General features: G+C 67.4%; 226 protein-coding genes and 2 tRNA genes (1 of these 228 running past the window's edge). 137 read left to right on the forward strand and 91 right to left on the reverse strand.

Going from position 1 to position 223,247, the window contains the following annotated elements:
• Window positions 1-138: 138 nt before the first annotated feature.
• Both QT386_RS00005 and plsB read right to left on the reverse strand, forming a co-directional pair.
• Window positions 139-963 carry an FKBP-type peptidyl-prolyl cis-trans isomerase gene (locus QT386_RS00005; RefSeq protein ID WP_289271667.1) on the reverse strand — a complete coding sequence of 275 codons (825 nt, stop codon included), beginning with the start codon at window positions 961-963 and terminating at the stop codon, window positions 139-141.
• 120 nt (window positions 964-1,083) lie between these two features.
• Window positions 1,084-3,612: a glycerol-3-phosphate 1-O-acyltransferase PlsB gene (plsB, locus tag QT386_RS00010; RefSeq protein ID WP_289271668.1), complete on the reverse strand. Its 2,529-nt coding sequence runs from the start codon at window positions 3,610-3,612 to the stop codon at window positions 1,084-1,086.
• Between the two features lie 58 nt (window positions 3,613-3,670).
• On the opposite strand from plsB, the gene QT386_RS00015 reads away from it, so the two are divergent.
• Window positions 3,671-4,165 carry a DUF4112 domain-containing protein gene (locus QT386_RS00015; RefSeq protein WP_289271669.1) on the forward strand — a complete coding sequence of 165 codons (495 nt, stop codon included), beginning with the start codon at window positions 3,671-3,673 and terminating at the stop codon, window positions 4,163-4,165.
• 88 nt (window positions 4,166-4,253) lie between these two features.
• On the opposite strand, the gene QT386_RS00020 is transcribed toward QT386_RS00015, so the two are convergent.
• Both QT386_RS00020 and QT386_RS00025 read right to left on the reverse strand, forming a co-directional pair.
• Window positions 4,254-5,576 (reverse strand): MATE family efflux transporter, encoded by a 1,323-nt coding sequence (locus QT386_RS00020; protein ID WP_289271670.1) that lies wholly within the window; start codon window positions 5,574-5,576, stop codon window positions 4,254-4,256.
• Between the two features lie 51 nt (window positions 5,577-5,627).
• The gene (locus QT386_RS00025) at window positions 5,628-6,296 is read right to left on the reverse strand and encodes a hypothetical protein (RefSeq protein WP_289271671.1); all 669 of its coding nucleotides are present in this window, start codon (window positions 6,294-6,296) and stop codon (window positions 5,628-5,630) included.
• 22 nt (window positions 6,297-6,318) lie between these two features.
• Between QT386_RS00025 and QT386_RS00030 the strand changes: the two genes are divergently transcribed.
• Window positions 6,319-6,591 (forward strand): acylphosphatase, encoded by a 273-nt coding sequence (locus QT386_RS00030; protein ID WP_289271672.1) that lies wholly within the window; start codon window positions 6,319-6,321, stop codon window positions 6,589-6,591.
• A 108-nt stretch (window positions 6,592-6,699) separates the two neighbouring features.
• Here QT386_RS00030 and QT386_RS00035 read toward each other — a convergent pair whose 3' ends face one another.
• Both QT386_RS00035 and folE read right to left on the reverse strand, forming a co-directional pair.
• Entirely contained in the window at window positions 6,700-7,692 is a 993-nt protein-coding gene (locus QT386_RS00035) for an acyl-ACP desaturase (protein WP_289271673.1), read from the reverse strand.
• A gap of 135 nt (window positions 7,693-7,827) precedes the next feature.
• Window positions 7,828-8,394, reverse strand: coding sequence for a GTP cyclohydrolase I FolE (gene folE / locus QT386_RS00040; RefSeq protein WP_289271674.1), 567 nt, complete (start codon window positions 8,392-8,394; stop codon window positions 7,828-7,830).
• 98 nt (window positions 8,395-8,492) lie between these two features.
• Between folE and QT386_RS00045 the strand changes: the two genes are divergently transcribed.
• Together QT386_RS00045 and QT386_RS00050 are read left to right on the forward strand one after the other, a co-directional pair.
• Window positions 8,493-9,293, forward strand: a complete 801-nt coding sequence (locus tag QT386_RS00045) for a ParB/RepB/Spo0J family partition protein (protein WP_289271675.1) — start codon at window positions 8,493-8,495, stop codon at window positions 9,291-9,293.
• A gap of 253 nt (window positions 9,294-9,546) precedes the next feature.
• Entirely contained in the window at window positions 9,547-10,305 is a 759-nt protein-coding gene (locus QT386_RS00050; RefSeq protein ID WP_289271676.1) for a M48 family metallopeptidase, read from the forward strand.
• A 215-nt stretch (window positions 10,306-10,520) separates the two neighbouring features.
• Here the strand turns inward: QT386_RS00050 and QT386_RS00055 are convergent, their stop codons facing one another.
• The 6 genes from QT386_RS00055 to QT386_RS00080 form a co-directional block, all read right to left on the reverse strand.
• A complete protein-coding gene (locus QT386_RS00055) occupies window positions 10,521-11,354 on the reverse strand; it encodes a hypothetical protein (protein ID WP_289271677.1) in 834 nt (277 codons plus the stop codon).
• Between the two features lie 122 nt (window positions 11,355-11,476).
• Window positions 11,477-12,898 carry a tetratricopeptide repeat protein gene (locus tag QT386_RS00060; protein WP_289271678.1) on the reverse strand — a complete coding sequence of 474 codons (1,422 nt, stop codon included), beginning with the start codon at window positions 12,896-12,898 and terminating at the stop codon, window positions 11,477-11,479.
• Window positions 12,825-13,655, reverse strand: a complete 831-nt coding sequence (locus tag QT386_RS00065) for a D-alanyl-D-alanine carboxypeptidase family protein (protein ID WP_289271679.1) — start codon at window positions 13,653-13,655, stop codon at window positions 12,825-12,827. The genes QT386_RS00060 and QT386_RS00065 overlap by 74 nt, the downstream gene beginning before the upstream one ends.
• 139 nt (window positions 13,656-13,794) lie before the next feature.
• Window positions 13,795-14,262, reverse strand: a complete 468-nt coding sequence (locus QT386_RS00070; RefSeq protein ID WP_289271680.1) for a hypothetical protein — start codon at window positions 14,260-14,262, stop codon at window positions 13,795-13,797.
• Window positions 14,263-14,348: 86 nt separating this feature from the next.
• Complete coding sequence (gene mnmG, locus QT386_RS00075; RefSeq protein WP_289271681.1) at window positions 14,349-16,241, reverse strand: tRNA uridine-5-carboxymethylaminomethyl(34) synthesis enzyme MnmG; 1,893 nt, start codon at window positions 16,239-16,241, stop codon at window positions 14,349-14,351.
• Between the two features lie 251 nt (window positions 16,242-16,492).
• Window positions 16,493-16,804 carry a DUF962 domain-containing protein gene (locus QT386_RS00080; protein ID WP_289271682.1) on the reverse strand — a complete coding sequence of 104 codons (312 nt, stop codon included), beginning with the start codon at window positions 16,802-16,804 and terminating at the stop codon, window positions 16,493-16,495.
• A gap of 136 nt (window positions 16,805-16,940) precedes the next feature.
• On the opposite strand from QT386_RS00080, the gene QT386_RS00085 reads away from it, so the two are divergent.
• From QT386_RS00085 to QT386_RS00120, 8 genes are all read left to right on the forward strand, one after another.
• Window positions 16,941-17,381: a RimK/LysX family protein gene (locus tag QT386_RS00085; protein ID WP_289271683.1), complete on the forward strand. Its 441-nt coding sequence runs from the start codon at window positions 16,941-16,943 to the stop codon at window positions 17,379-17,381.
• Window positions 17,378-18,280: a 30S ribosomal protein S6--L-glutamate ligase gene (rimK, locus tag QT386_RS00090; RefSeq protein WP_289271684.1), complete on the forward strand. Its 903-nt coding sequence runs from the start codon at window positions 17,378-17,380 to the stop codon at window positions 18,278-18,280. The genes QT386_RS00085 and rimK overlap by 4 nt, the downstream gene beginning before the upstream one ends.
• Window positions 18,281-18,350: 70 nt before the next feature.
• Window positions 18,351-19,415 carry a succinylglutamate desuccinylase/aspartoacylase family protein gene (locus tag QT386_RS00095; protein ID WP_289271685.1) on the forward strand — a complete coding sequence of 355 codons (1,065 nt, stop codon included), beginning with the start codon at window positions 18,351-18,353 and terminating at the stop codon, window positions 19,413-19,415.
• A gap of 98 nt (window positions 19,416-19,513) precedes the next feature.
• The gene (locus QT386_RS00100) at window positions 19,514-21,331 is read left to right on the forward strand and encodes an ABC transporter ATP-binding protein/permease (RefSeq protein WP_289271686.1); all 1,818 of its coding nucleotides are present in this window, start codon (window positions 19,514-19,516) and stop codon (window positions 21,329-21,331) included.
• A gap of 87 nt (window positions 21,332-21,418) precedes the next feature.
• On the forward strand, window positions 21,419-22,270 hold the full coding sequence (locus QT386_RS00105; RefSeq protein ID WP_289271687.1) for a lysophospholipid acyltransferase family protein: 852 nt from the start codon (window positions 21,419-21,421) through the stop codon (window positions 22,268-22,270).
• The gene (locus QT386_RS00110) at window positions 22,270-23,232 is read left to right on the forward strand and encodes an SDR family oxidoreductase (RefSeq protein WP_289271688.1); all 963 of its coding nucleotides are present in this window, start codon (window positions 22,270-22,272) and stop codon (window positions 23,230-23,232) included. The genes QT386_RS00105 and QT386_RS00110 overlap by 1 nt, the downstream gene beginning before the upstream one ends.
• A 99-nt stretch (window positions 23,233-23,331) precedes the next feature.
• On the forward strand, window positions 23,332-23,823 hold the full coding sequence (locus tag QT386_RS00115; RefSeq protein WP_289271689.1) for a Dps family protein: 492 nt from the start codon (window positions 23,332-23,334) through the stop codon (window positions 23,821-23,823).
• Between the two features lie 148 nt (window positions 23,824-23,971).
• A complete protein-coding gene (locus QT386_RS00120; protein WP_289271690.1) occupies window positions 23,972-24,961 on the forward strand; it encodes an ABC transporter ATP-binding protein in 990 nt (329 codons plus the stop codon).
• A gap of 133 nt (window positions 24,962-25,094) precedes the next feature.
• Here the strand turns inward: QT386_RS00120 and QT386_RS00125 are convergent, their stop codons facing one another.
• On the reverse strand, window positions 25,095-25,868 hold the full coding sequence (locus tag QT386_RS00125) for a M48 family metallopeptidase (RefSeq protein ID WP_289271691.1): 774 nt from the start codon (window positions 25,866-25,868) through the stop codon (window positions 25,095-25,097).
• Window positions 25,869-26,052: 184 nt separating this feature from the next.
• On the opposite strand from QT386_RS00125, the gene QT386_RS00130 reads away from it, so the two are divergent.
• Window positions 26,053-26,265 (forward strand): cold-shock protein, encoded by a 213-nt coding sequence (locus QT386_RS00130; protein WP_289271692.1) that lies wholly within the window; start codon window positions 26,053-26,055, stop codon window positions 26,263-26,265.
• Between the two features lie 134 nt (window positions 26,266-26,399).
• Here the strand turns inward: QT386_RS00130 and QT386_RS00135 are convergent, their stop codons facing one another.
• Entirely contained in the window at window positions 26,400-27,215 is an 816-nt protein-coding gene (locus QT386_RS00135; protein ID WP_289271693.1) for an SDR family oxidoreductase, read from the reverse strand.
• Between the two features lie 34 nt (window positions 27,216-27,249).
• A complete protein-coding gene (gene pdxH, locus QT386_RS00140; protein WP_289271694.1) occupies window positions 27,250-27,867 on the reverse strand; it encodes a pyridoxamine 5'-phosphate oxidase in 618 nt (205 codons plus the stop codon).
• Between the two features lie 60 nt (window positions 27,868-27,927).
• On the opposite strand from pdxH, the gene QT386_RS00145 reads away from it, so the two are divergent.
• Entirely contained in the window at window positions 27,928-28,917 is a 990-nt protein-coding gene (locus QT386_RS00145; RefSeq protein ID WP_289271695.1) for a YhdH/YhfP family quinone oxidoreductase, read from the forward strand.
• A gap of 482 nt (window positions 28,918-29,399) precedes the next feature.
• Window positions 29,400-29,840: a thioesterase family protein gene (locus tag QT386_RS00150; RefSeq protein WP_289271696.1), complete on the forward strand. Its 441-nt coding sequence runs from the start codon at window positions 29,400-29,402 to the stop codon at window positions 29,838-29,840.
• A 27-nt stretch (window positions 29,841-29,867) separates the two neighbouring features.
• Here QT386_RS00150 and QT386_RS00155 read toward each other — a convergent pair whose 3' ends face one another.
• From QT386_RS00155 to QT386_RS00165, 3 genes are all read right to left on the reverse strand, one after another.
• Window positions 29,868-30,293: a cupin domain-containing protein gene (locus tag QT386_RS00155; protein ID WP_289271697.1), complete on the reverse strand. Its 426-nt coding sequence runs from the start codon at window positions 30,291-30,293 to the stop codon at window positions 29,868-29,870.
• Window positions 30,290-30,793, reverse strand: a complete 504-nt coding sequence (locus tag QT386_RS00160) for a hypothetical protein (protein WP_289271698.1) — start codon at window positions 30,791-30,793, stop codon at window positions 30,290-30,292. Before QT386_RS00160 ends, QT386_RS00155 begins: the two co-directional genes overlap by 4 nt.
• A 179-nt stretch (window positions 30,794-30,972) precedes the next feature.
• Window positions 30,973-32,427: an aldehyde dehydrogenase family protein gene (locus tag QT386_RS00165; protein ID WP_289271699.1), complete on the reverse strand. Its 1,455-nt coding sequence runs from the start codon at window positions 32,425-32,427 to the stop codon at window positions 30,973-30,975.
• Window positions 32,428-32,681: 254 nt separating this feature from the next.
• On the opposite strand from QT386_RS00165, the gene QT386_RS00170 reads away from it, so the two are divergent.
• Window positions 32,682-34,082, forward strand: coding sequence for a wax ester/triacylglycerol synthase family O-acyltransferase (locus QT386_RS00170; RefSeq protein WP_289271700.1), 1,401 nt, complete (start codon window positions 32,682-32,684; stop codon window positions 34,080-34,082).
• Between the two features lie 250 nt (window positions 34,083-34,332).
• Here QT386_RS00170 and QT386_RS00175 read toward each other — a convergent pair whose 3' ends face one another.
• Window positions 34,333-35,346: a ParM/StbA family protein gene (locus QT386_RS00175; RefSeq protein ID WP_289271701.1), complete on the reverse strand. Its 1,014-nt coding sequence runs from the start codon at window positions 35,344-35,346 to the stop codon at window positions 34,333-34,335.
• A 79-nt stretch (window positions 35,347-35,425) separates the two neighbouring features.
• Here QT386_RS00175 and QT386_RS00180 point away from each other — a divergent pair, with 79 nt between their 5' ends.
• Window positions 35,426-36,316 carry a haloalkane dehalogenase gene (locus tag QT386_RS00180; RefSeq protein WP_289271702.1) on the forward strand — a complete coding sequence of 297 codons (891 nt, stop codon included), beginning with the start codon at window positions 35,426-35,428 and terminating at the stop codon, window positions 36,314-36,316.
• Window positions 36,317-36,341: 25 nt separating this feature from the next.
• Here QT386_RS00180 and QT386_RS00185 read toward each other — a convergent pair whose 3' ends face one another.
• A complete protein-coding gene (locus tag QT386_RS00185) occupies window positions 36,342-36,734 on the reverse strand; it encodes a VOC family protein (protein ID WP_289271703.1) in 393 nt (130 codons plus the stop codon).
• A 113-nt stretch (window positions 36,735-36,847) separates the two neighbouring features.
• Between QT386_RS00185 and dapF the strand changes: the two genes are divergently transcribed.
• The 7 genes from dapF (at window position 36,848) to QT386_RS00220 (ending at window position 42,171) form a co-directional block, all read left to right on the forward strand.
• Entirely contained in the window at window positions 36,848-37,687 is an 840-nt protein-coding gene (gene dapF, locus QT386_RS00190) for a diaminopimelate epimerase (RefSeq protein ID WP_289271704.1), read from the forward strand.
• Complete coding sequence (locus QT386_RS00195) at window positions 37,675-38,376, forward strand: DUF484 family protein (protein WP_289271705.1); 702 nt, start codon at window positions 37,675-37,677, stop codon at window positions 38,374-38,376. Before dapF ends, QT386_RS00195 begins: the two co-directional genes overlap by 13 nt.
• On the forward strand, window positions 38,376-39,299 hold the full coding sequence (locus QT386_RS00200) for a tyrosine recombinase XerC (RefSeq protein ID WP_289271706.1): 924 nt from the start codon (window positions 38,376-38,378) through the stop codon (window positions 39,297-39,299). Before QT386_RS00195 ends, QT386_RS00200 begins: the two co-directional genes overlap by 1 nt.
• Before the next feature lie 126 nt (window positions 39,300-39,425).
• Window positions 39,426-39,677, forward strand: a complete 252-nt coding sequence (locus tag QT386_RS00205; protein WP_289271707.1) for a hypothetical protein — start codon at window positions 39,426-39,428, stop codon at window positions 39,675-39,677.
• Window positions 39,678-39,831: 154 nt separating this feature from the next.
• A complete protein-coding gene (gene hslV / locus QT386_RS00210) occupies window positions 39,832-40,374 on the forward strand; it encodes an ATP-dependent protease subunit HslV (protein WP_289271708.1) in 543 nt (180 codons plus the stop codon).
• Between the two features lie 14 nt (window positions 40,375-40,388).
• Window positions 40,389-41,747: an ATP-dependent protease ATPase subunit HslU gene (hslU, locus tag QT386_RS00215; RefSeq protein WP_289271709.1), complete on the forward strand. Its 1,359-nt coding sequence runs from the start codon at window positions 40,389-40,391 to the stop codon at window positions 41,745-41,747.
• 7 nt (window positions 41,748-41,754) lie between these two features.
• The gene (locus QT386_RS00220; RefSeq protein ID WP_289271710.1) at window positions 41,755-42,171 is read left to right on the forward strand and encodes a DUF971 domain-containing protein; all 417 of its coding nucleotides are present in this window, start codon (window positions 41,755-41,757) and stop codon (window positions 42,169-42,171) included.
• Window positions 42,172-42,256: 85 nt separating this feature from the next.
• Here the strand turns inward: QT386_RS00220 and QT386_RS00225 are convergent, their stop codons facing one another.
• Window positions 42,257-44,407: a bifunctional diguanylate cyclase/phosphodiesterase gene (locus tag QT386_RS00225; protein ID WP_289271711.1), complete on the reverse strand. Its 2,151-nt coding sequence runs from the start codon at window positions 44,405-44,407 to the stop codon at window positions 42,257-42,259.
• Window positions 44,408-44,541: 134 nt separating this feature from the next.
• Here QT386_RS00225 and ubiE point away from each other — a divergent pair, with 134 nt between their 5' ends.
• Genes ubiE through ubiB form a run of 3 tightly spaced genes read left to right on the forward strand, consistent with a single transcriptional unit; the run spans window position 44,542 to window position 47,553 of the window.
• Window positions 44,542-45,324, forward strand: a complete 783-nt coding sequence (gene ubiE, locus QT386_RS00230) for a bifunctional demethylmenaquinone methyltransferase/2-methoxy-6-polyprenyl-1,4-benzoquinol methylase UbiE (RefSeq protein ID WP_289271712.1) — start codon at window positions 44,542-44,544, stop codon at window positions 45,322-45,324.
• A 4-nt stretch (window positions 45,325-45,328) separates the two neighbouring features.
• The gene (locus tag QT386_RS00235; RefSeq protein ID WP_289271713.1) at window positions 45,329-45,940 is read left to right on the forward strand and encodes an SCP2 domain-containing protein; all 612 of its coding nucleotides are present in this window, start codon (window positions 45,329-45,331) and stop codon (window positions 45,938-45,940) included.
• Entirely contained in the window at window positions 45,937-47,553 is a 1,617-nt protein-coding gene (gene ubiB, locus QT386_RS00240; protein ID WP_289271714.1) for a ubiquinone biosynthesis regulatory protein kinase UbiB, read from the forward strand. The genes QT386_RS00235 and ubiB overlap by 4 nt, the downstream gene beginning before the upstream one ends.
• Before the next feature lie 102 nt (window positions 47,554-47,655).
• Here ubiB and QT386_RS00245 read toward each other — a convergent pair whose 3' ends face one another.
• The 3 genes from QT386_RS00245 to QT386_RS00255 form a co-directional block, all read right to left on the reverse strand.
• Complete coding sequence (locus QT386_RS00245; protein WP_289271715.1) at window positions 47,656-48,612, reverse strand: divergent polysaccharide deacetylase family protein; 957 nt, start codon at window positions 48,610-48,612, stop codon at window positions 47,656-47,658.
• 5 nt (window positions 48,613-48,617) lie between these two features.
• Entirely contained in the window at window positions 48,618-49,958 is a 1,341-nt protein-coding gene (locus QT386_RS00250; protein ID WP_289271716.1) for a S41 family peptidase, read from the reverse strand.
• A 61-nt stretch (window positions 49,959-50,019) separates the two neighbouring features.
• A complete protein-coding gene (locus QT386_RS00255; protein WP_289271717.1) occupies window positions 50,020-51,225 on the reverse strand; it encodes a murein hydrolase activator EnvC in 1,206 nt (401 codons plus the stop codon).
• Between the two features lie 55 nt (window positions 51,226-51,280).
• Between QT386_RS00255 and QT386_RS00260 the strand changes: the two genes are divergently transcribed.
• From QT386_RS00260 to QT386_RS00275, 4 genes are read left to right on the forward strand one after another with little or no spacing between them, the layout of a single operon-like run.
• Window positions 51,281-51,703, forward strand: a complete 423-nt coding sequence (locus tag QT386_RS00260) for a rhodanese-like domain-containing protein (protein ID WP_289271718.1) — start codon at window positions 51,281-51,283, stop codon at window positions 51,701-51,703.
• Window positions 51,704-51,705: 2 nt separating this feature from the next.
• Window positions 51,706-51,969, forward strand: coding sequence for a glutaredoxin 3 (gene grxC, locus QT386_RS00265; RefSeq protein ID WP_289271719.1), 264 nt, complete (start codon window positions 51,706-51,708; stop codon window positions 51,967-51,969).
• Window positions 51,966-52,478: a protein-export chaperone SecB gene (gene secB / locus QT386_RS00270; RefSeq protein WP_289271720.1), complete on the forward strand. Its 513-nt coding sequence runs from the start codon at window positions 51,966-51,968 to the stop codon at window positions 52,476-52,478. The genes grxC and secB overlap by 4 nt, the downstream gene beginning before the upstream one ends.
• Window positions 52,453-53,490: an NAD(P)H-dependent glycerol-3-phosphate dehydrogenase gene (locus tag QT386_RS00275; protein ID WP_289271721.1), complete on the forward strand. Its 1,038-nt coding sequence runs from the start codon at window positions 52,453-52,455 to the stop codon at window positions 53,488-53,490. The genes secB and QT386_RS00275 overlap by 26 nt, the downstream gene beginning before the upstream one ends.
• Window positions 53,491-53,677: 187 nt before the next feature.
• Here QT386_RS00275 and QT386_RS00280 read toward each other — a convergent pair whose 3' ends face one another.
• Both QT386_RS00280 and QT386_RS00285 read right to left on the reverse strand, forming a co-directional pair.
• Window positions 53,678-54,148, reverse strand: coding sequence for a tRNA (cytidine(34)-2'-O)-methyltransferase (locus tag QT386_RS00280; protein ID WP_289271722.1), 471 nt, complete (start codon window positions 54,146-54,148; stop codon window positions 53,678-53,680).
• Window positions 54,145-54,450, reverse strand: coding sequence for a DUF2007 domain-containing protein (locus QT386_RS00285; RefSeq protein WP_289271723.1), 306 nt, complete (start codon window positions 54,448-54,450; stop codon window positions 54,145-54,147). The genes QT386_RS00280 and QT386_RS00285 overlap by 4 nt, the downstream gene beginning before the upstream one ends.
• A 93-nt stretch (window positions 54,451-54,543) precedes the next feature.
• Here QT386_RS00285 and QT386_RS00290 point away from each other — a divergent pair, with 93 nt between their 5' ends.
• Complete coding sequence (locus QT386_RS00290) at window positions 54,544-54,837, forward strand: hypothetical protein (protein WP_289271724.1); 294 nt, start codon at window positions 54,544-54,546, stop codon at window positions 54,835-54,837.
• A gap of 223 nt (window positions 54,838-55,060) precedes the next feature.
• On the opposite strand, the gene QT386_RS00295 is transcribed toward QT386_RS00290, so the two are convergent.
• The gene (locus QT386_RS00295; RefSeq protein ID WP_289271725.1) at window positions 55,061-57,814 is read right to left on the reverse strand and encodes a pitrilysin family protein; all 2,754 of its coding nucleotides are present in this window, start codon (window positions 57,812-57,814) and stop codon (window positions 55,061-55,063) included.
• Window positions 57,815-57,917: 103 nt separating this feature from the next.
• Here QT386_RS00295 and ampD point away from each other — a divergent pair, with 103 nt between their 5' ends.
• Genes ampD through QT386_RS00310 form a run of 3 tightly spaced genes read left to right on the forward strand, consistent with a single transcriptional unit; the run spans window position 57,918 to window position 60,180 of the window.
• Entirely contained in the window at window positions 57,918-58,475 is a 558-nt protein-coding gene (gene ampD, locus QT386_RS00300; protein WP_367401371.1) for a 1,6-anhydro-N-acetylmuramyl-L-alanine amidase AmpD, read from the forward strand.
• The gene (ampE, locus tag QT386_RS00305; RefSeq protein ID WP_289271727.1) at window positions 58,472-59,341 is read left to right on the forward strand and encodes a regulatory signaling modulator protein AmpE; all 870 of its coding nucleotides are present in this window, start codon (window positions 58,472-58,474) and stop codon (window positions 59,339-59,341) included. Before ampD ends, ampE begins: the two co-directional genes overlap by 4 nt.
• Complete coding sequence (locus QT386_RS00310; protein WP_289271728.1) at window positions 59,341-60,180, forward strand: cobalamin-binding protein; 840 nt, start codon at window positions 59,341-59,343, stop codon at window positions 60,178-60,180. The genes ampE and QT386_RS00310 overlap by 1 nt, the downstream gene beginning before the upstream one ends.
• A 364-nt stretch (window positions 60,181-60,544) precedes the next feature.
• Here the strand turns inward: QT386_RS00310 and QT386_RS00315 are convergent, their stop codons facing one another.
• The 11 genes from QT386_RS00315 to QT386_RS00365 form a co-directional block, all read right to left on the reverse strand.
• Window positions 60,545-61,069 (reverse strand): phage virion morphogenesis protein, encoded by a 525-nt coding sequence (locus tag QT386_RS00315; protein WP_289271729.1) that lies wholly within the window; start codon window positions 61,067-61,069, stop codon window positions 60,545-60,547.
• Between the two features lie 106 nt (window positions 61,070-61,175).
• Window positions 61,176-62,483 carry a phage minor head protein gene (locus QT386_RS00320; RefSeq protein WP_289271730.1) on the reverse strand — a complete coding sequence of 436 codons (1,308 nt, stop codon included), beginning with the start codon at window positions 62,481-62,483 and terminating at the stop codon, window positions 61,176-61,178.
• Complete coding sequence (locus QT386_RS00325; RefSeq protein WP_289271731.1) at window positions 62,476-63,990, reverse strand: DUF935 family protein; 1,515 nt, start codon at window positions 63,988-63,990, stop codon at window positions 62,476-62,478. Before QT386_RS00325 ends, QT386_RS00320 begins: the two co-directional genes overlap by 8 nt.
• A complete protein-coding gene (locus QT386_RS00330; protein WP_289271732.1) occupies window positions 63,987-64,325 on the reverse strand; it encodes a hypothetical protein in 339 nt (112 codons plus the stop codon). Before QT386_RS00330 ends, QT386_RS00325 begins: the two co-directional genes overlap by 4 nt.
• Window positions 64,322-65,974 carry a phage terminase large subunit gene (terL, locus tag QT386_RS00335; RefSeq protein WP_289271733.1) on the reverse strand — a complete coding sequence of 551 codons (1,653 nt, stop codon included), beginning with the start codon at window positions 65,972-65,974 and terminating at the stop codon, window positions 64,322-64,324. The genes QT386_RS00330 and terL overlap by 4 nt, the downstream gene beginning before the upstream one ends.
• A complete protein-coding gene (locus QT386_RS00340) occupies window positions 65,967-66,203 on the reverse strand; it encodes a hypothetical protein (protein WP_289271734.1) in 237 nt (78 codons plus the stop codon). The genes terL and QT386_RS00340 overlap by 8 nt, the downstream gene beginning before the upstream one ends.
• Window positions 66,203-66,700, reverse strand: coding sequence for a DUF1804 family protein (locus QT386_RS00345; RefSeq protein ID WP_289271735.1), 498 nt, complete (start codon window positions 66,698-66,700; stop codon window positions 66,203-66,205). The genes QT386_RS00340 and QT386_RS00345 overlap by 1 nt, the downstream gene beginning before the upstream one ends.
• Entirely contained in the window at window positions 66,700-67,071 is a 372-nt protein-coding gene (locus tag QT386_RS00350; RefSeq protein ID WP_289271736.1) for a hypothetical protein, read from the reverse strand. Before QT386_RS00350 ends, QT386_RS00345 begins: the two co-directional genes overlap by 1 nt.
• A 51-nt stretch (window positions 67,072-67,122) precedes the next feature.
• Window positions 67,123-67,644, reverse strand: coding sequence for a hypothetical protein (locus QT386_RS00355; protein ID WP_289271737.1), 522 nt, complete (start codon window positions 67,642-67,644; stop codon window positions 67,123-67,125).
• Window positions 67,637-67,975 carry a hypothetical protein gene (locus tag QT386_RS00360; protein WP_289271738.1) on the reverse strand — a complete coding sequence of 113 codons (339 nt, stop codon included), beginning with the start codon at window positions 67,973-67,975 and terminating at the stop codon, window positions 67,637-67,639. Before QT386_RS00360 ends, QT386_RS00355 begins: the two co-directional genes overlap by 8 nt.
• On the reverse strand, window positions 67,972-68,214 hold the full coding sequence (locus QT386_RS00365; RefSeq protein ID WP_289271739.1) for a hypothetical protein: 243 nt from the start codon (window positions 68,212-68,214) through the stop codon (window positions 67,972-67,974). Before QT386_RS00365 ends, QT386_RS00360 begins: the two co-directional genes overlap by 4 nt.
• 30 nt (window positions 68,215-68,244) lie before the next feature.
• Here QT386_RS00365 and QT386_RS00370 point away from each other — a divergent pair, with 30 nt between their 5' ends.
• Entirely contained in the window at window positions 68,245-68,598 is a 354-nt protein-coding gene (locus QT386_RS00370; RefSeq protein ID WP_289271740.1) for a hypothetical protein, read from the forward strand.
• Window positions 68,599-68,691: 93 nt separating this feature from the next.
• Here the strand turns inward: QT386_RS00370 and QT386_RS00375 are convergent, their stop codons facing one another.
• The 4 genes from QT386_RS00375 to QT386_RS00390 all read right to left on the reverse strand — a co-directional run bounded on the left by QT386_RS00375 (window position 68,692) and on the right by QT386_RS00390 (window position 71,667).
• Window positions 68,692-69,243, reverse strand: coding sequence for a lytic transglycosylase domain-containing protein (locus tag QT386_RS00375; protein ID WP_289271741.1), 552 nt, complete (start codon window positions 69,241-69,243; stop codon window positions 68,692-68,694).
• A gap of 73 nt (window positions 69,244-69,316) precedes the next feature.
• Entirely contained in the window at window positions 69,317-69,868 is a 552-nt protein-coding gene (locus QT386_RS00380) for a hypothetical protein (RefSeq protein WP_289271742.1), read from the reverse strand.
• Window positions 69,869-70,364: 496 nt separating this feature from the next.
• On the reverse strand, window positions 70,365-70,787 hold the full coding sequence (locus QT386_RS00385) for a hypothetical protein (RefSeq protein WP_289271743.1): 423 nt from the start codon (window positions 70,785-70,787) through the stop codon (window positions 70,365-70,367).
• A 103-nt stretch (window positions 70,788-70,890) separates the two neighbouring features.
• Window positions 70,891-71,667, reverse strand: a complete 777-nt coding sequence (locus tag QT386_RS00390; protein WP_289271744.1) for a S24 family peptidase — start codon at window positions 71,665-71,667, stop codon at window positions 70,891-70,893.
• 39 nt (window positions 71,668-71,706) lie between these two features.
• On the opposite strand from QT386_RS00390, the gene QT386_RS23275 reads away from it, so the two are divergent.
• The 14 genes from QT386_RS23275 (at window position 71,707) to QT386_RS00455 (ending at window position 79,904) form a co-directional block, all read left to right on the forward strand.
• A complete protein-coding gene (locus QT386_RS23275) occupies window positions 71,707-71,925 on the forward strand; it encodes a helix-turn-helix domain-containing protein (protein ID WP_367401365.1) in 219 nt (72 codons plus the stop codon).
• A gap of 21 nt (window positions 71,926-71,946) precedes the next feature.
• Window positions 71,947-72,426 (forward strand): hypothetical protein, encoded by a 480-nt coding sequence (locus QT386_RS00395; RefSeq protein WP_289271745.1) that lies wholly within the window; start codon window positions 71,947-71,949, stop codon window positions 72,424-72,426.
• Window positions 72,427-72,768: 342 nt separating this feature from the next.
• Window positions 72,769-73,737: a hypothetical protein gene (locus QT386_RS00400; RefSeq protein WP_289271746.1), complete on the forward strand. Its 969-nt coding sequence runs from the start codon at window positions 72,769-72,771 to the stop codon at window positions 73,735-73,737.
• Window positions 73,734-75,593, forward strand: a complete 1,860-nt coding sequence (locus tag QT386_RS00405; protein ID WP_289271747.1) for a transposase — start codon at window positions 73,734-73,736, stop codon at window positions 75,591-75,593. Before QT386_RS00400 ends, QT386_RS00405 begins: the two co-directional genes overlap by 4 nt.
• A gap of 2 nt (window positions 75,594-75,595) precedes the next feature.
• Window positions 75,596-76,330, forward strand: coding sequence for an AAA family ATPase (locus tag QT386_RS00410; RefSeq protein WP_289271748.1), 735 nt, complete (start codon window positions 75,596-75,598; stop codon window positions 76,328-76,330).
• The gene (locus QT386_RS00415) at window positions 76,330-76,788 is read left to right on the forward strand and encodes a hypothetical protein (protein WP_289271749.1); all 459 of its coding nucleotides are present in this window, start codon (window positions 76,330-76,332) and stop codon (window positions 76,786-76,788) included. Before QT386_RS00410 ends, QT386_RS00415 begins: the two co-directional genes overlap by 1 nt.
• Entirely contained in the window at window positions 76,788-77,111 is a 324-nt protein-coding gene (locus QT386_RS00420; protein WP_289271750.1) for a hypothetical protein, read from the forward strand. The genes QT386_RS00415 and QT386_RS00420 overlap by 1 nt, the downstream gene beginning before the upstream one ends.
• A gap of 3 nt (window positions 77,112-77,114) precedes the next feature.
• A complete protein-coding gene (locus tag QT386_RS00425; protein WP_289271751.1) occupies window positions 77,115-77,291 on the forward strand; it encodes a hypothetical protein in 177 nt (58 codons plus the stop codon).
• Window positions 77,288-77,596: a hypothetical protein gene (locus QT386_RS00430; RefSeq protein WP_289271752.1), complete on the forward strand. Its 309-nt coding sequence runs from the start codon at window positions 77,288-77,290 to the stop codon at window positions 77,594-77,596. The genes QT386_RS00425 and QT386_RS00430 overlap by 4 nt, the downstream gene beginning before the upstream one ends.
• The gene (locus tag QT386_RS00435; RefSeq protein ID WP_289271753.1) at window positions 77,593-77,853 is read left to right on the forward strand and encodes a hypothetical protein; all 261 of its coding nucleotides are present in this window, start codon (window positions 77,593-77,595) and stop codon (window positions 77,851-77,853) included. The genes QT386_RS00430 and QT386_RS00435 overlap by 4 nt, the downstream gene beginning before the upstream one ends.
• A complete protein-coding gene (locus QT386_RS00440) occupies window positions 77,850-78,053 on the forward strand; it encodes a hypothetical protein (protein ID WP_289271754.1) in 204 nt (67 codons plus the stop codon). Before QT386_RS00435 ends, QT386_RS00440 begins: the two co-directional genes overlap by 4 nt.
• Window positions 78,050-78,757: a hypothetical protein gene (locus tag QT386_RS00445; RefSeq protein WP_289271755.1), complete on the forward strand. Its 708-nt coding sequence runs from the start codon at window positions 78,050-78,052 to the stop codon at window positions 78,755-78,757. The genes QT386_RS00440 and QT386_RS00445 overlap by 4 nt, the downstream gene beginning before the upstream one ends.
• Entirely contained in the window at window positions 78,757-79,671 is a 915-nt protein-coding gene (locus QT386_RS00450; RefSeq protein ID WP_289271756.1) for a DNA cytosine methyltransferase, read from the forward strand. Before QT386_RS00445 ends, QT386_RS00450 begins: the two co-directional genes overlap by 1 nt.
• The gene (locus tag QT386_RS00455) at window positions 79,668-79,904 is read left to right on the forward strand and encodes a hypothetical protein (RefSeq protein WP_289271757.1); all 237 of its coding nucleotides are present in this window, start codon (window positions 79,668-79,670) and stop codon (window positions 79,902-79,904) included. Before QT386_RS00450 ends, QT386_RS00455 begins: the two co-directional genes overlap by 4 nt.
• A gap of 23 nt (window positions 79,905-79,927) precedes the next feature.
• On the opposite strand, the gene QT386_RS00460 is transcribed toward QT386_RS00455, so the two are convergent.
• Window positions 79,928-80,062 (reverse strand): hypothetical protein, encoded by a 135-nt coding sequence (locus tag QT386_RS00460; protein WP_289271758.1) that lies wholly within the window; start codon window positions 80,060-80,062, stop codon window positions 79,928-79,930.
• 175 nt (window positions 80,063-80,237) lie between these two features.
• Here QT386_RS00460 and QT386_RS00465 point away from each other — a divergent pair, with 175 nt between their 5' ends.
• The 26 genes from QT386_RS00465 to QT386_RS00590 all read left to right on the forward strand — a co-directional run bounded on the left by QT386_RS00465 (window position 80,238) and on the right by QT386_RS00590 (window position 100,770).
• Complete coding sequence (locus QT386_RS00465; protein WP_289271759.1) at window positions 80,238-80,909, forward strand: hypothetical protein; 672 nt, start codon at window positions 80,238-80,240, stop codon at window positions 80,907-80,909.
• A gap of 205 nt (window positions 80,910-81,114) precedes the next feature.
• Window positions 81,115-81,792: a DUF3164 family protein gene (locus QT386_RS00470; protein WP_289271760.1), complete on the forward strand. Its 678-nt coding sequence runs from the start codon at window positions 81,115-81,117 to the stop codon at window positions 81,790-81,792.
• Window positions 81,793-81,800: 8 nt separating this feature from the next.
• The gene (locus QT386_RS00475; protein WP_289271761.1) at window positions 81,801-82,385 is read left to right on the forward strand and encodes a hypothetical protein; all 585 of its coding nucleotides are present in this window, start codon (window positions 81,801-81,803) and stop codon (window positions 82,383-82,385) included.
• Window positions 82,386-82,399: 14 nt separating this feature from the next.
• Window positions 82,400-83,026 (forward strand): regulatory protein GemA, encoded by a 627-nt coding sequence (locus tag QT386_RS00480; protein WP_289271762.1) that lies wholly within the window; start codon window positions 82,400-82,402, stop codon window positions 83,024-83,026.
• Entirely contained in the window at window positions 83,023-83,445 is a 423-nt protein-coding gene (locus QT386_RS00485; RefSeq protein ID WP_289271763.1) for a Mor transcription activator family protein, read from the forward strand. Before QT386_RS00480 ends, QT386_RS00485 begins: the two co-directional genes overlap by 4 nt.
• 82 nt (window positions 83,446-83,527) lie before the next feature.
• Window positions 83,528-84,679: a hypothetical protein gene (locus QT386_RS00490; protein ID WP_289271764.1), complete on the forward strand. Its 1,152-nt coding sequence runs from the start codon at window positions 83,528-83,530 to the stop codon at window positions 84,677-84,679.
• A gap of 30 nt (window positions 84,680-84,709) precedes the next feature.
• Window positions 84,710-85,087 (forward strand): capsid cement protein, encoded by a 378-nt coding sequence (locus QT386_RS00495; protein WP_289271765.1) that lies wholly within the window; start codon window positions 84,710-84,712, stop codon window positions 85,085-85,087.
• A 30-nt stretch (window positions 85,088-85,117) separates the two neighbouring features.
• Complete coding sequence (locus QT386_RS00500; protein WP_289271766.1) at window positions 85,118-86,191, forward strand: hypothetical protein; 1,074 nt, start codon at window positions 85,118-85,120, stop codon at window positions 86,189-86,191.
• A 3-nt stretch (window positions 86,192-86,194) separates the two neighbouring features.
• Window positions 86,195-86,614: a hypothetical protein gene (locus tag QT386_RS00505; RefSeq protein ID WP_289271767.1), complete on the forward strand. Its 420-nt coding sequence runs from the start codon at window positions 86,195-86,197 to the stop codon at window positions 86,612-86,614.
• Between the two features lie 18 nt (window positions 86,615-86,632).
• A complete protein-coding gene (locus tag QT386_RS00510) occupies window positions 86,633-87,139 on the forward strand; it encodes a DUF1320 domain-containing protein (RefSeq protein ID WP_289271768.1) in 507 nt (168 codons plus the stop codon).
• Window positions 87,139-87,705 (forward strand): phage protein Gp37, encoded by a 567-nt coding sequence (locus QT386_RS00515; protein ID WP_289271769.1) that lies wholly within the window; start codon window positions 87,139-87,141, stop codon window positions 87,703-87,705. Before QT386_RS00510 ends, QT386_RS00515 begins: the two co-directional genes overlap by 1 nt.
• A complete protein-coding gene (locus QT386_RS00520; RefSeq protein ID WP_289271770.1) occupies window positions 87,702-87,890 on the forward strand; it encodes a DUF2635 domain-containing protein in 189 nt (62 codons plus the stop codon). Before QT386_RS00515 ends, QT386_RS00520 begins: the two co-directional genes overlap by 4 nt.
• Before the next feature lie 12 nt (window positions 87,891-87,902).
• Window positions 87,903-89,363, forward strand: coding sequence for a phage tail sheath subtilisin-like domain-containing protein (locus QT386_RS00525; RefSeq protein ID WP_289271771.1), 1,461 nt, complete (start codon window positions 87,903-87,905; stop codon window positions 89,361-89,363).
• A 23-nt stretch (window positions 89,364-89,386) separates the two neighbouring features.
• Entirely contained in the window at window positions 89,387-89,746 is a 360-nt protein-coding gene (locus QT386_RS00530) for a phage tail tube protein (RefSeq protein ID WP_289271772.1), read from the forward strand.
• 3 nt (window positions 89,747-89,749) lie between these two features.
• Window positions 89,750-90,079, forward strand: coding sequence for a phage tail assembly protein (locus QT386_RS00535; protein ID WP_289271773.1), 330 nt, complete (start codon window positions 89,750-89,752; stop codon window positions 90,077-90,079).
• Window positions 90,080-90,169: 90 nt separating this feature from the next.
• Window positions 90,170-91,987, forward strand: coding sequence for a phage tail tape measure protein (locus tag QT386_RS00540; protein ID WP_289271774.1), 1,818 nt, complete (start codon window positions 90,170-90,172; stop codon window positions 91,985-91,987).
• Entirely contained in the window at window positions 91,987-93,180 is a 1,194-nt protein-coding gene (locus QT386_RS00545; RefSeq protein WP_289271775.1) for a DNA circularization protein, read from the forward strand. Before QT386_RS00540 ends, QT386_RS00545 begins: the two co-directional genes overlap by 1 nt.
• Window positions 93,173-94,225, forward strand: a complete 1,053-nt coding sequence (locus QT386_RS00550; RefSeq protein ID WP_289271776.1) for a phage baseplate assembly protein — start codon at window positions 93,173-93,175, stop codon at window positions 94,223-94,225. Before QT386_RS00545 ends, QT386_RS00550 begins: the two co-directional genes overlap by 8 nt.
• Window positions 94,222-94,815, forward strand: a complete 594-nt coding sequence (locus QT386_RS00555; protein WP_289271777.1) for a phage baseplate assembly protein V — start codon at window positions 94,222-94,224, stop codon at window positions 94,813-94,815. Before QT386_RS00550 ends, QT386_RS00555 begins: the two co-directional genes overlap by 4 nt.
• Entirely contained in the window at window positions 94,812-95,699 is an 888-nt protein-coding gene (locus QT386_RS00560) for a phage GP46 family protein (RefSeq protein ID WP_289271778.1), read from the forward strand. The genes QT386_RS00555 and QT386_RS00560 overlap by 4 nt, the downstream gene beginning before the upstream one ends.
• Window positions 95,696-97,180, forward strand: coding sequence for a hypothetical protein (locus tag QT386_RS00565; RefSeq protein ID WP_289271779.1), 1,485 nt, complete (start codon window positions 95,696-95,698; stop codon window positions 97,178-97,180). Before QT386_RS00560 ends, QT386_RS00565 begins: the two co-directional genes overlap by 4 nt.
• 11 nt (window positions 97,181-97,191) lie before the next feature.
• Window positions 97,192-98,244: a baseplate J/gp47 family protein gene (locus QT386_RS00570; protein WP_289271780.1), complete on the forward strand. Its 1,053-nt coding sequence runs from the start codon at window positions 97,192-97,194 to the stop codon at window positions 98,242-98,244.
• Window positions 98,235-98,774, forward strand: a complete 540-nt coding sequence (locus QT386_RS00575; RefSeq protein WP_289271781.1) for a putative phage tail protein — start codon at window positions 98,235-98,237, stop codon at window positions 98,772-98,774. The genes QT386_RS00570 and QT386_RS00575 overlap by 10 nt, the downstream gene beginning before the upstream one ends.
• A gap of 5 nt (window positions 98,775-98,779) precedes the next feature.
• A complete protein-coding gene (locus tag QT386_RS00580; RefSeq protein ID WP_289271782.1) occupies window positions 98,780-99,556 on the forward strand; it encodes a hypothetical protein in 777 nt (258 codons plus the stop codon).
• Window positions 99,557-99,690: 134 nt separating this feature from the next.
• Window positions 99,691-100,188 carry a hypothetical protein gene (locus tag QT386_RS00585; protein ID WP_289271783.1) on the forward strand — a complete coding sequence of 166 codons (498 nt, stop codon included), beginning with the start codon at window positions 99,691-99,693 and terminating at the stop codon, window positions 100,186-100,188.
• Window positions 100,189-100,251: 63 nt separating this feature from the next.
• Complete coding sequence (locus tag QT386_RS00590) at window positions 100,252-100,770, forward strand: hypothetical protein (RefSeq protein WP_289271784.1); 519 nt, start codon at window positions 100,252-100,254, stop codon at window positions 100,768-100,770.
• Between the two features lie 824 nt (window positions 100,771-101,594).
• Here the strand turns inward: QT386_RS00590 and QT386_RS00595 are convergent.
• Together QT386_RS00595 and QT386_RS00600 are read right to left on the reverse strand one after the other, a co-directional pair.
• Entirely contained in the window at window positions 101,595-103,187 is a 1,593-nt protein-coding gene (locus QT386_RS00595) for a DHA2 family efflux MFS transporter permease subunit (RefSeq protein ID WP_289271785.1), read from the reverse strand.
• 24 nt (window positions 103,188-103,211) lie between these two features.
• Window positions 103,212-104,258, reverse strand: a complete 1,047-nt coding sequence (locus QT386_RS00600; protein ID WP_289271786.1) for an HlyD family secretion protein — start codon at window positions 104,256-104,258, stop codon at window positions 103,212-103,214.
• Window positions 104,259-104,357: 99 nt separating this feature from the next.
• On the opposite strand from QT386_RS00600, the gene QT386_RS00605 reads away from it, so the two are divergent.
• The 4 genes from QT386_RS00605 (at window position 104,358) to QT386_RS00620 (ending at window position 108,818) form a co-directional block, all read left to right on the forward strand.
• The gene (locus tag QT386_RS00605; protein WP_289271787.1) at window positions 104,358-105,044 is read left to right on the forward strand and encodes a TetR/AcrR family transcriptional regulator; all 687 of its coding nucleotides are present in this window, start codon (window positions 104,358-104,360) and stop codon (window positions 105,042-105,044) included.
• Window positions 105,045-105,064: 20 nt separating this feature from the next.
• On the forward strand, window positions 105,065-106,324 hold the full coding sequence (locus QT386_RS00610; RefSeq protein ID WP_289271788.1) for a TolC family outer membrane protein: 1,260 nt from the start codon (window positions 105,065-105,067) through the stop codon (window positions 106,322-106,324).
• Window positions 106,325-106,567: 243 nt separating this feature from the next.
• Complete coding sequence (locus QT386_RS00615) at window positions 106,568-107,518, forward strand: alpha/beta fold hydrolase (RefSeq protein WP_289271789.1); 951 nt, start codon at window positions 106,568-106,570, stop codon at window positions 107,516-107,518.
• Between the two features lie 58 nt (window positions 107,519-107,576).
• Window positions 107,577-108,818 carry an alpha/beta fold hydrolase gene (locus QT386_RS00620; RefSeq protein WP_289271790.1) on the forward strand — a complete coding sequence of 414 codons (1,242 nt, stop codon included), beginning with the start codon at window positions 107,577-107,579 and terminating at the stop codon, window positions 108,816-108,818.
• On the opposite strand, the gene QT386_RS00625 is transcribed toward QT386_RS00620, so the two are convergent.
• The gene (locus QT386_RS00625) at window positions 108,768-109,754 is read right to left on the reverse strand and encodes a lysylphosphatidylglycerol synthase domain-containing protein (RefSeq protein WP_289271791.1); all 987 of its coding nucleotides are present in this window, start codon (window positions 109,752-109,754) and stop codon (window positions 108,768-108,770) included. The two genes, QT386_RS00620 and QT386_RS00625, sit on opposite strands and share 51 nt — an antisense overlap.
• A 120-nt stretch (window positions 109,755-109,874) precedes the next feature.
• Between QT386_RS00625 and QT386_RS00630 the strand changes: the two genes are divergently transcribed.
• From QT386_RS00630 to QT386_RS00645, 4 genes are all read left to right on the forward strand, one after another.
• Window positions 109,875-110,684, forward strand: coding sequence for an endonuclease/exonuclease/phosphatase family protein (locus QT386_RS00630; protein WP_289271792.1), 810 nt, complete (start codon window positions 109,875-109,877; stop codon window positions 110,682-110,684).
• On the forward strand, window positions 110,681-111,919 hold the full coding sequence (gene clsB, locus QT386_RS00635) for a cardiolipin synthase ClsB (RefSeq protein WP_289271793.1): 1,239 nt from the start codon (window positions 110,681-110,683) through the stop codon (window positions 111,917-111,919). The genes QT386_RS00630 and clsB overlap by 4 nt, the downstream gene beginning before the upstream one ends.
• Before the next feature lie 73 nt (window positions 111,920-111,992).
• Entirely contained in the window at window positions 111,993-113,243 is a 1,251-nt protein-coding gene (locus QT386_RS00640; protein WP_289271794.1) for a putative Na+/H+ antiporter, read from the forward strand.
• Between the two features lie 235 nt (window positions 113,244-113,478).
• On the forward strand, window positions 113,479-115,812 hold the full coding sequence (locus QT386_RS00645) for a Tex family protein (protein WP_289271795.1): 2,334 nt from the start codon (window positions 113,479-113,481) through the stop codon (window positions 115,810-115,812).
• 158 nt (window positions 115,813-115,970) lie between these two features.
• Here QT386_RS00645 and QT386_RS00650 read toward each other — a convergent pair whose 3' ends face one another.
• Window positions 115,971-117,083 (reverse strand): acyl-CoA desaturase, encoded by a 1,113-nt coding sequence (locus QT386_RS00650; RefSeq protein WP_289271796.1) that lies wholly within the window; start codon window positions 117,081-117,083, stop codon window positions 115,971-115,973.
• 2 nt (window positions 117,084-117,085) lie between these two features.
• Window positions 117,086-118,147 carry a ferredoxin reductase gene (locus tag QT386_RS00655; protein WP_289271797.1) on the reverse strand — a complete coding sequence of 354 codons (1,062 nt, stop codon included), beginning with the start codon at window positions 118,145-118,147 and terminating at the stop codon, window positions 117,086-117,088.
• Between the two features lie 94 nt (window positions 118,148-118,241).
• Here QT386_RS00655 and fabR point away from each other — a divergent pair, with 94 nt between their 5' ends.
• Entirely contained in the window at window positions 118,242-118,919 is a 678-nt protein-coding gene (gene fabR / locus QT386_RS00660) for an HTH-type transcriptional repressor FabR (RefSeq protein WP_289271798.1), read from the forward strand.
• 74 nt (window positions 118,920-118,993) lie between these two features.
• On the opposite strand, the gene QT386_RS00665 is transcribed toward fabR, so the two are convergent.
• The 5 genes from QT386_RS00665 to QT386_RS00685 all read right to left on the reverse strand — a co-directional run bounded on the left by QT386_RS00665 (window position 118,994) and on the right by QT386_RS00685 (window position 124,068).
• Window positions 118,994-119,584 carry a nucleotidyltransferase family protein gene (locus tag QT386_RS00665; protein WP_289271799.1) on the reverse strand — a complete coding sequence of 197 codons (591 nt, stop codon included), beginning with the start codon at window positions 119,582-119,584 and terminating at the stop codon, window positions 118,994-118,996.
• The gene (locus tag QT386_RS00670) at window positions 119,584-120,678 is read right to left on the reverse strand and encodes an XdhC family protein (protein ID WP_289271800.1); all 1,095 of its coding nucleotides are present in this window, start codon (window positions 120,676-120,678) and stop codon (window positions 119,584-119,586) included. The genes QT386_RS00665 and QT386_RS00670 overlap by 1 nt, the downstream gene beginning before the upstream one ends.
• Window positions 120,679-120,748: 70 nt before the next feature.
• Window positions 120,749-122,911 carry a xanthine dehydrogenase family protein molybdopterin-binding subunit gene (locus tag QT386_RS00675; RefSeq protein ID WP_289271801.1) on the reverse strand — a complete coding sequence of 721 codons (2,163 nt, stop codon included), beginning with the start codon at window positions 122,909-122,911 and terminating at the stop codon, window positions 120,749-120,751.
• A gap of 12 nt (window positions 122,912-122,923) precedes the next feature.
• Entirely contained in the window at window positions 122,924-123,379 is a 456-nt protein-coding gene (locus QT386_RS00680) for a (2Fe-2S)-binding protein (RefSeq protein ID WP_289271802.1), read from the reverse strand.
• Window positions 123,380-123,432: 53 nt separating this feature from the next.
• Window positions 123,433-124,068, reverse strand: a complete 636-nt coding sequence (locus QT386_RS00685) for a TIGR00730 family Rossman fold protein (protein ID WP_289271803.1) — start codon at window positions 124,066-124,068, stop codon at window positions 123,433-123,435.
• A gap of 131 nt (window positions 124,069-124,199) precedes the next feature.
• Here QT386_RS00685 and QT386_RS00690 point away from each other — a divergent pair, with 131 nt between their 5' ends.
• On the forward strand, window positions 124,200-125,120 hold the full coding sequence (locus tag QT386_RS00690) for a glutathione S-transferase family protein (RefSeq protein WP_289271804.1): 921 nt from the start codon (window positions 124,200-124,202) through the stop codon (window positions 125,118-125,120).
• Between the two features lie 178 nt (window positions 125,121-125,298).
• Here QT386_RS00690 and QT386_RS00695 read toward each other — a convergent pair whose 3' ends face one another.
• The 6 genes from QT386_RS00695 to QT386_RS00720 all read right to left on the reverse strand — a co-directional run bounded on the left by QT386_RS00695 (window position 125,299) and on the right by QT386_RS00720 (window position 130,673).
• Window positions 125,299-126,132, reverse strand: coding sequence for a hypothetical protein (locus tag QT386_RS00695; protein ID WP_289271805.1), 834 nt, complete (start codon window positions 126,130-126,132; stop codon window positions 125,299-125,301).
• A 143-nt stretch (window positions 126,133-126,275) separates the two neighbouring features.
• Entirely contained in the window at window positions 126,276-127,898 is a 1,623-nt protein-coding gene (locus QT386_RS00700; protein ID WP_289271806.1) for an alpha/beta fold hydrolase, read from the reverse strand.
• Window positions 127,899-127,959: 61 nt separating this feature from the next.
• Entirely contained in the window at window positions 127,960-128,118 is a 159-nt protein-coding gene (locus QT386_RS00705; RefSeq protein WP_289271807.1) for a hypothetical protein, read from the reverse strand.
• A gap of 148 nt (window positions 128,119-128,266) precedes the next feature.
• A tRNA-Ile gene (locus tag QT386_RS00710) sits at window positions 128,267-128,342 on the reverse strand.
• A 43-nt stretch (window positions 128,343-128,385) separates the two neighbouring features.
• The gene (locus tag QT386_RS23280; protein ID WP_289271808.1) at window positions 128,386-129,405 is read right to left on the reverse strand and encodes a GGDEF domain-containing protein; all 1,020 of its coding nucleotides are present in this window, start codon (window positions 129,403-129,405) and stop codon (window positions 128,386-128,388) included.
• Between the two features lie 410 nt (window positions 129,406-129,815).
• A complete protein-coding gene (locus tag QT386_RS00720; RefSeq protein ID WP_289271809.1) occupies window positions 129,816-130,673 on the reverse strand; it encodes an AraC family transcriptional regulator in 858 nt (285 codons plus the stop codon).
• 81 nt (window positions 130,674-130,754) lie between these two features.
• Between QT386_RS00720 and QT386_RS00725 the strand changes: the two genes are divergently transcribed.
• Genes QT386_RS00725 through QT386_RS00740 form a run of 4 tightly spaced genes read left to right on the forward strand, consistent with a single transcriptional unit; the run spans window position 130,755 to window position 133,344 of the window.
• Window positions 130,755-131,360, forward strand: a complete 606-nt coding sequence (locus tag QT386_RS00725) for a DoxX family protein (RefSeq protein ID WP_289271810.1) — start codon at window positions 130,755-130,757, stop codon at window positions 131,358-131,360.
• A gap of 49 nt (window positions 131,361-131,409) precedes the next feature.
• The gene (locus QT386_RS00730; protein WP_289271811.1) at window positions 131,410-131,709 is read left to right on the forward strand and encodes a hypothetical protein; all 300 of its coding nucleotides are present in this window, start codon (window positions 131,410-131,412) and stop codon (window positions 131,707-131,709) included.
• A gap of 32 nt (window positions 131,710-131,741) precedes the next feature.
• Window positions 131,742-132,605 carry a DUF692 domain-containing protein gene (locus QT386_RS00735; RefSeq protein ID WP_289271812.1) on the forward strand — a complete coding sequence of 288 codons (864 nt, stop codon included), beginning with the start codon at window positions 131,742-131,744 and terminating at the stop codon, window positions 132,603-132,605.
• A complete protein-coding gene (locus QT386_RS00740) occupies window positions 132,598-133,344 on the forward strand; it encodes a DUF2063 domain-containing protein (RefSeq protein WP_289271813.1) in 747 nt (248 codons plus the stop codon). Before QT386_RS00735 ends, QT386_RS00740 begins: the two co-directional genes overlap by 8 nt.
• A 142-nt stretch (window positions 133,345-133,486) precedes the next feature.
• Here QT386_RS00740 and QT386_RS00745 read toward each other — a convergent pair whose 3' ends face one another.
• Window positions 133,487-135,256 carry a patatin-like phospholipase family protein gene (locus QT386_RS00745; RefSeq protein ID WP_289271814.1) on the reverse strand — a complete coding sequence of 590 codons (1,770 nt, stop codon included), beginning with the start codon at window positions 135,254-135,256 and terminating at the stop codon, window positions 133,487-133,489.
• A gap of 91 nt (window positions 135,257-135,347) precedes the next feature.
• Here QT386_RS00745 and QT386_RS00750 point away from each other — a divergent pair, with 91 nt between their 5' ends.
• Together QT386_RS00750 and QT386_RS00755 are read left to right on the forward strand one after the other, a co-directional pair.
• Window positions 135,348-137,177, forward strand: coding sequence for a hypothetical protein (locus QT386_RS00750; RefSeq protein ID WP_289271815.1), 1,830 nt, complete (start codon window positions 135,348-135,350; stop codon window positions 137,175-137,177).
• Between the two features lie 84 nt (window positions 137,178-137,261).
• Window positions 137,262-137,852: a YdbL family protein gene (locus QT386_RS00755; protein WP_289271816.1), complete on the forward strand. Its 591-nt coding sequence runs from the start codon at window positions 137,262-137,264 to the stop codon at window positions 137,850-137,852.
• 224 nt (window positions 137,853-138,076) lie between these two features.
• Here QT386_RS00755 and QT386_RS00760 read toward each other — a convergent pair whose 3' ends face one another.
• The 4 genes from QT386_RS00760 to QT386_RS00775 all read right to left on the reverse strand — a co-directional run bounded on the left by QT386_RS00760 (window position 138,077) and on the right by QT386_RS00775 (window position 144,217).
• Entirely contained in the window at window positions 138,077-139,549 is a 1,473-nt protein-coding gene (locus QT386_RS00760) for a peptide MFS transporter (protein ID WP_289271817.1), read from the reverse strand.
• A 21-nt stretch (window positions 139,550-139,570) separates the two neighbouring features.
• Window positions 139,571-141,289, reverse strand: coding sequence for a potassium/proton antiporter (locus QT386_RS00765; RefSeq protein ID WP_289271818.1), 1,719 nt, complete (start codon window positions 141,287-141,289; stop codon window positions 139,571-139,573).
• A 71-nt stretch (window positions 141,290-141,360) separates the two neighbouring features.
• A complete protein-coding gene (locus QT386_RS00770) occupies window positions 141,361-142,614 on the reverse strand; it encodes an MFS transporter (RefSeq protein ID WP_289271819.1) in 1,254 nt (417 codons plus the stop codon).
• 13 nt (window positions 142,615-142,627) lie between these two features.
• Window positions 142,628-144,217 (reverse strand): peptide chain release factor 3, encoded by a 1,590-nt coding sequence (locus QT386_RS00775; RefSeq protein WP_289271820.1) that lies wholly within the window; start codon window positions 144,215-144,217, stop codon window positions 142,628-142,630.
• A 136-nt stretch (window positions 144,218-144,353) separates the two neighbouring features.
• Here QT386_RS00775 and QT386_RS00780 point away from each other — a divergent pair, with 136 nt between their 5' ends.
• Both QT386_RS00780 and QT386_RS00785 read left to right on the forward strand, forming a co-directional pair.
• Complete coding sequence (locus tag QT386_RS00780; protein WP_289271821.1) at window positions 144,354-144,755, forward strand: hypothetical protein; 402 nt, start codon at window positions 144,354-144,356, stop codon at window positions 144,753-144,755.
• 2 nt (window positions 144,756-144,757) lie between these two features.
• A complete protein-coding gene (locus QT386_RS00785) occupies window positions 144,758-145,135 on the forward strand; it encodes a hypothetical protein (RefSeq protein WP_289271822.1) in 378 nt (125 codons plus the stop codon).
• Between the two features lie 10 nt (window positions 145,136-145,145).
• On the opposite strand, the gene QT386_RS00790 is transcribed toward QT386_RS00785, so the two are convergent.
• From QT386_RS00790 to QT386_RS00800, 3 genes are all read right to left on the reverse strand, one after another.
• Window positions 145,146-146,225, reverse strand: coding sequence for a hypothetical protein (locus QT386_RS00790; protein ID WP_289271823.1), 1,080 nt, complete (start codon window positions 146,223-146,225; stop codon window positions 145,146-145,148).
• A 154-nt stretch (window positions 146,226-146,379) separates the two neighbouring features.
• Window positions 146,380-147,546, reverse strand: a complete 1,167-nt coding sequence (locus QT386_RS00795; RefSeq protein ID WP_289271824.1) for an OmpA family protein — start codon at window positions 147,544-147,546, stop codon at window positions 146,380-146,382.
• An 80-nt stretch (window positions 147,547-147,626) separates the two neighbouring features.
• Entirely contained in the window at window positions 147,627-148,538 is a 912-nt protein-coding gene (locus QT386_RS00800; protein WP_289271825.1) for an OmpA family protein, read from the reverse strand.
• 167 nt (window positions 148,539-148,705) lie between these two features.
• On the opposite strand from QT386_RS00800, the gene QT386_RS00805 reads away from it, so the two are divergent.
• From QT386_RS00805 to QT386_RS00895, 19 genes are all read left to right on the forward strand, one after another.
• Entirely contained in the window at window positions 148,706-149,359 is a 654-nt protein-coding gene (locus QT386_RS00805) for a TetR/AcrR family transcriptional regulator (RefSeq protein WP_289271826.1), read from the forward strand.
• Between the two features lie 42 nt (window positions 149,360-149,401).
• On the forward strand, window positions 149,402-151,879 hold the full coding sequence (locus tag QT386_RS00810; protein WP_289271827.1) for an acyl-CoA dehydrogenase: 2,478 nt from the start codon (window positions 149,402-149,404) through the stop codon (window positions 151,877-151,879).
• Window positions 151,880-152,128: 249 nt separating this feature from the next.
• Window positions 152,129-153,679 carry a helicase HerA-like domain-containing protein gene (locus QT386_RS00815; RefSeq protein ID WP_289271828.1) on the forward strand — a complete coding sequence of 517 codons (1,551 nt, stop codon included), beginning with the start codon at window positions 152,129-152,131 and terminating at the stop codon, window positions 153,677-153,679.
• Between the two features lie 65 nt (window positions 153,680-153,744).
• Complete coding sequence (gene rsmG, locus QT386_RS00820) at window positions 153,745-154,395, forward strand: 16S rRNA (guanine(527)-N(7))-methyltransferase RsmG (RefSeq protein WP_289271829.1); 651 nt, start codon at window positions 153,745-153,747, stop codon at window positions 154,393-154,395.
• Window positions 154,392-155,180 carry a ParA family protein gene (locus QT386_RS00825; protein ID WP_289271830.1) on the forward strand — a complete coding sequence of 263 codons (789 nt, stop codon included), beginning with the start codon at window positions 154,392-154,394 and terminating at the stop codon, window positions 155,178-155,180. The genes rsmG and QT386_RS00825 overlap by 4 nt, the downstream gene beginning before the upstream one ends.
• Window positions 155,177-156,031, forward strand: coding sequence for a ParB/RepB/Spo0J family partition protein (locus QT386_RS00830; protein WP_289271831.1), 855 nt, complete (start codon window positions 155,177-155,179; stop codon window positions 156,029-156,031). Before QT386_RS00825 ends, QT386_RS00830 begins: the two co-directional genes overlap by 4 nt.
• A 130-nt stretch (window positions 156,032-156,161) precedes the next feature.
• Entirely contained in the window at window positions 156,162-156,950 is a 789-nt protein-coding gene (locus tag QT386_RS00835) for an SDR family oxidoreductase (RefSeq protein WP_289271832.1), read from the forward strand.
• Window positions 156,951-156,969: 19 nt separating this feature from the next.
• Window positions 156,970-158,625, forward strand: a complete 1,656-nt coding sequence (locus QT386_RS00840; RefSeq protein ID WP_289271833.1) for a tetratricopeptide repeat protein — start codon at window positions 156,970-156,972, stop codon at window positions 158,623-158,625.
• A 178-nt stretch (window positions 158,626-158,803) separates the two neighbouring features.
• Entirely contained in the window at window positions 158,804-159,499 is a 696-nt protein-coding gene (locus tag QT386_RS00845; RefSeq protein WP_289271834.1) for a phosphatase PAP2 family protein, read from the forward strand.
• A 134-nt stretch (window positions 159,500-159,633) separates the two neighbouring features.
• A complete protein-coding gene (locus QT386_RS00850) occupies window positions 159,634-161,412 on the forward strand; it encodes a hypothetical protein (protein ID WP_289271835.1) in 1,779 nt (592 codons plus the stop codon).
• The gene (locus QT386_RS00855; protein ID WP_289271836.1) at window positions 161,409-164,225 is read left to right on the forward strand and encodes a tetratricopeptide repeat protein; all 2,817 of its coding nucleotides are present in this window, start codon (window positions 161,409-161,411) and stop codon (window positions 164,223-164,225) included. The genes QT386_RS00850 and QT386_RS00855 overlap by 4 nt, the downstream gene beginning before the upstream one ends.
• Window positions 164,209-164,847 (forward strand): tetratricopeptide repeat protein, encoded by a 639-nt coding sequence (locus QT386_RS00860; protein ID WP_289271837.1) that lies wholly within the window; start codon window positions 164,209-164,211, stop codon window positions 164,845-164,847. The genes QT386_RS00855 and QT386_RS00860 overlap by 17 nt, the downstream gene beginning before the upstream one ends.
• Complete coding sequence (locus QT386_RS00865) at window positions 164,844-165,116, forward strand: hypothetical protein (RefSeq protein WP_289271838.1); 273 nt, start codon at window positions 164,844-164,846, stop codon at window positions 165,114-165,116. Before QT386_RS00860 ends, QT386_RS00865 begins: the two co-directional genes overlap by 4 nt.
• A 31-nt stretch (window positions 165,117-165,147) precedes the next feature.
• Entirely contained in the window at window positions 165,148-165,792 is a 645-nt protein-coding gene (locus tag QT386_RS00870) for a MotA/TolQ/ExbB proton channel family protein (RefSeq protein ID WP_289271839.1), read from the forward strand.
• 10 nt (window positions 165,793-165,802) lie between these two features.
• Window positions 165,803-166,348 (forward strand): biopolymer transporter ExbD, encoded by a 546-nt coding sequence (locus QT386_RS00875; RefSeq protein WP_289271840.1) that lies wholly within the window; start codon window positions 165,803-165,805, stop codon window positions 166,346-166,348.
• Entirely contained in the window at window positions 166,345-166,824 is a 480-nt protein-coding gene (locus QT386_RS00880) for a biopolymer transporter ExbD (RefSeq protein ID WP_289271841.1), read from the forward strand. Before QT386_RS00875 ends, QT386_RS00880 begins: the two co-directional genes overlap by 4 nt.
• Complete coding sequence (locus QT386_RS00885; RefSeq protein ID WP_289271842.1) at window positions 166,821-167,738, forward strand: TonB family protein; 918 nt, start codon at window positions 166,821-166,823, stop codon at window positions 167,736-167,738. The genes QT386_RS00880 and QT386_RS00885 overlap by 4 nt, the downstream gene beginning before the upstream one ends.
• 220 nt (window positions 167,739-167,958) lie before the next feature.
• Window positions 167,959-168,996 (forward strand): DUF3034 family protein, encoded by a 1,038-nt coding sequence (locus QT386_RS00890; protein WP_289271843.1) that lies wholly within the window; start codon window positions 167,959-167,961, stop codon window positions 168,994-168,996.
• A 25-nt stretch (window positions 168,997-169,021) separates the two neighbouring features.
• Window positions 169,022-169,492 carry a group 1 truncated hemoglobin gene (locus tag QT386_RS00895; RefSeq protein WP_289271844.1) on the forward strand — a complete coding sequence of 157 codons (471 nt, stop codon included), beginning with the start codon at window positions 169,022-169,024 and terminating at the stop codon, window positions 169,490-169,492.
• 111 nt (window positions 169,493-169,603) lie between these two features.
• Here QT386_RS00895 and QT386_RS00900 read toward each other — a convergent pair whose 3' ends face one another.
• Window positions 169,604-170,038 (reverse strand): Rrf2 family transcriptional regulator, encoded by a 435-nt coding sequence (locus QT386_RS00900; protein ID WP_289271845.1) that lies wholly within the window; start codon window positions 170,036-170,038, stop codon window positions 169,604-169,606.
• Between the two features lie 166 nt (window positions 170,039-170,204).
• On the opposite strand from QT386_RS00900, the gene QT386_RS00905 reads away from it, so the two are divergent.
• The 4 genes from QT386_RS00905 (at window position 170,205) to QT386_RS00920 (ending at window position 173,998) form a co-directional block, all read left to right on the forward strand.
• Window positions 170,205-170,813: an ANTAR domain-containing response regulator gene (locus QT386_RS00905; protein WP_289271846.1), complete on the forward strand. Its 609-nt coding sequence runs from the start codon at window positions 170,205-170,207 to the stop codon at window positions 170,811-170,813.
• Between the two features lie 750 nt (window positions 170,814-171,563).
• A complete protein-coding gene (locus tag QT386_RS00910) occupies window positions 171,564-172,061 on the forward strand; it encodes an FMN-binding protein (RefSeq protein ID WP_289271847.1) in 498 nt (165 codons plus the stop codon).
• A gap of 5 nt (window positions 172,062-172,066) precedes the next feature.
• Window positions 172,067-172,954: a PepSY domain-containing protein gene (locus QT386_RS00915; RefSeq protein ID WP_289271848.1), complete on the forward strand. Its 888-nt coding sequence runs from the start codon at window positions 172,067-172,069 to the stop codon at window positions 172,952-172,954.
• 27 nt (window positions 172,955-172,981) lie between these two features.
• Window positions 172,982-173,998, forward strand: coding sequence for an FAD:protein FMN transferase (locus QT386_RS00920; protein WP_289271849.1), 1,017 nt, complete (start codon window positions 172,982-172,984; stop codon window positions 173,996-173,998).
• 81 nt (window positions 173,999-174,079) lie between these two features.
• On the opposite strand, the gene QT386_RS00925 is transcribed toward QT386_RS00920, so the two are convergent.
• Window positions 174,080-175,540, reverse strand: a complete 1,461-nt coding sequence (locus tag QT386_RS00925; protein ID WP_289271850.1) for an OmpA family protein — start codon at window positions 175,538-175,540, stop codon at window positions 174,080-174,082.
• Window positions 175,541-175,578: 38 nt separating this feature from the next.
• Window positions 175,579-175,743 (reverse strand): hypothetical protein, encoded by a 165-nt coding sequence (locus tag QT386_RS00930; protein ID WP_289271851.1) that lies wholly within the window; start codon window positions 175,741-175,743, stop codon window positions 175,579-175,581.
• A 306-nt stretch (window positions 175,744-176,049) separates the two neighbouring features.
• On the opposite strand from QT386_RS00930, the gene QT386_RS00935 reads away from it, so the two are divergent.
• Entirely contained in the window at window positions 176,050-176,325 is a 276-nt protein-coding gene (locus tag QT386_RS00935; protein ID WP_289271852.1) for a DUF2798 domain-containing protein, read from the forward strand.
• 57 nt (window positions 176,326-176,382) lie between these two features.
• Here QT386_RS00935 and QT386_RS00940 read toward each other — a convergent pair whose 3' ends face one another.
• Window positions 176,383-176,811 (reverse strand): MarR family winged helix-turn-helix transcriptional regulator, encoded by a 429-nt coding sequence (locus QT386_RS00940; protein ID WP_289271853.1) that lies wholly within the window; start codon window positions 176,809-176,811, stop codon window positions 176,383-176,385.
• 77 nt (window positions 176,812-176,888) lie between these two features.
• Here QT386_RS00940 and QT386_RS00945 point away from each other — a divergent pair, with 77 nt between their 5' ends.
• The 4 genes from QT386_RS00945 to QT386_RS00960 all read left to right on the forward strand — a co-directional run bounded on the left by QT386_RS00945 (window position 176,889) and on the right by QT386_RS00960 (window position 181,567).
• Window positions 176,889-178,064: an HPP family protein gene (locus QT386_RS00945; protein ID WP_289271854.1), complete on the forward strand. Its 1,176-nt coding sequence runs from the start codon at window positions 176,889-176,891 to the stop codon at window positions 178,062-178,064.
• 170 nt (window positions 178,065-178,234) lie between these two features.
• A complete protein-coding gene (locus QT386_RS00950; RefSeq protein ID WP_289271855.1) occupies window positions 178,235-179,647 on the forward strand; it encodes a hypothetical protein in 1,413 nt (470 codons plus the stop codon).
• Window positions 179,648-179,851: 204 nt separating this feature from the next.
• Complete coding sequence (locus tag QT386_RS00955; protein ID WP_289271856.1) at window positions 179,852-180,091, forward strand: hypothetical protein; 240 nt, start codon at window positions 179,852-179,854, stop codon at window positions 180,089-180,091.
• Between the two features lie 63 nt (window positions 180,092-180,154).
• A complete protein-coding gene (locus tag QT386_RS00960; RefSeq protein WP_289271857.1) occupies window positions 180,155-181,567 on the forward strand; it encodes a PLP-dependent aminotransferase family protein in 1,413 nt (470 codons plus the stop codon).
• 146 nt (window positions 181,568-181,713) lie between these two features.
• Here QT386_RS00960 and QT386_RS00965 read toward each other — a convergent pair whose 3' ends face one another.
• Entirely contained in the window at window positions 181,714-181,941 is a 228-nt protein-coding gene (locus tag QT386_RS00965; RefSeq protein WP_289271858.1) for a DUF2970 domain-containing protein, read from the reverse strand.
• Window positions 181,938-182,429 (reverse strand): DUF934 domain-containing protein, encoded by a 492-nt coding sequence (locus QT386_RS00970; protein WP_289271859.1) that lies wholly within the window; start codon window positions 182,427-182,429, stop codon window positions 181,938-181,940. The genes QT386_RS00965 and QT386_RS00970 overlap by 4 nt, the downstream gene beginning before the upstream one ends.
• Before the next feature lie 204 nt (window positions 182,430-182,633).
• Between QT386_RS00970 and QT386_RS00975 the strand changes: the two genes are divergently transcribed.
• Both QT386_RS00975 and QT386_RS00980 read left to right on the forward strand, forming a co-directional pair.
• Window positions 182,634-183,323, forward strand: a complete 690-nt coding sequence (locus tag QT386_RS00975; RefSeq protein WP_289271860.1) for a c-type cytochrome — start codon at window positions 182,634-182,636, stop codon at window positions 183,321-183,323.
• Window positions 183,320-184,585, forward strand: coding sequence for a c-type cytochrome (locus QT386_RS00980; RefSeq protein ID WP_289271861.1), 1,266 nt, complete (start codon window positions 183,320-183,322; stop codon window positions 184,583-184,585). Before QT386_RS00975 ends, QT386_RS00980 begins: the two co-directional genes overlap by 4 nt.
• 22 nt (window positions 184,586-184,607) lie before the next feature.
• Here QT386_RS00980 and map read toward each other — a convergent pair whose 3' ends face one another.
• The 7 genes from map to QT386_RS01015 form a co-directional block, all read right to left on the reverse strand.
• Window positions 184,608-185,354, reverse strand: a complete 747-nt coding sequence (map, locus tag QT386_RS00985; RefSeq protein ID WP_289271862.1) for a type I methionyl aminopeptidase — start codon at window positions 185,352-185,354, stop codon at window positions 184,608-184,610.
• An 81-nt stretch (window positions 185,355-185,435) separates the two neighbouring features.
• Complete coding sequence (locus tag QT386_RS00990; RefSeq protein WP_289271863.1) at window positions 185,436-186,830, reverse strand: hypothetical protein; 1,395 nt, start codon at window positions 186,828-186,830, stop codon at window positions 185,436-185,438.
• Between the two features lie 180 nt (window positions 186,831-187,010).
• Window positions 187,011-187,427, reverse strand: coding sequence for a DUF6491 family protein (locus tag QT386_RS00995; RefSeq protein WP_289271864.1), 417 nt, complete (start codon window positions 187,425-187,427; stop codon window positions 187,011-187,013).
• Between the two features lie 65 nt (window positions 187,428-187,492).
• Window positions 187,493-188,674: a family 1 glycosylhydrolase gene (locus tag QT386_RS01000; protein ID WP_289271865.1), complete on the reverse strand. Its 1,182-nt coding sequence runs from the start codon at window positions 188,672-188,674 to the stop codon at window positions 187,493-187,495.
• 44 nt (window positions 188,675-188,718) lie between these two features.
• Window positions 188,719-189,903 (reverse strand): AGE family epimerase/isomerase, encoded by a 1,185-nt coding sequence (locus QT386_RS01005; RefSeq protein ID WP_289271866.1) that lies wholly within the window; start codon window positions 189,901-189,903, stop codon window positions 188,719-188,721.
• Window positions 189,904-189,905: 2 nt separating this feature from the next.
• A complete protein-coding gene (locus QT386_RS01010) occupies window positions 189,906-190,526 on the reverse strand; it encodes a GDSL-type esterase/lipase family protein (RefSeq protein WP_289271867.1) in 621 nt (206 codons plus the stop codon).
• Window positions 190,527-190,563: 37 nt separating this feature from the next.
• The gene (locus QT386_RS01015; RefSeq protein WP_289271868.1) at window positions 190,564-191,973 is read right to left on the reverse strand and encodes an MFS transporter; all 1,410 of its coding nucleotides are present in this window, start codon (window positions 191,971-191,973) and stop codon (window positions 190,564-190,566) included.
• A gap of 151 nt (window positions 191,974-192,124) precedes the next feature.
• On the opposite strand from QT386_RS01015, the gene QT386_RS01020 reads away from it, so the two are divergent.
• The 6 genes from QT386_RS01020 to QT386_RS01045 all read left to right on the forward strand — a co-directional run bounded on the left by QT386_RS01020 (window position 192,125) and on the right by QT386_RS01045 (window position 200,004).
• Window positions 192,125-192,769 carry a TetR/AcrR family transcriptional regulator gene (locus tag QT386_RS01020; protein WP_289271869.1) on the forward strand — a complete coding sequence of 215 codons (645 nt, stop codon included), beginning with the start codon at window positions 192,125-192,127 and terminating at the stop codon, window positions 192,767-192,769.
• Window positions 192,770-192,827: 58 nt separating this feature from the next.
• Complete coding sequence (locus tag QT386_RS01025; protein ID WP_289271870.1) at window positions 192,828-195,356, forward strand: TonB-dependent receptor; 2,529 nt, start codon at window positions 192,828-192,830, stop codon at window positions 195,354-195,356.
• Window position 195,357: 1 nt separating this feature from the next.
• Complete coding sequence (locus QT386_RS01030) at window positions 195,358-196,842, forward strand: AMP-binding protein (RefSeq protein WP_289271871.1); 1,485 nt, start codon at window positions 195,358-195,360, stop codon at window positions 196,840-196,842.
• Window positions 196,839-197,666, forward strand: a complete 828-nt coding sequence (locus QT386_RS01035; protein WP_289271872.1) for an SDR family NAD(P)-dependent oxidoreductase — start codon at window positions 196,839-196,841, stop codon at window positions 197,664-197,666. The genes QT386_RS01030 and QT386_RS01035 overlap by 4 nt, the downstream gene beginning before the upstream one ends.
• A 29-nt stretch (window positions 197,667-197,695) precedes the next feature.
• Window positions 197,696-199,195 (forward strand): carboxylesterase family protein, encoded by a 1,500-nt coding sequence (locus QT386_RS01040; protein ID WP_289271873.1) that lies wholly within the window; start codon window positions 197,696-197,698, stop codon window positions 199,193-199,195.
• Window positions 199,196-199,320: 125 nt separating this feature from the next.
• The gene (locus QT386_RS01045; RefSeq protein WP_289271874.1) at window positions 199,321-200,004 is read left to right on the forward strand and encodes a helix-turn-helix transcriptional regulator; all 684 of its coding nucleotides are present in this window, start codon (window positions 199,321-199,323) and stop codon (window positions 200,002-200,004) included.
• A gap of 159 nt (window positions 200,005-200,163) precedes the next feature.
• Here QT386_RS01045 and QT386_RS01050 read toward each other — a convergent pair whose 3' ends face one another.
• Window positions 200,164-201,669, reverse strand: coding sequence for a thrombospondin type 3 repeat-containing protein (locus QT386_RS01050; protein ID WP_289271875.1), 1,506 nt, complete (start codon window positions 201,667-201,669; stop codon window positions 200,164-200,166).
• 100 nt (window positions 201,670-201,769) lie between these two features.
• Window positions 201,770-203,335, reverse strand: coding sequence for a hypothetical protein (locus tag QT386_RS01055; protein ID WP_289271876.1), 1,566 nt, complete (start codon window positions 203,333-203,335; stop codon window positions 201,770-201,772).
• 711 nt (window positions 203,336-204,046) lie between these two features.
• Between QT386_RS01055 and QT386_RS01060 the strand changes: the two genes are divergently transcribed.
• A complete protein-coding gene (locus QT386_RS01060; protein WP_289271877.1) occupies window positions 204,047-204,970 on the forward strand; it encodes a M14 family metallocarboxypeptidase in 924 nt (307 codons plus the stop codon).
• A gap of 90 nt (window positions 204,971-205,060) precedes the next feature.
• Here QT386_RS01060 and QT386_RS01065 read toward each other — a convergent pair whose 3' ends face one another.
• From QT386_RS01065 to QT386_RS01080, 4 genes are read right to left on the reverse strand one after another with little or no spacing between them, the layout of a single operon-like run.
• Complete coding sequence (locus QT386_RS01065; RefSeq protein ID WP_289271878.1) at window positions 205,061-206,482, reverse strand: amidase; 1,422 nt, start codon at window positions 206,480-206,482, stop codon at window positions 205,061-205,063.
• Window positions 206,479-207,864, reverse strand: a complete 1,386-nt coding sequence (locus tag QT386_RS01070) for an MFS transporter (protein WP_289271879.1) — start codon at window positions 207,862-207,864, stop codon at window positions 206,479-206,481. Before QT386_RS01070 ends, QT386_RS01065 begins: the two co-directional genes overlap by 4 nt.
• A 41-nt stretch (window positions 207,865-207,905) precedes the next feature.
• The gene (locus tag QT386_RS01075; protein WP_289271880.1) at window positions 207,906-209,582 is read right to left on the reverse strand and encodes a serine hydrolase; all 1,677 of its coding nucleotides are present in this window, start codon (window positions 209,580-209,582) and stop codon (window positions 207,906-207,908) included.
• A 43-nt stretch (window positions 209,583-209,625) separates the two neighbouring features.
• The gene (locus tag QT386_RS01080; protein ID WP_289271881.1) at window positions 209,626-212,109 is read right to left on the reverse strand and encodes a TonB-dependent receptor; all 2,484 of its coding nucleotides are present in this window, start codon (window positions 212,107-212,109) and stop codon (window positions 209,626-209,628) included.
• 118 nt (window positions 212,110-212,227) lie between these two features.
• On the opposite strand from QT386_RS01080, the gene QT386_RS01085 reads away from it, so the two are divergent.
• A complete protein-coding gene (locus QT386_RS01085) occupies window positions 212,228-212,845 on the forward strand; it encodes a TetR/AcrR family transcriptional regulator (protein WP_289271882.1) in 618 nt (205 codons plus the stop codon).
• A 631-nt stretch (window positions 212,846-213,476) separates the two neighbouring features.
• Here QT386_RS01085 and QT386_RS01090 read toward each other — a convergent pair.
• Complete coding sequence (locus tag QT386_RS01090; RefSeq protein WP_289271883.1) at window positions 213,477-214,850, reverse strand: serine hydrolase; 1,374 nt, start codon at window positions 214,848-214,850, stop codon at window positions 213,477-213,479.
• Window positions 214,851-214,885: 35 nt separating this feature from the next.
• Window positions 214,886-215,509, reverse strand: coding sequence for a TetR/AcrR family transcriptional regulator (locus tag QT386_RS01095; RefSeq protein ID WP_289271884.1), 624 nt, complete (start codon window positions 215,507-215,509; stop codon window positions 214,886-214,888).
• A gap of 105 nt (window positions 215,510-215,614) precedes the next feature.
• Between QT386_RS01095 and QT386_RS01100 the strand changes: the two genes are divergently transcribed.
• The 5 genes from QT386_RS01100 (at window position 215,615) to QT386_RS01120 (ending at window position 222,036) form a co-directional block, all read left to right on the forward strand.
• A complete protein-coding gene (locus QT386_RS01100; protein ID WP_289271885.1) occupies window positions 215,615-218,122 on the forward strand; it encodes a TonB-dependent receptor in 2,508 nt (835 codons plus the stop codon).
• 71 nt (window positions 218,123-218,193) lie between these two features.
• Window positions 218,194-219,021, forward strand: coding sequence for an alpha/beta fold hydrolase (locus tag QT386_RS01105; RefSeq protein ID WP_289271886.1), 828 nt, complete (start codon window positions 218,194-218,196; stop codon window positions 219,019-219,021).
• 11 nt (window positions 219,022-219,032) lie between these two features.
• Window positions 219,033-220,142 carry an FAD-binding oxidoreductase gene (locus tag QT386_RS01110; RefSeq protein WP_289271887.1) on the forward strand — a complete coding sequence of 370 codons (1,110 nt, stop codon included), beginning with the start codon at window positions 219,033-219,035 and terminating at the stop codon, window positions 220,140-220,142.
• A 7-nt stretch (window positions 220,143-220,149) separates the two neighbouring features.
• A complete protein-coding gene (locus QT386_RS01115) occupies window positions 220,150-221,613 on the forward strand; it encodes a M81 family metallopeptidase (RefSeq protein ID WP_289271888.1) in 1,464 nt (487 codons plus the stop codon).
• Between the two features lie 39 nt (window positions 221,614-221,652).
• Window positions 221,653-222,036 (forward strand): RidA family protein, encoded by a 384-nt coding sequence (locus QT386_RS01120; RefSeq protein ID WP_289271889.1) that lies wholly within the window; start codon window positions 221,653-221,655, stop codon window positions 222,034-222,036.
• A gap of 647 nt (window positions 222,037-222,683) precedes the next feature.
• On the opposite strand, the gene QT386_RS01125 is transcribed toward QT386_RS01120, so the two are convergent.
• The 3 genes from QT386_RS01125 to dapA all read right to left on the reverse strand — a co-directional run.
• Window positions 222,684-222,776: transfer RNA gene (locus QT386_RS01125), tRNA-Ser, on the reverse strand.
• 98 nt (window positions 222,777-222,874) lie between these two features.
• Window positions 222,875-223,210 (reverse strand): hypothetical protein, encoded by a 336-nt coding sequence (locus QT386_RS01130; protein WP_289271890.1) that lies wholly within the window; start codon window positions 223,208-223,210, stop codon window positions 222,875-222,877.
• A protein-coding gene (gene dapA, locus QT386_RS01135; protein ID WP_289271891.1) for a 4-hydroxy-tetrahydrodipicolinate synthase crosses the window boundary here: on the reverse strand, window positions 223,207-223,247 show its end. 838 nt of this gene lie beyond the right edge of the window; the window shows 41 of its 879 coding nt (coding positions 839-879); the start codon falls outside the window, past its right edge — the gene reads right to left on this strand; it ends in the stop codon at window positions 223,207-223,209. Before dapA ends, QT386_RS01130 begins: the two co-directional genes overlap by 4 nt.

Here is a 223,247-nt window from a genome sequence, read left to right on the forward strand (position 1 = left end):
ACGGCCACACTTGGCCCTCAAATACAAAACGCCCGATGAAGTCCATCGGGCGTCTGTATCCAGCATACTTTAGCAACCAGCTTTATCCCGCATAGGTGTCAACCTACTTCAGGACGGGTCACTGGAGCCTGGGGTTCCTTACTTCTGCTCGCCCACCGACAGCAGCTCGACCTCGAACACCAGGGTCTCGTTGGGGCCGATCTTCACGCCCGCGCCGCGCTCGCCGTAGCCGAGCTCGGAGGGGATGTAGAACTTGTACTTGGAGCCCGGCGTCATCAGCTGCACGCCTTCGGTCCAGCCCGGGATCACGTTGGCCAGCGGGAAGGTGACCGGCTGGTTGCGCGAGTAGGAGCTGTCGAACTCCTCGCCGTTCAGCAGCGTGCCCTTGTAGTGCACGGTGACGGTGTCGGAGGCCTTCGGCTTGGTGCCCTTGCCCTCGGTGACGACCTCGTACTGCAGGCCCGAGGCGGTGGTCTTCACGCCGGCCTTCTTGGCGTTCTCGGCCAGGAACTTCTCACCGGCGGCCTTGGCGGTCTCCGACTGCTTGTTGCGCTCGGTGGCCTGCTTCTCCTGAAGCTTCTTGGCCACGTTCATCTTCACTTCTTCGCGCTGCTTGTCGTCGAGCTTGATGCCGGGCATCTTCTCGGCCTCGGCCAGGGCTTCCTTCAGCTTGGCGTCGTCCGGCTTGGCGGCCAGGGCCTTCTTGGCTTCCTCGACCTTGGCGGCGGCGGCGGCGGCGTCATCCAGGCCGGCTTTCAGCGCCTTGACGTCCACGTCGTCCTTGACCGGAGCCAGGGAGCGGCCCAGGTCCACGCCGATGGAGTAGCCGAACTTCTGGGCGTCGGTCTGGAGATCGCCGGAGCCGGCGGAACCACCGGCCTCGGCACCGCCTTCCTTCTTGGCGCAGGCAACGGACAGGCTGGACGCGACGACGGCGGCCAGAACCAGCATTTTCTTCTGCATAGGAATCTCGTAGGTATGAAAAAAGGGGGCGAAGCCCCCGGGCGACCCGGATTATAGCGAGTCCTTCCGGGGCGTCTAACGCCTGTTCAGAAGGGGCCTCGGAGGCCCCCTGAGGTCCTATCAGACAGGGTCGGGCGGGGTCGGTTCCGAGGACGTGCTATCAGCTTCCGGGGTGGCCGATTCGGCCATCTTCCGGCGCGACAGCAGTTGCAGCAGCATCTGCCGGGTCTCGTCCGAGAGCATTTCCAGCGAGCGCTCGGCGATGCGTTCGATGCGCGCGTCCACGGCCAGGCCCCGGTCGCCGGTCTCCACCACCAGGCCGACCTCGATCAGGGTGTTGAGGTAGCCGCGGAACAGGGCCTTGTCGAAGAACTCCGGGGCGTCGCGGCCGGTGAGGATCGCCATGCGCTCGGCGATCAGGCGGCAGTCTTCCTCGAAGCGCTCGCGCTTGAGCGACTGCTGGGTGCGACGCTCCTCGGCCAGCAGCAGGGCGGTGATGCAGTAGCGCTCCAGGGTCTCGCCCATCACGCGGCCGAGCATGGCCAGCGTAGAGAAGGCCGGGCTGGTCACGTCCGGGCGCTGCAAGCGGTCGCCCTCGCGGCTCAGCAGGCCGAGGCGGATCATCACCTCCAGCCACTGGCGCGTAACGCCCTCCACCTCATCCGGCTGCCAGCGCAGGAAGAACTCGGTGCGCAGGAAGGGGTAGAGCGCGCGCACGCCCAGCACGATGGCCTCTTCGGACAGCAGCATGCGCGTGCGGAACTGGTTGGCGATCATCGACGGGATCGCGAACAGGTGCTGGATGTTGTTGCGGTTGTAGGTCAGCGCGACGGCATCGTTGTCGGTGATGGCGTGCAGGTCGCCCCACTTGTGCGGCACGCGCAGGATGCGCGCGATCGGCGCGCTGCCCTCCACGATGGCCTTGGGCGCCGACTCGGGGATGTAGAGGTTGGCGTTGTCCGGGTGGCCCTTGAGCAGCCACACCAGGTGGCCGATCTGCTCGACGAACTCGTCCTCCGACACCGCGCGCTGCGGCGAGGCCAGCAGCGCCACCGCCGCCAGGCCCACCGGGTTGGCCACCGCGGCGGCGTTGATGTCGCGCATATGCTGCAGCGCCAGCTGGCCGACGTAGGCCTTGTACTGCGGCGGCAGCTCGCCGTTGTCGGCGGCAAAGGCCTCGCGCCAGCCCGGCAGATGCTTGTCGGCGTGGTCCTGCAACACCGTCGGCTCGCCGAAGCTGATGTAGGCCTTGCCGTAGGACTTGCCCAGGATCTTGCCGGCCTTGAGCAGGCCCTCGGCGGATTCCTTCTGCTTCTTGGCGCCCTTGAGTTCCTTGGCGTAGCTCGCCACCTCCCAGCACTTGTCGTAGCCGATGAACACCGGCACCAGCACGACCTTGCGCGTGCGCTGCTTGAGGCTGGCCTCCACCACCATCGACAGCATGCCGGTTTTGGGGGCGAGCAGGCGGCCGGTGCGGCTGCGGCCGCCCTCGGGGAAGAACTCGATGGCGTAGCCGCGCTGGATCAGCGAATCGACGTAGGCGCGGAACACCGCGCTGTAGATGTAGTCGCCGGCGAAGCTGCGGCGCAGGTAGAAGGCGCCGGCGCCGCGCAGCAGCCCGCCCACCGGCCAGAAGTTGAGGTTCACGCCCGCCGCGATGTGCGGTGGCACCAGGCCGGCGTGGTACAGCGTGTACGACACCAGCAGGTAGTCCGCATGCGAGCGGTGCGAGGGCATGTAGACGATTTCATAGCCCTGCTGCGCCCATTCGCGCAAGCGATCCAGGCCGCGCACGTCGATGGCGCTGAATACGCGCTTGAACAGGATGGCGCCGAGGAAGCGCTCGATGAAGACGATGACGTTGTTGGTGTAGTCCGCCGCGATCTCGTCGGCGCACTTGCGCGCATGCGCCAGCGCCTTCTCACGCGTCATCGAGCCGCCCTTGGTGGCGGCATCCACGGCCTCGAGCACGTTCTTGCGCTGCAGCAGGCCGTTGATGACGACGTGGCGCGGCAGCAGGGTGGGGCCCAGCGCCGCGGTGCGAGCGCGCAGGAAGTGGAAATGCAGCGTGCGGGTCAGCTTGCGGATTGCACGGGTGGCGTCCGGCTCGCGGCTGACGAACTCGCGGAACGACAGCGGCAGGCCGAAGTTGGCGAACACGCTGCGGCCGTTGGCCAGCATGATGAAGAACTTGCGCACCATGCCCGCCTGCACGCTATCGGCGAACAGCAGTTCGAACCAGCTCTTCTCGCGGCCCGGGTCGCGGCCCCAGAACACCGATACCGGCACCAGTTGCGCGTCGAAATCCTGCGTGGCGATGCCGGTCTCGATCAGGCGCGTCAGCTCGGTGGAGCGCATGCGCGTCTCCAGCAGCGCCGGCAGGTACACCACCCCGGCCTTCTCGATGCTGGGGAAGTTGGAGCCGGTGCGGTTGGGCCGCGGCAGCCCCAGGTCCTTGCAGATGCGGTCCAGTACGAACAGGTCGGCCCAGGAGCGCGTCGCCAGGATGTAGACCACCGGCTTGGTCACGTCCAGCTTGAGGCTGTCGCGCAGCGCCGCCGGCGTGGTGGTGTAGTGGATGTAGCGGTTGAAGGGCCGGAACACCCAGTACGCGAGCAGGAACATCAGTTTGTACAGCAAGGCTCGCATGGTCCCCGGAATCCTGTATTCAGCTGGTTATGGCCTATAGGTTAGCGATAATGGGGGGATGGACACTACCTCCCGCGATGTGCTGGCCCCCTTGGCCGAGGTGCAAGCCTCCCGCCGCCGCCTGCAGCGGCTTTCCCGGCTGCTGGATGAGGCCATCCGCATTCCGGGGCTGGGCTGGAAGTTTGGCGTGGACTCGGTGGTCGGCCTGGTGCCGGTGGTCGGCGATATCGTGGGCCTGGCGCTGTCCGGATTCGTGGTCTACGAAGGCGTGAAGCTGGGTGCCCCACGGCCGCTGCTGTTGAAGATGACGGGTTTCGCCGCCCTGGACGCGCTGGTGGGCCTGGTGCCGGTGCTGGGCGACGTCTTCGATTTCGCCTTCAAGGCCAACCGAATCAATGCGCGCCTGCTGGAGGACTACCTGCAGGATCAGGAGCGCCGTCACGGCATCGTCGTCGCCGGCCAGGGCCAGCGCCGTGCCGGCATCATCGTGTTGGTGCTGGCGATGGCCGCCGTCGGCGGGCTGGCCTGGTGGGCGGCGCGGCATTTTCTGTAGCCGATCGCCGACGGAGGTTTTGTAGGAGCCAGCTTGCTGGCGAGGCGATGCGGGAAGTCGCCAGCAAGCTGGCTCCTACACGGGGAGTTCAGACCCGGATCGCCGCCCAGCCCCGCTTCTGCCAGGCCATGGTGAAGATCAGCGCCTGCAGCAGGCGGTAGGCGCCCATCGCCATCCACAGCGCCACCAGGCCGTAACCCAGCACCGGGCCCAGCAGCCAGGCCAGCGGCAGGAACAGCAGCCACTGCAGGCCCACCGACACCTTCATCACCAGCTTGGCCGCGCCCGCGCCGAGCAGCGCCTGCATCATGATCAGTCCCAGGCCGTCGAGCGCCACCGTGGCGCCGATCAGCTGCAGCGGCAGCCGGCCCAGTTCCACCAGTGCCGGATCGCGCAGGAAGAAGGCCAGCACCGGCCCCGGCAGCAGCAGCATGGGGATCGATAGCCCCGCGAACACCCACAGCGCCACCTTGTAGGTGTCCCAGGCCCAGCGCTGGGCGTCCTCGGCATCGCCGCGGCCCAGAGCCTGGGCGCAGAGCGTGGCGGCGGCCAGGCCGAAGCCCATCGACGGCAGCACCGCCGTCAGCGTGATCGTGATCAGCACGCTGGCCACCGCCAGTTGCGGCGTGCCGATCTTGCCGACGATCCAGAACAGCACCAGGAAGCCGCTGGAGAACAGCAGCTGCTGGACGCAGGAGGGGATGCTCAGGCGCAGCAGGCTGCGGAACTGCTCCGGCGTGGGCCGGCGCCGCAGGAAGCCGTGCGGGCCGGCATGGCGCGAGGCCAGGAAGAAGTAGATGCCGGTGCCGGCCAGCGTCGCCAGCGTGGTGCCCAGGCCGGCGCCCGCCGTGCCCATCGCCGGCAGGCCGAAGTGACCGTAGATCAGCGAGTAGCTGAACAGGATGTTGAGCGCGTGCATCTCCACCAGCGTCAGCAGGTAGAGGCGCGTCATCTTCACCGCGCTCCAGTAGCCGCGGAACGCGAAGTTCATGCCCACCGCCGCCACCGCCACCAGCCGCCACTGCAGGTAGGGCGTGCCCTCGCGCACCACATTGGGGTCGGTGGTGAGTGCGCCGAGGATTTCCGGCGTGAACCAGATCAGCAGCGCCGACATCGGCACGCCGATCAGCAGTGACAGCAGCAGCCCGCCGTTGAGTGGCACCGCCAGTTCGTCGGTGTGGCCCTCGCCGGCACGCCGCGCCGCGATGGCCTGCACCGCGCTGGCGAAGCCCATGATGAAGGCAAAGGCGATGAAGTTGACGAAGTTGGCGATGCCGGTGGCCGCCAGTGCGTCCGGGCCCAGGCCGCCCACCATCCAGGCGTCGGCCAGGTTCAGCAGGTTCTGCGAGGCCATGCCGCCGATGATCGGCAGGGCCAGCTGCAGCACCTCGCGCGAGCGCGTGCGCGCCATCAGCGGGCCTTCTTCGCGGCGTTCATGCGGCTTCCCAGGCCGAGGCCGTCACTACTTCTTCTGCTGCGCCGTGTTGACGATGGCCGCCGCCAGCTGGAAAGGCTTGTCGCCCAGGCGTTGCGCCAGGCCCGGCGGCAGGTGGCGCTTGTCGATCTGCAGCAGGGACACCTGCGCGAAACCGTCGGCCGCCTGGCCGCTCCAGGTCTCCGCCATCGGCTGGTCGCCGGCGCGGCGCGGCTGGATGCCCAGCGCCGCCAGCTTGTCGCTCTGCGGGATCAGCTCGCCCGCGCCCGCGTCGAGCGAGGCGGTGGAGGCCTGCACCTCGATGAAGGTGTTGAAGTCGTTGCTCAGCAGCGGCTCGGCGAAGGCCCGCACCGCCGGCAGATTCAGCACGCGGTTGGCGGTGCGCTGCACCAGCGAGCCGGTACGCTCCGCCAGGGTCAGCGCGCGGCTGTCGGACAGCGCCACCGGCGCGCCCAGCGCCGGCTTCAGCGCCGAGGCCAGGTTGGTCTGGATGCGTGCGCGCAGGCGCAGGCGCTCGCCGTCGGCATGCGGCTCGGTGGTGACCTGTACGTCGATCTGCCACAGCGGCGCGCCGTCGGGGCCCACCGGGATCGCGGCCGAGAAGGCGGCCAGCTCCGGCTCGCCCTCGGGCAACGGCGTGCCCCGGAGCTGCCGGACCGCAGCCACGCCACGGCGGATTTGCGAGATGATGCCCATGAAACCACCCGATTCTTCAGCTATGCGTGAATGTTACCGCTTCATCGTATCCGGACGCGTGCAGGGCGTGTTCTTCCGCCAGAGCACCGCCGATACCGCCACCCGCTTGGGCCTGGATGGCTGGGTGCGCAACCTTCCTGATGGCCGTGTGGAGGGTAGGGCAGCGGGCTCGCCGGAGGCATTGGCCGAGTTGCGCGGCTGGCTGGATCGCGGGCCACCGGCGGCGCGGGTGGATGGGGTGGAGTGGGTGGCTGCTAGTGAGATTCTGGCGCAGGGATTTGTGGTGCGGAGGTAGCGCCTTTCTCCCTCTCCCCGCTTGCGGGGAGAGGGAGCTGGCAAGAGTGCACCCAACAAAAAACCGCCGCAGGCTCACGCCCGCGACGGTCGATAAAAACAAACCCGCTCAGCGAGCCGCCCCGCCGGCCATCTCGAACGCGCGCTGGTAGATGAACTCGAACGAGAAGCTGCGCGAGTGTGCCTTGGACTCCACGTAGTCGGCCATGCGCGACAGGCGCTTGGGCAGTTCCATGACCTTGTCCTGGGCGGCTCGGCCCACGGCGGACAGGCCGGTCATCTTGTCGATGGCCCAGTGCTTGACCAGGTCCTCCACCAGCTTCAGGTACTCGCGCGGACCGTAGATGCCGGCGCGGCGCTCCACCTCGGACATCTGCGCGAAGCCGGCGATGTTGTGGCCGGGCATGGCCAGCGCCGGGGCCACCGCGGCCAGGGCGTGCAGGGCGCGGTTGATGTCCAGCTTCATCACGGCGGAGAAGGAGTCGCGGTAGAACACGTAGTGGCGCGACTCGTCGGCGCAGATGTGCGCCAGGATCTTCTGCAGCTTGGGCTCGTAGTTGCCCGCCAGGCGGCCGGCGTTGGCGTGGGAGGTCTGCGTCGCCTTCTCCTGCAGGCTGGTGTAGGCCAGCAGGCGGTAGGGGTCATCCTTCCAGTCCGGGTCGAAACCGGACTCGATGTACTGGAACTGCATCTCCTCCAGCGCCTTCATGTTGAAGACGCGGGCGTCACGCACGTAGTCGCGCAGCACGCAGCCGTGGCGGTCTTCCTCGGCGGTCCAGAGGTTGTTCCACTCGGCCCAGGCGCCGCCGTGGCCCATGTACACGGCCACCAGGCGGTGGAAGTGCGGCAGGCCTTCCTCGGTCAGCAGGTTCAGGGCGATGGCCACGCGCACGCCGTCGGGCAGGCCGCGGGCGCGCTCACGCAGGGCCTTGAGCTCTTCCTCGTAATTGGGGTCGGCCAGTTCGTCGGCCGGCATCAGGTCGCTGGGCATCCACAGCTTGCGGCTGTCGCGGTGCTTCTGCATCAGCTCGCGCACCGTCGGCTCGAGCGATTGCAGCACCTCGCGCTGGGCAGGCAGGTCGGGGTTGATTCCGTTCAGCATGGCGTATTAACCGTTAGCAATACAATGACTTGTCGTACGGGCGGCGCCGTTGCCGCGGCAACGGCCATGCCCTTTATACGGAGTTTAGCCCGGTTCGGATCAGCCTATACAACTGTCCTCTAAAGGACGCGGCTCTTAGCTTTGACGCCGGATCAGGTCCAGGAATTCCTGGCGGGTGCGGTGATCCTCGCGGAACCGGCCCAGCATGAAGGACGTCACCATGCTGGAATTCTGCTTCTGTACGCCCCGCATCATGGCGCAGAGATGTTTCGCTTCAATGACCACGCCCACGCCCTTGGCGTCGATGGTGTCCTGCAGGCACTGGCCGATCTGCTGGGTCAGGTTCTCCTGGATCTGCAGGCGCCGGGCGAACATGTCGACGATGCGCGGGATCTTGGACAGGCCGATCACCTTGCCGTTCGGCAGGTAGGCGACATGGGCGCGGCCCACGAAGGGCAGCATGTGGTGCTCGCACATCGAGTACAGCTCGATGTCCTTGACGATCACCATCTCGTCGTTGTGCGACTCGAACACGGCGCCGTTGACGATCTCGCCGATGTCCTGCTCGTAGCCCTGGGTCAGAAACTCCATGGCCTTGGCCGCGCGGTGGGGGGTGCGCAGCAGGCCTTCACGCTCGGGGTTTTCGCCGATGGCCTCGATGATCGCCCGGAATTGTTCTTCCATGCCGTTGTTCTCCTTCATATTCGGGGGATTATCCCATGCCCCGGGGGCCAAGGGTTTGCCGCTGCCGGGCCACGCACGGGTACATGCCGGCAGACCCCACGCCGTACAATAAACGCATGAGCAAGAAGCGGTCTGCCGGCGTCATCCAGGAAATCCCGATCGACCTGATCCGTCCGGGCAGCCAGCAAGCCCGGCGCCACTTCGACCCCGACGCCTTGAAGGAGTTGGCCGAATCGATCCGCGAGTCCGGCGTGGTGCAGCCCATCGTGCTGCGTACCCGGGTCTGGGGCTACGAGCTGCTGGCCGGCGAGCGCCGCTGGCGCGCGACCCAGCTGGCCGGGCTGCACGAGATTCCTGCGGTGATCCGCGACGACCTGTCCGACGACGAGGCCTTCGTCGTCGGCCTGATCGAGAACCTGCAGCGCGAGTCCCTGAGCCCGATGGAAGCCGCCGCCGGCCTCAAGCGCCTGGGCGAGATCCACGGCATGACGCACGAAGAGATCGGCCGGCGCATCGGCAAGTCCCGCGAGTACGTCAGCAACTACCTGCGCCTGCTCAACCTGGCCCCGCCGGTGCAGGAGCTGGTCAACGACGGCCACATCCTGCTGGGCCATGCCAAGGTGCTGGCTGGCCAGCCGCTCAACGAGCAGATGCGCTGGGCGGACGATGTCATCCGCCTGAAGCTGACCGTGCGCGGCCTGGAAAAGCGCATCGCCCAGGAAAAGGACAGCAAGATCGTGTTCCGCCCCGCCAAGCCCAGCGACTGGCAGCGACTGGAGCGGGAGTTGTCGGATCACCTGGCCTGCACCGTGGTGGTCCAGGCTGATGGCAGCGGCAAGGGCGAGGTCCGGCTGGCCTTCCATTCGCTGGACGAGCTCGACGGCCTGCTAGCCAAGATGGGCTACCAGGCAGGCTGATCCCCCCGGCATCCGACCTTGGGCTTAGTGTGTTTTATCGACAGGCGAGGGGGATAAGCCTGTGGATAAAAGCCCTGTGCAACGCAGCAAACGCTGCAAGGACGGGGCTTCGCTACGGTGGTGATGCATTTTTTGCCGTTTGATGAAAGCATCCCGCGCCCTGTCACGCGGGGTTCCCCTTCGCGAACGGGCCTTCATTTTGGCGTGAGATTTAATTGGTGCATTTTTAATTTTGTTTAATTAATTTAAACAAATGTCCGAAGCCCCCGCGACCTCGCAGTTCGAGCTGTTCCAGGAGGATTACCGCCTCGTGGAGCGGCGCAGCCCGCGTTCGCGTCACATCAAGGTGGAGATCCGCTCGTCCACCGAGGTGCGCCTGGTCTACCCGCGCTGGGTCTCCCGGGCCCAGGCCCTGGCGTTCCTGCAGGAGCGCCAAGGCTGGGTGCGGGAGAAGCTGGCGGAGCTGCGCGACCAGCAGGCCAGCCGTGGGGTCACCGCGCTGTGCTGGGACGGCCAGGGTGAGTTGCTGTTCCAGGGGCGGCGCCTGCCGTTGCGCCTGGTGCCGGCTTCTGGCCTGCGCCCGCAGGTCCGTTTCGGGCCGGACGACGTGTGCCTGTTTGCCGCGCCGCAGTTGGGCCTGCAGCCGCGCCACCTGGAGCTGATCCTGCGCCGGGCCCTGCTGCAGCGCGCACGCCAGGAAGCACGCCACCTGCTGGACCAGGAAGGCGCCCGGCTCGGCGTGCAGGCCAGCGGCCTGCGCGTTAACGACACACGCACTCAGTGGGGCAGCTGCAATCCCGGTGGGCTGATCTGCCTGTCCTGGCGCCTGTTGCTGGCGCCGCCGGAGGTGTTCCGCTACGTCGCCGTCCACGAGCTCTGCCATCTGGTGCACCGCAACCATTCGCCGCGCTTCTGGGCGCTGGTGGAGCGGCAGATGCCGGGGTATGACGCACAGCGGGAGTGGCTGAAGGAGCAGGGCGGGATGCTGCAGGACTGGCTGCCGAAAAGCTGAGGGTGCTCGTAGCCTGGTTTCGCGCCAGGGTGCCGGATGAGTGTTCAGAGACCATTCGTGTTGAGCGTGTCGAAATGCGGGCGGTCTCAGTGGGCTGCCAGTGCGGGCCATTCATCCTTCGACAAGCTCAGGACTTCAGGACGAACGGCTGCGGGGTTTCACAGCCAAAACGAAAAGCCCCGCCAATGGCGGGGCTTTTGTTGAACGCAACCGCCTTATCGGCCGAACAGCGAGCCGAAGGCCTTGTCCACGGCCTTGCCCACGGCGCTGTCCTTGGCCGAGTCCACCACGCCCGCCACGCCGGGGACGCGCGGACGGCCGCTGTAGGAGCGCGAGCCGCCGGTGGCGGCCATGCTCAGCTCCGGCTGCACGCGGCCGCAGATGTTGTAGGCGTCCTGCCAGAGCTGCTCGGCGTACTGCAGCTTGGTCACTTCCGCGTCGGCTTGGGCGGCGATCATGTCGCGCATCGAGCCCTTCAGCTTGGAGACGTGCGCGGTGTAGCGCTTGTTGTAGCCGGCGCTGCAGCGCTGGGCGGTGGCGCGGGTCTTGGCTACGGCCTGGTTCAGCTCGGCCAGGTAGGCCGGGGAAGCCGCCTGGAAGGCGCTGGTGTCGCCCGGCGTGGCGCCACTGACCTTGGCCTTGAAGCTGGCGCTGGCGGCCTGGTACGGCGGTGCGATGGCCTGGCTGGTGCCGCTGCTGGAGTTGGAGCTGCCCAGCGCGATGCAGTCGGCGTCGGACTCGCCCAGGTTCAACTGGCCCTGGCCCATCTCGCTGTACTGCTGGATCGCGGCGTAGTTGCCGCTCTGCATGGCGGCCTGCATCTCCGCCTGCATCTTCGGACCTGCGGCGTCGGCCTTGTTCTGGTTGGCTTCGCGGCGCGCGTCGAGCTGCTGCTGCACCTGCTCGCGGCCCTGCTCGTAGACGTCGCACTTCAGCGCCGTGTAGTCGCTCGGGAACGGCGGCACCGCAAACGGGTCGGCGGCATGGGCCGGCACCACGGCAAGCATCGCCAGGGCCAGCAGGCTGCGACGGTAGATCCCCTTGTTCATCGTGAAGCACTCCCTCTGAAGGAAAGATATGGCGGGCCAACGGCTCCGCAGGGGCGCCAACTTAATCGGAAGCCCCGGCGGAAAAGATGACGTGCTTCTCACTGAATGTGAATTCCAGCCTTCTAGGGCGAACTGCTTGGCAGTTGCGGCGGCAGTCCGAGGTTGGACCGGGCCGGGGCGAAGCCCGGGTCCAGCTCCAGCGATCGGGCGTAGGCGGCGCGGGCTTCCGGGACGCGCCCGGCCATGCGCAGGGCCACGCCGTAGTTGTTCCAGGCACGGGCCTTGTGCGGCGAATGCTGCAGCGTGGCCTGCCACAGCGCGATCTCGCTGCGGTAGTCGGCGTTCCTGAAGGCGGTGACCAGCCCCAGCGCCAGGAGCAGCGCCATGATCGCCGGGCGCGTCAGGCGCGACGGCCGCTGCCAGGGCCCCGCCAGCAGCGCGCCGCCGGCCCAGGCCACGCCCGCCAGCGGCAGATACCACTGGCGGTCGTTGGCGATGTCCAGCCGCGGCATCATCGAGTTGGTCGGCAGGAGCTGCAGCACCACCCAGGCCAGGCAGAAGCCCAGCCAGGGCCGCGGCCGCGCCACCGCCAGCCCCGTGCCCAGCAGCGCCAGCAGCAGCGCGGCCTCGGCGCACAGTGCCGCATCGGCCTGGGTGATCACCGGCAGGTCGGGGTCGAAGTTCGGCGCGCGCAGCAACAGCAGGCCGCGCAGCAGCCAGACCAGCGCATGGATCTGGCTCATGGCGTTGTGCCACAGCGGGCGCTCGCTGAGGCTGGCGACGGCGAAGTCGGCATAGCCGGTATGCGGCACCACCACCAGCAGCGCCGCGGCCGGCAGCAGCCAGAACGGCGCATGCCGCAGCAGTCCTGCGCCCCAGCTGCCGCCGGGGCTGCGGAGCGATTCCCATAGCAGCAGCGCCACCGGCAGTACCAGCGCCGGCTCCTTGGTGCCGGCGGCGCAGGCAAAGGCGAGCCAGGCCAGCACGGCATCGCGCAGGCGCCGATCCGTCAGGTAGCGGTCCCAGCACAGCAGCGCCGCCAGGCAGAACAGCGACATCAGCGAGGTGGAGCGCCCGCAGATATAGGTGACCGCCTCGGTCTGCAGCGGGTGCAGGGCGAACACCGCCGCTGCCAGCAGTGCGGCCGGCGCAGCGCGGGCCGGCTCCATGGCGGCGATGCCGTAGAGGCGCCGCGCCAGCGCCCAGACCAGCAGCACGTTGCCCAGGTGTACGGCGAGATTGAAGGCATGGAAGGCCAGCGGGGAGCCGCCGCCGGTGACCCAGCTGAACCAGTAGCTCAGCTTCAGCACCGGCCGCAGGCCGTGGCCGAAGTCCGCGCTCAGCGCCGCCCAGGAATGCACCACCGGGTTGTCGACGATGACCTGGAAGTCGTCGTACTGGAAGGCGCCGTTCCAGCTGCCGGCATAGGCCAGCGCCACCAGGGCGGCGAGCAGCCAGGGGGCATGGCGTTCAGCGAGCGGGCGCATCGCCGTCCAGGGCACGGTCGAGCAGGGCGCCGGCGGTCCACCAGCGTTCGCGGGCATCCAGCATCACCAGCAGGGCGCTGTGCTCGCCGCGCATCGCGAACGCGGCCAGGCAGCGGCCGGCATTGGGCGTGGTGCCGCTCTTCACGCCGACCACGCCGGGATGGCGCCCCACCAGCTCGTTGCGGTTGGACAGGGTGAAGCGTCGCGGCGTCGTGTCGCGGCTGGAGATCGTGGTTTGCGAGGTGGCGGCCAGCACCCGGTAGCGCGGGTCGCGCATCACGGTCAGCGCCAGCGCCGCCAGCTCGCGCGCGGTGCTGAAATGACCCGGGGCGTCGTGCCCGCAGGGATTGGTGAAGCGGGTCTGCTTCAGGCCCAGCGCGGCGGCGCGCGCGTTCATGCGCCGCACGAAGGCGGTCCCGCTGCCGCCGACCACCAGGGCCAGGGCCTGGCAGGCGTCGTTGGCCGAGGCGACGACCGCGGCGGCCAGCAGGTCGCCCAGGCGCATGCGCTCGCCGGCCCGCAGCCGCAGGCGTGTGCCGGTGTCGCGGGCGGCCGCGGCGGGCACGGCCACCACCTCGTCCAGGCTGCGGCCGCTTTCCAGCACCAGCAGCGCCGTCATCATCTTGGTCAGGCTGGCCATTGGACGCGGGGCGTCGGCATCGTGCTCGCCCAGCAACTCGCCGTCGCGCATCAGCAGCCAGGCTTGCGCCTCCACCGCCGCCAGCGGTGCCGCGTGTGCCGCCGGCCAGGCGCCGGCCAGCAGGCCGAGCAGCAGCAGGCGCCGTGTGGCGTCGGGGAGGGGAAGGTGGGCCATGATCGCCGCCGATGATCGGCGCGTGGCCCTGGCGCGGCAAGCGTGTCCGGCGCGTTGGGCGCGATGCGCGTCACGCCGTGACCATGAAAAAAGCCCCCGCGGTTGCCCGCGGAGGCTTGGGCTGCAGCGGAAGTGGCGCTTACTTCTTGGCGCCGGCCTCGACCTTGCCACCCACGTGGGCGCCGTGGGCGTCGGCATCGGCTTCCGCGGAGGCGGCGGCCGAACCCTGCAGGGCGGCGCCGGCGTTGTTCAGCACGTTGCCGGTGGCCGAGAGGCCCTTGCCGGTCACTTCCTTGGTCTTGTTGACGCCGGCCTTGGTCTTCTCGGCGCCCTTGTTCACCAGCTTCTTGGTGCCTTCCTTCGCCTGGCCGGCCTTCTCGACCGTGTAGTCCTTGGCGGCGCCGGCCTTTTCCTTGACGGTCTCGCCCAGCGTCGGGCTGGTGGCTTCGTCGCCCTGCGCGCCGGCATCGGCGTTGGCATTGACGTTGACGCCCTGGCCGTTGACCTGCACGCCGGCGTTGAGGCCCAGCTTGCCTTCGGCGGCGAAGGACGGGGCGGCAGCCAGCGAGCCGGCGACGAACAGGGCGGTGAGGATCTGCTGTTTCATGGTGTTACTCCCTTGGGTATGTGAAACGGTGTGCGCAGCCTATGCCGAGGCGATGAACCGAATCTGAATACGGTTTGGGATCGCCATCAAGCGGTTTTGCGCAGTTGGCCCAGCTTCTTCAGGTGGATCAGCAACAGGGAGACCGCCGCCGGGGTGATGCCGGAGATGCGTGATGCCTGCGCCACCGTGTCCGGGCGGTGGTCGATCAGCTTCTGCCGCACCTCGTTGGACAGGCCGGCCACCGCGCGGTAGTCGAAGTTGGCCGGCAGCGGCGCTTCCTCGTAGCGGCGGGCGCGGTCGATCTCCAGTTGCTGGCGCTCGATGTAGCCGGCGTACTTGCACTGGATTTCCACCTGCTCGGCCACCGCCGGGTCCAGGTCCGTCGGCGCCAGGCCCAGGCCGGTGAGCACGGCGTAGCTGCCCTCGGGGCGGCGCAGCAGGTCCAGGCCGGACAGGCCGGAGGACACCGGCGCGGCGCCGAACACGGCCACCACCTCCGGCTGCGACAGCTGTGCCGGCTTGAGCCACAGCTCCTGCAGGCGACCGCGCTCGCGGGCGATGTCCTCGCGCTTGCGCTCGAAGGCCGACCAGCGCGTGTCGTCCACCAGGCCCATGTCGCGGCCCTGCGGCGTCAGGCGCAGGTCGGCGTTGTCCTCGCGCAGCAGCAGGCGGTGCTCGGCGCGCGAGGTGAACATGCGGTAGGGCTCGGTGGTGCCGCGGGTGACGAGGTCATCCACCAGCACGCCGAGGTAGGACTCGTGGCGCTGCGGCACCCAGGCCGGCTCGCCGCGGGCGTGGCGGGCGGCGTTGATGCCGGCCAGCAGGCCCTGCGCCGCCGCTTCCTCGTAGCCGGTGGTGCCGTTGATCTGGCCGGCGAAGAACAGGCCGGACAGCGTCATCGTCTCCAGCGAGCGCTGCAGGTCGCGCGGGTCGAAGTAGTCGTACTCGATGGCATAGCCGGGGCGCACGATCCGCGCCTGCTCCAGGCCCTTCATGCTGCGCACGAAGCGCTCCTGCACGTCGAAGGGCAGGCTGGTGGAGATGCCGTTCGGGTAGATCTCGTTGGTGGTCAGCCCTTCCGGCTCCAGGAAGACCTGGTGCGAGGTCTTGTCGCGGAAGCGGTTGACCTTGTCCTCCACGCTCGGGCAATAGCGCGGGCCCACGCCCTCGATCACGCCGGTGAACATCGGCGAGCGGTCGAAGCCGCTGCGGATGATCTCGTGCGTCTCTTCGTTGGTGTGGGTGATGTGGCAGGGCACCTGGCGCGGGTGGTCGGCGCGCGAGCCCAGGAAGGAGAACACCGGGCGCGGATCGTCGCCGGGCTGCTCCTGCAGCGCCGCCCAGTCGATGGTGCGGCCGTCCAGGCGCGGTGGGGTGCCGGTCTTGAGGCGGCCGGTGCGCGGCATCAGTTCGCGCAGGCGGCTGGACAGGGCGTTGGACGGCGCGTCGCCAGCGCGGCCGCCCTGGTAGTTGGACAGGCCTACGTGGATGCGCCCGCCCAGGAAGGTGCCGGTGGTCAGCACCACGGCCGGCGCGGTGAAGCGCAGGCCCATGCGGGTGACCACGCCGGCTACGCGGCCGCCCTCCACGATCAGGTCTTCCACTTCCTGCTGGAACAGCTCCAGGTCCGGCTGGTTCTCCAGCGCGTCGCGGACGAAGGCCTTGTACAGAGCGCGGTCGGCCTGGGCGCGGGTGGCGCGCACCGCCGGGCCCTTGCTGCCGTTGAGCGTGCGGAACTGGATGCCGGCATGGTCGGCGCCGCGCGCCATCAGGCCGCCCATGGCGTCGATCTCGCGCACCAGGTGGCCCTTGCCGATGCCGCCGATGGCGGGGTTGCAGGACATCTGCCCCAGGGTCTCGATGCTCTGCGTCACCAGCAGGGTCCGGCGGCCCATGCGGGCAGCCGCCAGCGCGGCCTCGGTACCGGCATGGCCGCCACCGATCACGATCACCTCGTACTGATGCAGTTCAGTGTTCATAACTACCTTCTGGGGCTGGCACCGTCGGTTTCTAAGCTCCGGCTCCTGCCTCGCTAAGAAACCCGGCTCCCGCCATCCATGGCGGGAGCGCTCACCGGCGTGGACTGCCACTGGCAGTCCACGACAGCCCCGGCTCGCCCAGCATGGCCACCGCCGATCACGATGACTTCGTAGTGGTGCAGATCAGGATTCATGGGAGATAAATGAAAACGCCCCGCAGTGCGGGGCGCGATTTTACCGCTATTCCGGCATCAAATCTTGATTTTTCCGGTGAGCATCTGCCACCACATCTTCCAGTCGCCCAGATAGGAAAGCCAGGGATACTGGAACGTGGCGGGCTTGTTGTGCTCGAAGAAGAAATGTCCCACCCAGGCAAAGGCATAGCCCTGGATGAAGGCGGCGGCGATCAGCCACCAGGTCTGCGTGGCCACGGCGTAGATCACCAGGGCCAGGCCCAGGCTGGTGCCGACGAAGTGCAGGCGCCGGCAGGTGCGGTCGGAATGCTCCTGCAGGTAGTAGGGGTAGAACTGTTCCATGTTGCGGTATTCGGCGGGCTGGCTCATGGCGTGCTCCGGTAGAAAGGGTATGGCGCCAGTATCCCCCCGCGCCGGGTGCGTCTCAAGCGTAAATCTTCCCTATGCCGCACCGCTTTTTGTTGTCTAATGCCCATATTCCAGGCACTTACGACGGGATCCCTGCTTGCGCATCGACAAGATCGCCCTGCGGCCGCGCATGCTCGGCTGGCGCGAATGGGTCGCGCTGCCGCAGTTCGGCGTGCGCCAGATCAAGGGCAAGATGGACACCGGAGCGCGCAGCTCGGTGATTCATGCCTTCGCCATCGAGCGGCCGGCGCCCGGGCGCCTGCGCTTCGGCCTGCACCCGCTGCAGAACTCCGAACGCGAGATCTGGTGCGAGGCCGAGATGATCGACGAGCGCTGGGTCACCGACTCCGGCGGGCACCGCGAACTGCGCCCCTTCATCCGCACGCCGGTGACCCTGGGGCACGACACCTGGGACGTGGAAATCTCGTTGACGGCACGCGACACCATGCGCTTCCGCCTGCTGCTGGGCCGCACGGCCCTGGCAGGGCATTATGTGGTCGACCCCGCTTCTTCGTATCTGCTGGGAAAGCGCCGATGAAGATCGCCATCCTGTCTCGCAACCGCCGCCTGTACTCGACCCGCCGCCTGATCGAGGCCGCCGAGCAGCGCGGCCACGATGTCAGCGTGATCGACGTGCTGCGCTGCTACATGAACATCCTGCCGCACTCCCCGGAAATCCATTACCGCGGGCAGAAGCTGCAGGGCTATGACGCCATCGTGCCGCGCATCGGCGCCTCCGTGACCTTCTACGGCACGGCGGTGGTGCGCCAGTTCGAGATGATGGACGTCTACTGCCTCAACGAGTCGGTGGCCATCACCCGGGCCCGCGACAAGCTCCGGGCGCTGCAGCTGCTGGCGCGCAAGGGCATCGGCATGCCGCGCACCGGGTTCGCCCACTCGCCGGACGACACCCACGACCTGATCGGCCTGGTCGGCGGCGCGCCGATGGTGATCAAGCTGATCGAGGGCACCCAAGGCCAGGGCGTGGTGCTGGCCGAGACCGACAAGGCCGCCGAGTCGGTGATCGACGCCTTCCGCGGGCTGGACGCCTACTTCCTCGCCCAGGAGTTCATCGAGGAAGCCAAGGGCAGCGACATCCGTTGCTTCGTCATCGGCGGCAAGGTGGTGGCGGCGATGATGCGCACCGCCAAGCCCGGCGAGTTCCGCTCCAACCTGCACCGTGGCGGCACCGCCCAGGCGGTGAAGATCACGCCGGAGGAGCGTTCCACCGCCGTGCGCGCGGCCAAGATCATGGGCCTGAACGTGGCTGGCGTGGACATCCTGCGCTCCAACCATGGCCCGGTGGTGATGGAGGTGAATTCCTCCCCCGGCCTGGAGGGCATCGAGGCCGCGTCCGGCGTGGATATTGCCGGCAAGATCATCGAGTTCATCGAAAAGAACGCGGCGCCGGGCAAGACCCGGACCAAGGGCGGCTAGCCGTCCGCCGGATTGCCGGCGAATGGCCGGACGCCCTGCGACGGCGTCCCCGTTTGAAACAAGGAGTGCCATGAAGAATAAGAGCACCAGGGCCGCGAAGGCAGACCTCTTCGAGATCGGCGGTGAGCGCGTTGGCTGCGGCGAGCGTCGCAACATCCAGCTGCCGGTGGCCAATCTCTACACCAATACGCCCGTGACGCTGCCGGTGCGCGTGGTGCGCGGCAGCGAGCCCGGCCCCACGGTCTTTGTCAGCGCGGCCCTGCACGGCGACGAGATCATCGGCGTGGAGATCATCCGCCGCCTGCTGGTCTCCAGCCGCCTGGAGCATTTGCGCGGCACGCTGCTGGCGGTGCCCATCGTCAACACGCTGGCGTTCCTGCACCAGTCGCGCTACCTGCCCGACCGGCGCGATCTCAACCGCAGCTTCCCCGGCAGCGAGCGCGGCTCGCTGGCGGCGCGGCTGGCCAACCTGTTCCTGCGCGAGATCGTCGGCCGCTCCGACTTCGGCATCGACCTGCACACCGGCGCCATCCACCGGCCCAACCTGCCGCAGATCCGCGCCGACCTGTCCAACCCCGACACCCTGCGCCTGGCGCGGGCCTTCGGCGCACCGCTGCTGCTGGACTCGCAACCCACCAAGGGCACCCTGCGCGAGTACACGACGAAGAAGGGCATCCCGGTGCTGCTCTACGAATCCTCCGAGGCGCTGCGCTTCGACGAGGTCAGCATCCGCATCGGCGCCCGCGGCGTGCTCAACGTGCTGGAGGCCATCGGCATGCTGCCGCCGCCGGCCCGCAAGTCGCGCGCGACGGTGATCAAGCCGGTGCTGGCCACTCGCGATTCGTGGGTGCGAGCCCCGGCCAGCGGTATCCTGCGCGCCCAGGTGGCGCTGGGCGAGCCGGTGGAGGAGGGCCAGGTGCTGGGGGTGATCGGCGACCCCATGGGCGAGCTCGATGCCCCGGTGCTCAGCAGCACCGACGGCGTGGTGATCGGCCGCGTGTCCATGCCCCTGGTGCACGAGGGTGATGCCCTGTTCCATATCGCCGAGCTGGCCGAGCCGGGCAGCGCCGGCGGCGTGGCGCGGCGCATCCGCCAGGCCGAGCAGCAGAAGAGGAAGCATCCGCGGATCGTTTAAAAGACAGATAGTAGATAGTAGCTTCTAGATAGTAGAAAAAGCGGAAGCCGCCCCCAACTACTATCTACCAACTACTATCTACTATCTTGGCGCCAGCCATGTCCCGCCGCCTCGCCGCCGAAACCCCCGACGACCCCGTCCCCAGCACCGACTGGCGGGTGCTGCGCACGCTCTGGCCCTATCTGACCGAATTCCCCGTCCGGGTGGCAGTGGCCCTGGCGTTCCTGGTGCTGGCCAAGCTGGCGGGCGTGGCCCTGCCGATGTTCCTCAAGCACCTGGTGGACTCGCTGGACATCAAGGACGGCGGCCTGTTCCTGCTGCCGCTGGGACTGCTGCTGGCCTACGGCGCCATGCGCTTCGCCGCCGCGCTGTTCGGCGAACTGCGCGACCTGGTGTTCGGCCGCGTCAGCGAGCGCGCCATGCGCCGGGCGGCGCTCAAGGTGTTCCAGCACCTGCACCGGCTGGACCTGGATTTCCACCTGACGCGCCGTACCGGCGGGCTGTCGCGCGACATCGAGCGCGGCGTCAGCGGCATCAGCTTCCTGCTGCGCTTCACCCTGTTCAACATCATCCCGACCCTGCTGGAAATCGGCCTGGTGGCGGCGATCCTGCTGTTCAACTACGGCGCCAGCTTTGCCCTGATCACCGCGGTGTCGGTGGCGCTGTACGTATTCTTCTCGGTGGTGGTCACCGAATGGCGCACGCAGTACGTGCGCGAGGCCAACGCCCTGGATTCGCGCGCCAACACCCGCGCGGTGGACTCGCTGCTGAACTACGAGACGGTGAAGCTGTTCGGCAACGAGAAGCACGAGGCCGACGAGTACGACCGCTTCCTGGCGAAGTGGGAGACGGCGCAGCAGCAGCAGCGCTTGTCGCTGGGGGCGCTCAATGCCGGCCAGGCCCTGATCGTGGCGGTGGCCCTGACCTGGATGATGGTGCTGGCGGCGCAGCAGGTGGGTGCCGGAACCATGACCCTGGGTGACTTCGTGGCAGTGAATGCCTACATCATCCAGCTGTTCGTGCCATTGAACTTCCTGGGCTTCGTCTACCGCGAGATTCGCCGGGCCATGACCGACATGCAGCGCATGTTCGGCCTGCTGCAGCAGCGTCCCAAGGTGGCCGATGCCCCGGACGCGCCGGACCTGGTCCTGGCGCCAGCCGAGGCCGGCCTGAGCTTCGAGAAGGTGTCCTTCGGCTACAGCGACAAGCGCCGCATCCTGCATGAGCTCAGCTTCGAGGTGCCGCCGGGGCGCAAGATCGCCGTGGTGGGCCCCAGCGGCTCGGGCAAGTCCACGCTGGCGCGCCTGCTGTTCCGCTTCTACGACCCGGACGAGGGTGCCGTGCGCATCGGCGGGCAGGACATCCGCGGCATCAGCCAGGACAGCCTGCGCCGCCTGATCGGCGTGGTGCCGCAGGATACGGTGCTGTTCAACGACACCCTGCGCTACAACCTGGCCTACGGCCGGCCCGGCGCTACCCAGGAGGAGATCGAGCGGGTGGTGCGGCTGGCGCACCTGGAGGGCTTCATCGCCCAGTTGCCGGAGGGCTACGACACCCGGGTGGGCGAGCGCGGCCTGAAGCTGTCGGGCGGCGAGAAGCAGCGCGTGGCCATCGCCCGCGCCCTGCTGAAGAACCCGGCCATCCTGGTGTTCGACGAGGCCACCTCCTCGCTGGACTCCGGCTCGGAGCAGGCCATCCTGTCGGCGATCCGCGAGGTTGCGGCCCATCGTACCGCCCTGGTGATCGCCCACCGCCTGTCCACCATCACCGACGCCGACCAGATCCTGCTGCTGGAGCAGGGCCGCATCGCCGAGCGCGGCAGCCATGCCGAGCTGCTGGCGGCCGGTGGCGCCTATGCCCGCCTGTGGAAACTGCAGCAGCGCGACGGCGCGGAAAATACCCCGGCAAAGATGTGATTCCTCCCTTCCCCGGGGCACGGATTTCGCATACCGTGTGAACGAAAAATCAGGGGAGGCCGGCAGCAGCCGGCACGAAGGAAAAAGATGGCCATCAAGGATGTGCTGAGAGGGCTTGCCAGCTTCAGTCCGGGCGAGTCGCTGTACCGCAAGATCGTGACCCCCGAGGTGGAGGCGGCGATCGAGAAGATTCCCAAGCCGGTGGGCAGCTTCGGCTACGACCCCTGGGGCTACAACGAGAACGCGGTGAAGGTTTCGCTGGGCGTCACCAAGTGGCTCTACGACCACTACTTCCGCGTCACCGCCAACGGCCTGGAGAACATCCCGCCCAATGGCCGCCTGCTGATCATCGGCAACCATTCCGGGCAGCTGCCCATGGACGGCGTGCTGCTGGGCACCGCCCTGGCCACCAACCCCCACGGCCCGCGCGCGGCGCGCGCCATGATCGAGCGCTTCTTCCCCACGGTGCCTTACCTCGGCAACCTGCTGAACTCCATCGGTGCGGTGATCGGCGATCCGCTCAACTGCGCCAAGATGCTGGAATCCGACGAGGTCATCATCGTCTTCCCCGAGGGCGTGCGCGGCTCCGGCAAGCTCTACAAGGACCGTTACAAGCTGCAGCGCTTCGGCAACGGCTTCATGCACCTGGCGCTCACGCACAAGACGCCCATCATCCCGGTGGGCATCGTCGGCTGCGAGGAGACCATGCCCGCCGTGGCCAACATCGCGCCGCTGGCCAAGATCCTGGGCGTGCCCTACGTGCCGGTGGCGCCGCCGTTCCCGCTGCCGGCGCGGGTGCACCTGAACTTCGGCAAGCCGATGCAGTTCAAGTGCAACATGGAAAGCGAAGACGAAGTCACCGCCCTGGTGGAAGAAGTGAAGACCGAGATCCGGCGCCTGATCGCGCTGGGCCTGGAACAGCGCAAGGAGATCTACTGATGGCCGCCCGTCCCGCAGCAGCGAAGAAGACCATCCTGGTCACCGGCGCCGCCGGCTCGCTGGCCAAGCGCGTCATCGCGCGCCTGCACGGCCGCTACCAGGTGATCGCCGTGGACTTCCGCCAGAAGGTGGAGACCGACGCCAACATCCCCTCCTACAAGGTGGACCTGCACAAGCGCGGCTTCGAGGACATCTTCCGCAACCACAAGATCGACGCGGTGATCCACATCGGTCGCTTCTTCGCCCACGAGCAGGACCGCCAGCGGCGCTACAACGCCAACGTGCTCGGCACCAAGAAGCTGCTGGAGCTGTGCCGCAAGTACTTCGTCAAGCAGGTGATGATCCACTCGACCTACTACGTCTACGGCGCCAGCCCCTACAACCCGGCGCTGCTGGACGAGGACGCCCCGCTGAAGGCCAGCGAAGTGACGCAGGATCTGGTGGACTCCGTCGAGCTGGAAAGCCTGGCGCAGATCTACCTGTGGAAGTACCCGGAGCTGAACATCACCATCCTGCGCCCCTGCAACGTGCTGGGGCCGGGCGTCCGCAACAGCATGTCGCTGCTGCTGTCGCGCGGCATCGCGCCGGTGCTGCTGGGCTTCTCGCCGATGATGCAGTTCCTGCACGTGGACGACATGGCCGACGCCGTGGTCGTGGCCTTCGAGCAGAACAAGCCGGGCATCTACAACGTGGCGCCGGAGGACTGGGTGGCCTTCCAGGAGGCCGTGACGCAGAGCGGCTGCAGCAAGCTGCCGATCCCGTCGATTCCGCCGGTGCTGCCGAAGATGTGGAGCAACCTGCTGAACTGGAATGCCTTCTTCCCGCCGTACCTGATCAACTACTTCAAGTACCCGGTGATCATCGACGGCCGCCTGTTCCGCGACACCTTCGGCTGGAAGCCGCGGCGCAGCCTCAACGATATCTTCGGCTACTACCGCAAGAGCAAGCTGCTTGCGGCGTAGCGCGGAGATAGTCTGGATCAATCGTGGCGCAAGGAACTATTCACTGGTTCTGCTCGTCCACCCCTGACTAGAATGCGGGAACCCCATAGGAGCAGGCCCATGGCCAAGGAAAAGAAGCAGAAGGCGAAGATCGACATCGGCATCGGCAAGGACCAGCGCAAGGCGATCGCCGACGGCCTGTCGCGCCTGCTGGCCGACGAGTACACCCTGTACCTGAAGACCCACAACTTCCACTGGAACGTCACGGGGCCGATGTTCAACACCCTGCACCTGATGTTCGAGACCCACTACACCGAGGCCGCCCTGGCGGTGGACCTGGTGGCCGAGCGCATCCGCGCCCTGGGCTTCCCGGCGCCGGGCACCTACAAGCAGTACGTCGCCCTGTCCTCCATCAAGGAGACCGAGGGCGTGCCGGCTGCCATGGACATGGTGAAGCTGCTGGTCGAGGGCCACGAGGCCTGCGTCAAGACCGCGCGCAGCATCTTCCCGCTGGCCGACGCCGCCCACGACGAGCCCACTGCCGACCTGCTGACGCAGCGCATGCAGCTGCACGAGAAGACGGCGTGGATGCTACGGGCGCTGTTGGAATAAAGCCCCGGGGCCGCGTGTATGTGATGTCCGGACGCCGCCTGGCCCTAGCCAGGCGGCGTCCGGCGTTTTGCCCGCCGTCTTTTCCCTACGCCTCCAGCGCCCTTCCGGGGCGTGCCGGAACGCTCCGGTTCCGATAGCCTAGACCCCAATGAACGCCGTACTCGCTCCCGCCGTCTCCCCGCTGCTCTCCGTCCGCCGCCTGCGTGTGCAGTTCCAGCTGCGCGGCAGTTGGCCCTGGAGCAAGCCCGGCATCCTGCGCGCGGTGGAAGAGGTGAACTTCGACCTGGCGCCGGGCGAGACCCTGGGCATCGTCGGCGAGTCCGGCTGCGGCAAGTCCACGCTGGCTCGCAGCCTGGTGGGCCTGCAATCGGTGACCTCCGGCGGCATCCTCTACGATGGCAAGCCGCTGCAGGGCCTGGACGCCGAGGGCTGGCGCGCCATGCGCCGCGAGATCCAGATGGTGTTCCAGGACCCCCTGGCCAGCCTGGATCCGCGCATGACGGTGGGCGATATCATCGCCGAGCCCCTGCGTTCGCTGTGCCCCGAGATCGACGTCGCCGAGCGCGAGCGCCGCGTGGCGCAGTGGCTGGAGCGCGTCGGCCTGTCGGCGGCGCACCGCAACCGCTACCCGCATGAATTCTCCGGCGGCCAGTGCCAGCGCATCGGCATCGCCCGGGCCCTGGTGGTGCAGCCGCGCCTGCTGATCTGCGACGAGCCGGTGTCGGCGCTGGACGTGTCGGTGCAGGCGCAGATCATCAACCTGCTGCGCGACCTGCAGAAGGAGTTCGGCCTGTCGATGCTGTTCATCGCGCACGACCTGTCGGTGGTACGCCTGATCAGCCACCGCGTGCTGGTGATGTACCTGGGCAAGGTCATGGAGCAGGGCCCGCGCGAGACCCTGTTCGCCCAGCCGCTGCACCCCTACACCAAGGCCCTCATGGCCGCCGTGCCCGGCCAGCACCTGGGCGAAAAGGAACTGGTCGCGCGCGGGGAAATCCCCAGCCCGCTGAACCCGCCGCTGGGCTGCGTCTTCACCACGCGCTGCCCGATCGCCGACCCGCACTGCACCCGCCAGCCGCCGCCGCTGAAGTCGCTCTCGCGAGGGCGCGCGGTGGCCTGTCACTTCGTGGGTGGTTAGTCCTCGGGCATTTGAGGGTGCGAAGAAACCGTAGCGAGCATGCCCGAGGTTGCATCGAGGAGCGGAGCCGTACTGAAGTACGGCGAGCACCGGAGATGCAAGATCGGGCAGCGCAGTAGGTTTATTCGTATCCTCAGGAGCAGCGCGGCTTCTTGCCGGCAGCCACGGCCTGCTCATACAGCGGCACGGCCTTGGCCAGGTGCGCGTTCAGGTCGCGGATGCGCGTCTCGTTGGCCGGGTGGGTGGACATGAACTGCGGCGGGGCGTTGCCGCCGCTGGCCTTGGCCATGTTCTGCCACAGGGCTACCGACTGGCGCGGATCGAAGCCGGCACGCGCCATCAGCTCCTCGCCCAGCACGTCGGCCTCGGTCTCGTCGCCGCGCGAGAACGGCAGCACCAGCAGCAGGTTGGCGCCCATGCCGATCATGCCGGCGTCCACGCCCGAAGCGGCGCTGAGGATGTTCACGCCCAGCTGCGAGGCCATCTGGTTGGAGACGCGCGAGGCCGAGTGGCCGGCCAGCACGTGGGAGACTTCATGGCCGATGACCGCCGCCAGCTGGTCCTGCGTGGTGGCCACCTTCAGCAGGCCGGTGTAGACGCCGATCTTGCCGCCGGGCAGGGCAAAGGCGTTGACCTGCTTGTCCTCGAACACCTGCACCTCCCACTGGCGGCCGCCCGGCACTTCGCGGGTGATGGCATTGGCCACGCAGTTGACGTAGGCGTTGGTCTTGGCGTCCTGGGTCGGCGGCGTCTTGCTCTTCATCTCCTGGAAGGCGGTGACGCCCATCTGGTCCATCTCGCTGTCGGAGACCAGGCGCAGCTGGGTGCGGCCGGTCGGCGAGGTGGCGCAGGCAACGATCAGGGCGGCGAGGCCGGCGGTGGCGAGCAGGGCGAGGCGACGGTTCATGGAAGGGTCCGTGAGGCGGTTATCTGGCCGAATGATAGATCAGCGCCCCGGAAATTGTGCGCTGCAGGATTGCCCTCCGAAAAATGGATTCGCTACAGTGAATCCGGGCTGAACGCCCAGGTGCGTGTGCCGCGCAACGATCGCGGCACCGGAGACAGAGATAACAAGGGGAAGGGTTTTACCTATGTCCAATCGTGAAAACGGGACCGTGAAGTGGTTCGATAACGCCAAGGGTTACGGCTTCATCCAGCGCGGGGCGGGTGATGACGTGTTCGTGCACTTCCGGCAGATCCAGGGCAATGGCTACCGCACACTGCAGGAAGGCCAGCAGGTGGAATTCAGCGTGGTGCAGGGGCAGAAGGGCCTGCAGGCGGAGAACGTATCCGTCATGGCTTGAGCCCGCAGGGGCACAACGAAAAAGGCCGGGGATTCCCCGGCCTTTTTTGCTTTGTATCCCCCTCTCGGCAACTGCTCTATGCGTTGCCCTACCTTGGGCATCCATGCCCTCGCCGCCCTCAGGGCACAGATCCTTCAGCCCTTCTTGGCAGCGGCCAACGCTTGCTTCATCCCCGCGCTGGCCACGCTGGTGCCGCCCAGCGACCAGCCGCCGTCCACCGGCAGCACCACGCCGGTGACGTAGCTGGCCATCGGCGAGGCCAGCCACAGGCAGGCGTCGGCGATCTCCTGCTTGCTGCCGTAGCGGCCCATCGGCACCGACTCTTTGGTCAGTCGCTCGGCCTCGGCATTGGGCGCCAGGCGCGTCATGCCCTCGGTGTCGGCGATCGGGCCGGGCACCACGGAGTTGATGCGCACGCCGGCCGGGCCCCATTCGATGGCGCCCACGCGGGTCAGCATGTCCACGCCGGCCTTGGCGGCGCAGACGTGCATCTGGAATTCCATCGGGTTGTAGGCCTGTGGCGCGGAGATCTGGATGATGGACGCGCCCGGCTTCTTCAGCAGCGGGAAGGCGGAGCGCAGCACGTGGAAGCTGCCCAGCAGGTCGATCTCCACTACCGAGCGGAAGCCGTTAGGGGAGATGCCCAGCGCCGGCGCGGGGAAGTTGCCGGCGGCGCCGCTGATGAGCACGTCGATGGCGCCGAGCTTCGCATGGGCGGCCTTCAGCACCTCGTCCACCTTGGCGTGCTCGCGCACGTCGGCGGCATAGCCCGCTACCTCGCCGCCATGGGCCTGCAACTCCTTCACCGCGGCGTCCACCTTGTCCTGCGAGCGCGACATCACCGCCACCTTGGCGCCGGCACGGGCGAAGGCATGGGCGATGCCCAGGTTGATGCCGCTGGTGCCGCCGGAGACGAAGACGGTCTTGCCGCTGAAGTCGAAGGGATTCATGGAGCGCTCCTCGTGGTCTTGGATGTCGCTATCTTCAGGGTTCCAGGCGGTCGATTCGCCACCCGTTGCCGTCGCGGGTGTAGAGCAGGCGGTCGTGCAGGCGGCCGCGGCGGCCCTGCCAGAACTCGATGCTGGCGGGCACCAGTCGGTAGCCACCCCAGAAGTCGGGGAAGGGCACCTCGCTGCCGGCCAGGCGCTGGGCGTTCTCCTCCCAGCGGCGGTCCAGTTCCTCGCGGCTGGCCACCACCGCGCTCTGGCGCGAGGTCATGGCGCCGATCTGCGATTCGCGCGGGCGGCGGTAGAAGTATTCGCGCGACAGCGCCTCCGGCAGCTTCTCCACCGTGCCTTCGATACGCACCTGGCGCTCCAGGCGGTCCCACCAGAAGGTGGCGGCGCAGTGCGGGTTCTGCGCCAGCTCGCGGCCCTTGCGGCCCTCGTAGTTGGTATAGAAGCTCAGGTCCTCGCCGACGAAGCCCTTGAAAAGGACGATGCGCACCGAGGGCAGTCCGTCCACGCTGGTGCCCAGCGCCATCGCGGTGGGCTCGATCAGGCCGGCGGCCTTGGCGTCGTCCAGCCAGGCGGCGAGCTGCGCGATGGGGTCCGCCAGCAGGTCGCCATCGCCCAGCGGGGAATTCTTGGTGTACTGGCTCATGTCCGTCCCCGTTAAGATTGCCGCACATCATCCCATAGCTGCCCCGACAGGAACCGCTACATGACGACTTTCAAGGCCATCCGCGTCCACCAGAAGGACAAGGGCGCCGAGACCCGTATCGAGGACATCTCTGTGGCGGATCTCTCCGCCGGCGAGGTGGTGATCCAGGTCCACTACTCCAGCCTGAACTACAAGGATGCGCTGGCCGTGACCGGCAAGGGCCGCATCATGCGCCGCATGCCCTGTGTCGCCGGAATCGATCTCTCCGGCGTGGTCGCCGAGAGCGCCGACCCGGCCTACAAGGTTGGCGACAAGGTGCTGGTCACGGGCTGCGACATCGGCGAGCTGCACGACGGCGGCCTGGCGCAATACGCTCGCGTCGCCGCGTCCTCGGTGGTGCCGCTGCCGCCGGGCCTGTCGCTGAAGGAAGCGATGCAGCTTGGCACCGCCGGCTTCACCGCCGCGCTGGCGCTGCGCCGCATGCTGGAGAACCACCAGGCGCCGGACATGGGGCCCATCGCCGTGACCGGCCCCACCGGTGGCGTGGGCTCGGTGGCGCTGTCGCTGTTCAAGCGCGCGGGCTTTCGCACCGCCGCCATCACCGGCAAGCCGGAGTCCGCGCGGGACTACCTGCAGGCCCTGGGTGCCGACGAGATCGTGGACCGCAACACGCTGGACCTGGGCAAGCGCCCCATGGAGTCCGCCCGCTGGGGCGGCGCGGTGGATAACGTCGGCGGCGAGACGCTGACCTACCTCACGCGCACCGTGAATCCCTGGGGCAACATCGGCTGCATCGGCCTGGCGCAGTCGCACGAGCTGAACACCACGGTGATGCCGCTGATCCTGCGCGGCGTGTCGCTGCTGGGCATCCACTCCGTGCAGATGCCGCGCGCCTGGCGCCTGGAGGTCTGGCAACAGCTCGCCGGGCCCTGGAAGCCGCAGCTCGACCTGATCGCGCCGCGCGAGGTCACGCTGGAGCAGGTGCCCGCCGCCTGCGCCGAGATCGTGGCCGGCAAGGTCACCGGGCGCAGCATCGTGCGCGTGGCCTGAGTGCAACGGCGTTGAAAAAGCCCGCCTGCGGGCCGGCTTTTTCATGGCATTTAATTATTAATTGTTAAATAAAAATTTAATATTTAATAATTAAAAACAAGCAACAATGCTGCTTTGCGATGGGAGCGGATTTACCCGTACCACGGCACGCCAGACCGGCGAATACTGCAGACCTGACGAATGAGTCAGTAACGCATAGCCAGCGGTTGCCACTTCCCCCCGGACGACGAGGCAGCCGCAGCCAGAGAGCCCGACATCTTCATGAACCCGCGCCCGCGATCCCGTCCTCCGGAGTTTCCGTCCGGTCCGGGCGCGCGCGTCCCGCTGCAAACCCATGACCCGCGCCGGGCCGAGGTCCGGCGCCCGGCGTAGCCGTCACCGATCAAGAGGGGGGAGCGCTAGGCCCCGCGTGGAGCAATCCGGCGGGGTCATTTTTTTGACCGCGCGGGCTAAGCTTGCAGGCCGGCCCCTGGAGTTCCCCGATGTCCCAAGATTTCCGCTACTACCTGCGCGTGCGCTACGGCGAGTGCGATGCGCAGAAGGTCGTGTTCAATGCCCGCTACGGCGAGTACGTGGACCTGGCGGTGTCCGAGTTCATCCGCGCCATCGGCTACGGCGAGCAGATGGTCAGCAGCGAGCTGGATTTCCAACTGGTGAAGCAGACCACCGAGTGGAAGGCGCCCTCGCGCTACGACGACGTGCTGGAATGCCGCGTCGCCACGCGACACATCGGCAACACCTCCTTCACCATCGGCGTGGAGTTCCGCCTGGCCGGCGAAGAGGCGATGCGTGCCAGCTCCGATACGGTCTACGTGATGGTGAACCACCAGTTGGGCAAGACCCCGGTGCCTGCGACCTTTCGCGCCGCCCTGGAAGATGGCGCGAAAGGCCGTAGCATCGATCACGCGGCTTGCGGGCGCTGAGCAGGGGCCCCGCAACGGCAGGCGGTGTCAGGGCGTTATCGGCACCAGCGCGGTCGGGCCTTCGCCGCTCTCCTGCACGATGACCTCGCCCTCGGGAGCCGACGAGAAGTGCGGCGTGCCGGCCGGCACCACCAGCAGGGTGCCGGGGCCGTAGCCCTCCAGCGCCCCGGGGTCGAAGCGCGTGCCGGTGGCGAAGAAGTAGCGCCCCTTCAGCACCGTGATCGTGCGCGTGTCGGGGTGGCTATGCGGCGCGGAGCGCGCGCCCTGCTCGAAGCGCGCGCGGATCACGTAGGGCCCTGTCCTGGGATCGCCATGCACCACCGCGACGATGGCGCCCGGCGCAGCCGGTTCGCTGCGCCAGTTGAGGCTGTCGGGGCTGACGATCTCGACGCCGCCGGCCAGTGCCGCCGGAGCGGCCAGGGCCATCAGCAGGGCCGCCGCCTTGCGTCTCATGCAGGGTGATCGCCGCCGACGAAGGCGACGCCGTGCGGCAGCGGGGCGCCCTTGTAGACCTTCCAGGCGCCGGGCACCTCGAGGATGAAGGTGGCGGCCACGCCGAGCACGGTCAGGCCCATGGCGATGCGGTCGGCCCAGTAGCCCAGGTCCAGGATCACGGCCAGCAGGGCCACCACGATGATCGAGGCGATGAAGCCGCCCATCGACATGGCCAGGAACTGGCGGCGGTCGTTGCGATCGCTGTCGAACTTGAACAGGAACACCGCGGCCAGCGTCGGCGGCAGTTCCACGCGGCTGCCGCGGGACAGCGCTCCGAGCAGGTGGCCCCACTCGTGCACCAGGTAGCCGCTGACGGCCACCAGCGCGCCGCCCAGGATCGCCACCGGCCAGTGCAGCGCCGTACCGGCGGCCTGCAACTGATGGCTCCAGGCCACCAGAGCCAGGGTCGCGGCCACCACCACCAGATCGCGCGCCAGCAGCTTGGGCATCATCGACATGTTCTTCTCCTCGCTTTCATGGGCCGGGTACGTGCCCGGAGCCTTGATCCGATTGAGACATGGCGGGGGCGGGGTCGCCTCGTCCCAACCGGTTAGTTTTCGACCTTAAACCCGGCGCCGGGCGCGGGCAACAAAAAAGGCCGGGCAACTGCCCGGCCTTTTGCAAGACGCCCGCCCGATCAGGCGAGGATCTTCGCCAGCTTCTTGATCATGCCGATGATCTTGAGCGTGAACGCGGAGTGGGGCGGGAAGAACAGCGTGGCGCCCATGATGCGGGTGCGGACCACGCCGCGCTCGTGCGAGAAGGCCTTGAAGCCATAGTGGCCGTGGCCATTGCCGATGCCGGAGTTGTTGACGCCGCCGAAGGGCAGGTTGGCGTGCAGGAACTGCACCACGGTGTGGTTGATGCAGGTGCCACCGGCGCTGGTGTTCTTCATCACCTTCTGGATATTCGCCTCGGTCTTGCTCCAGATGTACAGCGCCAGCGGCTTGGGCTGGTCGTTGATCTGCTGGATGACATCGTCGAGGTTGCGGTAGGGGATGATCGGCAGCAGCGGCCCGAAGATTTCCTCGCTCTGGATCTTGGCGTCCACCGGGATGTTGTCGATCAGTGTCGGCGCGATGAAGCAGGCGCCTTCGTCCACCGCGCCGCCAGTCAGCACGCGCGCGCCGCGCTGCTGCGCGTCGCTCAGCAGGCCGGCGATGCGCTGGGTGTGGCGCTGGTTGACCACGCGCGCCAGGTAGGGGCTGTTCATCTGCTCCTGCGCGGTGGTGCCGTAGGCATTGGCGATCACGCCGCGGCATTCCTCGATGAACTGATCCTTGACCGACTCGTGCACGAAGATGTGATCCGGCGCGATGCAGGTCTGGCCGTTGTTGGTGAACTTGCCCCAGAGGATGTTGCGCGCGGCCAGGTTCAGGTTGGCCGAGGCGTCGACGATGGTCGGCGACTTGCCACCCAACTCCAGCGTCACCGAGGTCAGGTGCTTGGCGGCGGCCGCCATCACCACCTTGCCGATCGCCGGCGAGCCGGTGAAGAAGATGTGGTCGAAGGGCAGGGCCAGCAGGGCGGTGGACACCGCGGCGTCGCCCTCGAAGATCGCCACTTCATCCTCGGAGAACAGCTCGCGGGTGATCTTCACCATCAGCGCCGACAGGTGCGGCGTCATTTCCGAGGGCTTCAGGATCGCGGTGCAGCCGGCCGCGATCGCCGATACCAGCGGCCCGAAAGTCAGGTTAACCGGGTAGTTCCACGGCGAGATGATCAGGCTGCGGCCCTTGGGCTCGTACTGCACGTAGCCCTTGGTGCCCAGCATCAGCGGCGTCGGCATCACGCTCTTGGGCTTCATCCACTTCTTGAGGTGGCGGATGGCGTCGTTGGCTTCCACCACCACGGTGACGATCTCGGTGAGGTCCACTTCCACCGGCGGCTTCTTGAAGTCCTTGTAGCCGGCCTCGTGGAATTCCTCGGAGCGCGCCAGCAGCGTGTCGCGCAGCTTCTTGATCTTGGCGATGCGCTCCTCGGCGGTGGAGGTGCGCAGCCGCAATGCGGTGGCCCGCTGGCGGTCGAAGACGCGCTTGATTTCGGCTTCGGCGGCACTGATGCCGGGCAGGTAGGACACCGCAGTGTTCATGTGCTTCTCCTCGAGGGCTCGCCAGTCGTTTGCTAAACGAGCGTTTAAGAACAAGGCAAAAGTATAGGCCGAAACCTGCGTCCCCGGACATATCAAAGATCAAGGCCGGATCGAGATTTTTAATTAAATATTGCATTGAATATTTAATTAAAATTCACAAAATCACGGGCCTGCACCGTACGCGCCATAGGCCCTGCGGCCAATCTGTGCTTTCATTCCCTCCACAAAATGAAGACAACCGGCTGAGGAGCCTCATGAAAACCCTGAACCCGCTGGATGCGACCTGGCTCTACGTCGACAGCGCGCGCACGCCGATGCATGTCGCCAACCTGTCGATCTACTCGATGCCGGAGAACGCGCCCGATAACTGGTTCAGCGACATCGTGGCCAACCTGCGCCAGACCCGCCATTTCGCCGCGCCCTTCAATCTCAAGCTGACCTCGCCCCGCCTCAAGTCGGTGTTCCCGACCTGGAGCGAGACCACAGACATCGACATCGACTACCACTTCCGCCACTCCGCACTGCCCAAGCCGGGCGGCGAGCGCGAGCTGGGTGTGCTGATCTCGCGCCTGCACTCGCACCCCATGGACTTCACCCGCCCGCTGTGGGAATGTCACCTGATCGAGGGCCTGGAGAACAATCGCTTCGCGCTCTACGTGAAGGTGCACCACTCGCTGGTGGATGGCGTCGGCGGCATGCGCATGCTGACCAAGATGCTCTCCTTCGACCCCGCCGCGCGCGACCTGCCGCCGCCCTGGAGCGTCGGCACCGGCCGCGATGGTCCGCGCCCGCGGCGCGAAGGCGCGCCGAGCACGCCCTGGGAGAAGCTGCGTGCCGGCCTGCAGCGCCAGGGTGAGTCGCTCCCGGAGCTGTCGCGCGCCTTCGGCGATCTCGCTCGCCAGGCCGGCACGCACCAGAACCCGGACTGGGTGCTGCCCTTCGAGGGCCCCAAGTCGATCCTCAACGGCAAGGTCTCCGCGCAGCGCCGTTTCGCCACGCAGCACTACGAGCTGGATCGCGTGAAGAAGGTGGCCAAGGCTGCTGGCGTGACCGTCAATGACGTGTTCCTCGGCCTGTCCGCCGCCGCGCTGCGCCGCTACCTGGGCGAGCTGGATCAGCTGCCGGCCAAGTCGCTCACCGCGGGCCTGCCGGTGTCGGTGCGCCCGGCGGATGACGTGCACTCGGGCAACGCCATCAGCTTCATCATCTCCAGCCTGCACACCGAGCTCGCCGATCCCATCGAGCGCCTGAAGGCGATCCACGATTCCACGCAGGCTGCCAAGGTGCATCTGCAGAGCCTGCCCAAGGCGGGCATCAACAACTACACGATGCTGTACATGTCGCCCTACGTGCTGCAGCTGCTCACCGGCCTGGGCGGCGTCACGCGGCCGATGTTCAATCTGACCATCTCCAACGTGCCGGGGCCGGATCGTCCGCTGTACTTCAATGGCGCGCGGCTGGAGCAGATGTATCCGGTGTCGCTGCTGTCGGACGGACAGGCGCTGAACATCACCAGCGTCAGCTACGCGGGGCAGTTCAACATCGGCTTCACCGGCTGCCGCGACATCCTGCCGTCGATGCAGCGCTTGGCCGTCTACACCGGTGAGGCGTTGGAAGAGCTGGAGATGGAGACGAAGGTGAAGCGGGTAGCGTGACTCTCTTTCCTCTCCCCTTGCGGGAGAGGGTGGCCCGTCAGGGCCGGGAGAGGGGGAGCTATCAATGGCTGGCCTCCCCCTCTCTCCCACAAGAGGAGAGAGGAAAGAAGAAAAGGCGGCACCTAGGCCGCCTTCTGTGTCGCCATCCATGGCGGGACTTCTGTCCCCTGATTGAACCCCTGGGTGGCCATTCATGGCCACCCGGCGTAACCCGCTGTGAGTGTCCACTGGACACTCACACGCTTGCGGTTTACGCCCCCCAGATATTCATCCCGTACTTCCAGTACCCCATCACGTTGTTCAGGCGCGCATCCTGGTCCGCCGGCACCGGCAGCACTTCGCCCTCCAGCAGCGGGGTCAGGAACGGGGCCAGGGAGGCGCCGCCGCCGCCGGTGATGACGATGGCGTCGATGTCCCAGTCGTCGGCCCAGAGGCGGTTCACTTCCTGGGCGATGCGCGAGGCGAGCTGGCCGAAGGCGGCCTGTGAGATCGCGTTGAGGTCGTAGCGCTTGCCCTTGATCTTGATGCTGCCCTTGGAGATGCCCTCGTACAGGCGGTACAGCTCCACGTTGATGCCGCTCTTCTCCAGCAGGGCGTTGGCGATGGCGGTGTAGGCCACCGAGATGCCGGAGTCGCTGGACTGGCTGCCGCGCTCGGAATAGCGGGTCTTGTCGCTGATGGTGTAGTCGGCGGTGCGGAAGCCGATGTCGATGATGCCGATCTTCTCGCTGACGAAGCGCTGGCTGGCGGCCTTGCCCACGTCGTTGAGCATCAGGTTGAACATGGAGCCGAAGGGCTGCGGGATCACGCGCACGCGCTCCACGTACAGCACCTTCTCCTCGCGTTCGCCGCTGCCTGGCTTCACCACGGTGACCGGGTGGCGGTTCTGCAGCAGCGTGGTCAGGGCGTCCTTGTGCTTGCGGAAGTAGCTGATCGGCAGGCCCGCCACCAGGCGGATCGGATCGCCGCTGTCCACGAAGGGCGCCAGGGCGGCCAGGGCCAGGGTCTTCTTGTACTGCGTGAGGAACTGGGTCTGGTCCAGCGTGAAGCCGCGGCCGCGCGACTGCGTCTCGGCGAGCTCGCCGACGAACACCGACTGGCCGCCGACGATCAGGTGGCGCGGGAACAGCGGCTGGCCCGGCAGCAGGCTCTCGCCGAACTGCGACTCGTTGGCCTCGCCGACGATGGACTTGAAAATCTGGTGCTGCTTGCCGTCCGTGGCCTTGGTGTAGCCGAACCCGATATCAGCCCCGAGCACTTTCACTGGATGAACTCCCTCTCGTCGAATCGCGGCTTTCTAGCATGGTGGTCCAGGGTGGTCAAAAGCCGTATGCTCCGGCGCCATGAAAGTGTTCCGCACGCCCGAGGCGCGTTTCGCCGATCTGCCGGGCTACCCCTTCAGGCCCAATCACCTGCTGCTCGACGATGGCCTGCGCATGCACTACGTCGACGAGGGCAGCGCCGCGGCGCCGCCGGTGCTGATGCTGCACGGTGAGCCGAGCTGGTCCTATCTCTACCGCAAGATGATCCCGCTGTTCGCCCAGGCCGGATACCGCGCGCTGGCGCCGGACCTGGTCGGCTTCGGCAAGTCCGACAAGCCTCTGGAGCCGGAGCTGTTCAGCTACCAGGCCCACGTGGACTGGCTGACGCAGTGGATCGTCAAGCTCGACCTGCGCGACATCACGCTGGTGTGCCAGGACTGGGGTGCGCTGCTGGGCCTGCGCATCGCCACCGAGCAGCCTGAGCGCTTCGCGCGCATCGTGGTGGCCAATGGCTTCATGCCCACGGGTGACCGCAAGCCGCCGCTGGCCTTCAAGCTGTGGCGCGCCTTCGCGCTGCACTCGCCGTGGTTCCCGATCTCCGGGGTGATCCGCTCCGGCTGCGCCCGCAAGCCCTCGGACGAGGAGCTGGCCGCCTACGACGCGCCGTTTGCCACGGACGCTTCAAAGACCGCCGCGCGCCGCTTCCCCGCATTGGTGCCGACCACGCCGGATGATCCCGCCACGCCGGCCAACCGCCGCGCCTGGGAGGCGCTGGGCCAGTGGCAGAAGCCCTTCCTGACGATCTTCGGTGCCCAGGACAAGATCACCCGCGGGGCCTACAGGGTCCTGCAGAAGCAGGTGCCGGGTGCCCAGGGACAGCCGCACGAGATGCTTGAGGGCGTCGGCCACTTCATCCAGGAGGATGCGGGCGAAGCGCTGGCAGGGAAGATCCTGGACTGGATGCGGCGCTAGCGCGCCGTCGGCCGTGCCGATGTGGTCAGGCGAAGAAATCCGCTCCGCCTCCGGCCTGCCGTGCCACCACGTTGAGCACGGTTCCCGCCGGGTCCATCACCGAGAACGACAACTCCCCACCGGGGTGCTCGCCGAGCTGGCCCAGCAGCTCGAAGCCGCTGGCCTGCATGATTTCGTGCGTGGCCCGCACGTCCTCCACCTCCAGCGCCAGGCACAGGCCGCGGGTCAGTGCGGTGTGCGCGAACACCGGCAGGCGCCGCGGGTGGCTGGGATGCAGGAAGCCGATCTCCCAGCCATCCACCGACAGGTGCAGGTACCAGTCCTGCTCGAACAGCACCTGCGCGCCCAGCGCCTCCACGTAGAAGGCTCGGCAGCGCGCCAGGTCGGGCGTGGTGATGATGGGGTAGAGGTGCCTCATGCCGTCCGTCCCCGCCCGGCCCGCTGTGTCCGCTGGTTCATCCTGGAGCCAATATTCCCCTTTTGTTCAAGAGCATACGCTCCCGGCCCGGTGCGGGACAGTAGAATGCCCGGATGAAGCTCCCGTTCACCAAGATGCATGGCGCCGGCAATGACTTCGTGGTCATCGACGCCACGCGCGCGCCCTTCCGCCCCACCCCGGCCCTGCTGCACAAGCTGACCGACCGCCGCTTCGGCGTCGGCTGCGACCAGGTGCTGGTGATCGAGGCGCCCGGTGCCCCGGACGTGGATTTCGACTACCGCATCTTCAACGCCGACGGCTCCGAGGTCGGGCAGTGCGGCAACGGCTCCCGTGCCCTGGCCCGCTTCGTGCGCGAGCAGGGGCTGTCGGACAAGGACAGCATCCGCGTGCGCACCCGCACCAGCACCCTGGAGCTGCGCCAGCTGCCGGACGGCCGCGTGCGCGTGAACATGGGCGTGCCGCGGCTGCAGCCGGCGCAGGTGCCGTTCACCGGCGCCGAAGCTGCGGCACCGCAGTACCGCCTGGAGCTGGACGGCGAGACCGTGGAATTCGGCGCGGTCAGCATGGGCAATCCCCATGCGGTGCTGGAGGTGGTGGACGTGGACACCGCCCCGGTGGGCGAGCTGGGACCGCGCCTGCAGCGCCATGGCGCCTTCCCGGAGCAGGTCAACGTCGGCTTCCTGCAGATCCAGGGCCGTGACCGCGTACGCCTGCGGGTCTACGAGCGCGGCGCCGGCGAGACCCTGGCCTGCGGCAGCGGCGCCTGCGCCGCGGTGGTGGCCGGCCGCCTGTGGGACCGCCTGGGTGAAAAGGTGGACGTGGAAGTGCGCGGCGGTATGCTGACCATCGAGTGGGCAGGGGAAGGCCAGCCGGTCTACATGACCGGGCCGGCCGAAACGGTATTTACAGGGGAAGTGGAATGGCCGAACTGAAGGCACAGAAGGACAGCGAAGCACCCAAGCTCAACGAGCGCGAGGTCGTCGCCTTCCTCAAGGTGCATCCGGATTTCCTCACCCGCCACCCGGACCTGCTGGAGGCCATCGAGATGCGCCACAAGGCCGGCTCGGCGGTGTCGCTGATCGAGCGCCAGGTCGATGTGCTGCGCGCCAAGAACCAGCGCCTGGAAGACAAGCTCGAGCGCCTGCTGGCCGCGGCGCACGACAACGAGAAGCGCGCCGAGAACGTGCAGCGCCTGGCGCGCACGCTGATGCGCGCGCCCTCGCTGGCCGCCGTGGTCGTGGGCCTGGCCAAGTGCATGCGTGAGGACTTCGGTATCGAGGAGACCTTCGTCGGCCTGTCCAGCACGCAGTACAAGCGCCACGACATCGACGGCCTGGTCTCGGTGGAGCCGGACGGCAAGATCGCCCGCGCCTTCGAGAATTTCTTCCGCACGCGCCTGATCGAGTGCGGCCCGCTGGCCGCCGACAAGGCCAAGCTGCTGTTTCCCAAGGCGGAGTCGCTGCCGGCCTCGGCCGCGATCATCCCGCTGGAAAAGGAAAAGCACCTGGGCATGATCGCCCTGGGCGCGGTGGACCCGGAGCGTTTCCAGCCGCGTCAGGGCAAGCTGTTCCTGGAGATGACCGCCGAACTGGTGGCCGCCGCGGTGCGCGCGCGCCTCTGATGGCGGAGCCCGCGCCAGCGCCCTTCGGGGCCGAGATCGCGGAGTACCTGTCCTACCTGCGGCACGAGAAGCGCTACTCGCCGCATACCCTCACCGCGAGCCAGAAGGACCTCGACACCTTCGCCGCCTACTGCGGCCAGGCCCGCATCTCGCGCCTGGAGCAGGTGGACCAGCACACCGTGCGCGGCTTCGTGGCCGCCCGGCATCGCGCCGGCATCGAGCCGGCCTCGCTGCACCGCTACCTCTCCAGCCTGCGCGGCTTCTTCAAGCGGCAGGTCAACCGGGGGCTGCTGCAGGCCAATCCCGCCACCGCCGTCCGCGGTCCCAAGCTGCGCCGCAAGCTGCCGTCGGTGATTCCGATGGAGGATCTGAACACCGCGCTCGATACCCCGATCGAGGGTGACTGGGCCGAGCGGGACCGCGCCATCGCCGAGTTGTTCTATTCCACCGGCATGCGCCTGTCGGAGCTGCACGACCTGGACCTGGCCCAGGTGGCCGGCGGTCAGGCGGAGATCACGGTCAACGGCAAGGGCGGGCGCCAGCGCATCGTCATGGTCGGCTCCAAGGCCCGGGAGGCCCTGCAGGCCTGGCTGGAGCAGCGGCCCGCGGTGGCCGCCCCGGGCGAAACGGCCCTGTTCGTGGGCCGTAGTGGCCAGAGGGCGACGCGGGCCATCATCGGCCAGCGACTCAAGCTCTGGGCGCAGCGCGCGGGCCTCGGCACTCACCTGAATCCGCATCGCCTGCGGCACTCCTTCGCCACCCACCTGCTGACCGAGACCGGCGACCTCCGGGCGGTGCAGGAGATGCTGGGGCACGCCAACCTCAGCACCACCCAGATCTATACCCACCTGGATTTCAAGCGCCTGACCGAGGTTTACGACCAGGCCCACCCCCGCGCAAAACGCCCTAAAAAGGCCTCATGAAGGCTGACTCAGTCTTGTGCGCTGCAAAAAAATGCGTATGATTTCGCCCTTAATCGGGGCAGATCACGGTCTGTTCGGATTGCTAGCTAGTTAACTTAATTTTTCAAACCCTTGGGAGTTGTTCAAATGCGTAATGTTCTGATCGCCGCTGGCCTCGCCGCCGCCCTGGCCCTCGCCGCTTGCAAGAAGGAAGAAGCTGCTCCGGCTCCGGAAGCCGCCCCGGCTCCGGCCGCTGAAGCCGCCCCGGTTGAGCAGCAGGCTGCCGACGCCGCCGCCGCCCCGGCTGCCGAAGCCGCCCCGGCTGCTGACGCCGCCGCCCCGGCTGCCGACGCTGCCGCTCCGGCCGCCGAAGCTGCTCCGGCCCCGGCCGCGCAGTAAGAATCGCCCCGCGCCGCAAGGCGCAGCGATGTGAAGAAGGCGCCGCAAGGCGCCTTCTTCTTTTGTGCCGCTGGCGTGCATCGCACCCGCGCCGCAGCTTGAATACCCCCACCATCGCCCCCACCATCGGTGCAATACCAAGATGGGGTCAGCGATGCAGCAATTCGACGGAACCACGATCCTCTGCGTACGCCGCGGCAACCAGGTTGCCCTGGGCGGTGACGGCCAGGTATCGATGGGCAACACGCGCGTCAAGGGCAATGCCCGCAAGGTGCGCCGTCTCTACAACGGCAAGGTGATGGCCGGCTTCGCCGGCGGCACCGCCGACGCCTTCACGCTGTTCGAGCGTTTCGAAGGCAAGCTCGAGAAACATGGCGGCCAGCTCACCCGCGCTGCGGTGGAGATGGCCAAGGACTGGCGCACCGACCGCTACCTGCGCAAGCTCGAGGCGCTGCTGATCGTGGCCGACCACGAGGCCTCGCTGATGATCACCGGCAACGGCGACGTGATGGAGCCCGAGCCGCATGGCGTCATCGCCATCGGCAGTGGCGGCAGCTTTGCCAGCGCCGCGGCACGCGCCCTGGTGGACAACACTGAACTCGGTGCCAGGGACATCGTCGAAAAGGCGCTGCACATCGCCGCCGACATCTGCATCTACACCAACCACAATCTCACGCTCGAGACCCTCGATCTCTGAGCGGCCAGGAAACAATGAACGCACAGCCCCCCGCCGCGTCCGTCAGCATGACGCCGCGTGAAATCGTCGCCGAACTCGATCGACACATCGTCGGCCAGGCCGCCGCCAAGCGCGCGGTCGCCGTCGCCCTGCGCAACCGCTGGCGCCGCCAGCAGGTGGACGTGCAGATGCGCAGCGAGATCCACCCCAAGAACATCCTGATGATCGGCCCCACCGGCGTCGGCAAGACCGAGATCGCGCGGCGCCTGGCCAAGCTGGCCAACGCGCCGTTCATCAAGGTGGAGGCCACCAAGTTCACCGAGGTGGGCTACGTCGGCAAGGACGTGGACAGCATCATCCGCGACCTGGTCGACGCCGCGATCAAGCAGACCCGAGACCAGGCCACGCAGCGCCTGCGCGACAAGGCCGAGTTGGCGGCCGAGGAGCGCGTGCTCGATGCCCTGCTGCCGCCGCCCAAGGATTTCGGCGAGCCGAGCACCCAGCGCCAGAACGAGAACGGCGCCGCGCGACAGGTGTTCCGCAAACAGCTGCGCGAAGGCAAGCTCGACGATACCGAGATCGAGATCAAGGTCAGCAGCCTGCCACCCAACGTGCAGCTGATGGGCCCGCCGGGCATGGAAGACATGACCCAGCAGCTGCAGTCGCTGTTCGCCGGCATGGGCCAGGGCAAGCAGCGCGCCAAGAAGATGAAGATCCGCGAGGCGCTGCAGCAACTGGTCGACGAAGAGGCTGCCAAGCTGGTGGACGAGGAGGCGATCAAGGCCGAGGCCCTGCGCAACGTCGAGGAGAACGGCATCGTCTTCATCGACGAGATCGACAAGGTCGCCAAGCGCGGCGAGTACGCGGGCGCCGACGTATCGCGCGAAGGCGTGCAGCGCGATCTGCTGCCGCTGATCGAGGGCAGCACCGTCACCACCAAGTACGGCAGCGTGCACACCGATCACATCCTGTTCATTGCCTCCGGTGCCTTCCACCTGTCCAAGCCCTCGGACCTGATCCCGGAGCTGCAGGGCCGCCTGCCGATCCGCGTGGAACTGGACGCGCTGAAGACCGGTGACTTCCTGCGCATCCTCACCGAGCCCAACTACTCGCTGACCGAGCAGTACCGCGCGCTGATGGCGACCGAAGGCGTCACGGTGGACTTCACCGCCGACGGCCTGGAGCGTCTGGCTGCGATCGCCTACCAGGTCAACGAAAGCACCGAGAACATCGGCGCGCGCCGTCTGCATACGGTGATGGAGCGCCTGATGGAAGAGACCGCCTTCGATGCGCCGGACAAGTCGGGCACCACCCTGACCGTGAACGCCGCCTACGTCGACGGCAAGCTCGGCAAGCTGGCCGCCGACGAAGACCTGTCGCGGTACATCCTGTGATCGTCCTGTGACGGCCTCGCGTGTCACCGCGCTGAAGCTGCACCGCGGCTCGCGGCTGTTGGAGGTGGCGTTTGCCGACGGCAGCCGCCACAGCCTGCCCTGCGAATACCTGCGCGTGTTCTCGCCCAGCGCGGAGTTGCGCGGCCATGGCTTGGCGGAGCCGATGCTGGTGGGCGGCAAGCGCACGGTGAACATCGAGCGCGTGGAGCCGGTGGGCAACTACGCCGTGCGCCTGGTATTCGACGACGGACACGACACCGGCCTCTACACCTGGGAACTGCTGCACGAGCTGGGGCAGGACCAGGAGAAGAACTGGGCGCGCTACGAACAGCGCATGGCCGAGATCGGCATGTCGCGCGACCGCGACGTGACCAAGCTGGCGGCGCTGGTTCGGCACTACGCGCCGAAAGATAGTAGTCGGTAGATAGTAGATAGTAGTTGTCGAAGCCCGCTGCGCGGGCTTTGCGCTTTTAACCACTATCTACCGACTACTATCTACTATCCGCTGTTCAGAACAGCGTCGGCGTCTCGTCCAGCAGTTCCTTCAGCGGCGACGCCACGTGGAACAGATGGCCCTGGGCATTGCGCACGCCCAGCGAGGTGAGGGCATCCAGTGTCTGCTGGTCCTCCACGCCTTCCGCGATCACTTCCAGGTTGAGGCACTGGCCGATCTTGCAGATCGACTGCACGATGGTCTGGTTGACCGGATCGTTCACCAGGTCGCGGGTGTAGCTCTGGTCCACCTTGATGCCGTCCACCTGCAGTGACTTCAGGCACTCGAAGGACGTGAAGCCACTGCCGAAATCGTCCAGCAGGATGCGGTGTCCGCGTTCCCGCAGCGCATCCAGCAGTTCCTTGGCGGCGGCCTGTCGGCCGAAGGCGGTGGCCTCGGTGATCTCAAAGCCGATGCGCGCCGGGTCCGCACGGGTCTCGCGCAGCGTGTCCAGCAGTAGCGGTTTGAAGTCCGGATCGGCGATGCTGCTGCCGGACAGGTTCAGCGTCAGGTAGGCGTAGCCGCCCATACCGCCGTCACCGCCGCGCCGGTCGCGCTGCTGCAGGAACGACAGCGTCTTCTGCACGATCCAGCGGTCCAGCTTGCCGGCCAGGCCGAAGCGGATTGCCGGGGGAATGAAGGCGCCGGGATAGATCAGCCGGCCGTCGGACTCGCGCAGGCGGATCAGCACCTCCAGGCCCGGGCTGCGGCGCCCGTCCAGCGCCACGATCTTCTGCGCATGCAGCTGCATGCGGTCCTCGTCCAGCGCCTGCTCCAGGCGCGAGGCCCAGTCCATGTCGTTGTGCGCCTGCTGCACTTCCTCGTCGCTCTGCTGGTACACCTGCGCGCGGTTGCAGCCGCGCTGCTTGGCGATGTAGCAGGCCGTGTCGGCGCGCTTGAGCAGTTCGGCGCTGCTGCGGGTCATGTCGTCGGCCATGGCGATGCCGATCGACAATCCGAGCTGGAACTGGCGGTCCTCCCAGACCAGGCGATAAGCGCCCACGACCTGGATCAGGCTGTTGGCCAGGCGCAGCGCCTCCTCGGCCCCGGCGCAGTCGGCGATCACCGCGAACTCATCGCCGCCCAGGCGCGCCAGCAGGTCGCCGCTGCGCAGGCGCTCGCTGAGCAGGCGGCTCAGTTCGCGCAGCACGCGATCGCCGGCCTGGTGGCTGCAGGTGTCGTTGATCAGCTTGAAGCGGTCCAGGTCCAGGTACAGCAGCGTCTGCCGCCGACGCCCGAGGCCGCCGCTGTAGAGGCGCTCGTCGAGCACGTCCTCGAAGTAGCGGCGGTTGGGCAGGCCGGTGAGCGCGTCGTGGTGCGCCTCGTGGGTCAGCGAGTCCTCGTAGCGCTTGCGCTCCGAGATGTCCTGGATCTGCGAGATGAAGAACTGCGGGCGGCCCTGCGGGTCGCGCTTGAGCGAGACATCCAGCTGGATGTCCACCACATGGCCCTGCTTGTGGATGTAGCGCTTGTCCAGCGTGTAGCCGTCGCGCTTGCCGGCCAGTACCTGTTCCAGCAGGGCCAGGTCGCTGTCGATATCGTCCGGGTGCGTGATGTCCTGGAAGGTCATGTCCAGCAACTCGCGCTCGCTGTAGCCGACCAGGCGCGGCAGCGCGCGGTTCACCGCCAGCCAGCGACCCTCGGGCGACACCAGGGCAATGCCGATCGGCGCATTGTCGAAGGTGTGACGGAACAGGGTTTCGCTTTCGCGCAGGGCGATCTCGGCGTCGCGCCGGCCGCTGATATCGCGGCCCTCCGCGATCAGCATCGTGATGACGCCGGCCGGGTCGCGCACCGGCTTGATCGAGAAGTCCACTGCCAGCAGGCGGCCGTTGAGTCCCTTGAGTTCGGTCTCGTAGCGCACGAACTCGCCGGCGGCGGCGCGCTGGATGGCGCGGCGCAACTGCTGGCGCGAGCCCATGTGGGTCTGCCACCAGGCGGTGCGCCAGAATGGCTGGCCGATCACGTCGGCCGGCGTCACGCCGGCGAAATCCAGTGCCGTTTCGTTGACTTCGATGACGCTGCCATCCGGTTCCAGCAGGCCGATGAACTGGAACATGGAATTGAAGATCGCCCGGAAGCGCTGCTCCCAGTTGCCGGCACTGCCGGCTGCCGCCGGGCCAGGGGCGGCCGTCGTTGCGGGCGTGTTCTTCAGGGAGGGCTTCATGGGCGGGGTAGCGGCCGCCCGCGGCCGGCCTGAAGGGGTAGGGGGCGGACGGTCACCGGGTGGCGATGAACGGCGCCGGGGCCGGCCGGGCCGGCTTGCCGCTACAATGCCTGCCTGTCGTCCCGAGTGCCGCCATGTCGTCCGAGAACAAACCGCCCCAGAAGGACAGCCCCCCGTCCGGAACCACCCATTTCGGGTTCCAGGACGTGCCCACCGCCGAGAAGCAGAAGCGGGTGGCCGGGGTGTTCACCTCGGTGGCCGGCAGCTACGACATCATGAACGACCTGATGTCGTTCGGAATCCATCGCATCTGGAAGCGCTTCGCTATCGACCTGGCCGGTGTGCGTCCCGGCGAGCGCGTGCTGGACGTGGCCGGCGGCACCGGCGACCTGACCCGCGAATTCGCCCGCCTGGCCGGCCCGCGCGGCCAGGTGATCCTCACCGACATCAATGCCGCCATGCTGGGCGAGGGCCGCCGCGCCCTGGCCGATCGCGGCGTGGTCGGCGTGCCCCTGGTGCAGTCCAATGCCGAGAAGCTGCCTTTCGCCGAAGGCTCCTTCGACTGCATCACCATCAGCTTTGGCCTGCGCAACGTCACCGACAAGGATGCCGCGCTGCGGTCCATGCGCCGCTGCCTCAAGCCCGGTGGCCGCCTGCTGGTGCTGGAATTCTCCAAGCCGCAGAGCGAACTGCTGGGCAAGGTCTACGACCAGTACTCCTTCCGCCTGCTGCCGCTGATGGGCCAGTTGGTGGCGCGCGACGCCGAGTCCTACCGCTACCTCGCCGAGTCTATCCGCATGCACCCGGATCAGGAGACGCTCAAGGGCATGATGCAGGACGCCGGCCTGTCTCGTGTGCAGGTCTACAACATGACCGGCGGCATCGTTGCCGTGCACCGCGGGTTCAGGCTCGACTGATCCGATGAGAGCCCCTGCCTTGCTCTGCGCCGCCATCGAGGTGGCGCTCAACCGCACGCTGCGGCTCGAGCCTTCGGTGGCCGAGGAATGCGGTCGCCTGGCCGGCCGCGTCATCGCGCTCGACGTGGAAGGTCCCGGCTGGAGCTTCTACATCGAGTTCGCTACCGGCGGCGTGCGCGTGCTGGACGATCTCGCCGGCGAGCCCGACGTACGCGTGGCCGGCAGCCTGACCACCCTGATGCGCCTGGCCTGGCAGGTCACCCAGGGCGAGGCCGGCGTGCCGCAGGGCCTGCGCGTGGATGGCGATACCGAGCTGCTCAGCCGCTTCAACCGCCTGCTGACCCAGGCCGGCTTCGATCCCGAGGAACTGGCGGCCAAGGTCGTCGGCGACGCCGGTGCGCACCGGCTGGTGCAGGGCGTGCAGAAGCTGTTCGGCTGGGGTCGCCAGACCGCGACGACGCTGGGCCTGGATACCGCCGAGTACCTGCGCGAGGAAACCCGCGACCTGGCCCGCGCGGCCGACGTCGAGGACTGGATGAACGCGGTGGACGAGCTGCGCGGCAGCGTCGACCGCCTGGAGGCGCGCCTGCGCCGGATCGAGGAAGCCCCGCGATGAACTTCGTGCGCCTGCGCCGCCTGTGGCAGATCCAGCAGGTCATGCGCCGCTACAACCTGCGCGCCATCCTCAAGGGTGAAAACGACCGTGACCCGCGCCCGCGCGGCGAGCGCATCCGCATGGCGCTGGAGGAACTGGGCGCCGTCTTCATCAAGTTCGGCCAGGCCCTGTCCACGCGGCCGGACATCGTGCCGGCCGACATTGCCGTGGAGCTGGCCAAGCTGCAGGACCGCGTGCCGCCGTTCCCGGGCGAGGTGGCGCAGGCCATCATCGAGGCCGAGCTCGGCAAGCCGGTGAGCGAGATCTACGCCGAGTTCGATCCCGTGCCGATGGCCTCGGCCTCGGTGGCTCAGGTGCATGCGGCGCGGCTGTTCCCGGCGGCACCGGGCGAGCCCGGCCTGCAGGTGGTGGTCAAGGTGATCCGCCCCGGCATTCGCGACAAGATCGACAGCGACGTGCAGCTGCTGCACACGCTGGCCGACATGGCGGAGCGCTTCTCGCCGCTGGCGCGGCGCCTGCGGCCGCGCGAGATCGTCGCCGAGTACGAGAAGGTGCTCTACGACGAGCTCGACCTGATGCGCGAGGGAGCGTCCTGCGCGCAGCTGCGCCGCAACTGGCTGGGCTCCGAGCTGATCTACCACCCGCTGGTGTTCTGGGACCAGACCCGCACCAACGTGCTGACGATGGAGCGCATCTTCGGCATCTCGATCCGCGAGCTGGCCTACCTGCGCGAACTGGGCGTGGATTTCGAGGCGCTGTCCGAGCGTGGCGTGGAGATCTTCTTCAAGCAGACCTTCCGCGACAATTTCTTCCACGCCGACATGCACCCCGGCAACATCTTCGTGGATGCCAGCAACCCGAAGAAGCCGAGCTACCTGGCCGTGGACTTCGGCATCGTCGGCACGCTGACGCCGGCCGACCAGCGCTATCTCGCCGAGAACTTCTACGCCTTCTTTAACCGCGACTACCGCCGAGTGGCGGAGCTGCACGTCGAAAGCGAGTGGATTCCGGCCGAGACCCGCGTCGAGGAGTTCGAGGCCGCGATTCGCACGATCTGCGAGCCGATCTTCATGCGGCCGATCAAGGACATCTCCTTCGGCTTCTTCCTGATGCGCCTGTTCCAGGTGGCGCGGCGCTTCAACTACCAGGTGCAGCCGCAGCTGGTGCTGCTGCAGAAGACCCTGCTGCAGGTCGAGGGCCTGGGTCGCCAGCTCAACCCCGAGCTGGACCTGTGGAAGACCGCCAAGCCGATCATGGAAGACTGGATGCGCCAGCGCATCGGCCCGCGCGCCACGCTGGAGCGTATGCGCCGCGAGATGCCGGCGCTGACCGAATCGCTGCCGGAGCTGGCGCACCACGCGCTGCGCCAGCTGCAGAAGGGCGAAGGCCTGGGCGGCCCGAGCCGCCGCGAACTGCAGGCCCTGCGCCTGGAGCTGGAAGCCTCCGGCCGCCGTACCCGCCGCAGCGTGCTGGCCGCAGCCTGCCTGCTTGGCGGTGTGCTGGTCTATACGCTGGCACCGCAAGCGCAGCCGCAGCTGCTGGGCGCACCGTCGCTGGCGTGGCTGCTGGGAGCGATCGCGGCGTCGCTGGCCTGGGGCGCGCGGAGCCGGTAAGCCTCCGCCTTCGCCATGCAGGCGGAGAAGACTTACGAGGTGCTGGATGTAGGAGCCGGCTTGCCGGCGACGGCGAGCATCCTGTCGCCCGCAAGCCGGCTCCTACCGAAAAACCTCTCCCGGGTTCGCTGACGGCGCCGGCGTCACGACCGGTTCCACCGCTGCATCGGCTGCCGTCGCCGTGCTCGTGACCGGCGAAGGGGTGGCGACCGCTGCTTCGATCACGGCCGTTGCCGGATTCTGCTCCACTGCCTGCATCGGCGATTCCCCCGGTTGGCTCATCGCCGCGCTCAGCCGCAGCGGCGCCGCCGCCACGCGCAGGCCGCGCGAGGTGCCCTGCTCCCGGATCAGCGCCGAGGGCGCGATCAACCGGATGCCCTGCGCCTGCAGTCGCGGAATCTCCCGCTGCAGCAGTGCCAGGGTCTCTGGATAGGGATGGCCGATCGCCAGCGCCGTGCCGTTCTTGCGCGCCAATGCCAGCAGGCGTTGCCATTCACCCTGCAAGGCGGCGGCGCCACGGCTGTTGTCGAGGAAGACCTGCCGGCGCGTGGTCGGCAGGTCGCGCTGCCAGGCCTCGGCCTCGGCCTGCGTCGCGGCGCTGGTGCGGCTGTCGATGAAGTACAGGCCGCCATGCTCGCGCAGGGCCTGCATCAGCCAGCGCATCGGCTCGCTCTCGCTGGTCAGGCGGCTGCCCTGGTGGTTGTTCACGCCCACGGCCTGCGGTACGGCGGCCAGCGCCCGCTGCAGCAGCGCATTACGCTGCTCGGGGCTGGCGGTATCGAGGATGGTCAGGGGATGGCCCCGGCCCTGGCCGGGCTGCAGTGGCAGGTGCAGCATCACTTCCTTGCCGCGCGCCTGGGCCAGCGCCGCGATCTGCGGCGTGTAGGGCGACTCCGGCAGCATCGCGCAGGCCACCGGCCCCGGCAGTTCAGCCGCCGCACGACTTTCCGCCAGGCGATCGCCGAGGTCGTCGATGACGATGCTGATCGCCGGCGCGCGGGCGCCGGCGATGCAGGGCAGCAACAGCAGGGCAGCGACGGTGCAGCGCAGGCGCCGCACCCGCATCACCTGGCGCGGACGATGACCAGGCCCTTGAGCAGGTTCAGGGCCTCGTAGAGCGCGTAGTCGCTCTCGGCGAGATCCTCGGCCACCTTGGCTTCCTTGGCCTTGGCCTCCTTGTCCTTCAGGGCCTCTTCCTTGTCCTTCTTCTTGGACTTGTCGTTGGACAGGCTACCCTTCAGGTCGGCTTCCTCGATGCCTTCGAAGGCGGCCTGCTGCTCGTCCTTGGCCACCTTGAGCTGGCGGATGGCGATGTCGGGCTCGATGCCCTCGCCCTGGATCGAGCGACCATTGGGCGTGTAGTAGCGCGCCGTGGTCAGCTTGATGGCGGCGTCGCTCTGCAACGGCATGATGGTCTGCACCGAGCCCTTGCCGAAGCTCTTGGAGCCCACTACCACCGCACGCTTCTGGTCCTGCAGCGCACCGGCCACGATCTCGGAGGCCGAGGCCGAGCCGCCGTTGATCATCACGATGATCGGCGCGCCCTTGAGCAGGTCGCCTGGCTTGGCGGTGAAATCGCGCGCACTGGCCAGCTCGCGGCCCTTGATGCTGACCACCGAGCCGCTTTCGAGGAAGGCATCGCTGACCTTGACCGCGGCATCGAGCACGCCGCCCGGGTTGTTGCGCAGGTCCAGCACCAGGCCCTTGAGGTCGCCGCCGTTGTCCTTCTTCAGCTTCTCCATCTCGCGTTCCAGCGCGGCGCCGGTCTCGGTGGTGAAGCTGCTGATGCGCAGGTAGCCCATGCCGGGCTCCAGCATCTTGCTCTTGACGCTGGCCACCTTGATCTCGGCGCGCACCAGGTCGACGATCACCGGCGCGTTGGCGCCTTCGCGGGCGATGGTGAGCTGCACCTTGGTGCCCGGCTCGCCGCGCATCTTGTCCACCGCCTCGGCCAGGCTCAGGCCCTTCACCGAGTCCTCGTCGATCTTGATGATCAGGTCGCCCGGCTGGATGCCGGCCTTGAACGCCGGCGTATCGTCGATCGGCGACACCACGCGCACGAAGCCGTTCTGCATCTGCACTTCGATGCCCAGCCCGCCGAACTTGCCGGTGGTGCTGATGTTGATGTCCTTGAATTCCTTTTCGTCCAGGTAGGCCGAGTGCGGATCCAGGCCGGTGAGCATGCCGCGCACCGCGTTCTCCAGCAGCGTCTTGTCGTCCACCGGCTCGACATAGTCGCTCTTCACCCGGTTGAGGATCTCGACGAAGGTTTGCAGGTCACGGAAGGGCAGGGCTTCGGTCTTGGCGGTGGCCTTGTCGGCCAGCACGCCCTGGGTCAGCGTGATGCCGGTGCCAATGGCGATGCCGGCCGCGAGCACCAGCGGCGTGCGATAGGTCTTGAGCATGGTTCGGAAAGGGGTTTTCAAGCGTGGAGACGACGATAGCATATCGGCCAGGGGCCGCTGTTCAGCGGCTCAGCCACAGTTTCGGGTCCATGGCCATGGTGCCCTTGCGGACCTCGAAATAGACGCCCGGCTGGTCGTGGCCGCCGGTGGTGCCGGCCTGGGCGATGACCTCGCCGGCCCGGACCAGGTCGCCGGCGCTGTGCGCCACGCCCTGGTTGTGGCCATACAGGGTGAAATAGCCACCCTCGTGCTCCAGGATCACGATCAGGCCATAGCGCTGCATCCAGCCGGTATAGACCACCCGGCCGGCGGAGACGGCCCGTACCGGGGCACCGGCGTCGGCGCCGATCCAGTTGCCGTTCCATGACAGGCGCCCGCCCGCCTTGGGCTGCCCGTAGCTGGCCAGCAGCGGGCCGCGTACCGGCCAGGCTAGCTTGCCCTTCTGGCTGGGGAAGGGGCGGTCGCTGAACTGCTCCGGTCCGCGGGGCGTTTCCGGCTCCTGCTGGGGCCTGGGGCGGGAGGGCGGCTGGGCCGCCGCCTCACGCAACGCGCGCTGGATCGCCTCCAGGGTGCGCTTCACCTCGCGCTCGGTGTCGCGCAGCTGGTTGAGCTGGCTTTCCTGGTCGCCCAGCTTGAGCTGCAGCTGCGACAGCTGCGCGGCGCGGCTCTGGCGCAGGCCGCGCTGGCGCGCCAGCGCCGCCTGCTGTTCGGCGCGCAGCGCCGCCAGGGTTGCCGCCTCGTCGTCCAGCTTGTCTCGCAGGGCGCGCAGCTTGTCGGCATGGGCCAGCATGTTGCGCATGCGGCTGGCGCGGGAGCGGGCCAGGTAATCGTAGTAGGTGACCATGCGGTCCACCTGCTGCACATCGCTGAGGTTCAGCAGCAGCCGCGCCGCCGGGTTCTGGCCGATCATGTAGGCCGCCCGCACCTGGGCCGCCAGGGCCTTCTTCTGCCCTTCCAGCTCGCGCTCGGACTCGTCCAGCTCCGCCTGGGCGCGCCGCACCCGGGCCAGCTGGGTCATTTCCTTGCGCCGCAGCAGGCCGATCTCGGCCTGGGCCACCGTGATCTTCTTCTCCACGGTCTCCACGTCGCGGCGCAGGGCGTCCTCGCGGCTCTTGTTGCCCTCGATCTCCCCCTGGAGCTCCTCGATCCGCCCCCGGACCTCCTCCAGGCGCTTGTCGCTGGCCGCGGCGTTCCGGCCGTCCGGGGCGTCCTGGGCGAGGGCGATGGCCGGCAGCAGCAGGGCGAGGGCGAGGAGGGCACGGATCATGCGATAATGATAGGACCTAGAAGCACCCGACCGAAATGGCCTTGAAGCGGTAGATATGGACCAGCTGATCACTTTCGCGCAAAACCACCCCTGGCTGTTCGTCGCCCTGGGGGTGGTCGTTCTCCTCATCGTCGCCAACGAAGTCCACGGCAACCTGGCTGGCGGCAAGCGCCTGACCGCCCTGGAAGCGGTGCGTTTCATCAACGACAAGGACCCCTTGATCATCGACCTGCGCACCGCGGCCGACTTCAAGCGCGGCCACCTGCTGAACGCCGTCAATGCGCCCTTCGCCAAGTTCGACGAATACGCCGGCCAGTTCCGCGACAAGAGTCGTCCGGTGCTGTTGTACTGCGCGCTCGGCACCATGGGCGGCGCCATCGCCGAAAAGCTGCGCAAGCAGGGCTACGCCGAGGTCTACCCGCTGCGCGGCGGCATCAACGGCTGGTTGATGAACAGCCTGCCGGTGACGGTGAAGTAACCATGAAGCCGGTGCGCATGTACACCACGCGGGTCTGCCCGTTCTGCGTGATGGCCAAGCGGCTGCTGAGCTCCAAGGGCGTCACCTACGAGGAAATCCGCGTCGACGAGAATCCCGGGGTACGCGAGGAAATGATGCGCATCAGCGGCCGCCGCACGGTGCCGCAGATTTTCGTCGGCGAGACCCATGTCGGCGGTTTCGACGACTTGTCCGCCCTCGACCACGCGGGCAAACTCGACCCGCTTCTCAAAGACTCCAACTCATGACCGACGAAACCACCCCGAACGCCGCTGCCGGCGCCGCCCCCGCGCGCCAGGTGCTGCTGCAGAAGATCTACCTCAAGGACGCCTCGCTGGAAGTCCCGCTGGCGCCCGACGTCTTCACCCGCCAGTGGCAGCCGCAGCTCGACGTGCAGGTCAACACCGAGCTCAAGCCTCTGCCGCAGGACCATTTCCAGCTGATGCTCTCGGTCACCGTCACCGCCAAGCTGGGCGAGGACGTGGCCTTCCTGGCCGAGGTCCACCAGGCCGGCGTGTTCATCGTGCGCGGCTTCGACAACCCGGCCGAGAAGCATGCCGTGCTCGGCGCCTTCTGCCCGGGCCAGGTCTTCCCCTTTGCTCGCGACGCGATCGCCGACCTGGTGCAGCGCGGCGGCTTCCCGCAGCTGCTGCTGCAGCCGATCAACTTCGAAGCGCTCTACGTCGAGCACCAGCAGAAGGCCGCGGCCGGACGCGCCCAGGCGGACACGAATGGCGCCGCCCTCGCCACCCACTGAGGGGGCTGATCCGCACGGGCCGATCACCGTCCTCGGTGCCGGCTCCTTCGGTACTGCCCTGGCGGTGCACCTGGCGCGCCGCGGCTCCGAGACCTTCCTTTGGGGCCGCAACGCCGACAAGATGGCGGCCATGGAGGCGGCGCGCGAGAACGCGCAGTACCTCCCGGGCTGCCACTTCCCGGCGCGCATGACCGCCGTCTCCGATCTCGCCGTCGCCGTGCGCGGGAGCGAAGACCTGCTGATTTCCACCCCCAGCTACGCCCTGCGCGAAACGCTGGAGAGCCTCAAGCCGCTGCTGCGACCCGGCCAGGGCATCGCCTGCGCCTGCAAGGGCCTGGAACCCAACACCGGCCGCCTGGTGCACGAGGTCATCCTCGACGTGGTGGGCGCGCACTATCCCATCGCCGTGATCTCCGGCCCCACCTTCGCCAAGGAACTGGGCATCGGCCTGCCGACGGCGGTGACCATCGCCGCGCAGGACGAGGATTTCACCCGCCGCATGGTCGGCCGCCTGCACGGTGACGGCTTCCGCGCCTACTCGTCGGAAGACTTCGCCGGCGTCGAGATCGGCGGTGCCGCCAAGAACGTGATGGCGATCGGCGTCGGCATCGCCGATGGCCTCAACCTGGGCGCCAACACCCGCGCGGGCATGATCACCCGCGCCCTGGCCGAGATGATGCGTCTGGGCAAGGCCCTGGGCGGCAAGCCCGAGACCCTGATGGGCCTTGCCGGCATGGGTGACCTGGTGCTGACCTGCACCGACAACCAGTCGCGCAATCGCCGCATGGGCCTGCTGTTGGCCCAGGGCAAGACCGTGCCCGAGGCGATCCAGGAGATCCAGCAGGTGGTGGAAGGCGTCCGCGCCGCGCCCGAGGTGGTGCGCCTGGCGCGCCGCCTGGAGGTGGAGATGCCGATCACCGAGGCCATCAACGCCGTCATCCAGGGCGAGATCACCCCGGTGCAAGCCGTGATGCAGCTGGCCACGCGGCCGGCCAGGGCGGAGTTGGAATAGAGGCTTTTCACCCCTCGCCCGCTGGCGGGAGAGGGGAAAAGCGGTGGCGCCATCCATGGCGGGGCAGCAGTGACCTGATTGAGCCCCTGGGCATGCTTGGCTTACTTCGGCATGACATCGAGTCATGCCTTAGCGAGGCCAAACATTCCATGGCCGCCCGCTCGCCGCCGCAGGCGATGACATTCAGTCATCGCCCAAGCGCGCCGGCGAACCCCATCTGCCGCCAAGCCTCGAACACCGCGATCGACGCCGCGTTGGACAGGTTCAGGCTGCGGTTGTCCGGACGCATCGGCAGGTAGATGCGCTGATCCTCCGGCAACTCGTCGATCAGTTCCTGCGGCAGCCCGCGCGACTCCGGGCCCAGCAGCAGCACGTCGTCCTCGCGGTACGTCACCCGGTCGTAGCGTTGCTTGCCCTTGGTGGTGAAGGCCAGCAGGCGCGAGCCGGGCAGGGCCGTGCGGAAGGCGGCCCAGTCGGCGTGGTGGCGGATGTCCACGAACTCTGCGTAGTCCAGCCCCGCCCGGCGCAGCGAGGCGTCGTCGGTGCGGAAACCCAGCGGGTGGATCAGGTGCAGCCGGGCGCCGCTGTTGGCGCAGAGGCGGATCAGGTTGCCGGTATTCGGGGGAATCTCCGGCTGGTACAGCGCCAGGTTGATCATGTCGTCCGCGGCTCCCCGCAGGACCAGCAGGTCTCGAAGGTCATCGGTGAGGCCTCGCCGCAGGCGCAGTGCCACTCGGCATGGGAATGGCGGCGGTGCTCGTACTGGCGCAGCAGGGCTTCGGCCTGCGTCCGGTCGCGCTCATCCTGCAGGACCAGCTTCGGGTAGACGTCGGCCCCCAGTTCCCCGCGTCCGCTCCACAGGCCACTGCCCAGCACGCTGCAGGAAATCCCGTGCGCGGCCAGGTACTCCCGCAGGATTTCGGCCTCGATGGGGTCGGCGGCGAGGTAGAGCGTCTCCATGGGATCGTCGGGGTGGGCAGGACTTGATTGACAGCTTTCGAAGCGGCGCCTAAGCTGCTGACGCTACATGATATTCGAGGTTGGGGGAAAGTCATGAAACTGTCTCACGTCGCTGCCGCTGCCATTCTCGCCCTGAGCGCCAACCTGGCGCAGGCCGATGAGTACCGCGAAGACGCCGGCACCACGCCGTCCGGTGCCGCCATGGCGGCCGATCTGATCCTCGTGCGCCCGCTGAGCGCCGTCGCCACGGTGCTGGGCGTAGGCCTGTTCGTGCTGAACCTGCCGCTGTCGATCGTGCAGGGCGAGCCGCCCTCCGCGCCGGCGCAGCGCTGGATCGTGGAGCCGGCGCGCTACACCTTCTCGCGCCCGCTGGGCCAGATGGAATGATTTTTTCCAGGGTTTCATGAAAAAGCCGCCGGCAATGCCGGCGGCTTTTTTGTTTGTCCCGATAAACTTTTCTCGGCCGTTCGCACTGAGCTTGTCGAAGTGTGAGTGGTCCGCGCGCCGACCGGCCCGTACTTCGACAGGCTCAGCACGAACGGTTCGGAGGCAACGGCCCTGCGTTGCCGCCCATGGCCGGTCGCGAATCCTGCGCGATGATCTTCAGCCGTCAGCGCAGAATCTTGCCGTCAGCGTCGAGCACGGTGACCTCGCCCCAATCCAGCTTGCGCACCCCCGCCTCGATCTTCTCCAGGTCACCCACGATCAGCCAGGTCAAAGCCTGCGGCTGAACCAGGCGCTGCGCCGCCGCGTTGACCGCGCCGGTGTCCAGGGCCTCGACCTTGCCGACCAGGTCGTTCCAGTAGCTGTCGGGCAGGCCAAACTTCAGTAGCGTGCCGTAGGACATCGCGATCTCGCCGGAGGTCTCGTTGGCGCCGGGCAGGCGGCGCACGGTGCGGTCCTGGGCGTCGCGCACCTCCTGCTCCTGCAGCGGGCGCTTGCCGATCAGTTCCTGGTACTCGCGCAGCAATTCCTTGAGCGAATCCACGGTCTTGTCGGTCTGCACCGGCGCACGCAGTGCGAACGGCCGCTGCGCCTGCGTGGCCATCACCTCGCTGCGCACGCCGTAGCTCCAGTGCTTGTCCTCGCGCAGGTTGAGGTTGGTGCGCGACAGGAAGTCGCCGCCGAAGGCGTCCGCCGCCAGGCGCATGGCGATGTCGTCCGGATCGCGCAGCGGCGGCGCCAGCTGCGCGGCCAGGATATAGGACTGCTGGCTGCCGCTGCGGTTGATCAGGAACACGCGTGGCTTCTGCGGCAGCGCCACCTCGGCGAGCTGCTTCTGCGGCGCCGGCTCCGCCGGGGCCTTCCAGGCCCCCAGGTGTTGCTCCAGCAGCGGCCGGATGCGTGCCTCGCTGGTGTCGCCTACCACCAGCAGCGTGGCGCGGTCCGGGCGCATCCAGCGCGCGTAGAACGCCCGCAGGTCGGCTACCGAGAGCTTCGCCAGCTGGTCCTCGTTGCCCAGGCCGCTGAGCGGGCCGGAGTAGGCGTGGCCCTCGCCGTAGATCAGGCGCGGGTAGACGCGGGCGGCGATGCCTGCCGGCTGCGCCTTCTCCTGCTGCACGGCGGCGATGATCTGCTGGCGGATGCGGTCCAGCTCCTTCTGTGGGAACACCGGGTGCAGCAGCACGTCGGCGAACAGCTCCAGGGATTCCGGCAGGCGTCCGCTCAGCGCGTTGAGCGACACCTGGAAGCTGTCGAGGTCGGCCATCGCCGCCAATTCCGCGCCCAGGGTCTCCTTGCGCGCCGCGATCTGCAGCGCGTCACGGGTCGGCGTACCCTCGTCCAGCATCTCCAGCATCAGCCGCGCGGTGCCCGGCGTGCCGCCCAGGTCCGCGGCGTAGCCGGCATCCACCAGCAGGCTCAGCTGCACCACTGGCGCGCTCGGGTATTCCGCCAGCGCCACCTTCAGGCCGTTGGACAGGGTGAAGTGCTGCAGCGGCGGCAGGCGCAGGTCCGGCGCGTCGCCGCGCGGCGGCATCTTGGAGCGGTCGGCGCCGGATTCAGAGGTGCTGTACTCGGGGAAGGGCTCCACGGTCAGCGTGAAGACGCCGTCGTCCAGCCAGGCGCGCGCGGCGCGCTGCACGTCGGCCGGGGTGGCGCGGCGGATGCGGTCGGCCTCTTCAGTCAGCGCGTCCGGCGAGCCGCAGTAGACCTGGTAGGTAGCCAGCACACCGGACTTGCCGGCGCGGCCGTCGATCTGCTCCAGGCCGCGCACGCGTGCGGCGAAGTAGCGCGTCTTGGCGCGCTGCAGTTCCGCCGGCGTCGGGCCGGTCTGCAGGAAGCGCTTCAGCTCCTCCTCCATCACCCGGTCCACCGCCGCGGCATCGCCGCCCGGCTGCACGTAGGCATCCAGCGTCATCGGCGAGGCGATCTCGAAGGGGTAGCTGGCGCTGGATACGGTGGTGGCCGTGCGGTCGCGGTAGACCAGGCGCTGGTACAGGCGGCTGGTGCGGCCGTCAGCCAGGATGCCGCCGGCCAGGTTCAGCAGCGTGGCGTCAGGGTCGCACAGGCCCGGCGTGTTCCAGACCTTGATGATGCGCGGCTGCGGCACGCGGTCCTGCAGCACGCTGCGCTTGGCGCCCTGGCGCTTGGCCGGCCAGGCGTCGATGCGCTCGCGCACCGGGCCGGCAGGGATGTCGCCGAAGTACAGCTTCACCTTCTCCAGCACCTCGGCCGGCTTGATGTCGCCGGCCACCACCAGGGTGGCGTTGGCGGCGCCGTAGTGGGCGCGGAACCAGCTCTTCACGTCGTCCAGCGTGGCTGCGTTGAGATCTTTCTCCGAGCCGATGGTGGTCCAGGAGTAGGGGTGGCCCGGCGGATAGATCGAGCGGGTGATCACGTCCCAGACCCGGCCATAGGGCTGGTTCTCGCCCTGGCGCTTCTCGTTCAGCACCACGCCGCGCTGCTCGTCGAGCTTGGCCTGGTCCACCGCGCCCAGCAGGTGGCCCATGCGGTCGGATTCCAGCCACAGCACGCGATCCAGGGCCGGCGTCGGCACGTTCTGGAAGTAGTTGGTGCGGTCCATCCAGGTGGTGCCGTTGATCTTGGTGGCACCGGCCTCCGCCAGCGGGCGGAAGAATTCGTCGTTGTGGTTTTCCGAGCCATTGAACATCAGGTGCTCGAACAGGTGGGCGAAGCCCTGGCGTCCCGGCGGCTCGTCCTTGCTGCCGACGTGGTACCAGACGTTCACGGCGACGAGCGGTGCCTTGTGGTCCTCGTGGAGGATCAGCGTCAGGCCATTGGGCAGGATATGCTTCTCATAGGGAATGCGCAGGTCCGGGAAGACCGGTTGCGCGGGGGCGGTGGCGGTGGCATTCCCCTGCGACAGCAGCAGGCCCAGCGCGACGGACAGCGCCTTTCTCATTGGTGGGTTCCCCTGGAAATCTCTGGATTCTTCTGGAAAAGCTTCGTACGGTTATAGCGTGACCGGTTCATCGACACCACAGCGGGCGGTGGGTTCCGCGGCGATCCTGCTGCCGGACGGCCTGCTGCGCGGCGCCCGGCAGCGGCCCTCGCCGAACCAGGACCCGCGGCCCGATCCCGCGGACGTCAGCCTGCTGGTGATCCACAACATCTCGCTGCCGCCGGACCGTTTCGGCGGCCCGTGGATCGACGCGCTGTTCACCAACACCCTGGACCCCAAGGCCCACCCCTATTTCGAGACCATCCACACCCTGCGCGTGTCGGCGCACTTGTGCATCTTCCGCGATGGCCGCGTCACCCAGTACGTGCCCTTTGGCCGCCGCGCTTGGCATGCCGGGGTGTCGAGCTTCGAGGGCCGCGAGCGCTGCAACGACTTCTCCATCGGCATCGAGATGGAGGGCTGCGACAGCAAGCCCTTCACCGCCAGGCAGTACGCCCGCCTGGCCCGCGTCACTGCGGCGCTGCTGGCCGCCTATCCGCGCCTGACGCCCCAGCGCATCACCGGACACTCCGACATCGCCCCCGGCCGCAAGACCGACCCCGGCCCCTGTTTCGACTGGACGAGATACCGCGGCGCGCTCACAGGTAAAGTAGGCGCATGAACCTCATCGGCATCCTCATCGCGCTGCTGCTGGAGCGCCTGCTCGGGCAACTGCCCGGCTGGGGGCGTCCGCTGCTGTTTCTCGGCTACGTGCGGGCGCTGATGTCCGCATTGCCCTTCCCCACCCTATGGCGCTCGCCGGTGGCGCTGCCGCTGCTGCTGCTGCCGCCGCTGCTGCTGATCTGGTGGCTGTCGGACCTGTTCTCGCACCCCCTGGCCGAGCTGGCCTGGTCGTCCCTGGTGCTGCTGCTGTGCCTGGGGCCGCGCGACCTCGCCGAGGACGTGCATCGCCTGGTGGAGGCCCGCGACGCCGGCGACGGCGAGCTCGCCACCCAGCTGGCCGCCGCCCTGCAGCGCGGCCCGCAGCCGGACGCGGGCCATCGCTCACTGCTCGGCGCCCTGTTCATCCAGTCCCACGAGCGCCTGTTCGCCGTGCTGCTGTGGTTCTTCGCGCTGGGCCCGGTCGGCGCCGTGCTGTACCGCTGCCTCAGCCGCCTGCCGCGCCTGCTGCGCGAGACCGTGCCCGACAGTCCCGCCACGCGCTTGGCCGACCTGCTGCACGGCGCCTGCGCCTGGCTGCCCGCGCGCATCACCGCGCTGCTCTATGGCATGGCGGGCAGCCTCGACGACGCCATGCAGACTTGGCGCCAGCTGCTGGCCGAGCGCCAGCACGGCTGGCGCTCCCACACCTGGGCCGTGCTGGCGGAGGTGTCCAGCGCCTCCATGCGCGCCGAGGAGCCGGACGGCCGCGTCGTGGTGCCGGCTTCGCTCCAGGCCAGCCTGGATGAAGTGCTGCGCATGCAGACCCGCGCACTGCTGATCCTGCTCGCCTTCTTTGCCCTGTTTGCCACCGGCAGCATGTTCTGATGAAACGATTCTCCGCGGTTGTGCTGCTGGCCCTCTCCGCCGTCCTGCCGGCCCAGGCCGCCGAGCGCATCGTCACGCTGGCGCCGCACTTGGCCGAGCTGGTCTGTGCCGCCGGCGCCTGCGACAAGCTGGTGGGCGTGGCCCGCTACACCGACGAGCCCGGCGCGCGCGGCAAGCCGGTGGTCGGCGACGCCTTCACTGTGAATATCGAGGCACTGCTGGCATTGCGCCCGGACCTCGTCCTGGCCTGGGGTGGCGGCACCTCGCCGCAGTTCATCCAGCGCCTGCAGGCCGTCGGCATCCCGGTGCGCTGGGTCAGCGTGCGCAAGCTCGACGACGTCGGCTCCGCCGTGCAGCAACTCGGCGTGCTGCTGGACACCCGCCCGGCCGCCGACAAGGCCGCCGCCGCCTACCGCAAGCGGCTGGCCGGCCTGCGCGAGCAATACCGCGGCCGCGCGCCGCTGAACGTGTTCTACCAGGTGGAGGTGAACCCGATGTTCACCCTCAACGACAGCAGCCCGATCAGCGAGGCGATCCGGCTTTGTGGCGGCGTCAACGTCTTCTCGGGCGCCCGCAAGCTGGCGGGGCCGGTCAACGTGGAGTCGGTGCTGGCCGCCGCGCCGGACGTGATCGTCTTCGGCAAGCAGGACATGCCGCAGAAGATCCGCGAATTCTGGAAGAAGTGGCCGCTGGTGCGCGCCGTGGCGCACAAGCAACTCTACGAGATCGACGCCAGCACGCTGACACGCCAGTCGCCCAAGGTACTGGATGGCGTACAGGAGCTGTGCAAGGTGCTGGATACGGCGCGGCCGGTCTACCTGGATCTGCCGAAAAACTAGCTTTTCTTGCTGCGGATCTCTGTGACGGGCTTTTCCCGAACCGCTCATGCCGAGTGCCGCATAGCGGCGTATCGAGGCACGCGCTGCAGCGCGGGAGGCGGCCACGAAGCCGCTCTGATGCGGTGAATCTGTAAGGGTTTATTTCACTCTTTCCCACCTTGGAGGGGGATGTTAGGAATGGGACAAGAAAAATAAGCCCCCAACCAAAAAAAGCCCCGAAGTCTCAATGAGATGAAGCGAGCAAAAATAAACGGCCAAAACTGGCGTTGAGACACGAAAGTGCGGGCGCTCGCACACATTTGGTGGAAAAAAATACCGGGAAAATCTCCATTGAATGCCGGTTAAACGGCGTGTTAATGGCGCTTTAATCCGACAGGTAGCTGTCCAACAGGTCGCCGATCTCCTCGCGGCCTCGATCCGAAAGACCCATCTGCGGCCTGGCTGGAAGCGTCGAGCCAGGGTGCTGAACGGCTCCATAAATCCCGCCGCCGAACGCCAGCGCCTTCTTGTTCCTGGGCTTGATCGTATGCGGCCGGGTGGTGCCGCCCTGGTTCTGGATGGCGGCCTGCACCTTGTTGCTGCCGATCCGGGCGAAGTCCGGGCCGGAGTCGGTCACGTAGCTGACGGCGAGCTGGCCGCTGCGCTGCATGATCTTCCCCGGCCAGTGGCCTTCCTTCCTGCGGGACTCGATGGTGCTTGCGGCCAGCTTGGCCCAGGGCACGCCCGTGGTCGGGTCGCTCTCGGTCTCGAAGGCCTGCTCGGTCTCGTCGGCCAGCACCCCCGCAACCCCCGCCATCAGCTCGCTGGCGTCCTGGGTCAGGAGCCGGGCACGCTCAAACCAGCGATCCACGCCCGGCTTGTCGATCCGGAAAACCAGGGATTGAGACATCAGGGCTCCGGGCTTACCATGCAGGCACCTGGCGTCGGGCAGCTCCCGAGCCCCTCCGGCAAGCCCGGATGATGAGGTCCAGCGGAGGTGCTTCCTCCGCGCCAGGTCATCTCACCTTCTCCATCTTGCGGCGGATTTGCGTGTTCGCCGCGGCCTCGTTTGTCTCGAAGAGCGACAGCAGAAACAGCCGCTCCCGCTTCTCGTCCACCTTCACCGACGCCCGGTACAGCCGGCCCTCCAGGGCCAGCAGCATGATCCGGCGATCGTCGGCCTTGTAGACCTCGCCCTGGTCGATGATCTTCTGCAGCTTCTGGTAGTCGGCCAGGCCGATCTCCGGGTGCGCGGCGATGTGCTCAATCAGGGTGGTGGACGACATCCACACCGTCTGCGACTGGGTGCCCAGGGCCTCGCGGGTGGTGTCATCCAGAATCCCCAGTGGGTACTGCATCGACGACTTCCCGTTCCGGGACATCAGTGCCCCAACCTGGCGGGGCTTCAGGGTCGGGTCAAACTTCAGCTCGTCATCGACCGCCCGCTGCCAGATCCGGAACCACCGGGTGAACTCCGGGCCGGTGACTACGCCCTCGGTGAATTGCTTGGCCGTGTCGGCCGGGTAGCGGTCCAGCTCGGGCATGTAGGCGGCCCGCGCCGGGTTGTAGTTCCAGCCGGGGTCCGTCCACATCGTTGTGGGCTTGCCGTTCTGCCCCAGCACCCGGATGCCCGAGACCTCGGCCCGGCGGATCTCGCCGGTTCGCAGATCCACGCCGGCATCGACCTCGCGGGTGCTGATGCGCCCCTCCGACTTCTCCACCTCCAGGCCGCGGTCAGCGAGGTTGCGGTCCGACAGCGCCCGCACGCGGCAACGGCAGTTGAATCCACAGGGCGGCCAGTGGGTGGCCCAGATGGGATCGTCCCAGCGGAACACCCGGCCGTGCATGGCGGCGTGGGTCGGCCGGGTTTTCGCGTCCATCACCGCCACGTACTGGAAGTAGGGGCGGTGCTTGGCGTTCTTCGCGAACTGCTCGTAGCGGCCCGCCATGTAGGCGGTCTGCAGGTTGGTGCGGTAGATGGTCTTCAGGCGCTGCGGGCTGCCCAACTGGACGCGCTCGGTGGAGCCGTCCGGGCTCACCGAGAACTGCTTTCCCCACCACCCCTTCGCCTGCAGGACCGGCGTCAGCTGGTTTTCGAACCAGCGCTCCGTCTTGCCCTCCTTCAGGGCCTGCTCGACGGCGCCGCGGATGTCCCCCAGGACGTCCATGCGGGTGGCCTTGGCCACCGTGAAGGCCCTGGCATTGGCCTCCTGCCAGGTGTCCTGCCAGTTCCAGCTGATCCGGTGCCCCTTCTGCTCGAAGTAGCGGATCGCCGCGGCAGGCGGCAGGCCGATGGCATGGGTCAGATCGACGGGGTCAGCCATCCGGGTTGTCGCCCGCGCTCAAGCGCCCCCAGACATCGCCGATGAAGATCACCCGCGCCAGCAGGTTTTCCAGGGCGCGATCATCCATCTGCGGGTAGAGGCTCGCGAGGTCCGCGAGCAACTCGGCCGGATCGACGCCTTGCTTCACCCGCTCGAGCAGCGGGCGCAGCAGCTGCGCCGAGATGCCCTGCAGCTCGGCCGACAGGTCCACGTCGTCGATCGCGTCCTGGTCAGGGAACAGCGTGCCGCCGGACTGGGCGAACTCGGCCGCGGCGGCGGCGATCAGGCCCGGGGGTGGCAGGGCCGGCGGCGCCTTGGCCGCGGGCTGCATCTGGTCCTCGGGATCGTTCGGGTCTGCCAGCACAATGGCCAGATCCTTAGCCATCGCCTTGCGGCTCGGGTTGCCGCCCTTCTCAAGGAAGATGCCGTAGACCTCGGCACGGTCCTTTGAGCCCGCTTCCTCGCTGGCGAACTCGCTGGTCGGCGGATTGGCGCCCGGCACGTTGAACTGGGTGATCAGCCGCCAGAGCTGGTCCAGGGTGTAGGCGATGCTGTTGCGGTCGCCCTCATTGACGTCGGCAGATCGGCCGCGCGCGGTCTCGGCCGCGGCTCGGGAGCCCGACCCCGGTTGCTCGGTGGACAGGGTCTGTGACGACAGCGCCTTGCTCATCTCGGCGTTGCAGGCCTCGATCAGCAGGTGCTGCGCGAGCTTGCCACCGCCGGACGCTCCCTTTACCTCGTGAAGCTCGATCGACTCGTCATCAAAGATCACCGCGCATGACGCTTCAACCATCTCCTCCAGGGCCTCGTACAGTTCGTCGGCCTCCTTTTCCCCGGTGCCGCGCGGCACTTTGCCGACCGGGTACGGGATGCCGAAGCGCTCGCAGAACTTCACGAACCAGCGGAAGCCAGCGTCCTTGAACATCTTGTGCCACAGGCAGGACGACAGCAGCGCCACGCCGTACGGGTTGTCGTAGCTCGGCATGTGCCGGTTCTGCAGGAAGTAGGCTTCCTCCGCCGGCACGCCAAACATGGGCTGCTCTCGGGTCAGCAGGCGCAGCTCACCCTGACTCCCATAGCCGAACCGCCGATTCGGCCTGTCCAACAGACGCTCCGGCAGCAGCAGGCTTCCGGAGCGGGTCCAGACAATTTCGTGATACGACCTGGCGCGAAACGGCGCCCTGCCGATATTCCAGATCGTGTCGTTCCAGGTCAGGCCGGGGGCTGGCGGGCGATCGAGCACTGAGCGGCAAATCTGGTAGGCCCGCTGATCCGGCGCCGAGTCGCTCGCCGGGTTCAGGGTGTGGGTGAATCGCTGAAGGTCGGCCCGGATCAGGCGCAGTTCGCCCATCACATGGCTGTCGGCCTCAATCACGTCGAACACCTCCTCGGACCGCCCTGACTTCCGGAGCACGGTGTCCGGGTTCGGCAGCATGGCTAGCGAGGCATAGAAGCGGGGATCAGTACCGCGGCCGGCAAGCTCGCCGGGGGTCGGAAGTGTGCTCATGAGGTCACCCTGGGAGCCGGAAACCCGGCCCTGGAACTGGCTTTGAAATGTGCTTCAAGCCCCGGGCGAATGCTTTTTCGAAAACCGGAAAGGGCTTGACGGAGGGCGCCGTTACGGCGCGTATAGATACAGGCGGCCATTAACGAAACAGGAGCCGCCATGAAAAAAGAAACTAATGAAAACAAGCCTAGTAACTCCAACAGCAAGACCGACTGGTGGAGGCTGGCGAACCAGATCTGGTTCGTCGGCAAGGTGATCGAATCAGCGCCAGGCTGGGCCGAGAAGGTCATCCACTGGATCGAAACCATCAGCAACACCATGATGTAGCCGATCACGATCCGTACCCCTGGAGCATTTCGGCCGACTCCCGCTTGCGACGCCTGCCGCCCCCACCAGGCGGCCGGGTGCCGCGCACGCCCTTGAGGGCGATCTGCCACAGCATCTCCACCGCGTCCGGACCGTCGTCGTGGCCGTCCGGCCACTGCTCGAACTGGTCGATCAGCGCCTTGTGGTTGCGGTTGAACAGGATCAGGCCGTTGGCCATGTGCGGCTGCAGGCTCTCGATGCGGAGATCCTTGTTCTCCGCCGTCTTGATGCCGCGAGCCGGCACCGGGATCTTGGCCTTGGCGGAACGCTTCACCAGCTCGTCCTTCAGGAACTCCTGGAAGGCGGTGCTTTCCACGCCCCAGAGCTGGCAGCCGTACTCCTTCTGTAGCCGGATGATGTCCTCAATCTGCCGGTCCGGAACGCGCCGGGCCACGATGGCCTCCACCACGCTGAGCTTGCCCTCGTCGCGGTCCATGGCGCCCACCACCGTGGCCGCCGGGTCGTTGCGGTTGGAGCCCTTGCCCATCGACGGATCGTGGGCGCCGTAGTGGGTCCAGTTCTTCTTGACCAGGACGTAGTAGCGGATCGACCCCACGAAGGGGTGGCCTTCCGGGTCCACCGGGTTGTGCTGGTGCTCGGTGTCGAAGGCTTTTCGGTCCTCGGCCCGTAGCTTCATCAGCACCAGCAACGGGCGCACCGAGGGCCAGCTCACCTTGGCGCCGGCCTCCATTTCCACCTGGTGCAAGCGGTGGAAGCCGTCCGCCGCCACCTCGGAGTCGTTCAGGAAGATCTCTTCCCACTTGTCCCACAGGTCCATGCGGTCGGGCCAGCGGTGGATGCTGGGCCACAGGTGCGAGGTGGCTTTCCAGCGTGGGTTCTTCACCGTGCGCAGGAACACCGCATCCGGGTAGAGCACGGTGCCCACGTAGATCTGGCGCATCGAGCCGTCAGGCGGGCCGAGGTTGGCCACCACCTTGCGCAGCCAGGCCTCGCGCTTGTCGCGCCAATCCTTCGACTTCACGTTCTCGTCGTTCTCGAAGTCGTCGATGAACACGAAGTCCGGGCGGTGGGCACCAAAGCGGCGTCCGCGGATCTTCTTCCCGGCGCCGAACACCTCGATCATGATCCCGTTCACCGAGACCATCTTGGACACGTTCCAGATGCGCCCACGGCCACAGGCCTCGGGGAAGTCCTGGATCAGGCGCGGGTTCACCTCCAGCTCGGCCTTCACCGCATCGAGCATCATTTCCGCCTGTTCCTTGGCGTCCATGATCAGCGGCATGTAGTGGCTGAGCCCGTAGCAGATCCGCCAGATCGCGTGGAGCTGGATCAGGATGGTGGACTTGCCCTCGCCGCGGGGCGCCGCCTCGGCGCACCGGGCGCCGGGGGTGTCCTGCATCATCACCGGCACCGTGTAGGCATGCAGCTGGAAGATCGACGGCGCCTTGGCGCTGTCGATGAAGTGCGGGAAGTAGGTCTCGCAGAAGAACTGGTAGTCGGTGCGGGCGCGCTCGCGGCGGCGAGCGCTCGCGGCAGGGTTCACCTCGAAGCCGGCCACCTGGGCTTCGATCATGGCGCGCTGTTCCTGGCCGAGCAGGGCCAGCTCAGCCAGGAACTTCTTCCGCGTCAGCTTGCGGAACTCGATAGCCCTACCCATGGCGCCGCCACTTCCAGTGGTTCCGGCCAAACACGATCCACAGGCCGATGTTCATCGGCACTAGGCCCCAGGCCTGCGCGGCCACGATCCACACCAGCCAAAGCGCCTGGTTGGCCAGGCCCACGGCCCAGGCGTGGCGGTGCTTGTTGCCGGCGAGCAGGGCCTGCCACAGCGTGATCGCGCTGAGCAGCCACGGCAGGTAGTCGCGGATCAGCTGGAGCACGTCCATCAGCCGAACTCCGTCGCCAGCTCTTCGCCGAAAGGCTCGATGATCTCCACCAGTGCGGCCTGGTGCTGCGGGAAGTGCTCCATGCAGAACTTCACCAGCAGCTTGATCACGTCCATCCCCCAGGCGAGCTTGGCGATAGCAGGGTCCACGGCGCCGGAGGCCTTCACCGTCTTGGCGTAGGCGTCGGCCAGGCGGCTGATCGCCTCGGCCTTCTCGACCGCATCCAGCTTGTCGCCCTGGATGGCGGCTACCGTGGTCTTGAACAGGGGGATGAACTCCTCCAGCACCAGGCGCGTCAGCGCCTTCACGCCGCCATCACCCACGTCCTCGGCCTGCCGCGCACGGTCCCAATCGTCGCCGCGCTCCAGGGCCTGTTCCTTCCAGGACCGAGCGGTCGAATAGGAGATGTCCAATAGCGCAGCAGCCGCTTTGAGCGGCTGCCGGTCCACGACATAGCTGCGGCGCAGCTGCTTTCGCAGGTCGGGATCGTGAGCCATCAGGGGATACCCACAACCCTCTTGAGGAATTCCCAGCCCACGGCGACCACGGCGGACGCGCTGCCGCCCACCACGGCGCTGGACTTGTGGCTCTGGCCCTTCAAGCCCTCGATCTTCTCGTGCGCCTGGTTGGCGCGCTCCAGGGCCAGATCGGCGGTGTTCTTGACGCTCTTGATGTGGTTGCCTTGTTCATCCAGGCGCTGACCCACAGCAAGGTTCAGATCGTCCAGGCGGCGCGTGTTCGCGGCATGCTGGTCATCCATGCGTCGGTTGATCGACTCGTTCTGAGCCGCCAGCAGCTCGCGGATGCCCTGGAGGGTTCCCTTGATCTCCCCCACATCCTTAGCGAACTGTTCGTTTCCGGTGCTCACGTCTTCTGGTCCTGGCGGCATTCGCCCCTCGATGTCGCTTTGAAAGTGGTTTTAAAGGGCCAGGCCCAGCGCAGCTGCCAGTAACAGCCGGTTGAACCAGCTCTCCCAGGCGTGGGCGATGCTCTCGCGCCGCAGCTGCGTCTCGGCCTCGGCCCAGCGGCGGCCCAGGTGGTTGCTGAACTGCTCTTGGTCCTGCGCCTTGCTCAGCAGCGCGTTGTAGGCGCCCTGCAGCTCGTCGAAGCCCACCGAGCAGGCGCCGGCAATCTCCGTGTTCTTCTCGGCGATCTCGTCGCGGGCCAGCAGCTGCTCGGCCGCGCGGGCGTCGAAGGTCACCAGGTCGCCGGCCGGGCTCTCCAGCAGCTGCGCTATAGGGCGCGAGGGCAGCGGCGCCGGCTGTGCCATCTCCACCTCGGCCTGCTGCAGCTGCGAGAAGTAGCGGGACTCCGGCGGCTGCACCGGCGCCAGGCCGCAGCCCGCCAGCGCGAAGAGCACCAAGCCCAGGAGGATCAGGATCACCACGGTCAGGCCCACGCTGTGGTTGGCCTGGTAGGGGCAGCGGTTGCGGCTAGTCACGGTTCCACCTCCGGACGGTCTCCGCCGCGGTCGGGTGCCCGGCGGTCTCCAGCTTCTTGGCGATCACGTCCGCCTGCTGGCGGGCAGCCTTGGCGATGTCGGCTTGCTTGCCCATGCGGTCCATCGCCCGGTGCTGGTTGGTGATCTGGCGCTCCAGATCCGTGTAGGTGCCCGGCACCTTCTCCGGCAGATCGCTGGCCCGCTTGGCGGCCTCGGCCCGCGAGAAGGCATGGCGGCGCTGCAGCACGAAGAGCGCGGCCAGCGAAAGCAGGCCGATGATCCACAGGTGTGAGCGCAGCCAGGCGGCTGCAGCGTGAAGGCGGGCGATCACTGGGGCGGCTCCGGCGGCGTGGGCTTCACCTGGTCCACCACGCGGCCGACCATGCCCAGCACCAGCACGGCGATGGTCACGGCATGCACCAGCCAGCCAGGCACATCGGCCTTCATGCTGTCTGGTAGCTCCAGCCACGCGCCCTGCAGGGCGATGCTCAGGAGCATCGCGTGCATGCAGAACCAGCGGTAGCACTCGCGCCAGTCCGGAACCAGGGAAGGCTTCTTGATGCTGGGCATGGCTACAATGCCTCCAAGGGAGATCGGAACATGAAGCGGAACGCAGAAGAGGTCGCGGAGGGGCTGCTCGCGCTGTTGAAGCAGTGGCCTGACCTGGTCAAGGCAAAGCTTGCGCGTGAGATGGACCCCGGACTGGAAGCGCCCGCTGTCGCTGTCATGCTCACCATCGTCGAGACGGGCGAGCTGAACGCCTTCAGGACGGCGGCGCGGCCGGTGCAGAGGATGGCGGCGACCCTGACCATTGATTTCATGGCCAAGCTCATGGGGCCACTCGCCCACGTGACTTGGGACGTGCCCGAGACCGTGCAGGGGCCTGCGCTCGCTCGCCATGTGATTGCTGCCGAGATCCGGCGGGCGCACCCTCGGCTCGCAACGCGGCACTGACGGCAGAGCGCTCAGCCCGCATCGCGGCACTGACGGCCGCCCGCGTAGCTTCCAGGCTCGTGCGGGATTCCAGGGTGTCGATCCTGAAGGCCATCAGCCGTTCCCGAAGCCGCCCGCACGGGCGACCTTGTCCACGTAGACCTGGTTCTCGAACAGGCTGGTGCCATCCTGCCTGCGGGGCGAGCCGGCATTGAAGGCCGCGGCCACGCCGCGCCAGCCGTGTTCCTTCTGGAAGCGGCGCGAGAGGTTGGAGAGATGGCGACAGCCGTACTCCACGCCCATGTGCGTGGAGCAAAGCTGCGGGAAGTGGCCCTTCATGCCCAGCTCGCGGGCCACGCCACCCATCACCTGCATCGGCCCCCAGCTGGCGGCCTGGCCCCACCACTCGGCATCACGGTCGCCCGCGCCGGAGAGGAAGTCAGGGGGCGGCAGCTCGGAGGCGATCTCCAGCGCCGTGACAGGGCGGAACGGCCGGTTAAGCCGGACGTCCCAGAAGTAGCGGTATTTCGGCTCGGGGTTCCAGCCGAAGATGTCGCCGCCGCTCTCCACCTTGATGATGGCGAGAATCAACGGCAGCGGCAGGCCAAGATTCTTGGCGCAGATCCCTGCGGAGAGGTGAAGCGGGCTGCTGAGCGCGGTGTCCATGGCGCGCAGCTTCGCGCGCGCGGGACACTAGGTCAGGGACTGAAATGTTTCACACACAGCAAAAGGCAGCGGCTCAATACGCTGAGAACTCGCCGAAGTCGAGGAACTGGGCCAGTCGCTTGTTCAGCCAGGGGATTTCAGAGAACAGGTCTTTGTCCTTGGGCTCTCGACGATCGAAGCCCATGGCTACCAGCATCTCATTGTGGCAAATGAGGTTTAGCGTCGTGAGGAGCGGCGGCTCTTCCGCCTCGATGGCAAGCCGGGACTCTTTGCACTTGCGAAGATCCGCATCCGAGCTTTCGGGGGTGCATACCATGCCGGACTCAAGCTCGATGAATCTCCGCCGGTATTCGCTATGGCGGCGGGCCATCTCAGATGGCGTGTAAAAGAGATCGAGTGACTGCACTGCGGCCACGATCAGCGAGGCTGTCAGCGCGATGGAATTGCCAGAGGCGTCGCCTATCAGCGATGCGGCAGCCGCGCTGCCCGACACTACGGAAATCCAACCGGTCAATCGATGCCAGCGTTCGAAGAAAGCCTGTCGGCGCATGTGATATCGCACCGAACGCCTGACATGGAAAAGCAGGTCGGACCAGGTGTCCTCCAGCTTATTCAAGTCAGTCATTCTTGCTCTCGTCGTCGCCATCCTTAGCCGGCTGCCGTCGAGGTGCGCGCCTGCTGGCAGCCACCATGGGGGCGCTGGATTGGAAAAACTCGACGTATGTGCCCACTTGACCTTTCGAAGGAGGTTTTTTTGCAGGCTTGCTGGCTGCAGCTGCAGCGCGTTTTGGAGGGGGCTTGCGGCCGCTCATTTTTTTTCATCACCGGTATCGCTACCGCCACCACCTTCGCCTGGGCCACGGCGAGGCGCCGGCCGAGACTGCGCGACTTCAGGGAAGCTTTTGATTAGCTCATCCTGGGTACGGTGCCTCCCACCGGACTGATCGCTGTTGTCGGCGCGGCCTCTGCCGGTGCCGCTGTCAACGCCTGGCGGGAAACGCCCCTTCTTCTCATCTGTCATAGCCGTTCCTCAAAAGTGCTGCCAGAAAATGTATTTGGCGCCACCATCTTTACCCTGGGCAGATATCCGGTGGGATCATGCCTCCGCTGAACATCCGCCATCAGCGCCCCAGTCGGCGGATGAAGTAAAACGATCCATCAGTTTCAAAGCTCAACGAGCCGAACTCTGCGACCACTGTTCTGTTGCCGAGCTGAGCTTTGTGAAGCAGGTACCTATGCATGTCGGCCGGGCGATCAAAGAACTTGCCGAACACCCTTTCGGAAAAGTCGAAGCAAACACTTCCCGGGGTAGGCCATAGGAATGCCCCTGACTTTTCGTACATCGAGCATTGCCACGCGACCACATCAGCGTCGTCGATTCGGTTACCTATGATCTCCAGGAACCCGGAGTCAGCGCCGCTGATGTCCCACCGATGGCGAAGGCGACCGTTATTGCTTCGACTTGGTTCGCGGGCCTTGATCGGAAGCTGCGCTGTAACAAACTCGGAGTCAATCAGCTTGGCTTTCAGGATCGCATCCGGCATGCCGCGGAGTATCTCTGTCGAAGCCGGGCGCGGCTGAAGGGGCTGAGCGTGAGCAGCGGGCCAGCCGAGCACTATCGCAATAACGGCCCCCAATAGTCTTGTCTTACCGAAGCCCACGATTCCGCTCTCTGCCGTGGCGCACGACATTGCCAATGATCTCGATGCCATTGCCGATCAGGCCCTCTTTCACGTTGAACGGTGGGTGCTCCTCGGCGTTCATGCTGTAGACCTCGATCAATGCCTGAGGCTCACCGGGCAAGCGGCGCAGGTATTTGCAGATGTACTCCTCGCCGATCTGCACCACGTAGATCTCGCCGCTGCGGATCTGGCGGTCGCTTGCGTTCACAAGGATCACGTCTCCGTCGCAGATTTCCGGGAACTGGGAGTTGCCAATGATCGATGCCTCGAAGAGATCCGCATCGAGTAGGCCTCGCTCAGCGAGGTAGTCGCGGCGATAGGCATTGAACTTCTTAGGCGGTCGATTGAAGACAACAACACGGCCGCCGCCTGCCCCGATCTCAACGTCATAAAACGGAATCCAACGGTAGTCGGCCGGGCTTACGAGAAATTCTTTGCTCCCGACCTGCACGCTGATCTGGCTGCTCATGCTCAGCGGAGCCGACCTACTCGCGTCGAACAACTGCGGCCCTTGATCCCTACGGCCGACCGTCACGTAGAGCGGGTCCACGCCAATGTCGGCCAGCGCCGCCAACTCCGTTCCAGGGATCAGCCCGCTTTTAAACCAGTTGTACAGCGTGGCGCGGGACGCCCGGATTACATCCTCGGCCTTACCCACGCCTCCAACACGTTTGACCTCTTCCTCGAGGCGAACGCCTATTGGGCTAGACGGCCCCTTGATTTCGTCAATCTCATTGGACATACTCTGTCTAACCCGGTTTACAAATGAACCAAAAATCTAATGAGCAAGAAATCGGTAACCGCCCGCATCTACCTTGCTGGATCAAGCCCCAGCGAAATCGCTGAGGCATTGGACATCACGCGATCTGCAGTCAGTCGGGTCATCCATGGCAGAGGCACCAGCGAGCGCGTTGCTACGCACATCGCGGACCTCTTGGACTCCGCTCCCTCGCGGCTCTGGCCTGGCAAGTACCAGAGCCAGTCTCGGCGTTCGGCGTAACTGTATCCCGAGTCCAAGTTCATGTCGCCGGCAAAACCCAAGCGAGTTTTTTCCAGCAACCAGGGGGACCTGTTCCCTGGCCTGGATCAGCCGCCGGTCATCCACCGCCCGAACGCCCCGGACCTGACGGTGGCAGCCGAGTTCCTGGGCAAGGTGGATGGCGCCATGCGCCGCGCCAGCTCCAGCCGCAACGTCAGCCGCGCCCGGATCGCCGACCGCATGAATCTGGCGCTGCCCGGCCTCAAGAAGCCGATCACCAAGCGCATGGTGGACAGCTGGATGGCGGACTCCAAGGAGTTCCACCAGCTGCCGGCCATCTACCTGCCGGCCTTCTGCTGGGCAGTTGAGGACGACAGCGCCATGCACGTCCTGGTCAACGCCCTGGGCTGCGAGATGGTCGATGCCGAAGAGATCGCCGCCAAGCAGATCGGGGAGGCCACGGTGGAGATCGCCGTACGCCGCCGCCAGGTGGCCCTGCTCACCCGGAAGCTCGGCCGATGACTCGCCGCCGCCGCTCCCGCCGCCGGCCCCTGCCGCGCGCCACCACCAAGGCCCTGATGCGCCGGGTCTGCAATTTCGCGACAGCCCCTCACGTCGATCCGCTCGACGCCGAGTGCCTGCTCGCGCTGCTCCTCCGACCAGCCCTGCAGTGGGCTGGTTGCCAACTCCCCGGCCGCGACGGTGGCCGGGGCTTTTTAACCCCTTCAGAGCCGTTCCGAGAGGACCATGAGCACTACTAAAGAAACCGAAAAGCGTGTGCGGGCGCCCGCACACGGCGAGAAAGATTCTCATCTGGGAGTTGTGCGGGCGCCCGCACACCGTGAGAATCATTCTCAATTGGCCATGCCCGCACAGCTCCAGGCCTACCTGGAGCAGACGCTGGGCCGCTTCGAGTCCATAACCGGCGACGTCGAATCCCTGTGGGCGGCCGGCAAGCGCGGCCTTCAGATGGAGACGGCCGGCAAGATCCTGGCGGGCCGTGCCTTCCAGGAGCTGAAGAACAGCCTGCTGCCCGGCCAGTTCAGCGCCGAACTGGCGAGCCGCATGATCGCGCGCCGCAGCGCCTATGACGCCATCGAGGTCTACGAGCTGTTCGCGGCCCTGCCGGACATCGGTGTCGTCCAGGCGCTGGCCCAGCTGGGCATTACCAAGGCCATGGCCATCAAGGCCTGGGACAAGAAGGACCAGCAGGCGCTGGCCAGCGGCAAGGCCGTGCGCGGCATCACCTTGGACGCCGCGGTGGAGATGTCCACCCGCGAGTTCGACGAGAAGATCCGCGACCCCGAGCTGGTGAAGGCGGACAAGAAGATCGCCACGCTCGAAGCCGCCAAGGAAGGCCTGCAGGCGGAGCTGAAGGACCTGAAGGGCCAGCTCCGGCATCGCTACGACAGCATCAACATGCCGGAGTTTGCGGCGCATGCGCGCCAGGAAGGCGTGGCCCTGGCCGAGCAGATCACGCTCTCGCTCACCGCACTGGAAGACCTGGTCACAGACCGGCTGATCGACAACAAGGAGGCCAAGCAATTCCCGGACTGGAAGAACCGCGCCGCCGGCACGGTGTTCCACTCGGCGCTGTCCGCCCAGGCCCGGATGCAGGCGCTGCTGGAGCGCATGCGCGAGGAGTTCGGCGATGCGGTTACCGGCAAGCTGGATTTCGAGTTCACGCTGAGCAAGGGCGAGGCCGAGATCGCCAAGGACGCCCTGGGCGTCATCCAGAAGCGCCACGCGGATCTGGCCCACAACCGTGAGGCCGACCGCAAGAACCAGAAGGGCGGCCGCGGCCGTCCGATGGATAAGCGGGCCGTGTCTTGAGCGCCGTCCTTCAGCTGCATCAGCCGGGGCTGCTGGCGCCCACGACCACCGACCCTCTGTCTCTGTTGACGGACAGCCAGCGCGACGAGGCCATGCGGATCGAGGCCCTGATCATGCCGGCCATCAAGAAGGTGCGCGGCGGGCTCAGCGTCCGCGCGGCTTCGGACTGGCTGTGGAAGGTCCACAAGTGCGAGCTGCAGTGCAGCCAGAGCACCGCGCGCCGCTGGCTCTACGCCTACTTCCAGGAGGGCGGCCTGATCGCCCTGGCGCCCAAGTACACCGGCCGCGTCCGCAAGGATGGCGGCTGGGAGGCCCGCGCGCTGTACTACCGCCGCCTGCCCAGCTGCGCCAGCTACGCCACCATCGCCGGCTGGCTGGTGGATGACGACGGGTTCGATCCGGCGGACGCGACGCCGAGCCGCGTGCAGCGCTACCTGGAATCGCTGCCCAAGGATCAGACCGACTTCCACGGTGACCGCGTCGGTCACCACTTCCGCCGCCTCAACCTCACGCCCAAGAAGATCCGCGACCGCTTCGTGGTGCCGGTGGGCATGCTCTACCAGGGCGACGGTCACTCGCTGCACTACTACGTGCGCCACCCGAACACCGGCCGGCACTGCACGCCCGAGCTGACGCCGTGGATGGACATCGGCAGCCGCTACATCACCGGCTTCTTCCTGGGCTACAGCGAAAGCGCGGTGCAGACGCTGTACTCGCTCTCGGACGCCCTGCGCACCCATAACCATGTGCCGGCGCTGCTGCACGTCGATCCGGGCAGCGGCTTCAAGAACAAAGCCATGTGCGATGCCGTCGCCGGCTTCGCTCCGCGCATCGGCGCCGAGATGATGACGGCCCTCGCCGGCAACGCGCCGGGCAAGGGTGACATCGAAGGATTCTTCCGCTGGTTCGAAGAGCGCCACGGCAAGAAGCAGTCCAGCTACAAGGGCAAGGAGGTCGCGCAGGAGTTCTTGCGCAACCTGGAGAAGCGCATCGAGCGTGGCGATATGTACGTGCCGTACTGGGACGAGGCGCTCGAAGGCATCCGCGCCTACATCACCCGCTACAACGAGAAGAACCAGGAGAACCTGGGTGGCGTCAGCCCAGCCAAGCTCTGGGAGCGCCTGGAGCGCAGCGAGCTGCACATCCCGGCCAACGTCCTGGTCCGCCCCCGCGAGATCCGCGTGGCCCGCAGCTACGACGTGGCGATCTTCAACCGCGTATATCGCGCCGCCGAGCTGAAGGCCTACGAGGGCCTGCAGGTGCAGGTGGAGTACGACCTCCACAACGACGCCGTCGTCTGGCTCTACGACGTCAAGGGCCGGTTCATCGCCCAGGCCGTGAAGGTGAAGGACACGCCGTTCCTCTCGCAGAGCCGCATCGAGGACCTGGCGATCAAGCAGCGCGATGCCGCCATCGGCCGCCTGGAGCGCAAGGCCGAGATCATCCGCGCCAACCACAACCGGCCGATCACGGCCGCCAGCATGGTCGATCAGCTGGAGGGCAACGCGCCGACCGAGCTGCCGTATCAGGCACCGGCCCGTGGCCAGCCCTCGCGCCCGGCCGAGATCATCGACATGGATGCGGTGCGCGCCGAGATCCGCGAGTCCGAGCGCGCCGCCGAGAACCCCGCGCAGCGCTTCGGGCGCTGGTTGTCGCTGCGGGCCTGCATCCAGGCCGGCGAGCAGCTCGGCCAGGACGATCAAGAGTGGTTCCAGATCTACGGCACCAGTGCCGAGTGCCTGGGACACCTCGACGTGTACGAGGCCTTCGGCACGGTGCCGGGCCTCGCAAACGCAAAGGGCTCCGCGCCAACGGAGCCCTCTGCAAGTACCTCTGAAATCACCTGGGAGTCCTGATTATGCGAAGCAAGATCGTGCCCGTCAAAAACATCGGCCGCCTCACGGGATCGGCCCGCGCCCTGACCAACCGCGCCCCCGGGGCCCCTGGCATGGGCCTGGTCGTCGGCCTGGCTGGCGTCGGCAAGAGCAAGACCATCGCCTGGCTCACCAATCGCCCGGAGTTTCCCAGCGTCTTCCTGCGCGCCTTCGCCACGTCCTCCCCGGCGTCGATGCTGATCACGCTCTGCGAGGAGCTGCGCGTCCATCCGGGCGGCAGCAACGCGCTGATGGTCAAGCGCCTGTGCGAGAAGCTGGTGGAGACGCCCAAGAGCATCTTCATCGACGAGGCGGACTACATCGTGGACAGCAAGCGCCTGATCAACACGTTCCGCGATCTCCACGACATGACGGACACGCCCATCGTCCTGATCGGCGAACCCGGCATCGAGGCGAGGCTGCAGCACATGCACCGCATGACCAGCCGCATCGCCGAGCACGTCATCTTCGAGCCGCTGGACCTCCAGGACATGACCCTGGCCGCGAAGGAACTGTGCGAGGTCACCATCGCCGAAGACCTGGTGGCCCACATCCACGCCGCCACCAAGGGCAACTTCCGCATGGCGGTGGTGGCCATGGGCCGCATCGAGCAGCAGGCCAGAGCGCGCGGCCTGGCCACAATCTCGCTCGACCAGTGGGGTAGCACCAAGCGCCAGCTCTTCACGGGCGAAGCCCACCCGACCGCCAAGGCCGCCTGATGGTCCCCCGCATCTCACCGCCCGCGGACTCCGAGCGCCAGCGCATGTGGAACACCATGCGCCAGCTCAAGCGCTGGGACACAGCCGACCTGGAGGCCACGGCCGACGTGTCGAAGAACCACGCGCAGCGCTTCGTCATGGCTCTGGTGGAGGCTCAGTACGTCGTCCTGGTGACCCCTGCGGGCCGCGGCCGTAACGGCCCGCGGGCGATCTACCGGCTGGTGCGCAACACCGGCCCGGTGGCTCCGCGGATCACCGAGCAGGGCATTCTGGACAACAACCTGGTCAGCCCGTACTCGCTGCCGCCGCATAAGCGGGTGACCAAGCATGGGCACGCCTTCCTCAAGGCGCTGCGCGAGCTGGTGGACGCCGTCTCGCAGGGGCCGAACTCCAAGGCCCTCCGCGCGGCGCTGCAGCAGGGCCGTGACGTTCTCCATGCCTACGAGGAGGACGCCTGATGCAGGAGACCTGGCTTGAAGTCCTGCGCACGGCCTGCAAGGCGAAGGGGCAGCGCGTGGTGGCCACCATGATCGGCTACTCGGATGCGGTCGTCAGCGCCGTCCTGTCGGGCAAGTACAAGGGCAACCTGAAGGCCGTTCAAAGCGCCGTCGAAGGCGCCCTGCAGGGCGTCACTGTCGAGTGCCCGGTGGTCGGCGATCTGCCGCGGCAGCGCTGTGTCGAGCTGCAGCGCGCACCCCGCAGCACCGCCAACCCCACGGCGGTCCAGCTGCACCGGGCCTGCCGCGGTGGTTGCCCTCACTCCCTGATCGCCAAGGAGTAGCGCATGCACATCGAAACCCAACCCATCCCCGTGGCGCCCGTTGAGCGCATCGGCGAGTGCGACCTCTGCGGCCTGGTGGATCACCACCTGGTGCTGGACGCCTGCCCGAGCTGCAACCAGGGCCACAACCTGCTGCCGGCGCCCGCCGCGCCCAGCACCCCCGATCAGGAGATCGTATGAACCTGCTCCACACTGCCAGCACCGATCAGTCGATGCTGGTCCTCAACCGCCGCACCCAGTCCCGCCTGGACGACGTGAACGACGCCACCCGCGCCCTGCGCACCTTCGGCGTCAAGGTCATCCGCCAGAACATGCGCCTGGGCAGCAACAAGCGCCCGCTGCTGCAGCTGCAGCAGGGCACCGAAGAGCTGCGCGCCGAGCTGCTGCATATCGTCAACGGCATCGGCGACACCGGCCCCCAGGTGATGGGGCAGTTCATGAACGTGGACGTCTGCTTCCCGCTGCTGATGAAGGTGGCCGGATGAAGACCGACTTCAGCACGCTGGCCTGCGACATCCATGACCTGGTCACCCGCGAAGGCTCCCTGGACGTGGACACCATCCGCGAGCGCCTGACGGTGGCCAGCGCCAACCGTTACGCCGCCGCCCTGCGCGAGCTGCAGAAGGCCAACAAGGTCCACCGCTCCGGCGGCGTCATCCGCCTGCCGGGCGACCACGCCGAGCGCCCCAGCACCCTCCACCAGGCCCGCCGCGCTGCTCGCGTGGCAAGGGCGGCGGCATGAGCACGGTCAAGGCAACGCCGTACTACCTGTTCACGCGCGAGCAGCTGCTGGGCGCGCTGGAGGCGTATGGGCAGCAATTGCAGGTGCTGGGCGGCGCGGTGCAGGGCACCGTGCTGGAGTTCCTGGACAGCGATGTGGCGAAGGAACACGGCCTCGTCGTGGCTCCGGCTCCGATCCCGGTCGGGGATAACACGGTATGAACAAGAGCACCGTTCCACTGCTGTCACAGGATGCAGCCCAGGACGCGGCAGCACTCTTGGAAGATGACCGTGCTCGCGGCTCGTCTGCCTTCGCCCCTTTCGAGACCACGGAAGCCCTCCGCGCGATAGCGGACGGCCGCGCCATGGTGATGTCAACCTCTGACCGGTTCGTTCCTGGCGAGATGCACTGCGCCAAATGCAGATTCTCCCTGACCCGCACGAACCTCTATCTCGGCAGCGGGACAGTGGGACCCGGCGACAGCAAGACCGAGCCCTGCCCGAATGGTTGCGGGCCGCTGTGGCCGGTGACCTGGGAGCAGTCCGCTCGTGAAGCCTGGAAGCGCTGCGAGGATCTGCACCAGCACCTTCAGGAAGCACAGGCCAGTGCGACGCGATACACCTGGTTGCGCAGCCGCGATCTCGAAACCATCACGCGCGGCGGGGTGTTTGCCGGGCTCACCCCTGACAACGTCATCCTGAATGGCGTGACGTTGGACGACGCTATCGACAAGGCTTCGGCAGCGAACCTGCCTCCCCCTTCGCTCCAATCGGTGCTGCTCCGCTTCAGCGAAGAGCTGCGCAAGTACTGGGAGGAGCCGGCAGAGCACTGCACCGATCCAGCGTGCGATGAGTGCCGGGACAACCGGGCCGCGATGGCGCTCGCTGCGGCCATCGACGTGGCGGCCGGCTGGGGGCGTGCCTGATGAAGGTCATTGACATGTTCTCTGGCGCTGGCGGCCTGACCACGGGCGCGATCCAGGCCGGCGCCAAGGTCGTTTGGGCGGCGAACCACAACCAGGATGCCGTCTACTACTACAAGGCGAACCATCCCGGCGTTCCCTGTGTGAAGCAGGACCTGCATCAGGCCGACTGGTCGCAGATCCCCAGCCATGACGCCCTGCTGGCGGCTCCGGCCTGCACTGGGCACACCCCGGCACGCGGCAAGGATCGCCCGCATCACGACAAGGACCGCAGCACCGCCTGGGCTGTGGTCAGCTGCGCCGAGTACCACCGCCAGGAGATAGTCGTCGGCGAGAACGTCCCGGCCTTCCTCGCGTGGGAGCTTTACCCGGCCTGGGAGTACTCGATGCAGAAGCTCGGCTACTGCGTCGAGCCGCACATCGTGGACTGCGCGGATCTCGGTATCCCGCAGCACCGGGTGCGCCTGATCCTGGTCTGCACGAGGTCCAAGGCTCCGCTGAAGCTGAAGCTGCCCCAGCGCCCCCATCAGCCGATCTCCGGTTTCATCCAGTGGGACAAGCACCGTTGGAACCCGATCAACAAGCCGGGCCGCAGCACCAAGACGCTGGCCCGCGTCCAGTCCGGCCGCTCGCGCTTCGGTGATCGCTTCGTGATGCCGTACTACACGCGCGGCAGCGGCACCACGGGGCGCAGCCTGGACCGCCCGCTGGGCACGGTGACCACCCATGACCGCTGGGCGCTGGTCAATGGTGACCGCATGCGGATGATCCAGGTGCCGGAGTACGTGGCCGCCATGGACTTCCCCACCAACTACGTCCTGCCTGCCGCGCGTGATCGCGCGATCAAGCTGCTGGGCAATGCGGTTCCCCCGACCTTGGCGCGTGACGTGATCACGGCCATCAAGGAGGCCGCGTGAGCACCCACAAGTGCCCGATCTCCAGCTGCACCTGGCAGGTGCCGGATGACCGCCTCATGTGCCTGAAGCACTGGGAGATGGTGCCCACCTTCAAGCGGCGGCAGGTAACCGTCGAGCGAGATGCCGTGCGCAAGGCCGGGACCGCGCAGACCCGCCAGGCCGCGCAGCTGCGCTACGTGAAGGCCCAGCGTGCAGCCATCGACTCCATCAGCCATCTGGCGGTGCTGCCGTGACGGTCTTTCGCATGGTGCAAGCGTCACCGGTCGCTCCTGCGGCGCTTGCGCCGGGCCAAGCGATCGAGTGTGCGCTCAGCGTTCCGCGCCGCAAGAAGGTGCAGCAGCGCCACGAGTGCGAGGGGATCAATGTGAATGGTGATGTCGGCGATGAACATGGGCTTCCTGTTTCGTTTGTCCGACACCCATTCAATACCAACTTTCTGGCCCGTCAAGATGTGACCGGTTCTGCATCACGGATTTTCACGGGAACTCACGGATTATCAGTTGGACTCCGCCGCCTGCCGATTGTCCGCGCAGTCAATCGCATGTCATCCCATAGAGAGGTCTGATATGAACCTGACCTGTCCCGACTGCGGGTTCCATGCGCCGCTGGTGGCCTACACCGCGGACGAGGACGGCCGCCGCATCGCCGCCCTGGTCGCGCAGCTGCCCAAGGGCGTCGGCATGCCGGCGCTGGCCTACATCAACCTCTTCGCCCCGGCCAAGCGCAAGCTGACCATGGCACGCGCCCGCAAGCTCATGGAAGAGCTGGTGCCCGACATCGAGCGCGGAGCCATCGAGCGCAAGGGCCGGCACTGGCTGGCTCCGGCGTCCGTGTGGCTGCAGGCCTTCGAGTACATGCAGACGCCCCGCGCCTCGGTGACCCTGCCGCTCAAGTCCCACGGCTACCTCTATGAGGTGATCGTCGGGATCGTGGAGCGCGGCGAGGCGGTGGCTGAGAACGCCACCGAGCTGCAGCGCCGCAATGGCCAACGCCAGGGTGCGACGTCGGCCGCGGCGGTCCTGGGCGACAGACTCCCGCAGATCGACCAGGACGAGCTGCGGCAAAAGCATGCCCGGCAACTGGCCGCCACCCTGATCAGCCGGATCGACGAGGACCGGCGCCGCAAGCTGCCGGTCCGCGACCTGGCCGGCTACGCCCAGGACTACCGCGAGACCTTCGGGGATGCCGTGGTCGATGCGGCCCTCCGTGAGGCCCAGGCCCGCCTGGAGGCCGCGTGAGCCGGTCCCAGCCCTCAATTTCCAAAGTCCCCGGAAACGGCCCTAGAAGCCGTTTTGCGGGGGTGGGGTGCTCCACTGCTCGCTGCAGCTGGCCCCTCGCCGTTTTTGAAGCGGTTTTGAAGCGGTTTTCGGGGCATGCCGGCCCTATCCGCAGCCGCACTTTCCCCAAAAAGCCCTTTTCACCCCAGTTCCACCAGGAGTAACCATGTCCAAGTCCAACCTCAAGACCAAGCCCGCCGCCAAGCCCCGCCGTGCCGTGAAGCTCAAGCCGGCTGACCAGGTGCCGGCCGGCATGTGGCAGGACGCTCAGGGCCGCTTCGTGCCCGAAGAGACCATCAAGCCCATCGACCGCCTGCGTCATGACGTGGTGGTTGATCTCATCAAGAACGCCAAGATCAAGTCGGCGGAGATCGCTGCCTTCAAGGCAGACACCTTCGGCGTGATCGCCGGCTTCCTGGAGATGAGCTTCAAGGAATACAACGTCAAGGCCGGCGGCGACAAAGGCAACGTCACCCTGGTGTCCTTCGACGGCCGCTACAAGATCATCCGTGCGAACCAGGACTCCATTACCTACGACGAGCGCATGTTCGCCGCCAAGGAGCTGATCGACCAGTGCATCCTGGACTGGAGCCAGGGAAGCCGCCCGGAGATCCAGGCGCTGGTCAACGATGCCTTCCAGGTCGATAAGACCGGCAAGATCAACATCGCCCGCGTCCTGGGCCTGAAGCGCCTGAACATCGACGACAAGCGCTGGAAGAAGGCGATGCAGGCGATCACCGACAGCCTGCAGGTCGCCTTCTCCAAGATGTACGTGCGGTTCTACGAGCGCGACGACGCGACCGGCGAGTACAAGCCCATCGTGCTCGATGTGGCGGCGGCATAGGAGCTGCCATGTCCGAGCAGCTCCAAACCCTGAAGGAAGCCCAGGCGGTGATCGCCGACCTGAAGCCCATCGACCAGGACCTGGTGAAGGCCTGCGCCGAGCAGTTCCGCGCCATTCTCGACGCGGAGGGGGAGTTCGCCGTTATGGCGTTCGCCCTGGTCGGGGCGGAGATCGCGGCGGCGGCGCGGTTCCGCTGGGCCACCGGCCCCGTTGCTGCGGCCAAAGACCTGGACACCCTGGCCATCGTTGGCTTCCGGGCTCGCCGCGGCAAAGGTGCCTGGGCCTATGTGGATGACCGCGCACCCGACAGCTTCGAGATTCGGGAGTGCGAGATCCAAAACGTCTATGCAGGCGGCGCCGCCTATGGGCGATGGCCTGAGGTCATCACCTGGACCGCAGCCAGCCGATCTCTGCCCGACAGCGACACCACCGTGCTGCTGGACATGCCGGATGCTGATGAGCCGGTCTGGCCGGGCTATCACGATGGCCAGCGCTGGCTGCTGGCGGACGGCATGCAGGCTCCGCGGGTGCGGGCCTGGGCTCACCTCCCTGGCGGCCTCAACGTCGCACCGAGCGCCCCGGTGCGGCAGTGAACCAGGCCCAGCTCATGCGCCTCATCAACGTCGGCCGCGGCCAGCTGAAGTGGGACGAGGATCTGTATCGCCAGACCCTTTCCCGCTTCGGCGGCAAGGCCGATGCGGACGGGCGCGTGTCGCTGAAGTCCCTCAACGTGAGCCAGATGCAGCAGCTGCTGGAGCACATGCGCAAGGCTGGGTTCAAGAACCAGATGCCCAAGGCGCCGCGCAACCTGAACGTCCGTAGCCGGGCCGAGCTGACGAAGATCGAGGCGCTGCTGGCCGACGCTGGCCGGTCCTGGGAGTACGGCAAGGCACTGGCGCAGCGCATGTACAAGAAGAGCGCCCTGGAGTTCTGCTCGCCCGGGGAGCTGGCCGGCATCGTGGCGGCCCTGGACAAGGACGCCATCAAGCGCCACGCCGCCGAGCTGCAGGAGCTTTTCGGGGAGCGCTGGGAGTCCAGGGCCAACGAGATCGCTACGCTGCTGTTCGGCTTCGACGGCCAGCACCGCAACGTCGGCAGCTACAGCCAGCCGATGTCCCAGGTGCTGCGCTGGTGGCGTGGCGAGGTGGAGGCCTACTGCGAGCGCCCGGTGAATCCCGACAAGCCGCAGTGCTGCATGGCCTGCTTCCAGCTGACGGTGGCGAACCGCCAGTGAGCCACGTCCAGGACATGCCCGACCTCCAGCTGCCGCCGCAGTTCACGCGGCTGCGGCGGTTGCTGCGCGTCCTGGGCGGGCCCATCACCCTGCAGCTGCTGCGCAGCCACGGCGGGCGCTTCCTGACGGTGCCCAAGGGCATGGACAGCGAGTTGGTGGAAGAGATCGGCGCCGAGAACGTGGCCAAGCTGCGCACCGAGTTCGGCGGCGGCGAGCGAATCATGATGCCGATGCCGGACAAGATCGAGGCGAAGATCCGCAACGCCGCCATCTGGGTGGAGATGGATGCCGGCATCTCGGCAGCGGATCAAGCCAGTCGCTATCATCTGACCACGCGCCAGGTCATCAACATCCGCAACCTGCGCCGGCATCCGGCCGAGCCGGAGCCCGACTCCCCACAGTCGGCCATGCCCTTCTGAAAGCCCGCTTCAAGCGGGCTTTTTGCTGTGTGAAATTCTTCAGTCCCTGACGCTACGCGCGCGCGGCCCGAAACTGCGGGCCATGACGAAACGCGCTAGCAATTTCCGGAAGAGCATCTCCGACTGGGTCCAGATCTTCGCGACCGGCAAGCACACCGACTCGAAGGGCAAGACCAAGGAATGGACGACGTCCGATCTGGACCAGATGGTCTCGAACCACAGCGCCCAGGACCTGGCGCCGATAGTCATCGGCCACCCCAAGCACGATGCCCCCGCCTGGGGCTGGATCGGCGCGCTAAAGCGTGAGGGCGATGCCCTCTTCGCCAAGTTCGACAACGTCCACGACAAGTTCGTGGAGTGGGGCGAAGCCGGCCACATCCACAACCGCAGCGTGAAGATCGTCCCTACCCCGAAGGGCTTCCGCATTGGGCACATCGGCTTCCTCGGCGCCATGCCGCCGGCTGTCGAGGGCATGCAGGCGCTGGAGTTCGCGGCCGACGAGGGCGAGACCTACGAGTTTGGCTGGCAGGAAGGCTATCGCTTGTCCCTGATCGCCCGCTTCATGCGCCGCTTCCGCGACTGGGCGCTGGTCAAGCACGGCCAGGAAGACGCCGACGCCCTGGTTCCCAACTACGACATCGAGGAGCTGGAGCGCATGGTGGCCGAAGAGAAGGCCGAGCCCGAGAAGCGCCCCAGCACCTTCACCCAAACCCAGAATCCGGAGAACACCGTGACCACGTTCACGCAGCAGCAGATCGACGAAGCCGTCGCCAAGGCCCGCCAGGAAGAGCAGGAGAAGCACAACGCGACCCAGCTCAAGCTGCGCGCCGCCGAGTTTGCCGGCCACCTGGCCAACAACCGCGCCTTCGTCACCAGCATCTCGGTGGACGCTAAGGGCCAGGTGCGCCTGACCCCGGCCCAGGCCCAGGGCTGGGCGGAGTGCCTGACCTTCGCCCAGCTGCAGGAAGGCAGCGCCTCCGAGTTCACCTTCACGGCCGAGGACAAGAGCGAGCAGAAGCTCAACGTCTACGAGTTCCTCAAGGGCAAGCTCACCGACATGCCGGTGCAGCTGCAGCTCAACAAGGAGCAGGTGCTGCGCGGCGACAAGGTGGACGTTGCCGATGCCGCGGCGCTGGAGAAAGCCGCCAGTGAGTTCATGGCCTCCGAGGCCGCAGCCGGCCGCGAGATCTCGATCGCGCAGGCCGTTTCCTACATCAAGGCCCAGCACGCCTAGCGCGCTGCCCAATCCCACACAGGAACTGACATGTCCGAGATTTCCAAGAATTACGTCGCGGGTGGCGCGATCACCAAGTACCGCCTGGCCAAGTTCGGCGCTGCCGACCGCGCTGCCGTCCAGGCCTCCGCCGCCACGGACGCCCTGATCGGCGTCAACGCCGAGCTGGACGTGGTCCAGGGCGAGCGCGTGGACATTGTCCGCAGCGGCTTCGCCCCGGTGCAGTACGGCGGCAACGTCACCCGTGGCGACCCGCTGACCTCCGACGCGAACGGCAAGGCGATCAAGGCCAACCCGGCCGCCGGCACCCGCATGTCGATCGCCGGCTACGCCGAGGTCAGCGCGGTGGACGGCGACATCGAGCTGATGCTCGTCGCCCCTGGCTTCATCACCACCCCGGCCGCCTAAGCCGGTATCCCTAATCCCCTGGAGCAATACATGCGCAATATCCTGACCTCGAAGTGGACCATGCTGGCGATGCTGCTCGCCGTTGGCGCCTGCATGCACTTCGGCCTGATCGCAGATCCCGGCCACGCCGTGTTCGGCCTGGCGGCACTGTCCACCGCGCCGTTCACGGTGAACCCCGAACTGACGGCCGTCGCGGTCGGCTTCAAGAATACCGAGGACTCCCTGATCGCGGACGAGGTGCTGCCGCGCGTGGACACGGCGGAGACTTTCGCCTGGACGAAGTACGACACGGCCGAGCAGTTCACCGTCCCGGACGCCAAGGTCGGCCGCAAGAGCGAGCCCAACCAGGTGACCTTCACCAGTGAGCAGGTGACGGACAAGGTCGAGGACTTCGGCCTGGACGACTTCGTCCCGCAGCGTGACATGGATGTGTGGGCGGCGATGCCCAAGCCGGCAGGCGGCGGTCCGGTGAGCCCGGAGATGGTCGCCACCATGGGTCTCACCAACCTGATCGTGCTGGGCCGCGAGGTTCGCGCTGCCAGCGTGGTGTTCAACCCGGGCAACTACGAGGTGGGCCTGAAGGCCACCCTCGCGGGCAACGACCAGTGGTCTGACTACGACGACAGCGATCCGCTGAAGGCCATTCTGGAGGCTTTGGACAAGCCGCTGGTGCGCCCGAACAAGATGGTCATCGGCGGCCTGGCCTGGACCACCCTGCGTCAGCACCCGAAGATCGTCCAGGCGGTCCACATCAACGCCACCGGCGCCGGCACCGTGACCCGCCAGCAGCTCGCCGATCTGCTGGAGATCGAGAAGGTGGTGGTGGGCGGCGCCCGGGTGAATACCGCCCGCAAGGGCCAGGCCGCCAACTTCGTCCGCACCTGGGGCAAGCACTGCGCCCTGATCTACAGCAGCAAGATCGCGGCGCAGACCTTCCAGCCGACCTGGGGCTGGACCGCCCAGTTCGGCACGCGCTTCGCCGGCACCATCCCCGAGCCCAAGCGCGGTCTGAAGGGCGGCAACACGATCCGCGTCGGCGAGCAGGTCAAGGAAGTGGTCGCCGCCAAGGGCGCCGGCTACTTCTTCGAGAACGTGGTCGCCTAAGCCATGCCGCGCTACCAGGTCTTGCGGGAGCTGCTCCGCTTCAACGGCAAGGAGTTCGGTGAGAACTCCACCGTTGAGATGGAGCAGTCCCAGGCCGATCCCCTGCTGACCCTGGGCGCACTCGCTCCGTTGAGCGAGGACGCGCCCAAGGCCAGCAAGAAGGCGGCCAAGGATGACCCCAGCCCGAGCAGTGCCCGCGGCGCCGGGGCGGCGGCAGCCAATGCAGCTGCCGCCGCTCCGGCCGATGGCCAGGGCAGCTCGGAGCAGGGACCCAACAACCCCGAGAGCCCGAAGCAGGAAGCACCCGGAGAGGCGCCGGCAATCGTGCCGGCGCCGACCCAGACCGCTGCCGCGCCCAAGGGCAAGAAGGCCGACACCAAGGCGAAGGCCAAGAAGGCTGACGCCAAGACCAAGGCCAAGTAGTCACCCAGACCACCGTGCATGTACGCCACCATCCTCCAGCTCATCAAAGCGTTCGGCATCGTCGAGACCGCCAGGGTCTGCGACGGCGATGCCGCGCCCTTCCTGGTCACCGCCGCGCTGTTCGCGGCGGCGGCCAAGGGTGAGGAGCTGCCGGATGCCACGACGCCGGAAGAAGAAGCCGCGGTAGCGGCTGCGATCGAGAGGGCCGGGGATGCGCTCGTACAGGCATCACGGACCATGGATTCCTACCTGGGCGTGCGCTTCACGCTGCCGCTGTCGCCGGAGGTGGTGGAGGCCAATGGCCTGCGTACCCGTTGCCTGAACATCGGCCGCTACCTGCTGCACGATGACCGCGCCACCGAAGAGATCCGCAACCGCTACAAGGACGACATGACCTGGCTGCGCGAGATCCGCGACGGCAAGGCCCAGCTGATCGGCGCCGAGGGCGGTGGCTCCACGGCCCCGACCAGTGGTGGCATCCGCCACGGCCAGGGCGTCAGCGGCTTCCAGTGGAGCGGCTTCTGATGGGCGTTGCCTCCATTGAAGACGCGCTGATCGCGGACACCCACGCGGCCTACGGCAAGACGCTGAAGACGGTGGATCACCTGCCGGGCGAGTGGAACGCGCAGACCCTGCGCCAGATGGCGACCAACGCACCGGCCGTGTACTGGGCCTACCTGGGCGGCAAGCGGCACCCGCGGCGCGATGGCTGCGAGCTGTGCGTCTTCCATGCCTACGTCTTCACCGGCGCCGGCAACGACGAGAAGCAGCGCCGCCGCGGTGATGCGCTCGCCCTGGGTGCCTACCAGCTGGTGGACACCCTGGTGGGCTACTTCGACGAGCGAGCCGTGCCCGATGCGGAGGCTTTGAAGTGGCTCCGAACCGACAACATCTATGACGACTTCCTGCACGCCAATGGCCTGACCAGCTACCGGATCGCCTTCGAGCTGGTGCGCGACATGCCGCGCAAGCCGACGACGTCCGAGCTGGGCGAGTTCCTCAAGTCGTATCAGACCTATGACCCGGCGCCCGTGGGTGGCAAGACCCTGGGCACCGACAAGCTCCAAGTTCGCGCCCAGGAGGGCTCATGAACACCCGCGTCTACCCCTGCCGTCCGGTCGTTCGCGACCCGATCGCCCGCGACAAGCTCCCGGCCGAAGGCCGCGACGTCGATCTGTCCGACACGTACTGGGCTCGCCGCCTGAGTGACGGCGACATCACCACCGAGGCGCCGAAGGGCGCCGAGAAGCCGGCCAAGCCGGCCGCCAAGAAGTAAGGAGCCCATCACATGGCGTTCGACACGATTCCCGCCCAGATCGGCGTACCCGGCCACTACGTCGAGTTCGACAAGAGCCAGGCGCAGCCGCGTCTGCTCACCCAGCCCAAGCGCGCGCTGATCATCGGCCAGCGCCTGACAGTTGGCACGGTGGCGGCCGGTGTGCCCACCCGCATCACCCGCAAGGAGACCGCCTGGGCGGCCTTCGGCTACGGCTCGATGCTGGCCGAGATGTGCGAGTACTGGCTGCGGCAGACCGAAGCGGTCGAGCTGTGGGCCGTCGCGCTGAACGACAACGGCGCCGGTCAGGCCGCCGTGGGCACCATCACCATGACCGGCCCGGCGACCGCCGCCGGCACGCTGCAGCTGTACGTGGCCGGCAAGAAGATCTCGGTGGGCGTGGCCAAGGCCGCCACCGCGGCACAGATCGCGACCGCAATCGCCGCCGCAATCACCGCCGACCCCAAGTTGCCGATCACGGCCGCGGTGGCTGGCGGCACGCCCACGGTGGTGGACATCACCGCCCGTCACAAGGGCGAGGTGGGCAACAGCATCGACGTGCGCGCCAACTACAACCAGGGCGACCGCCTGCCGGCCGGCGTGGGCATCGCCATCGTCTGCCCGACCGGCGGCACCACCAACCCGGCGGTCACGGCGGCCCTCACGGCGATCGGCGCGGTGCAGTACACCACCATCGTCCACCCGTACATCGACGCCACCAACCTGGCGGCGCTGGAAGCCGAAGCGGCCCTGCGCTGGGACGGCCTGCACGCCAATGACGGCCACCTGATCAGCGCGGTGCCCGGCACGCACGCGGACGGCAGCACGCTGGGCGACAGCCGCAACGCCCCCCACAGCACGATCATGGGCGTACAGAAGTCCCCGACCTGGGCGCCGATCCTGGCGGCCCAGGTGGCGGCGGCCGATGCGGCCGAGCCGGACCCGGCCCGCCCGCGCCAGTCGCTGGTGCTGCGTGACGTGCTGCCGCCGAGCGTGGCGGACCGCTACATCTGGTCTGAGCGCAACTTGCACCTGGGCGATGGCATCGCGACCTACACCGTGGATGACGGCGGCCTGTGCCGCATCGAGCGCCTGGTCACCACCTACAAAGTGAACGAGCAGGGCATCCCGGACGTCAGCTACCGCGACATCGAGCGCATGCGCTCCCTGTCCTATATCCGGTTCATGGTGCGCGCCCGCCTGTCCCAGGTGTTCCCGCGTCACAAGCTGGCCGATGACGGCGGCGACTACGACCCACTCCAGGCGATCGCCACGCCCAGCATCATCAAGGCCGAGCTGGTCGCGCTGTTCCGCGACCTGGTGCGCGCCGCGATCGTCGAGAACATCGAGCAGTTCATTCAGGACATCCGGGTGGTGCGCAATACCGAGGACTCGGATCGCGTGGACATCCTGCTGCCGCCGGACCTGGTCAACCAGCTCCGCGTGACGGCCACGTCCATCCAGTTCCGCTAAGGCCTAAGACCCAGGAGTAAGACATGGCAGGCAAAGTACTCGGCCGGGCGATCATCACCGCTAACGGCCGCCGCATCGAGAGCAACAAGGGCGCCAAGCTGATGGTGGGCGGCGTCAAGCGCAACAGCGTGCTCACCGCGCACGGCCGCGCGGGCTACCAGGAAGAGCAGACCGCTTCGCGGGTGGAGGGCACCTTCCCGCTGAAGTCCGGCATCAAGCTCAAGGAGCTGCAGGGGCTGGTGGACGTCACCGTGCTGTTCCAGGCGGACACCGGCCAGCTCTACACCTGTGCCCACTCCGACTGGATGGACCCGCCGGAAATGGATGACCAGAGCGGCAACGTGCCTTTTGCCTTCGAAGGCGACGAAGCCCAGGAGGCCTGATCCATGCGAACCGTTCAGGGAACCTGGAAGCACGGCCTGAAGATCGGCGACAAGGTCCACAAGACCTTCGTCTTACGTGAGGCGGAGGCAGGTGATTTCTTCGACGCTGAGGCCGACGCGCAAACCAACCAGGTGCTGACCTTCGACGCCGCGCTGGCCTGCCGCCAGTTCGTTTCGATCGGCGACTACACCGGCCCGGTTCTGTTGCAGCAGGTGCGCAAGCTCAAACCGGTAGATCTGATGCTGCTCCGCGTCAAGCAGAAGGAGCTTGATTCCCAGGGGGAAGCACCGGAGGGCGGCGAACCCGGCACTGGGATGCCGTCCTCTTCCTAGCCACAAAGACCGGCTGGAGCCGTGCCGAGATCCTGAAGATCCCGCTGCCGGAGTTCTACCACTACCTCGATCGCTTGACGCAGAAGGCCGATGACTGAGCTGACCATCGCCATGAAGTTGTTCCTGGAGTCCCGTGGCCTCGGCCAGGGGCTCCAGGTGGGCGGGCGCCAGGTGGACAACTTCGGCCGCAACGCCAAGCGCCAGTTCGACTCAGTCAAGCGCTCGATCGATGGCGTCACGGGCAACTTGGCCAAGATGGGCCTCGGCATCGGCGCTGCAGCCAGCCTGGTCCAGTCTGCCCGCCTGGATCAGTCGATCAACCGGATCGGCCTGAGTGCCAGCGCCTCGCGGAAGGAGGTGACTGGACTACGCCAAGATATCTTCCGCATGGCGCGGGATACCGGCGAGGACATTGAGCAGCTTAAGGATGGGTCCGCAGATTTGCTCGCCTCCGGCCTCGCCTGGAGGAGCATGCTGCCCACGATCGACGCGATCGACGACGCAATGGCAGTCACCGGCTCCGGCGCTCGCGTTCTTGCGGGCGGACTGACTGTCGCAGCTTCAGCTTTCAAGTTTGATCTGTCCCAGCCCGGACAGGCGGTGGAGCTGCTGGACCAGATGACGGTAGCCGGTCGTCTGGGTAATGCGGAACTTGAGGACCTGGCTGGAATCTTTTCGTCGGTCGGCGTCAATGCCAAAAGTGCAAACGCAAGCTTCACAGAAACGCTGGGCCTGATCGAGCAGCTGTCTTTGATCGAAAAGAGCCCAGATCGCCTGGCTACTCTCGCAAATAGCACCCTCAGGCTCTTTACGACCGAGAACTATAAGAAGGCGGCTCAGAAGGCGACCGGAGTCTCATTCTGGAACGCCGACAAATCGGCTCGAAATCCTCTGGACGTGCTGGATGACATGGCGACCAGGTATCGCGCACTGGAAAGCGATCAGGCACGCGCGCGCTTCATCGACGGAGCCTTTGGCAAGGCCGATCTCGACACGATAAAGGGGCTCCGAACTCTTCTGGATGGCAACGCTCTGGCGGACGTGCGCTCTAAGGCTCGCGAGATCGAGCGGGCAAGCGGGACCATCGCCCGTGATCTACCCACCGCACTCGACAACGCTGTGTCTCAGGGTAACCGCCTGAAGTCGGTACTACGTGATGCGTCGGAGACCTTTACCAAGCCCATCAACAAGACCATTGCAGACCTGATCTCCACTTCTCTTGATCCGAAGAGCAAGGGTGGTCTGGGGATGAGCAAAGGTGAAGTGGTCGGCTACGGCATCGGAACCCTCCTGGCCGGCGGCGCTGTCGCTGAACTGGCGCGTTCCACTCTGGGCAAGCTCGGCCCGCTCGGCCGCGTCGCCGGTGGCGCCGCTACCACAGCGGCTGGTGTGGCCCAGGGCAAGGTGCTGCAGGAGATGGCGGGGGTCACTCCGGTTTTCGTCACCAATTGGCCGGTGGGTGGCTCCGGTGGTGGCAGTGCAGGCGCAGCTGCAGCCGCAGCTGCGGGCGGCGGCATCCTCGGTGCCGGTGGTGCTGGTGCCGGTGGCATGGCCTTGGCGCGTCTCATGGGCTACGCAAAGGTCGCTGGCTGGACCGCAGGTGCTGGTGTGGCCCTTTACGGCGGCTACCAGGCCGGCGACGCGCTCTACGATCGCTTCGGTGACACCGACCCCTTCATCAACGGCGCCGACAAGTTCGGCCGCAGCGTGGACCGCCTGCTGTCCTTCTTCGGCAATGACGAAGCCCAGTCCCGCCTGACTGCCCACGCGAAAGAAACCGCCCGCCTGGAAGGCACGATCAAGCTGATCCTGGATGAGCGCGGCGTGCGCCTGGCACAGGTGCCGGGCATCAACCAGCCGAACGTCGATATCGACGTGTACTCCGGCCCCATGAGGCTGCCGAACTGATGGCTTGGCGCGACCAGCTCCGCCGGGCGTCCTTCCGCGGCGTGCCCTTCGAGGTGGAGTCTGCCGACAACGTTGGCGGCCGCCGTGCGGACATCACCGAGTACCCGCTGCGCAACGACCCGCAGACCGATGACCTGGGCCGCCGCGCCCGCATGATGCGCTTCCAGGCCTTCGTCATCGGCCCGGACTACATGGTGGCCCGTGACGCACTGATGGAGGCTCTGGAGGCCGACGGCCCCGGCACGCTGGTCCACCCGTACCTGGGCGAGATGGACGTCCAGGTGGGCGAGGTCAGCTTCCGCGAGAGCAGCAAGGAAGGTGGCATGGCCACCTTCAGCATCGAGTGCTGGAAGGCTACCGGCGCGATCTACCCGCGCGTGCAGCCCGACACCCAGGCCCAGACGGTGACCAGCGTAGAGGCGGCCGAGCAGGCCGCTACGGACGCCTTCGTGGAGGAGTTCGGGGTCGGCGGCCAGCCGGAGTTCGTGGTGGAGGCGGCGGTGGCCCGCGTGCAGGAAGTGGCCGCCGCGGTGGAGAGTGCGGTGGCCACCGTCACCACGCTGCCGGGCGAGTTCCCGGCCCTGGCGGATGCGGTGGACGTGATCAGTTCCACGGCCTCGTCGCTGGTGCTGGCGCCGGCCGTGCTGGTGGACCGCGTGCAGGACGTACTGCGCCAGGTGGTGGTGGCGGCCGACCGGCCGCGCGCGGCCCTGGGTGCGCTGCAGGCGATCTTCGGCTTCGGCAATGACCTGGACCCGGTGCCGGCGACCACGCCGACCCGCCAGCGCGAGGCCCAGAATCAGGCGGCGCTGGTCCAGGTGGTTCAGCAGCTGGCTACGCTGGAGGCGGCGCGTGCGGCCTCCCAGGCCGACTTCCCGAGCTTGGACGATGCCCTGGCGGTGCGCGAGATTCTGACCGAGCAGTTCGACCTGCTGTGCGAGCAGGACATCGACGACACGGCCTATCAGGCGCTGGTGGCGGCCCGTTCCGCGGTGGCCCGCGATATCTCCACCCGCGGCGCCGATCTGGCCCGCCTGCGCAAGATCCAGCTGCCCGACACGATGCCGTCGCTGTGCCTGGCCTGGGCGCTGTATGGCGACGCCAGCCGGGCGGATGAGCTGGCCGAGCGCAACCGCCTGCAGGACCCGCTGTTCGTGCCCTCGGGCGTGCCGCTGGAGGCGCTCGATGCCTAGCAACGTGCAGCTGCTGGTGAACGGCATGAGCTACGGCGGCTGGACCGAGATCGACGTGCGCGTGTCGGTGGACTGCCTGGCCAACACCTTCGACCTGACGGTGACCGAGAAGTGGCCCAAGGACGGCAAGCCGGTTGAGCCGCGAAAGATCGCGGACGGCGACCGCTGCGAGGTGCAGATCGACGGCGAGACCGTCATCACCGGCTGGGTGGACGATGTGGATCCGGACCACGATGCCCGCCGCCGCCGGCTGCACATCAGCGGCCGGGACGCCACGGGCGACCTGGTGGACTGCTCGGCGATCCACCAGGGAGGCCAGTGGGAGAGCCAGACCCTGACGCAGATCGCCCGCGATCTGTGCAAGCCCTTCGGCGTGAAGGTGCTGGTACAGACCGACGTAGGCGAGGTCTTCCCGACCTGGCAGATCCAGGAAGGCGAGACCGTCAACGACAACCTGCAGCGCGCCGCCACCCAGCGCGGCGTGCTGCTGTTCTCCGATGGCCTGGGCAACCTGGTGATCGGCCGCGCATCGAGTGAGCGGGCGCCCACGGCGCTGGAGCTGGGCGTAAACGAGGTCTCCGCCAGTGGCCGCCGCAGCCAGCGCGAGCGCTACAGCGAGTACCACATCGTCGGCCAGCAGCCGATGGGCGAGGAAGCCGGCTACGACACCAGCGCCACGGAGGTGGCGGCGATCGCCAAGGACCCTGGCGTGAAGCGCTACCGCCCGCTGGTGATCGTGGCAGAGGACAACGTGGCCCTGGGCACCGCCCAGGCGCGCGCCGACTGGGAGCGGAACGTCCGCGCCGGTGAGGCCGTGACGGCGTCCATCCGCGTGAAGGGCTGGCGCCATGCCAAGGGTCTGTGGCGCCCGAACCGCCGGGTGCTGGTGCGGGACGAATGGCTGCGCATCGACGCCGAGATGTACATCACCGCGGTCAACTACCTGCTGAGCGAGGCCGGGGAAACCGCGATCGTCTCGTTCACGCTGCCGGCCGCGTTCGATCGCATCCCGCTGCCGGAAGCCGACCAGGAGCCGATGCAGTGAAGCGCTCCGATATCGCGCGCCTCCTGCAGCCCCTGGCCCGGCGCATTCGGCTGGCGATCGGCACCGGCATTGTCCGCCTGGTGGACGATGCCGGCGGCCTGCAGGTGCTGCAGATCAGCGGCCTGCCTCGCGAGGTGCGCGATCGCGTCATCCGCTATCAGAACTACGGTTACACGAGCGTGCCGCTGCCGGGCGCCCAGGTGGTGCTGGCATCCGTGGGTGGCAACCGCAACCACCTGGTGGCCGTGGCGGTCGACGACGCGCGGCACCGCAAGGGTGGCCTGGAGAAAGGCGAAGCGGCGATGCACAACCACCTGGGCGACTACATCGTGATCCGCAACGGCCGGATCGTGGAGGTGGTGGCGGGCTCCAAGGTGGATGTGACCGCCCCTGAAGCGGTCTTTAACTGTGCTTCAAAGGTGACCTTGAACACCCCGCTGCTGGCCGTGACAGGTGCCATCCATGCCGGCGGCAACATCCATTCCGACACCCAGGTCTCCGATGCGCTCGGCTCGATGCAGGGCATGCGCGTGACCTACAACCTCCACGTCCATGGTGTGAGCCCTGTGCCCACGCCGCCGATGTCATGACGGATCTCGCGCTCTTCTGGGACAACGAACGCGGCCACGCGGATTTGCGCGTGGCCGGCTCCGACCTGGTCATGTCCGATGACCTGGAGTCGGCCGTCATCATCTCGCTGTTCACCGACCGCCGTGCGCCGGACGACGTGGAGCTGCCGGCCGGCGATGATCGCCGCGGCTGGTGGGGTGACAGCTTCCCCGATCGCGAAGGCGACGAGATGGGCTCGCTGCTGTGGCTGCTGGAGCGCGAGAAGGAGACCCAGGAAGTCCTGGAGCGCTCGCGCATCTACGCCCGCCAGGCGCTGGCCTGGATGATCGAGGACCGTGTGGTCAGCCAGATGCGCGTGGAGGCGGGCTTCGGCCGCGAGCCTGGCCTGCGCTGGCTGGCGGTCTACCTGACGCTACCCACGGGCCAGCAGCGCACGCTGCGCTACGAGTACTCCCCGACCACAGCCCCGGACCCCTTCGCCGAACCCGAAGGCACCCCCGGCGAGATCCGCGGCACCGGCGGCCCGGCCCCGATTGTCGCCGCGGGCTGGGCTGCCGCTGCAGCCGGCCCTGCAGGCGAGATCCAGGGCACGCCCGGCACCGAGCCGATGGTGGCCACCAGCTGGGCGCCTGGCGCCGCCGGCAAGCCGGGCGAGATCCACGGCTCCAGCGGCGTGGCAGCGATCGAGGCCGACGCCTGGGAGCCGGAGCCGCAGGCCACGCCGGGCGAGGCCAAGGGCGTCAGCGGTGTTCCGGCGATCAACGCCGATGCCTGGACGCCAGCGCCCCAGGGCATCGGCGGTGAGGTCGGCTGCGGGCAGTTCCTCGGCATTCCCGCGCCGTCCTTCGACAGCACCCGAATCACTTTCGACAGCACCCTCTTTACCTGGGACCAAGCCCGATGAGCGACAAAGACATGGACCTGATCAACCTCGCCACGCCGAACAGCGACATGGGCGACGATCTGCGCTCCGGTGGCGAGAAGATCAACACGAACTTCGGGAAGCTGAACACCCGAATGATCGCGGTGGAAGAGAACCCCATCCTGGCAGAGGAGCCGACGGCTCCGACGCCGCCGACCGCCGACAACTCCGATCGCGTCGCCAACACGGCCTATGTCGTTGCCAAGTTCGCTGAGCTGATCGACGCAGCGCCGGGCACCCTCGACACCCTGAACGAGCTGGCTGCGGCCTTGGGTGACGATCCCAACTTCGCCGCCACCATCACCGCGTTGATTGCCACAAAGGCCCCCCAGTCCCGTGAGGTGTCTGGCGCAAACTCGATCTCCGGCGGCGGTGACCTCTCTGCCAACCGCGCGCTGCAGTTGCAAGGCGACACTGCCAATCCCGGCAACAACAAGGTTTACGGCACGGACGGCGGCGGTATACGCGGCTGGCAGGACAAGGGAAGCGGCGGTTGCCAAGTGGATGTCTTTAATGCCACCGGCACTTGGAATAAGCCCGCCGGCGCGAAGGTGTGTGAGGTCATCTGTGTGGGCGGCGGTGGAGGTGGCGGCTCCGGAGGCTACACCTCTGGCGGAGACCCGGTTGCCAGCCCGAGGACTGGAGGCAGCGGGGGCGGAGGTGGGGCCATTCATCGCGCTACGTTCGACGCCGCTTTACTTGGTGCTACAGAGGCGGTGACGGTTGGGGCAGCTGGCGCAGGCGGTGCTCCCGTTACTGTTGGGGGGCCAGCTGGAAACGCAGGCACCACTGGTGGGGTATCGTCATTCGGCACTTACATCGCGGCCTACGGTGGTGGCGCTGGTGGCGCTGGTACGAATAGTGGACTTGCAGGCGGTGGTGGCGGCGGCTTGCTTAGCGCGGGCGCGACGTCGGTTGCAGGCGGTGGTGTCGGCAGCTTCGGAGGCGGACTACCGGGCAGTGGAGGAAATGGCGGCTCCGCCGGAGCACCCAACGCCATCAACAACCAAGCACCGACCGGCGGCGCAGGAGGTGCTGGAAGCCCAAACGCTGGTGGCGGCAGCTCTGTAGGTGGCAACGGCGCGTGGGCCTTCAACGGCGCCTCTGGTGGCGGTGGAGGCGGCCAGGTTGGCGGCACCGCCAACGGCGGCGGCCGCCCTGGCGGTGCCGGCGGCAACAAATTTGGCGCCGCCGTTAACGGTGGCGTCGGCTCGGGGACCACCTCAGGGCTGGCCCCTGTTCCTGGTTCGAGCTTGGCCGCATCGGCGTCGCCAGGCTTCGCTGGTGCGGGCGGCGGTGGCGGCGGTGGCGGCTATCTGGCGGCCGGCGGCAATGGCGGACACGGTCAAGCCCCTGGTGGCGGCGGCGGCGGCGGCGGTGCCTGCTACTCGAACACCGCAGCGCCCTCCGGTGCCGGTGGCAATGGCGGCGCGGGTGTCGTGGTAGTCGTGACGTACTTCTAAGCGAGCCCACCATGCCCTTCGCCCGCACCCCGCTACCGGCCCTGATCATCCGCACCACCAACGATCTGGTCTCGCGCCTGGAGTTTGTCAGCCCCGTCCTGCGCCGCGCCGTGGTCCGCGTCCTGCCGCGCGTCTGGAGTGGCGCCGCCCACGAGCTGCACGGCCACCTGGACTGGGCCGCCCGCCAGCTGCTGGCCTCCACGGCCGACGAGTCCGAGCTGCCCCGCCACGGCGCCGAGATGGCCGTGCCGCGACTGGAAGGCGGCAAGGCCGGCGGCGACCTGACCGTCTCGGGCACCAATGGCGCCGTCATCGAGGCCGGCCGCCTGTGGCAGCGTGCCGATGGCCTGCAGTACCAGGCGCAGGCCGAGGCCACCATCGTCGGCGGCACTGCCACGGTCGATGTGGTTTGCACCACCACCGGCGCCGCCGGCAACGCCGCCGCCGGCGTGGTCCTGGCCCTGGTGTCACCCATTGCAGGCGTGGTGTCGGCCGCGGTGGTCGCCGCAGGCGGCATCACCAACGGCATCGACCAGGAAGCCGTCGAGCGCTGGCGCCAGCGCATTCTGGAGCGCAAGCGCCAGGCCGCGCAGGGCGGCGCTGCCGCTGACTACGTCCGCTGGGCCAAGGAAGTGCCGGGCGTCACCCGCGTCTGGGTGCGGCCGCGCTGGCTGGGCGCCGGCACTGTCGGCGTCACCTTCGTGCTCGATGACCAGGTTGACATCATCCCCGACGAGGACAAGGTGGCCGAGGTCCAGGCCTACCTGGACGCCCGTCGCCCGGTCACCGCCGAGGTGATCGTCTTCGCGCCCACGCCGCTGCCGGTGAACTTCAGCATCCAGCTGACGCCGAACACGGCGCCGGTCAAGGCGGCCGTGCTGGCGGAGCTGGAGGATCTGCTGCGCCGCTTCGCCGAGCCGGGCAAGGTTATCCCACACTCCAAGCTCAGCGAGGCCATCTCGATCGCCGAGGGCGAGACCAGCCATGACCTGGTGGTGCCGGCCGGAAACGTGACCCCGACCTCGGGCCAGCTGCCGGTGATGGGAGCGCCCACGTGGCTGTAGCCGCCACCGTTGCCCGCCAACTGGCGAAGCTGCTGCCCCAGGGCGCGGCCTGGACGCGCGCCAGCGACGCCTGGCTGGGCAAGGTGGTGTTGGCTACCGGCGACGAGCTGGAGCGTGTCTACGAGCGCGCCACAAAGCTCCTGGACGAGGCGCACCCCGAGTCGGCCGACGAGATGCTGGAAGACTGGGAACACGAGCTGGGCCTGCCTTCCATCTGCATCACCGAAGCCCAGAGCCTGGCAGACCGCCGCGCCGCGATCGCCGCCAAGCGCCTGCAGGTGGGAGGCCAGTCCCGCGGCTACTTCATCGGCGTGGCCGCCGGCATGGGCGTGGTAATCGAGATCGAGGAGCACCAGCCCTTCTATTGCGGCATCCACGGCTGCGGCGATCCCATCGGCGAGATCGACTGGAAATTCCGCTGGACCGTGCATGCACCGGCCAGCACCTCCGCGGCCCGCCGCGAACTCCTGGAGTGCTCCCTGGCCGAGATTCAGCCCGAGCACACCGAAATCCTCTTTAACTACGAGTAAAAGCCATGTGGAAGAACACTGGAACGGGCGCTACGCCGGGCGGCGGATGGAGCAACGGCATCCCCGGCGTGGAGGATCGCAGCATCTCGGGTGCGGCCTGGTTCAACATGATGCAGGAGGAGCTGCAGAACCTGGTCACAGGCGCCGGCATCGCCCTGGTCGAGGGCGACCACAGCCAGGTGCTGGCGGCCGTTATCGCACTGGCCCAGGGCAATGGCTTCGAGACCGGTGACGCCAAGATCACCACCCGCACCGTCGCCAGCCCCGGCTGGGTCCTGATGGATGACGGGACCATCGGCAGCGCCACCTCGGGTGCGACCACGCTGGCTCACGGCACGGCGCACGCCCTGTACCTGCACCTCTGGAACACCTTCCTGCAGTCGGAGGCCCCGGTCACCGGCGGCCGCGGCGCCAATGCCGCGGCCGACTGGGCCGCCAACAAGCCGATCGCGCTGACCAAGCAGCTGGGCCGCGCAATCGCGGTGGCTGGCCAGGGCCTCGGGCTGACGGATCGCGCCCTGGGCTCGACCTACGGCGTCGAGACGGTGGCCCTGACGGCCGCGAACAACGGCCCGCACAAGCACATTAACGGCGCCCGTACCGAGGGCGGCACGGATGCGGCTCTGTACGGGATCGCGGCGGGCCTGGATCCGGGTGAGGCGGTGGACCAGAACGGCGGAGGTGGGTATTCCAGCTCGCCGTACACCAGCACCGAGGGCAACGGCACGCCCCACGAAAACATGCAGCCGACGTCCTTCTGGAACGTCATGATAAAGCTGTAACCCGCTGACCCCCGGTTCGGCGGCGCCGGCCGGATCGGGGGTAGACTGGCCGCCTGGAGGAAGTAACCGGGTGGTCCCATCGGCAGACGGCCGCAACCGTCGCCATCGGGCTGCCCTCAACAGGTGCCCTCCAGATGACCGACACAACGAACCAGCCCCGCCGCCCGCCCCGTTACGGTGAGGAGCCCCACAATCCCTTCGCCGACCTGGACATGGATGGCCTCTACAAGGCCATCTGGACGGCACGCGAGGCCCTGGAGGCCAAAGGGAGGCGCACCCCAGCTGAGCGACAACGGCTCGCCACCGAGATCGGCCAGCTGCTGCAGGTACTGACTGGGTTGCTGCACGCCGGGCCGGGTGACCCGGCCTACATGACAAGGTGGAAGGGCGGTCGGCTCGACCAGTGGTTCATGGAGGCCTACCTCAAGGACAGGGGAAACGCCCGATGCAAGGCGCTCCATCGCGCTGCCCTGGTAGTCCACGGCAGCGATAGGGCCGCCTGGGACTTTACCCACTCCGGTCCGGCTGGGGAGGCCAACTGGTACACCCTGGCTTGGAACAGCGAGGAGGGCCTGAAGCGAGGGCTTGAAGTGCTGGAGGCCCAGAGGGGTCAGCGGGCCAAGTTGGGGTAGACGTGTGCGGGCGCTCGCGCATCCGGCGATACTAAGCGGCAGTTCGATCCCAGGAGGTGATGTATGGCTGCCCCGATCCCCGCCGGTCCGCTTCAAACGCTGCGAACGCACCTCGTCCGACGCGAGCAGAAGAATTTTGTGCTGCGCGAGGCGTACCTCTCGGTCTTCGGCTTCTGCTGGGCCACCTATCGAGATCGTCACCCCCAAGAAGATGATGGAAAGATCTGGGCGTTGATTGCAGTTGGTGCCGCCTGCGATTGCATGACCTTGATTCGGAACGATCCGTTAGCTCGATTCGTGCTTCCTGCGTCTCAGTTCGTAGCCGAGCCGGAAGGGCTGCAGTGGTTCAGGGACTGGACGCCTCACGCTCTGGTCGTGGCTCTTTCAGCCATGCCGGTGGAAGGCTTCGTTCGGGAGGTTGCTGCTCAAGCGGCAGCTGATCGACATAGCCCGGCCGCCTCGTTGCTGGCGTCGATCGCCGAGCTGTCTATCGGCTTCAGCCCCGCGGTGGCTTTGGGACCGGTCCTTACCGACTACTTGAAGCAGGATCTGCCGGCGGTTCGAAAGGCCCTGCTGTCTTGAGTGACGAGCGGCTAAAATTCGTGTCCCATTTCAAGTGTCGCGGTGGCCCATTTCAAGTGTCGCGCTACACACCTTGTCGAAAAAGTAACCAAAAAAGGACACCCTCCATCCTCGGCCCCGCTGAGGCGAAGCAACCTGCCTGGTGGACGAGTGCGACGGGTCGGGTTCGCTGCCTCCGAACCCTCGGCGAGATTTGATGCGGAGGTTAACTTTTGCTCGCCCCTCGCGACGCTAAGATCCCCACTGCGTGGGGGCTCTCCACGCTGCAGGGGACGATAGCCGTGGCCTGAGGCCCCTCGGCCGGACATCCTGTCCGGCTCGACCCTGCACTCGACCCCCAGGCAGACGTTACTGGAAGGGAAACCGGACCACCAAAAGCATTCGCCACGCTCATTCAGCGCAAAAGCCTTGGGAAAGAAAAAGCAAAAGCCCCTCTCCCCTCGGGGAGAGGGGTTGGGGAAGAGGGCATGGATGCCCGAGGTAGGGCAACGCAGGAGCATGTGCCGAGAGGGGGGAAGGTCAAAGGGTTGGCTCAACCGTTCGCCCTGAGCCTGTCGAAGGGTGAACGCATTCAGGTCATTCAAGCCCGAAGAAATACGGAACTCCGTTAGGTCTCCAAGCTGCCAAAACCTAAAATATCCCCATGAGCCCAGGTGCACCTCGGGCTACAGGCGCAAGGCTCCGCGCCGGCACAGGAGGTTCGGCAGACAACCGAGTAGGGCTCTGCCGCTGCAACCGCGAAAGGGTACTGGGACCGCCTGTCTCTTTTACAAGATAGACGTACTGCCCGCCGGGCCCGCAAGGGCCCGGTGCGGCAGGTTGTCTCAGTGCGCGCCGCCCTCTGCACCCGGCTGCATACGCGGCTTCTCGATCAGGGGCAGCAGCAGCGCCAGGCTGGCCACCAGGATCGACAGCATCAGCAGCAGATCGTTGAAGGTCATCACCAGGGCCTGTTGTGCGACACGCTGGGCGAAGATGCCTACCGCCGCCGACTGCGCGTCGCTGCCCAGCATCGGCGACAGCGAGCCGGAGGCGGCGATCGCGGCCTCGCGTACCGGGGTGCGCGACAGGTTCACCGTCTCGGCCAGGTGCGACCAGTGCATCGACTGCAGCCGCGACAGCATCGTATTGATCAGTGCCAGGCCGATGGCGCCGCCGAGGTTGCGCATCAGGTTGAACAGGCCGCTGCCGTTCTTGATGTCCTCCGGCGGCAGCGTGCCCAGCGCCAGGCCGGTCATCGAGATCATGCAGAACATGAAGCCATGGCCGCGCAATACCTGCGGCCACAGGAACTGGTCGATGCTGGATTGCGCGGTGAGGTTGGCGTTGAGCCAGGTGCCGAGGGCCACCGTGAACAGGCCCCAGGCCAGCATGATGCGCAGGTCCAGCCGCTTCTGTGCCTGGCCCGCCAGCGGCGCGGTCAGGAACATGGCGACGCCGGTGACCATCATCACGTGGCCGATCTGAAGCGAGCTGTATCCACGCACGGTGCCGAAGAACAGCGGCACGAGATACACGATTCCGTAGAGCATCACGCCGACCACGAAGGCGACCACCGCGCCCGCGGCGAAGTTGCGGTTGCGGAACACGCGCAGGTCCACGATCGGTTCCTTGTGCGTCAGCGAGCGCCAGAAGAACATCGCGCCAGCGATGATCGCCACGAAGAACAGGGGACGCACGGTGTCGTCCTCCAGCCAGTCATGGCGCGGGCCCTCGTCCAGCACGTATTCCAGGCTGCCGAGGAACAGCGCCATCAGCCCCAGGCCGATGAAGTCGATGCGGCGCGCCAGGCTCCAGTCGGGCTTGTCGATGTCCACCAGGTTCCATACCACCAGCGCCACCAGCAGGCCGGGGATCAGGTTCACCAGGAACAGCCAGTGCCAGGAGAAGGCGTCGGTCAGGTAGCCGCCGATGGTCGGGCCCAGGGCCGGCGCCAGCGTCGACACCAGGCCCAGCGACACCAGCGGCACCGTGCGCTTCTCCGGCGGGAACACCATGAACATCGCGGCGAAGGTAGTGGGGATCATGCCGCCGCCGAGGAAGCCCTGCAGCGCGCGGAAGATCACCATGGATTCGATGTTCCAGGCGAAGGCGCAGGCCAGCGAGGCCAGCGTGAAACCCACGGCGCTGATCACGAAATAGACGCGCGTGGACAGCAGGCGCGAGAGATAGCCTGACAGCGGGATCGCGATGACCTCCGCGATCAGGTAGCTGGTCTGCACCCAGGTCAGTTCCTCGGCGCTGGCCGACAGGCCGGCCTGGATCTGGTTCAGCGAGCTGGCGACGATCTGGATGTCCAGGATCGCCATGAAGTTGCCGAACACCATCGCCACGAAGCCGATCCAGGCGCGCAGCGCCAGAGCGCGGGCTTCCGAGCTGCCGGGCAGCGGGGCGGGGGTGTCGGCGACGGTATTCACGGTGTCAGGCGGCAGATGTCGGTTTTACTGTGCCGCGGCGGTGCGGGTGTCCACCGACACTTCCACCGACATGCCCGGGCGCAGCAGGCCGGCCAGTTCCCCGGCGTTGTCGAACACCAGCTTCACCGGCACGCGCTGCACGATCTTGTTGAAGTTGCCGGTGGCATTGTCCGGCGGCAGCAGTGCGAACTCGGCGCCACTGGCGGGCGAGACGCTGTCGATGCGCGCCGTCAGGGGCTTGTCGGGGAAGGCGTCGACCTTGATCTCGGCGGTCTGGCCCACGCGCATGCCGGTGAGCTGCGTTTCCTTGAAGTTGGCTTCCACGAACACCGCCTGCAGCGGCACCAGCGACAGCAGGCGCAGGCCCGCGTTGACGCGCTCGCCCACGCGGGCGGCGAGGTCGCCCACCACGCCGTCCACCGGCGCGCGCAGTTCAGTGGCGGCAAAGTCGATCTCGGCCAGCTTGAGCATGGCGCGCGCGGCTTCCAGTTCGGCTTGCTGGCGGGCGCGGTCGGCATCCAGCGTCGCCGACTGCTGGCGCGCGGCGGCCACGCCGGCCTGGGCGCGTTCCACCTGGGCACTGCCGGACTTGTAGGCGGCGCTGGCGGTATCCAGGCGCGCCTGGTTGGCCACGCCCTCCTTCACCAGGCGGTCGGCACGCTGCCAGTCCTTCTCCAGGCGCTGGCGGTCGGCACCGGCAGCCACGGCATTGGCCTCGGCCTCGCGGATCATCGCGGCCTGGAAGCTCTTCTGCTCGACGTTGGCCTTCAGCGCGGCCTCACGCACCGCGACGGCGGCGCGGGCGTTCTCCAGCTTGGCCTCGTAGTCGCGCGGGTCGATGCGCGCCAGCAGGTCGCCCTTCCTGACCGTCTGGTTGTTGCGCACTGCCACCTCCACGATCTCGCCGCTGATGCGCGGCGTGATCGCGGTGATGTCGGCCCGCACGTAGGCGTTGTCGGTGGATTCGAAGAAGCGGCCGTGGAACCACCAGCGCGCGCCCAGGGCGATGGCGCCAACCAGCAGCGTGCCCAGGATGATCAGGCGCAGGCCCTGGCGTTTTTCGGCAGTCATGTTGCTTTCCTTGGTGTCCGGCCTGCCGGGTTCCGGGCTTGTCCGGGGCGGGTCAGGGTGTTAATGTACTGAACGTTACAGTTCATTCTCTGCCCGACCGTGCCGAAAGTCAAACCCCAGCGAATCGCCGAAACGCGCCCCGCCAAGGCCCCGCCGCCGCCCGTCCCGGCGACCCGCCGCGGCGAGCTGCGCCGTGCGGCCCTGATCGACGCCGCCCGCGACATCTTCCTGGAGCAGGGCTTTGCCCGGGCCAGCATCGACGAGGTGGTACAGCGGGTGGGCGGCTCCAAGGCCAGCGTCTACCAGTACTTCGGCAGCAAGGAAGGCCTGTTCGGCGAGATGATCGCGCACCAGTGCCAGCAGCTGATCGACAGCGCCGAGTTTCCGGGCCGAGGCGGCGCGCCGGGTGCCGACGTGGAGCAGGTGCTGCTGCAGTTCGCACGCCGCGTGGTGCAGCTGTTCCTGGCACCGGTTCGCATCGCCATGCATCGCGCGATGATCGCCGAGGCCGAGCGCTTTCCCGAGCTGGCTGAGCGCTTCTACGAGGCAGGCCCCAAGCGCGGCCTGGCGCTGCTGTCCGCTTACCTGCGCAGCCAGCACGAGGCGGGCACGCTCGACTGCCCCAAGCCCGAGTGGTCCGCCATCCAGTTCATGAACCTGGTGCGTACCTATCCCATGTTCCGCGCCCTGCACGGCATGCCGCCGATGCCCGAGGGTGAGGACCTGGACGAATTCCTGCAGCACGCGGTGCGCCTGTTCCTCGATGGCTGCCGCATCAAACGCTGAATGAAGTCCGGAGAACCACAATGAAGCCTTCCTTCCTGATCGTGCTGCTGCTTGCCGCCCCGGCGGCGCAGGCCCTGACCCTCAATGAGGCGGCGCAGGCGGCCCTGCGCAGCGACCCGCGCATCCAGGCGGCCGATGCCGACGTCGCCGCGGCGGCGGGCGGGCTGGACCTGGCGCGCGCCGGCTACCGTCCCAGCCTGGGAATCTCGGCCGACATCGGCCGCTCCGATTTCCAGGTGGATTCGGCCTTCCCGCCCTCCGGCACGCGCACTCCCAACTCCGCCGGCGTGCAGCTGACGCAGCCGCTCTATGCCGGCGGCCGTATCGACGCCGCCTACGACGCCGCCAGCAGTGACGCCGAAGGCGCCGGCAGCCGCCGGTCGGCCACGCGGCAGCAGGTGTTGCTGGCCGCGGTGAACGCTTATCTGGGCGTGGCGCGCGACCGCGTGGTGATCGATCTCAACGAGGCCACCCTGCGTGCGCTGACCACCGCCGGCAGCGATACGCAGAAGCGTTTCGATGCCGGCGAGGCGACACGCACCGACGTTTCGCAGGCGCAGGCCCGCGTGGCTGGCGCTCAGGCCGAGCTGGCCGGCGCCCGTGCCGCGCTGCGGGCCTCGTCGGCGAGCTTCGAGCGTGTCGTCGGCGCGGCGCCGCAGGCGCTGGCCGAGCCCGCTGCGGAACCGGCGCTGCCCGCGACCCTGGCGGAAGCCCTGCAGCAGTCGCGCGGCTCGCCGCTGCTGCTCGAGGCCAAGGCGCAGCAGCGCGCCGCCAAGGCCGGCGTGGCCGGCGCACGCGCGGCGGCGATGCCGCAACTGTCGCTGGATGCGCAGGCCAGCACCGCGGACAACACCGACTTCGGCTACGAGCGCATCGACCGCTGGTCGGCGCTGGTGAAGCTGCAGGTGCCGCTCTACCAGGGCGGCGGGCTGCGCGCGCGCATGCACGAAGCCGAGGCGCGCGAAACGCAGGCTGGCGCGCTGGCGGCCGACGCCCAGCGTGCCGTGGATGAGTCCGTGATCCAGGCCTGGGAAGCATTGCAGGCGGCACGCGACCGGGTGCCGGCCTACGAGGCGCAGGTGCAGGCGGCGGACTACGCGCTCGACGGCGTGCGCAAGGAACTGCAGGTGGGCAGCCGCACGACGCTGGACCTGCTCGACGCCGAGCGCGAGCTGCTGGCAGCGCAGGTGAGCCTGGCCAACAGCCGGCGCGATCGCACCGCGGCGGCGTATCGGCTGCTGGCGGTCTGCGGGCAGCTGGAGCTGGCGGCGATCCGGTAGCGAATCCCCACTCGCCAGGCTGGGCTGGCGCCCCGCGCCGCAATGGCGTAAGAATGCGGGCAAGGACCCGCCCACAGGGAGTGGCGGGCGATAAGAAGAAGGGAGAACAAACCGTCCGTCGCCGTCCGGCGACCGCAGGCCTGGACCTGTGCGCGGGGGATGGGCGGCATGCCCACACTGCGGACACGCTCGCGCGGAGTTGCGGGCCCTCCCAAGAAGAGTAGCCCGAAGGATTGCGACGACATGCCGCATGTAACGCTGCGCGACGGTGCGCGGATGCATTACTGGGACATCGGCCGGGGCCCGGCTTGTGTGCTTCTCCACGGTTTCGGCATGCACGGCTGGATGTGGCTGCCGCTGGTGGCGCCGCTGGCGCTGCGCAACCGCTTCATCCTTCCCGACCTGCGCGGCTTCGGCCGCTCGCACCTGCTTCCGATCCGCAAGCCCAATGCGCTGGAGCAGCACGCCGACGATCTCGAGGACCTGCTGACCGCGCTGGACCTGAAGCAGCCGGCGCTGGCCGGCATGTCGATGGGCGCCTGCACCTCGCTGGAGTACCAGCGCCGGTATGGTTTCGACCGTGTCTCCGGCTATCTCAACATCGACAACCCGCCCTGCGTCACCGGCAAGCCCGGCTGGCCCTGGGGCCTGTTCGGCGAGCGCCACCTGGCCTTCCGCGGCGAGCTGCGCGAGCTGATCGCCGATCTCGGCGAGCACGCGCCCTACACGCCGTTCGAGGAGCTGCCGAAGAAGCTGCGCGGCCGCATGTGGCAGCACCTGGCGCAGTTCGGCATGGACGCGGTGGAGAACCCTGTCCTGCAGCGCCTGTTCAGCCTCGGCCGCTTCGAGCCGTTGATCAAGCGCCTGGCCGGCACCGGCCAGTGGCGCGTCTACATCGACATCATGCGCACCTATGCCGAGATGGACCACGACTGGCGCGACTCGGTGGGCCGCACCCAGGGCAAGATCTTCCGCGTCTTCGCCGGTACGCATTCCAGGCTGTATCCCATCGAAGGGCAGATGGCCTTCTCGCGCTACGTGCCGGACGTGGAGATCGTGCGCTTCGAGGGCGCCGGCCACTGCGTGCAGTTCGACTCGCCGGCGCTGTTCACCCGCGAGCTGGGCCGCTTCCTGGACGACGTGCACCGCCGTCCGCAGCGTGTGGCGGCAGAGCCACAGCGTCTCCGGGCCTGAACCGCTATTCTTTCCCGGTGCGCAGGAGCCTTGGACTCCTGCGGCCGGGAGAGAAGAGATGAACCGACTGCAGAAGGAGGCCCTGGACCAGGGCCTGAAGCTCCACGAACGTGTCGCGGCGATGGCGGACAACGCCTTCGACTGGCTGTTCCTGCGCGAGACTCTGATCAAGTCGGGGCTCACGCCCTTCGAGACGGTCTATGCTGGCGACCCGATGTCGCTGCGCTACTACCCGCCCCCAGCGGAGTCCGGTATCGAGCTGGCCGACGGCAGCCGCATGGCGGTGCGCCAGCAGCGCCACCCGGTGCCGCTGGTGCTGGTGCCGCCGCTGGGCGTCACCACCGAGACCTTCGACCTGCTGCCGCAGCGCAGCCTGGTGCGCTACCTGTCGGCGCGCGGCTTCCATGTCTACCTGATCGACTGGGGCAAGCCCGAGAAGCGCCATGCCGGCCTGGGCCTGAAGGACTATGCCATCGACATGTTCGGCACCGCCCTGGCCGAGGTGCGCGCGCATTCCGGCGTGAAGGAGGTGTCGCTGATGGGCTGGTGCATGGGCGGCCTGCTGTGCCTGATGCACATGGGCTTCTCGCAGGACAAGCACATCCGCAATCTCATCACGGTGGCCAGCCCCATCGACCTGCGCGGCGGCGGCATCGTCGCGCGCAGTGCCACCGTGCTGAACACGCCGGCCAAGCTGGTGCGCCGCTTCAGCTCGCTGCGCTTGCATATGCTGGACCCCATCCGCCTGCACGCCCCGGGCTGGCTGACCACGCTGGCCTTCAAGATGACCGACCCGGTCGGCGCCGTCACCAGCTATTGGGACCTGCTGGCGCGGCTGTGGGACCGTGACTTCGTCGAGAGCCATTCCACCACCGCGGACTACCTGAACAACATGCTGTTGTACCCCGGCGGCGTGATCCAGGACATGGTGGTGAAGATGGCCATCGACAACCAGCTCGCCGCCGGCCGCATCGAAGTGCGCGACCGCGTCGCGGACCTGACGAAGATCAAGGCCAACCTGCTGGTCTTCGCCGGCACCAGCGACATCCTCGTGCCGGCGCAGATCGCGCGCCGCATCGTCGAGGTGGTGGCATCCAAAGACAAGGAATTCCGCATTGCGCCCGGCGGGCACATGGGCGTGATCCTGGGCAGCGGCGCACCCAGGGAGGTCTGGGAAGCCAGTGCCCAGTGGCTCGACGAGCGCTCCAGCCTCGACGAGGCCCCGGCCAAGGACACCGCCGCCACGGCCTCACTGCGTCGGGCGCGGCGCTCCCGCATTGCTGACGATCCCACGCTCTGAGGCAGCGCCGTCGGCGCGCCAGCGCGTCTCCAGCAGCAGGCACACCGGGATGGCGTGCGCCAGGGGCAGCAGGAACCAGATCGCGCGCCAGGCCAGCAGGGCCGCCAGCACCGAGGCTTCGGTGTAGACCGGGCTGAGCAGCGCCAGGAAAACCGCCTCCACCACGCCCAGTCCGCCGGGGATGCGGATCACCAGCGTCGCCAGCGTGGCCAGGTAATAGGCGCCCATCACCGTGGCCAGTGGCAGAGGGTCCGGCATCAGGCTGTAGATGGTGACCGTGATCATGCTCCAGCTCAGGCCCGAGAGCGCCAGCTGTGCCAGCGCCATCGGCAGCGAGGGCAGGCGCAGGTGCAACTGGCGGAAGTTCCAGTCGCGACGCTTTGCAAAGGCGCACATCGCCAGCCATGCCGTGAGCAGGGCGAGCAGCAGGAACCCGGCCGCGCGCACGGCCATCACGTCCACCGGCCAGCTGGCCGGCAGTTCCGGCGGGACCAGCACGAACACCAGGCCGGCCACCAGCAGGTAGCCGGTCCAGTTGGTGGCCAGCGCCAGCGTCAGCACGCGCAGGATCTGCCGTGAGCCCAGGCCCTGCCGGGAGTACAGCCGGTAGCGGAAGCCCATGCCGCCGAGTATCGCGCCCAGGTTGAGGTTGAAGGCGTAGCTGACCCCGGCGATGGCCAGGACCCGACGCGTGGGCAGGTGATGGCCGGCATAGCGCCGGCCGATCAGGTCGTAGGCACTGAAGACCAGGTGGCCTAGCATCATCAGCAGGACGGCCTGCAGGAGCATCGGTGCCTGGTAACTGCGCAGGGCCATGCCCACGGCCGCCCAGTCGATGCTTCGGGCGCGGTCCGCCAGCAGGATCACCACCCCTGCGAAAAACGCGACTGCGATGAGCCGCCCCGCCAGCCGGCGCCGACGCCGCTTCCTGTCCATGGAATTGAAGCTCCTTTCACCTATTGGAGCGCCGCGGCCGCGGCCGGGTTCCCCTTCAGCTACGGTTCATCCGCCCGGGCCGACCATGGCCACCAACGGATTTTGAGATGTGAGGGGAACATGGATGCTCCCGTACACGGCCCGGATGCCCGCAGTGGGCTGGCGCAGGACGCGCCTGCCGGCCAGGAACTTTCGTTCAGGATTCTGTCCCTGAACACGCACAAGGGCTTCACCGTCTTCAACCGGCGCTTCGTGCTGCACGAACTGCGCGAGGCGGTGCGTGGCGTGGGCGCCGACATCGTCTTCCTGCAGGAAGTGATCGGCTCGCACCAGGAGCACTCGACCCGCTACGAGAACTGGCCGGCGATGTCGCAGTACGAGTTCCTGGCCGACACCATCTGGAAGGACTTCGCCTACGGCCGCAACGCGGTGTATCCCGCCGGCGATCATGGCAATGCGCTGTTGTCCAAGTTTCCGATCCTGAGCTATCGCAATCTCGACGTGTCCCAGCGCGGGCCGGAACGGCGTGGCTTGCTGCATTGCGTGTTGAAGCACCCCGGCTCCGGCAAGGAGATCCACGCCATCTGCGTGCACCTGGGGCTGCGCGAGTCGCACCGCCTGGAGCAACTGCGCCTGATGTGCCGCCTGATCGACGAACTGCCGCCCGACGCGCCATTGCTGGTGGCGGGCGACTTCAACGACTGGCGACAGCGCGCGCATGAGCTGCTGCACCGGTGCTCCAGCCTGCGGGAGGTCTTCATCGAGGCCATGGGCCGCGCGGCGCGCAGCTTCCCGGTGCGCTGGCCGCTGCTTCCGCTGGACCGCATCTACGTGCGCAATGTGCGCGTGCGCGTGCCCGAGGTTCTGCACCGCAGGCCCTGGTCGCACCTGTCCGATCACGCTGCGCTGATCGCGGAGATCCAGGTATGACCACCGAGCGCTGGCGTGAAGGCAACAGCCTGCGGCTGCTGGAGAATGGCGAGGAATTCTTTCCCCGCGTGTTCGAGGCGATCCGTGCGGCACGCAGCGAGGTGCTGGTGGAGACCTTCATCCTGTTCGACGACCCGGTGGGCCGCCAGTTGCGCGAGGCCCTGATCGCCGCGGCCCAGGGTGGGGCGCGGGTCGAGATCCTGATGGACCACTACGGTTCGCCGGATCTGTCGGACGAATTCCTCGGTGGCTTGGTGGGCGCCGGGGTCAGGGTGCACTTCTTCGATGCCCAGCCCAAGCTGCTGGGCTACTTCCGCGTCAATCCGCTGCGCCGCCTGCATCGAAAGCTGGTGGTGGTCGATCGCACCATCGGCTTCATCGGCGGCATCAACTACTCCTACGACCACCTGCGCGAGTACGGCCCCGAGGGCAAGCAGGACTACTCGGTGGAGGTGATGGGGCCGGTGGTGGAGGACATGCGCGAGCTGATGGAGGAAGCGCTGCAGTCGCCGGAGCGCCAGTCGCGCCGACGCCGCTTCTGGTGGCGCAGCCCCGCGCTGAAGACCTTTCCGCCCGGCACGGGCAAGGCCCGGGCGCTGCTGGTGGTGCGTGACAACCAGGAGCATCGCGACGATATCGAGCGGTACTACCGCTCGGCCATCCGCAGCGCGCAGCGTGAGGTGATCATCGCCAACGCGTACTTCTTTCCCGGTGTGCGCCTGCTGCGCGAGATGCGCGCGGCGGCGCGGCGAGGTGTGCGCCTGGTGCTGATCCTGCAGGGTGCCCCGGACAAGGCGATCATGCGCTGGGCGGCGGTGACGCTCTATGACTATCTGCTGCGCTCCGGCGCGGTGATCTACGAGTATTGCGAGCGCCCGCTGCACGGCAAGGTCGCGGTGATCGACGACGACTGGGCCACGGTGGGCTCCAGCAACCTCGATCCCTTGAGCCTGGCGCTGAACCTGGAAGCCAACCTGCTGATCCGTGACCGCGATTTCACCGGCACCCTGCGGGAGCGCCTGCAGCACCTGATGGACCATTGCTGCCGCGAGGTGCCGCCCCCGCCTACGCCCAAGCCGCGCTGGTGGAGCCAGGCCTCTGCCTATCTGGTGTTCCGCCTGCTGCGCCGCTTCCCGCGCTGGGTAGAGGCCTTGCCGCAGCATCGCCCGAAGATCTCCGCGGCGGAGATCGCGGCGGAGCGCCACGGGGTGCAGCCGCAGCGCGACGCCGCCTAGGGTCCCTGTTCTGGCCTTTGGCGGGGCATGCGGTTAGGCTTGTCGCTCCGCACCCCTGAAAAGCGCCTGACGCATGAACCCCAGCGCCATCGAGGTCGCCGCGGCGATCATCTTCGCCGTCGCCCTGCTGCACACCTTCACTGCCAAGCTGTTCGAGCGCCTGGCCCACCACAATCCTCGCCACTCCGGCCTGCTGCACCTGCTGGGTGAGGTGGAGATCGTGTTCGGCTTCTGGGCCGCGGTGCTGATCGTGGTCATGGCGATGATGGTCGGAGGCGGCGAGGCGGTGAGCTATGCCGAGTCGCGGCACTACACCGAGCCCCTGTTCGTGTTCGCCGTGATGGTGGTGGCGGCCTCGCGCCCGGTGCTGGAGTCCGTGCGGCGACTGGTGGCCGCCGTGGCGCGAGTGCTGCCGCTGCCGACACGCCTGGCACAGGTCTGGCTGAGCCTCTCGCTGGTGCCGCTGCTGGGCTCGCTGATCACCGAGCCGGCGGCCATGACGCTGGCGGCGCTGATGCTGATGCGCACGCTGTTCGATACGCCACTGCCGGAGCGGCTCAAGTACGCGGCACTCGGCGTGTTGTTCGTCAACATCTCCATCGGCGGCACGCTCAGCTCCTTCGCCGCGCCGCCGGTGCTGATGGTGGCGGCCACCTGGGGCTGGGACTCGATGTTCATGCTGACCCACTTCGGCTGGCGCGCCGCCTGCGCCGTGCTGATCAATGCCACGGTGCTGTGCTGGTTCATGCGCGGGCACTTGGGCGGGGATGTCCAGGAGCCGCAGGAGCGCGAGCCGGTGCCGCTGCTGGTGACACTGATCCATTTCGCCTTCCTGGCCGGCGTGGTGGTCTTCGCGCATCACCCGGTGATCTTCCTGGGGCTGTTCCTGTTCTTCCTCGGCTATACCCAGGCCTACAACACGCACCAGAACCCGCTGATCCTCAAGGAGGCCCTCCTGGTGGGCTTCTTCCTGGCCGGCCTGGTGGTGCTGGGTGGCATGCAGCAATGGTGGCTGCAGCCGATCATCTCGGGGCTGTCGCCGCTGGCGCTGTTCTTCGGCGCCACGGCGCTGACGGCGATCACGGACAACGCCGCGCTGACCTACCTCGGCTCGCTGATCACCGGCATTTCGGACGAGGCCAAGTACATGCTGGTGGCTGGCGCGGTGACTGGAGGCGGCCTTACGGTAATCGCCAACGCGCCGAACCCGGCTGGCGTGGCGCTGCTCAAGGGCGGCTTCCGCGATGCCTCCATCGGTGCCGGCGGCCTGCTGCTGGGCGCCCTGCCGCCGACGCTGGTCTCCCTGGTGTTCTTCCTGCTTTGAGCGGCAGTGGCGCCTGCCGGTAGCGGAAAAAGCGAAAATACAAGCCTTGCCATCCGCCGCCTGCGGGCCTATGGTTCGCCTAGTTGGCGAGTAGCTTGATTTCCGGGCCGCAGCGATCTCCCAAGGGCGCTCCGGCCGGCCACCTCGCGACAGGAAGCTACTCGCCAACCCTTCCCCCTCCCAAGACGGCGCCGCGCGGCCCAGCCGCCCGGTGCGACGACTGCTTTTCATTCGCATGAGCTCCACCGCAGAACGCATCCTCCGCACGATCTCCACCGACATCGCCGCCCGCCCGCAGCAGGTTTCCGCCGCCGTGGCCCTGCTCGACGAGGGCGCCACCGTGCCCTTCATCGCGCGCTACCGCAAGGAAATCACCGGCGGTCTCGACGACACCCAGCTACGCCTGCTCGAAGAGCGCCTAGGCTATCTGCGAGAGCTGGAAGCCCGCCGCGCGGCGGTGCTGGAGTCGATCCGCTCGCAGGGCAAGCTGAGCGAGGACCTGGAGTCGCGCATCGTCGCGGTGGAGACCAAGGCCGAACTGGAAGACCTCTACCTGCCGTACAAGCCCAAGCGCCGCACCAAGGCCGAGATCTCGCGCGAGAAGGGCCTGGGCCCGCTGGCCGAGACGATCCTGGAAGACCGCAGCGTGGTGCCGGCGGAGCTGGCGGCGCAGTACCTCAATGCCGAGGTGGCCGACGTGAAGGCCGCGCTGGAGGGCGCGCGCGACATCGTCATGGAGCGCTTCGCCGAGAACGCCGAGCTGCTGGGGCGTCTGCGGTCCTACATGAAGGAACGCGCCGTGCTGCGCGCCAAGGTCTTCGAGGGCAAGGAAGAGACCGGCGCCAAGTTCTCCGACTACTTCGCCCATCATGAGCGCTGGTCCACCATCCCCGGCCACCGCGCGCTGGCGATGCTGCGCGGCCGCAACGAGGAAGTGCTGGCCCTGGAGATCGAGGTGGATGCCGAGGATACCTCCACCTGGAAGCCGGTGGAGCGCATGGTTGCCGACGCCTTCGCGGTGAACCCGGCCAAGGGTGCCGCCGACAGCTGGCTGATGGACGTAGTGCGCTGGACCTGGCGCGTGAAGCTGTCGTTCTCGCTGTCGATGGACCTGATGACCGAGCTGCGCGAGCGCGCCGAGGAAGAGGCGATCCGCGTGTTCGCGCGCAACCTCAAGGATCTGCTGCTGGCGGCGCCTGCCGGCTCCCGCGCCACCATGGGCCTGGACCCCGGTATCCGCACCGGCGTGAAGGTGGCGGTGATCGACGGCACCGGAAAGCTGCTGGAAACCGCCACGGTCTATCCCTTCCAGCCGCGCAACGACGTGCGCGGCGCGCAGGCCGAGCTGGCGCGCCTGGTCGCCAAGCACCAGGTGCAGCTGATTGCCATCGGCAACGGTACCGCCAGCCGCGAGACCGACAAGCTGGTCGGCGAGCTGCTGCCGCTGCTGCCGGGCAGCGCGCGGCCGATCAAGGTCACGGTCAGCGAGGCGGGCGCCTCGGTGTATTCCGCGTCGGCCACCGCGGCGGCGGAGTTTCCGGACCTGGACGTGTCGCTGCGCGGCGCGGTGTCGATCGCGCGGCGCCTGCAGGACCCGCTGGCGGAGCTGGTGAAGATCGATCCCAAGTCGATCGGCGTCGGCCAGTACCAGCATGACGTGGACCAGTACCGTCTCGCCCGAGCGCTGGACGCCGTGGTGGAAGACGCAGTGAACGCCGTGGGCGTGGACCTCAACACCGCCTCGGCGCCGCTGCTGGCGCGCGTCTCGGGATTGGGCGGCTCGCTGGCCGAGGCCATCGTCCTGCACCGCGACAGCGTCGGCGCCTTCAAGTCGCGCCGTGACCTGCTGGAAGTCTCGCGCCTGGGCCCCAAGACCTTCGAGCAGTGTGCCGGCTTCCTGCGCATCACGGAGGGCACCGAGCCGCTGGACGCATCCTCGGTGCATCCGGAAGCCTACGGCCTGGCCGAGCGCATCGTGTCGGCCTGCGGCCGTGACCTGCGCAGCCTGATGGGCGACAGCGCCACCCTGCGCAAGCTCGACCCCAAGCGTTTCGTCGACGACCATTTCGGCCTGCCGACGGTGCGCGACATCATCGCCGAGCTGGAGAAGCCCGGCCGCGATCCGCGCCCGGAGTTCCGCACCGCCGCCTTCGCCGACGGCATCGACGACCTCAAGGACCTCAAGCCCGGCATGATGCTGGAGGGTACGGTGACCAACGTCGCCGCCTTCGGCGCCTTCGTCGACATCGGCGTGCACCAGGATGGCCTGGTGCATGTCTCGCAGCTGGCCGACAAGTTCGTGAAGGACCCGCACGAGGTGGTGAAGGCCGGTGACGTGGTCAAGGTGCGCGTGGTGGAGGTGGACGTGAAGCGCAAGCGCATCGCCTTGTCGATGAAGAAGGATGATGCCGGCGCGTCGCGCGGCGGCGCTCCGGCCGAGCGCTCCTCCGGTCCGCGTGATCGTGATCGGCGCGATGCGCGACCGGCGGCGCGTCCGCCGCAGGCGCCGCCCAAGCCACAGCAGGGTTCGCTGGGTGCGGCGTTGATGGATGCGCTGAAGAAGAAGTAAAGACGTTGATTCCCTCTCCCGATTGCGGGAGAGAGATCAAGGGAGAGGGTTTCTGCATAGCCAGGAAGGATCAGCCCAGCCGCGTTTTACAGAACCCCTGCCCCGGCCCTACGGGCCACCCTCTCCCGCAAGCGGGAGAGGGGACGAGAAGACCCGCCTTACGCCGCTTCCGCCATCGGTTCGACCAGCGGCGCCGGCTTGCCGGGCCGGCTCGGCAGCGCATGGCGCAGGATGCGCCAGATCACCTGGCCGAACTGGCTCCATATCGACCCCGTGTTGTAGTTCTGCCCGTAGCGCTGGCAGATGGCCCGCACCTCCGGCGCCACCTGGGCATAGCGGCGCGCCGGCATGTCCGGATACAGGTGGTGCTCGATCTGGTGGCTGAGGTTGCCGGTCATGATGTGCAGCAGCTTGCCGCCGCTGAGGTTGGACGAGCCGCGCAGCTGGCGCAGGTACCAGTGGCCGCGGCTCTCGTTCTGCACCACGCTCTTGGGAAAGGTCTCGGCATCGGCGGTGAAATGGCCGCAGAAGATCACGGCGTAGGTCCACAGGTTGCGCATGCCGTTGGCCACCAGGTTGCCCAGCAGCACCGGCAGGAAGAAGGGGCCGGCCAGCAGCGGGAACAGCACGTAGTCCTTCAGCAGCTGCCGGCCCATCTTGCGGCCCACGGGGCGGAACTCCTCGCGCAGCTCGGCCTTGGTCTTGCGCCCACTGAAGACCTTGCCCAGCTCCAGGCGCTGGATCGCCACGCCCCACTGGAACAGCAGGGCGAAGATCACCGCGATCAGCGGCTGGAACAGGTAGAAGGGGCGCCAGCGCTGCTCGGGGAACAGGCGCAACAGGCCGTAGCCGATGTCGTCGTCCATGCCGCGCACGTTGGTGTAGGTGTGGTGCTTGTAGTTGTGCGTGTGGCGCCAGTTGTCGCTGGTGCCGACGATGTCCCATTCGTAGGTCTTGCCGTTGAGGTGGGGATCGCGCATCCAGTCGTACTGGCCGTGCATCACGTTGTGGCCCAGCTCCATGTTCTCCAGGATCTTGGACAGGCCCAGCAGCAGCGTGCCCAGCACCCAGGCCGGCGGGAACGCGCCGAAGAACAGCAGCGCGCGGCCGGCGGCCTCGGTGTAGCGCACGGCGGCGACGATGCGGCGGATGTAGCGCGCGTCCTCGGCGCCGACCTGGGCCATGGTGCGGGTGCGCAGCGCGTCGAGCTCGGCGCCGAAGGCGTCCATCTCGGCATGGGACAGCGGGCGGTTCAAGGTGGCTTGGCTCATGGTCAGAGATCCAGGGTGAGGTCGCTGCGGGCGGCGCTGATGCAGATGCGCAGTTCGCTGCCCGGTTCGGCGAGGGTCTCGCCGCTGTTGAGGTTCTGCCCCACGCCCTCGACGAGGCGGCAGGCGCAGGTGTTGCACAGCCCCATGCGGCAGCCCGAGTCCGGGTGCAGGCCCTGGGCTTCCAGCGCCGCCAGCAGCGGCGCGCCGGAGGGCACTTCCAGCGTCTGGCCGCTGCGCAGCAGCTGCACGCGCACCGGCGCGCCGCCGGCCACGGCCTCGGGTGGGGTGAAGGCCTCGCCGTGGAAGCGCAGCGCGCGCTCCTGCGTGAGGCGGCGGGCGTCTTCCACGAAGCCGCGCGGGCCGCAGGCGAAGACCTGCAGGGCGGACAGGTCCGGCGCCACTTCGTCCAGCAGCGCGGCATCGAGGCGGCGGCCGAACTCGCCGGCCAGGCGCAGCGGTTCGCGCGTCAGCGCGAAGTGCAGGCGCAGGCGCGGCTGGCGTGCGGCCAGCTCGCGCAGCTCCTCGGCAAAGCACAGTTCGTCGCGGCGCTGGGCCCAGTACACCAGCGTGGCCTCGGCCTGCGGGTTCTGCTCCAGCGCCAGGCTCAGCGCCATCAGCGGGGTGATGCCGCTGCCGGCGGCCAGGAACAGGTAGCGGCCGGGGCCCTGCGGCAGGCTCATCTCGCCGTAGGCCTGGCCCAGCTCCACCACCGCGCCGGGGCGCAGCTCGCAGAGCGCGTTGCTGAGGCGGCCGTTCTCCACCCGCTTGATGGTCAGACGCAGGCGCCCATCCGCGCACGGCGGCCGGGTGAAGCTGTAGCTGCGCGTCAGGCGCACGCCCTCGACCTCGGCGGTGAGGTTGAGGTGCTGGCCGGGGGTGAAGCCGGCAAAGCGGCGGTTGGGCTGCAGGGTCAGGGTGACGGCGCCGCGCGCTTCCTCGCGGCGGGCGACCACGCGCGCCAGGCAGCGGTCCCAGGCCTGGATGCTGCCGAACTGGCGGCTCCAGAAATCGAAGACCGGCGCCGCGACGGCAGCACGCAGCAGACGGTTGGGGGCAGGGCTCATGGACATTCTTTCCGGTGGCGGACGGGACCAGTATACCGGCAAAAGTACATTTGTCTATACAACTGTATATTAATGATGCGCTATGATTGGGGGCATGACCACCAGCACCCCGACCCGAGCCCCCAGCCGTAGCCCCCGCCGCGGGCAGGCCCCCCAGGGGCGCAAGCCGGTGATCACGCGGGACGACTTGATTGCGGCCGCGCTCAAGCTGGTGGGGCCGAACCGCAGCGTCTCGAACCTGAGCCTGCGCGAGGTAGCCCGCGAGGCGGGTATCGCGCCCAACAGTTTCTATCGCCATTTCCGTGACGTGGACGAGCTGGCCATTGCCCTGATCGACCAGGCCGGGCGCTCGCTGCGCAAGATCATCGGTGAGGCGCGCCATCGCGCCGCCAGTGGCCGCAGCATCGTGCGCAGCTCGGTGGAAACCTTCATGGAGCAGCTCAACGCCGACGAAAAGCTGCTGCACATCGTGCTGCGCGAGGGGACGGTCGGTTCCGAGGCCTTCAAGCAGGCGGTGGAGCGGGAGCTGCGGTCCTTCGAGGAAGAGCTCTGCGTGGACCTGATGCGTCTGGCGGAGCTCAACAAGCTGCCAATCTACGAGCCGCGACTGGTGGCCAAGGCGATCACGCGCTTGGTCTTCGCCATGGGCACCACCGCCATGGACCTGCCGCCGGATCGTCACCCGGAGCTGGTCGAGGAGATGGTGAAGATCCTGCGCATGATCATGGTCGGCACGCAGACCATGGCGAAAGAAGGCATCGTCGCGGATTGATCGGTTGCAGGAGCGGCGATCAGCCGCGAACGCCGGTCAACACCATCACCCATGCTCGCGGCTGACAGCCGCTCCTACGAGTGGTTCAGTTTCTCGTAGTCGTCCCGCGTATCCACGTCCACTGCCGCCTCCGGCATGTCCACGCGCAGCAGTTCCTGCGCCTGCCGCTCCAGCAGCCCGCGCGCGCCCTGCGGGCCCGACCAGCCGGACAGTTCCTCATACCAGGCCCTCGGGAAAACGCAGGGTGGCCCCAGGGCATCGCCATGCGCGGCGGCCGCCATGCGCTGCGGTGCGCGCTGCCAGGCCTCCAGCAGCAGAAGCAACTGCGGCGCCTGTATCCGGGGCTGGTCCGCCAGGCAGACCAGCGCGGCCTGCGAGTCGCCGCCTAGCAGGTGGCGGAAGCCGCAGCCCAGCGAACTCCCCATGCCCTGCGACCACGCTTGGTTATGCAGCAAGGTCAGTGGCAGGCCCTCGAGTGCCGCGGCCACCTCGGCGGCGTAGGCGCCGGTGACCACCGTCAGCGACAGGCCGGCGTCGAGCACGGCCTGCGCGGCGCGGCGCACCATCGCCTGGCCGGTGAGCGGCGCGAGCTGCTTGGCGCTGCCGAAGCGGCTGGCGTTGCCGGCCGCCAGCAGCAGGGCATGGACTCGCGGTGCTTCGGCCATCAGTGGATCGGCCCATCGAGCGCGCTCAGCACGCCGCCGGCGCGGCCGCTGTGGGCCGCCAGGATCTCCGCGGCGATCGCCAGCGCGATTTCCTCCGGCGTCTCCGAGCCCAGGTCCAGCCCGGCGGGTGCGCGCAGGCGCGGCGGCAGCAGTCCGGTGCCGGCGTGCAGCTTGGCGGCGCGGCTGCGCGAGCCGATGGCGCCGAGGTAGGCCAATGGCAGCGTGGCCAGCTCGCGCAGGTAGTCGATGTCGCGCTCGAGGTTGTGCGTCATCACCACGGCGGAGTCGTATTGGCGCGGCCCCAGGGCTTGCAGCAGCGTCGCCGGCATGGCCCGGAGAAATCCGCTGCCCGGCGGCAGGTCCTCGGGTGCGGCGCCGTCCTGCTGGTGATCCACCATCGTCACCAACCAGCCCAGCGTCCGTGCGAAGCGTGCCAGCGCCACGGCACCGGCGGTGACGCCCACCAGCAGCAGTGCATGCGGCGGACGCAGGCGCTCGATCAGCACCTCGTAGCCGCCACGAGCGGTGTCGACGCTTTGCACCAGGGGGGCGCTGCCGGCGCTGCCGCCTTGCGCGAGGACGGCCTCGGTCAATGCCGGATCGTCCAGGTTGCTGCTGGCCACGCCGCCGCACCAGACCAGGCGCTGAGGGCGCGGTGACAGGCAGAGGCCGTCGCGGGTGTAGGCGGTGGCGAGGAAGCCGTCGCGGCGTGAGGCCAGGCAGTCCGCCACCGCATCGACGAAATGCAGGTCCTCGTCGCGGGACAGCGGCTCGATCAGCACTTCCAGCTCGCCGCCACAGCCCATCTCGACCATCACGTCGAGCCCATGCTCGCGGTTGTAGCGCACGATCTCGGCGCGCCCGCTGGCGATCACGCCCTGCGCGCGCGCAACGATGTCGCGTTCCGGGCAGCCGCCGGACAGGCCGCGAACGATCTGGCCGTCGCCACAGACCAGCATGCGCGCACCGGCGCGGCGGAAGGTGGAGCCCTGCGTACGCGTCAGCGTAGCCAGTGCACCGCCGCCGGCAAAGCCCTGGGCCTGCAGCCGGCGCAGCCCGGCCAGCAGCGGGGCGAATTCCTGCGGGGTGTTCATCGCACTATGGTGCCGCGACCGCCGTCCCTGACGCATCGCCCGCCAGCTGTCGTGTGACCTGGCCCACGGTTCAGGCCAGCCGCAGCGGCAGCTCGCGCAGGCGCTGGCCGGTGAGCGCGGCCAGGGCATTGGCCACCGCCGGTGCGACCGGCGGGGTGCCGGGCTCGCCGACGCCGCCGGGCTTCTCGGTGCTGGGCACGATGTGCACGTCCACCTGCGGCATCTCGCCGAGCCGCAGCACCACGTAGTCGTGGAAGTTGGACTGCTGCACCCGGCCTTCCTGGAAGTCCAGGCGGCTGTGCAGCGCGGCACTGAGGCCGAAGGCGACTCCCGATTCCAGCTGCGCCACGATGCCTGCCGGGTTCACCGCGATGCCGCAGTCCACCGCGCAGGTGACGCGATGCACGCGGATGCTCCCGTCCTGCACGGAGACCTCGGCCACCTGGGCGACGATGCTGCCGAAGGATTCGTGCAGCGCGATGCCGCGTGCATGACCCTTGGGCAGCGGCGTGCCCCAGCCGGCCTTTTCCGCCGCCAGGTTCAGCGCGCCCAGGTGACGCGGATGATCCTTCAGCAGTGCGCGGCGGTAGGCCACCGGGTCCTGCTTGGCCGCCAGCGCCAGTTCGTCGATCAGGCCTTCCATCACGAAGGCGGTGTGGCTGTGACCCACCGAGCGCCACCACAGCACCGGGATGCCGGTCTTGGGGGAGTGCATGTCCACGCGATGCGCGGCAATGCCCTTGAGATAGGGCGAGTCGGCGACGCCCTCGACCGAGGTGGCGTCGATGCCGTCCTTGACCATCATCGGTTCCATCGGCGTGCCGACGAGGATCGATTGCCCCACCACCGCGTGCTGCCAGGCGCTGGGCATGCCCTTGTCGTCCACGCCGATCTGCACGCGGTGCAGGTAGGCTGGCCGGTAGTAGCCGCCGCGCACGTCGTCCTCGCGCGTCCACACGGTCTTCACCGGCTGGCCTGCCGCCTTGGCCACATGCACGGCCTCGCTGACGAAGTCCGACGTCGGCGTGGCGCGCCGGCCGAAGCCGCCGCCGAGGAAGGTGGTGTGGATCTGCACCTGCTCGGGCTTGAGGCCGGTGATCTGCGCCGCCACCATCTGGTCCAGGGTCTGGAACTGCGTGCCGGCCCAGATCTCGCAGCGGTCCGGGTCAATCTTCACGGTGGCGTTCAGCGGCTCCATCGGCGCATGCGCCAGGTAGGGTACGTGGTAATCGGCTTTCAGCGTGCGGGCCGCCTGCTTCAATGCCGCCGCCGGGTCGCCGGCCTCGGCCGCAACCAGGCCCGGTGTATCGGCCAGGCGCTGGAACTCAGCCTTCAGCGCGGCCGTGTCCAGCTTCGCGTTGGGGCCCAGGTCCCACTCCACGGCCAGGGCATCGCGGCCCTGCTTGGCCGCCCAGAAATGATCCGCCACCACCGCGATGCCGCTGGGCACCTGCACTACGGCGCGTACGCCGGGCAGGGCCTTGGCCTTGGCGGCGTCGTAGGACTTCACCGTGGCACCGAACACCGGCGGCCGGGCGACCACGGCGGTCAACAGTCCGTCAAACTTCACGTCCATGCCGAAGATGGCGCGGCCGGTGATCTTCTCCGGCGTGTCGAGACGCTTGGTGGCCTTGCCGATCAGCTTCCAGTCCTTCGGCTCCTTCAGCGCGACCTTCTCGGGTGCCGTCAGAGCATTGGCGGCTTCCGCCAGCTCGCCGAAGCGGGCGCTGTGCGAGCCGCTGCTGATCACGCCGTTCTCCACCCGGCAGTCGGCGGGGGCGACGCCCCATTGCTTTGCGGCGGCCTGCACCAGCAGCGCGCGTGCCGTGGCCCCGGCCTGGCGATAGCGCTCGAACTCCGACCAGGTGCTGCTGGAGCCGCCGGTCATCTGCATGCCGAACACGGTGTGCGCATAGACCGGTGCGGCCGGGGCGTGCTCCACGCGCACGCGCGACCAGTTGGCGTCCAGCTCCTCGGCGATCAGCATCGGCAGTGCGGTCCAGATGCCCTGGCCCATCTCGGAATGGGCGATCAATACGGTGACGCTATCGTCGCTGCCCACGCGCAAGAAGGCGTTGGCTGCGGGAGCCGTGGCGGGAGCAGCCGGGGTGGCCTCGCCACCGCCGGCGAAGCGCCTGGCCAGCGGCACGGTGAAGGCGATCACCAAGCCACCGCCAACGACGGCGCCGGCCTTCAGGAACTTGCGACGGGAGGCATTGCTGAGATCGTTCATGGCGAATCTTCCTCAGGCCTTGGACAGCTCGGCGGCGCGATGCACCGCGGCGCGGATGCGCAGGTAGGTGCCGCAGCGACAGAGGTTGCCGGACAGGGCGCTGTCGATGTCCGCGTCCGTGGGCTTGGCGTTGGTGGCGATCAAGGCCGCGGCCGACATGATCTGGCCCGACTGGCAGTAGCCGCATTGCACCACGTCCAGCTCCGCCCAGGCGCGCTGCACCGGATGGCTGCCGTCGGGCGACAGGCCCTCGATGGTGGTCACGGACTTGTCCGCCGCTGCCGCGGCCGGGGTCACGCAGGAGCGCATGGCCGTGCCGTCGAGGTGAACGGTGCAGGCGCCGCATTGGGCCATGCCACAGCCGAACTTGGTGCCGGTGAGTCCGACCAGGTCGCGCAGCACCCACAGCAAAGGCATGTCGGGCGGCGCATCCACTTCATGCGCGGTTCCGTTGACGGTCAGCTTCATGTTGCCCTCGCGGCGGCTGGGATGAAAAGCCGAGCCTACTACTGCCGCGGGCTCTAATCCATCGCGGACCGGGTGGAGCCATTTTCAGGCAAGGAAGCGCCATTTTCAGGCAAGGCGCGCTCCACCCAGCGGGTTGGCGGCGGGGCCACGTAGGCGTCAAACTGCTGCAACAAGCGACGCGGATCGTCGTCCACCATCATCATCGCCCGGTGTCGCGGTCGCACGAAGCCTTCGGCAAGCGTGTGGTCCAGGAATTCGCCCAGGCGATCGTAGTAGCCGGCGACGTTAAGCAGGCCGCAGGGCTTCTCGTGCAGGCTCAGCTGCGCCCAGGTCCAGATCTCGAAGATCTCCTCCAGCGTGCCGAGGCCGCCCGGCAGGGCGATGAAGCCATCCGACAGTTCCGCCATCAATGCCTTGCGCTCGTGCATGGAGCGCGTGATGCGCAGCTCGCTGAGGCCGTTGTGCCCGGCTTCCTTCTCCACCAGCGCATCCGGTATCACGCCGATGACGCGGCCACCCAGGCGCAGCACCTCGTCGGCCAGCACGCCCATGACGCCGAGGTTGGAGCCGCCGTAGACCAGGCCGATGCCGCGCTCGACCAGGGCTGCCGCCAATCCTCGTGCCCCGGCGGCGTAGTCGGGCAGGCGGCCGGGGCTGGAGCCGCAGTAGACGCAGATGTTCTTGAGCATGGAGGTTACAGTCGCAATCCGTCGCGTAGTCTAGCCATCCGCGAGGAGCGGTGGATCGTAATCCATATGATGAGTGAGGCCCCCGTCTGGCAGCAGGTAGGATAGAGCGTCTTCTCGCCGATGCTCTACCCATGCCTGAACTGATCCTGCATCACTACCCGCTGTCTCCGTTCTCGGAAAAGCTCCGCGTCATGCTCGGCTACGCTGGACTGTCCTGGCAGTCGGTGATTACGCGCGAGATGCCGCCACGGCCACGGCTGGAGGCCCTGGCTGGCGGCTACCGCAAGGTGCCGGTCGCGCAGATCGGCGCCGATGTCTTCTGCGATACGCGCACCATCGCCTCCGAAATCGCCACGCTTTCCGTCAGGCCCGAACTGGGCTTGGAGAATTGCTCCGCCGAGGTGCGTGAGTTCGCGGCGATGGCGGACCTGGAGGTGTTCCTGGCCTGTGTCATGGTTGGCGGCGCGGGCAAGATCACCCAACGCGTCCGCGAGGCGATGTCGCTGCCCGACGTACTGCGCTTCGCCTGGGACCGCATTGGCATCGGCCTACGGGCGAAGGTGAAGGGTGTGGGCATTCGCGGCGCGCGTCCGCGCGTGCTGCGGCACCTGGCCGAGGTGGAGGGACGGCTGCAGCAGCGGGACTTCCTGTTCGGTCCGCGGCCGAACCATGCGGACTTCTCCACCTACCACAGCCTCTGGTTCATCCGTGACATGGGCGGCTCGTCGCTGATCGATGCCTTCCCGCGAACCCTCGCCTGGATGGATCGCATGAAGGCCTTCGGTCATGGAGAGCCTCGGCAGATCAGTGCGCAGCAGGCGCTGGACGTGGCGCGTGCGGCGGAACCACGAGCCATTGCCCCGGAGCACCGCCAGGATGCATTGATCGGGAGCAAGGTGAGGGTGGCGCCGACCGATTACGGGCAGGACCCGACCATCGGTATCCTGGTGGGAGCGACGCCGGAGCGCTGGATCCTGATGCGGGAGCCGCAAGGCGGCGGTCGCCTGCACGTCCACCTGCCGAAGGCGGACTTCGAACTGAAGGTTGTGTAGCGTGGAGGCCCATTGGGTCGCTGGCCGGATGCCCTAGAGCATCCCCCGCAGCGGGCCTTCCTGCGTGAAAGAGGGCTCTGCGCCCGACGGCGTGCCCATGACCAAAAAGAAGCCCGGCTTTCGCCGGGCTTCATCAACAGCCGCATGGCCCCGGAAACCTCCGGCGACCATCCGCGCGTCATCGTTTACGCCCGCGCCCGATCAGGAAGCGGACCGCTTCCGTCTGAGCGGCGTTGACCAGGAGTCCAACCAGGAGGTTGCTGTCGGACTGCGGGCGGAAGGCAACTCCTTCGACGGTCTGCCCCGCCATCGGGCAAGGCGCGGCACCAAAGCTCACCTGCAGGGAGTATCCACCCTTCACCGGGTTCAGCTTGCCCGACAGGGTGCAGTCACTGACCGCCTTGGCTTCCGCCGCCTCGACCGCCGCCGGTGCCGCGGTGTCCGGTTCTGCGATCACAGGGTCTGTGACCACGGGGTCGGCAACAACGGGCGCTGCAACGCTGGTGATATCGCCGGTCGCACTGATGTTGAGCTGGACGTTCACAACTGTCGCCGAGGCCGTCGTACGCAATTCCCCCGACGGTTCCCGATCCAGGCTCTCGGTGGTCGGCATGTCCGCGTACAGGGATGTGAATTCATATTCATTAGAGTCGCCGTCGATGTCCTCGACCTCCACGGTCGCGCGCGCGCCACCCTCGGCTATTGTCCCGGTGGTGTAGGTGCCGGTCACGGTAGTGTCTTGGCCGTCAGGGACAGATCCCATGGAGAACACCCTGAAATCGCTGCTGGCAAACGAGTTGTCGCGGCCGGGTGCCAGGGTGCCACGCCCGAAGACCAGGTCTCCGGTGAAGAGGTAGTACTGCCCGGAGTTGAGGATCAGCGTAAAGGCTTCACCGTCGATATCGCTGTACAGACCCGAAAAGGCTGCTGCCTTCCCCTCACTGCTGTTGTCGTTGCCGCCGCAACCCGCCAAGACCAGGCCCAAAGCCATCGCTGTCACTAACTTTTTCACGATTTCCCTCATGTCCATTGGATGTGCGGGCGCATCGGTGGCCCGCATGGGCGAGAGGATGGAGAGGGCCTCCGGGCCTGGCATCTACCACGTGGTATATCGGCCCCCGGGAATGTGACCGACCCCGCATCCCGGCCATCGGGTCAGCCGTCGCGCCGCTCGCTGGCCAGGTGCGCGAGGATCGTCTCGCAATGGGTCAGGGCCAGGGTTTGCCCCGCGCCTTCGATCGGACGCAGCACGTAGCGCTCATTCAACTCTGCCAAACGCGAGGTCAACCCGGGGCGGGTAATGCGATTCTCACTGCCGTAGAACAGTGTGCAGGGGTGCCGCAGTGCGCGCGCTGTCTCGGTCCAGTCGCGCGCCGTGAGCAACACATCCATCTCGAAACCCAAAGCCGATTGCGAGAGGTTGAATGCATAGGCGCCGGGCAGGCCGCAGGCAAACTCGGGGGTACGCAATAGCGCCATCTCCGCTGGAACCTCCCCGAAGATCGGTTCGATCCAGCGTTCCGGCCCCAGCTTGCGCATCTGGCTCATGCCCAGCCGGATCAGCAGCCGCACCAGCCACGCGGTATGACGCGCCGCGGAGATGAACAGCCGCTGCTGTACCGGCATCGGGTCCAGTGGCATGCCCGGGGTCAACGGCGCCGGCGCAGACACGGCGGTGAGGCTGTGTACCCGCTCTCCCGCACGCTCGCACAAGACCAGCGCAGGCAGGAAGGCGATGTCATGGCAGAGCACCTGAATCCCCTCGAGACCTTGCCGGTCCAGCAACAGCAGGATGTCTTCCACCTGGCACTGCACCGCATCTTCCTGCGGCATCGGCGGGTCGGTGCGGCCATAGCCGGGGCGTTCGACCGCAAACACATCCAGGCCGAAGTGCGCCGAGAGTTGGCGCTCGAATTCGTATTCACCCACGCCGAAGAACGGCCCGTGCAACAGCAGCACCGGATGCCCGCCGACGCGGCCGTAGCGACGCCAGCCGACGCGCCGGCCCTCGCGCGTGAGTTCGCCGGTGGTGAGTGTGCTGCTTTCGAGCACCTGCAGGCGGTCGCTGGATCGTCCGCTTTCACTGACGGCATTGGCGGCGGCAGCGGCAAAGCTGGCGGCCTGAACCTGGGTTCGCGCATCCAGCTTTTGCAGGATGGATTTGATCTGCTGTCGCACGGTCCCCAGGCTGCGCTGGCGTTGTGCCGCGATACTCTCCGCGGAGCCGCCCTGTGCCAGGCCGGCCAGCACTTCACGCTCGGCCAACGACAGCCCGAACAGATCCTCCAGAGCGCGATCAATCGAGTCCGGCCAACTGTGCTGCAGCACGGTCAGAAGGAAGATGCGTGCGTCCTGCTGGTAGCTGCCCACCATCACCAGCGTGGGCTGCCCGATTTGCAGGGGGGCCACTTTCAGCAGGCTAGGACCCTGGTACTCGAACAGGCGGCTGCGAAAGGCATGAAACGCGGCGCGGTTGATGCCCAGGGCTTCATGGCTTTCGCCCGGCGTGATGCCGAACAACTGGCGTGCAGCGGCGTTTGCGGCGGCCACCACACCGGAACCCAGCAGGGCGACGGCGGGTGCCGATTGTCGGTCCACCAGCACGTGCGCCTGGTCACCGTCGCGCGACTGGCGATCGATTTCGCCCAGGGTTACGGCCATCGCCAGAGCCATCGGCGGGGTGAGTGCTTCCGTGTCGCAGATCAACGGCGACAGCGAGGCGATCAGGTCGGTGAATTCCGCCCGCCCGCCGGCCACCTCATGCAGCAACTCGGACAAGCTCTCCGGCGACGACAAGGCCGGGGGCTGCTGCAGCGGAACGCTCGACGCATTCACGGGTTCAGGCACCGTCGGCACCCACTGATGCGAACGACCGGGACGGCCGGCTTTCCAGCACGCCAATCGTGCCGCCGCGTGTGACCGTGGCGAGCATGAGGCACAGGCCCGAAGGCTCGCGCGGCCGCATTGCCGTGGGGATGCCCGGAACTTCCTTGGACACGATGGTTTCGACTGTTCCTGCTTTCACGGGAATACAAGCTGCCCAAGGAAAATGCCCCCGGACTGCGAGCGTGATGCCCACTTTTCGAGGTGCTTGAAGCCATGGCAGGAAAACTGCCGACATGCCGCAGCTGTGCGTGATTGGGACTTGGTGGGCCCTGTGGGATTTGAACCCACAACCAAGGGATTATGAGTCCCCTGCTCTAACCGTTGAGCTAAAGGCCCGTTGAGACGGGCGCGCAAAATACCAAAAAAACAGGCGGCCGGCTCAGGCGGGCGCGCCGCTGGCGGCCACGGACTCGGCGATCACGGTGCGGTTGCGGCCCTGGCGCTTGGCGGCGTAGAGCACGGTGTCGGCCATGCGATAGGCCTCGGCCATGGGGACGTCGGCGTGCACGCCGACACCGCCGGCGCTGATCGTGACGTGGCCCAGGGCGGTATCGGTGTTGGCCAGGTCCAGGGCCTCGACCTGCTGGCGCAGTTCTTCCAGGCGGCGCTGGCCGTCGCTGCGCGAGCAGTCGTACAGCACCACCGCGAACTCCTCGCCACCCAGCCGGGCCACCATGTCCAGCGGGCGCCGAGCGAATTCGCTCAGCACCAGGCCGATCTCGACCAGGACGCCGTCGCCGTAGTCGTGGCCATGGCGGTCGTTGAGGTTCTTGAAGTGGTCCATGTCGACCAGGGCCACGAACAGGCGCTTGTACTCGCGCCGCGCGTGGCGCGCCACGGATTCGTAGTGCTGCTCGAAGGCGCGGCGGTTGGGCAGCTTGGTCAGCGGGTCGACGTAGGCCAGCGACTTGAGCAGCTGCTGCGCGGCCCAGTTGCGGCGGCTGTAGAGCTCGTTCCACATGGCGCCGCTGATGACCACGCCAACGAAGATGCCTTCCACCAGCCAGTCCACCGGGTTGCGCACCGGGGGGGCTCCCGACGGGCGCATCCAGTCGGAGAACAGCATGAAGCCCAGGTACAGCGCGACGAAGGCGGCGGCTTCGCGCAGGGGTACGCGGCCGATCACGATGAAGCCCACCAGCACGCAGGACGACAGGCTGGGGCTGAGATGGAAGCCCATGGACATGCCGCTATGGCGCAGCCACTCCAGCGTCACCGCCAGCACCAGGAAGCTGACCATGAACAGGGTCTCGCCGATGACGCTGCTGGGCCGGCGCCACAGCATCCAGGCGGACACCAGGCACAGCGGCACGATCAGTGCGAACTCGAAGGCGCGGATCAGCTCGATGAAGCCTGCCGGCGGGTGCATCAGGGGCTGGCCCCACAGGGGCGAGGTCACCAGCATCAGGGCCGGCAGCAGGCTGGTCAGCGCGCGGGCCTGGCCGAACTTGGCGCGGGAGTCTTCGCGGAAGCGCCGCTCGTGTTCGGGGGGGGAAGCGCTTCAGCGGATTCGACGTGCGCGAGGCCGCATCGAGCTGGCGGAGGAAATCCGCGCTCCGGCTGAGATCTTCGTAGTCCGTCAGCGGCGCCTGGCGGGAGGCACCGTCCGAGCGGTTCTCCTGGCTGGGCGACATGGCAAGGGACTGATTGCTCTAGGAATACATGATGCCGCCCGGTGCTCCGGGGTGCATCGTGCGTTTGCGCCATACGTCCCTGTATTCGGCGGCGTTCGGCGGCCGGTGGCGGACGTGCAAGTTAACCGATTTCCTGCGGGAACAGCTACTTGGCCCCTTTTGAGTGTGATTTTCGTCACATTTCAGTGGCTTGGCGGGCTCGCCGGAAGTGCCCCGGGCCGTGGCCGTGGACGCGCTTGAAGCTGCGCCGGAACGCGGCCTCGGTCTGGTAGCCCAGGCGGCTGGCCACCGCCAGGACCGACAGGCGCGGCTCCTGCAGCAGGCGCAGGGCCGACATCATCCGCCATTGGGTCAGGTACTGGATCGGGGATTGGCCCATCAAGCGGCTGAACTCCTCGGCGAAGCGGCTGCGGGACATGGCCGACACCTCGGCCAGGCTAGCCACCGACCAGTCGCGACCGGGTTCGCCGTGCATGGCCTGCAGGGCGCGGCCCAGTTGCGGGTCGGCCAGGGCGGCGAGCAGGCCGCGGCGCTGGGGGGTGCGTGCCAGGTAGTGGCGCACGCTCATCACGAACAGGGAGTCGGCCAGCTTGTCGACCACCGCGCCGCTGCCGAAGCTCTCCAGGCTGGCTTCCTCGCACATCAGCTGCGCTACCCGGCGCAGGGCCGAGCCAGCCTCGGTCTCGCGCACGATCAGGCAGTCGGGCAGGGCGTCCAGCAGGGGGTTGCGGTGGCCGCAGACGAAGTCGAACTGGCCGCAGAGCATGGTGGTGAAGCCGTCGCCGTCCAGCCGGTGGGCGTGGCCGCGCGGGAAGATCACCAGGTCTCCCGGCGCCAGGGTTTCGGCCTGGGGCAGGCCGGCTCCGCTGACCGCGCAATGGCCGGAGCCGATCAGGTGGAAGATGCAGGCCTCGACGGACGGCTCGGCCTCGTGCCAGCGGCCGCAGTAGCTGGCGTTGTCGGTCACCCGAGCGTGCAGCTGGTAGGCCGCCAGGGCGGAATCGAGCACACGGTCTTCCGGATTCTTGAGCATGAATGCTGGACGTGCGGGCGCAGTCGGGGCAGATGCGGGAGCCTAGCATTGCCACCATCGAAACCGACATGGGGCCGGAGCATGAAACCGCTGATTGCCGCGCAGGACCTGCTGGATCGCAGCCGCGTGGCTCAGGACCTGGCGCCGCTGCTGATGCGCCTCTACCTGGCCCCGGTGTTCTGGATGGCCGGCATGCAGAAGGCCATGAACTTCCCGGACACGGTGCAGTGGTTCGGCGACATGATGTACGGGCTGGGCCTGCCGTTTCCGGGGCTGATGGCCTTCCTGGCCACGGCCACGGAGCTGGTCGGGGCGGTGGCCCTGGTGCTGGGCCTGGGCTTGCGCTGGATGTGCATCCCGCTGATGGTGACGATGCTGGTGGCAATCTTCACGGTGCACCTGCCGCATGGTTGGCTGGCCATCGCCGAAGGGGCGGGTCCGTTCGCCACCGAGCGCACCATGCTGGCGGTGGAGCGCCTGGCCGAGGCCAAGGATATCCTCCGGGAGCATGGCGATTACGAGCATCTTACCGAGTATGGCCCGCTGGTCATCCTCAATAACGGCATCGAATTCGCCGCAACTTACTTTGTCATGCTGCTGTCGCTATTCTTCACCGGCGCCGGCCGCTACGTCAGCGTGGACGGGTGGCTGCGCCACCGCATCCATGGCGATTCCCTGCGCGTATAAGCGCATATCATCATCGGCCTTCCCGGCCCGTTCACCAGGAGAAAGCAACATGCGTCAGTCCAAGAAGCCCCTCGCCATCGCCCTCGGCGCCGCCTTTGCCATGACCGGCATGGCTGCCCAGGCTTCCGTGTTCAAGACCACCGACCTGTCCGGCGGCTACATGCAGCTGGCCGACGCCAAGGCCGGCGAAGGCAAGTGTGGCGAGGGCAAGTGCGGTGAAGGCAAGTGCGGCGCCAAGGCCGGCGAGAAGAAGGCCGAAGGCAAGTGCGGCGAGAAGAAGGACGCCGACAAGAAGGCGCACGAGGGCAAGTGCGGTGAGGGCAAGTGCGGCGAGAAGAAGGCCAAGTAAGACTTCGGCCTGCACCGTAGAGGGATGAGCCCATGAAGGCCGTCACCACTGCCGTGCAGGGCGCCGGACTCGGTCTGCGGCGGGCCCTGCTGGGCCCGCTCGCAGACCAGTCGCCCGGCGAGATCGGCTTCCTCGAGGCCACGCCGGAGAACTGGATGAACATCGGCGGCCGCTACGGCCGCGCGTTCCGCGAATACACGGAGCGCTTCCCTTTCGTCACCCACGGCCTGTCGCTGTCGATCGGCAGCCCGGCGCCGCTGGATGAGGATTTCCTGTACCGCCTGAAGGCCTTTCTCGATCTTCACGGCATCGCCGACTACACCGAGCACCTGACCTATTGCTCGGACGACGGCCACCTTTACGACCTGATGCCGATCCCGTTCACGGAAGAGGCGGTTGAATACGTCGCCGCGCGCGTGCGGCGCGTGCAGGACATCCTGCAGCGGCGCATCGCGCTGGAGAATGCGAGTTTCTACATTTCGCTGGGCGACAGCATCGGCTCGCGCATGAGCGAGCTCGACTTCATGCGCGCCGTGCTGGAGCGCGCCGACTGCGACCTGCTGCTGGACGTCAACAACATCTACGTCAACAGCATCAACCATCGCTACGATCCGGCGGCGTTCCTCGATGGCCTGCCGGCCGAGCGCGTGCGCTACATCCATGTGGCCGGCCACTACGACGAGGCCGAGGACCTGCGCGTGGATACCCATGGCGCCGACGTGATCGACCCCGTCTGGGCGCTGCTGGAGCGTGCCTACCAGCGCATCGGCGTGGTGCCGACGCTGCTGGAGCGCGATTTCAATATCCCGCCGTTGCCGGAGCTGATGCAGGAAATCCGCCACATCAATACCCTGCAGGCACGCCATGCCGCGCCGCGGCGGGTAGCCCATGGCTGAGGCTGTATTCCAGCAACTGCAGCGGCAGTTCGCCGCGCACCTGCGCGATCCTCAGGCCCATGCCGCGCCGGCCGGCATCGAGGATCGGCGCCTGCAGATCTACCGCGAGCTGTTCTACAACAACGTCGAGGACTGCCTGGCCGGCGCCTTCCCGGTGTTGCGCGCCATCACGCCGGATGACGCCTGGCATGCGCGCGTGCGCGACTTCTACGCGCGCCACCGCAGCGAGTCACCGCAGTTCCACCAGATCGCCGCGGAATTCCTGCGCTACCTGGAAGAGGAGCGCGGCGAGCATCCCGACGATCCCCCGTTCCTGCGCGAGCTGGCGCACTACGAGTGGGTGGAGCTGGCGCTGGACGTGGCGGAGGAATCGCTCGATGCGCCGCAGGGCGCCGGAGCCGATGGGCTTGAGGCGGTGCCGCGGCTGTCGCCGCTGGCCTGGTCCCTGGCCTATGAGTGGCCGGTGCACCGGATTTCGGCGGACTTCCAGCCGGAGCAGCCGCCGGAGCAGCCGACCTATGTGCTGGTGTGGCGCAATCGTGCCGACCAGGTGCGCTTCATGGAGACCAACGCCGTCACTGCGCGCCTGTTGCAACTGATCGAGGAGCAGCCGGGGGTTGCGGGGCGTGAGCTGCTGCTGCAACTGGCCGCCGAGATGGGGCATCCGCAGCCGGAGGCGGTGGTGGAGCAGGGCGCGGACATCTTGCGCGACCTGCGCGAGCGGGAAGTGCTGCTCTGAGTGAGGCCGCCGAATGGTGAGGAGGTGTTCCTGGCTTTTCAGAAACCCTCTCTCTCGGCAATTGCTCCTGCATGGCCCTACCCCGGGCATCCATGCCCTCGCCGGCCTCTCTCCCGCATGCGGGAGAGAGGAGAAGGGGGTATCAGCTCTTCAGCAGCTGTTCCCGCACGGCAGTCAGCTTCTCCAGGGCGTGCTGGTAGCCGCGCTCCACCACCTGGTCCAGCTTCTTCCAGTCGAACAGCGCCACGCCGCTGACGGGCATGCGCACATAGGCGTCGGCGCGCGCGGCGCGCTGGGCGGTGCCGCTTTCGCTGGTCAGGGTGGCGGTGCGGAAGACGATGGCGAACAGGCCCGGGCGCTCGTCCTCCTTCTTGAACTTGAACAGCGCCTCCGGGTCCGGCCCGACCACGCCGGGTGCGGAGATGCCGCCCTCGGTGCTGACGTCGGAGGCGACGATGGGGCCACGGCCCCAGGCCTGCATTACGTCGGTGGGCAGGCTGTTGATCACCGAGCCGTCGGCCAACAGGTCGCCGTTCCAGGCCACCGGCGGTGCCACGCCGGGCACGCACATGCTGGTGGCCACCCACAGGTGCAGGGGGCCCTGGTCGTGCACCATGGCACGGCCGCGCGTCAGGTTGGTGCTGACGCAGAAGTAGGGCGTGCGCAGCGCCTCGATGCGGCGCTCCTCGAACAGCTCGTGCAGGCGCTTGGAGAACTTGCGCCCGCGGATCAGGGCCACGCTGGGGAACAGGTAGTCGTTGAGGTAGTTGTGATGCACGAAGGTCTCGCGGGCGACGTGCAGCATCTCCTCGTGCGTGTACCCGCAGGCGGTCAGCGCGGCGAAGAAGGCGCCCATGCTGGAGCCGCCGGTGGCGTCGATCGGGATGTCCAGCTCGCGCAGCGCGCGGATCAGGCCGATGTGCGCGAAGCCGCGGGCGCCGCCGCCGCCCAGCACCACGCCCACGCCGCGGCCGCTGAGCTGGCGTGCCAGCGACTCGTAGTCGGAGCGGCTGCCGGGGCGCAGGTAGTAGTGGGCGCGGGCCTTGCACAGCTCGCGCCACTTGAGGATGTGCTCCGGATCGATGCCTTCGGGGCGGATCATCACGATCTCCACCGGGGCGCGCGTGCCGCTCTGGCGCAACTCGTCGAGCATTGCGCTGAGCTGCGGGTAGGAGCGGCTGGTGACCACCATCAGCACGCGGTCGGCCTGGCGCATGCAGCGCTGCGCCCAGGCGTCGGCGTCGCGGTTGGCGAGATAGACCAGGTAGCGCTGCTCGCATTCGATGCGATCGAGGAATTCCAGCAGGCGTCCGTTGATGCTCGGGTCCTGCGACAGCGTTGCGCCCGGACCCAGCTCGCTGTCGCAGAGCACCGAGTCCACCAGGCGCACCGGGTAGTGCGCCGACAGCGCATCGCGCAGGCCGGCGGCCACCGCCGCCGCGTCGGCGTCGCCCACGGCCGGCACCACGGCGAAGCTGCGCACGCTGCGCGCCGCCGCGAGTTGCTGCGAGTGCTGGTTCTGGCGCAGGCGGTGGATGATGACGCGCGTGATCTCGATCATCGCGCCCGGGTAGTTCTCGATCACCGCGTAGAGGTCTTCGCGCGGGATGCGCAGCAGGATGCTGTCGCGCACCGCGTAGACCGAGACGCTGCGGGTTTCGCCGGAGATCACGCCGATCTCGCCGATCGGCTCGTGGTGGCCGATGTCGCCCAGCACCGAGCCGTCCTTGTTTACCGCACGCAGGCGGCCGGTGCTGACGATGTAGACCGAGTCCGCCGCCTCGCCCGCCTCGAACAGCGCGCTGCCGCTGCGGATGCCCAGCAGCTCGGTATGGGCGGACAGCGCATCCAGTGCCTCGGGCTGCAGCCGCGAGAACAAGGGTGTCTGCGCCAGGATGGTCCGGGTATCCATCGCTCCCCATGTATTTTCTCGGCAGTCTATCGCTAACGACTGCCGCCCGGTGTGGTCGAAATCACTTCCGCCCGCGTGACATCATCCCGCCATGCGCCTGTGCCGGCCCACGCTCCTGCTGCTGTTTCCGCTGCTCTGGTCCGCCGGTGCGGCTGCCGCCGAGTTGAGCCTGGGCATCGGCCGCATCGAGGCCCCGGGCTGGAAGGCCGAGGGCGTGCAGGCCCGGATGGACGCGGCCGGGCGAGTGTCGGCCCGTGTCGCCCGTGCCGAGGCCGCCGCCCTGCCGGCGCCGCTGCAGAAGCTGGAGGCCTCCTGCCGCATCGCCCCGGGCGAGGGTGGGGGGCTGGCCTGCCGCGAGGGGCGCCTGGCGCTGTCCTCGGCCAAGCTCGGCCGCCTGCAGGGCCGCTTCGCCGTCAGCATGCGTGGCGCCGACGACTGGCAACTGCTGCTGCCGGAGTTGCAGGGCGAGATCAGCGGCCAGGACAGTGCCGAGCGCTTCATCGCGGAAAAGCTGGCCTTTGCGCTCGACGCGGACCTGCGCCGCCAGGGCGGGCGCCTGCGGGGCCGCACAGGCCTGCGCCTGCTGTCCGGCCAGGGCTATGCCGACCCCATCTACGCCGATTTCTCCACCCATCCGCTGCAGCTTCAGGCCCAGTGGAGCCTGGATACGGCCGCCAGCCACTTGGACCTGGAGGGCCTGCAACTGGAACAGCCCGGCGTCGGCCGCCTGGGCCTGAGCGGGCAGTGGCGACTGAAGCAGGGCCGCGCCGGTCTCGACGCGGTGGCCGACATCGGCACCCTGGAGTTGGCGCCGGCGGCCGAGCTCTATGCCAAACCTTTCCTGGCGGGCTCGCGCATAGCCGACGTCAGCGCCCGTGGCCAGTTGCGCGGGCGTATCCAGCTGCAGGCCGGCGCGCCGCGCTCGGTGGCGCTGGAGCTACAGGACGCGGGGGTCACCCTGACCCGGCTGGGCCTGGGCGCCGACGGGCTCAGCGGTAGCCTGGGCTGGGCGGCGGAGTCCGGGGCCGCGCCGCCCGCCACCCTGCGCTGGCAAGCCCTGCGCGTTGGCAAGCTGGAGAGCGCGCCGGGCCAGATGCACTACCAGGCCGGCGCTCGCGATTTCCGGCTGACCGCGCCGCTGCGCCTGGGGCTGCTCGATGGCGCGGTCAACGTCCGCCAGCTGGACCTGCGCCGCGCCGGCCAGCCCGGCATGTCCGCCGCCCTGGATGCCGACATCGAACCCATCGAGCTGGCGCGCCTGTGCCGCGCCTTCGGCTGGCCCGAGTTCAGCGGCACCCTGTCCGGGCGCATCCCCGGCGTGAAGCTGGAGAACGACCTGCTGTCGCTGGACGGCGCGCTGACCGCCCGGGCCTTCGACGGCGACATCCGTATCGGCGACCTGCGCGTGATCCAGCCCTTCGGCGTGCTGCCGCGCGTGGCGGCGGACATCCGCCTGCGCAACCTCGACCTGCAGCAGGTCACCAGCGCCTTCTCCTTCGGCCGTATCGAGGGCCGCCTCAACGGTGACGTCAGCGGCCTGCGCCTGCTGGGCTGGCGCCCGGTGGCGATGGATACGCGCCTCTACACGCCACCGGACGACCGCTCGCGCCACCGCATCTCGCAGCGCGCCATCGACAGCATCTCCCGTGCTGGCGGCGGACCCGCCGGGCTGCTGCAGCGCACCGCCCTGCGCGTGTTCGACGACTTTGCCTACGACCGCATCGCCTGGAGCTGCCGCCTGGACAACGGCATCTGCATCATGGACGGCCTGGAGCCGGCGAAGAACGGCGGCTACGTGCTGGTGAAGGGCCGCCTGCTGCCGCGCATCGACGTGGTGGGCTTCTCGCGGCGGGTCGGCTGGGACACCTTCCTGGCGCAGCTCAAGGCCGCCATGGCTGCCGAGAAGGCCGAAGTGAGATAAGCGGGCCCTGCGTCACAAAGCTTCATCACCGGTTCAGTGCCCCGATCTATACTTCGCGCAAACGACACCCCTAGGAGACGTCACATGACCCGCTGGCTTTCCGCGACCCTGGCCACCGCTGCCCTCAGCCTCGCCGCCTGCGTCACCATCAACGTCTACTTCCCCGCCGCCGCAGCCGAGAAGGCTGCCGACCGCATCATCGACGACGTCTGGGGCCAGCAGCCGGGCGCCCCGGCACCGGCCTCGGTACCCTCGCCGACCTCCAGCCGGGACCTGCAGCGCCTGCTGGTGGGCCTGCTGGACCTGGTGATCCCCCCCGCCGCCGCGCAGGAGCCGAACATCGACGCCTCCTCGCCCGAGGTCACGCACCTCAAGGCACAGATGGAGAACCGCTTTGCCGAGCTCAAGCCGCTGCTGGATTCCGGCGGCATCGGCCTGACCAACGACGGCCTGCTGGCCGTGCGCGAGGTGCCGCTGGCGCAGCGCACCGCGGCGCGCAACCTGGTGGGCAACGAGAACGCCGACCGCACCGCGCTGTACCGCGAGATCGCCACCGCCAACAAGCAGCCGCAGTGGGAGAAGGACATCCGTGCCGTGTTCGCCCAGCGCTGGATCGCCAAGGCCGCGCCGGGCTGGTGGTACCAGGATGCGAATGGGGCCTGGAAGCAGCGCTGAGGCTGCAACACGAAAAAGGCCGCCCTCGGGCGGCCTTTTTCGTGAGCGCTGGCCAGCGGGCCGTCCATCCCAGGCATCGCGGTGCCTCGATTCGCCCTGTGGCTACTCGGCGTGAACGGGTGGGTTGAAGCTTTGCCAGGCAAAGCTGGCGGTGGGAGACGAGATGCAAACGACCAGGCTGCGAGAGATCGCGGCCCGGTCGTTTGTGGGTTGAGGGCGGGGAATTATTCCTTGCCGTCGCCCATCAGCTTCTTCACCCAGGGCGTCGCCAGCAGCAGCAGCACCGCCGCGCCGCCAGCGAACAGCGTCACCTGCATGAAGCGCGCGGGCATCTGCGTTACGGCGTCCGCTCCGGAGAGCTCTCCCGCCAGCAGGCCGGCGATCACGTAGCCCAGCGAGGCCGCCATGAACCACACGCCCATCATCTGGCCCAGGTAGCGCTTGGGCGCCAGCTGCGTAACCGCCGACAGGCCGACCGGCGACAGGCAGAGTTCGCCAACGGTATGGAACAGGTAGGTCAGCATCAGCCAGGTGGGCAGCACCTTCTGGCCCTGCACGACGTAGAGCGAGGCGAAGTACAGCACCAGGAAGCCGAGGGCCAGTTGCGCCAGCGCCAGCACGAACTTGGCCGGCACCGAGGGATTGAGATTGCGCCGCCCCAGGTTGATCCACAGGGCGGCCAGGAAGGGTGTGAGCAGGATGATGATCAGGGGATTGATCGACTGCAGCCAGGACGCCGGGAATTCCCAGCCGAAGAACATGCGGTCCGTGTGCACCTTGGCGAACAGGTTCAGCGACGAGCCGACCTGCTCGAAGCCCGACCAGAACACCGCGGCGGCCACGAACAGGATGGCGATGGCACCGACGCGGCGACGTTCGTTGGCATCGAGGCCGCCGAAGACCAGGATGCCGACGATGAAGGCCACCGCGATGGCGGTGATGGCGCCGGCGGTGTACTTGGACAGCTGCACGGCATCGATTGCCAGCTGGCCCGCCAGGCCGAAGGCGACGACCACGGCGACCAGCGCGACGCCGGCCAGGGCCAGGCCCTTGTCACGCTGGTGGTGGGTGGGGTCGGCCACGCCGGGAGTGGCGCCCGCGCCCTCCAGTAGCGGAAGGCGCAGACGGTACTGGATCAGGCCCAGGGTCATGAAGATGCCGGCGGCGCCGAAGCCCCAGTGCCAGCTGACTTTCTCGCCGAGGTAGCCGCAGACGATCTGGCCCATCAGCGCGCCCAGGTTGATGCCCATGTAGAACAGCAGGAAGCCGGCATCGCGCCGCGCCGGGTCGTTGCCGTACAAGGCGCCGACCATGGCGCTGATGTTGGGCTTGAGCAGGCCGGTGCCCAGGGCGATGAGTACCAGGCCCAGGAAGAAGGTCTGGGTGCCCGGCACGGCCATGGTGAAGTGGCCGGCGGCGATGACGATGCCGCCGTACCACACGGCCCGCTGTGCGCCCAGGATGCGGTCGGCGATCCAGCCACCGGGCAGGGCAGCGAGATAGCACGCGGCGGTGTACAGGCCGTAGATCGCCGTGGCCTGCCGCTCGGGGAGGCCCATGCCGCCGGCATCGACAGCGGCGACCATGGCGAACACCAGGATTGCGCGCATGCCGTAGTAGCTGAAGCGCTCCCACATCTCGGTGAAGAACAGGACAGGCAGTCCGCGAGGGTGTTCCTTGAACAGCGAGCCGATCATCGTGGCGGGTTCCCCTGTGGTTTATTCGTGAGGCAGGCGCAGGCCCACGTCGGTGATGATGTCGCGGTCCATCTTGCGCACGACCAGATCGATCTCGCCCAGGCGCAGGCGGTCGCCGACCACGGCGTTGGGCAGGTACTTGGCGAAGACGCCGCGCACGTCGAGATCGGCACCGCCGGCCGGCGGCGGTACGCCGTAGGCATCGGCGATATCGGCCATCTTCGCGGTGGGATCAAGATGGAACTCGCCGAAGTAGCGCTGCTCGGCCTCGCGCACCGGACGGCGCGTGCTCTGGAAGACCTCGTCGAGCTGCGACAAGTCGCGTTCCGCGGCCACCAGGGAGACATAGTCGCCGGCCCGCAGCGTGCCCCATTCGCGATAGTTCTGCAGGCGCCCGGCGCGAGACAGCGCGATCACGCGCGAGACGTCCTGCAGCGGCAGTTCCTTATGGCGCAGGCCGATCAGGCTGCTGTCATGGCCGATGCGGTAGCTGACGATCTCGTAGCCGCGCTGGCCGGGCAGGTCGAACTCGATGCGATGTACCAGGGTGGAGCTGGCCGGCATCTGCAGGCCCAGCAGGCGGGCCGCGGGCGCTACCGTCCAGCCCTGCACCAGCAGCGACACCAGCACGATGAAGAAGGCGATGTTGAAGAACAGCGCGGCGTTTTCCAGGTTGGCCAGCCAGGGGAAGGTGGCCAGCACGATCGGCACCGACCCGCGCAGGCCGACCCAGCTGATGAAGACCTGCTCACGCGCGGGGAAGCGGAAGGGCAGCAGCGACAGCCACACCGACAGCGGGCGCGCCACCAGGATCAGCACCAGGGCGATCAGCAGGGCGGGGCCCGCCACTGGCCAGAGCTTGGACGGCGAGGCCAGCAGGCCCAGGATCACGAACATGCCGATCTGGGCCATCCAGGCGATGCCGTCGTGGAAGCGGCGGATGCTGGCGACGGCGCGCACGCGGCGGTTGGCCATGGTGACGCCCGCCAGGTACACGGCCAGGAAGCCGCTGCCGCCGAGCACGGCGGTGACGCCGAACACCAGCAGGCCGCCGAACAGGGCCAGTAGGGGATACAGGGAGTCCGACAGTTCCAGGCGGTTGATGGCTTTCACCAGCAGCCGTCCGCCGCCGATGCCGAAGGCGGCGCCCAGGCCGCCCTGCAGCACCAGCATCCACAGGGTATCCAGGGCGCCGAAGGCCTCGGGGTCCTGCAGGTAGGCGATCAGCACCAGGGTCATCAGGATCGCCATCGGGTCGTTGCTGCCCGACTCGATCTCCAGCACCGAGGTGACGCGCTTGTTCAGGTGGACCGCGTTGTTGTGCAGCAGGGAGAACACGGCGGCGGCGTCGGTGGAGCCGACGATGGCGCCGATCAGCAGGCCCTCGGCCCAGCCCAGGTCCAGCAGCCAGGCCGCGAAGCTGCCCACGACGCCGGCGGTGATCAGCACGCCGAGGCTGGCCAGGCTGACGGCGGGCTTCAGGCCGACGCGGAAGTCCTCCATGCGCGTGCGCATGCCGCCGTCGAACAGGATCACGGCCAGGGCCGCGGTGCCAGCCAGGTTGGCCAGGGGATAGTCGCTGAAGTGGATGTTGCCGGGCCCGTCCTCGCCGGCCAGCAGGCCGATGATCAGGAACACGAGCAGCAGCGGCACGCCCAGGCGGGGCGTGATGACGGTGGCGAGGATGCTGGCGAGGAACAGCACCGCCGCCAACAGGATCATGTGGTTGGCGAATTCCATGGGCTACCAAGAGTAACCGCAGAATCGGGTCAGCAAGAACCCTGCCGTGACATCGGTCAAAAAATAACCGCTCAGCGCAGCTGGACCTTGAACAGTTCCTTGGACCGCCGCCAGACATAGGCCACGGTCAGCAGGGTCACGCCGCTGCCGAACAGCACCGAGGGCACCACCCCCATCAGGCGGGCGGCCAGGCCGGACTCGAAGGCGCCGAGCTCGTTGGAGGAGGCCACGAAGATGCTGTTGACCGACAGCACCCGGCCGCGCAGGTGCTCGGGCGGTATGGTCTGCAGGATGGTGCCGCGGATCACCACGCTGACGCTGTCGGCAGCCCCGACGAAGAACAGCGCGGCCAGCGACAGCCAGAGGCTGTCGGACAGGGCGAACACCAGGGTGCCCAGGCCGAAGCCGAGCACCGACAGCAGCATGTTGCGCCAGGCGTGGTTGGTGGGCGGGTACCAGGCCAACACCAGCACCGTCAGCATCGCGCCCACCGCCGGCGCGGCGCGCAACAGGCCCAGGCCCTCGGGGCCGACCTTCAGGATGTCCTCGGCGAAGATCGGCAGGATCGCCACCACGCCGCCGAACAGCACCGAGAACATGTCCAGCGAGATGGCGTAGAGGATGATCTTGCTCTTCCAGACGTATTGCAGGCCCTGGTGCAGCGATTGCCAGAGGGTCTCGCCTTCCTCGGGCACGGCCGCCACCGGCCTGGGCCGGATCAGGAACAGCAGCAGGAAGGCGGCGACGAACAGGGCGATGGACACCAGCAGCGCGCCGGTCAGGCCCAGGCCGGCGTAGAGGAAGCCGGCGGCCACCGGGCCGACGATGGCGCCGGCCTGCCAGAACGTGCTGGACCAGGTGGCACCGTTGGCGTAGTGCTCGCGCGGCAGCAGGAAGCCCCGGAGCGCGGAACTGGCCGGGGAATAGAAGCCGCGGGCGAAACCCACCACCATGAACATGGCGTAGATCACCAGCAGCATGCCCCACTGCGGTAGGTGGGCCCTGGCGCCTTCATGGCTGACCACGGTCAGCACCACCGAGCCGGCGATGATCACCAGCAGGGCGTACTGCATGATGCGGCGCTTCTCGTAGCGGTCGGCGAAGTAGCCGCCGAACAGCGCCAGGGCGATGAAGGGGATGGCCTCGGCCAGGCCGATGAAGCCCAGCGTCAGCGGATCGCGTGTCAGCTTGTAGAGCTCGTAGCCCAGCGCGACCTGCTGCACCAGGATCGCCATGGTGGCGAGCAGGCCGCCGACGATCAGGTAGCGGTACTCCGGGAAGCGGAGCGCCGCATAGGGGTCGTGCCTGCCGACGGCGGTGGACACCGGGTGGCTGTCCTCAGCTGTTGTTGCCGTGCTCTCTGGTCTCAGAGAACTGCACGTCCGGGAAGCGTTCCTTCGCCATGTTCAGGTTGACGTTGCTGGACGCCAGGTACACCAGGTCGCCGTAGTGGTCCTTGGCGATGCGGTTGTCGTTCTTCTCGACGAATTCCTTGAGCTTCTTCGGGTCGGCGCAGTCGATCCAGCGCGCGTTGTGCACCTGCACCGGCTCGAACACCGAATCCACGCCGTACTCGTCCTTGAGGCGGTACTGCACCACGTCGAACTGCAGCACGCCCACCGCGCCCAGCACGATGTCGTTGTTGGCGATGGGGCGGTAGACCTGGGTCGCGCCCTCTTCGCAGAGCTGGTCCAGGCCCTTGTTGAGCTGCTTGGCCTTCATCGGGTCCTTCAGCACCACGCGGCGGAACAGCTCCGGCGCGAAGTTGGGGATGCCGGTGAAGCGCAGCTCCTCGCCCTCGGAGAAGGAATCGCCGATGGCGATCGTGCCGTAGTTATGCAGGCCGATGATGTCGCCCGGGTAGGCTTCCTCGACCACGTCGCGGTCGGCGGCCATGAAGGTCAGCGCGTGCGACACGCGCACCGGACCGCCGAGGCGCACCGAGTGCAGCGTCATGCCGCGCTTGTAGGCGCCGGAGCAGACGCGCAGGAAGGCCACGCGGTCGCGGTGCTTCGGGTCCATGTTCGCCTGGATCTTGAACACGAAGCCGGTGAACTTTTCCTCGGCCGGCTCGACCTGGCGCACCGTGGACGAGCGGCCCTGCGGCGGCGGCGCCCACTCGGTGAAGCCGTTGAGCAGTTCGCGGATGCCGAAGTTGTTGATCGCGGCGCCGAAGAACACCGGCGTCAGCCTGGCGGCGCGGTACTGGTCCAGGTCGAACTCGGTGCCGGCCATCTGCAGCAGGTCGATCTCGTCGCGCAGCGTCTGGTAGATGGAGCCGAAGCGCTCCATCAGCACGGGGTTCAGCAGCCCGTCCACGGTCTCGATCTCGGAGACGCGGTGCTTGTCGCCGGAGTAGAGGTAGAAGCGGTCTTCCAGCAGGTGGTAGACGCCCTTGAAGTCGCGGCCCATGCCCAGCGGCCAGGTGATCGGCGTGCAGTTCAGGCCCAGCACCTTCTCGACCTCGTCCAGCAGCTCCAGCGGCGGGCGGCCTTCGCGGTCCAGCTTGTTGATGAAGGTGATGATCGGCGTGTCGCGCAGGCGGCAGACCTCCATCAGCTTGATGGTGCGGGTTTCCACGCCCTTGGCGGCGTCGATCACCATCAGCGCCGAGTCCACCGCCGTCAGCGTGCGGTAGGTGTCCTCGGAGAAGTCTTCATGGCCCGGGGTGTCGAGCAGGTTGACGATCTTGTCGTTGTACGGGAACTGCATCACCGAGGTGGTGATGGAGATACCGCGCTGCTGTTCCAGCGCCATCCAGTCCGAGGTGGCATGGCGGCTGGCCTTGCGGCCCTTGACCGTGCCGGCCAGCTGGATCGCGCCTCCGAACAGCAGGAGCTTTTCCGTCAGCGTGGTCTTGCCCGCGTCCGGATGCGAAATGATGGCGAAGGTGCGGCGGCGCTGCGCCTGTTCGAGGATGCGGGACATAAGGGGCGTGATTCTAAGGAAAGGGCACGGCCATTGCATGCCGGGCGCCAGCCCCGAACGCCGGCATGGACGCCAGGGTCATCTTTTTCCGCTAGTCTCGGGCTACCGGGACGGCACCCATCAGGACAGGAGACCCATGGAGTACGCGATCGGAGTGGTGCTGGCCCTGGCAGTGTCCCTGCTGGCCCGCTGGATGGGGTTCGACCGGGACCGCTCCTTCTACCCGACGATCCTGATCGTGATCGCGTCCTATTACGCGCTGTTCGCGGTGATGGGCGGTTCACTGCAGGTGCTGGCGCAGGAGGCCGCGGTATTCGTGGGCTTCACGCTGCTGGCCATCGGCGGCTACAAGCTCAGCCCCTGGATCATCGTGGCCGCCCTGGCGGGACATGGCCTGTTCGATGGCCTGCACCCCTTCGACAACCCCGGCATGCCGGCCTGGTGGCCGGGCTTCTGCCTGGGCTACGACCTGGCCGCCGCCGCCTTCCTGGCCTGGAGCATCGGCCAGGCGCGCGGCCGCCGGCTGCGCATGGAGTAGCCATGAAGACGTTTGTTTCCCTGTTTTTCGCCCTGCTGCTGTCCTGGTCGGCCGCCGCGCCGGCGGTGGCGGCCGGCGCCGCGACACGCAGCCCGCAGGAGGTCCAGGATGTGTTCGATCGCAACCGCGCACCCCTGCAGCGCATCTTCATGAAGTACCAGCAGCGCATGCCGCTGGAACAGGTGCTGCGGCTGGAACTGCGCTTCACCGTAGCCCCTGACGGGCGGGTCAGCGAGCCGGCGGTGGTGTCCTCCACCTATGGCGACCGGGAACTGGAGGGGATGGTGCAGGCCTGGCTGAGTGGCCTGCGCTTCGAGGCGCGGGACGTCCCCGCGGTGGTCATCGACCGCTACCCGCTGATGTACCACCCGGCGCGCTGAATCCGGCGTCTCACCACAGCAGCGAAAATTTCCACTGCAGCAGGTCGTCGCTGACGGTTTCCTCGCTGCCGATGCTGCGCGTTCGGCTGTAGTACAGACCGGTCTGGGGACTGCGTCCGGGCAGCAGTCCACCGGCCCAGCGCGACAGGTCCAGGCCCAGGTTCAGCTGGTCGCTGCGCTCGGCCGACTCCGGCAGGAACCAGGCTGGATTCATGCCGCTGGAGACGCCGGCCGACACACCGACGCCGCCCAGCTTGCGCTGCAGGCTGGCCTCGGAGGTCCAGCCCTGGGATACGGCGGGATTCTGCGCGTCGGGTACGCGCTGCCAGGCCAGCCGGGCCTGTGTGGACCAGGCGCCCAACTCCTGCTGCTGCGCCACGCCCAGTTCATAGCCCGCGGCCGGATCGGCCATTGCCGCGCCGGGGGCGGGTGTCGGATCGATGGCCTGCAACCTCAACTGGGAGCGGCTCTTCTCTTCGCCCCATTCGACCGCCGCGGACCAGGTGCGCGCGTCCATGTCGGTGACCGTGGCATCCGCCGCCACCACGCGGCAGCTGCGCCCGCGCAGGCGCAGGGCCAGCGTGTCGGCCGGCAGCGGCATGCGCATCGAGCCCTCCAGCGCGCAGTCCAGCGGCGCGGCCGGGGCGGTGGTGTTGGCCCATTTGAGGTCGAAGGCCGCCAGCGAGGGCGCCCAGCCGAGATTGACCGACTGGCGCACCTGCTGAGCCTCGCCGGCCAGCTGCCATTCCGAGCGGGTCTCCTGTGAAACGCCCAGACGCAGGGGCGCGCCGGCCACTTCGCTGAGGCGCAGGTCGGCGTTCTGTCCCATGGTTTGCAGCGCCAGCTGCTGCGAGGGCGCATCGAAATTGGCGGTGCCGGACTGGAACAGCTGGCCCGGCTGCACGCGGTAGCCGGCGCGGTAGAGCAGCAGTCCGTCGGTGCTGCCCAGGGTGAAGTCGCTGTTGAGCCCTCGCAAGGGTGTTTGCTGGGGTGCGGTCATCTGGCCGTCGAGCTTCAACTGCACGGCGGGTGTCTCGCGTTGCGGCGTGGACGCACAGGCGCCGAGCAGCAACGCGCCCAGCGTCAGCATGATGTTCCCGCTACTCCGCTTCACTTCGTTTGTTCCATCGGCTGGATGCAGTTTGCCGCCAGCGGGTTTGAACGGCCACGGCGGCGGCGAGTTCCCGCAGTGCACAAAAAAGCCGGCGGCCTTGCGGCCGCCGGCTGGTGCTACCACTGAAGGCTTACTGCTTGATCACCTTGAACTCGACACGGCGGTTCTCGGCGCGGCCCTCGTCGCTCTTGTTGCTGGCCACCGGCACCGATTCACCCAGCCCCTTGGCGGTCAGGCGACCGGCCTGCACGCCCTGGCTGACCAGGTAGTCGCGGACCGAGTTGGCGCGGGACTTGGACAGCTTCAGGTTGTAGGCGTCCGAGCCGATGCTGTCGGTGTGGCCCTCGATCTCGACTTCCATCGTCGGCTGGCCGCGCAGGCCCGCCGCAATGCCGTCGAGGATCGCGCGGCCGTCCGGCGTCAGCGTGGCCTTGTTGAACTCGAAGTTGATGTTGCGCAGCACCAGGCGCTGGGCCTTCACGGCGCAGCCACGCTCGTCCACCTTCATGCCGCGCGGCGTATCCGGGCAGAGGTCGTTGGCGTTGAGCACGCCGTCACCGTCCGCATCGGGCGGCGGCGGCGGCGGCAGGCCGCAACCGTAGGCATCCACGGCGATCCCGCGCGGGGTGCCCGGGCAGCGGTCGATGTTGTCGAGCACGCCATCACCGTCGCTGTCGGCCACGACCGGCGCCGGAGCCGGCGGCGGGGGAGGCGGCGGAGGCGGAGCGTTCTCGCTCAGGTTGAACTGCACACCGGCATTGACACGGGTGTCCCAGACATTGTCGCGGCCGGCAGCCATGCCGGGGATCTCGTCGCTGAAGATCGCGTAGCGGCGGCCTTCGACGCGCAACGCGGCGTCACGGGAGCCGCCGAGCTTGAACAGCAGGCCACCACCGGCATTGGCATAGCCGACGATGCGGTCGCGGCGGCGCTCGCTGGCCGGCGGATCGCCCAGCGCGTCCTCGTAGGTCGCACCACCGCCGAGCAGCAGGTAGGGGTTGACGCGGCTGTTGGGGGCCATGCCGAGCTTGAAATCCAGGCCGGCGCCGAAGTTGCTGTCGGAGCGGCCGGTCACGTCATTGTTGACCTTGTGGCCGAAGACGTTCAGTTCCGTGGCGAAGTGATCGTTGAGCGGAAAGCCGAACAGCACATGGGCGCCGATGCCGTCGTCGTCGGCCTGGCGGCTGCTGTCGGGGTCCACCCAACTGCCCATGATGCCCATGTAGGGCTTGGCTTCGGCGTGAGCCGTGCCCAGCACGCCTCCCAGGAGCATCAATGCAAGAGCTTGGTTTCTCATCTGATTTCCCTATCACAGTGGCTGAATTGCACGGTGCGATGCTCGTGCCGAAGCCCTGAACATGTGCTGAACACTGCCCTTTACTGGGCCTGGAACCCCACTTCTGCACCGCCGCCGGCCTCGCCGCTGGCCTTGAGGCGCGTGGCGGCAATGCCGAGGTCCACCAGGAAGATACGCACCGCCTGGGCCCGCGCCAGCGCCAGCCCCTTGGGCTCGCCGGCAGCGGTACGGCCGATCAGCTGCAGCTGCAGGTCCGGCTGCGAGCGCAGTGCGGCCAGCACGCCGTCGAGTTGCTTGCGAGTGGCGCCGGTGAGCTTGGCCGAGCCGGTGTCGAAGCTCGCGGCCGCGAGGCTCGGGCTGGGCGGCGGAGTCGCGGAAGGCGTGGCCGCCGGCAGGATCGACACGCCGGGTGGCAGGGCGACGGCGGGGGCGGTCCAGGGGATCGGCGTGGCCGGCTGCGGCCCGGGCACGTGGACCACCGGCTCCGGCTCGGGTGCCGGTGTGGTGGCAGCTGCAGCCGGCTCGGCCGGAGCCGGGTGGCTGGCGACAGGGGCGGCCGCAGGCGCCGCCACTTCGACCGGGGGAGCCGGGGTCGGGGCGGGGGCAACCGTGGCTTCCGGCTGGGCGATGACGGGCTCGGCTTTGGCGGCCGCTGCTTCCGCGGCGACCGGCTCTACGACCGGCTCCACCGCCGGTGCGGGGGCCACGGCCGCAGCAACCGGCACTGCCGCCTCGGGCGGCGGCGCGGGCATGGCGGCCGCGGTGGCGGCTTCGGCCGCCGCTTCCGGGAACTCGTCGGCGGGCAGGGGCGGGAGCTTGGCGGCGCAGCCCTTGCGATCCACCAGCGTGCCCGCTGCGGTTCCGGGGCATTCGTCGACGGCGTCGGCCGTGCCGTCGCCATCGGCATCCGCGGGCTGGGCCCAGGCCGTGCCCTGCATCAGGGCGGCCAGCGCAAACAGGGCCGCAGAGGCGGAGTGCGAACGGTGTTTCATGATGTTCCCCGAATGGAATTTCGGCCGTTTTTGCCGTGAATGGGCTTATAACACGGCCACTTGCAGGGGATGAAGCGTAGCGTCCGTGCGCTTGGGCCGCTTGCGCCATACGCACGCGTATCCTTAAACTGGCCCTTTCAATACGCCACCGTATGTAGACTCGCATCATGAAGCCCACGGCCACCGCCGACAGTCGAACCAGCCTCAGTGCCGATGATTGGGCCGAGGCGGCGCTGGACGCGATCGCGGTCGGCGGGATGGATGCCGTGGCGGTGGAGCCGCTGGCCCGCGGCCTGGGTGTGACCAAGGGCAGCTTCTACTGGCATTTCCAGAACCGCGACGCGCTGCTGCGCGCGGCCCTGCAGCTGTGGGAGCGGCAGCAGGTCGATACCCTGCTGTCCCGCATTGATCCGGCGGCCAGCCCCTACGAGCGCATTGTCAGCCTGTTCAAGGCGGCCAACATGAGCGTGCGCGACGGCCGCCTGTACCTGGCCATCGCCGCCGCCGCTGACAACCCGACCGTGCAGGCCTTCGTGCAGCGCCTGTCGGAACGCTGGATCAGCTACCTGGACGAAAGCTACCGCGCGCTGGGCTATGCCGGCCCGCGGGCGCGCCAGTGGGCGCTGTTCGCGTTCGCCACCTTCATGGGCAACCTGCAGGTGCGGCGCGACACGCCGCAGATGATGCCCGAGGGGCAGGATTTCAGTGATTACGTGAAGTTGATGATCAAGACGCTCATTCCCCGGGAGGCGAGGGGACAGGGCGCGGAAGAAGAAGACGACCACCCGCACGTGGTGCCGATGCGCCGCCCGGGTTCCTGATTTCCGCAAGGGGCCTTGAGCGGCCCTCCAAGGAGGTACCCCATGTCGATTCTCTCCGTTGTACTGGCCGCGCTGCTGGTGGCCTGGGTCCTGGCCTATGTCGGCGCTCCGCTGCTGGTATGGACGCTCGGTGCCGGGTTACTGCTGCTGGCGCTCAAGCTCGCCGGCGCGCTTGGTGCCACGGCCTTCGCGATATCGGCGGCCGTGTTCCTGGCGGTGGCGGTCCTGCTCAATGTCCGCCCCCTGCGCCGCGCGGTGCTCACCGGCCCGATCTTCGGCGTGTTCAAGAAGGTGCTGCCGGAGATGTCGTCCACCGAGCGCGAGGCCCTGGAGGCCGGCGATACCTGGTGGGAGGCCGATCTGTTCCGCGGGCGTCCGGACTGGAGCAAGCTGCTGGAGTTCCGCTACACCGCGCTGACTCCCCAGGAACAATCCTTCCTCGACAACGAGTGCGAGGAGCTGTGCAAGCTCTGCGACGACTGGAAGATCGAGTTCGAGGACCGGGACCTGCCGCCGCAGGTCTGGGCCTACATCCGCGAGAAGAAGTTCTTCTCGATGCTGATCAAGAAGGAATATGGCGGCCTGGGCTTCTCGGCCAACGCGCAGTCGGCGGTGGTGACCAAGCTGGCGACCAAGTCGATCACCATGGCGGTGACGGTGATGGTGCCCAACTCCCTGGGCCCCGGCGAACTGCTGATGCACTACGGCACCGACGAGCAGAAGCAGCAATGGCTGCCGGGCCTGGTGTCCGGCAAGGAGATCCCCTGCTTCGGCCTCACCGGCCCCGAGGTCGGCTCCGATGCCACCGCGATGCCGGATCTCGGCACGGTCTGCTACGGCCAGCACGAGGGCAAGAAGGTGCTGGGCATCCGCCTGGATTTCTCCAAGCGCTACATCACGCTGGCGCCCATCGCTACGGTGGTGGGCCTGGCCTTCAGGCTGCGCGATCCGGACGGCCTGCTGGGCGACAAGGCCAAGGCCGACTACGGCATCACCTGCGCGCTGATCCCAGCGAAGCACGAGGGCATCGAGATCGGCCGGCGCCACTACCCGGGCGCGGCCTTCCACAACGGTACCATCCACGGCCGCGGCGTGTTCATCCCGGTGGACTGGATCATCGGTGGCCCCGCCATGGCGGGCAAGGGCTGGCGCATGCTGGTGGAATGCCTGTCTGCCGGCCGCGGCATCTCGCTGCCGGCACTGGGCACGGCGGCGGGGCAGAGCGCCTACCGCATGACCGGCGTGTACGGCCGCTTCCGCCGCCAGTTCAAGGTGGCGGTCGGCAAGTTCGAGGGCGTGCAGGAGGCTACCGGGCGCATCGCTGGCTACGCCTACACGCTGGAAGCCATGCGCGTGCTCACGGCCTCGGCGGTGGATCACTGTGCGCCGTCGGTGGTCACCGCCATCGCCAAGTACCACATGACCGAGCTGATGCGGAAGATCGTCTCCGACGGCATGGACGTGATGGCCGGCAAGGCGATCCAGCAGGGGCCGCGCAACTTCATGGCCACTGCGTACAAGGCGGCGCCCGTGGCGATCACCGTGGAAGGCGCCAACATCCTGACCCGCAACCTGATGATCTTCGGCCAGGGCGCCATCCGCTGCCACGAGTACGTGTTCCCGGAGATGGAAGCGGCGCGCGACGACGACCTGTCCAAGTTCGACCAGCTGCTGTTCGGCCACATCGGCTTCTCCATCAACCGGGCGGTGCGTGCCTTCACGCTGGGCCTCACCGGTTCGCGCCTGGCGTCCTCGCCGGTGGCGGGCGAGATGGCGCCGTACTTCCGCCAGATGGAGCGCTTCTCGGCCAGTCTGGCCTTCTGCTCCGACCTCACCATGGGCGTGCTGGGCGGCAAGCTCAAGTTCATGGAGCGCCTGTCGGCGCGCCTGGGCGACGTGCTGAGCCAGCTCTACATCGCCTCCGCAGTGGCCAAGTTCTATCTCGAGGGCAGCAAGTCCGAGGCGGAGCTGGCGCATGCACGCTGGGCGCTGGACCATGCGATGTACGAGATCGCCAAGGCCTTCGAGGGTTTCATCGACAACTTCCCGGTGGCCTGGGCGCGCGGCGTGATGCGCTTGGTGGTGTTCCCGCTGGGCAATCGCGTGAAGCCGGTCGGCGACCGCCTCAACGCCCAGGTGGCCGACATGATCCTGGAGCCCAGCGACGTGCGCGAGCGCCTGTCCTGGCTGGTGTTCAAGAACGGCGGTGTGCATGACCCGGTTGGCCGCATGGAGCATGCCTGGGAGGTGGCGCTGCGCAGCGAGGCCGCGTACCTGAAGTACTACAAGCACGCCAACCGCGGCGAGCTGGCAGGCGACACCGTGGCGGATCGACTCAAGGACGCCGTCACGCGCAACCTGATGACGCGCGAGGAGGCCGACCAGGCCGCCGAGTACGACCGCGTGCGCTTCGACGTGATCCTGACCGATGACTTCAGCAAGGAATACATCGCCGGCAATTACGCGGCGGAGCGGGCGGACGTGATCGAGCGGTCGGCGGCACGGGCGAAGCTGGCTTAGGGAGAGCGTTGTGATCGGCAAAGGCCGGGCGACGTTCGCCCGGCTTCCTCATTGCCGTCTTTATCAGGACCCGGTCATACCAAGTGACCCGCCATGGCGGGCCGTATCGAGGGACGCGCGCCCCCTCGATACACCGCTTCGCAGCACTCGGTGTGAACGGGTCGGGAGTAATTCCTACAGTCCGCGCCTTCCCTTTGAAGGGCTCGATTGGCGAAGATGGGCCACATCTCCATTGCGACCCTTCCAGCCATGACCGACCCGATCCTGATCGGCAAGGGCGACGACACGCCCCAGTTCCTGCTGCCGGCCTACGCCAACCGCCATGGCCTGATCGCCGGCGCCACCGGCACCGGCAAGACCATCACCCTGCAGGGCTTGGCGGAGGGCTTCGCCGACATCGGCGTGCCGGTGTTTGCGGCCGACATCAAGGGCGATCTCTCCGGCATCGCCGCCGCGGGCGAGGCCAAGCCCAAGCTGGTCGAGCGCGCCGCGCAGATCGGCCTGGCCGGCTATGCGCCGCAGAACTATCCCACCGTGTTCTGGGACGTTTTCGGTGTTTCCGGACACCCGGTGCGCGCCACCATCTCCGACATGGGGCCGACGCTGCTGTCGCGCCTGCTGGACCTGTCCGACGTGCAGGAGGCAGTGCTGTCGCTGACCTTCAAGTACTGCGACGAGCAGGGCCTGCTGCTGCTGGACTTCAAGGACCTGCGCGCCGCGCTGGTGCACGTGGCGGATAACGCCAAGGCCCTGGGCGCCGAGTACGGCCTGGTCAGCAAGGCCTCGGTCGGGGCCATCCAGCGCGCACTGATCCAGCTCGAGCAGGACGGCGCGGAAGCCTTCTTCGGCGAGCCGGCGATGGACCTGAACGATCTGATGCGCACCGACCTCAGCGGCAAGGGCATCGTCAACGTGCTGGCCGCCGACCAGCTGTTCCAGAAGCCGCGGCTCTACGCCACCTTCCTGCTGTGGTTGTTGGCAGAGCTGTTCGAGCGCCTGCCCGAGGCCGGCGATCTCGACAAGCCCAAGCTGGTGTTCTTCTTCGACGAGGCGCACCTGCTGTTCAAGGACGCACCCAAGGCGCTGGTGGAGAAGGTGGAGCAGGTGGTGCGCCTGATCCGCTCCAAGGGTGTCGGCGTCTACTTCATCACGCAGAACCCGCTGGACCTGCCGGAGAGCGTGCTGGGCCAGCTCGGCAACCGCGTGCAGCATGCGCTGCGCGCCTTCACGCCGCGCGACCAGAAGGCGGTGAAGGCCGCCGCCACCACCTTCCGCAGCAATCCCAAGCTGGATGTCGCCACCGCCATCATGGAGCTGGGGGTGGGCGAGGCCCTGGTCTCGACGCTGCAGGACAAGGGCGTGCCCGGCATCGTCGAGCGCACCCTGATCCGCCCGCCGCGCTCGCGCATGGGCGCGCTGACCCCGGAGGAGCGCAAGACCGTGATGTCGCGCAGCCCGGTGGCCGGCAAGTACGACACTGTGGTGGATCGCGAGTCGGCCTACGAGAAACTGTCGCAGCGCGCCGCCGAGGCCACCCCGCCGCCGGCCGCATCCCGGCCGGCGCCCGCCCCGGCACCCGCGCCGAAGGCCGGAGGCGATGGCTGGTGGGACGAGGCCTCATCCCAGCCGGTGCCGGGCGGCCGCCGGGCCGAGCCGGCCCCGCGCAAGCCCGCGGCCCGCCGCAGCGACACCGTGACCGAGGCCGCCATCAAGAGCGTTACCCGCAGCATCGCCAATACGGTGGGGCGCGAGGTGGGGCGGACACTGCTGCGCGGCATCCTGGGGTCGCTGAAGCGCTGAGCGGCCAAGGCCCCCCGGGGGCGGCGGCGCTATACTGCGCGCCCTTTGGAGCCTGCCGTCCCGCCATGAGCCCGTCCCCCTCCCCCTACCGCCGTGCCCGCAATCCGCGCGCGCAGCTGGAAGCCGGACTGGATGAGCTGGGCCTGGATGCCGGCCTGGCCGAGCCGCTGATGGCCTACCTGGACGAGCTCCAGAAGTGGAACGCCGCCTACAACCTGACGGCGATCCGCGACCCGGGCGAAATGGTCACCAAGCATCTGCTGGACTCCCTGGCCCTGCTGCCCCATGTTGGGGGGCGCATGCTCGATGTCGGTGCGGGCGCCGGCCTGCCGGGCATTCCGCTGGCCATCGCCAATCCGGCGCTGGACGTCACGGTGCTGGACAGCAACGGCAAGAAGGTGCGTTTCATGCGCCACGCCGTCCGGACCCTGGGCCTGCCCAACGTGGCCGTCGCCGAGGCCCGGGTCGAGGCCTTCCGACCTGAGTCGCCATTCGGCATGATCACCAGCCGGGCCTTCGCCTCGCTGGCCGATTTCTTTACCGGTACCGAGGCCCTGCTGGCCCCGGGTGGCCAATGGGTGGCCATGAAAGGCAAACTAGACCCCGAAGAGCTGGCCAGCGTGCCGGCTCGATTCGTCATTGGGGGGACGCATCGCCTGCGGGTGCCGGGGCTGGATGAAGATCGCCATGCGGTCATCGCAGGAATGAAGTCATGAGTTACGTCATCGCCGTAGCCAACCAGAAGGGCGGGGTGGGCAAGACCACCACGTCCATCAACCTTGCCGCGTCGCTCGCGGCCACCAAGCGCCGCGTGCTGCTGGTGGACCTCGACGCCCAGGGCAATGCCACCATGGGCATCGGCGTGGACAAGAGCGCGGTCAGCAAGACCGCGCGCGACCTGCTGCTGGAACAGGCCCAGCCGGCCGAGGTCATCCAGTACCTGCCGGAGATCGGCCTGTCGCTGATGCCCGCCAACGGCGACATGACCGAAGCCGAGATCAAGCTGCGCGACGTCGCCGCCGGCGACTTCGCGCTCAAGAGCGTGTTGGCCGAGGTGGCCGACCAGTTCGACTACGTGCTGCTGGACTGCCCTCCGGCCCTGTCCAAGCTGACCGTCAACGCCCTGGTGGCGGCCGACGGCGTGCTGATCCCGATGCAGTGCGAGTACTACGCGCTGGAAGGGCTCACCGCGCTGATGGACACGGTCAACAAGATCAAGCGCGTGATCAACCCGAAGCTGGAGATCGAGGGGCTGCTGCGCACGATGTTCGATCCGCGCAACAACCTCGCCAACGACGTCAGCAACCAGTTGACGCAGCATTTCGGTGAGAAGGTCTACCGCACCATCATCCCGCGCAACGTGCGCCTGGCCGAGGCGCCCAGCCATGGTCTGCCGGTGATGCTCTACGATGCACAGTCCTCCGGCGCCAAGGCCTACCTGGCGCTGGCGGGCGAGGTCCTGCGCCGCCATGACGGCGGGCAGATGAGGCTCAGCGCATGAATGCACAGAAGAAGCGCGGCCTCGGCCGCGGGTTGGATGCCCTGCTCTCCAGCGCCACCGCGGTGAGCCCCACGGCCGAGCCCGGCGAGGAACTGCGCGAACTACCGCTGGAGCGGCTCGGCCCCGGCAAGCACCAGCCGCGCCGCCAGTTCGACGAGGAGGCGCTGCAGTCCCTGGCGGCCTCGATCCGCGCCCAGGGCGTGGTGCAGCCGATCGTGGTGCGCCCGGCGGGTGCCGACCGCTACGAGATCATCGCCGGCGAGCGCCGCTGGCGCGCCGCCAAGCTGGCGGGGCTGAAGCAGATTCCCGCAGTGGTGCGCTCGCTCGACGAGCGCGGCGCGATGGCGGTGGCGCTGGTCGAGAACATCCAGCGCTCCGACCTGAACGCGCTGGAAGAAGCCGAGGCGCTGCACAAGCTGATCGAGGAATGCGGCCTGACGCACGAGGCCTGCGCCGAGGCGGTGGGCAAGTCGCGCGCGGCGGTCAGCAACCTGCTGCGCCTGATGGAACTCAATGCCGACGTGCAGGACCTGGTGCGCGAGCGCCGCCTGTCCTTCGGCCACGCCAAGGTGCTGCTGGGCGTGCAGGGTGCGCGCCAGTCCTCGCTGGCGACGATGGTCGCGGAGCAGCACCTGTCGGTGCGCCAGACCGAGGCGCTGGTCCAGGCCAACCCGCAGCAGAAGGCCGCGCCCAAGGCGGCGCCCGCGGCGATCGGCGAGATCGAGAAGGAAGTCGCTGGCCGCATCGGCCTGGCGGTGAAGCTGCAACAGAACGACAAGGGACGCGGCAAGCTCACGGTCGCGTTCAAGAGCAACAGCGAATTGCAAAAATTGTTGGGTCTCCTCCGCTGAGGAAGGCGGAAGGGACGCAGTCCGCAAATGAACGCGAATAAACGCAAATCAGTCGCCATTCCTTAATTCGCGTTCATTTGCGTTCGTTCGCGGACTGGAATGCTTTGTTCCGGCTGTCCGGGAGAGACAAATGTCCACGACGTATCGCACCGCGCTGATCACCGGCGCTTCCAGCGGCATCGGCGCCATCTTTGCCGAACAGCTCGCGGCCCAGGGCTCCGACCTGATCCTGGTGGCGCGCCGCCAGGATGAGCTGGAGAAGCTGGCGCAGCGCCTGCGCGAGTCCCGAGGCCGCCGCGTCGAGGTGATCTCCATGGACCTGGCCAAGCCCGATCCGGGCGAGCTGCTCGCCGACGAGGTGAAGCGCCGTGGCCTGGAGGTGGACCTGCTGGTCAACAACGCCGGCTTCGGCTCCTCCGCTCATTTCCACGAGGACGGCTACGAGCGCGACCAGCGCATGGTGGCGGTCAACATCGGCGCGCTCACCGAACTGATCCATGCCTTCCTGCCGGCGATGGTCCAGGCCGGCCACGGCGCGGTGATCAACATTGCCTCCGCCGCCGCGTTCCAGCCGATGCCCTACATGAGCGTCTACGGTGCCACCAAGGCCTACGTGCTGTCGCTGACGCAGGGCCTGTGGGCGGAGTATCGCGAGCGCGGCGTGCGCTTCCTCGCGGTCTGTCCGGGACCGGTGGATACGCCATTCTTCGAGGCGGCCGGCGGCGACAAGCTGAAGCAGGAGATTCCCCGCTCGGTGATGATGACGGCCGAGGCCGTGGTGGCTGGCAGCCTGCGCGCGCTGCAGCGCGACGCCTGCGTCTACGTGCCGGGGTTCGCCGTCAAGCTGGGGGCGGTGATGCCGCGCCTGTTGCCGCGGCGCATGCTGGCCGCCACCATGGGACGCGTGATGAACCGCTGAGACGGGTGAAGGGCGGGGCATGAGCGAAGTGGCCGAACCGCGGACCGAGATTCTCAAGCGCCTGTTGCGTGCGGGCGAGTATGCGTCCGCGCTGCCGATCCTGGACCAGAAGCTCGCCGAACGTCCCGACCAGGCGCCGCTGCACTGGCATCGCTCCCATTGCTTGTCGGCCCTGGGGCGGCAGGAGGAAGCTCTGGCGGCGGTGCTGCGCGTGATCGAGCTCAATCCGGATTTCGCCAAGGCCTGGCTGCGCCGCGCCGAGTTGACCTTTGCCTTGCGCGGCGACTATCCGGAACGCGAGGGTGACCTGCAGCTGGCCGTGGCACTGGACGGTACGCTGGCGCCGGCGCATCGCGCACTGGCGCTGATCCGCTACCAGCGCGGCCGGCTTGCGGATGCCGAGGAGTCGCTCGACCAGGCGCTGGCGCTCGACTCGGCCGACGGCGAAGGCCATGCCCTGCGCGCGCTGTGGGCCGGCAATGCCGCCCGTCGCCCGTTGCCGGGCGAGGACACCGTGCCGGGAGCCAATGGTGCGTTGCTGTCGCGTGCCCGGCTCGAGTCCGCAGTGTCCGACCTGCGCCGGGCCTTGCCGCTGGTGGCGGATGCGTCGCGCTATCGCATGCAGCTGGCGCGACGCCTGCAGGACCTTGGGCGGCATGCGGAGGCGGTGACGGAGTACGAACTGCTGCTGGCGGCGCTGCCGGGCGGCCACGTCCTGCGCAACGTCGCCGAAGAGATGCGCCGGCAAGCCTGGGAGCAGGGCGCCGCCGAGCGCGCCGCTGCCGCGGCGGCCCAGGCTTCCGCCCTGGCGAGTCGCCTGGAAGCGGCCGCGACACCGGAGCCGGAGGCCGGCCGCCGCAGCGTGGAAGATGATCTCGCCGCCTCCCTGCTGCGCAATGCCGCGGAGCAGATGCGCCAGGGCAAGGATTTGTCGGCGGTGCTGGAGCCGCTCGGCGATGGCGAGCCCGACACCCTGCTGGCCATCGGCATCGCCGACAAGCTGTTCCAGCTCGGGCACCAGCCGGCCAGCGAACTCCAGCCGGTACCGGCCGAGATCTTCCCCGCCTTCATGCGGCGCCATGCCGCCGCTGCACGGCAGCAGCTTGCGGCGCTGGGTTTCAGCTATCTCGGCGACTTCGACCCGCGCCACCTGGCGCCGATGCTCAGCGAGAGCACGCTGCTGCGCTGCTATCTCTCCAGCGAGGGCGGCGTGGCGCTGAGCTTTGCCCTGCGGCCGGCCTGGCCGGGGTGGATCGGCTGGCTGCGCCTGCGGCTCGCCCGCCAGGCGCGCAGCGCGGGGGTGATCGAGTTCGGCCCCGAGTTCGACGACGGCCATTTCCTCGTGACCAACAACGGCGGCGATGCCAACGCCTTCGGGCCCGGGCCCCAGGTCGGCTTGCTGTCGCTGGTGCCGGCCACGTCGGCGGAGCGGCTGTTCGAGAACCATGTACGCCGCTGCGGCGACTACCTGCGCCAGCACCCGCAGGCTGGGAGACGCCCGGTGGCCGACCTGGCCGGGCTGGTGGCGATGCAGGACCGCTACGCCCAGGCCAGGAACGCCTACCGTCAGTCCATCGGCTACGCCACCGACCAAGAGCTGCATCGCCTATTGGGTCCGCGCCGGGACCTGGCCGAGCGGGTGCGCGGGCAGCTGGCGCGCCTGGCCGCCGCCTGAGACGCCGCCGAGCGGTAGCGCAACGCCGATGAGCCACGGCCGCCGTTGACGCGACGGTGACACGCCCCCCCGCAGCATCCACCTTGCGCGAATCCCGCGCAGTGGAGTGGCCGCAGGTGCCCCGATGCAGTGGAATCCCCTAGTCCGGAGCCTTGTCAGCGCCTGCATCGCAGCATCGTTGCTGGTATCGGTCCCGGCGCGCGCTGGCGATACCACGCAGACCCTTCACAACGTCGAGATGAGCGGCGACCTGCTGCAGTTCGGCGTGCCGGTGGTGGGGTTGGCGCTGACCTGGCTGCTGAACCGCGATCGCGATGCCCCGTCCTTCGACTTCAGCTCGCTGGGTGCGGCGCCTGCCGAGGAAGGCACCGGCGGCCTGAACTGGCCCGGGCCCTCCCTGGATGGCTCGCCGCGCCGTGATTTCCTGGTGTCGTTCACGCGCATGGAGTTGGTCACCTACGGCCTGAAGTACGCCGTCGATGCCAAGCGCCCCAACGGCGGACCGCGGTCCTTTCCCTCGGGACACACCGCCTCGGCCTTCATGGGTGCCGAGTTCATCCGCAAGGAATACGGCTGGGGCTGGGGTGTGCCGGCTTACCTCACCGCCAGCTGGGTGGGCTACAGCCGTGTGGAAACCGACAACCACTACTGGCGCGATGTCATCGCCGGCGCGCTGATCGGCGTCGCCGCGAACCACGACTTCAGCGCCATCAAGCTGCGCCACGGCGAGATCAGCGTCAGCCCGACCGTGGTGGCGCCGGATTCGGTGTCGCGGCCCTCGGGCATGTCTTCCTGGGACGACGACAAGGAATCCGGCCTGTTCGACGGGCACTCCGACCTGAGTCCGGGCCTGCAAATCCGCTGGACCTTCTGACAGGCTCGCCGCCAGGGCGACATTTAATCTGGCATGGCCATTGCTACTTCTGAATCGAGGTCAACGCAGACCTCGTAGGTACCGCGGTCAACGATGCCCGCTTCCTGTGCAGCACTTCTCAGGGGAGCTTGGTCATGTCGTTGATCGCAGAAGGCAAAACCGCGTCGGAGCCCGCATCGGGCCGCGGTTCGCTGGCGATCCTTCGCGGTGCATCCATCTGGTGCATGCTGGCGACGGCGCTGCCGGCCTTGCCGGCGCATGGCGCCGAGACGCCCGTGGCGCTGGCCTCCGCGGCATTGGAGCTGGACCGCCAGGCGCAGTCCCTGCCGGCGACGTCCGACGCGCAGCGTCTCATCCTTTACGTCGGCAATCGCATCGAGGGTTCGCTGCTGCGTGAGGTCAGCGTGACGCTGGACGGTCGCACGACCGCGCGCCACCGCTACAGCGACCGTGAGGCCCTGGCGCTGCGCAGCGGCGGATTGCACACGATCACCCTGGCGCCGATGGCCGAAGGCGTCCATCGCCTGCGCGTGGACTTCATCGCGCGAGCCGAGGATGCCCAGCCGGGCGATGCGCGCCTGCACGCGCAGATCGAACAGGAGTACAGCAAAGGCGTTGCCGCCGGCCGTGTCGAGCTGACCTTGACCAGGCAGGGCCTGCGCGGCAGGCCGAGCCTGCAGTGGCAGGACTGGGCGCAGCCGCAGGCCGCACTGGAGGCGCCGGAACTGCGCGCCGCCGATTTCCTGCTGCGTACCGGACGGGCGCTTCACGCCGCCGCGGTGCTGGAGCGCCTGCGTGCCAGCGGCATGCCGCTGCCGGTGGCCTTCGAGCGCCGCATGGCCGACAGCTTCGCCGCGCTGGGCCTGGCGGCGCCGGCCGTGCCGGGCGGTTCGCCGCTGCTGGATCGCTTCGGCGCCGCCGTTGCCGCGCTGCGCCAGGGCGATGCGCAGGCCGCGGCGCAACTGGAGGCCATGGGCAGTGCGGATTCGCCGGACGCCGAGTCCCGCATGCTGCGCGACTACGCCAACCTGGAGCTGGGGTACCAGTTGCTGCGCCAAGGGCAGGGCGAGCGCGCCAAGCCGGTGTTCGCGCGCATCCGCAGTCCCGGGCCCTGCTCCAACGCCGCGCTGCTGGGCTTCGGCTGGTCCTTCCTGGTGCCGGCGGAAGCCCAAGGCAGCGGCATGTTCGTCGCGCAGGCGCCCCTGTGGCCGGCAGGCCCCGAGGATGCTGCCCGCCTGCGGCGCAGCACGCCGTTCCGTTACCTGCATTCGGTGGCGCTGTCCGGCGAGCGCAAGCTCGACCTGCAGCGGGCGCTGGTGCCCTGGGTGGAACTGCTGGGGCGCGATGCCACCGATCCGGCGGTGCAGGAAGGCCTGCTGGCCGTGCCCTATGCATTGGCGCATCTCGGTGCGCACGAGCAGTCTCAGCAGTACCTGCGCCGCGCCGTGGGCGACCTGGAGCGTGCACGACAGGAACTCGATGCCGCGATGCGTCACGTCTCCGGCGGCGAACTGAGCGCGCGCCTGCGGGAGCGCATGGACGACGAGGTCGACGGCTGGCGCCGCGAACTGGCGGACCTGCCCTATGCCGGGGCTACCGCCTACCTGAAACCGCTGATGCTGGAGCCGGCCTTCCTCGACGCCCTGGCGACGCAGCAGCGCCTGGCCGAGATCGACCAGGTCCTGCGGGCACAGGCCTCGCGTCTCGACTCCGCCCCGGCCGGGATGGCGGCCTCCATCGCCGGGCTGCGGCAGCGTGTCGCCGCCGTGGCGCAGCAACAGGATGAGGACTTGCGCACGCTGACGCTGGACCATCTGCGCCGCCAGCAGCAGCACACGCTGGCCTATCTCGCGGAGGCGCGCCTGGCGCTGGCGCGCGTGCATGATCGACCGCTGGAGGACGAAGCCTCATGATCCGCGCCGGACTCATGCTGAGCCTGCTGCTGGCAAGCGCTGCTGCCGTTGCGGCGGATGCGGTCTCCACCGTCGGCTCGGTCACCGAGAACAATGGCCTGTCGAAGAACGGCTGGCTGCTGGTGCGCACGCCCAGCATCCTGCGCGTGACCGGATCGGCACAGGTCACGCCCGATCCGCGCCAGGCCCTGGAGCAGTATGACCGCATCCAGGAGTTGTCCGGTATCGATCCGGCGATCCGCGCCGAGGCCCTGCGGCGCTCGGCCGACCTGCGCATCCGGCTCGCCGAGTCCGGCGAGATGGATGCCGCAGAACTGGACCGGGCCGTGAATGCCTATCGCCGCCTGCTGGCCGAACAGCCGGACTACGTGCGGGCCGATCGCGTGCTCTACCAGCTCGCCCGCGCCAGCGAGATGCGCGGTGACGAGGCACAGGCCGTCGCCAGCCTGAGGCAGCTCGGACAGCGCTATCCGCAATCGATCCGCCGCGCAGATGCGCAGTTCCGTGCCGCCGAACTGCTCTACCGTGATCGCCGCTACGCCGAGGCCGAGTCGCAGTATCGCGAGGTGGTGGCGTTGGGTGGCAAGACGCCGTTGTTCGAGCCGGCGCAGTACAAGTACGCCTGGTCGTTGCTGCAGCAGTCCAGGCACGAGCAGGCCCTGCCGGTGTTCATCGCCGTGCTGGATCGCGAGTTGCCGCCGGGCGAACTGAGCGACCCCAAGGCCGCGCTGGCGGCCGTGCGCAGCGGACGCGCCGAACTGGCCGGCGACGCGCTGCGTGGCGTCGGGCTGTCGCTCGCGGCGCTGGGTGGTGGCGCTGCGCTCAACCGCCAGTTTGTGCAATCCGGCGAGCCGCGCTTTGCCGCGCTGCTGCATGCGGCGCTGGGCGAGCAACTGCTGGAGAAGCGCCGCTACAGCGACGCCGCCGGCAGCTACCTGGCCTTCATCGAGCGCCACCCGCGCCATGCGCTGGCGCCGGGCTTCCAGCGCCAGGCCATTGCCGCCTACGAGCGTGGCGGCTTCACCGAGCAACTGGTGGCCGCCAAGGAAGCCTATGTACGCGAGTACGCGCCGGGCAGCGCCTACTGGGCCGTGGCGGCCGTACCGGCCGAGGTGCAGGCGCAGGTACGCCAGGACATCGAGGAGCTTGGCCGCCACTACCAGGCCAGTGCGCAGCGTACCGCGGCGGGGCCGATGCGACGGGCGCAATTCCTGAAGGCGGCCGAGTGGTACGGCCGCTGGCTGTCGCTATACCCGCAGGACGCACAGGCGCCGGCCATCCACCTGACGATGGCGGATGCCCTGCTCGACGGCGGCCGCGCGGAAGAAGCCGCGCGCCAATACGCCCGCGTGGCCTACGACTATCCCGTGCATGCGCGCAGTGCCGAGGCCGCCTACGCCGTGGTGCAGGCCTGGCAGCAGGCGGCAGCGATGCCCGCGGCGCACAGCGATGCGTTGCGCGAATCGGTGGCGGCGAGCCTCAAGCTGGCCGAGCGCTATCCGCAGCATTCGCAGCGCTTCACCGTGCTGGCGCGTGCCGCCGGAGATCTTTACGCGCTGGGCGATCACGCACAGGCGGTGGCGCAGGCACAGCGCGTGCTGGACGGCTCCGCGCAGTTGCCGCCGGACCTCGCGCGCAGCGTGCTGGGTATCGTGGCCGACGCCAGGTATGCGCAGAAGCAGTACGCCGAAGCGGAGTCGGCCTATGCCGCACTGCTGCAGCGAGTGCCCGCCGGCGATACCGCGCGGCAGGCGACGGTCGAGCAGCTCGCCGCCTCCATCTACCGCCAGGGCGAGGCGGCGCGCGGCGCGGGTGACCTGCGCGGCGCCGCGGCGGCCTTCCAGCGAGTCGGACGCGCGGCCCCCGAGGCCGGCATACGCGCCACCGCCGACTACGACGCGGCTGCCGCACTGATCGCGCTGCAGGACTGGCCGCAGGCGCAGGCGGCGCTGGAAGCCTTCCGGCAGCGCTACCCGCAGCAGCCGCTGCTGCCGGAGGTGGATCGCAAGCTGGCGGTGGCCTACCAGAAGGGTGGGCGCCCGGCGCAGGCGGCCGATGCCTATGCCCGGATCTCGGCACGTGCCACCGAAGAGCCGGCGTTGCGGCGCGATGCCACCTGGCTCGCCGCCGAACTCTACGGCGAGGCGCGCATGCCATCGGCCAGCCTGCGTGCCTACGAGGACTACCTCTCGCGCTATCCGCAGCCGCTGGAGCCGGCGCAGCAGGCACGGCGCCGCCTGGCAGACCTGGCCCGCGATGATGCGCCGCGTTACCAGCGCTGGCTCGTCGAACTGGTGGATGCCGATGCGCGCGGTGGCTCGGCGCGTACGCCGCAGACACGCCTGCTGGCCGCGCAGGCCAGCCTGGAGCTGGGCCGCATCGAGGCGTCGAAGGCGCGCGAGCTGGCGCTGCGCTCGCCGGTGGAAAAGACCCTGCCGGCCCGCAAGGCCGCCACCGAGCGTGCCATCGCCGGCCTCAGCCGAGCCGCGGGCTACGGCTTCGCCGAGGTCACCACCGCCGCCACCTACGACATCGGCGGCGTATGGCGCGACTTCAGCCGGGCGCTGCTGGCGTCCGAGCGGCCGCGCGAGTTGCGCGGCGAGGCGCTGGAAGAGTACGAGCTGCTGCTGGAAGAGCAGTCCTATCCCTTCGAGGAAAAGGCGATCCAGGCGCACGAGATGAACTTGCAGCGCCTGCGCCAGGGCCTTTGGGACGAGTCGATCCGCCGCAGCAGCTGGGCGCTGGCGGAACTCGCGCCGGCTCGCTACGGCAAGCAGGACCAGAGGGAGACGAACTATGAAGCGCTACGCTGAGCTTTGCGCCCTGGCCGCGATGGTCCTGGGCCTTGCGGCCTGCGCCGGTGGTCCGGCGCCGCGCCCGCATCCTCCGGCACCTCCGCCGGCACCGAAGGCGGCCGCGGTCCAGGCGCCTGCGGCGGGCAAGGCGGAGCAGCGCTACCAGGAAGCACTGGCCTTGCTGAAGAACGGCCAGCGCAAGCCGGCGCAGGACATTCTGCTGGTGCTGACGCGCGAGCAGCCCGAGCTGTCCGGACCCTGGACCACGCTAGGCATCAGCCAGGCCCAGGGCCAGCAGCGCGACGCCGCCATCGCCAGCTTCACGCGTGCCGTGGCTGCCAATCCACGAAACGCCATGGCGTACAACTGGCTCGGTAGCCTCTACCGCGAGTCCGGCAACCTTGTCGCGTCCGAGCAGGCCTACCTGAAGGCCCTGGCGTCACAACCGGACTACGCCGTGGCGCACCTTAACCTGGCGATCCTCTACGACGTATCGATGAAGCGCCCGCAGCAGGCGCTGTCGTACTACCGCAGCTACCAGCAATTCAAGGGTGGCGAGAACCTGATCGTGAGTGCCTGGATCAAGGAGCTGGAAGCCGCGCAGCCGCCGCCGGTGAGCGTCGCCGGGGTACAGCCATGAGAGGCCTGCTGCTGTCGCTATGCCTGTGGGGCACGGTCGCCCTGGCGCAGCCTCCCGCGCCCGAGGCCGGTACCACCATCGTCGGCGAGCAGGAGTCGGCAGTGGGGTTGTTCCTGACACCCTGGCAGGACGAGCGTGCCAGCGATGTCGACCGGCCGCCCTCGCGCCTGTCGCCAGTAACGCCGGATGCCGGCTCCTTCGCCGCCAGCGCCATGGCCTACGAGTCGCAGTGGGCCTACCGGCGCGAACAGTTGCAGCGCGTGCATTGATTCACGTGCCCCGATTCAACGGAGAACCCGCATGGAAACCTTCGAACCCCTGGCCCGCTTCTTCAACAGCGGCGGCATCTTCATGTACCCCATCGCGATCACGCTGGCGCTGGCGCTGGCGGTCGCGGTGGAGCGCTTCATCTTCCTGATGCGCTGGCGGCGCGACAACCGCCGACTGTGGTCGGAGGTCTCGCCGCTGTTGGCGCAGGGCGACCTGGCCGGTGCCGAACTGCTGACCGCCAGCTCTGATACCGCGGTGGCGAAGATCCTGGCCAATGGCCTGGCGCAGACGCGCATCGACAGCCGGCGCAGCGAGCTGGAGATCGCCACCGAGGAAGGCCTGATGGAAGTGCTGCCGGCCATCGAGCGGCGTACGCACTACCTCGCCACCTTCTCCAACGTGGCCACGCTGCTGGGCCTGCTCGGCACCGTGCTGGGCCTGATCGGTGCCTTCGCGGCACTGGGCGCCGCCGATGCTTCGCAGAAGGCCGACCTGCTCTCCGCCGGAATCTCCGAGGCCATGAACTGTACCGCCTTCGGGCTGATGGTCGCCATTCCCTCGCTGCTGCTGCATTCCTGGCTGCAGAGCCGCACCGGTGAGTTGGTGGACAGTCTCGAATCGGTCTGCTCGCGCTTTGTCAGCAGCATCTGCAATCCCGCGCGGGCGGCTCGCTGAGACCCCTGCCATGAGCACCTGGTCCCTCGACGAAGACGAATTTCCGCGCACCAGTCGCCGACGTGAGCGCCGGCAGCAGCGCCTGCTGCGCCAGGGCGAACAGGAGGAACTGAACCTGGTGTCGATGATCGACGTCTTCGCCGTGCTGGTGTTCTTCCTGCTGGTCAGTGCTTCCGTCGGGGCCCTGAAGCTCAAGGTCTTCGGGCTGGACCTGCCGGCACCCGGCGCCGCCATGGCCGCAGCTCCCGCGCCGCCGGTGGTGCGCCTGCTGTCCGAGGCGATGCTGGTGGAGATCGCACCGGCTCCGCGACGGCGGCTGCCGCGCACGGCGGCAGGGCATGACCTTGCGGCGCTGTCGGCCCTGCTGGTGCAGGCCAAACAGCTGGCTCCGGCGCAGCAGCAGGTTACGCTGCTGGTCGATGCCGACGTGTCCTACGACGAAGTGGTGCAGGTGATGGAGACGTTGCGCCGTATGCCTGCCGCGTCCCGCCGGATCGGCTTGCCCACCGAACTGTTCCCGAAGATCGCTCTCGGCGACGTGGAGCGCGGCACATGAATGCACGCCAGCACCAGCGCCGGCAGGCCCGCGAACTTCGCGGCCGCTCGCGCCGTGCCGTCATCAACCTGGTATCGATGATCGACGTGTTCGCGGTGCTGGTGTTCTTCCTTCTGGTGAATGCCCTGGTGGTGCAGGTTATCCCCACGCCGCCGGCCCTGCAGTTGCCCGCGGCGGCGATCAGCCCCGAGCCGAATCCTGCGGTGGCGATCACGGTGGGCACCGAAGAGGTGCGCCTGGGCGACCGGGTGGTGCAGGGCACGGCGCAACTGCTGCGCGGTGACAGTGCGGGCTTGCGGGCCGCGCTGGCCGAATTGCCGATGGCCAATGGGACCGATCGCGGCGAGATCAACATCCTGGCCGACAAGCGCGTGTCCTACCGCGCGCTGCGCGAAGTCATGAACGCCTGCAGCGACAACCGCTATGCGCAGGTTTCGCTGGCGGTGGCGGAGCGCGATCCCGGAGATGGGGCATGAGCACCACGGTGGGCCTGCGCCTGGGTGATGAGTGGGGCATTACCGCCGAGGCAGATCGGCGCTTCCGTGCCTGGTCCACCGGCAGCCTGGCCCTGGTGCTGGCCACGATGCTGGTGCTGCAGTCCTGGACGTTCGTCATGCCGGATGCCGAGGAGGAGCCGGTTCGCGTGACGCTGTTGCCTCCTCCGCCCCCGCCTCTGCGCATGAAGCCGGTGGCCGAACCGCCGGTGTCCAGGCCCCAGCCGAAGCCGCAAGCCAAACCCACTCCGGCGCAGGCTGCGCCAAAGAAGGCTCCCGCTGCACCGGCTCCGCGCGAGCTCGCCGCACGATCCGGCCTGATGACCATGCGGGACCAGCTTTCGTCGATGCGCGACAGCACTCCGGTGACGGGCCCGCAGACGCTGGTGCGCGATTCGGCTACGTCCATCAGCAGCCGCCGCAGCGGCGAAACGCTGGCGGCTTCGGCGGCCAGTGGCAGCAGCGGCATCGGCAGCGGTGCGCGCAGCGTCACGGCGGTGCAGGGCAGCGGCAGCATCGGTGCGCGCCGCACCGCGGAGGTTCAGAGCGCGCTCGGAACGGGCAGGGCGGATGCTGCGGGCGCGGGAGGGGATGCCGGTGGATCGCGCTCCCTCAAGGAGCTGCAGCTGGCTTTCGACCGTAACAAGTCCTCGCTGTTCTCTATCTTCAACCGCGCGGCGCGCGAGAGTGCCGATGTCGGCGCCGGCAAGATCGTGGTCAGTCTTACCATTGCGCCCGACGGCTCGGTGACGCGCTGCGAACTGGTGTCCAGCAGCTTCGGCAATCCCGACCTGGAACAGAAGATCCTGCAGCGCGTTCGCATGCTCAACTTCGGAGCGAAGGACGTGCCGCCCTATACCTACGCCAACTATCCGATCAATTTCCTGCCGTCCTGATGCATGGATGTGCATCGCAGCATAAGTGGCATGGCGTTTGCTTGATTTGAAAACAGTGAGCCTGAAGTGCTCGCAAACAGGGAGCGGACAGAGTCGCCCGCCCCGAACGGACAGAGACGTCCACGTTGTCGGCATCGCAGCCGGCCAACGTGGACGTTTTTTTTTGGGCGGTTGGGACGCCGGAACGATTCCGGGGGTACCACAAACAAGGAGTTTCAAGATGAATGGGTCACAAGGGAGCAAGCTTCGCCTCTGGTCCTGCGCCGCAATCCTCGGCGCGGCAGCGGCAATGCACAGCGGGTTGGCGTCTGCGGGGTACAACGACGGCAAGGTATTCCTTACCGGCGGCGTGTTCACGGTGGACGGTGCGGGCGGCGGCGGTGCCGTGCCCTGGGCCACCATCACGGGCTATGAAACCCGCGACGGCATCAACGGCGGCGTGGGCTATACCTACGCCAACCTGCCGGCGCTGCAGTTGAACGTGTTCGGCGGCGCGATAGGCTTCTACGATCGCTTCGAGTTGTCCTACGCCACGCACAAGCTTTCGCTGAACCTGTCCAACCTCGATACGGTGGCACTGGTGGCGGAAGCGGCGGGCCTGGACCTGGGCACCGATCCCTGGAACTCCACGCTGCAGATGGACGTCTACGGCGCCAAGCTGCGCCTGTTCGGCGATGCGGTCTACACCTCCGACAGCTGGATCCCACAGGTGGCCATCGGTGGCCTGTACAAGGAAAACACGACCAAGGAACTGATCCGCACCCTCGGTGCGAACAAGGCCAAGGACTGGGAAGCCTATGTCGCGGCTACCAAGGTGTTCTTCCCGCTCAGCACGCTGGTGAACTTCACGGTGCGCTACACCTCCGCCAATGAAATCGGCCTGACCGGCTTCGGCGAGTGCAGCGCCAGCGGATGCACCAACGACAAGGAGTTCCGCTTCGAGGCGTCCGTTGCCCACCTGCTGAGCAAGAATACCGCGATCGGCTTCGAGTACCAGCAGCACGGCGGAAACCTGGACGGCAAGAGCGTTACGGTCGCCGGCCTTCCGCTCACGGGCCTCACCGATCTGCTGGGCGGCGTGCTGGGCGGGGTCGAGGATGCACTGACCCAAGAGAAGGAAAGCGACTGGATGGACGTGTTCTTCGCTTATGCGCCGAACAAGAACCTGTCCTTCGTCATCGCCTACCTGATGCTCGGCAACATCTCGGTGGCGCAGGACCAGAACGGCTTCTACATGTCGATGCACGCCACGTTCTGATCGGCCCCCACACAGGAGAAACATCATGAAGCTATCAAAGATCGGCCTCAGCCTCTTCACCGGCGCAGCGCTGCTGGCGGCCTCCGCCCAGCCCGCCTTCGCCGGCGAGCAGAAGACCAAGCCCATCCTCGGCATTCCCAAGAGCGCGCTCGACGACTTCGGTGGCGCGGCTGGCGTGCATGCCTGGGTGGAGAGCCTGTTCTACTACATCATGCTCGACAACCGCATCAGCCACATCTTCCGCGAGTTCGGCAACGTGGAGCGCCAGATCGCGCTCAACACCCAACTCGAGCAGATGGTGCTGGGCGGTGCGGTGGAATACCAGGGCGCCAGCATGAGCGCGGCGCATGCGGACCTGGGTATCACCATGACGCAGTTCAACGCGGTGGTGGAAGCGGCCTACAACGCCTGCGAGCGCAACAACGTGCCTTACAAGACCTGCAATCACCTGATCGCGGCGCTGGCACCGTTCACGCGGGTAATCGTCACCAGGTAAGGGCGTGGTTCCTGTCCGGCGCTCCTCTCCTCGTCCGGTTCAGGTGCCGCAAACTGAAGAACCCCGTTGGGCTGGCCAACGGGGTTCTTTTTTTCGCGGTTCCAATCTGGATCAGGCGGCGCGCAGCAGACGGTTGAGGCGCACCAGGGTGGGGCCCTTCACGACGTCGGCGAGGGTGTATTTCTTCAGCTCGTCGAGGAAGCCGCGCTCTGCGGCATCCAGGGCGGACTTGAGCAGGCAGGCGCCGTTGAGGGCACAGGGGCCACGCTTGCAGTCGGCCAGCCGGCCGCTGCCTTCCATGGCTTCCACCACGTCGCCGATGCGCAGCTGGTCCATGGGCGTGAGCAAGCGCAGGCCGCCGAGACGGCCGCTGACGGTCTCGACATAGCCGAGCTTGCGCAGGCCTTGTGCCACCTTGTGGAGATGATGCGTGGAAACACGCAGCTGCTCCGAGATGCGCGCAGTGCCGACGGGTTTTCCGTCGGTATTGCCGGCGAGATACACCAGCAGGCGCAAGGACAAATCGGTGTAAAGGGAGAGGCGCACGCCCGGCTCCGAAGCGGTCAGGTAGCCGGATTCTAGCCTCAAAACCTTTTCAAGGGGGTGGGGAGGGCATTCTTCCCCACAAGTATCGGATGGACGCATCAATCCGGCAGAAAAGTGGCATCTGCTTTGCAACATATTTGATGGGGATCGGGAGAAGGAACAATCCATGCTTTCTGAACACACAAAACTACGTGTGATGCTGGTCGACGACGACCAGGAAAGGCTGGCCTTGCTGGAAAGGGCCCTTGTTACGGAGGGGCACCAGGTGGTGGCCCGGTTCAACACCCATGCGGACCTGACCATGGCCGTGGCAGTGCACAAGCCGGAGGTGGTGTTCATCGACGTCGATGCCCCTGGACGGGACATCCTGCAGTCGCTGGGCGAGATGTACCGCGAGCATCCGCGGCCCATCGTGCTGTGGGCGGAGCAGAGCGATGCGCAGACCACGCGCCGCGCACTGGATGCGGGCGTCAGCGCCTACGTGGTGGACGATCTGCAGAGCCGGCGCAATTTCAGTGCATTGCTCGACCTGGCGATTGCCCGCTTCGAAATGCAGCAGGCGCTGCACCAGGAACTGGATCGGGCGAAGACGCGGCTGGCTGATCTGCGCGATATCGAGAAGGCCAAGGGCCTGTTGATGAAGCGCCGCAGCCTGGATGAGGCCTCGGCCTACAACCTGCTGCGTCGCATGGCGATGGACCGCAAGCAGCGCATCGGGGATTTTTCGCGGACGCTGCTGAGTGCGGCGGATGTGTGGACGGAGTTGGGGGGGTGATCTCTCTCCCTTCTCCGTCGCTTTGTTGGAGTGTGGGGCTCTTGGTCAAAAACGTTGATGCCGGCGACGACACCGGTCAGGTGCTTTGGATCTTTGGAGGTTAATTTCGCCTAAGGGCGAGTTACTTTTCTTTGGCGGCCCCGCTGAGACGGGGCAAGCCGCCCGGCGGTCGGTAGCGACGGGTCGGGCACACAGGCCATCCATGGCCTGCGTGTCCTCGGCCGGGCATCCATGCCTGGCTCGACCCTGCGCCCGACCACCGGGCGGGCGCTACTGGAAGGGGCCCGAACATCAACAGCATTCGCTGCGCTCACCAAGCTCTCTCATGACGCAGATTCGCACCACCAGCGCGCGCCTGCGCTCGTTTACAACGCAGCAGATTGCCTGCGGGTGTTCCACGTCTTGGCGCATCCGCCCTGAAAAAGTACACCGGGTCAGGCGCTTAAACGTGGCATCCGAAATACTGGCATAGCGATTGCTACTTTTATCCTGCGGGCAGCGACGAGGCTGCCTGCATTCGAGGACACCGACGTCCACGCCACCGGAGTTTCCGGCGACGTGGACGTTTTTTTTGGCCTGCCCTCGGGCCGCTTCGGCGTGCGAGGCAGGCCGGTTCGCCCACCCATGAACGATCCGATAACGATGACCACATCACCAGAAAAGTTCGCACTCTCCGTCCCCCCGGCGCCGGCCGTTTCCGGAACGCGGCGTTCCTTACTGCGTGGCGCGCTGGCGCTGCTGGCCCTGCCCATGACCAAGGTCGCGATCGGTGCGGGGGAGATGGACAAATTCTTCAAGACCTTCCAGACGCCCGAGGCCTTCCTGGCGGAGGCCTTCGGCGCCACGGTGCCACCGGCTTCGACGCTGGACCTGGACGATGCCAAGCAGTCCCAACTCTCCGGTGTCTATGGCCGCCGCTATCCGCAGGCGCGCCTGCGCTATTGGCGCGCGCCCAATGGACGGACTGCCTGGATATTCGACGACATCGGCAAGGAGGGCTACGTTCCCACCACGTCCGGTTTCGTGGTGCAGAACGGTGTCGTGGAATTCGGCCGCGTGCTGATCTATCGCGAGTCGCGCGGCGAGCAGATCGCGGAGCGCTCTTTCCTGCAGCAGCTGGTGGGCGCCCGCGCCTCCGGCAACGGCATCGACAGGAAGGTCGACAACGTTTCCGGCGCGACCTATTCGGTGAAGATGATGCAGCGCATGGCACGCACCGCCCTCGTGCTCGACTCCCTGGCCCGGTGATCACCATGCCCGAGCCCCAGACCCTTGCGGCCCAGGTGCCTGACGGTGATCGAGAGCCCGGCGCGCGCTGGCAGCGCTGGATGCAGCGACTGCGCATGGGTGCAGCGCCCTCCCCGGCGGGGGTGCGGCCCAAACGCAATCTGAATGTCCTGCTGCGCGAGTGGCACAAGCGCGCCGGCCTGTTCGCCTTCCTGTTCTTGATCTGGCTCGGCTTCAGCGGGTTCCTGATCAACCAGAGCGCCAGTTGGGGTTACGACACCAAGCGGGTCGACTGGGATTGGGTCATGCGCCTCTACAGCCTCCATCCGGAGCCGCCTCAGGTGGGCTTCCGTGCCGGCAACTACTGGCTCGCCTCCACCAGCGACTACACCCTGATCGATGCCAAGCCCCTGGAGACGCCGATCCGCGAATTGCGCGGCTTCGTGCAGGGCGGCAGTGCCGACAAGCCGCTGCTGTTCGTCGCAGCGACGGAGAGCCTGCTGCTGCTGACCCCGAAGGGCGAGCGCATCGACGAACTGACGCCGCCGATCCTGCCGGTGTCCACCATCCGCCGCATCGGCAGCGTGAAGGGCCATCCGGGCAGCATCGCCGTGCAGGACCTGGACGCCTTCCAGAGCCTGGACGAGGGCAACAGCTGGACGCCGGTCGCGTCCACGGCTGTGGAATGGTCGGAGGCGCAGCCCTTGCCGGACGGCGAACGGTCGCGGCTGACGCCGTATTCCCGGCCCAGCGTTTCGCTGGAGCATGTCCTGGTGGACGCGCACAGCGGCCGGCTGTTCGGCAGCTTCGGGGCCTGGGTGATCAATTTCGTCGGTATCGCCGCGATGCTGCTGGCGATCAGCGGCATCTGGATGATGTATCGCACCAGCAGTGCCCGCAGGAAGAGGCAATAGGCTGATCGGGCTGACAGGACGTCTCGCATGACCATGATGCGACCGCTGCTGGTGCGTGGCCTGCGGCTGCAGACGCCGGCGATCATCCGCCGGCGCTTCCTGGCCATGGGTACCGAGGTGATGGTGACCGTGGCCTGCCGCGGACGCCGCAACGATGCCGAGGCGGCGGTCCTGGCAGTGCGGCGGCTGATCGAGGATTTCGGCCGCGATTGGTGGGCCTGGGGCAGCGGCGCGCTGGGAGGCATCAACCGGCGCCTGGCGGCCGGCGAGGCAGTCGACATACCCATGGTGATGCGGCCCCTCTTTTGCCGCGCCTGGGAGATCCACCTGCGCACCGGTGGCGCCTACGAGCCGCGCATCGGGGCGCTGGTGCGGCTCTGGGGCTTCGACGATGTCGCACGCATCCGTGATGCCCCGCCGCCGGCCGATGACATCGCGGCCGCGCATGAGGCATTGCGCGCCGCGGCGCCCTACGATGATGCGGGCCACTATGGTCCTGCGCCGGGCGTCAGCTGGGATTTCGGCGGTATCGCCAAGGGCTGGATCGTGGATGCGGCGCTGGACCTGCTGGCGCATCACGGCTTCACCGACGCGACGGTAGATGCCGGTGGCAACCTGGCCACACGGGGCCAGCGGCATGAGCGCGCATGGCGCATCGGCATCCGCGATCCACGCGCTGATCCGGACCAGCCCGGCCTTCTGGCGAGCCTGGAGACCGGCGACGAGGCCGTGAACACGCACGGCGACGACCAGCGCTGGTTCGAATACCAGGGGCGTCGCTACTCGCACCTGCTGGACCCGCGCAGCGGCTGGCCCGCGCAGGGCCTGCGCGCCCTGACGGTGCTGCATCCCGACGGCAGTTGGGCGGAAGCCGCCGGTGCCGCACTGTTCGTGTCGGGCCCGCAGGGGTGGCAGCTGCTGGCCCGCCGCCTGGGCCTGACGCAACTGCTGGTGGTGCACGAGGACGGCCGCGTGCAGGCCACCGCGCCGCTGCTGGCCCGGCTCACGCCGGAACCGGGCGTGCACATCGAGCGCCTGGATTAGAGCTCAACAGAAAGCCCCGAAAAAAAGAATCCCGCGGCGGAAGGGGAGGCATCCGCCGCGGGAAAGCACACCCCATTCAGTTCACTTCACGATCACCTTGCCCGACATCGACGGGCCGTGGATCGAGCAGTCGTAGGGATACTCGCCCGGCGTGGTGAAGCTGCGGCTCCAGGTGGCGCCCTTCTTCATGCGGCCGCTCTTCTGGTCGCTGAAGGAGACGTTGTGGTTGGAGCCATCGTCGTTGGTCCAGGTCACCGTGCTGCCGGCCGTGACCGTGATCTCCTTGGGCTCGAACACCATCATGCCGATCGTGACCTGAGCATTGCCGCCGGCCGCGGCCGGCGCCGGTGCAGGGGCAGCCTCCGGTTCCGGCACCAGGACGGTCTCCGGCAGGGCTTCGGGCTCATGGGCATGAGTCATGGGGGCCGCAGCCGGTGCCGGCTCGGCGATCTGCACCTCGGAGCTACCTTCCGGTGTCGGGGCATAGGTGACCACCGCGGCGCCGCTGATCTCCACCACCTTGAGTTCCACGCGGCGATTGAGCTCGCGGCCCTCGTCGGTGTCGTTGGTGGTGATCGGCTTGCTCTCGCCGAAGCCGACCGTGGTCATGCGCATCAGGTCCACGCCGCGGCTGCTGAGATAGTCCTTGACCGATTGCGCGCGACGCTCGGAGAGCTTCTGGTTGTAGGCATCCGATCCCTTGGCATCGGTATGGCCGTCGATTTCCACCTTGATGTCGGTACGCGCCAGCAGGGCGTCCGCCACCATGTCGAGCAGCGTCTTGGCGTTGACCGTGAGCTTGGACTTGTCGAACTCGAAGTTGACGCCGCGCAGCACGATCACGTCGCCGGCCTTGCAGCCTTCCAGCGTCATCGGCTGGCCTGGTGCCGGCAGTTCGCAGGGCGGCACCGGGGGTGGCGGCACTGGCTCGGCGGCCATTTCCACCGGCGGCACCACCTGCACCGGTTCAACGATTTCCTTGGGGGCGGCGCGGCTGCCGATAGGGATGTGCAGGCCGAGGTTGAACTGCGTTTCCTCGTAGTCGCCCTCGTCGCTGTGGAACAGCGCCTCGGCACGCAGGCCCCAGCCGCCGTCGCTGCCGCCCAGGTGCAGGCCGATGCCGGCATTCATCAGCGTGCTGTCGCCGCCCATGACGTCGCCGTGCAGGTAGAAGTGGCGGCCCAGGAACAGGTTGGCGCCGGCACCGAGTGCGTAGATCTCCACGTCCTCGGGTTCAGGGCAGGGCAGCAGTCCGCAGAGCAGGCCGCCGACCAGGCCGCGATCAATGCTCTTGGCGTCGTACTTCAGGTAGTTGCCACGCAACTCCAATTCGAACATCGGCGTGATGCGCTTGCCGAAGGCCAGCGTCGCGCCGATGCCATCGTCGGTGTTGCGCGCGTCGTCGGCCAAGACGTAAGAGGCCATCGGCTGGATGTAGTAGCGGTCGTCATAGTCGTCGTCCGCCTGCGCCGCGCCGCAGAACATTGCGGCGGCGAGCAGGGGGATCAGGCGGGGTTGCAACCGGAGGTGGAGGTGGTGCATGGGATCCCTTACTTGTATGTGTAGCTGAGGCGAAGCCTTCAGCGGACCGGCGCGCGCGGCTTGTCGCTCCGCAGCCGGCCGGCGACCGAGCGAAGTCCCTGGGTGAAGCGCGGTAGCTGGAGCAGCAGTGCGAGGCCAAGGCCCAGAAGGGCGATGACCTCGATGGCGGATCCGATGAAGGGAAATAAAACAGGCTCTGACATGGCGACTCCCTGGCTGAAGCTCGGAACAGTCGCGGACGTCATCGGCCGCACAACACGGGGGCAGCAGTGCCCGGATTTAAATCAGCAAACCGTATGCCAAGATTTTGACGCGAGCCTGCACCGCGACGGTGCGTGTTGCCCGCTGCTTGCATCGATGGACGGCCGCCGCTAGTCTGCGCGCCGCTACCGGAGCCTCCGGCGGCCGTAAGCGTTCACGTCAACCAACGCGTCACATCTCCAGTTCGCCGGGCGGTCCTCCGCCCTGCGGGAGCGTGGCGCCCGGCGGACCGGATCACGGAGATTGCAATGAACGCTTCAAACCCGCAGCACACCATCGTCTTCGGCATCCGCAAGCTGCTGCCGCGCTATGCGACCCTGGTGATGCCGCTGTTGTTGTCCATCATCATGACCTGCATCGTGTCGCTGATCAGCACACTGCGCGGTATCGGCTTGGCTCCGCACTTCCTGTCGCTCTGGATGAGCGCCTGGGCGCTGTCCTGGGTGGTCGCTTTCCCGGTGCTGCTGATGGTACTGCCGCTGGTGCGGCGTGCCACGGCGCGGCTCGTGCGCGCGGAGCCCTGAAGGCTGGACGATGCGGTACGCGGAACGGGCCTTCGGGCCCGTTCTTCGTTGCGGCCTTCAGAGCTGGTCGTTGAAGGCGGAGATATGCGCCACCTGAAATACGCCGGACAACGACTGCAGTTGTGCCCGGTGCAGCGCCGCCAGGCGCTTGAGGCAGGCCTCGCCCCGGGCCGTCAGCCGCACCTGGACCTGCCGGCGGTCGGTCTCGCTGCGCACCCGCTGCACCAGCCCCGCGGCCTCGCAGCGCGTCACCAGGGCCACCGTGCCGTGCTGCTGGATCTGCAGGCGCTCCGCCAGTTCGCCGACCAGCGCCCAGTCACGCTCCGGATTGCCCTTGATGTGCAGCAGCAACTGGTACTGCAGGCCGGTCAGCCCCTCGGCCTGTGCGGCGTCCTCGCTGAAGCGCAGGAAGCGCCGCAACTGATAGCGGAACTCCGACAGCGCCTGGTAATCCTGCGGGGTCGGGGCGGGGTGGGGAGAGGGCATGGGCGGGGCTCGGCGGGTGGCGCTGTTATGTCACAACATGATGTAATTGGCGACTCATCATTGTCTCCCGAATCTCCATGGAAAACCTGTTGCCGGGCTGGCTGCGGAGCCTGCTGCCGTCCGCCGCCACCGTCAGCCAGGCGGAACGCCTGCGCTCGGGTACCGGCGCCCTGTTGGGCGTCCTGCTCGCCGGCCTGGGCAGCACGGCGATCCTCGGCGCCACGCCGGGGGCTGTCTGGCTGCTCGCGCCGATGGGTGCCTCGGCGGTACTACTGTTCGCGCTGCCGGCCAGCCCGCTGGCGCAGCCCTGGTCGCTGCTCGGTGGCAATCTCGTCGCCAGCCTGATCGGCGTCAGTTGCGCGCGCTACATCCCGGCGCCGGTGGCGGCGGCCGCCGCGGCGATCTTCCTGTCGATCGGCGCCATGTTTGCGCTGCATTGCCTGCATCCGCCCAGCGGCGCGATCGCGCTCACGGCGGTGCTCGGCGGAAGCCAGGTGCAGGCGCTGGGCTATGGCTTCGTGCTGGCGCCGGTGATGCTCAATGGCCTGCTGCTGGTGGCGGCTGCCGTGATCTACAACCGCGCCGTCGGCCGTCGCTATCCGCATGCGCAGCAGCCGGTCGTGCCGCATCCGCACCATACCGCCGATCTGCTGCCGACTACGCGCCTGGGCTTTACCAGCGCCGACCTGCAGGCGGTGCTGAAGGCGCATGACCAGGTGCTGGACATCAGCGCCGACGACCTGGAGGACCTGTTCCTGCGTACCGAGCGCCACGCCCACCGCCGCCGCTTCGGCGAGACTTGCTGCGCCAACATCATGGCGCGCGACATCGTCACCGTGGAGTTCGGCAGCAAACTCGCGGAGGCCTGGGCGCTGATGCGCGAGCACGCCGTCCAGGCGCTGCCGGTGGTGGACCGTGGCCGGCACGTGATCGGCATCGTCACGCGCTCGGATTTCCTGCGCCACATCGATCCGCTGGAACTGCGCGGCATGGGCCGCCGGCTGCGCGCTTTCCTGACCTATACCGCGCACAGCCACACCGACAAGCACGAGGTGGTAGGGCAGATCATGACCACCCGGGTGCAGACGGTGCGCGAGGGCACCCCCATTGTCGAGCTGGTGCCACTGATGTCCGATGCCGGCCTGCATCACGTGCCGGTGGTGAACGGCCAGGGCAAGCTGGTGGGCATGATCACGCAGACCGATTTCGTGGCGGCGCTGTACGAAACCAGCCTGGCGGAGCTGCAGGACTGAGACCTTGCCCGGCGCCGTTACCCTCTGGATGGGGTGCATCTGCGGCCAAGCGTGCACCAGCGCACAGCCTCTGGCTGTGGTGGCGGCATACTCTGGGGGGATCGTGCGCCGCTTCCGCCAGGGACTGGTCCGCGACATCGCCATCCACGACGCTCTCCGGGGGAGTGAACATGAAGAAGGTCCTGCGGTGCCTGCTGCTGCTTGGCACGGCCCTGGCTGTAGGCTGTAGCGACAACGACGGTGCCGGCCCGGATGGAACGACTCCGCCGCCGGCTGTCACCAAGACGGTGGGCGGCCTTGCCGCCATCGGCGCGGCGATCTCCGGTGGCCAGGTCAGCCTGCGCTGTGCCGACGACAGCACCTACTCCGCCACCACGGCCGCCAACGGCAGCTGGAGCATCGCGGCCGTGCCCGCAGCGGCGCTGCCCTGCGCGGTCCGCGTGACTGGCGGCACCACCGGTGGCGCCGCCAACACCAACACTTTCTATTCGCTGGCGACCAACCGCGACGGCGCCATCAGCGTCAACGTCACGCCGCTGACCGACCTGGCCCTGGCGCGCGCCGTGGGGGGCAGTCTCGATACCTGGTTTGCCGCCACTGGCGCCACCCGCCTGGGCGACGCGGCGACGGACCTGCCCGGTGCCATCGCCGCCCTGCGCACGGATCTGGGCACCGCTGGCTACACGCTGCCGGCTCCGGCGGGGACGTTCGATCCGTTCCTGGCACCGCTCTCCGCCGGCACGCCGACCGATCTCCACGATGCCCTGCTGGATCGCCTGGGCGAGGCGCTGCGTGACGAGGGGCGCAGCTACACGCAGTTGCGTACGGACTTCACCGAGCCGGATGAGGGCAACATCCTGCCCTCGCCATTGGAGGAGGAGCCTGAACCGGCCGGCACCCTCGCCGCGCAGATCGGCGCGTCCTTTGCCGGAACCTATGTGCTGTCCTGCCCTGCCGAGGGTGGGCCGGTGACGAAGACGGTGACGATCGCCGCCGATGGCAGCAGCACGCTCAATGGCGCGGTGGCCGTGGGCGCAGGCCAGGGCGGGACGATCGAATTGAGCAGCTCCGCAGTGCTGGCGCTCCTCATCGAGCGCGATGGACTGTACATCCGCCTGCAGTTCAACGGCGATGGCAGCCTGGCCAGCGGGCAGGTGGGGCCCTCGCGGCAGTCGCCCGGCTGCACGGCCGTCAGCGGCAGCGCGAGCCTGGGCAGTCTCAATGCGCCCTCGCTGATCGGCAGCCTGGCGCGCACGCAGACGCTGAACTGCGGTGCGGCGGCCAGCGGCACGCCATCCCTGAACGGGACCACGACCTTTACGCTGGCCGCAGACGGGAGCATGACCCTGGGCAGCTTCAACATCTCGCAGGCGCAATACCTGGCCAACGGCTATGACATCAAGGACGGCAGCAGCTTCCCGGGACCGGCAGCAGGCAATGAGATCGAGCTCTACAGCCCGACCTCCGGCCCCAGCGGCCGCGAGCTCTACCTGACCCTCTACACCAATGCGGCGGGCGGCACCGCCAAGGTGACATACCGCAACTTCACCTCCACCGCGGGCGAATGCCTGCCTCCGGCCTGAGCGAGTCGAGCTGTCATCACGGGGAGCGGGCTGTGGCCCGCTCCCTTTTTGTTACGAGGCTCGAACACGCCCGGCGATGCCCCCAAGCCCACTGCCCTGTGCGGCGCGTCTCAGTCTGCCTTCCAAGCGTGCGGCAGCGCACGGATGCCGGCCGGTGCCGGCGGAATACTCGCAGCCGCTTTTGGGGATTGCGGAGATCGGTTCATGAACAACAACAGCATTCGTTGCCTGGCCCTGCTGCTGGGCCTGGGCATCACCACTGTGCAGGCGCAGGGCGAGCCGTCGCCTGGTGTCGTGGATGGGGTGGGGCAGGTCGTCACCGAAAAGGCCGAGCGCCAGCAGAACCGCGTGGAGAATGCGGTGGACTACCGCGTTGACCAGACCACCGACCGTGCCGTCGACAAGGCCCTGAACAAGGCCCTGGACAAGATCTTCGGCCGCTGAGGGCATTCCATCCGCTAGACTGGCTCTCTGGCGGATGACAACGGGGCTTGGCCCCAGACCGGGATGACCCTCTACAAGGCCTACGCCGACGATCTGGCGGAGATGATCGAGCGCGGTGCCCTCAAGGCGGGGCAGCGCATGCCCTCGGTGCGCGAAGCCGCGCGCCATCGCGGGCTGAGCGTGGTCACCGTGCTGAAGGCCTACCACTGGCTGGAGGCTCGCGGCCTGATCGTGGCGCGGGAGCGTTCGGGCTACTACGTCGGCAGCCGGCCCCAGGCCTATCCGCCGCAACCGGCGGTGTCGCGCTCCGCCACCGTCTCCACCGCGGTGAAGAAGGGCGACCTGATCTTCGAAGTTCTGGATGCCGTGCAACGGCGCGTGGTCGTGCCGCTGGGCTCGGCGTTTCCCAGCCCGCTGCTGTTTCCCCTGCAGAGCCTGTATCGCTCGCTCAACCGCAGCGTGCGGCACCTGGACCCCTGGCGCACGGTCACCGACCTGGCGCCCGGCAACTGGGAGCTGCGACGCCAGATCTCGCTGCGCTACCACATCGACGGCATGGAGATTCCGCCGGACGAACTGGTGATCACCGACGGCGCCATGGAGGCGCTCAACCTCTGTCTGCAGGCGGTGACCCGGCCGGGCGATGCCGTGGTGATCGAGTCCCCGACCTTCTACGTGGCACTGCAGGCGCTGGAACGGCTCGGCCTGCGCGCCATCGAGGTCGCCACCCATCCGGGCGAAGGTATCGACCTGGCCGCGCTGGAGGCGGTGCTGCGCCAGCAGCGCCCGGCGGCCTGCTGGCTGATGCCCAACTTCCAGAATCCCACCGGGGCGCTGATCCCGGAGGAGCGCAAAGAGCAGTTGGTGGCCCTGCTGGAGCGCTACCGCGTGCCGATGATCGAGGACGATGTGTACGGCGAGCTGTACTACGCCTCCACGCGTCCCAAGCCGGCCAAGGCCTTCGACCACAGCGGCAACGTGCTGCACTGCTCCTCGTTCTCCAAGTGCCTGGCGCCGGGCTACCGCATTGGCTGGACCGCACCGGGGCGCCATGCTGCGGCGGTGCGCAGGCTCAAGCTGGGCACGACGCTGTCCGCCGCCATCCCATCGCAGCTGGCCCTGGCCAACTATCTCGAAGGCGCCGGCTACGACCGCCACCTGCGCCGCCTGCGCGATGCGCTGTTCGTGGAACGCGATGCGATGATCAACGCGATCCGCGAGTTCTTCCCCGAGGGCACGCGCGTGACGCGGCCGGAGGGCGGTTACTTCCTGTGGGTGGAGATGCCGCGTGGCACCGACAGCCTGCAGTTGCACCGCCGCGCGCTGGAGCAGGGCATCAGCATCGCGCCCGGTGCAATCTTCACCGCGCGCGACCGCTATTCGAACTGCCTGCGCCTGAACTACGGCCACCCGCAAGACCGGCGCGTGCTGCGCGCGCTGAAGACGCTGGGGCAGCTCGCGCGCGAATGCCGCTAGGGAAGCTCTGAAGAGGTTACCGCTCGTCCTGAGCCTGTCGAAGGGAGTGAACGGTAACTAATTGTCCGGCCTTGGGAAAAGTCTGCCCGTGCTTCGACAGGCCCAGCACGAACGGACTTCTTCAGCGCTTACCCAGGCGGCCAGCCTCACTGGCCCGCCATCCGCAGTGCCAGGTGTACCGCGCCGTAGAAGATCAGCGAGACGATGCCGGTCATCACGAATCCCAGCAGCAGGAAGTGCCAGGGGTTCCCATGCGTGAAGTCGCGCTCGCGGTTGCGCGAGCTCTGTACCCCGAAGAACGAGGCCGCGACGCTGGCGAAGGTCTGCATCAGCGTGGGCGTGGCGATGGGGCCGGTCGGCTTGGGCTGGTTCATGTTGTGCTCCGGTGAAGGGTATGGGGGAGGCTGCGCGTGGCCAGGGCCTTGAGGGCGTCCTGCGGATCCTGGCCGGGGGCCAGTTCAAAGCTGTCGAAGCCGCAGCGGCGCATCTGGCGCAGTTGTCCGCGCAGCACATCGCCGAAGGCGCGCAGTTCGCCGGTCCAGCCGTGCTGCTGGCGCAGGCGATGCGCCACCGACAGGCTGCGGGCGTCGCGGAAGCTCGGGAAGCGCACTGCGATCAGCGCCGCCTCCGTCAGGAAGCCGGTGCGGGTTTCGAAATCGTCATCGGGGCCGATCCAGATGCCGCAGGCGCCACCGCGCGGCCGCTGCGCCCAGCTCGCCATATGCAGGATCGGCTTGCGGCTTACCGCTACCGATCCCGGGGCGAGCAGTTGCCATTGGTCCGCGACCAGCCGCGGCTGCCCGTCGATCAGCTTGATCAGGCGGGCGTTGGCGGCAGTTGGCTGGATATCGGCGCGGGGCATCGGGACATCTCCGGTATGGCGTCCAGAGTGCCGTGCCTGCGTCGGGGAGTTAATCACCAGATGCCCCGATAAAACCTATAACAGTTATACGTCAGGCGATCATCTGTTATAGGTTTTTTTGCCGCTTCTGACGACTCACGGCCCTGTCCCGGCGCCGGACAATCACCACCGGCGTCATGGGACGCATGTGGACGAGGTGGGCAGATGAAGAAGCGATTCCAGGCGGCATGGCTCACGGCCCTGCTGCTGGCTTGCGCCGGCACGGCCGGGGCGAACCCGGCGGACCCGATGGCCGAACGCGTGCAGGCCTGTGCCGGCTGCCACGGCGAAGAGGGTCGCTCGGCCGCCGAGTCATACGCGCCTTCGATCGCCGGCAAGCCGGCGGGCTACCTGTATCAGCAACTGCTCGGATTCCGCGACGGCCGTCGCAAGCATGCCGTGATGCAGCAGATGCTGGCTTGGCTGTCGGACGACTACCTGCGCGACATGGCGGCCTACTACGGCACGCGTGAGCCGGCGCAGGTGCCGCGCCCGCCGCGGGCCACCGCCGCCGTGCTGGCGCGCGGGCGCCAACTGGTGGAGCAGGGCGATGCCGCCCGGCGCCTGCCGGCCTGCGCAGCCTGCCACGGAGACCAGCTACTGGGTGTGCAGCCGGCCATCCCCGGCCTGCTGAACCTGCGTGACGAATACCTGCAGGCCCAATTGGGGGCCTGGCGCAACGGCTCGCGGCATGCGCCCGCGCCCGACTGCATGGCCGACATCGCGCGACGCCTGAGCGGCGAGGAGATCGCCGCCATCACCGCCTGGATCGCGACCCGCGAGCTGCCGCAGGAGCATCGCCCCGCGCCGCGCCGCGACCAGCCGCTGCCGATCGATTGTGGAGGTGTGCCGTGAAGACCCTGCTGAAGTGGTTCGCGTTGCTGCTGCTGCCTGCACTGGCCGCCGCACTGTGGCTGGCCTGGCCGGACGTGCGGGAGCCTGCGCTAGTCGAGGGAGCGGCGCTGCCAGCCACGGCCGCGCGGATCGAGCAGGGCCGTTACCTGGCGCGCGCCGGCAACTGCATCGCCTGCCACACGCAGGCCGGGCAGGCGCCGTATGCCGGTGGCCGCCGCATCGGCACGCCCTTCGGCGATGTGTTCAGCACCAACCTGACGCCGGATCGCCAGACTGGGCTGGGGGCCTGGACGCCGGGCGAGTTCTGGCGTGCCATGCATCACGGCCGCTCGCGCGACGGCCGCCTGCTGTACCCGGCCTTTCCCTATACCAGCTATACGCGGGTGAGCCGGAAGGACAGCGATGCGATCTTCGCCTACCTGCAATCGCTGCCTGCGGTGGCAGCGCCGCGGCAGGAGCCGGAGCTGCGCTTTCCTTACAACACCCAGCTCGCCCTGCGCGCCTGGCGCGCGCTGTATTTCCGCCCCGGTGAGCAGCGCGAGGATGCGCAGCGCACGGCGCAGTGGAACCGCGGCGCCTACCTGGTTGAAGGACTGGGGCACTGCAACGCCTGCCATACGGCCCGCAACGCGCTGGGCGGGATCGACCTGGCCCGCAACTACGGTGGTGGGCCAATTCCGACGCTGGGTTGGGAGGCGCCGCCGCTGGCGTCGCCGCAGCCGATGTCGGATGCGCAGGCGGCCGAGATGGTGGAGCTGCTGCAGGGCGGCACCTCGCGCCATGGCGTCACCACCGGGCCGATGGCCGAGGTGGTGTTCCACAGCCTGCAGTACCTGCAAGCCGCGGATATCGATGCCATGGTCACTTACATCCGCAGCCTGCCGCCGGTGGGCGACGCACCCGTGCCGCGCCAGCCGCGCGTGTCGGCCGCACGCAGGGCCGAACTGATGCGCAGCGGCGAGCCGATCTACCGCCAGCACTGCGCCGACTGCCACGGCCAGCAGGGCGAGGGACGCGACTACGTCTACCCGGCCCTGGTGGGCAACCGCATGCTCACGGGGGCTTCGGCCGGCAATGCCATCCGCAGCGTGCTGCTGGGAGGCTACGGCCCGAGCACGGCGCGGCATCCGCAGCCGCATGGCATGCCCTCGTTCGCGCAGCGTCTCACGTCGGAGGAGATCGCCGCGGTGCTGACCTACGCGCGCGGCAACTGGGGCAACGAGGCGCCCGCGGTTTCGCCGGTGGAGGTGCAGCGGCACTGAACCCGCCGCATTGCCATGGCCCTCAGTGCAGCGTCATCACCAGTGGTGAGCCAAGGGTGATGATCATGGTGTGCTCATACTGGGCCGAAAGGTTGCCGGGCGCCGCCATCAGCGTCCAGCCGTCGGTGGCTTCGCGCACGGTGCGGCTCCGGGTCGACAGGAAGGGCTCGATGGTGATGACCATGCCTTCCTTCAGCAGGCGGCGGTCGCGGGGATTGTGGTAGCCGAGAATATCGACCGGCTCCTCGTGCAGCGCACGACCCACGCCATGGCTGGCCAGGTTCTCGATGACGCGGAAGCCATGCTGGCGTGCCACGCGCTCGATGGCGGCGCCGATGCTGTTGATCGGCTGGCCGGCACGGGCCACCTTCATTGCCTCGGCGAGCGCGGACTGCGTGGCCTGGCAGAGGCGCGTCTTCAAGGGGCTGCCCGGCGGGATCGCACGCGTGCCGCCGGTGTCGGCGAAGTAGCCGTCCAGCTCCGCCGAGACATCGATGTTCAGCATGTCGCCGGCACGAATGACCCGCTCGCCGGGAATGCCATGGGCGGCTTCCTCGTTGAGGCTGATGCAGGTAGCGCCGGGGAAGTCGTAGGCCAGCTGCGGAGCGGAGCGTGCTCCCTGTCCGGCGAGCAGGGCAGCGCCGAGGGCATCCAGCTCGCGGGTGGTCATGCCCGGCTCGGCCGCTTCCAGCATGCGCTGCAGCACTTGCGACACGATGCTGCCGATACGCCGCAGCCCGGCGATGTCGTGCTCGCTTTCGATCGTCATGTCCAATGCTCCCGGAGGTTGACGGTCATTCTACGCTTGGCTCCGGCAACGGCCAGCGGCGCAAGCGCCGCTGGCCGGCGCTCAGCCCACTAGCACGATGATGTCGCGACCGCGGAGGCTGGGGGCAGTCTGCATGGCGTAGGCCACGGCGCGCGCGTCGTCCAGCGCCAGCTCGGACTTAAGCTGGCTGCGCAGGTATTGCTGGACCCGGGCACCTTCATCGACCGACACCTCGGGATATTTCACGCGGCCGCTGCCCTTGATCCAGGCATGTTCGCGACGACGCTCGCGGTAGGCCCCGCTCCAGGCCTTCTGCTCGCGGTCTTCCATCGGCTCGTGATCAGGCTCGATCAACACCAGTTCGGCCGAGGCTTCACGCAGGAACGGCAGGATGAAGCCGATGCTGTCCGCGCGACTCTGGGTAGCGGCCACCAGCATCGGGAACACCGGCCGGATGCCGGGGTGCTGCCGGTACTGCATCAGGGTTTCGTGGCCCAGCAGCGCGTGGAAATCGTTGGCCAGCAGGGCGTAGGGATGGGGTCCGGCGCCCAGGCTGTGCACGAAGTGCGTGCTCTCCTCCACCGAGGCCCAGTGTCGCAGGGCGGCGGTGCGGGCGTCGTCCTCGTCGGTGACCTCGATCCGGGCGCCGTGCTTGGTCAACTCCATCAGCAGGGACAGGTCGTCGCGCAGGTCCTGCCGGCGCAGGAAGATGGTGCAGGGCATCTGCTGCACTTCGGCCACGCGTGCCACCGCCAGGCTGTGCTGCTTGAACTCGTTGGAGCACAGCAAGGCTTTCTTCTGCAGCAGCTTGGCGATACTGGCCTGCACCACGGCGTTCTCGAATTCCGGCGTGGTCCGGCGGCTGTCCTCGCGCTTGATCAGTACGCGGGCCTGCTCCCTGTCCGACACCGCCAGCGGCAGCTGCACCAACGGGGTAGGGCGCTGCAGCACGGGAGCAATCGCGGTAAATACCCTCTCATGGAAGCGCGCCTCCCGACGCAGCTCCCGATAGCGCGACGCGAGGCGCTCCAGTGTTTCATGGGCTTCGCCCTGGACCATGTCGCCCAGGCGGCGTTTGCGGGGGGCGGCCGTGACCGGCTCGGGCTCGGCGTCGGGCGTCGGGACCTGGCGGGGTGTCTCGGGGGTGGCCTGATCGAGCGCCTCGCCTTCGTTGAAGGCTGCCCAGAGGCCTTCAACGGCGCTCCAGTCCAGCGCCTGGTTGGCGACCGGCTGCGCGCGTGCGTTTCTGGCAGCCCGGCGGAACAGGTCGCGATTTCCCTGGGCACGGTAGACGTCGAACAGCATCAGCCAGAGATCGCTGCGATCGGGCTGGACCTGGATTGTCTGTTGCAGCAGCAGGGCAATGTCGCCGGCCAGGTCGCTGCCGGACTCGATGTCCACGTGCTCCACATCCATGGTCGGACGGATGCCACGGACCAGCGTGTGGGTTTCTTCGATGCCCGATACGGCTTTCATGGTGTATTCAGGAGGGTTCGTTCTCGTTGTTGGAACCGCCCTTGTACCGTCTTTGCATGACACTTCACCAGAAATGAGGGGTCGTTCACGCGCTGCAGTGAGCAGGAGCGAGTCCTCAGGCGAGGGAAATGGAGTGAGGTCGCGGATTTCCGGGCCGCGACGACGACGGTGGGGACGGCGCTAGGGCTTCGCGCCGGAATCACTCGTGTGCTTCACACGTTTCAGGGTCTCGATCCTGGAGATGGGGCACTGGCTGCGGCCGCTGGAATCCTGGACCACCACGCTGTCCAGCGTGGTCAGCCGGCCGGCTGTGCTGGTGAAGCCCAGCTCCGAGGTGAACAGCAGGCCGGTGCAGGGTGCCATCAGGGTCAGCAGGTAGTCGCTGGAAGGCCCCGCGTTGATGATGACGTGGTTGGCGTCCACCGAGTTCCAGCCGTCCACCCGGTGGTTGAGGATTTCCTTCACTGGCTCGCCGATGACGTAGCCGCGCGCGGCGACGACGTCTGCGATCGGCTTGATCTCCGTGATCGGCGTCTGCGTACAGGCGGCCAGCGCCAGCGCGATGATTGGCATGACTCCAAGGCAGGTCTTGGACACGGGCATCTCCGGCAATGCTGGGGCTGATCTTACTCCGTCCCCGGCGGCCGCCGGCAGGCCGCGTGTCAGCCCAGTACGGGCCTGTAGTCCGGCGGAACGCCCTGCTCCCGGATCAGCTCCCGATAGGCCGCCACGGCATCGGTGGGCCTGCGCTTCAGCTCGGGGTCGGTCAGCACGTCCACGGTGTAGAGGCCGAAGCGAGGGCCGTAGTGTCCCCACTCGAAATTATCGGTGAGGCTCCAGTACATGTAGCCCACCACGTTCGTGCCCTCCGCGCGGGCGCGCTGCAACCAGTAGACGCAGTCACGCAGGGCATCCTCGCGGCGCACGCCGTCCGGGCGCGGTTCGGCGTTCAGGGTCGGCATGCCGCTCTCCGCCACCAGCAGGGGCAGGCGCGGATGGCGGCGGGACAGCTTCTTCAGCGCACGCCCCAGGCCCGAGGGGCAGGGGTCCGCTTCCCAGGAGCGTCCCTTGAGCACCGCGTCGGAAATCCCGCGGTAGTAGTAGTCGATCGCCATGCAGTCGATCTTGTCGGTTACACCGTCGAGGAACAGCCAGTCGGTGAACCACTGCAGCGCCCGCGAGCGCAGGCCTTCGCCCATCCAGACGATGTTGGACGACACCATGGCGCCGCTATCCAGTTGGTGGATCAGGTCGTAGACCTGGCGGTGGGCGCTGACGATGTGCTGGCGCATCAGCTTCACGCCGGCCCACTTCATCTTGCGGTACTTCCACTCGATGAGCATGAAGAATGCGGCTTCGTTGAAGGTCAGCCACAGCTTCACGTCGCTGTAGTAGCGCTCCGCTATCAGGCGGGAGAACGCGACGAAGTCCACGGTGGTCTGCGGGTTGGTCCACGCGCCTTGGTCGGCGACCCAGCCCGGGTACACGAAATGATCCAGGGTGATCAGTGGCGCGATGCCGGCCTGCTTCATGGCCAGGATCAGGTCGTCGTAGTAGGCGAGTTCCGCCTCGTCGATCTGTCCCTTGCGCGGCTCCACCCTGGCCCAGTTGATGCCGATGCGGAAGGTGTTGACCCCCAGGTCCTTGGCCAGGCCCACGTCGTCGCGGTAGCGGTGTCGGAAGTCGACCGACATCCCGTAGCGGTCCTGCGTCGGCGTATCCGCGTTGTAGCGGTCCCAATTGGAATCGACGTTGCCGCCCTCGCTCTGGTATCCGGAGGCGGACACCCCCCAGATGAAATCGGGCGGCAGCGGCTTCAGCGGCGAGGAGTGGGCAGAGCTCATGGACATTTTTCCTGTATTGGTCTGGGTTGCGCGTGTCGCGCGGATCAGGAGAGGACCCGCAGCACTTCGTAGCAGGCGCCCATGGTGTGGTAGTCGACCTTGCCCGCCGGGCTCTTCTCGTCGGTCACGCGGCGGTTGTCCGGTGCCAGGATCCGGAACCAGGCGCCGTAGCGATGATCGACGAAGTGCGTCCAGCTGTAGGACCACAGGCGTTCGTACCACTGCCAGTACTTGTCGTCCCCGCTGCGGTCGGCCAGCAGGGCGGCGGTGGCGATGGACTCCGCCTGCACCCAGAAATACTTGTCGCTGTCGTAGGGCCGGCATTCGCGGTCCACGCCGTAGATCATCCCGCTGTGCGCGGTATCCCAGGAGCAGTCCAGCGCACGGTCGAACAGCTCCCCCGCGCGCCTCAGGCGCCAGTCCGCAGGTTGGTGGCGGTCCAGGATCAGCAGCAGCTTGGCCCATTCGGTCTGGTGTCCGGGCTGGTAGCCCCAGGGCCGGAAGATGTTGCTGCGGTCGCCCTTGTTGTAGTCCCAGTCGGGCGTCCAGTCCGCGTGGTAGTGCTCCCACACCAAGCCATCGGTGGCGGCGGTCTGGCGGTTGACCATGTTGTCGGCCAGCAGGGCGGCGCGTTGCAGGTAGCGCGGCTCGCGCGTGGCCTCGTAGGCCGCAATCAGCGCCTCGCAGGCATGCATGTTGGCGTTCTGCCCGCGATAGCCGCTCAGGCTCCAGTCTGCCGTTGCTTCGTCGGCATACAGCCCGGCCTGAGGTTCCCAGAAACGGGCTTCCATGAGCGCCCAGGTCTCGTCGAGCCACAGCCTGGCTTCTTCGATTCCGGCTTCCACGGCCTTTGCGTAGGCCAGCAGGACGAAGGCCAGTCCGTAGCAGTGATGGGTGCGGTCCTGGGGCAGGCCGTCGAGCAGCGTCCAGGCATAGCCGCCGGTCTGCGGATCGCGATGTGCTGCCCGCAGGAAGTCCAGACCATGCCAAAGGGCATCCCGGTATTGCGGCTCGCCGAAGTGGCGCCAGGCCATCGCGTAGTTGAAGATGAAACGCGTGCTGCTCACCAGGTGGCGCGAGCGCCGTTCGTAGACCGTGCCGTCGTCCTTGAAGTAATGGTAGAAGCCGCCGGCGGGGTCGATGCAGCGCGGATGGTAGAACGCCATCGTCGCGCGGACGTGATCCCGCAGGAACGCCGGAGACCGGAAGTCCGGTTGGGTCTCGGCCATCGTCAGCCCTGCCTGGCGGCGAGCACGTGCGGCGCCAGCAGCTCGCGCCACACCTGGTAGCCGGCGCCCGTCAGGTGGATGGCGTCGTAGGTGAATTCCTTCTTCAGCATGCCCTTGCCGTCGTCCAGGGCCGGGAACAGGTCGATGAAGCCGATGCGGCGCCTCGCCGCGATCTCCTGGTAGCGCTGGTTGAGCGCGCGGATGCGCTCAAGCATCTTGCACGCGCGCGGCATTACTGTTTGCAGGTAGATAGGGCAGCCTGGCAGGGCGGCCTGCAGGCGTTCCACGATGGCTTCGACGTCTGCCGCGATGTCCTCGATGCGCCGTGCCGCGGCGATGTCGTTGCTGCCGATTAGCAGGAAGACTTTTTCCGGCCGGATCGAGATCAGCGGATCCAGGCGCAGCAGCAGGTGCTCGCTGCGTTCGCCGCCGATACCGAAGTTGCGCGTGGCGATGTCCGGGAAGATCAGGTCCCAGCGGGCCTGATGGGTGATGCTGTCGCCGAGAAAGGCGATGCCGCCGCAGCCGGGCACGGCCGCCACCTCGATGCAGCCACGCCAGGCGACCCATAGCCTCCTGGCGAAGAAGCGCTCGAACAACATGCCGATCAGGCTGCGTCTCATGATTATTTCTCCTCGTGCCTGATGATGTGCATCGGCCTCAGGCCGCTGCCGCGCGCCGGGCCTGCAAGGTGGCCTGGTTGTGCTGGTGTAGAGCGCGCGAGATCGGATAGAAGCCGATGGACGCCAGCGCCAGGATCACCATCACGCCGATGCCCAGCACATAGAAAATGCCCAGGCGCTCGACGATGTCCAGGCTGATGGTGGCAGGGTCGGCCTTGTCGGGAAATCCGACGACGGTGAGGATCACGCCCGAGAGGAACACCCCCATCCCGGAGACGCCCTTCTGGATCATGATCAGCGCGGCGAACATCAGACCTTCCATGCGTTGCCCGGTCTTGGCCTCGATGTGATCGGCGACGTCGGCCAGCATCGAGCTGCCCATGATCAGCGCCACCAGCACGGTGGCGCCGATCAGCACGCCCTGCAGGATCAGCCAGGGCAGCATCTGCTGCGGTCCGAGGTCGATGATGCCCAGCAGGCGCAGGCTGATCAGCAGTACGAAGGCGACCAGCGCCAGCGCGTAGGCGCCGATGGTCACGGCCTTCTTGCCAAGGTGGCGGGAGAAGCCTGCCACCACCAGGCCTACGATCACGCCCAGGCCGTAGCCGCCGGCGATGGCGGCGAGCTGCGCGGACTGCAGCTTCCAGAAGTAGGTGTTGACGTAGGTGCCCAGCGCGGTGGAAACGCCACCGGCGATGGAGAAGAAGAACACGCAGAGCACCACGCTGACGTAGGCGCGATCGGTCAGCAGATGCCTGAGCCCTGTGACGAGGCCCTGCTGGTGGTGGGCCGGAGTGGAGGCGATCAGCGAGGGGATGCGGTCATGCGTGCCGCGCGCAGCAACCAGCACGCTGAACAGCATGATGGCGGCGGCTACATAGCCGTACTGCACATAGCCCTCGGCGTTCAGCTGTCCCACGGGCTGTTGCGCAGTCGGCGCCAGGAAGAACTGGAACACCAGGATGCCCATGCCGACCAGGCCGATCGCCATGAACAGCGAGCGGCAGGTGGCGAGCGTGGTGCGCTCGTCGTAGTCGCTGGTGAGCTCGGCCATCAGCGCGGCCGAGGGAATCTCGTAGAGGCTGATGGACAGTCGGACGATGACGGAGGTGACGACGAGCCAGACCATCTGCGTGGTCTGCGAGGCCTCCGGCGGCGCCCAGAACAGCGCATAGGCGATGGCCATGGGCAGGGCGGCGCCGTACATGAACGGATGCCGGCGTCCCCACGAGGAGCGGTGGTGGTCCGACACCTGGCCGATCACCGGGTCCAGCAGCGCGTCGATCAGAGTGGCGATGAGGATCGCCAGGCCCACCTGGGACGCGGGCAGGCCGACCACCTGGTTGTAGTAGAGCATCAGCAGGGCGTTGAAACCCTGGTCCTTGATGCCGAAGGCCAGAGAGCCGAATCCGAAGGCGAGCTTCGTCTTGGTGGGCAGTTGGTTCATGTGCGGGAAATCGGTGCGCAGTCGGCCTGCCCCCGGCGCGTAAAAGGCCTGGAGTCAGATACCGACCCGGTTATTGGGCTAACGAACGGCAGGTTGCATTTCTGGGCGAATGCTCTTATCGTTGCCCCATCGTAGGCTAACGATCGTTCGTATGTCAAAATTCTCCGCCACCCAAAGACGCTTGGCCGCCATCGCCACCGTCCTGCCGCCCGGAGCGACGCCGGAGGGCTCGCGGGGGGTGATCCTGGGCGAGGCCCTGCGCCTGTTCGCGGAGCATGGCTACGGCGGTGCGTCGATCCGCGACATCGCCAAGCTGGCCGGCATCAAGGGTGCGTCGGTGTACTCGCACTATCCGTCCAAGGCGCATGTGCTGGCCGAGCTGATCCGGATCGGCCATGAGGAGCACCTTCGCCGCATACGGTCCGCCCTGCTGGCGGCCAGCCCGGAGCCGCGGCTGCAACTGATCGCCGTGGTGCGCGCGCATGTGCTGGCGCATGCCGACTACCCGATGCTGGCCGTGGTCTCCAATGCCGAGCTGCATGCGCTGCCGTCGGAGTTCGCGGCGCCCATCCTGGAGCTGCGCCGCCAGTCGGAGCTGCTGCTGCTGGAGGTGATCCGGCGCGGCGAGAGCCTGGGCGCCTTCAAGGTCGCGGACACGGAACTGGCCCTGCTGGCGATTGGCGCCATGGGCCTGCGCGTGGCGCACTGGTACACCCCGGAGCTCGACAAGACCCCCGAGCAGATCGCCGATGCCTACGGGGATTTTGCCTGCCGCATCGTCGGCGCCATGAACTGAATCCACCAACCAGGGCGGCACTAGACCGCTTCTGTAGTGCACACGAGGAGAGTTATCCATGCTCCATAAAAAGAGCGCAATGGGCGCGGCTGCCCTGCTGGCTGTCATCCCGGTGACCGTTACGAGCTCCCCCGCTCTGGCGCAGGACACGTCGCTCGACGACATCCTGGAGTCCCTCGATGCGCCGTCGTCGGAGCCTGCATCGCAGCCCGCCGGCAACGCAGCCGCGCCCGCCCCGGCGAGTTCGTCGGCCGATGCTCCGCCGGCCAGCGCCGACACACCCGCAGCAACAGCGCCCCCATCGCCCGCCGAAGTCGCTCCCGAGGTACTGGACACCATTCCAGTGCAGGCCAAGGATGCCGCTGCTGAGCCCACGCTTCGCGACAAGCGGCAGGGCCCGGCGCAGATCGAGGAGATCGTGGTCACCGCCACCAAGCGCGAGCAGTCGATCCGCGAGATCCCGGCCTCCATCTCGGCCTTCTCCGGTGAGAAGCTGGAGAACTCCGGCAGCCTGGACCTCAACGACTTCATCCGCGAGTCGCCGGGCGTCACGGTGGCCCAGGGTGCGCCGGGCTTCTCGCGCATGACCTTCCGCGGCATCTCCACCGACACGCTGCCTTCGGCGGGCAATGCGCAGCCGGTGGGTATCTTCATCGGCGACACGCCCTTCACCGATCCCTATATCGCCAACATCGTGCCGGACCTGAGTGCCTTCGACCTCGCCGGCGTGCAGGTCCTGAAGGGGCCGCAGGGCACGCTGTTCGGCGGCGCGGCACTGTCCGGTGCCATCCGCTACGAGTTGCAGGAACCGGTGCTCGATACCTGGCAGCTGCGCGGCTTCTCCCAGTACACCGGTCCCGATCACGGCAGCACGGCCTTCACGCATGGCCTGTCGGTCAATACGCCGGTCGGCGACGAGGCAGCGCTGCGCCTGGCCTACATCCGCCGCGAGTACCCGGGCATCACCGACGATCTGCGTAGCGGCAAGCGTGACGTCGCGGAATCCTCCGGTGACCAGGTCCGCGCGCAGGCCCTGTGGAAGCCCGGCGACTGGAAGATCAAGTTCACCCACATCACCCAGACCTTCGAGGGCGACAACCAGCTCAACGAAGTACGCTTTGCGGATGGCCCCCGTGCCACCGACCAGTCGGTGCTACCGGCGCCCTCGAAGCACGAATTTGGCATGAACAGCCTGGAAGTCGCCTACGACTTCGATTCCATGCGCCTGGTTTCCCTGACGTCGCACGTCCACCGCGACGCGAATTTCAGCCGCGACATCACCTATGCGCTGGCCGGGAATCCGCCGCCGGGCTATCCGGCGATCGCGGGCGTGCTGACCCAGGTCGTCGACGATTCCAAGAGCCTGTCGCAGGAGCTGCGGCTGCAGTCCAACGACAGCGGCCCTTTCGACTGGCTGGTAGGCGCGTACTTCTTCGACTACGACCTATTCTTCAACATCCTGATCGACACGCCGTTGAACCGCAGCCTGCTGGGGCCTGGAAGCCCGCTAGGCAACAATCCCCTGCTCCAGCCCTTGCTCGATCTGCTGGGCCTGCCCAGCCTGGGGGCGGCCACCTCGCTGCTCGATGGAACCTCGGACGCCAAATCGCAGGAGCGCGCGATCTTCGCGGACGTCTCCTACGATTTCGAGAACGGCCTGACCCTGTCGGCCGGCGGACGCTTCTACGAGACCGAGGTGACCGGCGGCTTCGTCGGCTACGGCCTGCTGGTCTCGGGCAACCAGAACCAGGGCCTGGGATCGGATTCGAGGAGCACGCTGAAGGAGCGGGGCTTCAATCCCAAGCTCTCGGCTACCTATCGCTTCACCGACGACGTCTCGCTCTACGCCACGGCGGCCAAGGGCTTCCGCTTCGGCGGCCTGCAGAGTCTGCCCTCGACCCCCGCCAACGGCGTGCCGCCGACCTACAAGTCGGACACCTTGTGGAACTACGAACTGGGCCTGCGAACGGAATGGCTGGACAACACCCTGCAGGCCGACCTGACGCTGTTTTACATCGACTACAAGGACCCGATCATCACCCAGACCACGGAGACCATTCCGCTGGCCTACAACACCAACGTGTCGGCGGCGGTGAGCCGTGGACTCGAGGCCAACCTGCTGTGGAATACGCCGATCCCCGGCGTCACCTGGTCGGTCTCCGGCGCGATGACCGATGCGCACATCACCGAGGAATTCACGGCCTCCAACGGTGACACGGTGTATCCGGGCCAGGAGATGCCGGGCGCCGCGAAGTACCAGTACAGCACCTCCCTGCAGTCGCTGCTGCCGCTGGGCCGGGTACTGCTGGCACCCAGCGTGGGCTACACCTACATCGGCAAGGGCTACAGCAACCTGACGCACGACGTGGAGATCAACGACTACGGCAGCCTGAACGCCGGCCTGCTGATCGCCACCGAAGGCGTCGTCGGCAATCCGAAGCTCGCCATCAACATGACCAACATCCTGGACGAGGCTGGGGTTGTGGCCGGCGGCGCCGGCAAGACCCTGCTGACGCAGCAGACCTACGAGCAGTACCTGCTCAGCCCACCGCGCACGCTGACCGCGCGCTTCTCCTTCGAGTTCTGACATGGCGATGATCCCTGCCACCGAAGCATTGCAGCGTTGGGCCCAGGCCGATGCACGGCACCCGGCGCTGACCGTCGATGGCCAGACGCTGACGCGCGGCGAACTGGAGCGGCGCAGCAACCGCCTCGCCCGCGAATTCCAGCGCCGTGGCGTGGCCGAGGGCAGCTTCGTGACCATCGCGCTTCCCAACGGCATCTTCTTCATGGAGAGTGCCCTGGCGGCGCTGAAGCTGGGCGCCACGCCGCAGCCGGTCTCCAGCCGCCTGCCGCGGGCGGAGCTCGCCGCCATCGTTGCGCTGGCCTCACCCTCGCTGGTCGTGGGAGCGGAGGCGGCGGATTTCCCGGGTGTGTCGGTCATGGCCGCCGGCTTCCAGGTGTCGCCGGAGCTATCCGATGAACCCCTGCCGGTGAAGACGGCGAAGCACTGGAAGGCCCCGACCTCGGGCGGCAGCACCGGCCGCCCCAAGCTGATCGTCGCCGGCAGCGCCGCGGAGATCGACGAGAACGCTGCGGCCTATGCCATGCCGCTGATGCTGCCGCGCGAGGGGGCGGTGCTGATCCCCGGGCCGCTCTACCACAACGCGCCGTTCACCACGGCGGTGCAGGCCCTGCTGCGCGGCAACCACGTCATCGTCATGCGCCGCTTCGATCCCGCCCAGACCCTGGAGCTGATCGAGCGGCACGGCGTCGGCTCCGTGCTGATGGTGCCGACGATGATGTCGCGCATCTGGAAGCTGCCGGAGTCTGAGCGCAGCCGCCATGACCTTTCCTCGCTGCGCGTGGCCTACCACATGGCCTCGCATTGCCCGGAGTGGCTCAAGGCCGCCTGGATCGACTGGCTCGGTGCCGAGCGCATCTTCGAGCTCTACGGTGGCACCGAGATGCAGGCACTCACCGTGATACGCGGCGACGAATGGCTGCAGCACCGCGGCTCGGTCGGTCGCTGCGTGCTCGGCCAGATCCGGATCGTGGGCGAGGACGGTCGGGAGCTGCCCGCTGGCGAGACTGGCGAGATTCAGGTGCGCGAAGCCGCGGGCGCCCCGCCCAGCTACTTCTATCTCGGCGCCGAATCCAAGCGCGTCGATGGCTGGGACAGCCTCGGCGATATCGGCCGCTTCGATGCCGACGGCTACCTGTACCTGGCGGACCGGCGCACCGACCTGATCCTGCGTGGCGGTGCCAACATCTACCCGGCCGAAGTCGAGGCCGCCATCGACGAGCATCCCGCAGTGCATTCGAGCGCCGCCATTGGCCTGCCCGACGAGGACCTGGGCCAGCGCGTGCATGCCATCGTCCATGCGCACACGCCGGTGACGGCCGAAGAACTGTTGGCGTATCTCGCCTCGCGCCTGGTCAGCTACAAGATCCCGGCTTCGTTCGAATTCCTGGCCGAGCCGCTGCGCGGCGACGACGGCAAGGTCCGCCGCTCCGCGCTGCGTGATGCGCGCATGGCAATCACAGAATCAACAAAGGTCATTGGAACGTGAAGAAGCTTGAAGGAAAGGTTGCCCTCATCACCGGCTCGGGTCGTGGCATCGGCCGGGCTGCGGCACTGAAACTCGCTGCGGAGGGCGCGCGCATCGTGGTGAACGATCTCGACGAAGGCCCCGCCAACGAGGTGGTCGAGGAGATTCGCAGTCTGGGTGGCCAAGCCGTGGCCTGCGCAGGCAGCGTGACGGATGCGTCCTTCGCCGAGCGCTTCGTCAATACGGCGCTGGAGTCCTTCCAGGGACTGGACATCATCGTCAACAACGCCGGCTACACCTGGGACAATGTCATCCAGAAGATGAGCGACGAGCAGTGGGAGGCGATCATCGCCTGTCACCTGACCGCGCCCTTCCGCATCCTGCGTGCAGCCCAGCCGGTCATCAAGAAGCTCAACACCCAGGACCGCGAGGCCGGACGCCACGTGGTGCGCAAGGTGGTCAACATCTCCTCGGTGGCCGGCCTGTTCGGCAATGCCGGGCAGATCAGCTATGCCGCCGGCAAGGCTGGCATCGTCGGCATGACCATGACGCTGGCCAAGGAATGGGGGCGCCTAGACACCACGGTGAACTGCGTCGCCTTCGGCTTCATCGAAACGCGCCTGACCGTTGCCGCAGGCTCCGGCACCACCGCCAACATCGATGGCCGCGAGATCAAGGTGGGCATCAACCCCGGCCTCAAGGAATCGATGGAGCGCAGCATCCCGCTGGGGCGAGTGGGCACGCCGGAAGATGCGGCCGGCGCGATCTATCTTTTCTGCCTGCCGGAGTCGGACTACGTCAGCGGGCAGACCTTGCTGTGCAGCGGCGGCGTGACTGGCATCTGAAGGACGAAGGCTCCATGGAGCAGGCAACAATGACAATGAAAACGGTGGAGCGCGTCACCCGGCTCGGACGGGTGCGGGGCATCGAGCGCCTTGGCGTGGAAACCTACCGGGGTCTGCGCTACGCCGAGCCCGCGCAGCGTTTCCGGTCGTCCGTGCTGGCCACCTCGCCGTGGCAGGGTACCTACGACGCCACCAGCTTCAAGGCGATGGCGATGCAGCCCGAGATTGTCCCGGAGCTGTACGGCCCCGTGCCGGAGGCGGCATATTCCGAGGACTGCCTGCTGCTCAATATCCATGCGCCGCAGGCGCCCGCCGACGGACCGCGACCGGTGATCTTCTTCATCCACGGTGGCAGTTTCACCGGCGGCAGCGGCCATTGCTATGACGGCAGCGCGCTAGCGCGTGGCGCCGAGGCGGTGGTGGTGTGCATCAACTACCGCCTCGGCCTCTTCGCGGCGCTAGACCTCGACTGGCTCGGCACTGATCGCGACGGCCAGGGCCAACTGTGGCTCGGCGACCAGATCACTGCCCTGCAGTGGGTGCGCGACAACATCGCTGACTACGGTGGCGATCCCGGCCGGGTCACCATCATCGGCGAATCGGCCGGCGCCGTTTCCGTCGCAGCACTCTGCGCCGCCCCGGCCGCCAAGGGACTGGTGCACCGCGCCGTCGCCTGCAGCACCGGCTACATGGTCCCCGAGCCCTCCAGAGACGTGGTCGGTGTGATGGCCAAGGCGCGTCGCAAGACGCGTAAAGAGACCGTCGCCTACCTGAAGGCGGCCCCCTCCCAGGAGTTGATCGCCTACCAGAGGCGCGGCAAGCAGCTCTCCCCAGTACCGGTTTCCGGCACCACGCTGCTGCCGGGACAAATGAATGAATTGATCCAGGCTCGCGGCCCTGAGGCCGTGCCCCTGATCGCAGGCTACGCCACCCATGAGGGCGTGTCGCTGGAGCTCATGGTCAAGGCCGCCACCGGCCTGCCGGGCTTCGTCATCAGCATCATCGGCCACCTGGCCTCGCGCGGCATCGCCATGCACGCGGCCAAGGGCAAGGCCAACGTCAAGGATTACCTGCGCCGCCTGAAGAAGGCCACCGGCCACATCGGCTTCGGCAGCGCCTTCAACGACCTGGTCTGGACCGACGGGTTCCGCCGCGGCGCCGTCGACTATGCGGAAGCGACGACCAAGGCCGGCAGCCGCGCCTGGGTCTACGCCATGGACATCCCGATGCGCTTTGCCGGGCAGTCCATCCCATCCAGCCATGGCATCGATCTGGCGCTGACGTTCAACGTCAGCGACGATCCCGGACATACCGTCCCGAGGTTCATCGACCATCCGAAGGCGGCCGAGATCGAGCGCCGCTGGGTGTCCATGCTGGGCCACTTCGCCCGTCACGGCGAGCCGGGAACATCGCTGGGCCAATGGCCGTCCTATGAGCCGGTGCAGCGCGCGTCGATGTGGGTGACCGCTGACGGATGCCGCGTGGAACGCGATGCCGAGGCACTGTTTCGCCAGCAGGTCTGGAAGTAGCAGTAGGTCCGCCACTGCTCTGGATAGAGCGGGGCGGTATCTGGAGGAGACGTGCATGAAGTCCAAGCGAAGCCCTGCGCCGGCCTGCGACGCAATGCCTGAATCACATCATCCGGTGACGGCCGATGTCGCTGCTCTCTAACGACTGGGGTGTGGCGGAGCCGGCAACGGCCCATGGGCTTTTCAGCGCTGTGCCCGAGGCCCTCCATTCACCGGCGGTGCGATCATGGGTGGTACCCCTGGTCCGTCGGAATGCCAGCGGCGAACTGGCGGACGTGTTCAAGGCCTTCCTGGAGAGCTCCCCGGAGGCCCTGGTGTTCTTCGACCGGCTGGGTACCCCGTTGTGGTCGAACCGGCGCGGCGAGGCGCAGCGCCTGCGCTGGAATCGTGGACTGGGCCCGGAGTCCGCGCAGCTGGCGCTGCCACAGGCCCTGTTTGCGGCACTGGAGTCCGGGCCTGGGCCCTTCTCGCTGAAGCATCCCGCGCGGCCCGGCTTCTCGGCCGACCTGATGCCGATGCCGGACGGCGGCTACGTGCTGCTGCTGCGCGACACGCGTGCCGAGGGCGAGACCACCCACTATTCGGCCGAGGCCCTGGCGATCCTGCGCAAGCTGACATCGTCGGAGCAGCGTGTTGCCCGGCTCGCGGCCGAGGGCCTGCGCAATGCCGATATCGCCAAGCGGCTGTGCCGCTCCAGCCGCACCATCGAGAACCAGGTGGCGAGCATCTGCCGCAAGCTGGGTATCTCCAACCGGGTGCAGCTGGCGAGATTGCTGGTGGGTGAGACGTCGCGTCCTGGCGATGCCTGAATGGCATCGCCAGCGGTGGATCACGGGCAGCCATGGAGGGCTGCCCCGGAGTTCAATCAGGTGGCCAACGTCTCGCCATGGATGGCGCCCCGCAGCAAGCAGGCAAAGAAAAAACCCCGCCGGATCACTCCGGCGGGGTTTTGATTTGCCGCAGTTCGCTTACTCGAGGACCTTCAGCTCCACGCGACGGTTCTCCTCACGACCGATCTCCGTATCGTTGGAGTCGATCGGGCGGGTCTCGCCGTAGCCCACCGGGTTCATGCGGCTGCCCGGGATGCCACGGCCGGCCAGGTAGGTCTTCACCGAATTGGCGCGACGCTCCGACAGGCCCAGGTTGTAGTTGTCCGAACCCACCGAATCGGTATGGCCTTCCAGGTCCACGCGGATGGCCGGGTAGGCCTTCAGCGTCTCGCCGACCTCGTTGAGGATCAGCTTGGCCGGCTCGGTCAGGCGGTCGGAGTCGAACTCGAACTTCACACCGCGGAGGATGAAGTTCTTGTCCAGCGCGCAACCGTTGGCGTCCACCGCCTCGCCCGGACGCGGCGTACGGCAATCGCCGGTCAGCGCGCAGCCGTTGGGCAGCACCTTGGCACCCGGCGGCGTGCGCGGGCACTCGTCGAGGTAGTCGGGGATGCCGTCACCGTCGGAATCCAGCGGGCAGCCATCCGGACCCACCGCCACGCCCTTGGGCGTCGCCGGGCACTTGTCCATGAAGTCGGGGATGCCGTCGCCATCCGAATCGGTCGCCGGGCAGCCGTCCGGACCCACGATGGTGCCCTTGGGGGTGTTGGGGCACTTGTCATAGGCATCCGGGATGCCGTCACCGTCGGAATCGATCGGGCAGCCGTCCGGGCCCACCATCACGCCGCGCGGCGTGTTCGGGCACTTGTCCAGCTCGTCGGGCACGCCGTCACCGTCGGAATCCGCCGGGCAGCCGGAGGCATTGACCACCGTACCCTTGGGGGTGCCGGGGCACTTGTCCAGGTAATCCGGCACGCCGTCGCCGTCGGTATCCACCGGGCAGCCGTCCGAGTACACCGTCACGCCCTTGGGCGTATTGGGGCACTTGTCCAGGCTATCGGGCACGCCATCACCGTCGGAATCGTTCGGGTCCGCGCCGAACTTGTAACGGAAGCCCAGGCCCACGTCCCAGAGATAGAAGGTCGCGTCCTGCACGATGCCTTCCTGGCTGATGAAGTCCAGGTTGTAGCGGGCCTGGAAGCGCAGGTCCCACCAGGGCGACATCTGGAACATCGAACCCAGGCCCAGGCCCACGCCGGCCCCGCTGAGCGACTCGCCCAGGAAGTCGATGCTGTGGGCGTTGACGCTGGCGATGGCGAAGGGACGGATATCGGCCTTGTCGTTGGCGAAGTACTGCAGCAGGTTGGCGCCGAGCGTCAGGCGCTCGTAGTCCTTCTCCGCCGGCAGGCTGGAGACCGACAGGCTGCTGTAGTTGCCTTCGATTTCGAAACCGGTATAGCGGCCCAGCGCCCGGCCTACGCTGATCGAGCCGGCGATGCCGCTGTTCATGTCCTGCTTGTCGGCGAACACCCCGCCGATCGAGGGCGACACGTACCAGCGCTGGTCGTACTTGCCCGCGTCCTGCGCGGAGGCGGCAGCCGCCCATAGCGTCGCGGCCAGGGCGATCCATCTTGTTTTCTTCATTGCTTGTCTCCGGCGAAGGCTCCGCGTGGAGCCTCGCTGCGAATCTCGATTGGGTTCGTGGTCATGGGGCGCTGGCGGCGTCCCATGACCATCGAAGCTCTTACTCACTCAGGCAGGCAGCGCTCACGCGCACCGACTTGGACAAGTTGGCCTGCAGCACGCCCGCATTGTTCCCCAGGCGCAGGCGGCGATACTCCACCCCGGCTGGCGGCGTGAAGGAAACCCTCACCGTATCCAGGCCCGGCACCAGGTGCAGGCCCAGCAGCGTCAGCTCCAGCGCATTGCTGCCGCCATCGCCCAGGCCTGAAGCGGCTACGCGGCCTGTCACCGACGACACGCCGTCGGCGTCCGAGTGCAGCGACACGTACAGCTGGTTGAACAGACCCAGGTTCAGCACCGGGAAAGTGCCCGGATCGAGCGCCACCAGGAAGCTGACAGGCTTCGGCGCCGGGCCGGTGTTGATCGCAGCCTGCTCCGGCTTCAGTGCCACGTTGATCGCGGTCTCGCCGCCCAGCAGAGCTACGTTGTTGGTCAGCGTCGCGTAGTTGCTGCTGTCGGCGTCGATGACATTGGTGGCATCGTTCGCGGAGCAGATCAGGCACAGCACCGGCACGAACCAGCCGTTGGCCACGAAGCGGTCGTCACGCGCCGGGGCCGCGCAGGCCTCGTCCGCCACGCGCAGTGCGCGGGAGGCGGTGACCGCCGCGTTGCTCTTCAGCGCCGCAGCGAGCGTCAGGCTGCCTTGCTGCTTGCCGGTGACATTGCCGCCGGCATCCACCGTCGCCAGCGGGGTGCCGGCCGGAGACAGGCTCCAGTCCAGCAGGCTGTCCGCCACCACGCCGACCGAGCCGTCGGTGAAGATGCCGATCGCCACCGCCTTGCGCGTGGCGTTCTGCACCACGTCCAGCGGCGTCGTGGGCGGCGTGTCGGAGGCGCCCGGCACCGGAGCATCCGACCACTGCAGCTGCTTCAGGCTGGTGACCGAGGCCGCCGTGACCGTGATCTGCGCGAGGGCGCTGAGCGGCAGGCCGTTGTAGGTGACCGGCAGGCTGCCGTCGGCGTTGTACAGGCCTGCCTTGAGCTGCGCACCGCTGGAGAGCGCCACGGCGGTGGCTGTGGTCGTCGGGCCCTGTGCCGGAGTGATCTCGACCGCAGGATCCGCCGTCCATTTCACCTGGTTCAGCATGCTCTCGATCAGGCGCTCCTGGCCGTCGGTGTAGATGCCGTAGGCAGCAAACGACGCGCTCTGGCCCAAGGACAGGTTCGCCTGCGAGCTGCCGCTGGGGCCGCGCACGATCAGCTGGCGCACGACCGGTGCGCCGACCGTCAGGCTGGCCGACGCGGTATGAGCCGAAAGGCGCGCGGTGATGTTGGTGTTGCCGGCGCCCTTGCTGAGCGCGACGCCCGCGGCGCTGACCGAGGCGATGGCCGGATCGGCCGCTTCCCAGGACACCACGGCGGTGAGTTCCCTGGTCTCACCCGTGCCACCCGGCGGTGCCGTGTAGTGGCCATAGGCACGGAACTGCCGCGATTCTCCCAGCGCCAGCGTATTGCTGGTGGGGCTGACGCTGATCGACTCCAGGCCCGCCGAGAAATCAGGGCTGCTGGCGCCACCGCCGCCGCAGGCCGCCGTTGCCAGCACCCCGAGTATCGCCAGGCCTCTCACCACCCTTCCTAAACCCACCCTTCCAAGAGCGTTCATCTGTTTTCCTTTTTAAGCACATCAATTGAAGAAGCGATTCCCGGACGACCACCGAACTGCCAACCTTGGTCCTCCGGCAACAACATCCCCCGCGGGGCTGCTCTGGGCGCCCTCGTTATGATTTCGAATCGATGAGAACCGGCTCCGCGCGCAGCGAAATTCCGGCCGGCAGCCCGCGCTCACGCGTGGCGGGCGGTGTGTGCCTGAAAACGGGTTCTATGCTTGCCGCATCCCTGTTTCGCCCCTCATTCCGTTGAATGGCCAAGCCTGCAAATCATCCGGTCCCGGTCCGGATGAGAGGCGCGAAGGAGGGCAGGCATCGGCAACGCAGGCCCCCGGCGGATTTGCGGGCGCGCAGCTTGCAGCCTGCACTCGCAAAGGCAAGGCGGATGTTGGCAAAACCAGTAACTCATGTTGACTGCCAAATGACCATCGGCGGTTTCAAAGCGATAAGCGGACGATCGGTTGATTTTTGCGGGATTTCCAGCGGTGCCAGGGGATTTCATGACATTTTCTATCCACTCGACCGGCCGAAATTCGTGGGCCCTCATTCGCAAGACAGCGGGGGGTGATGCCAGTAGTGCGCCCCGGACGCTAATCTCGGATAGGGACAACATCGCCATTGCTTTTCTGCGACATTCTCTGATCGAAAAGCCGTTCCCGGGACAAGGAAACATGACCGCGCTTCCTCGCAGCTATCCCATCGGCACTCCCGGAACCCCGTGGGGCGAGGCCGAGAAGACCACTTGGTTCTCCCGGCAGCAGCATCTGCGCAGCTACGAGGCCGACGTCCTGGGCGTCATCCGCGAGCTGGAGGCCAGCTGCACGGTCGCCCAGTATGGCCAGCTTGAATACGGCGCACGCCACTATCCGCTGTATTCGCTGAAATCCGCAGGTTGGCGACCGGAGTTGCCGGTCGCCCTGATCACCGGCGGGGTGCACGGCTACGAGACCAGCGGCGTCCACGGCGCACTACGATTCGCGCTGGGGCACCTGCATCGCTACGAAGGGCGCCTCAATATCCTGGTCGTCCCCTGCGTCAGTCCCTGGGGCTACGAAACGATCCAGCGCTGGAATCCCGATGCGCTCGATCCCAATCGCTCGTTCCGCGAAAACAGCCCGGCCGGTGAATCCGCCGCCCTGTTGCGTCTGCTGGCATCGGTTCGCGAGCGTGTCCTGCTGCACATCGACCTGCACGAAACCACCGACACCGACGAGTCAGAGTTCCGGCCGGCCCTGGCGGCGCGCGACGGCGTAGCCTTCGTCCCGGACGTCATCCCCGATGGCTTCTACCTGGTCGACGATACCGACGCGCCGCGTACGGACTTCCAGAGCGCCATCATCGACGCCGTGGCCAAGGTCACCCATATCGCACCGTCCGACCCGCAAGGCCGGATCATCGGTGCGCCGGTGGTCGCTCCCGGCGTGATCCGGTATCCCCTCAAGCCTCTCGGCCTCTGCGCCGGCATCACCGATGCCGCATTCCGGACCACGACCGAGGTCTACCCCGACAGCCCCAATGCGGATCCGGAGGGATGCATCCTGGCCCAGGTCACGGCGGTGGGCGCGGCGATCGACTTTGCGCTGGCACACGAATAGGGTGCGATGCCGCCGGGGCGGCGGCCGAAAACCCGTTCTGGCCCGGTTGAGGGCTCGAATCCCACTTTTGCTTTTGGCGGATAGGGAGCATCAAAGGCTGATGGGGGGGCGGCGTCCCTGCCATGGCCGCGCAGCTTCCCATTGAGAAGCGAGGCGCAGAAGAGTCGCTTCATCGCCCATCGACGTGACGACCTGCACGCCGACCGGCAGCCCTGAGCGGCCCTGGTGCAGTGGGACCGAAGCGGCCGGATGTCCGGTGAAATTCAGCAGCGGCGTGAAGAAGGCAAAGTCGGACAGCGCCCGGCGCAGGTAGCTCGCCACATCCTCATCGCTGCGCGAAGGGTCGAACTGCCCGATGAGGGGCGCGGGCGACACACCGGTCGGCATGATCCAGGCATCGAATCGCGCGAGAAAATCGTCAACGGCCCACTTGGCGGCCTGGATGATCGCGTCCGCCTGGAAGACGTCGCCGGCGGTAAGGCCGTTGGCGAAGTCACGCATGCGCAAGGTCATGGGCTCCAGGGTCCCGGGACCGGCGATGCGGTTCGTGGCCTGCTCGATCAGCGCGATGCCGCGCGGCAGGGGCATGGGCCAGGCCATCATCAGGGTCTCCATCAGGGGCAACCAGTCGATCGGCGGAGAGGCTTCCTCCACGATGTGGCCGAGATCCTCGCAGAGACGTGTCGCTTGATCGATGGCCTCGCGGCAGTCCGGGTGCAGGGGCGTCGACATCGGGGAGTCTCGAGTGACGGCGATGCGCAGCTTCCCCGGGGGTGCTCCCACTTCGGAGAGGAAGGCCCGCTCCGGCGGCTTCACCCAGTAGCGAGAGCCGGGAACCGGCCCCTGCAAGGCATCGAGGAAAGCGGCGGAGTCGCGGACGCTACGGGTGGTGACGTGGAAGTGATGCAGCCCGAAGGGCCCCCCATCGGTCGATGAGCCGTTGGGGTTGCGGCCGCGGCTGGGCTTGAGCCCGAAGGTGCCGGTGCAATGCGCCGGACCGCGGATCGAGCCCCCACCATCGCTGGACGTCGCCACCGGCACCACGCCTGCGATGACCGCGGCGGAAGAGCCTCCGCTGGAGCCGCCTGGCGAGTGATCGAGGTTCCATGGGTTGCGCGTGGCCCCATGCAGCAGGGACTCGGTCACGCAGTAGGCGCCGAATTCCGGAGCCGTCGTGGCTCCGATGGCCGCGATGCCGACAGCCCTGAGCCGCTTCATGTACTCGCTGTCCTGCGCCGCCGTCAGGCCGGCACCCAGGCGGGAGCCCAGGACCGTCGGCTGTCCCCGGGCGCCGCAGCCTTCCTTCACCAGCAGTGGCAATCCCGAGAACGCCCGACCGGCGACGAACTCGGCCGGCGCGGCGGGGCCGGACATGAAATTCAGCAGCGGATTCAGCTTCTCGATGGCGTCCAATGCGCAACGCGTGATTTCGGCAGTACTGACCTCGCCGCGCTGCACCAACTCCATCAGGCCAATGGCGTCATGGGATGCGTACTCACGCAGGGTCATCATGAGTCGGGGGCTTCCATCGTGGTGGCCTTGCTGGCCTGCTTGCTGATGGGCACCAGCCACAACAATACGCCGGTCGTGACCATGCCTGCTCCCGGGAGCCAGGCGACGATCCATTTCAGGCCCGACACCGCTTGTGGCGAGAGGTCCGCGCCGGATCGGGTGGCGTCGAAGCCGAGAAGTCCCAGCAGCAGCAAACCCGCGCCGGCCGCCAGTGCGCTGCAGCCCTTGAGCACCTGCCCCTGGAAGGACATGTACAGGCCTGCGCGCTCCACGCCGAATTTCTCGCGGCCGTAATCGATGGTGTCGCCCATGATCACCGGGGCGACCACCAGCGAGGACAGCAAGCCGAAGCCGACGAGGCAGTTGATGACGGCGATCACCAGCACGCCGGAGTTCGGGGGCGCCAGTCCCAGGCCCACGAAGGAGACGCCCGCGAGCATCATGCCGGCGGCCCAGACACGCTGGCGCGGATAGCGCTGTACCAGCAAGCCCCAGACCGGTATGCCCAGCATGCTGATGGGAATGGTCAGCCCCAGCACCGCGTTGACCTCACCGGAGAGCCCCAGGAAATTGGTGAGATAGAGCAGCAGGACGCTGGTGGGAAGGCCGCCCATGAAACTGCTCACGGCGACGATGCCGACCAGCTTGAGCAGCGGGCCATTGCCCGCGATGGAGGCCCAGATGTGTCGCAGGCTCTCACGCTGGGGCTTCATCTCTGCCGCTGCCTGTTCCAGGCCCGGCCGCTGGTCGGGGATGCGCCAGAGCGTCACCAGGATGGGCAGGGGGATGACGACGGCGATCAGCACGGCGCAGAGGCGCAACATCTGCATGTTCGGCTCGGCGGTTTCCAGAAGGCCCAGGGCCTTGCCCAATGGACCAACGGCGTAGAACAGGACAGCGCCCAGCAAGGTAAACATCGCGACCCAGGTGACGATACGCGCGCGATGGGCCGCCTGCGGCGAGTACTCCAGGATCCAGGCCTTGTAGGGAATCTCGATCAGGGACCAACCGATGTTCGCCACCAGGAACCAGGAGGCGTAATAGGTGATCGTGACCTGCGCGGGCGGTCGGAACAGGAACCAGATGGCGATGACCGAAACGACCATTCCGATGCCGATCCAGATCTTGCGCCCACCGCCGTTCTGCTTGCTTCGATCGGAATGAAAGCCGATCAGGAAGTCGGTGCAGAAGTCGATCAACCGCACGACCAGGAGGCCGATGCCGAGCGCGGTGAGCGTCAGGCCGGATTCCTTGGCGTAAATGCCCTGCAGCAGCGACTGGGCGGGCGCCTGCATGAAGGCTTGCAGGATGCCGGGCAGTGCGAATACGAACAGCAGGCTGCGCGTCAGTGGGAAGACGGCAGCGGCCAGGGGTGCGTTCATGCAGTTCTGCTGGTTTCCGTAAAAGACTTCACGTTCAAGGCTCAGACCCGCTCGAACCGCATGCCACGCACACGGTCGGTGTCGAAGGAGAATCCGACGACCTGGCCGTTTTCTCGTTCAAGGCTGAGCGACGCGCTGTTGGGCAGCGCGAAGTGGGGAATGGAGTGATAGCTGCCACAGCCTACGACGTCTTCGGAGTAGGGCTGCAATTCCCAGTAGCCACGACCGTGCAGGGGGAGCAGGTCGAGCACCAGCATTCCGTCACGCAGGGCGATCTCCACTTCCTTCGGATAGCCCCGCTGCCGGTAACGTCCGCAGAGTCCGGTCGCCAGCGACTCGGCTGTCGGCGGCGTCTCCGGCAGGCGCTCAAAGCGCTCAAGGTCGCCGCAGATGTGCATGTCGAGGGTATCGGGCGGATGGGCCCCTGCCGGCGGTTCGCGAATCTCGATGGTGCTGAAAGGGCCATCCGGCAGTGCCAGGCCCAGGCCCGCCTTCCTGAGCGGGCCCACGAGTTGGTTGTAGGTGGACAGCATCAACTGCTTCGGCAAGTCGGGCCGGACCTCCCGAGCATGGAGATCGACCAGGGTCCTGGAGTCGCGGCTGTACCAGCGACCCAGCACGGCGGGGTAGTCGGCGGCGACGGGTGGTAGCTCGGCCGGGGTGAGATCGTCCTCCAGCACCGCTTCCAGCACCTTCAGCGCAAGCGCTGCGCTGGGAACATCCATTCGATTGCTCATGACGACGATATCCAGCGCATGCCCGGGCGCCGTCAGCATCTGGTGCGTGGACCCCATGGTGGCGCCGGCATGGTGGATGATCTTCACGCCGCGGTGCTCATCGAACATCAACCCCAGGCCGTAGCAATGGCGGCTGCCGTTGGAAAAGATCTGCGGCTCAAGCAGGCGCTGCCAGGTTTGGTCACGGCCGATCTTCTTCCGCGCGCCTCCCAGTTGGGCGGTCCAGGCGAGCATGTCGTCGACGGTGGAAATGATTCCGCCACCGCCGAGGTTTTCATCGCAGGGATAAATGCCGCGCCGCCATTTCCCACCGGGGCTTTGGACATGGAGTGTCGCCATGCCGGGGACGATGTCGAGATCGCTGGCGAGCACGGCGGTGTCGTTCATGCCCAGGGGCGCGAAGATGCGATCCGCCATGAACTGACCCCAGCTCATGCCGCTCACCCGCTCGGTGACCAGGGACAGCAATTGGTAGCCGCTGTTGCTGTAGGCAAAGCGCGAGCCCGGCTCAAAGTTGCACTCCTGGAGCCGCGACATCATCTGCAGGTGCCCGCCGCCGGGCAGATTCGTGTAGTACCCGCCGTTCTGTACGAAGATGATCGGCAGGGGATCGTGGAGGCCACCGGTGTGATGCATCAACTGCAGCAGGCTCGGCCTGCCGCAGACGTCGCCCAGCTCCGGCAGCCAGGTGCCTATGGGCTTGTTGATGTCGAGCTTGCCTTCCTCCGCCAGCAGCAGGATGCCCAGGGCGCAGAATTGCTTGCTGGTTGAGCCGATCCGCATGCGCGTGCCGGGCGTCAGGGCGCTTGCATGCTCGATGCTGGCCAGGCCAAAACCGCGGCGATAGACCGGGCGGCCTCGTTGCGAAACCCCCACGATCACGCCAGGGGCGTCGCTGAGGTTCCAGGGCTTGAGCAGCTCGTCGAGCTTCTGCGTGATGGCGGCCGAAGCAGCCGGGACAGGGTCGGAGGAAAGGGACATGAACGTCTGGGATTCGAGGGTGGTCAGGTTTCGGCGGACGCCATCAATCGAACTGCATCGTCAACCGCAAGCTGATGGTGCGTGGCCGGATGTAGTTCCAGGTGGCCACCGGCCCGATGGGGGTGGAGCCCTGCGGCACGACTCGGCCTACCAGGCCGCGTTCATCGGTCAGGTTGGAGATGCCCAGTGTGAGCGAGGGCATCAGCGCGTAGTCAGGGCGCGCGACATTCAGGGTAAGACCGAACGTCCCGAAGTCGAAGATCGAGTAGGAGTTCTTGAGATCGCCATGGGCGGGGCCCCACTGGGCATAGTTCAGGGAGGCGTCTCCCAGCCAGTTGCCGACCAGGGTGTTGTAGGACAGGGTCGTCGTCGTCTGCACCTTGGGAACGGCCGGCAGGGTAGTGCCCGCCGGGATCACGTCGCCGCCGCCGCGATCGTAGGCCTCGCGGGTGCGCGCATCGGTATAGGAGGCGTTGAAGTTGACCGAGAGCCCCTGCAAGGGGGTCAGCCACGAGAAGGAACCCTCGGCACCCCGGATGCGCACCTTGCCGACGTTGTCGACGTAGGGATCGTTCGAAACCTGGCCGCCGGTCTGCTGCTGGAGCTGGGCTTCGTCCCAGCGGATGTCGAAGAGCGCCAGGTCCAGGCGCAGGGTCTTGTCCAGCCAATCCGTGCGCAAGCCGACTTCCGTGCTCCAGAGCACGCTCGAGTCGTAGCTGGTCGGGATCGGCGTGCCGGTGGCCGGGTTCGGGAAGGACAGCGGTGCAACCGTGGTGTTGATGCCGCCGAACTGGAAACCGCGCGCGACCGAGGCGTAGGCCATGATGTCGTCGTTGGGCTTGTAGGCCACGGAAAACTTGGGGCTGATGCCGGATTCGTCCTGTCCCACTGGGGTGGATTTGTAAGGCGTGCCCAGCGCGCTGGTGATCTGCTCACCCCTGAGGGAGGTCGTGTAGCGGCGTGCGCCCGCTGTCACTTCCCAATGCGCGCCCAGGTGACGCGTCAGCTCGCCATAAAATGCCGTCTCCCGGGCCTTCAGCGGATCGATGTCCGAGGACAGAACGGTTCCGATCGGGAGTGCAACCTCGGCATGGACCGTCGCCTGGTAATCGCGCCGGAAGACACCGACGATCCAGTCCCAATTGCCGCCGCCGGGCGAGACCAGCCGCAACTCCTGGCTGTTGCCCCGGGTGCTGTAGTCAAAGGGACCCCGGATGGTCTCGATGCCCAGGCCGCCCGTCAGGCTCAGGTTGCTGTCGACATCGCCATGCGAGCGCTTTTCCTGCCAGTTACCCTGGAGCACCAGCGTTCCCCAATCGTCGAACCGGTAGCGGGTATCGATGCTGGCCAAGCCGAAGCCGAAGTCAATGAAGCTCTCACCGACCTTGTAGTTGTTCTCGAAACGACCATCCGGGTTGTCGGCCAGCAGCACGTCATCCACGTGGGACTGCTGCTTGAGTCCCATCAGGTTGACGCTGAGCTTTTCCGTGGGCTCCCAGCGCCAGGCGGCGCGTGCAGTCCACTTGCGCCGGGTATCGGCGTCGGGGGTGTCGCGCTTCAGGTTGTCATAAAGGCCGGGCGCATTCTGCAGCAGGCCGGAAATGCGGAGCGCGGACTGGCCTCCGGTGGGTGTGTTCACGGCAAGCGCGTAGGTCTGATCCGCACCGCCGTCCTTCACGGAGACCCGGTCGACGAATCCGCGAACCAGGAAGTTATCCAGTTCCGGCTCATTGGGGGCATACCGTATCGCTCCGTTCAGGGCCGAGGCGCCGAAGGTGGTGCCCTGCGGTCCGCGCAGGATTTCCACGGTCTTCAGATCGAAAGGGTCAAGGTCCGGCGCACCGAAATTGCCGAAGGGATCGGTCATGGGGACGTCGCCGATGAACTGGCCCATGGTCTGGTTGCCCAGGCCGGTGTACGAACCGGGGCCGACGCCGCGAACCGTGAGATTGCGCCCGCGGGCTTCGCCGTATTCGCTGTCGACCAGGGTGATGCCCGGCGACTGCATCAGGTAGTCCTTCATGTCGCGTGCGCCGATCCTTTCCAGGTCCTCGCCCTTCAGCGCGGTGATGCTGACGGGAATCTCTCGCGAAGACTGCTCACGCTTGGTGGCCGTGACGATGATCTCTTCCAGTTGCCGCGGCGGCTGTCTCTGCTCGACCTGCCGGGGCGTCTCGGCCTTGGCCTCCGGCAGGGGAATGGTTTCCAGGATTTCGATGGCCGCACGATCCTGTGGGGCATTGCCGGCCGGGGGCGGTTCAGCTTGCGGGGCAGGGAGCGCTGCTACCGCGGGCGGGGATTCTGGCTCCGGCTCCAGCAGCAGAGAGTCCAGGATGTCGGCGTCCGAGGAGGTGTCCTGGGCGCTTTGCTCCCGCGGGGCTGCGGGCTGGGGTGTACCGGCGCTCGTCTCCGCGGATTGGGGGGAGGCCGGAGTGGACGGCTCCTGCGCCTGCGCATTGCCCAGCATGGCGGCCATCACGGTGCCGGCGGCCCAGCATCCTTGACGCGAAAGGAGAGAAATATTCATGCGATTCTCGAGTCGACCCCCGGGCCGTGGACGTAGGTGCGTCATAAAAAATGAGTGCTTGTTTTTTTATTTATAATCCCCGACCATTCAAAAAGCAAACAGGCTCCAGGAATCAGCAATGCCCAAGCGTGACGACGCCCACATGGACGCCCGGCGAAACCAGATCATCGATGGCCTGCTCGTCAGCGTGCGCAAGAAGGGCCTGGCGAATGTTTCGACGCAGGACGTAGCGACGGCTTGCGGCCTGAGCGTCGGATCGATCTACGTGCACTTCAAGAGCAAGGACGAGATTCTTCATGCTGCGATCCGCCGCTCGAGCCAGCGGCTTGAGAGCGGGGAGTTCTATGGGCAGTTCGGCAATCCCGCTGACTTCCTCAAGGTCATGGAGCGGGTGCTACGCTACTTCGACCAGTTGGCGAGCGATCCCATTCATGGGGCCGATCTCGAGATCACACTGATGGCTCGCCACGATCCCATCCTGCGCAAGGAGATCGAGATCAACCAGATCGCCCGTTTCGATTTCATCCGGAAGTGCGCCTCACTGATCCCGGGAGCAGATCGAGTTTCGAAGGCGGACCTGGACGTTCTTGCCGCGACGGTTGCCGCGTTGATGGCAGATGCCGACCAACGTGCGCTTGCCGGTATCGACGTCCAGCGCAAGCTGAAGATGACCGCGATCCGCCAGCTGGTCAGGATGATGATCCCGGCGTCTATCAGCGAAAAGGATGCTGCCTGAAGGCGGTTGTGTCTTAACGTCTGGTCCGCGCTTCCTTTGCTGCTATCGAGGCAAGATTGCCGCCTCTTCCGTTGGTTTCGTCTTCTCGCGCAACCGGTCCCTGAAGATGTCGGGTTAATTCTTGATAAGCGGTTCCATTTTTAAGGCCCCAGGATTACCTGCCCGCCGAGACGGTCTTCGGCCTACATGCCGATTTTCGCAAGCGTAGCGACGTATCGTCCTTTACCCATTCACTCGGCCAGCCCGAAGCCGCCGCGGGGCTTGCACCATCCTCGTGGATCGATCTGGCTTTCCTGTAAGGCGTGGCCTTGCTACTTGCGAAGAGGATCCGTCATCTCAGCCTGGAGGCCATCTCTGAAAATCCTCAGGATGGCGCCGATTGCGCCGTCGACGAAAGGCAGATGCTGCCGAATTGAGAGGTGGGCAAGCAGGCTTCACTGCCTCAGGGTCAGCGAAGACCAGCACAGTTCAGCGCGAATGTGCTGTGCATCCACCTGCAACTGGCTGACTGGAGGCGGCAGTGGGCGATGTTCAATCTCGCCATCGACAGCAAGCTTCGAGGACGTGACTTCGGAAAATGCCAAGTCGGCTTCTTGCGAACTGTCTAAAGTAGACGGTCGTGTCCTTATCTCTATTCAGCGCGTTGAATCATCCGAACGCCCATGCGGCAGTACTTGGCCCTGCCGTCCTGTTCACCCAGAAACAGGATGCGCGCGCCCTGATCGACCTGAGGCTTATTGAGTATCGCGAACTGGCCCGGCGCTACCGCGCGCAGGTTCAAAGTCATTCGGAGCGGCAGGCCCTTGGTGTCAATTTCGAGCTTCAAGTGCCCAGTGTCTCCGACAGAAACCTTCCAAGTCTGGAATATGCCTGCGTAGATGCCGACGTAACGCTGGTGATCAAACTTCATCGCGGGCAGCAGCGCCGGCTGGGGTTCCGGCGGCAGGCCTGCCACCTCAGTGAAGATGGCCCTGCGCAGCTCTTCGGGCAGCGTCGCATTGGGACTGTTGATGAACAGGGCGAAGGCGACATTCTGCTTCGGTAAGGCATGAAGGAAGGCGAACTGCGAAGTGCCTCCGTCATGATTGAAGGCCGGCGCCCCCTTTCCCGGACGCAGAAACCAGCTGAGGCCCATGTGGGTGTAGGTGCCGCGACTGTACGGCGGCATCAAAACCTGCGGTGTCTGCATGGCTCGGAAGGATTTCTGCGAAAGAATCGAAGCCTTGCCAGCGGTGCGGCGCGGCCCCTGCATATGTGCCTGCGCATACAGCAGAAGTCCAGATGCCGTCATGCTCAGCACCGACCCGGCACCGGCCATGCTCATCGGCAGGTAAGCCAATCCCGCCAGCGGCCAGCTACCCTTGGCGGCGGCGCCATGGCCCATGGCCATGCGGAAGCGCAGGGCTTCCGTGGGCTGCGTAATCGCGCGCGTGATGCCCAAAGGCTTGCAGATGCGCTCCAGCACCAGTTGATTCCAGTTGCTATTGCGAAGCACCTCGATGATCCGCTGCAACACCACATAGCCAGAGTTGCAGTAGGCCATGTACTCACCTGGCGAATGCAACTGCCCGAGCTTTCTCATCCCGCGCACGTAGCCTTCGGCGGTGCCACCCGTCTCGGTATCCGGCGGCAGGTAATCACCGTCCATGCCGCTGGTGTGGATCATCAGGTCACGCACCGTGAGTGTCGCGCTGCCCTGGTCGGCAGTGACGAAGTCCGGCAGGTACTGGCGCACTGGTGCATCCAGGTCCAGCAGGCCGTCGTCCACCAGTTGCATGGCAAGCGTCGCGGTGAATGTCTTGCTGATGGAACCGACCTGGAACAGCGTGTCCGGCGTAGCCTCAATGCGCTCTGGTGCATTCGCCCAGCCCGATGCCGCTGCATGGACCACGCCGTCCTTGAGAATGGCGAGGGAGACGCCGCAGATGTCGTGCTCCTTGCGGAGACGGTCCAAGGTGGTCTGCAGTCGCGCGCCGAGGAGCTTGAGAGAGCTTTTTTTCTTCATGGACGGATCGCGCTTTCCCGCGAGGCGGGCACTCGTCATTTGCGAACGGGGGCTTTCATCTCGACCTGGAGGCCGTTACGAAAAATCTTCAGGATCTGCCACAGCCGTTTCTCGCCTGGACCACCGAGAGTTTCAAAAGGCGCGAGGTTGCTCAGCGTTTCCGCGTAGACACGCTCGGTATGGGCGTGCTCGAAGACAACGGCCTTGATGGCAACAAGAACGTTGTGCGCCGATGCCGGGTCGAGTCCCGCCTTCACCAGGAGTTCGACCCCCGGACTTACCAGCGCGAGCGAATGCTCGGCCAGGTTCCGCCATTCTGCGTTGTAGTTGCTCTGGCTGAACTGCAGCGTGACGACAAAAGGGTACTGCTGCGTCAGCTTGAGCAAGACCTCGACATAGCTCTCAAGCCAGCTCGCCCAATCCGCGCCATTGATCCGGTCGAGATGCCGTAACGCCTCCGCGTACATCGCGGCATGCAGGCCCGCCTTGTCGCCAAACAGCCGGTAGAGGGTCGTCACGGTCGTCCCGAGCGACTCGGCCAGGGCCGGCAGGTTGAGATCGGAATCGGCGAGCATCATCGCGGCTGCCAGGACGGTATCGCGATCAATGCTCTTGGGCCGGCCGCGTGTCCGCCTCTGTGGTGCCGTCGTCTTCTTCATCGGTAGCTTCCGTCATTCGTTCGCTTCGGCCGTTGACAGCCGGGGTGTACGCATATTAGCTTACCTTATTACGTAATTAATTACGTAAAAATATACGGGGGCTTCATGAAGCGCCATTTGGGAACAGCAGTAATCGTGACGCTTCTAGCGTCGACCCTGTCGACGGCCAGGGCGGAGGCCCCCGCGACGCCTTCTCCGGAGGCCGAGCCCCCCGCAGAGCCGCCTGCAGCAACGGAGCCCGAAAGCGACCCCCTGGATTTCCTGCTGGACCAGGAAGCGGCGCCCCAACGAGGGCCCGCGGCTGCCTCGATCGCGCCGGATCTGCCGCCAGGATCGACCGCGCCTGTGCCCACGGCCTCTGCTGCGCGCGACTCCGGGGACATCTCCACGCAGGCGCAGCCGTATGAACAAACGATCCCGCTTGCGACCGCGCCGGAAGCCACTCCAGCGCTGGCCGAGGGCCAGCCTGACCGGCGCATCGAAGAGATCGTGGTCACGGCCAACAAACGCCAGCAAAGCGAGCGTAGCCTGGCGGGCTCCGTGAGCGCCGTCACGCGTGAGCGGCTCGACGAGGCCGGTGCCTCCAGCTTCGGCGAATACCTGTCGCTCTCGCCGGGCGTGAACTTCAATAGCGGTACGCCGGGTTACTCGGTCATCACCATCCGCGGTGTTTCCTCGGACACGATCCCCTCGCTCACCCAGACCGCCGTCGGCACCTACTACGACGACATTCCGCTCACCGATCCGGGAGCGACCATCGCGGTACCGGACATCGACGCCTTCGATGCGGAGCGGATCGAGGTGCTGCGAGGCCCGCAGGGCGCGCTCTACGGCTCGTCTTCTCTGGGTGGCGCGGTGAACTACATCCCCCAATCCCCCGACCCGGACAACTTTGGCTTCAATGCACAGGCCTTCGGCGACCTGAAGAAGAACAGCTCCCTTGGCGGTGGCGGAAGGCTGATGGCCAACATGCCACTACCGATAGACGGTGCGGCGCTGCGCGTCGTCGGCTACTACACGCATGTGCCGGGCTATATCGACAACGTCGGAATCGACCGCGAGCAAAGCAATTCCTCGACCACCAGTGGAGGGCGTGTGATCCTCGGGTTCGAGCCGACACCGGATTCGCGCCTGCGCTTCACGGCCTTGACGCAGCGCACCACCGTGGATGACGCCGGCTACGTGGACAAATCGCTCGGCGATCTCAAGAAGAACACCACCCAACTCGAGCCCAGCGAAAACCAGATCAAGCTGGGCGGTCTGCGCTACGAGCTCGACACGGATTACGGTAACTGGACTTTGGTCGGGTCCTACCAGGACAAGACCAGCGCCCTGAGTTTCGATGGCAAGGCCGCCCTGGGGTTGCAGGCCACCGGCCAACTGGCACCCCTGATTCTCACGCAGGGTGGCAGCGTGAAGGGGTACAGCGGTGAGCTGCGATACGTCTCGCCGGCTTGGGATCGTTTCGACTTCCTTGCCGGTGTTTCCTATGCGAACCGCGACGAGAATTTCGAGGTGGTCCTGGATTCGCGGGATCTGTTGCAGACGGCCAACCTGCTGCGCGCCGCCCTGGCACGACTCGGCCTCACCCTGCCGAGCCAGATCGACGCCGCAACGACGGTATTCGGCGAGTATGCGCAGATCGAGGCGCCGGAGACGGCTCTGTTCTTCGACGGCAACCTGCACATCACCGATACGATCAAGCTCACCGCCGGCGGTCGTTACTACCATAACGTCGTCGATAGCCATGTTCTGGCCCGCGGTCTTCTCGTTCTGCCGACAGGCAGCACTGAGTACCGGAAGGACAACTCTCAGTCCGCTCGGGGTTTCAATCCCAAGGTCTCACTGTCCTGGCAGGCGACGCCGGACTTGATGCTCTATGCGCTTTACTCTCGTGGCTATCGCTTGGGCGGCCCAAACCTTGCGCCGAGCACCCCGCTGACGCCCACCCCGCTGTTTTACGGTTCGGACGAGGTTCGTAACTACGAGGTCGGCATCAGGACCACTTGGCTCGATGGGGCGCTGAACGTCGATCTCACGGGGTTCTGGATTGACTGGCAGGACATGCCACTGCTGCTGACGAACAGCCTGCAACTGTTCAAGTACATCGACAATGTCGGCAACGCGCGTAGCCGCGGCATCGAGGCAAGTCTTGCCGTACGGCCGCTGTCATTCCTCACCGCGCGCTCCTCGTTGACCTGGCTCGACGCGCGCCTTCTCAACGACTTCGACCCGAACAATGGGCTGCCGCCGGCGAAGGCCGGCGACCGTCTGCCCGGCGCGCCGGAGTGGACGGTGACGAATTCCCTGATCGGCGCATGGAACTGGGGTTCACACTCGCCGTCACTTGCGCTGATCCACCGCTTCGAGAGCGCATCGTCGACCAATCTTTCCTTTCCGGATATCAAGAAGGGCAACTTCCACACGCTCGATGCGCGCGGCACCGCGCGGTTCGGTTCGTTCACCGTGGCCGCCTATGGCAAGAACCTGACCGATGCGCGGGGCACCAACGCATCCAACAACTACAAGCAGCCGTCCGGGGACACCACCGTGCTGCGCTACATCACTCCACCCCGCAGCTTCGGACTGGAGTTGGGCTATGCGTTTGAGTAAGGCCAACCGAAGCGTCGCCACCCGGCCGGTCATTGAAAGTTCACCGCTGCCGCCACCTACACAGGAAAGTCATGAGTAACACAGCCGCACCCAGGGTCAACCGCATGCAGCTCGCGGATGGCCGCACCTTGGCTTGGGCGGAGTACGGAGATCCGCGCGGGGTTCCGGTCTTCTACTTCCACGGTGGTGGCGCCTCATTGATCGAAGGCGGCTGCTTTGACCGGGATGCGCGCGATGCCGGCATCCGCCTGGTTGCCCCGTCGCGCCCCGGGGGGCTGCATTCCAGTCCCCGGCCCGTAATGCGGTCGACGGATTTCGCCTCCGACTGTGCGCAACTGGCGACGCGCCTGGGTATCGACAAGTTCGTGGTCACCGGGAATTCGAACGGCGGCCTGTTCACGATGGCGGTTGCGCACCAGTTGCCCGATCGGGTGATCGCCGCAGTCCCGATCAACTCGACCGTGCCCCTCTACGACCCGGACGTCTGGCCACTGGTCCCGTGGTCGCTCAAGGCCGCCATGCTCTTCTTCAGGACATTTCCATCGGTGTTCGTGCCGATGAACAGGTTCGCGGTCAAGAGCCGCCCGGATCGCTTCCTGCCCAAGGCCGCGGAGGCCGAGATCGCGCAGATCTACTTCGACAATCTCATGGCGATTACCCAAGACAGCATGCGGCCGGAGATCGGCTTCATGAACCGCCGATGGGATTTCGATCACCGCGCGATCCGTTGCCCCGTCCGCATTCTCTACGGGGTGGAGGACTTGGGGACTTGCTACGGCCCTCGCTGGGCTTCCGAATTGCCGGACGGCCAGTTCATGGCGATTCCGGATGGGCACCTCCCGATAGCGCCTGAACCACGCCGGATCCTGGCTGCGACCTGGCGGTCGTTCTTCGCCTAGGCCGCCTGCTCATGAAACGCTACGACTTTGCGATCGTCGGGGCCGGCATCGCCGGAGCCTCCGCTGCCGCTCGGCTTGCCTCCAAGGCCAGCGTACTGTTGCTGGAACAGGAGACCGCGCCCGGCTACCACAGCACCGGTCGCTCGGCCGCGCTCTACAGCGCGCTTTACGGCAACGACACCATCACCGCCATCACCCGCGCCAGCCGCGCCTTCTTCGATGCGCCGCCGGCTGGCTTTTGCGAGTACCCACTCCTGTCGCCGCGCGGCGTGCTGTTTGCGGGTTGCGAGGCCGACGCGGAGGCGATTGCGGAAATCGCCCGGCTGCCACTGGCACGGCGCATCGATACGGCGGAGGCGATCCGGCGGGTGCCGATACTTGCCGAGCAGTACGCCGCACATTGCGCGTGGGAAGCGGATGCCTTCGACGTGGATGTGCACGGACTTCATCAAGGCTTTCTGCGCATGGCGCGCGGGGCCGGCGCGGAGCTGGCCTGCGCTGCCGGCGTGACGGCGCTTACGCGCGAGCAGGGCGGCTGGCACATCGTCACCGCCCATGGCGAGTTCAGTGCCGGGGTGGTCATCAACGCGGCTGGCGCCTGGGCCGACCGCGTCGCGCAGCTGGCTGGCGCGCCGGCACTGGGTATACAGCCCTTGCGGCGCACGGCCATGATCATCGACGCCGAGCTGCCGGCGGGCTTCAGCCAATGGCCGGCAGTCATCGCCGCCGACGAGTCATGGTACATCAAGCCAGACGCCGGCCTGATGCTCGCGTCGCCCGCCGACGAAACGCCGACCGATCCTTGCGATGCGCAGCCGGAAGAGCTCGATGTCGCCATCTGCGCCGACCGCATCGAGAGTCGCACGCGCCTGCAGATCAGGCGGATCGTGCGCTCTTGGGCCGGCCTGCGCTCGTTCGCGCCGGATCGCACGCCGGTGGTTGGCTACGACCCGCAGGTCGAGCACTTCTTTTGGTTGGCCGGACAAGGGGGTTATGGCGTGCAGACCTGCCCTGCGTTGTCCCAGATCGCGGCGGCGCTGGCGCTGCGCGAGCCGATTCCCGCTCATATCCAGGACGAGGGCTTCGATGCCGCCCAGGTCTCGCCGTGCCGCTTCAGCTGAGTCGACGATGAAAGTCTTCAGCGCGTTCTTCGGCACCGAGACGAATACTGCGGCCGTGGTCCCCACCGGCTTTGCCGATTTCGAGCGCGCCGGCGTCTATCGTGGAGATGCCAGCATCCGCGATCCGCAAGGTTTCGGCGCCTCGCATGTCGAGCTCCGGCGCCTGGCCGCCATCGATGGCCACACGGTGGTGGAGAGTCTCACCGCGCATGCGCACCCCGCCGGAATTACCGCGCGCGCCGTGTACGAACGCTACCGCGACTGGATCATCGAGGACCTCACAGCGGCCATGCCGGTACAGGCCGTCGTGCTGGTGCTGCATGGCGCGATGGTCGCCGACGGCTACGACGACTGCGAGGGTGACCTGATTGCCCGGGTGCGCGAGGTCGCCGGCCCCTCGGTGCCGATCGGTGTGGAGCTCGACCTGCATTGCCATGTCAGCCCGAGAATGCTCGCCGGCGCCGATGCCATAGTCTGCTACAAGGAGTATCCGCACACGGATACGCTGGAACGCCTGGGTGAGGTTTACCGGCTGGTGGTGCGCCAGGCGCAGCAGGAAATACGGCCGGTGACGGCGCTGCACGACCTGCGAATGGTCGGGCTCTGGCACACCACGCGGGAGCCGATGAGATCCTTCGTCGAGCGCATGCAGTCGTTCGAGGGCAAGGACGGCATCCTGTCGGTGTCACTGGGCCATGGCTTCCCCTGGGGCGATGTCCCGGACACCGGCGCCAAGCTCTGGGTGATCGCCGATGGCGACCGATCGAAGGCTCAGCGGCTCGCCAACCAGCTGGGCGAGGAATTCTGGCAGCTGCGCGACCAGACTTGGGTCCCACCGATCCCGATTGCCGCCGCCATCGATCGCATGAGGGCGACGTCCGAAGGCACGCTGGTGTTCGCCGATGTCGCCGATAACGCCGGTGGCGGCGCTATGAGCGATAGCACTTTCATACTCCGGGCCATGCTCGAAGCCGGTATCAGCGATGCGGTCGTCGGCAGCTTCTGGGATCTCGGCGCCGTCGCGCTGTGCCGGAGCGCCGGTGTCGGGGCGAGCCTGAACCTGCGTATCGGCGGCAAATGCGGCCCGCAGTCTGGCGACCCGGTGGACGTGGCGGTCACGGTCAAGGCTATCGTCGAGGACCACGCACAGTACGGATTGAACTTCCGCTGGTCCTTGGGCACCGGAGTCTGGGTGCGCACCGAGGGCGGCATGGACATCGCGCTCAATACGGTCCGCTCGCAGATCTTCTCTCGCGAAGCCTTTGAGGGGCTCGGCATCCGCCTTGAGGGTCGCCCGGTGATCGTGGTGAAGTCCACGCAGCACTTCCATGCGTCATTCGCGCCCCTCGCTCGCGAGGTGCTGTACGTGGGCGCGCCCGGCTCGATCACGCAGAACTTCGCCGAGATGAGCTACCGCAGGCGCGACAACGATTTCTGGCCGCGGGTCGCCAATCCGCGCGGGACGTCGTGACTGCCCGCAAGAAGCCGACCACCAAGAGAAGCCTCGCAAATGATCTCCATCATCGGAACCCGTCCGACGCTCGCCAACGGCGCCGCCGTTCCGCTCAGCCCCGGCGTGCGCGCCGGAGATTTCCTGTTCCTGTCGGGTCAGTTGGGGCTGGACGAGAAGGGCAAGCCGGTCGCCGATGACATTGCCAGTCAGACGCGGCAGGCGATTGCGCGCCTGGAGGCCGTGCTCGCGCAGGCCGGCGGACGTCGAGACCAGATCGTGAAGGTCAACGTCTGGCTCACGGACACTGCGGACTTTCCCGCCTTCAACCAAGTCTATGCGGAGTTGTTTCCCGCTCGCCCGCCGGCCCGCTCCACCGTGGTCAGCCAACTGTTGATTCCTGGCGCGCGCGTCGAGATCGACGCCATCGCCTATCTCGGTTGAACTGATCATGTTGCGATGCGGAGAAAGACGCGGTTTGACGTGTTGTCAGAAGAGGAGTCATGAACGAGAGTTGCTGTCGCGCTTTCAGAATGCGATCCGCCTTCAATGAGAGCCTTGCCGCTGGTTTATGTCGGCAGCAGAGATTTCGGAAGCGGATCGTGACAAGCAGCGGCGATTGGGACACGGCGACCGATGGAAATGCCCCGCTGAATCCGGCGTTGTCGGTCCGCATTGATTTGAGGCCATGTCGCCTCAATCACCCTTGACGTGCGGGCATTGGACAAGATCAGCTACTCGAAGCCCTATCGAGTCGACCGTGCGGCATCACAATCTCGCAGGTTCCGAAGGAAAGACGGGAGCTCCTTGTACGGCAAGCAGGGAAGGTGCTTCTTGCACGCCGGTGAGCGAAGCGCGCGCTTGATTGGCGTAGCAGGATCCGATCTCACGGTTCCAGCGATCATCGCTCGGTCGTAGAGGGCCTCCACACGCTGACGAATTCTCGTGGCGGTCTCGTGATGAGACTGGTGCAGCGCTCCCAGCATCCCCGGTCTCATGCGACGGCCTGGGACATACAGACTGGGATAAAAACAAAAACCCCCGTGAAAACGGGGGTTTAGGAAGGTCCGGGAAGTCCCGGAACCGCTACTTGGCGGAGAGAGAGGGATTCGAACCCTCGATACGGTTATAAACCGTATACACGCTTTCCAGGCGTGCTCCTTCAACCGCTCGGACATCTCTCCAGGTTGAGGATCCGCCACGGCCAAGGCCGCGACGGGGCGCGCATTATACCGATTCCGGCCCGGATTTCCCGGCGGGGCGGCACCCTGCGCAAAAAACCTTACTGCGGCTTGAGCTTTTCCTTGGTCATCTTCTTGCGCTCCTCGGCTTTGGTCGGCGGGGCGACCTCGACCTCCTTGCCGGGCTTGTCCAGGGACACCTCGGGCATCGGGGGAGGGGTCTGCAGGCAGGCGCCTTCGGCGGCCGGCTGGGCGGCGGCCGGGGCGGGGGGAATGCGCAGGGCGGAGGCGGACTCCGGCACCTTCAGGCCGTCCACGGTGGTCAGCGGGGGCAGGGAGGTGGCCTTCTGGTATTCGTTGTCGCCGACGCAGGGATTGCGCGAGGCGCAGCCGGCCAGCAGGGCGGTAGCGAGGACAAGGACAGCAATACGGCTCATGAAACGGCTCCTGCAGCGCGCAACGCGGCGCGCACGG

Origin of the sequence: Solimonas sp. SE-A11, from assembly GCF_030345715.1 — a bacterium.
Lineage (GTDB): Bacteria > Pseudomonadota > Gammaproteobacteria > Nevskiales > Nevskiaceae > Solimonas_A.

Coding starts and splice junctions, on each gene's coding strand:
- QT386_RS00620 (WP_289271790.1), top strand. CDS start 107,577: ATGAACCGACTGCAGAAGGAGGCCCTGGACCAGGGCCTGAAGCTCCAC.
- QT386_RS00170 (WP_289271700.1), top strand. CDS start 32,682: ATGAAAACCCTGAACCCGCTGGATGCGACCTGGCTCTACGTCGACAGC.
- QT386_RS00195 (WP_289271705.1), top strand. CDS start 37,675: ATGGCCGAACTGAAGGCACAGAAGGACAGCGAAGCACCCAAGCTCAAC.
- QT386_RS01025 (WP_289271870.1), top strand. CDS start 192,828: ATGCTCCATAAAAAGAGCGCAATGGGCGCGGCTGCCCTGCTGGCTGTC.
- QT386_RS00645 (WP_289271795.1), top strand. CDS start 113,479: ATGAGCTCCACCGCAGAACGCATCCTCCGCACGATCTCCACCGACATC.
- QT386_RS00870 (WP_289271839.1), top strand. CDS start 165,148: ATGGAAACCTTCGAACCCCTGGCCCGCTTCTTCAACAGCGGCGGCATC.
- QT386_RS00630 (WP_289271792.1), top strand. CDS start 109,875: ATGGATGCTCCCGTACACGGCCCGGATGCCCGCAGTGGGCTGGCGCAG.
- mnmG (WP_289271681.1), bottom strand. CDS start 16,241: ATGAACACTGAACTGCATCAGTACGAGGTGATCGTGATCGGTGGCGGC.
- QT386_RS00470 (WP_289271760.1), top strand. CDS start 81,115: ATGTCCAAGTCCAACCTCAAGACCAAGCCCGCCGCCAAGCCCCGCCGT.
- QT386_RS00530 (WP_289271772.1), top strand. CDS start 89,387: ATGGCAGGCAAAGTACTCGGCCGGGCGATCATCACCGCTAACGGCCGC.
- QT386_RS01095 (WP_289271884.1), bottom strand. CDS start 215,509: ATGAAGAAGACGACGGCACCACAGAGGCGGACACGCGGCCGGCCCAAG.
- QT386_RS00935 (WP_289271852.1), top strand. CDS start 176,050: ATGAACGCTTCAAACCCGCAGCACACCATCGTCTTCGGCATCCGCAAG.
- QT386_RS00105 (WP_289271687.1), top strand. CDS start 21,419: ATGGCCATCAAGGATGTGCTGAGAGGGCTTGCCAGCTTCAGTCCGGGC.
- QT386_RS00260 (WP_289271718.1), top strand. CDS start 51,281: ATGGACCAGCTGATCACTTTCGCGCAAAACCACCCCTGGCTGTTCGTC.
- ampE (WP_289271727.1), top strand. CDS start 58,472: ATGAACCTCATCGGCATCCTCATCGCGCTGCTGCTGGAGCGCCTGCTC.
- QT386_RS01115 (WP_289271888.1), top strand. CDS start 220,150: ATGAAAGTCTTCAGCGCGTTCTTCGGCACCGAGACGAATACTGCGGCC.
- ubiB (WP_289271714.1), top strand. CDS start 45,937: ATGAACTTCGTGCGCCTGCGCCGCCTGTGGCAGATCCAGCAGGTCATG.
- QT386_RS00410 (WP_289271748.1), top strand. CDS start 75,596: ATGCGAAGCAAGATCGTGCCCGTCAAAAACATCGGCCGCCTCACGGGA.
- QT386_RS00830 (WP_289271831.1), top strand. CDS start 155,177: ATGAATGCACAGAAGAAGCGCGGCCTCGGCCGCGGGTTGGATGCCCTG.
- QT386_RS00590 (WP_289271784.1), top strand. CDS start 100,252: ATGGCTGCCCCGATCCCCGCCGGTCCGCTTCAAACGCTGCGAACGCAC.
- QT386_RS00115 (WP_289271689.1), top strand. CDS start 23,332: ATGGCCAAGGAAAAGAAGCAGAAGGCGAAGATCGACATCGGCATCGGC.
- QT386_RS00100 (WP_289271686.1), top strand. CDS start 19,514: ATGTCCCGCCGCCTCGCCGCCGAAACCCCCGACGACCCCGTCCCCAGC.
- QT386_RS00725 (WP_289271810.1), top strand. CDS start 130,755: ATGAAACCGCTGATTGCCGCGCAGGACCTGCTGGATCGCAGCCGCGTG.
- QT386_RS00505 (WP_289271767.1), top strand. CDS start 86,195: ATGCCGCGCTACCAGGTCTTGCGGGAGCTGCTCCGCTTCAACGGCAAG.
- QT386_RS00925 (WP_289271850.1), bottom strand. CDS start 175,540: ATGCACCACCTCCACCTCCGGTTGCAACCCCGCCTGATCCCCCTGCTC.
- QT386_RS00045 (WP_289271675.1), top strand. CDS start 8,493: ATGAGCAAGAAGCGGTCTGCCGGCGTCATCCAGGAAATCCCGATCGAC.
- QT386_RS00880 (WP_289271841.1), top strand. CDS start 166,345: ATGAATGCACGCCAGCACCAGCGCCGGCAGGCCCGCGAACTTCGCGGC.
- map (WP_289271862.1), bottom strand. CDS start 185,354: ATGACGATCGAAAGCGAGCACGACATCGCCGGGCTGCGGCGTATCGGC.
- QT386_RS01085 (WP_289271882.1), top strand. CDS start 212,228: ATGCCCAAGCGTGACGACGCCCACATGGACGCCCGGCGAAACCAGATC.
- QT386_RS00065 (WP_289271679.1), bottom strand. CDS start 13,655: ATGGCCCACCTTCCCCTCCCCGACGCCACACGGCGCCTGCTGCTGCTC.
- QT386_RS00460 (WP_289271758.1), bottom strand. CDS start 80,062: ATGTTCATCGCCGACATCACCATTCACATTGATCCCCTCGCACTCGTG.
- secB (WP_289271720.1), top strand. CDS start 51,966: ATGACCGACGAAACCACCCCGAACGCCGCTGCCGGCGCCGCCCCCGCG.
- QT386_RS00135 (WP_289271693.1), bottom strand. CDS start 27,215: ATGAATCCCTTCGACTTCAGCGGCAAGACCGTCTTCGTCTCCGGCGGC.
- QT386_RS00430 (WP_289271752.1), top strand. CDS start 77,288: ATGAACCTGCTCCACACTGCCAGCACCGATCAGTCGATGCTGGTCCTC.
- QT386_RS00755 (WP_289271816.1), top strand. CDS start 137,262: ATGACCCGCTGGCTTTCCGCGACCCTGGCCACCGCTGCCCTCAGCCTC.
- QT386_RS00275 (WP_289271721.1), top strand. CDS start 52,453: ATGGCGCCGCCCTCGCCACCCACTGAGGGGGCTGATCCGCACGGGCCG.
- QT386_RS01000 (WP_289271865.1), bottom strand. CDS start 188,674: ATGAGCTCTGCCCACTCCTCGCCGCTGAAGCCGCTGCCGCCCGATTTC.
- QT386_RS00835 (WP_289271832.1), top strand. CDS start 156,162: ATGTCCACGACGTATCGCACCGCGCTGATCACCGGCGCTTCCAGCGGC.
- QT386_RS00290 (WP_289271724.1), top strand. CDS start 54,544: ATGAAACTGTCTCACGTCGCTGCCGCTGCCATTCTCGCCCTGAGCGCC.
- QT386_RS00960 (WP_289271857.1), top strand. CDS start 180,155: ATGACCCTCTACAAGGCCTACGCCGACGATCTGGCGGAGATGATCGAG.
- QT386_RS00440 (WP_289271754.1), top strand. CDS start 77,850: ATGAGCACGGTCAAGGCAACGCCGTACTACCTGTTCACGCGCGAGCAG.
- QT386_RS00425 (WP_289271751.1), top strand. CDS start 77,115: ATGCACATCGAAACCCAACCCATCCCCGTGGCGCCCGTTGAGCGCATC.
- QT386_RS00535 (WP_289271773.1), top strand. CDS start 89,750: ATGCGAACCGTTCAGGGAACCTGGAAGCACGGCCTGAAGATCGGCGAC.
- QT386_RS01005 (WP_289271866.1), bottom strand. CDS start 189,903: ATGGCCGAGACCCAACCGGACTTCCGGTCTCCGGCGTTCCTGCGGGAT.
- QT386_RS00015 (WP_289271669.1), top strand. CDS start 3,671: ATGGACACTACCTCCCGCGATGTGCTGGCCCCCTTGGCCGAGGTGCAA.
- QT386_RS00795 (WP_289271824.1), bottom strand. CDS start 147,546: ATGAGAAACCAAGCTCTTGCATTGATGCTCCTGGGAGGCGTGCTGGGC.
- QT386_RS00905 (WP_289271846.1), top strand. CDS start 170,205: ATGCTTTCTGAACACACAAAACTACGTGTGATGCTGGTCGACGACGAC.
- QT386_RS01080 (WP_289271881.1), bottom strand. CDS start 212,109: ATGAATATTTCTCTCCTTTCGCGTCAAGGATGCTGGGCCGCCGGCACC.
- QT386_RS00580 (WP_289271782.1), top strand. CDS start 98,780: ATGTGGAAGAACACTGGAACGGGCGCTACGCCGGGCGGCGGATGGAGC.
- QT386_RS00480 (WP_289271762.1), top strand. CDS start 82,400: ATGCGCCTCATCAACGTCGGCCGCGGCCAGCTGAAGTGGGACGAGGAT.
- QT386_RS00070 (WP_289271680.1), bottom strand. CDS start 14,262: ATGAAACAGCAGATCCTCACCGCCCTGTTCGTCGCCGGCTCGCTGGCT.
- QT386_RS00060 (WP_289271678.1), bottom strand. CDS start 12,898: ATGCCCGCGAACGCTGGTGGACCGCCGGCGCCCTGCTCGACCGTGCCC.
- QT386_RS00640 (WP_289271794.1), top strand. CDS start 111,993: ATGAACCCCAGCGCCATCGAGGTCGCCGCGGCGATCATCTTCGCCGTC.
- QT386_RS00515 (WP_289271769.1), top strand. CDS start 87,139: ATGGGCGTTGCCTCCATTGAAGACGCGCTGATCGCGGACACCCACGCG.
- QT386_RS00600 (WP_289271786.1), bottom strand. CDS start 104,258: ATGACTGCCGAAAAACGCCAGGGCCTGCGCCTGATCATCCTGGGCACG.
- QT386_RS00965 (WP_289271858.1), bottom strand. CDS start 181,941: ATGAACCAGCCCAAGCCGACCGGCCCCATCGCCACGCCCACGCTGATG.
- QT386_RS00445 (WP_289271755.1), top strand. CDS start 78,050: ATGAACAAGAGCACCGTTCCACTGCTGTCACAGGATGCAGCCCAGGAC.
- QT386_RS01045 (WP_289271874.1), top strand. CDS start 199,321: ATGTCGCTGCTCTCTAACGACTGGGGTGTGGCGGAGCCGGCAACGGCC.
- QT386_RS00565 (WP_289271779.1), top strand. CDS start 95,696: ATGAGCGACAAAGACATGGACCTGATCAACCTCGCCACGCCGAACAGC.
- rimK (WP_289271684.1), top strand. CDS start 17,378: ATGAAGATCGCCATCCTGTCTCGCAACCGCCGCCTGTACTCGACCCGC.
- QT386_RS00005 (WP_289271667.1), bottom strand. CDS start 963: ATGCAGAAGAAAATGCTGGTTCTGGCCGCCGTCGTCGCGTCCAGCCTG.
- QT386_RS00055 (WP_289271677.1), bottom strand. CDS start 11,354: ATGAACAAGGGGATCTACCGTCGCAGCCTGCTGGCCCTGGCGATGCTT.
- QT386_RS00250 (WP_289271716.1), bottom strand. CDS start 49,958: ATGCTCAAGACCTATCGCACGCCGCTGGTGCTCGCGGCCGGCATCGCC.
- QT386_RS00130 (WP_289271692.1), top strand. CDS start 26,053: ATGTCCAATCGTGAAAACGGGACCGTGAAGTGGTTCGATAACGCCAAG.
- QT386_RS00110 (WP_289271688.1), top strand. CDS start 22,270: ATGGCCGCCCGTCCCGCAGCAGCGAAGAAGACCATCCTGGTCACCGGC.
- QT386_RS00665 (WP_289271799.1), bottom strand. CDS start 119,584: ATGGCCGAAGCACCGCGAGTCCATGCCCTGCTGCTGGCGGCCGGCAAC.
- QT386_RS00815 (WP_289271828.1), top strand. CDS start 152,129: ATGACCGACCCGATCCTGATCGGCAAGGGCGACGACACGCCCCAGTTC.
- QT386_RS00025 (WP_289271671.1), bottom strand. CDS start 6,296: ATGGGCATCATCTCGCAAATCCGCCGTGGCGTGGCTGCGGTCCGGCAG.
- QT386_RS01100 (WP_289271885.1), top strand. CDS start 215,615: ATGAAGCGCCATTTGGGAACAGCAGTAATCGTGACGCTTCTAGCGTCG.
- QT386_RS00785 (WP_289271822.1), top strand. CDS start 144,758: ATGAAGACGTTTGTTTCCCTGTTTTTCGCCCTGCTGCTGTCCTGGTCG.
- QT386_RS00890 (WP_289271843.1), top strand. CDS start 167,959: ATGAATGGGTCACAAGGGAGCAAGCTTCGCCTCTGGTCCTGCGCCGCA.
- QT386_RS00435 (WP_289271753.1), top strand. CDS start 77,593: ATGAAGACCGACTTCAGCACGCTGGCCTGCGACATCCATGACCTGGTC.
- QT386_RS00150 (WP_289271696.1), top strand. CDS start 29,400: ATGTCCCAAGATTTCCGCTACTACCTGCGCGTGCGCTACGGCGAGTGC.
- QT386_RS00375 (WP_289271741.1), bottom strand. CDS start 69,243: ATGGACACCGCGCTCAGCAGCCCGCTTCACCTCTCCGCAGGGATCTGC.
- QT386_RS00180 (WP_289271702.1), top strand. CDS start 35,426: ATGAAAGTGTTCCGCACGCCCGAGGCGCGTTTCGCCGATCTGCCGGGC.
- QT386_RS00690 (WP_289271804.1), top strand. CDS start 124,200: ATGCCTGAACTGATCCTGCATCACTACCCGCTGTCTCCGTTCTCGGAA.
- fabR (WP_289271798.1), top strand. CDS start 118,242: ATGACCACCAGCACCCCGACCCGAGCCCCCAGCCGTAGCCCCCGCCGC.
- QT386_RS00125 (WP_289271691.1), bottom strand. CDS start 25,868: ATGAACCGTCGCCTCGCCCTGCTCGCCACCGCCGGCCTCGCCGCCCTG.
- QT386_RS00730 (WP_289271811.1), top strand. CDS start 131,410: ATGCGTCAGTCCAAGAAGCCCCTCGCCATCGCCCTCGGCGCCGCCTTT.
- QT386_RS01065 (WP_289271878.1), bottom strand. CDS start 206,482: ATGATGACCCTGCGTGAGTACGCATCCCATGACGCCATTGGCCTGATG.
- rsmG (WP_289271829.1), top strand. CDS start 153,745: ATGAGCCCGTCCCCCTCCCCCTACCGCCGTGCCCGCAATCCGCGCGCG.
- QT386_RS00370 (WP_289271740.1), top strand. CDS start 68,245: ATGAAGCGGAACGCAGAAGAGGTCGCGGAGGGGCTGCTCGCGCTGTTG.
- QT386_RS00780 (WP_289271821.1), top strand. CDS start 144,354: ATGGAGTACGCGATCGGAGTGGTGCTGGCCCTGGCAGTGTCCCTGCTG.
- terL (WP_289271733.1), bottom strand. CDS start 65,974: ATGGGTAGGGCTATCGAGTTCCGCAAGCTGACGCGGAAGAAGTTCCTG.
- pdxH (WP_289271694.1), bottom strand. CDS start 27,867: ATGAGCCAGTACACCAAGAATTCCCCGCTGGGCGATGGCGACCTGCTG.
- QT386_RS00750 (WP_289271815.1), top strand. CDS start 135,348: ATGCGCCTGTGCCGGCCCACGCTCCTGCTGCTGTTTCCGCTGCTCTGG.
- QT386_RS00760 (WP_289271817.1), bottom strand. CDS start 139,549: ATGATCGGCTCGCTGTTCAAGGAACACCCTCGCGGACTGCCTGTCCTG.
- QT386_RS01105 (WP_289271886.1), top strand. CDS start 218,194: ATGAGTAACACAGCCGCACCCAGGGTCAACCGCATGCAGCTCGCGGAT.
- QT386_RS00475 (WP_289271761.1), top strand. CDS start 81,801: ATGTCCGAGCAGCTCCAAACCCTGAAGGAAGCCCAGGCGGTGATCGCC.
- QT386_RS00295 (WP_289271725.1), bottom strand. CDS start 57,814: ATGAGAAAGGCGCTGTCCGTCGCGCTGGGCCTGCTGCTGTCGCAGGGG.
- QT386_RS00910 (WP_289271847.1), top strand. CDS start 171,564: ATGACCAAGGTCGCGATCGGTGCGGGGGAGATGGACAAATTCTTCAAG.
- QT386_RS01040 (WP_289271873.1), top strand. CDS start 197,696: ATGACAATGAAAACGGTGGAGCGCGTCACCCGGCTCGGACGGGTGCGG.
- plsB (WP_289271668.1), bottom strand. CDS start 3,612: ATGCGAGCCTTGCTGTACAAACTGATGTTCCTGCTCGCGTACTGGGTG.
- QT386_RS00380 (WP_289271742.1), bottom strand. CDS start 69,868: ATGACTGACTTGAATAAGCTGGAGGACACCTGGTCCGACCTGCTTTTC.
- hslU (WP_289271709.1), top strand. CDS start 40,389: ATGAACGCACAGCCCCCCGCCGCGTCCGTCAGCATGACGCCGCGTGAA.
- QT386_RS00510 (WP_289271768.1), top strand. CDS start 86,633: ATGTACGCCACCATCCTCCAGCTCATCAAAGCGTTCGGCATCGTCGAG.
- QT386_RS00990 (WP_289271863.1), bottom strand. CDS start 186,830: ATGAAAGCCGTATCGGGCATCGAAGAAACCCACACGCTGGTCCGTGGC.
- QT386_RS01130 (WP_289271890.1), bottom strand. CDS start 223,210: ATGAGCCGTATTGCTGTCCTTGTCCTCGCTACCGCCCTGCTGGCCGGC.
- QT386_RS00500 (WP_289271766.1), top strand. CDS start 85,118: ATGCGCAATATCCTGACCTCGAAGTGGACCATGCTGGCGATGCTGCTC.
- QT386_RS00495 (WP_289271765.1), top strand. CDS start 84,710: ATGTCCGAGATTTCCAAGAATTACGTCGCGGGTGGCGCGATCACCAAG.
- QT386_RS00525 (WP_289271771.1), top strand. CDS start 87,903: ATGGCGTTCGACACGATTCCCGCCCAGATCGGCGTACCCGGCCACTAC.
- QT386_RS00345 (WP_289271735.1), bottom strand. CDS start 66,700: ATGGCTCACGATCCCGACCTGCGAAAGCAGCTGCGCCGCAGCTATGTC.
- QT386_RS00860 (WP_289271837.1), top strand. CDS start 164,209: ATGAAGCGCTACGCTGAGCTTTGCGCCCTGGCCGCGATGGTCCTGGGC.
- QT386_RS00810 (WP_289271827.1), top strand. CDS start 149,402: ATGTCGATTCTCTCCGTTGTACTGGCCGCGCTGCTGGTGGCCTGGGTC.
- folE (WP_289271674.1), bottom strand. CDS start 8,394: ATGAAGGAGAACAACGGCATGGAAGAACAATTCCGGGCGATCATCGAG.
- QT386_RS00205 (WP_289271707.1), top strand. CDS start 39,426: ATGCGTAATGTTCTGATCGCCGCTGGCCTCGCCGCCGCCCTGGCCCTC.
- QT386_RS00385 (WP_289271743.1), bottom strand. CDS start 70,787: ATGCCGGATGCGATCCTGAAAGCCAAGCTGATTGACTCCGAGTTTGTT.
- QT386_RS00095 (WP_289271685.1), top strand. CDS start 18,351: ATGAAGAATAAGAGCACCAGGGCCGCGAAGGCAGACCTCTTCGAGATC.
- QT386_RS01075 (WP_289271880.1), bottom strand. CDS start 209,582: ATGTCCCTTTCCTCCGACCCTGTCCCGGCTGCTTCGGCCGCCATCACG.
- QT386_RS00020 (WP_289271670.1), bottom strand. CDS start 5,576: ATGGCGCGCACGCGCTCGCGCGAGGTGCTGCAGCTGGCCCTGCCGATC.
- QT386_RS00450 (WP_289271756.1), top strand. CDS start 78,757: ATGAAGGTCATTGACATGTTCTCTGGCGCTGGCGGCCTGACCACGGGC.
- QT386_RS00080 (WP_289271682.1), bottom strand. CDS start 16,804: ATGAGCCAGCCCGCCGAATACCGCAACATGGAACAGTTCTACCCCTAC.
- QT386_RS00550 (WP_289271776.1), top strand. CDS start 93,173: ATGCCTAGCAACGTGCAGCTGCTGGTGAACGGCATGAGCTACGGCGGC.
- QT386_RS00875 (WP_289271840.1), top strand. CDS start 165,803: ATGAGCACCTGGTCCCTCGACGAAGACGAATTTCCGCGCACCAGTCGC.
- QT386_RS01070 (WP_289271879.1), bottom strand. CDS start 207,864: ATGAACGCACCCCTGGCCGCTGCCGTCTTCCCACTGACGCGCAGCCTG.
- QT386_RS00670 (WP_289271800.1), bottom strand. CDS start 120,678: ATGAACACCCCGCAGGAATTCGCCCCGCTGCTGGCCGGGCTGCGCCGG.
- QT386_RS00280 (WP_289271722.1), bottom strand. CDS start 54,148: ATGATCAACCTGGCGCTGTACCAGCCGGAGATTCCCCCGAATACCGGC.
- QT386_RS00160 (WP_289271698.1), bottom strand. CDS start 30,793: ATGTCGATGATGCCCAAGCTGCTGGCGCGCGATCTGGTGGTGGTGGCC.
- QT386_RS01110 (WP_289271887.1), top strand. CDS start 219,033: ATGAAACGCTACGACTTTGCGATCGTCGGGGCCGGCATCGCCGGAGCC.
- QT386_RS00325 (WP_289271731.1), bottom strand. CDS start 63,990: ATGAGCACACTTCCGACCCCCGGCGAGCTTGCCGGCCGCGGTACTGAT.
- QT386_RS00855 (WP_289271836.1), top strand. CDS start 161,409: ATGATCCGCGCCGGACTCATGCTGAGCCTGCTGCTGGCAAGCGCTGCT.
- QT386_RS23275 (WP_367401365.1), top strand. CDS start 71,707: ATGAGCAAGAAATCGGTAACCGCCCGCATCTACCTTGCTGGATCAAGC.
- QT386_RS00735 (WP_289271812.1), top strand. CDS start 131,742: ATGAAGGCCGTCACCACTGCCGTGCAGGGCGCCGGACTCGGTCTGCGG.
- QT386_RS00625 (WP_289271791.1), bottom strand. CDS start 109,754: ATGGACAGGAAGCGGCGTCGGCGCCGGCTGGCGGGGCGGCTCATCGCA.
- QT386_RS01030 (WP_289271871.1), top strand. CDS start 195,358: ATGGCGATGATCCCTGCCACCGAAGCATTGCAGCGTTGGGCCCAGGCC.
- QT386_RS00545 (WP_289271775.1), top strand. CDS start 91,987: ATGGCTTGGCGCGACCAGCTCCGCCGGGCGTCCTTCCGCGGCGTGCCC.
- QT386_RS01120 (WP_289271889.1), top strand. CDS start 221,653: ATGATCTCCATCATCGGAACCCGTCCGACGCTCGCCAACGGCGCCGCC.
- QT386_RS00975 (WP_289271860.1), top strand. CDS start 182,634: ATGAAGAAGCGATTCCAGGCGGCATGGCTCACGGCCCTGCTGCTGGCT.
- QT386_RS00415 (WP_289271749.1), top strand. CDS start 76,330: ATGGTCCCCCGCATCTCACCGCCCGCGGACTCCGAGCGCCAGCGCATG.
- QT386_RS01060 (WP_289271877.1), top strand. CDS start 204,047: ATGACCGCGCTTCCTCGCAGCTATCCCATCGGCACTCCCGGAACCCCG.
- QT386_RS00520 (WP_289271770.1), top strand. CDS start 87,702: ATGAACACCCGCGTCTACCCCTGCCGTCCGGTCGTTCGCGACCCGATC.
- QT386_RS00950 (WP_289271855.1), top strand. CDS start 178,235: ATGAAGAAGGTCCTGCGGTGCCTGCTGCTGCTTGGCACGGCCCTGGCT.
- QT386_RS00560 (WP_289271778.1), top strand. CDS start 94,812: ATGACGGATCTCGCGCTCTTCTGGGACAACGAACGCGGCCACGCGGAT.
- QT386_RS00235 (WP_289271713.1), top strand. CDS start 45,329: ATGAGAGCCCCTGCCTTGCTCTGCGCCGCCATCGAGGTGGCGCTCAAC.
- QT386_RS00255 (WP_289271717.1), bottom strand. CDS start 51,225: ATGATCCGTGCCCTCCTCGCCCTCGCCCTGCTGCTGCCGGCCATCGCC.
- QT386_RS00720 (WP_289271809.1), bottom strand. CDS start 130,673: ATGCTCAAGAATCCGGAAGACCGTGTGCTCGATTCCGCCCTGGCGGCC.
- QT386_RS00805 (WP_289271826.1), top strand. CDS start 148,706: ATGAAGCCCACGGCCACCGCCGACAGTCGAACCAGCCTCAGTGCCGAT.
- QT386_RS00570 (WP_289271780.1), top strand. CDS start 97,192: ATGCCCTTCGCCCGCACCCCGCTACCGGCCCTGATCATCCGCACCACC.
- QT386_RS00165 (WP_289271699.1), bottom strand. CDS start 32,427: ATGAACACTGCGGTGTCCTACCTGCCCGGCATCAGTGCCGCCGAAGCC.
- QT386_RS00050 (WP_289271676.1), top strand. CDS start 9,547: ATGTCCGAAGCCCCCGCGACCTCGCAGTTCGAGCTGTTCCAGGAGGAT.
- QT386_RS00390 (WP_289271744.1), bottom strand. CDS start 71,667: ATGTCCAATGAGATTGACGAAATCAAGGGGCCGTCTAGCCCAATAGGC.
- hslV (WP_289271708.1), top strand. CDS start 39,832: ATGCAGCAATTCGACGGAACCACGATCCTCTGCGTACGCCGCGGCAAC.
- QT386_RS00655 (WP_289271797.1), bottom strand. CDS start 118,147: ATGAGCCCTGCCCCCAACCGTCTGCTGCGTGCTGCCGTCGCGGCGCCG.
- QT386_RS00825 (WP_289271830.1), top strand. CDS start 154,392: ATGAGTTACGTCATCGCCGTAGCCAACCAGAAGGGCGGGGTGGGCAAG.
- QT386_RS00740 (WP_289271813.1), top strand. CDS start 132,598: ATGGCTGAGGCTGTATTCCAGCAACTGCAGCGGCAGTTCGCCGCGCAC.
- QT386_RS00120 (WP_289271690.1), top strand. CDS start 23,972: ATGAACGCCGTACTCGCTCCCGCCGTCTCCCCGCTGCTCTCCGTCCGC.
- QT386_RS00585 (WP_289271783.1), top strand. CDS start 99,691: ATGACCGACACAACGAACCAGCCCCGCCGCCCGCCCCGTTACGGTGAG.
- QT386_RS00920 (WP_289271849.1), top strand. CDS start 172,982: ATGACCATGATGCGACCGCTGCTGGTGCGTGGCCTGCGGCTGCAGACG.
- QT386_RS00340 (WP_289271734.1), bottom strand. CDS start 66,203: ATGGACGTGCTCCAGCTGATCCGCGACTACCTGCCGTGGCTGCTCAGC.
- QT386_RS01090 (WP_289271883.1), bottom strand. CDS start 214,850: ATGAAGAAAAAAAGCTCTCTCAAGCTCCTCGGCGCGCGACTGCAGACC.
- QT386_RS00285 (WP_289271723.1), bottom strand. CDS start 54,450: ATGGAGACGCTCTACCTCGCCGCCGACCCCATCGAGGCCGAAATCCTG.
- QT386_RS00185 (WP_289271703.1), bottom strand. CDS start 36,734: ATGAGGCACCTCTACCCCATCATCACCACGCCCGACCTGGCGCGCTGC.
- QT386_RS00225 (WP_289271711.1), bottom strand. CDS start 44,407: ATGAAGCCCTCCCTGAAGAACACGCCCGCAACGACGGCCGCCCCTGGC.
- QT386_RS00465 (WP_289271759.1), top strand. CDS start 80,238: ATGAACCTGACCTGTCCCGACTGCGGGTTCCATGCGCCGCTGGTGGCC.
- clsB (WP_289271793.1), top strand. CDS start 110,681: ATGACCACCGAGCGCTGGCGTGAAGGCAACAGCCTGCGGCTGCTGGAG.
- QT386_RS00865 (WP_289271838.1), top strand. CDS start 164,844: ATGAGAGGCCTGCTGCTGTCGCTATGCCTGTGGGGCACGGTCGCCCTG.
- QT386_RS00310 (WP_289271728.1), top strand. CDS start 59,341: ATGAAACGATTCTCCGCGGTTGTGCTGCTGGCCCTCTCCGCCGTCCTG.
- QT386_RS01050 (WP_289271875.1), bottom strand. CDS start 201,669: ATGAAGAAAACAAGATGGATCGCCCTGGCCGCGACGCTATGGGCGGCT.
- QT386_RS01015 (WP_289271868.1), bottom strand. CDS start 191,973: ATGAACCAACTGCCCACCAAGACGAAGCTCGCCTTCGGATTCGGCTCT.
- QT386_RS00745 (WP_289271814.1), bottom strand. CDS start 135,256: ATGGATACCCGGACCATCCTGGCGCAGACACCCTTGTTCTCGCGGCTG.
- QT386_RS00615 (WP_289271789.1), top strand. CDS start 106,568: ATGCCGCATGTAACGCTGCGCGACGGTGCGCGGATGCATTACTGGGAC.
- QT386_RS00915 (WP_289271848.1), top strand. CDS start 172,067: ATGCCCGAGCCCCAGACCCTTGCGGCCCAGGTGCCTGACGGTGATCGA.
- QT386_RS00155 (WP_289271697.1), bottom strand. CDS start 30,293: ATGAGACGCAAGGCGGCGGCCCTGCTGATGGCCCTGGCCGCTCCGGCG.
- QT386_RS00970 (WP_289271859.1), bottom strand. CDS start 182,429: ATGCCCCGCGCCGATATCCAGCCAACTGCCGCCAACGCCCGCCTGATC.
- QT386_RS00675 (WP_289271801.1), bottom strand. CDS start 122,911: ATGAACGATCTCAGCAATGCCTCCCGTCGCAAGTTCCTGAAGGCCGGC.
- QT386_RS00395 (WP_289271745.1), top strand. CDS start 71,947: ATGTCGCCGGCAAAACCCAAGCGAGTTTTTTCCAGCAACCAGGGGGAC.
- QT386_RS00650 (WP_289271796.1), bottom strand. CDS start 117,083: ATGAGCCAAGCCACCTTGAACCGCCCGCTGTCCCATGCCGAGATGGAC.
- QT386_RS00940 (WP_289271853.1), bottom strand. CDS start 176,811: ATGCCCTCTCCCCACCCCGCCCCGACCCCGCAGGATTACCAGGCGCTG.
- QT386_RS00850 (WP_289271835.1), top strand. CDS start 159,634: ATGTCGTTGATCGCAGAAGGCAAAACCGCGTCGGAGCCCGCATCGGGC.
- grxC (WP_289271719.1), top strand. CDS start 51,706: ATGAAGCCGGTGCGCATGTACACCACGCGGGTCTGCCCGTTCTGCGTG.
- QT386_RS00800 (WP_289271825.1), bottom strand. CDS start 148,538: ATGAAACACCGTTCGCACTCCGCCTCTGCGGCCCTGTTTGCGCTGGCC.
- QT386_RS01020 (WP_289271869.1), top strand. CDS start 192,125: ATGTCAAAATTCTCCGCCACCCAAAGACGCTTGGCCGCCATCGCCACC.
- QT386_RS00895 (WP_289271844.1), top strand. CDS start 169,022: ATGAAGCTATCAAAGATCGGCCTCAGCCTCTTCACCGGCGCAGCGCTG.
- QT386_RS00420 (WP_289271750.1), top strand. CDS start 76,788: ATGCAGGAGACCTGGCTTGAAGTCCTGCGCACGGCCTGCAAGGCGAAG.
- QT386_RS00685 (WP_289271803.1), bottom strand. CDS start 124,068: ATGCTCAAGAACATCTGCGTCTACTGCGGCTCCAGCCCCGGCCGCCTG.
- QT386_RS00945 (WP_289271854.1), top strand. CDS start 176,889: ATGGAAAACCTGTTGCCGGGCTGGCTGCGGAGCCTGCTGCCGTCCGCC.
- QT386_RS00955 (WP_289271856.1), top strand. CDS start 179,852: ATGAACAACAACAGCATTCGTTGCCTGGCCCTGCTGCTGGGCCTGGGC.
- QT386_RS00840 (WP_289271833.1), top strand. CDS start 156,970: ATGAGCGAAGTGGCCGAACCGCGGACCGAGATTCTCAAGCGCCTGTTG.
- QT386_RS00400 (WP_289271746.1), top strand. CDS start 72,769: ATGCCCGCACAGCTCCAGGCCTACCTGGAGCAGACGCTGGGCCGCTTC.
- QT386_RS01010 (WP_289271867.1), bottom strand. CDS start 190,526: ATGAGACGCAGCCTGATCGGCATGTTGTTCGAGCGCTTCTTCGCCAGG.
- QT386_RS00030 (WP_289271672.1), top strand. CDS start 6,319: ATGCGTGAATGTTACCGCTTCATCGTATCCGGACGCGTGCAGGGCGTG.
- dapF (WP_289271704.1), top strand. CDS start 36,848: ATGAAGCTCCCGTTCACCAAGATGCATGGCGCCGGCAATGACTTCGTG.
- QT386_RS00320 (WP_289271730.1), bottom strand. CDS start 62,483: ATGGCTGACCCCGTCGATCTGACCCATGCCATCGGCCTGCCGCCTGCC.
- QT386_RS00315 (WP_289271729.1), bottom strand. CDS start 61,069: ATGTCTCAATCCCTGGTTTTCCGGATCGACAAGCCGGGCGTGGATCGC.
- QT386_RS00490 (WP_289271764.1), top strand. CDS start 83,528: ATGACGAAACGCGCTAGCAATTTCCGGAAGAGCATCTCCGACTGGGTC.
- QT386_RS00035 (WP_289271673.1), bottom strand. CDS start 7,692: ATGCTGAACGGAATCAACCCCGACCTGCCTGCCCAGCGCGAGGTGCTG.
- QT386_RS00680 (WP_289271802.1), bottom strand. CDS start 123,379: ATGAAGCTGACCGTCAACGGAACCGCGCATGAAGTGGATGCGCCGCCC.
- QT386_RS00365 (WP_289271739.1), bottom strand. CDS start 68,214: ATGCCCAGCATCAAGAAGCCTTCCCTGGTTCCGGACTGGCGCGAGTGC.
- QT386_RS00790 (WP_289271823.1), bottom strand. CDS start 146,225: ATGCTGACGCTGGGCGCGTTGCTGCTCGGCGCCTGTGCGTCCACGCCG.
- ubiE (WP_289271712.1), top strand. CDS start 44,542: ATGTCGTCCGAGAACAAACCGCCCCAGAAGGACAGCCCCCCGTCCGGA.
- QT386_RS00200 (WP_289271706.1), top strand. CDS start 38,376: ATGGCGGAGCCCGCGCCAGCGCCCTTCGGGGCCGAGATCGCGGAGTAC.
- QT386_RS00775 (WP_289271820.1), bottom strand. CDS start 144,217: ATGTCCCGCATCCTCGAACAGGCGCAGCGCCGCCGCACCTTCGCCATC.
- QT386_RS00930 (WP_289271851.1), bottom strand. CDS start 175,743: ATGTCAGAGCCTGTTTTATTTCCCTTCATCGGATCCGCCATCGAGGTC.
- QT386_RS00885 (WP_289271842.1), top strand. CDS start 166,821: ATGAGCACCACGGTGGGCCTGCGCCTGGGTGATGAGTGGGGCATTACC.
- QT386_RS00145 (WP_289271695.1), top strand. CDS start 27,928: ATGACGACTTTCAAGGCCATCCGCGTCCACCAGAAGGACAAGGGCGCC.
- QT386_RS00540 (WP_289271774.1), top strand. CDS start 90,170: ATGACTGAGCTGACCATCGCCATGAAGTTGTTCCTGGAGTCCCGTGGC.
- QT386_RS00610 (WP_289271788.1), top strand. CDS start 105,065: ATGAAGCCTTCCTTCCTGATCGTGCTGCTGCTTGCCGCCCCGGCGGCG.
- QT386_RS00765 (WP_289271818.1), bottom strand. CDS start 141,289: ATGGAATTCGCCAACCACATGATCCTGTTGGCGGCGGTGCTGTTCCTC.